Origin of the sequence: Streptomyces sp. NBC_00466, from assembly GCF_041433995.1 — a bacterium.
Taxonomy (GTDB): Bacteria; Actinomycetota; Actinomycetes; order Streptomycetales; family Streptomycetaceae; genus Streptomyces.
On the sequence record NZ_CP107896.1, the window covers coordinates 2,918,187 to 3,144,052 of the forward strand.

Below are 225,866 nucleotides of genomic sequence, written 5' to 3' on the forward strand. Positions count from 1 at the left end.
GGATCAGCTCCGTGACGGCGCCGTCCGCGAGCCTGGCCAGCAGTTCCCGGATCCGCAGATCGTCGGGGCCGACGCCCTCGATGGGGCTGATGGCGCCGCCGAGCACGTGGTAGCGGCCCCGGAACTCACGGGTCCGCTCGACTGCCACGACGTCCTTCGGCTCCTCGACGACACAGATGACCGTCTGATCGCGACGGGTGTCCCGGCAGATCCCGCAGAGCTCGGCCTGCGCGACATTGCCGCACACCGCACAGAACCGGACCTTGTCCTTCACTTCGAGCAGCGAGTGCGCGAGGCGGCGCACATCGGTGGGCTCGGCCTGGAGGATGTGGAAGGCGATCCGCTGCGCGCTCTTGGGACCGACGCCGGGCAGCCTGCCCAACTCGTCGATGAGGTCCTGGACCACGCCTTCGTACAACGGAGCGCCTCTTTCGTTCTGCTGTGGAACGTACGGTAGTTGGTGCGAGGTTCCCCTAGAACCTCGGGAGCGTGAAGACCTTCGGAAGCTCTGGTGTCACGCGCCCCGCCTACCTCAGATACCGAGACCCGGCATACCGCCGAGTCCCTGGGCGAGCGGGCCGAGCTTCTGCTGCTGGAGCGCCGAAGCGTTCTCGTTGGCGGCGTGCACCGCGGCGACGATCAAGTCCGCGAGGGTCTCCGTGTCCTCGGGATCGACGGCCTTGGGGTCGATCACCAGGCCGCGCAGCTCACCGGAGCCGGTGACGGTGGCCTTGACCAGGCCGCCGCCCGCCTGGCCGTCGACCTCGGTCCGTGCCAGTTCCTCCTGAGCCTGCGCGAGATCCTGCTGCATCTTCTGGGCCTGCTGAAGCAGCTGCTGCATATTGGGCTGGCCACCACCGGGAATCACGGGTCACTCCGAGGCTGTTCGACGACATTCCGACTGCGCCAGGACTGTGCTCCTGCCGCATTTCACTGCTTGCTTGCTGCGTATCCACTTGGTACGTACTGCGTTCCTGCTGCTTGCTTGCTGCGTTCTTCACTGCTTTCCGCCGCGTTGCCGCAACGTTCCGGCAGGGGGCTCCGGGCCTTTCCGAGGGTCCTCAGCCGGTAAAACGAGCCTACGTGCTCCCCGGGCGGCCCGCCCTCCACCGTGAGGACCAACTCTTTCGGGTGAGAGTACGACGGCTCCTATACCTGATCACAGCCCGCTTACAGTCGTAAACCCTGGCATAACGGCACCATCGCCCACCATTCGGCGGTATGAAGGGCACTCGCATCAGCAGCGTTCGCACGGTCGGTGTCCAGCTCGGCCGGTGTCCAGCACGGTCCGGCGCGCCCGGTAGGCACGCGCGCACCGTACGTGACGGAGGGGAGAAACCTGGTGGGCCAGCCGGAGATGCCGCAGCCCGAGGAGGACGCCGTACGACCCGGGGGCGGACCCGGCACGGGCCCCCGGGCGGATACGGGGCCGGAAACGGGGGCCTCCGCCCCGGGGACGGACCCCGGTACGAAACCCGGTCCCGCGGCCGGTCCGGCAACGGGTACGGACACAGCCACCTCTCCGGCCGCGGACACGGGCACCGGCGCGGGCGCCCTCGCCGATCCGGGTGCGGACCTCACCGGTGAACCGTTTCCTGCGGGTGACTGGGGCGACCCCGTCGAGCGCCTGGACGAGCTGTACCGGTGGGTGGAGTCGGCCGCTCTGCGGACCGCGGGCTGGTACCTGGCCGACCGGACCTGGAAGCGCCGGGGGGCGCGGGCCCTGCGGGCGGGGGCGGCCGGGGGTGCGGTCGTGGGGGCGTTACTGCCGCTGCTCGACCTGGCGGCCGGTCTGCACGGTGCGGCGGAGTGGGGCTATCCGGCGCTGCTGGCCGCGGTGGCGTGTGCGGCGGGCGACCGCTGGTTCGGGCTGACCGCCGGCTGGATGCGCGATGTGGCGACGGCGCAGGCGGTGCAGCGGCGGCTCCAGGTGCTCCAGTTCGACTGGGCCTCGGAGAGCGTCCGCGAGGTGCTCGGCCCGGCGGAGGGCACGTCGAGCGAGGCGACCGAACGCTGCCTGGGAATGCTGCGCAGGTTCTCGGACGACATGACCGACCTCGTACGGGGCGAGACGGCGGAGTGGATGATCGGGTTCCGTACGGGCGGCGCGGTGCCCGTATCCGTGCGGGGCCCCGGAGAAGCACGCGGCGGCGGCGAGCCGACGCCCGTGGGCCGCACGGTGCCGGCGATGGGCGTACGCCCGAACATGCCGCGCCAGCGCCCACCGGAGACGCCCTCGCGCTAGGCGGAGCCGCCCTCGCGCCAAGCGGAGCCGCACTCGCGCTGATCAGGCAGGGCACCGCTCAGTTCCCGTACGGGTCACGCGGAGCCGGCGGCTGTGGCGGCCCGCGCCGCGTCCAGCAGGGGCAGCACGCCCTGGTCGATGAGCAGGGCGGCCAGGGCGGCGCCGAGCTTCTCCGGTTCCTCGGGTGAGCCTGTGAGCCTCGCCGAGATCTGCTCGGTGCCGTCCAGTGACGTCACCTGGCCGGACAGTCCGAGACTGCCGTCGGGGAGGAGCTCCGCGTACGCGCCCACGGGGACGCTGCAGCCCCCGTGCAGCTCGGCCAGCAGGGAGCGCTCCGCCCGTACCGCCGCGTCCGTGGCGAGGTCGCCCGCGCCGGCGAGGATGTCGCGGAGAGCCGTGTTGTCCTCACGCACCTGGATCCCCAGCGCTCCCTGGCCGGGGCTCGGCGGAAACCGGTCGAGCGGCAGCAGTTCACCGATCGCGTCCCCGAGGCCGAGCCGGTGGATCCCCGCGGCGGCGAGGACGACAGCGTCCAGGCCCATCGTTTCGATCTTCTTCAGCCGGGGCGGGACGTTCCCCCGGATCGGCACCATTTCGAGGTCGGGCCGCACGGCGAGCAGCTGCGCGATACGGCGCGGCGCACCGGTCCCCACGCGGGCGCCCTTCCGGAGTCCCGCGACAGTGGAACCGCAGAGCGCGTCCCGCACGTCCTCGCGCGGCGGCGGGGGCAGCAGGACGAGCCCGGGCGGATTCGTCGTGGGAAGGTCCTTGAGCGAGTGGATGACGACGTCCACGTCACCCCGTACCAGGGCCGCTTCCTGCTCGGTACTGAAAGCAGAACCACCGCTGACGGCGCTCACACTGGGCATCGACGACTTGCGGTCCCTGTCGCCCCCTTCGAGGATCACCCGGTGGGTGAAAGTGACCTCGGGATACCGCTCCCGCAAGGGCTTCAGATATTCGCGGACCTGAGCTTTGGCAAGATTGCTCGCGCGCGAGCCGACGAGGTACTGCGCCACGGTGATCACTCTCCAGGCTGACGGGGTGTCGCCAGGCTAGGACGCGCAGAGAGGCGCTCATACAGACACGGGGTCGGCATGGGCGCGATCGCGACGCGCAGACGAAGAGCCCTCAGCAGGGTCCGCCGCCGTCGGCCACCCTCCTCACCGCCACCATGCCACTCATGCCTCATCGCCACCACGCCGCTCGCGGACCCGGCGGGAAGGTCGCGGCCACGGAGTTCCCTCAGACGGGAGTCGCCGCCGACGGCCGCATCGACGCGTGTGCGAACTCCGCCACCCCGGCGGCGAACGGCACCGAAGGCAGCCAGCCCAGTTCGGACCGGATCCGCGCGGAGGACGCGGTGATGTGGCGGACGTCCCCCAGCCGGTACTCCCCGGTGACCAGCGGGGCCGGACCCGGGTACGCCGTGGCGAGCTGCTGGGCCATGTCCAGGATGGTGTGCGGTTCCCCGCTGCCCACGTTGTACGCGCGCAGCTCCCCGTCCGCGCGGCCCGGGACGCCTTCCAGCGCCGCGGTGTTGGCGGACGCGATGTCCCGCACATGGACGAAGTCCCGCCGCTGCCCGCCGTCTTCGAACACGACCGGCGCCGTGCCGCGTGCCAGGGCCGAGCGGAAGAAGGACGCCACACCCGCGTACGGGGTGTCCCGGGGCATTCCGGGCCCGTACACGTTGTGGTAGCGCAGCGCGACCGCCCGGCCGCCGGTCGCCCGGGCCCATGCCGCGGCCAGGTGTTCCTGGGCGAGCTTCGTCGTCGCGTACACGTTCCTCGGGTCGACCGGCGCCTCCTCGGTGACCAGGCCCGGCGCCACGTCGTCGCCGCACTGCGGGCAGACGGGCTCGAACCGGCCCGCTTCGAGACCGGCGGGTGAGCGCGGGCCCGGGCGTACGACGCCGTGCCGGGCGCAGTCGTAACGGCCCTCCCCGTAGACCACCATGGACCCGGCCAGCACCAGGTCGCGCACGCCCGCGCCCTCCATGGCCGCGAGCAGTACGGCAGTGCCGAGGTCGTTGCAGCTCACGTAGTCCGGCGCGTCGGCGAAGTGCTTGCCGAGGCCGACCATCGCAGCCTGGTGGCAGACCGCGTCCACACCGCGCAGGGCCTTCTCCACCGCCGCCCTGTCCCGGACGTCGGCCTCGATCCACTCCGCGCCGGCGGGGGACGGCCGCTGGGCGTGCGCCGCGGCCAACAGGGCGTCGAACACGACCGGTTCGTGCCCCCGGGCGGTCAGGTCGGCGACGATGTGCGAGCCGATGAAACCCGCGCCTCCAGTGACAAGTACACGCATGCCCCGAAGCGTACGTCCGGCCGGGCTGAAGGCGGTGTCAGCCCGGCCGGTTGCAGGCGTCGGCGGTCCGTACGCCCCGCCGGCGGTGGCGATGGACTCAGCTGAAGACGATCATCGACCCCTGCGCGAGGCTGCGCGTGGCCGCCGCGTGCAGTCCCAGCCACACATGCCGTTCCCGGGCGAACGGGCTGTTGTCCAGCGGGACCGGACCTGCCGGTTCCTCCAGCGACGTCGGACGGGACGGGGCCTGCGGGGCCGCCGGAGGGTTCGCCGCGTCGATACCGATGGCCTCGGCCACCACCTCCAGCTCCCGGAGCAGGCCGTGGGCGGAGCCCAGCGGGCCGCCGCCTTCGAGGAGTTCGTCGTTGGACAGCGGTGCGCCGAAGTCGACCGGGACATAGGCTCCCGCGTGGTCGTAGTGCCACACCAGATGGGACTGCTGCGCCGTGGACTCGAACATCTCCAGGAGCTGTTCGTAGTCGCCGCCCAGGTGATCGACCGGGGCGACCTCCAGGCCGCAGATCTTCAGGAGGTACGCGCGCCGCAGGAAGTGCAGGGCGTCGTAGTCGAAACCGGCCACCGGGGCCACATCGCCGGAGAGGCCCGGCATATAGGCGTAGACGGGTACGGACGGCAGACCGGCTTCGCCGAGTGCCTTGTCGTAGACGGCTATCTCTTCCGCGAAGGGGTTGTCGGGGCTGTGGCACAGCACATCGACGAGGGGGACCAGCCACAGGTCACAGGCCAACGGGGCTCCTAGCGGGGTTCGGGGGTCACCCCCCGAGCGGGCTTGTCCGGCCAGCGTAATGCGCGGTTCACGCTGCGCGAAGACCCCCGGTCGTCCCGGTCCGTCCCGCTCGCTCCCGGCCCGCCGTCGCGCGGGGTCAGCCACCGCCCTTGCCCACCGGCCAGACCCACGCGCCGCCGATCCGCTGCCCCGGTCTGCCGAGCAGCTTCTCCACCGTGACGTACAGCGCCGCGTCGTTGTCCTCGGGCGGGATGACGACCACGCCGGCCTTCCAGTACGCCAGGTCGTAGCGCGCCTGCGCCTGCCAGTTGGGGCCGATCTCCGGGATCTTCGCGCCGTAGCGGACGTCCCGGAAGAGGTTCGACGTGTAGCGGGGCGGCGCTCCGTAGATGCCGGTGCGCTCCGCCCCGTACGGCCCGTTGAAGTAGCCGCCGGGCACCGGGAAGTGGACCCCGGTGGCCGACTGCCAGTGCAGGGCCTCCGCGCTGCCCGGGTCGGGCAGCGGCACCGGGACCACGGACTCGCCGGGGCCCACGTACTTCTTCCACATGCCGTCGGCGATGAACGCCGGGACGTCCGGGCGGCTCAGCACCGGCATCGAGGTGGGCATGATCGGGACCATCGCGGCCGCGACGGCCAGCCCCCCAAAGGCCCGGTACGCGCGGACGGGCGTGCGGATCAGCCGGTCGGCCGCCAGCGCGACCAGCACGCCGAGCGCGGGGGCGCAGATCATCGCGACCCGGCCCTCGATCACCGACTCGAAGAGCGGCTGGTGCGCCAGCAGCCGCCACGGGCCGGGGAATACCACGTCCGTGTACGGGATGCGGATCTTCTGGCCCAGGGAGAGGACCGCGGCGGCCACGGCGGTGAACGCCAGCGCCCTGACCAGCGTGTGCCGCCACAGCCGTACCGTGATCGCGAAGGCCAGCGCCACCAGCGGCCAGCCGTAGAAGGCGTTCTGCTCGGTCCGGTTGAGCGCCAGCTTGTCGGCCGTCGCGTCGCTGCCGAACAGCGCCCGTCCGGAGAACTCCAGGAGGGCGCGCGGGCTGTTGCCCGCGTTGTTCCCGTGCAGCACGCTGTGGTAGCTCTGCGCGCCGAAGAACTGCCAGCCCAGCGGGTAGGCGACCAGCGGCAGCGCGGTCAGCGCGGCGATCCCGAGCCCCTTGAGCAGCGGGCGCCAGGCCGCCCGTGCCACCTCTCTGCGCAGCAGCCCGTAGGCCAGGGCGAAGAGCAGCATGCCGAGGGCCGCCAGCAGGAACGGCTCCTCGCCGAGGAAGATCTGGTACGTCGCGAAGAGGCCGAGCAGCACCCCGTCCCGTACGACGTTCCCCCCCTCGCAGAGCCGCAGCGCCCGGTCGATGATGACCGGGATCATGAACAGCACCAGGAAGTTGGGGTGCGCGTTGCCGTGCGAGATCATCGGCGGCGCGAAGGCGGCGAGCGCGGCGCCGAGCGCGGCCGCCCACCGGTTGCGGACCAGCCGCCTGGCGATCAGCCAGTACCAGCCGGCGGCGGTCGCGGCGAGACCGCCGGTCAGCACCAGCGCCCAGGTCACGGTCGGCCCGAACGCCAGCGTCACCGGGGTGAGCGGGACGGAGAGTCCCAGCATGGGGGTGTTGCCCATGAGGTTCACGCCGGCCGGGAAGTTCTGCGCGGTGGTGAAGAGCGGGTTGTGCAGATGGGCGACGTTGTCCGCGGTGACCGCGAAGAACCACTCCCACTGGTTCTGGTCCTGGAGCGAGTCGCGGAGGTAGCCGTGGCCGAGGTCGGCCCAGAGGTTCTTGTAGAGCAGCACGGACGCCAGCAGGAAGAGACCGCAGACCGCCAGGTCGGTGCCGCGCACCGCGCGGGTCTTCAGCCGGATCAGCTCGGCGAGGACCCGCAGATAGTCGAGCGGCCCGACCTTGGAGCCCTCCTGGTGCGACCAGCGCACCGGGACCTCGGCGACCGCCCACCCCTGGCGCCGGAAGTACTGGAGGATCTCGACGTCGATGCCCCACCCGTCGAGCCGTGCGTCGGCGAACGCCTCGCGTGCCTTGTCTCCGTCCAGGAGCTTGAATCCGCACTGGGTGTCGCGGATGCCGGGGACGGCCACGGCCCGTATGAGCCGGTTACCCATCCGCCCCATCGCCTCGCGCAGCCGCCCCTGGTGCACCTCGACGCTGGAATCGGGGTGCGCCCGCGAGCCGACCGCTGCCTCGTACCCGGTCTCCAGCTCCTGGGTGAGCCGGTCCAACTCCTCGATGGGGGTGGCCAGATCGGCATCGGTGACCAGCACCCGTACGCCCTTCGACGCGGCCACACCGAGCCGCAGGGCGTGCCCCTTGCCGCGGTTGCCGGGGCTGCTGACCAGCCGGACCCGGGGGTCGGCTGCGGCGGCCTCGCGGGCGATGCGCGCGGTGCCGTCCGCCGAACCGTCGTCGACGACCACCAGCTCCCAGCTGTCGGGCCGCCCGTCCAGATACGTCCGGACGGCGTCCAGCGTGGGGCCGAGACGCCCCTCCTCGTTGTACGCGGGCACGACGACGGACAGCCCCACCGTCAGCTCCGCGGCCTGCGGCTCCACGACGCTCACCGGGCGTCCCCGTCGGACGGGCGGGCGGCCGGCCGCTGCCCGTCCGGTGGGGCGCCGCCGGGTGGCGGGGCCATGTCGGTGGCGCGCAGCCGCTCCGCCCAGCGGACGGCGTGCGCGTTGTACGCGTCGATCACCGCGTGCACCTGGTCGCCGTCGCCGCGCGTCACCGCGTCGGCCAGCTCCTCGTGCCCCTGCCACAGCCATTCGGTCAGTTCGGCGCGGCCGCGCAGGTACGGCACCGCGAACACCCAGCACTGCACGCGCAGCCGGTGCAGGAAGTCGGAGATGTAGCGGTTGCCGGTGAGCGCGCCGAGCTCACGCCAGAACCGCAGGTCGTAGCCGATGAGGATCTCCAGACTGCCGGTCCGCGCGGCCTGCCCGGCCTCCTCGGCCCGGCGGCGTACGGACAGCAGCGGCTCCCCCGCCACGCCCTGCAACGTGAGCCGCCGGAAGATCCCGTCGCCGATCAGCGACCGGGCCTCGACCATGGCGCAGTAGTCGTCGACGGAGAACTGGTGGACCCGGAACCCCTTGTGCTGGTCCGAGTCGAGCAGCCCCTGCGCGGACATCTCGACGAGCGCCTCACGGACCGGGGTCGCCGAGACCCCGTACCCCTCGGCGATCTGCTTGACGGTGAAGATCTCACCCGGCTGGAGACGGCCCGCAAGCACTTCGTCACGCAGCGCGTCGGCGATCTGCTGCCGCAGAGTACTGCGGGTCACCGCTCCGCTCGCGGGCATGGTCCTTTTTCCCCTCGTCCGACTCCGGGACACCCTACGGCCAGCGTCTTTCGATTGGATCAGACCGGATCGCCGAAAGGGAGCCGGTACCGCTCCGCGGAAGTCCCCGGAGGGGATGCGGTGGGGGCTGTAGAGGGAGGTGGGGGCTCGCAGGGGTATGCGGGGGCTTGTCCGTCAGCGGCGACTTCTCGCCGACAACCAGGCTTGATCTCGCCCATCGCGGGCACGGCGGGCCGGGCCCCTGGAGCCCGGTTCACCCGGCCACCACTCTTCTCTAACCCCTTAACTATCTCTATGCTCGGCGGCGTCCGCCTCCTCCCCAACGCCCGCCCAGGAGTCGCACCATGGCACCTGCTCAGCGCCGCCGAGACCGCTCCGACCCGTCCGGCCCGTCCGGCCCGTCCGACCCGTCCGATCCGTCCGACGAGGACCGGCTCCGCCAGGCAGAGGGGCCCCTCTCCCGGCGTCGGCTGCTCGGCGCCTCCGCTGCGGTTTTCGCCGCGGGCGGGACCGCCGCGACCACCCTCGGAGCGGCCCCGGCCCAAGCCGCAGAAGGGGCCCGGGCCGCAGAGGTGTCCCCGGCGCACGCGCGCCCCGCGCCGGTCTCTCCGGAGGGAACCGAACTGTTCCTGCTGGGCACCGCCGGCGGCCCACCGCCGGTCACCACCCGGGCCGGAACCGCCTCCGCGCTCTCCGTACGCGGAAAGGTCTACGTAGTCGACTGCGGGCGCTCCGCCGTCACCCAGTACGGCAGGACCGGGCTGAGGTTCCAGGACCTCACGTCGGTCTTCGTCACCCACCTGCACATCGACCACATAGCCGACTACGCCAACTTCATCCTGCTGGGCGCGCACGGTGTCAACGACGCGGGCGACGCCGTGCTGTCCCCGTTCGACGCGTACGGCCCCGGCCCGGCGGGCGCGCTGCCGGACGCCTACGGCGGTGGGCAGGCGGGGACCGTCGACCCGGCCGATCCGACGCCCGGCCTCCAGGCCCTGACGGAGAAGTCCCTCGAAGCGACCGCGTACAGCAGCAACATCTTCATGCGCGAGTCCGGCCGTCCCGACCCGCACACGCATGTCGACGTGCACGAGATCAAGCTGCCTCCGGGGGCGGGCGCAGACCCGCTCCGGAACACCGCGCCGGACATGGAGCCGTTCCTGGTCATGGATGACGGGACGGTTCGCGTCAGCGCGGTCCTGGTCCCGCACGGGCTGGTCTTCCCCTGCTTCGCGTACCGCTTCGACACCCCGGACGGCTCGGTGGTCTTCTCCGGAGACACCGCGCTGTCCGACAACATGGTGCGTCTGGCGCAGGGCGCCGACATCCTGGTGCACGAGGTGATCGACCTCGACTTCTACCGCAACAGCACCGGCTACAGCGAAGCCCTGCTGCACCACATGGCGGCGGCGCACACCGATGTCACCGAGGTCGGACCGCTGGCCCAACGCTGCGGAGTGCACACGCTGGCGCTCACCCACATCACTCCGGCCGACACCTTCCTGGTCCCCCACGGCTCCTGGCTGCGCCGGGCCCAACGGGGCTTCCACGGCCGGGTGTTGGTCGGCAGCGACCTCGACCGGATCCGGCTGAGCGGCTGAGCGGCTGAGCGGCTGAGCGGCTAGTCGAGGGTGGCGCCCGAGTGCGGCCGCAGCCCGCCCGGGATGTCCTGAACACCGCTCAGCCGGCCGGACAGCCAGCGGAAGACCTCGGGCACGAGGGGCTTCCACACCACGTTCAGATGGCCGCCGTAGGTCCGCTGCACCCACACCTTGGTGGGTTTCTTCGCGGCCTTGCGGAGGGCGAGCCCGTCCTCGTAGCCGTCGCCGTGCTGCCCGGTGAGGAAGAGCGAGGTGCGCGGCGGGTGCTTGGCGTGGGTGAGTATCCACAGCGGGTTGGTCCGGCGGCGCAGCACCGGGTCGCCCGCCGCGATCGAGGCGGACTCGGCGGCCGGGTCGTTGTAGCCGGAGAGCGCGACCCCGGCGCGGTAGCGGTCGGGATGCTCGATGGCGAGCTTGGCGGCGCAATGGGCACCCGCCGAGATCCCGGCGACGCCCCAGCCCCTGGCGCCGGTCTCGGCCCGGAAGTTGTCGCTGACCATCTTGCGTACGTCCACGCTGAGCCAGGTGTCGGCGTTGACGACGCCCGGCACATTGGCGCAGCCGGTGTCCTCCCCGGCCAGCAGCGAGGTGCGCGGCGCGACCAGGATGAACGGCTTGACCTCGCCCTTCGCCATCAGCGGCCGGAGCTGGCGGTTCACATCCAGATTGCTGAACCAGTCCTTGGCGGAGCCCGGGTAGCCGGGCAGTATCTCCACGACAGGGAAGTCCTTGGCCTTGAACGCGGGGTCGGAGTACTGCGGCGGCAGCCAGACGTACACCTCGCCCTCCGCCCCGGACACCCGGCCCGTCAGATGCGTGACTCGTACGCCCGCCCCCAGCTTGGAGCCGCTGACCGGCTTGAAGACCTGCTTGAGCTTCGGCTCCCCGGATATGTTCTGCCCGCCGGTCCCATCGACGCCGAGGTCGGGGGCGGCGACGACATGGCTGGTGGTGCCGAGCAGGTCACCCCAGGTGTCGTAGAGCCCGTTCGCGTTGTTGACGGCGACGAACACGACGACCACCGCCGCCGCCTGCGCGACGAGCACCATGCCGAACCGCACGGCCCCGCGCACCACGACGGGCCCCCCGACCCTGTGCCAGAGGAACAGCGGCACCAGAACGGCGAGTACGGCCGCCACGGCCGCGGTCACGAAGAAGGGCGTTCCGGTCAGGCTCATCACGGCAGACAAGAGCGACATGAGGGCGTCTCGGTTGCCAGGTTTGCCATGGTTTTACGCAGGTAAAGCGGGGGCGGCCGTCGGCCTGAAGGCCTCAGGGAGCGACCGGGAGCGAGCAACATGCCGATCGGGGCGCGGCGAAGTGGAAGGGCGAGCTGCGCTCGCCGGACCATTCGGCTGCCCGGTCGCACCCTACGGCCGGGTGTGCGGGCAGCCTCCGGGGCGAGCGTAGACGGCGATCAGGGCCGAGGTGATCTTCCGGCTGCCGCAGCTCACGAAGTACGTGCGGAGCGTGCGGCGCTTCACTGCCTCCCGGGAGTCGGCGTCCAGCGGCTGGCCCGGCAGATCGGAGACGACCACGATCCGCCTCGCGGCGAGGATCCGGTCGCGGATCCGGTCCGGCGGAAGCTCGGTGCCGGACAACGTGTGGGAGGCGCGTGGCGCGCGGCCGAGGGAGAGATCGGTCAGCCCGCGGAAATCCGCGGGCCGCCACAGCGTCCACACCCGGCGCCTCGCGGGGGTGAACAGCAGCCCGTCTCCGGCGTGCCCGGCTGCTTCGACCGCCGATGACACCGCCGTCACGTCGTTCTTCCGGCTCTGCGGGGTCCGCAGCTCCAGACCCACGGGGAGCAGCGCGACCAGAGCGGCCGCGACCGCCGCGAGCGCGACCGCCCGTGACCAACAGCGGTCCAGGACCGCACCGGTCAGCAGCGCGAGCCCGGCGGAGCAGAAGAGGACATAGCGGTCGACGTACAGCGGGTGGACGTACGACACCGTCAGCAGCAGCCAGCTGGGGACGAGCAGCAGCGGGAGCGCGAGTGCCCGTATGCCGGGGGCCGGCCGGAACCGGCGGCAGAGCAGCGCGGCAGCGGTCAGTGCCGCGTAACCGGCGAGCCTGCCGACACCGGGTCTGCTGATCCATTCGACCTGGGCGGACTGCGTGGTGGAGAACACGGCCAGCGGCGCGAGACCGGCCGCGACACCTCCGGCCGCCCAGGTGAACGCCCGCCGTGAAAGCGCGAATCCGGCCTGTCCGGCCGTCCGCGCGAACACGGTCACACCGTGTGCGGCCACCGCCAGCACCGCGAACTCATGCAGCAGACAGGCCGCCAGCATCACCGTGCCGTACGCGGTCCAGCGTTTCGCGAGCAGCAGCCATGTCGCCCAGACGACCAGGGCGCAGACCAGTGCGTACGAGCGGCCCTCCTGCGCGTACCGCTGCACGGCCGGGATCAGCGGCATGGCGAGCCCTGCGAACAGCCCCGCACGCGGCCCGGCGAGCCGGTGGCCGATGAGCCCGATGCCGGCGGCGGCAGCGGACGTGGCGAGCACGGACGGCAGCCGCAGCGTGATCAGTCCGCCGTCGTGGAGCGCGAACACGGCGTGCATCAGCAGGTAGTAGAGGCCATGGACGGCGTCCACGGTGGAGAGCGTCCGCCAGATCCCGCCGACGCTGCGGTGCGCCATCTCGTAGGTCACCGCCTCATCGCCCCAGAGCGTGCCGTCACGCCTGATCCCCCACAGCCCGACGGCGAGCGCCAGTACCGCGGGGACTCCGGCGGTGGTGCGGGGCGCCCACCGTGACGGACGGGACGGTGCTGGGGCCGGAATGGCAGGGGCAGGGGCCGGGCTGACGGCCCGCAGAGCGGTGGCGATGACGGGCTCCGTTGTTCGGGAGGGGTACGTAGTGCCAGCTCAACTCCCAGCAGTGTTGATGGGCAGCCCCCTCCCGCCACACCCATCAATTACCTTGGGCCCATGGGACGTCCGGAGAGGCCGCTTGACCCGGCGGCGGGCCCGGTGCAGCGCTTCGCCCACGAGTTGCGCAAGCTGCGGGGCGAGGCGGGCGGCCCCACCTACCGGACGATGGCCGCCCGCGGGCGGTACTCGGCTCCGACGCTCTCCGCCGCAGCGTCCGGCGAGAAGCTTCCGTCGCTGCCGGTGACGCTCGCCTACGTGGAGGCGTGCGGCGGCGACCCGGCGGACTGGGAACTACGGTGGCGGCAGGCGGCGGCAGCCGATGAGCCCGCACCGGCAGGTCCGGGCGGCCCGGATGACGGATCGCCGTATCCGGGGCTGGGACGTCTCGAACCGGGCGACCACTTCTTCGGCCGGACCGATCTCGTCGCCGACCTTGTGCAGTTGACCGGACAGCACCGTTTCGTGGCGGTCGTGGGCGCGTCGGGCAGCGGCAAGTCCTCACTGTTGCGGGCCGGTCTGATCCCGGCACTGCGCACGGCGGAGCACCCCCGGCCCGCGGCGATCCGCATTCTGACGCCGGGCGGACAGCCAGTCCTCACGCACGCCGCACGGATCCCACCGGGCGGCGAGCAGTACGGAGGCGCAGGCTCGGAAACGGATACGGGCGCGGACATGGACGCGGGCCCGGTCACGGGTGACACCGTGGTCGTGGTCGACCAGTTCGAGGAGCTCTTCACCCTCTGCCACGACCCGGCCGAACGCGCCGAGTTCATCGATCTGCTGCTGACCGGCGGGGCGCGCGTCGTCGTCGCCGTACGCGCGGACTTCTACGGCCGGTGCGCCGAACACCGCGCGCTGGCCGACGCCCTGCGGGACGCGACCCTTCTGGTCGGGCCGATGACCCGGGCGCAGCTGCGGGAGGCCGTCGTCGGCCCGGCGACGGCGGAGCGGCTGATTGTCGAGCGGTCGCTGACGGCACGCATCGTCGCCGATGTCACGGACGAGCCGGGCGGTCTGCCCCTGATGGCCCACGCCCTGCGGGAAGTGTGGCGCAGGCGGCGCGGCCGGACGCTGACGGTCGCGGCGTACGAGGCGGTCGGCGGGGTGCAGGGCGCGATAGCCCACACCGCCGAAGAGGTCTTCACGGAATTCACCGCCGACCGGGCCCGTACGGCACGCGCGCTGCTGCTGCGGCTGGTCGCTCCCGGCGACGGCACCCAGGACACCCGGCGCCCGGTCGCCCGCGCCGAACTGGGGGCCTCGAAGGAGACCGCCATCGTACTGGAACAGCTGCTGGCAGCACGCCTGTTGACAGCGGGAACCACGACCGTGGAACTGGCCCACGAGGCACTGATCAGTTCCTGGCCCCGGCTGCGCGGCTGGATCGAGGAGGATCGCGAACGCCTGCGGCTGCACCGTCGGCTGACGGATGCGGCTCGCACGTGGGAGGAGCTGGGGCGGGATCCGGGTGCGCTGTACCGGGGGGTGCGGCTGGCATCGGCACGAGAGGCGTTCGGGGCCGGACAGCACCTTGCCGTGCCGGTCACCGCCTCACTCACCGCATCTGATCTCACCACGTCCGAGCGGGACTTCCTCGCCGCGAGCCTCGACGCACACGACGTCTCCCTGCATACGGCGGCCCGCACCACCCGCAGACTGCGCGGCCTGACCGTCACGCTCGCTGTCCTGCTCGGTGTCGCGGTCGTGGCGGCTCTGACGGCCGGCCGGCAGAGCCGGATCGCCGCACAGCACGCGGACAGGTCCGAGGCGCGGCGGGTGGCGGCGGCCGTCTCCGCCCTGCGGGCGACCGACCCCCGCACAGCCATGCGGCTCAGCGTGGCGGCCTGGCGGATCGCCGATCTCCCGGAAACCCGCAGCGCACTGTACGGAGCTGCCGCACAGCGCGACCTGGACGTGTTCGACGGCCCTTCGACGGAGTTCGCGACGGACAGCAACGACACCTGGCGCCGGACGAGCGCCGACGGCCGCACACTGACAGTCGTCGGCCCGGCGCGCACCGACCGGTGGGACGTGACCACGCACCGGCGGTTGCCGCCGTACGCGGGACTCGGGCCGTACGCGAAACGGATCGCCGCGATCAGCCCGGACACCAGGGCCGCCGTGGTGCACGTCCCGGGCGGGCTGCGGGTGTGGGACCTGGCGGCGGGACGGCTGACCGGCCCAACCTTCGGAGGTACGCGGCAGGACGGCGGCGAAAGCTGGAACACGGCGAGCGGGCGGACATATGCCGTCAACGATCTGCGGCGCGACCTCCGGTTGTGGGACCTGCGCACCGGGCGCCTGCTGCTCAGCGTCCCGGAACCGCACGACGAGGTACGTACGGTCCGGATGAGCCCGGACGACCGGCTGATGGCGTACTGCGCGGGCGGGCCGCTCCAGGTCTGGGACGTCCGCCGGCACCGGAAGGTGCCGGTGCCGTGGGCCGCGCGCGATCTGTGCGACACCCAGGACTTCGTGTTCACACCGGACAGCAGGGCGCTGGCCTTCACGATGCACACAGGCACAGAGCAGGGAGCGCTCCGCACCTGGGACGTACGCTCCGGCCACGAACGCCCGCGCCTCTCCGTACCCGGCCTGTCCGAGGCGGAGTTCAGCCCGGACGGCGCGTACACGGCGACGCTCACCGGCGACGAGGTGCAGCTCTGGCGGCTCGCCACCCCGGCCGCACCGGTGCTGCGCGTGACAGCGACGGGCTCAGGACTGAACGGGATCACCCTGGACATGGCACACCGGGTCCTGCGGTACGAGGAGAGCGGCGCCGGTACCCATGCCCTGCACTCCGTCGCCCTGGACAGCGCGGTCGGCGTGCACCTGAGCACAGGACGGGCGCCGCTCCCACGCCCCGGCCGCGTGAAAGCGACCGGCCCGCAGGGGCAGACCCTCACCGACGACCGGGAGTTGACCGATCCACGTACGCGCCCCACAGACCGCACAGGCCAGCCGGACCGCACAAGCCCCACGGACCGCACGAGACGGATCATGCGCGGCGAGAGTGTGCTCGCCAGTGCGGCTTTCAGCCCGGACGGCCACTTTCTCGCCATGAGCGACATCAACGGGCGCGTGACGCTGTGGGACGGCTCGGGGGCCCGGCTGCTGGCTGTGCTCGACCCCGGTGTGCCGTCCAGTGGAGCGGTGCCCGGCTGGCATGTACCGGCCCTGGCCTTCTCGGCCGACGGCCGCTCGGTCGCCGTGGGCGACACGGACGGCGGCCTGCGGATGTGGGACACGGCGGAACCGTCCACCGAGGGCGCGACGCTGCCCCCCGGGGACGGCCCGGTGCTGGCGCTGGCCTTCACCCACGACGGGGCGGGACTCCGGGTGACGACCCCGTACACGGCACCGCACACGACAATCACCCAGGCACCGCACACCACTTCACTCGCCGCATCGCGCACCGTGGAGCTGCGGCCGGGGCGGGTCGCCGCCGAGGTGTGCGCGCGGGCGGGCGGCGGGCTGTCTCCCGCGCAGTGGCGGACCTACCTGCCGTCGGTGGCGTACCGGAAGACATGCAGAGGACGCTGAGGCGCCCAGTCATTCGCCGTGTCAGTTGTCCGGTCACCTGAACAGTCCCCCCACCACCCCGAAGTAGCCCGACGCCGGAGCGGGTGTCGGCCTGCAGCCCTCGCGGGGATGCGACGCCCACCCCCCGGAGAGAAAATAGGTGGGTCAGCCCTGTGGCAGCCGGCCGCTCCCGCGGCCGGGCGCCAGGGCACTGGCTAGCACCCGCACACCCGGTGCCCAGCAGGGGCAGGCCCGGACCGTCGCCGAAGCCGTTCCGGGCTCCGCGAGGAGTGCGAGCACCATGGACAACACCGTGCTGGAGGGGATGCGGGACGCACTGCGTGGCCCGGTCATCGCCCCACGGGACGACGAGTACGAGGAGTCCCGGAAGATATACAACGCAATGATCGACCGGCGTCCGGCCGCCTTCGTGCGATGTGCGGACGCCGGGGACGTCATGGACGCGGTGGACTTCGTCCGTACCCACGGCCTGGCCCCCGCGGTCCGCGGGGGCGGCCACAGCGGCGCCGGTCTGTGCCTGGTGGACAACGGCATCACCATCGATCTGTCACCGATACGCGGAGTACGGGTGGACCCGGCCGCCAGGACCGCCCAGGTCGGCGGCGGCAGCCTGCTCGGTGAACTCGACCATGCCGCCCACGCCTTCGGCCTCGGTACCCCTTCGGGCATCGTCTCGACGACCGGCGTCGGGGGCCTCACGCTCGGCGGCGGCCACGGCCATCTGACGCGCAAGTACGGTCTGAGCGTGGACAATCTGCTCTCCGCCGATGTCGTGCTGGCCGACGGCAGCTTCGTCACCGCGAACGAGCGCGATCACCCGGACCTGTTCTGGGCGCTGCGCGGCGGCGGCGGGAACTTCGGTATCGCCACCTCGTTCACGTTCCGGCTGCACCCGGTGGGCACCGTGACCCTGGCGGTCACCCTCTGGCCGCTGGAGCACATCCGCGAGGTGTTGCGGTGGTACCGCGGCTTCCTGCCGGAGGCTCCCGACGACCTGAACGGCTTCTTCGCGGAACTCACCGTTCCGCCGGCCCCGCCGTTCCCGGAGGAGATCCACGGGGAGCAGATGTGCGGTGTCGTCTGGTGCTGGACGGGGGACCAGGACCGCGCGGAGGAGATGTTCGCCCCCGTGAGCGAGCCGGCCGCTCCGGCCTTCCACTTCACCGCGCCGATGCCCTACCCCGCGGTGCAGTCGATGTTCGACGAACTCCTGCCCACCGGCCTGCAGTGGTACTGGCGCGGCGACTTCTTCGACCGCATCACCGACGAAGCCATCGACGTACACACGAAGTACGCCCAGGCGCTGCCCACCGGCCTGTCGACCATGCACATGTACCCCATCGACGGCGCTGCCGGCCGGGTGGGCCGGGACGACACCGCGTGGAGCTACCGGGATGCCCTCTGGTCGGGCATCATCGGCGGCATCGACCCCGACCCGGCCAACGCCGGGGCCATCAGGAAGTGGTGCGTCGACTACTGGGACGAGCTGCATCCGCAGTCGATGGGCGGCGGCTACGTGAACTTCATGGGCTCCGACGAGGGCCAGGACCGGGTCAGGGCCACCTACGGCGACCACTACGACCGGCTGGCCGACATCAAGAGGACGTACGACCCGCAGAACCTCTTCCGCGCCAACCAGAACATCGCCCCTGCGGTGCCGGTGTGACGGGCCGCGTCGCTCAAGGACTGCATGCGGGCTCGGACCGCGCACCGATGAGTTTCCCGCGCCGCGCCGGTCTGTACGCCTGAGAGCAACTCACGGAAGGCCGGCGCCATGCGGAAACTGATCTACGGCATGAACCTGACCCTGGACGGCTACATCGCCGCGCCCGGCGACGACATCGGCTGGAGCACGCCGAGCGACGAGCTGTTCCAGTTCTGGTCCGACCAGTTGCAGGCGACCGACCTGTCGCTGTACGGGGGCAGGCTGTGGCAGACGATGAGTTCCTACTGGCCGACCGGCGACCAGCAGCCCAACGCCACCCCGGCGGAGATCGAGTTCGCGCGCCGCTGGCGGGACATGTCGAAGGTGGTGTTCTCCTCGACGGTCGACGAGGCCGACTGGAACACCCGCCTGGTCACCGGCGACGCGGTCGCCGAGATCACCCGGCTCAGGGCCGGGGACGGCGGCCCGATGGACATCGGCGGCGCGACGCTCGCCGGGGCGGCCATGCGGGCCGGGCTGATTGACGAGTACATCCTGGCCACCGCGCCGGTCCTGGTGGGCGGCGGCACACCGTTCTTCACCGCGCTGGACAGCTGGGTGAACCTGAACCTGGTGGAGACGCGGACGCTTCCCTGCGGCGTGATCCTCACCAGGTACGAGACAAGGCGCTGAGCGCCGGGAACCTGGCGCCGGTCAGCCGCGTACGACCGACCGGCCCCTGACGTCTCCGTCTCCGTGCGTCAGTTCCAGTTGCACTTGGAGTTGGTGAGCGGGTCCATGGCCTTCACCCATGAAATGTCCGGCCGCCAGGACTCCAGGTCCCACGACGGGCCGCCGAGCCACTGGCCCGGCTTCTTGGGAAACGTGAAGACGGCATGGCAGGCGAACTGCTTGTACAGCGAGCTGCGCTCGGTGCCGGTCATCGCCCACGGCGTGGGCACCCGGCTCATCATCTGGTCCCAGCCCAGCTGGAAGTCCGCCTTGGAGGCGGCGCGCCCCTTCAGCGTGGGCCATGCGCGGATGACGAACCTGGTGTTCCAGGAGTCGAGCGGGATCTCGACGCGAGTTTCGTTGATCAGGTCTTTCGCCCGGTCACCCGCGGTGTCCCCCACCACCCCGTAGTAGCCGGCGCAGGCACTTTCGCATCCCTCGATGCCATTGCCCTTCGGGTTGGAGAAGATCGTCAGGTTCTTGTTCGCGAACCTCTGGTAGTTCTCCTGGTTGTCCTTGTCCCAGTACACGTCGGACGTCGGGTAGCCGAAGTCTCCGGACTCCCAGTTGTACGCCGACCACACTGAGCCGATATTGCCCGAGACCGCGTGGGCGCCATTGGACAAGGTGGGGTGCCAGTAGATGGTGCCGTGCTGGAACTGCTGGCGCTTGCCCGCCCCGTCGGGGTTGGTCAGCTCGTCCCCGGTGGGAAAGCCGAGCGAGCCGGCCTCCCAGCCCAGGGCCCCCACTTGTCGCCGATGGCCCCCCACACGGGGTGGGCGCCCGTGTCGGGGCTCCAGTAGATCGATCCGCCGACGAAGGTGTTGTAGCGGCCGACCCCGTTCGGGGTGGTCAACTCGTCGGTCTTCGGGCAGCCGAGAGGCGAATTCTCGCCTCCCATCTCCTGGTACTTCGCCAGGATCGCGCCCAGGACCTGGTGCCCGCAGATCACAGCGTCGTGGTCGTCGGCGGCTGCCCGCGGAACCTGGACGGCCAGGGCGAGAAGCATCGAAGTGAACACGGCACCTGCCGCACCTGCCGCCTTGCGCAGCGCACCGCTCCGGGGCGCGCGCTGCTGCGGTCCCTCTGACTGAGGACTTGTGTGTTGAGTCACAGCCGACACGCTAATGACGCCATCGCAACAGCAAAGAGTCGCGATCCAGCCACGCTGTGTGCAGGTTCTGCGTCCGATCGCCCGCACATGCACGGCGGAGGACACGGTTCCTCCCCCGACGCTCCAGACGCTCCCGACGCGGGAGCGGGGTGCCAGGGGAGGAACTGGATGTCGGGGGAGGAAGGGGGTGTTCGCGAGGAAGAGGAAGGGGACGCCGAGGCACTGAGCACCTCCGCGTCCCCCGCGTCCCCCGCCGCCTGTCCGTCCCGCTACGCGACCACGTGCTCGTCGGCCACCGAGAGCGCCGCGTCCAGGGCCGCCAGGCCCTCCTTCGCCTCCGCGTCGGTGATGTTGCACGGGGGCACCACGTGCGTGCGGTTCATGTTGATGAAGGGCCAGAGGCCGTGCTTCTTCGCCGCAGCGCCGAACGCCGCCATCGGGGCGTTGGCCTCGCCCGTCGCGTTGTACGGGACCAGGGGCTCGTGCGTCTCCCTGTTCCGTACGAGGTCCAGCGCCCAGAACGCGCCCACGCCGCGCACCTCGCCGACCGACGGGTGCCGTGCGGCCAGGTCCGCGAGGGCCGGGGCCAGGACGTCGGTGCCGAGGCGGGCGGCCTGGCCGACGATGTCCTCCTCCTCCATGGCCTTGATCGTCGCGACGGCCGCCGCACAGGCCAGCGGGTGACCCGAGTAGGTGAGCCCGCCCGGGTAGGGGCGCTTGGCGAACGTCTCGGCGATCTTGCCGGAGATCGCGACGCCGCCCAGCGGGACGTACCCCGAGTTGACGCCCTTCGCGAAGGTCAGCAGGTCGGGCGTGACGTCGAAGAGGTCGGCGGCGAACCAGGAGCCGGTCCGGCCGAAGCCCGCCATCACCTCGTCGAGGATGAAGACGATGCCGTACCGGTCGCAGATCTCCCGCACGCCCGCGAGGTAACCGGGCGGCGGGGTCATGATGCCCGCCGTGCCCGGAATCGTTTCGAGGATGATCGCGGCCACCGACTGCGGACCCTCGTACGCGATGGTGTCCTCAAGGTGCTGGAGGGCGCGGGCGCTCTCCTCGGCCTCGGTGGTCGCGTAGAACGGCGAGCGGTAGAGGAACGGCGCCCAGAAGTGCACCACACCCGCCGACGCCGTGTCCGACGCCCAGCGGCGCGGGTCGCCGGTGAGGTTGATCGCGGTGGCGGTGCCGCCGTGGTACGAGCGGTAGGCGCTCAGCACCTTCGCGCGGCCGGTGTGCAGCCGGGCCATGCGGGCGGCGTTCTCCACGGCCTCGGCGCCGCCATTGGTGAAGAAGATCTTGTCGAGGTCGCCGGGGGTGCGCTCGGCGATGAGGCGTGCGGCCTCGGAGCGCGACTCGACCGCGAAGGCGGGGGCGAACGTCGTCATCTTCGCCGCCTGCTCCTGGATCGCGGCGACGACCTTCGGGTGCTGGTAGCCGATGTTGGTGAAGACGAGGCCGCTGGTGAAGTCGAGGTACCGGTTGCCCTCGTAGTCCCAGAAGTACGAACCCTCGGCACCGGCGACGGCGAGCGGGTCGATCAGGTCCTGGGCGGACCAGGAGTGGAACACATGCGCACGGTCGGCGGCCTTGACGGCCGCACCTGCACGGGGATCGGGCTGCGGGATCTGAGGGGTCATGCATCCCAGCGTAGGGATCCGCAGGTCGGGAGGCACATGGCCATCTTGTATGGACTCGGCGGCATTCGTCGGCAGGATGTCGCCCCGCCGGACAACATGGCCGGACGGCGGGGCGGGCGGGCCACCGGCACGCACCAGCCGGTCGGCCCGGTTCTCCCAGTCATACCGGCACCTCGCACAGGCGCACTATCCTCGCCTCCAGCGCGCCCGCGCGGTGGCGCGGCCACGGGGGGAAGGCGGCACAGCCATGGAGGAACTCCAGCCGGGCGATCCACGTCATGAACCGCCGGACCGCAACAGTCGCTGGACGCTCGCCCTGATCATGGTGGCCCTGATAGTGGCGTTCGGCGCGGGCGGCGCGGTGTACGCGGTCATGAACTCGGACGGCGGCCCCACGACCCCGGCGCCCCACCCCACCACCCGTTCCAAGGAGCCGGCCGGGGACGGCGCATCGGCCGCACCGGACGCCTCCTTCGGTACCTGGAAGGGTTCGGCCCCGCGCGCCTAGCCATTCCGTGTGCCTGATCAGTCTCCGGGTAGCCGGTCCATGAAGAACGAGCCCGCGAAAGAAAGACGCAGAGAAGAGAGGCACGCATGTCGTCATCGCTGATCGAGACCGTGGACATCAACGCCCCGGTCGCCGTGAGCTGGGCTCTGTGGAGCGACGTCACCCGCTGGCCCGCCTTCCTGAGCCACGTACGCCTCGTCGAGCCGATGGACGAGAAGCGCTTCGCCTGGCAGCTGGAGCTGCCCGGCGCCGACAAGAACTTCGTCGCCGAACTCACCGAGGTCGTGCCGGAGGACCGGATCGCCTGGCGGACCATCGAAGGCGTCCACCATGCCGGCGTGGTCACCTTCCACCACCTCACCGACACGACGAGCCGGGTGGCGCTCCAGATCGAGTACGACCCCAAGGGCTTCGTCGAGCACCTGGGCGCGCTCACCAACCTCGATTCCGCCCTGGCAAATTACGACCTGGGCGAATTCCAGAAACTGGCCGAGAAGACGGCCGCCTCCTGAGGCCGCTAGCCTGGTCGGCAATGAACCATCTGCCGACGTCATCAGGCTCGCTCGCCCTCACCCGGTTCCCCGAGGACCCCCGCGACCAGCTGCGCGCCTGGGACGCCGCTGACGAATATCTCCTGCGCCACCTGGAGGAGAACGGGGCCCCCGCGGGCCCGGGGACCACCGTCGTGGCCGGTGACCGGTGGGGCGCGCTCACCACCGCGCTCGCAGGGGCGGTACAGGGCGCGGCCGGCGAGGTCGTCCAGATCACCGACTCCTTCCTCGGGCAGGAGGCGACCCGGGCCAATCTGGAGCGGAACTCGATCGGCGCCGGCTCCGTGCGGCTGCTCTCCACGCAGGACGCGCCGCCGGAACGCATCGATCTGCTGATCGTCCGGGTCCCGAAGAGCCTCGCGCTCCTTGAGGACCAGCTGCACCGGCTCGCGCCCGCCGTGCACGCCGGGACCGTCGTCGTCGGCACCGGCATGGTCAAGGAGATCCACACCTCGACCCTGAAGCTCTTCGAGCAGATCATCGGGGTCACGAAGACGTCCCTCGCGGCGAAGAAGGCCCGGCTGATCTTCTGCACCCCCGACCCGTCGCTCACCCCGGGCCCCAGCCCCTGGCCGCGGAGTTACGAGCTGCCCACCGGCGTCGGGGCCGCGTCGGGGCGGACCGTCGTCAACCACGCCGGGGTGTTCTGCGCCGAACGCCTCGACATCGGCACCCGTTTCTTCCTGCCGCACCTCCCGCAGTACGAGGGTCCGGAGCGGGTGGTCGACCTGGGCTGCGGCAACGGAGTCGTCGGCACAGCCGTCGCGCTGGCGAACCCGCGGGCCGAAGTGATCTTCACCGACGAGTCGTTCCAGGCGGTCGCATCGGCCGAGGCCACCTTCCGGAAGAACCTCGGCCCCGACGCCCCGGCCGAGTTCCGCATCGGCGACACCTTCGCGGGTGTCGAGGCGGGCTCGGTCGACCTCGTACTGAACAACCCGCCGTTCCACACCCACCAGGCGACCAGCGACCAGACATCCCGGCGGATGTTCCGCGGCGCGCGCGAGGCGCTGCGGACCGGGGGCGAGCTGTGGGTGGTCGGCAACCGGCACCTCAGCTACCACGTCATGCTCCAGCGCACGTTCGGCAACTGCCGGGTCGTGACGAGCGACCCGAAGTTCGTGATCCTGCGGGCCGTGAAGCGGTAATCCACTCCCCGGGCGTCACAACTCCGCTGTGGGGCCCGGGAATTGCGGGGTATCGCATCATCGCCCCCGACCGGTCGAGGGGCACATCAACAGAGCCTACGGCGTGACCGGGGACCACTCGCCGCACCACTGTTCGGCGCCCCACGCCTCGAACCGCTCCGCCTCGGTGAACCCCAGCTTCGCCGCGAGGCGCATCGAGCGGGTGTTGGCGGTCTGGGTGAAGAGCACCACCGGCTCGCCGGGAAGCGCGTCGGCGAACCAGCCGAGCGCCGCCGCGCACGCCTCGGCGGCGTACCCGCGCCCCCACGCCTCCGGCAGGAACAGGTAGCCGAGCGCGGCCGAATCCGGACGGACACGGCTCCGATGCTCCGGGCCGCGCCAGTTGAGCTCGATGGTGCCGATCATCTCGCCGTCGAGCTCGACCACGAAAAGGCCGGGGCGCCTCCCGGGTATCTCGGGCAACTCGCGCTCGCACTCATCACGCGGCCGAGGGCCGCCCAGGTAGGCGCTCACCTCCGGCGAGGCGAGCAGCTCGATGGTCGCCGCCCGGTCCCGGGCCTCGGACTCGCGGAGCACGAGCCGCTCGGTCTTGATCGGGGCGGGTGGCCAAGCGGCGGAACCTAGTTCAGACATGGCGGGCAACCTATCGCACGCCCGCAGTGTCCTGGACCGGCATCCGGACGACCGCGGTCCCGCTCTCCAGATCGATCATCGTCCGGTTCGGCGGCGCCCCGTCGTCCTCGTCGTCCCGCAGGACCAGCGACGACTGTCGCTCCTTCAGTTCGTTCTGCTTCCCCGCCGAAAGGGTCGCGTGCAGCTGCTCGAACCCGGTGGCCGATATCTGGCCCTGCCGTGCCCAGATCCGCCACGGCAGCACACCGGCCCGCCCGGCGCGCAACAGCAACTGGTCGACGAAGGCGACTCCGGTCAGCAGGATGACCAGTCCGGGCAAGGTCATGAAGACGACGAATCCCATACCGGCAGTATGCGGAACAACGGGCCGCTCGGTGGGCCCTCGGAGGATGCCGCGCACGGCCGGACGCGCGACGGCGGCCGACCCGTCACCAGAGCAACAGGTCGGCCGCCGCGCAGTGTGCTGCGGTGTCCCTCAGGGCCTCAAGGGCCTCAGGCCCCTCAGATGAACGAGTTGATCTCGATCGTCTCGGTCCGGCCCGGGCCCACACCGATCGCCGAGATCGGTGCGCCGGACATCTCCTCCAGCGCCTTCACATACGCCTGCGCGTTCTTCGGCAGGTCCGCGAAGGTCTTCGCCTTCGTGATGTCCTCGGTCCAGCCGGGCAGGTACTCGTAGACCGGCTTCGCGTGGTGGAAGTCCGTCTGGCTGAACGGCAGCTCCTCGACCCGCTTGCCGTCGATCTCGTACGCCACACACACCGGGATCTGCTCCCAGCCCGTGAGGATGTCGAGCTTGGTGAGGAAGAAGTCGGTCAGCCCGTTCACCCGCGTCGCATAGCGCGCGATGACCGCGTCGAACCAGCCGCAGCGGCGGTCGCGACCGGTCGTGACGCCGTACTCGTGGCCGACCGAGCGCAGCTTGTCGCCGTCCTCGTCGAAGAGTTCGGTCGGGAACGGTCCCGCGCCCACCCGTGTGGTGTACGCCTTGAGGATCCCGATGACCCGGGTGATCTTCGTCGGGCCGACGCCGGTGCCGGTGCAGGCGCCGCCCGCGGTCGGGTTGGACGACGTGACGAAGGGGTAAGTGCCGTGGTCGACGTCCAGGAGCGTGCCCTGTCCGCCCTCCATGAGGACGACCTTGTCCTCGTCCAGCGCCTTGTTCAGGACGAGCGCGGTGTCCGCGACGTACGGGCGGATCTGCTCGCCGTAGCCGAGCAGTTCCTCGACGATCTGGCCGGCCTCGATCGCGCGCCGGTTGTAGAGCTTGGCGAGGATCTGGTTCTTGCCGTCGAGCGCGGCCTCGACCTTCTGCTCCAGGATCGACTCGTCGTAGAGGTCCTGGACGCGGATACCGACGCGGTTGATCTTGTCGGCGTAGGCCGGGCCGATGCCCCGTCCTGTGGTGCCGATCTTCCGCTTGCCGAGGAACCGTTCCGTCACCTTGTCGACGGTGGTGTGATACGGCGTGATCAGATGCGCGTTACCGCTGACCAGCAGCTTGGACGTATCCACGCCGCGGTCGTTCAGCCCGCTCAGCTCGGAGAGCAGGACCGCTGGATCGACGACGACTCCGTTACCGATCACCGGAGTGCACTCCGGCGAGAGGATTCCGGAAGGGAGGAGGTGGAGCGCATACTTCTGGTCGCCTACGACGACCGTGTGGCCGGCATTGTTGCCGCCCTGGTAGCGCACCACGTAATCCACGGATCCACCGAGGAGGTCGGTGGCCTTTCCCTTGCCCTCGTCACCCCACTGAGCACCGAGCAGCACAAGTGCGGGCACAGGCGTACACCCCTTCCGGGCGGGGCATGTCCAAGGTCAGGGGGCGCACGTCTGGCGTACGCCGATACCTGAACCGTCGAACCGGCTGCCCCGGAATAGACGAAGCCCCTGGCGCAATAGCGCAAGGGGCTCTTGCACAAAGATGCTACCCGAGGAAGGACCGAGGTGTCGGCTCCAGATCCCCCAGCGAGCACCGAGCATCAGCTGCTGGTGGTCATCGACCCGGTCGCCCGCCGTGCGGACGGCGAATCCGTACGGATCGCGAAGGACGTGCTGTGCGCCGGCGCGCACGCCAAGATCTGCCTGCCCGAGGGGCCGGAGGAGTTCGCGCGGGCGCTCGCGAGACGCGGCCACCGGCGCCTCGTGGTGGTCGGTGACGACCGGGCGCTGCTCAGGGCGGTGACCCTGCTCCACCGTGAGCGCGACCGGGCACGCGGCGCCCTGTCCCTGGTGCCGGTCGGCCCGGCGCCCGCGCTGGAGCTGGCGCGGTCGCTGGGGGTCCCGGAGGGCGCGGTGGCCGCGGCGCGGTCGGTGCTCGACGGTGCGGTGCGCTGGCTGGACCTGCTGGTGGACGACAGCGACGCGGTGGTGCTGGGCGATCTGCGGATCCCGGTGCCGGGCCCGCGCTCCGGGACGCCGGGCGCGGACGGCGAAGGGGCGCACTCGGTGTGGGGCACCTGCCGTTCGCTCGTACGGACCCTCGTCGGCCCGGCGCCCGCGCCGGAGGCGCCCCGGGTGCAGCGGCTGCGGGTGGAGGCGGACGGCGTCCTGCTGGCCGATCTGGACCGGCCAGTGGCGGGGGTCCGGGTCTCGTCGCGGGGCGGCGCGGGGAAGGCGGAGGTGGCCATCGAGCTGCCGTCCGGCGACCGGCTGACGGCTGAGGCGCTGGCGGTGACGGTTTCCGGGGCTGACTTCCGGTACCGCAGGGACGGCCTGGTGGGCGGCCCGGTACGGACCCGGACGTGGATGGTGCGGGCGGGGGTGTGGGGGCTGACGCTGCCCGCGGTCGCGGTGTGAACCGCGGCCTGGAAGCACTGCCCGCGCCCCCAGGCCCCTGGGGGCGCTGCCCGCGGCGCCGCGGTGTGAACCGCCGGCGCGGGGCGGCGCGGGGCGACACGGGCGGCGCGGGGCGCACACCGTGGTTCGTCAGCCGAAACGCTTCTCGCGCTCCACGTTCCAGCGCTCCATCAGCGCCGCCAGCTCCCCGTGCAGGAACTCGAAGAAGGCCAGCGTCTCGCCCAGCCGCCGCCCCTGCGGGGAGTCGGGCCCCAGGTTCGCGACCCCTTCGCGCAGGGCGTCCTCCCAGCGCTTGATGACCATGTCGCGGCTGGTCAGCGCCTCGTACCACTGGTCGCTGTGCACCCGGAAGCGGTCCCGGCGCGAACCCGGTTCGCGTTCGCGGGTGACCATGTTGACCTGCGCGAGGTAGCGGACGGCGCCGGAGATCGCGGCAGGGCTGACCTTGAGCTGTGCGCCCAGTTCGGCCGAGGTCAGCGCGCCGGATTCGGAGGCGAGCAGCGCGGCGAAGATACGGGCCGGCATCCGCTGCATCCCGGCGTCGGCGAGCTGCGCGGCGAACCGTTCGACGAAGCGGGAGACCGCGCCGTCCGCAGCCTGTGCGCCGGCGCTGTCGCTGTTCACCGGGCCGGTGTCTTTCGTCGTCATCCTTGGATCTTCTCCCCAGCGTCCCCGGTCCCTGCCACCCGTCCGAGTTTATACGTTTCCTTAACTTCCTTAAGTTCACAACTTTGTGAAATCACTGTACTTTCAGAAACATGACCAAGGCACTCACAGCCGCCGGACTGCACAAGTCGTTCGGCCGGACATCCGCACTGGACGGCCTCGACCTCACCGTCGAGACCGGCGAGGTCCACGGCTTCCTCGGGCCCAACGGCTCCGGCAAGTCCACGACCATCCGGATCCTGCTCGGGCTGCTGCGCGCGGACTCGGGGGCCGCGCAGCTGCTGGGCCGCGACCCGTGGCGCGACGCGGTCGAGCTGCACCGGCGCATCGCCTATGTACCGGGCGACGTCACCCTCTGGCGGAACCTGAGCGGCGGCGAGGTCATCGATCTGTACGGGCGGCTGCGTGGCGGCGGCCTCGACGCTGCGCGCCGGGCGGAACTCCTCGACCGGTTCGAGCTGGACCCGACGAAGAAGGGCCGTACGTACTCCAAGGGCAACCGGCAGAAGGTGGCTCTGGTCGCCGCGTTCGCGTCCGACGTGGATCTGCTGATCCTCGACGAACCGACCTCCGGGCTCGACCCGCTGATGGAGGAGGTCTTCCAGCAGTGCGTACGGGAGGAACGCGACCGGGGGCGGACCGTCCTGCTCTCCAGCCACATCCTGAGCGAGGCCGAGTCGCTCTGCGACCGGGTGAGCATCATCCGCAAGGGGCGGACGGTGGAGACCGGTTCGCTCGACGAGCTGCGGCATCTGACCCGCACCAGCATCGTCGCCGAACTGGCCGGTGTGCCGGACGGGCTGGCGCAGCTGACCGGGGTGCACGACCTCGACGTACGGGGCACCCACGTCAGGCTCCAGGCCGAGACGGACCGGCTGGACGCGGTGCTCGGAGCGCTCATCACGGCGGGGGTGCGGTCGCTGACCAGCACACCGCCGACGCTGGAGGAACTGTTCCTGCGGCACTACGCGGCAGGGGCGGACGACTCGTCGCCGACCCGTCCGCACACCCACCCGCCCACTCACCCGCGTACTCCGGCCGAAGGGGCGATGTCGTGACGATCACCGTCGCCGCCCCGCCGCGAGCCGGCTCCACCGGCCGGGGCGCTCACCAATTCACCGGCACCGGTGCCCTGTTGAGGCTGGCCCTGCGCCGTGACCGGATCATGATGCCGGTATGGGTGCTGGCGCTCGGCGCCTCCTACTCGTCCGTCGCCTCCTCCACCTCGTCGCTGTACAGAACGGCCGCCGAACGCGCCGATCTGGCCAGGTCCATGAACGCCAACAGCTCGCTGCGAGCTCTCTACGGACCGGTATTCAACGACTCGCTCGGCGGGATCACCGCCTGGAAGATGGCCGCTTTCGGAGCCGCGCTCGCCGCCATACTGAGCCTGGTCGTCGTCGTACGCCACACCCGCGAGGAGGAGGAGAGCGGCCGTCAGGAACTGCTCTCATCGGCCGAGGTCGGACGGCGGGCGCCGCTCACCGCCGCGCTGCTGGCCGCCCTCACCGCCCAGACCGCGCTGGCCGTGGTGACCGTCGCCGCGCTGGTCGCGGCCGGGGCACCGGGCGGCGGTTCGGTGGCGCTGGCCCTCGCGGTGGCCGGTGTCGGGATGCTCTTCGCCTGTACGGCGGCCATCGCCGCGCAGTTCACCGAGAGCGCGCGGGCCGCCAAGGGGATCACCGCGGCGGTGATCGGTGCGGCGTACGTACTGAAGGCGGCGGGCGACGCCACATCCGACCACGGTTCTGCCGTGGCGACCCGGCTGTCGCCGATCGGCTGGGCCGAGAACGTACGGCCCTACGCGGCCGAACGCTGGTGGTTGCTGCTGGTCCTGGCGGCAGCCGTCGGTATCCAGGCGGTGCTCGCGTACGCCCTCGCGGGCCGCCGTGACATCGGCCTGAGCTTCCTGCCCGCCCGCCCGGGGCCCGCGCGGGGCGGACTCGGCACGGCGGGTGCGCTGGCCTGGCGGCTCCAACGGGGCAGCGTCCTCGGGTGGTCGGCCGGGTTCCTGCTCGCCGGAATGGTCTTCGGCGGGATGGCGGACGGCGCCGCGGACCTGGTCGGCGACAACAAGGGCACCCGGGAGATCTTCCAGCGGATGGGCGGCCACTCCGGCCTGACCGATGCGTTCCTCGCCGCGATCACCGGGATGCTGGGGATGGTCACGGCACTGTTCATCGTCGCCTCGGTGCTGCGGCTGCACGGCGAGGAGACCTCCCAGCGCGCCGAACCGCTGCTCGCGGGCGCGGTCGGCCGGCTCCGCTGGGCCGCGGGCCATCTGATCGTCGCCTTCGCCGGTTCGGCGGCCGTACTGCTCGCGGGCGGCACCGGTCTGGCCGTGGGGTACGGACACCGCCCCGGCCCGGTCATCGGCGCCGCCCTGGCCCAGCTCCCCGCGGTCTGGGCGCTCGGCGGCCTCACGGTCCTGCTGTACGGGGCCGTCCCGAAGGCCGCACCGGCCGCCTGGGCGGTGGCCGGCCTCGCGCTGGCCCTGGGGTGGATCGGCCCTGCGCTCGACCTCCCGCAGCCGGTCCTGGACCTGTCACCCTTCGGGCAGTTGCCGAAACTGCCGGGCGGGAGGATGGACTGGCCGCCGGTGCTGGTGCTGACGTCGATCGCGGCGGCGCTGGCCGCGGCGGGGCTGGCCGCGCTGCGCCGCCGCGACATGAGCGGTTGAGACCCCGCCCCCGGTCAACCTCGGGATGCCACCGCGTCATCCGGGGCCGGGGGCGCGGCCGACCGCAGCGGCACCTCCCGTACGTACCAGGCGACCGCGCACCCGACCGCGGCCAGCGCCGCGCACCCGGCCGCCACCCCGTGCAGCCCGCTCGCCACCGCCTCCCCGAAGCCCTCGGCGCCCGCCGTACGGCCGCCGAGGCGGGAGGTGAAGACCGCGCCGAACAGCGAGAGCCCGAGCGAACCGCCGATCGTCCGCAGCAGCATGACGGTGCCGCTGGCCGCCCCCATGTCGCGCGGGGCGGCGCTGTTCAACGTGATGACCATGGTGCTCTGCATCAGGAACCCGATGCCGGACCCCACCACGACGGTGAGCGCGGAGGCGACCACCGTCCGCGTATGCGCGCCGAGCAGCAGCAGAAGCACCGCGCCCAGCGTCAGGACGGCTCCACCCAGGACGGGGTAGACGCGGTAGCGGCCGGTGCGGCTGATCAGCCGGCCCACGGCCAGTTGCACGGCGAGCATGGCGAACATCAGCGGGAGCAGCAGCAGCCCTGTCTCGGTCGCCTTCGTGCCGCCGGCCAGTTGCAGGTACTGCGGCAGGTACGTCATGACGCCGAGCATGACCGCGCCGGAGAGGAAGCTCAGGATCTGGGCGAGGGTGAAGTTGCGGTTGTGGAAGAGGCTCGGCGGGATGACGGGTTCGGCCGCGGTGCGCTCCACCCGTACGAACCAGATCAGCGCGGCAGCCCCGACCGCACCCAGTCCCAGGACCTGCGGCGAGGACCAGGCGTACGTGGAGCCGCCCCAGGTCGCGAGCAGGGTGAGCGCCAGAATGCCGGTGGTCAGCAGCAGGATGCCCGCGACATCGATCCGCGCCCTGATCCGCTCGCTGCGCAGCGGGACGAACAGGCCGACGATCAGCAGGGCCGCCGCACCCGCGGGCACATTGACGTAGAACGTCCAGCGCCAGCTCAGCCGGTCGGTGAGGAACCCGCCGATCAGCGGGCCGCCGATGAACGCCACTGGCATGATCACGCCGATCATCGACTGGACGCGCCCGCTCTCGCGCGGCTCGATCAGCACGCCGATGACGGCCATCGCGCCGACCATCAGGCCGCCCGCGCCCAGCCCCTGGACCGCCCGGAAGACGATGAGCTGCGCCATCGACTGGGCCAGCCCGCAGAGCATCGAGCCGGCCAGGAAGAGGGCGACCGCGGCGAGGAAGGCCCCCTTGCGGCCGTACAGGTCACCGACCTTGCCCCAGACCGGGGTGGCGACAGCGGTGCTGAGCAGATACGCGGTCACCACCCAGGAGAGATGGTCGAGTCCGCCGAGATCGCGCACGATGGTGGGCAGCGTGGTGCCGACGACCAGCCCGTCGAGCATGGCCAGGAACATCCCGAGCAGCAGCCCGAAGACACCGAGTCTCAGCCGTCCGTCCACGGCGGTCAGCCCTGGTAGGGGCGGACGGCCTTGGCATCACGCAACGCGTGTGCCCACCAGGCGAGTTGGTCGAGCATCACGGTGGCCGCGGCATCGCTCGCCGGTTCCCGGACCCCGCCTTCCTCGTCGAAGCAGCCCCAGCCCCCGTGGAAACTCACGGTATTGCGCATGGTCACCGAATGGAGCTCGGCCAGTACGCCCCGCAGATGCTCCACCGCGCGGAGCCCGCCGGAGACCCCTCCGTACGAGACGAACGCGACGGGCTTGGCGTGCCACTCGGCGTTGTGCCAGTCGATGGCGGCCTTCAGCGGCGCGGGGTAGCTGTGGTTGTACTCGGGCGTGACGATCACGAACGCGTCGGCCGCCGCCAGCCTGGGCGAGATAGCGGCCAGCGCCTCGGCGGTGCCTTCGGGCGGGGGCCCGTCGAACGCCGGGAGGACGGTGGGCAGCGGGATCTCGGCCAGGTCGACGGTGTCGGCGGTCAGTTCGGCGTGCCGGTCGAGATGGCCGCGCGCCCAGGCGGCCACGACGGGGGCGAACCGGCCCTCGCGGGTACTGGCCACGATCATCGCGACCCTGAGACGGTCCTCGGCGGCCCGGTCTTCGCCATGGCTCTTCTCGGTCGGGCTGTTCTCACTCATGGGTCTCCCCCAAGGCTGGTTCGACCCGCATCGGCGTGTACGCCGTATCGGGATGTGTACAACGTACACATCGCAGTGTACGCCGTCCACTGCGGCTGATACGTTGTACACATGACGGCCGAAAAGCACACGCAGCCTCAGCGGCAGAAGTGCCTCTGGGAACGGATCGACGCTCCGGCCCCCACGCCCCGCGCCTCGCTCTCCTCCCGGCAGATCGCCGACGCCGCGGTACGGATCGCCGACGCCGAGGGGCTTGCCGCCGTCACGATGCGCCGGCTCGCCACGGAGCTGGGTGTGGCCCCCATGGCGGCGTACCGCTATGTCTCGGGCAAGGACGAACTGCTGGAGCTGATGATCGACCGGGTCTACGCGGAGGCGGACCTCTTCGGTGACGCCACCGGCTGGCGGGAGACCCTGCGCACCGTCGCACTCGGCACCCGGCTGCTGGTCCTGGCCCACGCCTGGCTGGGTCAGCTCTCCTCACCGCGGGCGGGGGTCGCGCTGACCCCCGCCCGGTTCGCCGTGATGGAACGGGCACTGGCCTCGCTCGACGGCCTCGGTCTCGACGCGGACACGATGCACGCGGCCTTCGTCACCGTCAGCTCCTTCACGCTCGGCCAGGCGTACGCGGAGGTCGCGATGCGACAGGCGATGACGGCCGAGGGCTGGTCCAGCGGCGACGACGTACGCGGCGCGCTGGCCCCGCAGATGACGTACCTGATGGGCACCGGGAAGTACCCGACCTACCACACGGTGCTCCGCACGAGCCGGCGCAAGGACGATCCGCTCTGGCAGTTCGAGACCGGCCTGGACTGTGTGCTGGACGGGATCGCGGCAAGGATGGGGATCTGAGCGACCGGTCCGTCCGGAGACCGGCAGGCCAATCCGGGCAGGCCCCATCCGCAGACCGGTCCGTACGGAGCTCGCCCGGTCGGCCGCGGGTGCTCGGCGCACGGAGTGACGATCACCCGTCCAGTGATCGCTACCCCGGCCTGACCAGCCCCGTCTCGTACGCGAAGACCGCCGCCTGGGTCCGGTCACGCAGGCCGAGTTTCACCAGAATCCGGCTCACATGCGTCTTGATGGTGGACTCGGCGACGATCAGCCGGGAGGCGATCTCCGCGTTCGACAGGCCCTGCGCGATCAGTACGAGCACCTCGCTCTCGCGCTCCGTGAGTTCCTCGACGCGGGCGAGCGAGGGCTGCCTCGGGGTGTCCGACAGCCGGGAGAACTCGACGATCAGCCGCTTGGTGATCGTGGGCGCGAGCAGCGCCTCACCGGCCGCCACCACCCGTACGCCGTCGGCCAGTTGGCGGGCCGACGCGTCCTTCAGCAGGAAGCCCGAAGCCCCCGCGCGCAGCGCCTGGTAGACGTACTCGTCCAGGTCGAAGGTGGTCAGGACCAGCACCTTCGCCGCCTCGTCCGCCGCGACGATCTCGCGGGTCGCCTCGATGCCGTTCAGCTCGGGCATCCGGATGTCCATCAGGACGACGTCCGGACGCAGGGCGGCCACCTGGGCCACCGCCTCGACACCGTTGACCGCCTCGCCGATCACCTCGATGTCCGGCATCGCGTTGAGCAGGACCGAGAACCCCTCGCGCACCATCATCTGGTCGTCGACGACCAGGACCCGGATGGTCGGTGCGTCCGTCATACGGACTCCTCGGCGGAACGCTGCACCGGGATGAACGCCGCTATCTCGTAGCCGCCGTCCTCCGTGCTCTCCGTGGTGATCTCACCGTTCAGCATCGTGACCCGCTCCCGCATCCCGGTGATGCCGTGCCCGGCTCCGGGGGAAGGCTTGACCAGGCCCTGCGGGGGGCCGTTGACCACGCGCAGACCGAGGCCGCCCAGGACGTAACTGATCTCCACCCGGGCCTGCGAGCCCGGCGCATGGCGCAAGGTGTTGCTCAGCGCCTCCTGGATGATGCGGTACGCCGACAGCTCGACGCCCTGCGGGAGTTCACGTACCGCGCCGGTCACCGTCTTCTCCACGGTGAGACCCGCCTCCCGGACGTTGGTGAGCAGCCCTTCGAGTTCGGCGAGGGTGGGCTGCGGGGCGTCCGGCGCCTCGTAGTCCTCGGCCCGTACGACACCGAGCACCCGGCGCAGCTCCGTCAGGGCCGCCACCGCGTTCTCCCTGATCACCTCGAACGACCTGGTCAGCTCGGGCGGCGGATCGGTCACCCGGTACGGGGCGGCCTCGGCCTGGATGGCGACCACCGACATGTGGTGGGCGACGACGTCGTGCAGCTCACGGGCGATGGTGGTGCGCTCCTCCAGGAGGGTGCGCCGGTCGCGTTCGATCGCGGTGACCGTCTGCTGGGCGGTGACCTCGCGATGCGCCTCGCGGCGTACCTGCACCGTCGTGGTGACGAGGAGGGCGACCGCGGAGAAGAACAGCATCAACGCCGTGTTGGAGCCGTTCATCTCGCCAGGGCCCGCCACCACCCCCGCGACGAACCCGTACAGCGCCGTACCCGCCCACATCCAGACGGCGGTCCGCGGCCTGGTCCTGGCCGCGACCACGGTCATCACCACGAGGTGCGCGAGGAAGACGCTGTCGGGCCAGGGCCAGGACCCCCAGCTGCTGCCGAACAGAGTGACGACGGGGGCGGACACCAGCGACACCCACCAGGCGCCGACCGGCCTGACCAGGGTCATCACGACCGCACCAGCCGAGATCAGACCGGTCACGAGAGACAGGGGGCTGTCGAATTCGGCGGTGCCGTGGGCGGCCAGCACCAGCGTGAGCAGCGCGAAGCCCAGCACCACCGCGTGCGGAAACCACCTCGCGCGGGCCCGTATCCGGCCGCGTGGCCGCCCGGTCGGCGCTCCGTCCGTCCACATCGGCTGGAGCGGGCGGTAGGCGAAGGCGTCGTGGAAGAGGTCCTGGCGCAGGCCCGCCAGGACCCCCTGGGCCATTTGTAGCTCTGGGGTCCGCGTCTCTGTATCGGTCACAGGCACCACGGTAGGCGGCGGCACTGTCCCGGTCGTCCGCACTGGTGCGGAACCTGCGGGGTCCCCCTCAGGTACTACCGGCGGAGTGGGGCCACCCTCAGCAGGCCAGTCGTGCTGGTGAGGTGACGGCGCAGAGACCCGCCCTCACCAGGCCAGTTGCTCGATCTCCGCGACGACCACCGCGCAGGCGTCGGCCGCCGGGTCGATCGGCGCGTAGTGCCCGACACCGTCGAGCAGTGTCACGCCGACCAGCTCGCCCTCCTTGGCCGCCGCGTCCGCGTACGCGTCGGCGAGCTGCGGCGGGACGGTGGTGTCGTCCCGGCCCTGGACGACCGTGGTCGCGATGCCGGTGGGGAGCAGCGCGGACGGGTCCGCCCACTGCGCACGGACCACGGCTGCGGTGTCCGCGCCCGCTGTGCCCGCCGCTGCCGTGTCGGCGGACGCCAGGAACTGTTCCACCGCTCCTTCGCACACTCCCAGCTCACGGGCGAGACCGAAGTGCGCGAGCGGTGCCAGCGCGACCACCCCCCGGAAGGGCGGCGTGGACCGGTGCCACGGCGCCTCGGGCGGCAGCACGTGCCGGGCGGCTGCCCACAGCGCGAGGTGCCCACCGGCCGAGTGCCCGGTGAGGACCGTCCGCCGCAGGTCGGCGCGCGGAAGGGCGGACGGTACGAGATCGGGCAGCGCGTCCAGGGCGGCGGCGACGTCGTCCAGGGTGTCGGGCCACCGGCCTGCGCTCCCCTCGTCGGCACCGCCCCGCCGGTACTCGACGCTGGCGACCGCGAAGCCCCGGCGGGCCAGGAAAGCCGCGAACGGAGAGATGTGCCCGCGGTCGTACCGCTGCCGCCAGGAGCCGCCGTGCAGCACGACGACGAGCGGGACCGGCCCCTCGCCGCCGTGCGGGGCGTAGAAGTCCACGGTCTGGTCGGGGTGTTCGCCGTATGCAGCGGTGGCATCGGGGGCGACGGCGGGATGCGCGAGGACCGAATCGGCCTCTACGTCGTCCGACATACGGCTCCAACCTCTCTCTGTGCGGGCCGGATTGCCCTGACCAGCGGGGACGCTATCAGGCCAGTACCTCCCCCAGAACGCGCGCGGCACGCAGCGCATCGCCGAAACCGACGTAGAGCGGGGTGAACCCGAAGCGCAGGATGTCCGGCGGCCTGAAGTCCCCGACGACACCGCGGGCGATCAGTTCCTTCATGACCGCTCCGGCGTTCTCGCACTTCAGCGACACCTGACTGCCCCGCTGTTCATGGACGGCCGGGGTCACCGATTCGAGGCTCACGCACTCCAGGAAGAAGTCCGTCAGGGCGAGCGACTTGGCCCGGACCGCCTCGACCGACACCCCGTCCCAGACGTCGAGCGCCGACTCCAGCGCGAGCATCGAGAGAATGTCGGGGGTGCCGACCCGGCCGCGCGGGGCGCCGTCGGCCGGGGCGTATCCGGGCTCCATGCCGAACGGGTCCACATGCGAGTTCCAGCCCGGCAGCGGTGAGTCGAAGGAAGCCTGGAGGTCCGGGCGCACATACAGGAAGGCGGGCGAACCCGGCCCGCCGTTCAGGTACTTGTACGTGCAGCCGACCGCGAAGTCGACCCCGTGGGCCGCCAGCCCGACCGGCAGCGCACCCGCGCTGTGGCAGAGGTCCCAGACGGCCGCCGCGCCCGCGGCGTGCACGGCGGCGGTCACGGCCGGCAGGTCGTGCAGCCGTCCCGTGCGGTAGTCGACATGGTTGACCAGGGCGGCTGCGGTGCGGGGACCGACCGGGTCGCCCGGTGCGTACGGGACGATCCGCCGGCCGGTCATCCGGGCCGCCGACTCGGCGATGTAGCCGTCCGTCGGGAAGGTCGCGGCGTCGACCAGGATCTCGTCGCGGTCGTCCCCGGCCAACCGGACGGCGGCCACAAGTGCCTTGAAGACGTTGACGCTTGTGGAGTCGCCGACGACCACCGTGCCGGGCGACGCACCGACGAGCGGCGCGATCCGGTCGCCGATGCGCTCCGGCGCGGTCCACCAGCCGGACTCCTCCCAGGAGCGGATGCCCATCGCACCCCACTCGTGGCTGATGACCTCCTGCATCCGCGCCGGAACGTGCCGGGGCAGGGCGCCGAGGGAGTTGCCGTCGAGGTAGACCGTGCCAGGGGCGACGGTGAACAGCTCCCGGAGCGGGGCCAGTTCGTCGGCGGCGTCCAGCTCGGCGGCCCGGCGGGCCAGGGCGGACAGGTCAGGCAGGACGGACGGGTCGGGCTCGGACTGCACCGGTGCGGGCTTCATCAGCTGGTCCTCGATCGTCGGGGCGTGGGAGGTGTCGGGGAATACGGCGTCGCCGGGGCTTCACCGCGGGCCGCCGGGGCCTTCCGGGTGGCCGGGGCCTTCCGGGTGGCCGGGTCAGACATGGCTGCGTGCCGTCCACAGCTCGGGGAACACGCTCTTCGCGGCGCGCTTCTCCAGCCAGGAGACCCCCGCCGAGCCTCCCGTGCCGGTCTTCGACCCCATCGCCCTGCGGGTCGCGACCAGATGGTCGTTGCGCCAGCGCCACACCAGTTCGCCGACATCGGTCAGCCCCTCGCCGAGCCGGACCAGCGGGGAGTCCTGCTCCCCCGTGTACACCGCGGTCCAGACCGCCTCGACCTCCGGCGACGGCTCGTACTTCGCCGAGAGATCGCGCTCAAGCACGGATGCGGGCACCGGCTGCCCGTGCCGGGCGAGGAACCGCAGCACCTCGTCGTACAGGCTCGGCTCCTGGAGCGCCTTCTCCAGCTCGGCGTGGACCCGCGGCGCTCCGCGGTGCGGGACCAGCATCGAAGCGGACTTCTCGCCCAGCAGGAACTCCAGCCTGCGGTACATCGCGGACTGGAAGCCCGACCCCTCGCCGAGCGCGCTGCGGTACGCGTTGAACTGCGCGGGGGTGAGCTGGGCCAGCGGCCGCCAGGAGTCGTTGAGCGACTGCAGTTCGTACGTCGAGCGCTTCAGGGCCGCGAGGGCGGCCGGCAGATCGTCACCGCGCAGGGCCGCCGCCGCGGTCTCCCACTCATGGACGATCACGGTGAACCACAGCTCCATGACCTGGGTGGTCACCAGGAAGACCATCTCGCCCGGATCGTCGGAACGCAGATGCTGGAGGTGGGTCAGGACATCCGCCTGGACGTAGTCCTCGTACGGGGTGGTCCCCGCGAAGTCCAGATTCGGGGCGGGGTCGCTCAGATCCGGGTGGTGGCTCGGAGCCGGGTGGTGATTCGGGGCAGGGTCGTGCGAAGGCGTAGACATCGCTGTCTCCTCGGTGGCGCTCCAGGTAGCGGTCCGCCCCTTCCGTCGACAGGTGGGCCCCGGTCCCCACCTTCATCATTGACGCGAAACCTGCTCCACGGCAAGACAAGCAAGGACCGGACACATACGTACGTGTCCGGTCCTTGCTCCGCGCGGCAGGTGCTCCGCGCGGCAGATCAGCCCAGCGTGTCCGCAGCGGCCGGCGAGGAGTCGCGCAGGAACTCCGTGCAGCGCTCGTACTCCTCGTCCTCACCGATCGACTGCGCGGCGCGGGCCAGGGCGTGCAGGGCCCGCAGGAAGCCGCGGTTCGGCTCGTGGTCCCACGGCACCGGGCCGTGGCCCTTCCAGCCGGCCCGGCGCAGCGAGTCGAGGCCGCGGTGGTAGCCGGTACGGGCGTAGGCGTACGACTCGACGACCCGCCCGTGCTCGAAGGCGTCGTCGGCCAGCTGCGCCCAGGCGAGCGAGGAGGTCGGGTACTTCGCCGCCACGTCGGCGGGGGCGGTGCCGCCCGCGAGGAGCTCGCGGGGTTCGGGGTCGTCGGGAAGACGGGTCTCGGGAGGGCCCCCGAGCAGATTCTCGTGAATGGACATGGAAGCCAGTCTGCCTGGCCCCGGCGAATACAGCTGCCACGGGCGGCAGGCCCGGGGCCGCACAAGCGCTCTCCAACCGCTCGGCCCGGGCCCCGCTCGGGCCGGGCCGTGCCCGCAACGTCGCATCGCCGCCCGCAAGCGCTCCGGCTACGGCCGCACGGCCCGGACCGCCCTCACGAGCGCGTCGACGCCCGCCTCCGCCTTGTTCCGCGGGCAGCCCACGTTGAGCCGGACGAATCCCTCCGCCCGGTAGACCGAGCCCGGCATGATCGCCACCTTCTCCACCTCGATCAGCTGCCGCTGGAGCGCCGCGCTGTCGACTCCGAGCGGGCGCAGATCGATCCAGGCGAGGTACCCGGCCTGCGGCGGCGCCCAGCCCAGCTCGGGGAAGGCCGTGTTCAGCCGCTCGGCGAGCATCGACAGATTCGCCGCGGTGTACGCGCGCGCCGCGTCCAGCCAGGCCGCCCCGTGCCGGTAGGCCGCGATGTGCGCCGTCATCGCGAGCACCGCGGGTGAGGCCAGCCCCTCGGCCGTCTCCATGCGGGTGAGGTACTCCGCGCGGTCGTCCGGGTCGCCGATCATGCCGTACGAACCGGTCAGCGCCGGGAAGTTGAATGCCTTGCTGCCGGAGGTGATGAGAGCCCAGCGGCCACGCCCGTACCGGGTCCACGGGAGATGCCGGTGCCCGTCGTGCACGAAGTCGGCGTGGATCTCGTCGCAGATGACCGCGGTGCCGTACCGCTCGGCGAGTGCGGCGAACCGGGTCAGCTCGTCGTGGGTCCACACCCGGCCGGTGGGGTTGTGCGGCGAGCAGAGCAGCAGGACCTTGCTGTCCGGCCGGGCGAGCAGACGCTCCAGCTCCGCGTCGTCGTCCACCGGGCAGCCGCGCAGCTCCCGGCGCAGGCCGGAGACCGCCTTGGTGAAGCCGTCGTAGGTGGGGGTGTGGACCACCACACCGTCGCCCTCGTCGGTCCACATCCGCAGCAGCTGCGAGAGCTGGTTGAGCACGGAGGGCCCGTACACGATCCGGCCGGTGTCGATCCGGGTGTCGAAGCGGGTCGCGTACCAGTCGCGTATCGCGTCCCGGAACTCCCCGAGCCGCCAGTCGGTGTAGCCGAACACCCCGTGGCCGATCCGCTCGTGGAGGGCCGCGAGGACCTCGGGCGGGCAGCGGAAGTCCATGTCGGAGATGGTGAAGGGCAGCAGCCCGTCCACGCCGAACCGGTCCGCGACGCCGTCCCACTGGACGCTCCACGAGCCGCGCCGGTCTACAGCGGTGTCGAAGTCGTACTCCGCGTCGTACCCCATGTGCGGCGCCCTCTCTCTGATCCGGCAGACACTCTCAGATCCTGCAGAACTCGCTGATGCGGCACACACTCCCAGATCCAACGGAACCCGCGGGAGGAACGGATGGAACGGATGGAGCCGATGGAGCCAATGGATACGCCACGGGCCCGGCACCCCTGGTCGGGATACCGGGCCCGGCGTGACGGACGTGCCTACTTGATGCGGGTGCCCGTGGAGCGCAGGTTCGCGCAGGCCTCGGTGACGCGCTTCGCCATGCCGGCCTCGGCGGCCTTGCCCCAGGTGCGCGGGTCGTAGGTCTTCTTGGAGCCGACCTCGCCGTCGACCTTCAGGACGCCGTCGTAGTTGCGGAAGATGTGGTCCACCACGGGACGCGTGAAGGCGTACTGGGTGTCGGTGTCGAGGTTCATCTTCACGACGCCGTTCTCCAGCGCGGTGGCGATCTCCTCCGCGGAGGACCCGGAGCCGCCGTGGAAGACGAAGTCGAACGGCTGGCTGCCGGCGGGCTTGCCGTACTTGTCGGAGACGCCCTCCTGGAGGTCCTTGAGGAGCTCGGGGCGGAGGACGACGTTGCCCGGCTTGTAGACGCCGTGCACGTTGCCGAAGGAGGCGGCCAGCAGGTAGCGGCCCTTCTCGCCCAGACCGAGCGCCTCGGCGGTACGCAGCGCGTCGTCGACGGTCGTGTACAGCGAGTCGTTGATCTCGTGGCTGACGCCGTCCTCCTCGCCGCCGGTCGGAGTGATCTCGACCTCAAGGATGATCTTCGCGGCGGCAGCCTGCGCCAGCAGCTCCTGGGCGATGGCCAGGTTGTCGGCGAGGGTCTCGGCGGAGCCGTCCCACATATGCGACTGGAAGAGCGGGTTGAGGCCGGCCTCGACGCGCTTGCGGGAGACCTCAAGCAGCGGACGGACATAGCCGTCGAGCTTGTCCTTGGGGCAGTGGTCGGTGTGCAGCGCGACCGTGACCGGGTACTTCTCGCCGACGATGTGCGCGAACTCAGCGAGCGCGACCGATCCGGAGACCATGTCCTTGGCGTACTGGCCGCCCAGGAACTCCGCACCGCCGGTGGAGATCTGGATGATGCCGTCGCTCTCGGCCTCCGCGAAGCCGCGCAGCGCCGCGTGCAAGGTCTGGGTCGAGGTCACGTTGATGGCCGGGTAGGCGAACTTGCCTGCCTTCGCCCGGTCGAGCATCTCGTTGTAGACCTCGGGGGTTGCGATGGGCATCTGTCCGCTCCTTGGGATGTGCGGTGTGCGTATGTGGTCCCTGACCTGGGGGCGACGTCATCGTCGCCCCCATCTTTCCAGACTCCTGGCGCGGGTCCACCGGGCGTGGTGCCTTGACCCGGACGACGGGCTGTGGTTTCACGTGAAACCACAGCCGGTAGTCAGAGCCTCACAGGTCGAGGTCGCTCTGGGAGTACGCGAAGACGTACGGCACCCCGGCTTCGGCGATGACCTCGGCGGCACCGGTGTCGCGGTCCACGATCGTGGCGACGGCGACGACCTCGCCACCGGCCTCGCGCACCGCCTCCACGGCGGTCATCGGGGAACCGCCCGTCGTGGTGGTGTCCTCGACAACCAGGACGCGGCGGCCCTTGATGTCCGGGCCCTCGATACGGCGCTGCATCCCGTGTGCCTTGGCGGCCTTGCGTACGACGAAGGCGTCCAGCGTCTTCCCGCGGGCGGCGGAGGCATGCAGCATGGCGTCGGCGATCGGGTCGGCACCGAGCGTCAGGCCGCCGACCGCGTCGAAGTCCAGCTCGTCGGTCAGATCCAGCATCACCTGGCCGACCAGAGGCGCGGCCACGCCGTCCAGGGTGATCCGGCGAAGATCGATGTACCAGTCGGCTTCGATTCCCGAGGAGAGCGTCACCTTGCCGTGCACCACGGCCTTGTTCTTGATGTGGTGGAGCAGATCAGCGCGTACGTCAGTCATGCCCCCGAGCTTAATTGCGATGGCGCCCGGACTTCCTCGCGGCGGCTCGGGGACGACCTCACGACGGCTCGGGGGCGGCTCCCACCGGCTCCCACACCCCCACACCCCCAGCTCCTCGATGGGGCATCGATGGCTCCTCGATGGTTCCTCGATGACTCAGAGGCGGCGCCAGCTCCAGGTCGTCGCGATCTCCAGCGGGTCGATGGGCGTCACCAGGCGGGGCAGCGTGTTCAGGCCGTTCGGCGGGCCGGACTGGGGCTCGACGCAGACCGCTTCCGCCTGCTCGTCGTAGATCACGACCCACTCGTCGCGGCTCCGCACCTTCAGTTCCAGCTGCTCGGGCCAGGTGAGGGTCACATCCACCCCGTCCGGCATCCCGAAGCAGTCGTCCCAGGGGCCGGGGAGGGGGTCGATCCGCTTGCCCGTGGGCAGGTGGTCGTCGCCGCGCTCCTCCTGCCAGGCGGGCTGGAAGTCGACCTGCGCGTCGCCACCGGCGCCCAGGTTCCGGTTGAACCAGGGGTGCCAGCCCGCCTGCGCCGGGAACGAGTCGCCGTAGGTCTCCACACCGAGGGTGAGGGTCAGGGCGGACTCGGTCAGCTCGAAGGACTGGGAGACCCGGCCGGTGTACGGCCAGGGGTCGGCCAGATCGTAGGTGAACACCGCCACACCGGAGCCGTCGTTGCTGCCGGCCCGGGAGCGCTGCCAGGCGGTGTTGCGGCCGGTGCCGTGGATGGCGTGCGGCGGGGAGTTCAACGGCAGCTGGTGCGGGATGCCGCCGCTGCTGAACCGGCCGTTCCCGGTGCGGCCGCACCAGGGCACCATCGGGAAGCAGCCGAACTTGGCTCCCTGGCACAGCAGTTCGGTACCGCCGATGCGGAGGCTGCTGATACGGCACCCGTTCTCGGGGCTCACGGTCAACTCGACGTCGCCGGCGACGAGCCGGACCTCTTCGCTACTCACGCCCCGACCCTAACGGGACGGGGACCGGTCGGCCGCCCGGTTCAGCGCCGGCGTCGCAGCGCCCGGCCCACCACGACTGCCGACGCCAGCACCAGTGCCGCCGCCGGGGCCGCCCAGCGCAGGGTCGCTCCCGCCGTGCTCGACGACGGGGCCGGTACCGGGGCGTAGCGTCCACGGGGCGGGGCGTGGTCGACCTCCTCCGCGCTGCGGCCGATCATCGTGCGGCGGGCGTGCGCGGCCTCCACGGGTGGGTCGCCCGCCGGGGTGAAGCCCGCGTCGGACACCGGGTCCAGCGACGGCGGCGGCACCTCCGTATCGAACACGGACGCCCCGGGCTTGTCCCCGGACTTGTCCCCGGCCTCGTCCTCGGGCTTGCCCCCGGGCTTGTCCCGGGCCTCGTCCTCGGGCTTGCCCCCGGACTCGCTGGGCCCGGACGGCCGCTCCGCAGGCGCCTGGTCCGCATCCGGTACCGGGCCGGCGCCCCCACCCGGGGTGCCGGTCTGGGCTTCGTTCTGGGGTGCGGCCTCTGCCTCGGCCCGCACGCGGTCCCCGAACCGGTCCAGCAGACGGCGTGCGGCCGTCAGCACCGCCTCGGAGGAAAGGTCCGCCAGACGGCCGTCGGTCGCCTGAACCGTTCCCGTACACCTCAGGGTCGTCCCCGTACGGCCGACCGCACCCGAATCAGCACCCGAATCAGCACCGGCACCCGCACCCCCGCCGACCAGGCTCAGCTTCAGCGAGAGTTTCACCGAGCCCGGTCCGCGCGCTTCCGTGCCCTCGCCGTCGACCTCGTAGCCGCCGTCCCGCTCCACGACGCGCACGCTGCCGCGGTACGTGATCGTGTGCCCGTCGATCCGGACCTTGAGCCGGCCCGCGAGCGCGCCCTCCCGGCTGTCCGTACTGTCCGCGTCCTGTTGGAGCCCCGGTACGCAACGGGCCACACGGGCGGGGTCCGCCAGGACCCGTCGGACGGACTCTGCCGGAACCGGAACGAACACCTCATGCTCCATGGAAGTCGAGCCTACTCAGCCACGGCCGACTCGTCTGCCTTTCGGTCCCCACCGGCACAGAGCGGCCCCGGCCGGTGCGCCCTCACCCGCCACCACCCTGTTCACCCCCCGTACCGCGGATGCACCAGCGTCGACGGCGGCACACCCGGCGGTCGGCCCGGTACCCGTGACCAGGTGCCCGCAGCTGCCGGTGCCAGCCGCGGATCCCGGCGGGCCGCCAGGACGAAGCCCCAGTCGCTGGGGGTCTTCCCCGTGCCCTTCGCCCGGTCGGGGCCCGCGGCGAAGCCCGCACCACGGCCCGACGCCCGGTACGGGACCGCCCGCAGACCGGCCGCCCGCACCGTCGCGTCGACCGTCCAGAAACTGCCGGGACGCGTGTCGACCGGGCCCGCGTGGACCGCCAGCCGGCCGCCCGGGGCCAGCACCCGCGACACCAGCCCGTAGAACTCCTCCGAGTAGAGCTTGGTGCTCGCGGTGATCCCGGGATCGGGCAGATCCGTGACGATCACGTCGTACGCCGGCCTCGATGAGCGCAGCCAGTTGAAGGCGTCGCCAGTGACCACCCGCAGCCGCGGGTCGCGGTACGCGTGCCCGTTGAGCGCGGAGAGCCCGGGATCGGTGCGGGCCAGCCGTTCGACCCCGGGGTCCGGTTCGACCAGCGTCACCGACGCCACTCCCCGGTGGCGCAGCACCTCACGGGCCGCGAGACCGTCGCCGCCGCCCAGGATCAGTACGTTCCGGTGCGGACCGTGCATCGCGGGGTCGACCAGCGCCCGGTGGTACTGCCGCTCGTCCGCGCCGTCGACCCGGAGCCTGCCGTCCAGGAAGAGGTTCAGGGTGCCGTGCGCGGACCGGGTCAGGACGATCTCCTGGACGCGGGTCTGCTCGGCGACCCGCACCTGCGCCCCGTACACCGCCCGCCGCGCCGCCAGTTCGAAGTCGCCTTCCAGCGCCGTCGCCGTGGCCAGCACGGCGAGCACCAGCACGTTCACCAGGATCAGCCACCACCAGGCGCGCGTCGTCAGGTCGCGCCGGAAGAGCCACAGCACCAGCGCCCCGCCGGCCACGGCGTTGACCGTGCCGGTGAGCAGCGCCCCGGTGAGCTGGCCGAGCAGGGGGAGGAGCAGGAACGGGAAGGCGAGACCGCCGACCAGCGCGCCCACGTAGTCCGCCGCGAACAGGTCGGCCACGGCGCCGCCCGCGTCCTGTCGCGACACCCGCTGGATCAGCGTCATCAGCAACGGGATCTCGGCGCCCATCAGCACACCGATCGCCAGCGAGAATCCGACCAGGGCATACCGCGAACCGCCGCCGCCCGCCCAGGCGAACGACGCGTACAGCACGAGCGCCGAGCCGCCGCCGGTCAGCGCGAGCGCCGCCTCGACCAGACCGAATCCCACGGCGGCGCGGACCCGCAGCCGTTTGGCGAGGAGCGAGCCGATCCCCATCGCGAAGACCATGACGGACAGCACGACGGACGCCTGGGTGACGGAGTCCCCGATCAAGTACGAGGCGAGCGCGACCAGTTCGAGCTCGTACACCAGTCCGCAGGCGGCGCAGACGAAGACCGTGGCGAGCACCAGCAGCCTGCCGGTCCTCGGGCGTACGGAGAGCCGCGCGTCCTGGGTTCCGGGGGGCGCGTACTGGTCGATCACGCGACGAACGCTACGTTACGGAGTGAACGCAACCTGTAACCCACGAGGCGCGAATCAGGCTTCGACGGGGATACGCACCCCAACGCGTGTGCGGGTCACCACGAGTTGCCCCTCCTGCGGGTACGCATGCCAGGTGCGCCAGTGCACCTGGCCCTCGTGCCGTTGCGCGAGCATCGCGGTGAAGGCGTGCGGCGAGCCGGGGAACGTACCGGCGATGCCGTTCGGGTGGTCGGCGACCAGCGCGAGCAACTCCTGCGCGCGCCCCGCGAACGAGCAGTCCGAGAGCGTCTCGACGCAGGCCGCGAACTCGTACCCCCAGTCGCCTACGCGCTCCGCGACGCCGAGCGGTAAAGGGGTGCTGCTTCCCGGAATGCAGGCGACGGTCTCGGAACATGCGCCGCCCTCCTCCTCCAGAAGCACCTGGTGGGAGGCGCCGAGGAGCCTCATCTGGAGCTTGGCGCCACCGAGTTCGAGATCGAGGACCGCGAGCGCGGGCAGCGGTTCGCGGCCCAGCGCCCAGGCCAGATCGGCGGCACGGGTGTCGGTGTAGGCAGTACTGAGGGTCGTGAGCATGGGTGGGCTCCGCAAACACACAATCGGCAGATGGATGGGGTTCTCCCCGGAGCAGGTGTCAGGGAAAGAGACGCCGGCATGGGCCACGGTCAGGTCTCAGGTCCGAGGGCTGCTTCTTCTCACATGGAGGGAATCACGAAGTACGCGACGCTCACAGCGTTTTTACCCAACATGAAGGGGTTTCCATCCCCCCGGGGGCTCCGCTGTTCATACGTTCAACGAACCGGCGGTGAGGGGGATACGGGGCGAGCCGCGAGGTGACCTGTGGGGCGGGCGGTACGGCCTCGGGCCGGGCTGCGAGCGGCTGAGCGACCGGGCTGCGTGACCAGCCGTCGAAATGGGTCACGGCATCGGGCGCGGGTGCGGTTGCCGGTGCGGGCGCGGGGCGCGGGGCGCGGGCGCGGTCAAACAGACGGCGCCCGCCGGGGATTGACCCGACGGGCACCTGGAAGGCCAGGACACAGGAACGGAGTTGAGGCCCGGGCCCGGCTAACAGGCAGGCCCCAGCACGGACCTGCGTCGGAGCGACCTGCGTCGGACCGGCCGGCGTCAGCTGGAGCCGCAGCCCCCGCCGCCACCGCCGCACGACGACCCCCCGCCGCATGACGAGTGGCCGCCACCGCCGCAGGAGTGGAGCCCACCGGAATGCCCGCCCGAGTGATGACCGCCCGAGTGGTGACCGGTCGATCCGATGTCCCCGGCCCACCAGCTGCCGCCCGCCGAACTGCCGGCGACGCCGCCCGCGGTGGACGAACGGCCCCGCCTGCCGCCACGCCCGCCGCCCCCACGGCGCTTCCGGTCTGCGGACAGCAGCGCGACCAGCACGATGACCACCACTGCCAGGATGAAAACGCCCACGACCCTCACCACTCCTCCGTCCGGCGGAACGGGGTCCCCCGTCGGTCCCCGCCCGGCTGCCGGGCTTCTCGTGTGACAGGCCCATCCCCGGTAGGCGCGGCCTCAAGCAGGAGTTGAGGAAGTCCAGAGGTTCGGCGCAGGATGGCCGCCATGACCACTACGCGAAGTTCTACGGGACACGTCGGCGGACGGCCGCTGCTCAACCGCCGGCTGGACGGACTCGGCACGACGATCTTCGCGGAGATGTCAGCGCTGGCCACGGCCACCGGCGCGATCAACCTGGGGCAGGGCTTCCCGGACACCGACGGCCCGGAGGAAGTCCGCGAGGCGGCCGTCCGGGCGCTGCGCGACGGCCGGGGCAATCAGTACCCGCCGGGCCCCGGCATCCCGGAACTCCGCTCGGCGATCGCCGACCACCAGCGCCGCTTCTACGGCATCGGCTTCGACCCCGACACGGAGGTACTGGTCACCGCGGGAGCCACGGAGGCCATCGCCGCCGCAATGCTCGCCCTGCTGGAGCCGGGCGACGAGGTCATCGCGTTCGAACCGTTCTACGACTCGTACGCCGCCTGCATCGCCATGGCGGGCGCCGTCCGCGTACCGCTGACCCTCCGCGCCCCGGACTTCCGCCCCGACCTCGACGCGCTGCGGGACGCCGTCACACCCCGCACCCGGCTGCTGCTGCTCAACTCGCCGCACAACCCCACCGGCATGGTCCTCACCGACGAGGAGCGGAGCGCCATCGCCGCACTCGCCATCGAACACGACCTGCTCGTGGTCACCGACGAGGTGTACGAACACCTGGTCTACGAAGGCACGCACCGCCCCATCGCGGCGCTGCCCGGTATGCGCGAGCGCACCGTCTCCATCTCGTCGGCGGGCAAGACGTACTCGTTCACGGGGTGGAAGGTCGGCTGGATCACCGGCTCCCCGGCCCTTGTCGCGGCGGTCCGTACGGCGAAGCAGTATCTGACCTATGTGAGCGCGGGGCCGTTCCAGTACGCCGTCGCCGAGGCACTGCGGCTCCCGGACAGCTACTTCACCACGCTGCGGACCGATCTGCTGCGCAAGCGCGACCTGCTCGACGCGGGCCTGCGCGCCGCCGGATTCACCGTGTACGAGCCGCAGGGCACGTACTTCATCACCACCGACATCGCCCCGTTCGGCGAGAAGGACGCGCTCGCCTTCTGCCGGGCGCTGCCGGAGCGCTGCGGGGTGGTGGCGGTGCCGAGTTCGGTGTTCTACGACGACCCGGAGCCGGGCCGCAGCCAGGTGCGCTTCACGTTCTGCAAGAAGGACGAGGTCCTCCGGGACGCGAGCGAACGGCTGCGTCGGCTGGCCGGCTGAACATCGCCGAATTCGCGGTCGCGGTCGCGGTGACGCATGCGAGCGAACATCGTGTTGTGCGTCAGCCCCGTCCCGGCTCCCGAGCCGGGAGCATGACAAGAGCGCGTACGATATGGCGCCGCTCAGGGCCACTCCGGTGCCGGCAGGACAAGGAACTTGAGGGACAGAACGTGCGGAGCGTCAACCCGGACGACCTGGAGCAGCTCGCCAAGCTTTTGAACGGGCGGGGAGGTGTCCAGGACAAGATCGATGAAGCCTTCACCAGAGCCTCCCGGCTGGGAGTCTCTGGCAAGCTGACGGCGCTGAAGCCCCTGCGGAGCTGGGTGACCGATACCGCGCCGGATCTTCGCAAACGTGCAGGGATCGCTCGGTTGGAAAGCGGCGATCCCGAGGCGGGCCTGCGTTGGGCCGGCTTCAGTGCCGCGGACATCCAGAAGTACAAGGGCCAGGGGATGTCGCCAGACCAGCTGCTGCTGGCCAATTCCGTGGCCGCAAGCGATAATCCCGCCGCCAAGTCGTTGCGGCGAGGTGACGACGAGTCGATCGACGCGTGGATCGAACGCCTTGAAGCGACCGCCCTCACGAAGATTCCCGGCCTCGAGCCGCACAAGGAGACCGTCGAGGCGTTCGTCGCGGCCGTCAGAGAGTACAAGGGGTTTACCGAAACAGCCGCTCAGACAACCCTCATCGCGACGACGCTGACGAAGGTTCTGGTAGGCAATCGCATCCGCACAGCGTGGCGTGCGGGCGGCTGGTCTCAACCCGTCCAGGACAGCGTGTACAACCTGGTACGGAGGAGCGGCCACAGGGGCCTGGTGCGTTGGGGCAGGAACGTAAGGGCCTGGTATCCGGAGCTCAGGTCACTGAACGCCCCAGGCTCGTGGCTTCCCACAAGAATTGCCAATGTCCTCTACCGCAGCCGGGGTTTCCAGCAGTTGGGGAGTCTCCCGGGCATGTCCGCGGTGCAGAACTGGGCCAGCAGCAGAGGGTGGAACAGGGCGGCTAATTCCAGGTTCATGGACATGGGACCGAACTCGATCGTTCGATTCATCGGCGGAAACAACGAACTGGCAAGGGAGTTCGGAGGAAGCACGCACGCGGGCGTCGCCGCCAAAGCCGCCAGCGCCAACCTCTTCAAGGTCGCCGGCAACGTTTACACCGAGGGGCGCGCCCTCCAGGGACTCGGCCGGGGCGCATCGGTACTCAAGGGCCTCGCCACCACCGGCAAGGTGGCGGGCGCCTTCCGTGGTGCCGGTGTGGTGGGCGGTGTCGTCTCGACCGCTGTCAGCGCCAACACGGTCTATCACGATGGATTGCCGTGGGATAACGGGAACTTCTCCACCCGGGAGAAGGGCGCTTCCTATGTCGCAGATATCGCTGAAACCGGATTCAACGCCTCGCTGACCGCGGCCACCGTCGCGCCCAACCCCTTCACTATAGGCGCCACCGTCGTGTGCGGTGCCGTCTACCTGGGCGCCAAGGTCGTCCAGCACTGGGACGGCATCAAGAAGGGTGCGGGTAAGGCGGTGGACGCGGTCGGCGACGCAGCCGAGGAAGCCGTAACAAACCCCATCGGCACGGCCAAAAAGGTCGGCCATGCACTCAACCCAGGGAACTGGTTTTGACCCTGCGGCAGATGCACGGAACAGGGCGCCGGGGCCCCGCCCACCCGCGGTACCCCTCCTCCCGTCAGCGCTTCACGCGTCGACCGGGGCCTCCCCTTCACCGATCAGGTCCTCCTTGTCCGGGAGAAGGTCCGTGATCCTCTCCCAGATCTTGCCGTTCCGCGTGCGTACCAAGCACAGTTCGCTCTTGGGCCCAACTTGCCCTTCCAGAATGGGCTCTTCGGGCTTTTCTCTGACCCAGTAGCCGCGCGGACCGCAGTCCCACACCGCCAGAGCCCGGACCATCGCGGCCCGCTCACCGTCGTGCTTGCCATCCCAGGCAGTGGTGATACGCCACATCGCGTTCAGATCCATGACGAGCTCGGTGAACTCGCTCAGCTCCGGTTCCTTGGGCGTGCCGGCCTCAGTCAGTGCGGTGCGGATGAGGTCCCTGGTCGCGGCCTCGTCGCCCTCTCCCTGCTCCAGAACCGACAGTGCCGCGTCAAGAGCACCCATCGTCGTCTCGATGCGGAAGACCTCGGATTCCGCATCGTCGTCGGCCTGTAGGTTGACCGTGCGCGCCAACTGCCAGACCAGACCGTGTGGGGCGATGGGCGTGTACTCGGACTCCTCATCGCCGGGCCAGCCCTCATGAGCGATCACGGCATCCTGGCCGACGATGACCCCGTGGTTGACCGTCCCGTGCTCGCCCATGACTTCCACGGTTACCAGGACCAGCGGAGCAGCCAGGGCGCCGAGCAGATCTCTGAGGATCGGCGCTAGCTCGCCCTCTTCACCGACCAGGCCGATCTGCATGAGTTCGCACAGTGAAGACATGAGTTCGTCGGGCGGATTTTCGCCGTTCGAGAGACGGGCGAGTACCGCTATGTGGCGGTCCGCCAGCCGGAATCGCGCCCGGGAGCTGTCGTAGGAAGGCATGGAAGGTATTACCCCGGTCTCTCGTGGCGAAGCCGCCAGAACTCCCCCGACGGCGTGTGCTGTCTCTTCAGGACGCCGCATTTCACGGTCCCACGGCCACCGTATGGCACTTCGTTGTAGCGCTCGCGAAGCGCTTTCAGGCAATGGCGTGATGAACAAGGCACTCGTCGAGATGCGACAACAGTTGCTCACGATCGCCAAGGCTCGCCGTGCCGCCATCGCGGAGGTCGGACAGGGCAGTTGAGCGAGATCAGGCGCTCCGGCCTCGGACGGTCGCCCGGTGACACTCTCACCACGCCCCAGATAGGCTCACGTTCGTTGCATTGCGGAAGTGGTGGAGGGAGTCGTCGGTGGCGTTCGGGAAGCGTAAGGCGCAGGAGCAGGGGCCCCCTGTGCCCGCCGTCGACTGGACGGACGTGCGCCGCTTCACCATCGGAAGGACCGAGCGATCGGTCGCCCATGGAAAGAAGTCTCAGCTCGGGAGGCTCGCGGTTCGGGTTCCCCGACAGGCGAAGGATCTTCGAACCTATGCGCCCTGCGCCTATTTCCGGACCGACTCGCCCGGGAATCCTGTGGCTGAGCCGACGCTCTACGAGGACGAAGCGGCCCAACGGATTCTCTGTGCCGTGGACGATCCCGTGGACGTCGGCAAGGAGGTGCACCGTAGCGTTCGGGACGGTGAAGGGCGGGTGATCGGTACGATCCTTCGCATTCCCTCTTCGAATAGGGTGGTTCACCACACATGGCGCATTGCCCAGGCGGGCCATCCCGAGATCGCGGGCCGCAGCCAGTGGTCCCTCGCGAACAACAGCCCGAAGGGCTTGGCACTGCGCGGACTTGAGTCGACCCTCAATGTGGTTCTGGAGCTGGCCGCGGACGGCGATAACCGAACCACAGAGGGGCGCACGCTGGAATGGAGAACCGAGGACGAGTTGGTGATGGTGTCCAAAGGAATTCCACAGTTCGACAGCAGCATTGATATGTCGATCAAGGTGGGGTGGCTGGATCGGCGGCTGGCTTTTGCCGTCGCCATGGTCCCGGATTTCCCTAAGCTATAGCCCAGTCCGGGCGAAGAGGAACCGCAGCACCGCATTGCGCCGCGCGTCCGTCATGCTCACGCCGTCCCAGGCCGCCCGTGCGTCCGCACCCTGAGCCGTCGAGGAGCACCATCGGCCGGACGACGGCCGCGGCCGCAGCTCCGCCCACACGCCGGCGTCGGTGATCGCGAGCCAGGTGCCGGGCCGACTTCCCCGGCAACGTGTCGTGAGCGAGCAGGACGAGGTCCTCCGGGACGCGAGCGAACGGCTGCGTCGGCTGGCCGGATGACCCGGTCGGCCGACCCCGGTCGCGCGGGCGCCGGACGGCGCGGAGAGTCGGAAGGACCGACCGACTCAGCGCGCACCCCGGAGGCGCCCCCTGTTCGCCGACGCGGAAGGGTCCGGCACGGAAGCCACCGACGCCGGGCCCACCGAAAAAGCCAGCCCCGCAACTCCCGCCCCATCCCTCTCTCCATCCCTCTCCGCAGCTCCCTCCCCACCCCTCTCCCCACCCCTCTCCCCAGCTCGCGCCGCCCCGGATGCGGCGCCCCTCCCCGGGGGCGCCGCTCTGCTGCGCCGGGCCGCCCCGGCCGTCGCGCTCTTCCTCGCCGTACGGCTGGCCGGGCTCGCGGTGCTGGCCCTCTGGACCTCGTACGAGGGGCGGGACCCGGTGGCGCTGCTCGGGTACTCCTGGGACTCCCGCTGGTACAGCTCGATCGCCGCGCACGGCTACGGCCACACGGTTCTCGGGCCCAACGGGCGGGTCTTCAGCGACCTGGCCTTCTTTCCGCTCTACCCGGGCCTCGTGGCGGCTGCCTCCACCGTGCTGGGGATCACCGGAGGCGGCGCCGGGCTGCTGGTCTCCTGGGCCTCGGCCGCGCTGGCCGCCTGTGGGATCCACGCGGTGGGCGAGCGTCTGTACGGGCGCCGCGTGGCGGCTCTGCTGGTGCTGCTGTGGGCGCTGCTGCCGCACTCCGTCGTGCTGTCGATGGCGTACACCGAGCCGCTGCTCACGGCGTTCGCCGCCTGGTCGCTCTACGCGTTGCTGACCGGGCGGTGGCTGTGGGCCGCGGCGCTGGCCGTCGGCGCGGGGCTCACCCGGCCCAACGGGTACGCGGTGGCGGCGGCGGTGTGCGTCGCCGCGCTGTACGAGATGGTCCGGGGCCGCGCACACCGGAGGGTCCGCGCCGCGGCGGTGATCGCACCGCTCGGCTGGGCCGGGTACGTCCTGTGGGCCGGGGCGCGCACCGGCGATCTGCTCGGCGGGTACTTCACCGTGCAGGACGGCTGGGGGTCCCGGTTCGACTTCGGCGCGGGATGGCCGCCGCTCCTGGAGCAGATCGCGCTGGGTGAGCGGCCCCCGGCGGTGCTGGTCAGCGTGGCGCTCGTGGGGATCGCCGCGGTGCTCTTCGTGCGGCTTCTGCGGGACCGCGGCCGGCCGCCCCTGCCGGTGCTCGTGTACACGGGCGCGCTGCTGCTGGTGGTCGCGGGCGACAGCGGGTTCTTCGAGTGCAGACCGCGCTTCCTGCTGCCCGCCTTCCCGCTGCTGCTCCCGGTGGCGTGGGCCATGGCGAAAGCCCGGCCCAGGACGGTGATCGTGGTGATCACCGTCCTGGCCGGGCTGTCGCTCGGCTACGGCGCCTATCTCCTGACGGACGCGGACGTGCCGCTGTGAGGGCCGTTCGAGGCGACTCCGCTCAAGACACGGACTCCGCCAGAGCACAGGCTCCGCTCAGGCGTCGTCGCCCGGCTCGTCGTCGCCCTTGCCGGACTCCAGGTCCTGCTCAAGACCGAGCTGGTCGACGAGCCACTTGTCGAACTCGATCGAGGCGCGGACCCAGCTGACCGTGGACGACACGAAGTGCTCCAGGGCCACGCCGGTGCCGATGAGCATCTGCGCCTCACCGATGAGCCGGACGCTGCCGTCGTCGTGGGTGTGCGTGTAGACCTTGGGCCACAGCGTGCGGCGGTTCCAGTCGTCGATCAGCTCCAGGAGCTGGATCTTCTCCTCGATGCCGTGCGGGCGGTCGTAGAACGTCCGCACCGAGAAGACCTGCTGGTCGTCCTCACCGCGGAACATGAAGTACGTGCGGAATTCCTCCCACGGCGCGGCGAGGTCGCCCTCGTCGTCCAGGACGTACTTCAGCTCCATCTGCTCAAGGAGCTGCTTGACCAGATCCTGGTCGGGAACGACGGGGCCCGCCGGTCCTGAATCCTGCGGATCGGGCTGGCCCCCGAAGTTCGGAATGGAGGACGGGTCGATGGTCATCTTTGAATTGCCCTTCGTACGAGTTCCGCCATCCTCTCCCATGGCGGGCGGGGCGTGGCAACCCCCGCCCCGCACTATCGGCCAGTATCCGCTCCCGGCTTAGCCCGACCACCCCCCGATGGGCCGACCGGTGTCAGCCCACCCGCTCGGCCGCGGACTCCGCGCGCCCCACGATCAGCCCGTCGCCGACCCGGTCGACCCGGACCGTATCGCCGTCGGTGACCTCGCCCGCGAGGATCTCCTTCGCGAGCCGGTCGCCGATCGCCGTCTGGATCAGCCTGCGCAGCGGCCGGGCGCCGTACGCCGGGTCGTTGCCCTCCTCAGCCAGCCAGGCCAGTGCCTCGGGGGTGACGTCCAGGGTCAGCCGCCGGTCGGCGAGGCGCGCGGCCAGGCGGTCGATCTGGAGACCCGCGATGTGCGCCAGCTCGTCGCCCGACAGCGCGGAGAAGACCACCAGGTCGTCGAGGCGGTTGAGGAACTCGGGCTTGAAGGAGGCCCGTACGACGGCGATGACCTGCTTCTTCTTCTCCTCGGGCTTGCTCAGCGGATCGACCAGGTACTGGCTGCCCAGGTTCGAGGTCAGGATCAGGATGGTGTTGCGGAAGTCCACCGTGCGGCCCTGGCCGTCGGTGAGGCGTCCGTCGTCCAGGACCTGGAGCAGTACGTCGAAGACCTCGGGGTGGGCCTTCTCCACCTCGTCGAGCAGCACCACGCTGTACGGGCGCCTGCGCACCGCCTCGGTGAGCTGGCCGCCCTCCTCGTACCCCACGTAGCCGGGAGGCGCGCCGACCAGCCGGGCCACCGAGTGCTTCTCGCCGTACTCGCTCATGTCGATGCGGACCATGGCCCGCTCGTCGTCGAAGAGGAAGTCGGCGAGCGCCTTGGCCAGCTCGGTCTTGCCCACGCCGGTCGGCCCCAGGAAGAGGAACGAGCCGGTGGGCCGGTCGGGGTCGGCGATGCCGGCGCGGGTGCGGCGTACGGCGTCGGAGACGGCGCGGACCGCTTCGGTCTGGCCGATCAGGCGCCGGCCCAGCTCGTCCTCCATGCGCAGCAACTTCTGCGTCTCGCCCTCCAGGAGACGGCCGGCCGGGATGCCGGTCCAGGAGCCGACCACATCGGCGATGTCGTCGGAGCCGACCTCCTCCTTGACCATGGTGCTCTTCGTGTCGGCGGTCTTGGCCGCCTCCTCCTCGGCCTCGGTGGCCGCCTCCAGCTCCTGCTCCAGGCCGGGGATCTCTCCGTACAGCAGCTTGGAAGCGGTGTCGAAGTCGCCGTCGCGCTGGGCGCGCTCGGCCTGGCCGCGGAGTTCATCGATGCGCTCCTTCAGCTCACCGACACGGTTGAGGCCCTCCTTCTCCTTCTCCCAGCGTGCGGTGAGTCCGCGCAGCTCCTCCTCGCGGTCGGCGAGGTCGCGGCGCAGCTTCTCCAGGCGCTGCTTGGACGCGGCGTCCGACTCGTTCTTGAGGGCCAGCTCCTCCATCCGCAGCCGGTCGACGGAGCGCTGGAGCTCGTCGATCTCGACGGGGGACGAGTCGATCTCCATCCGCAGCCGGGACGCGGCCTCGTCCACCAGGTCGATGGCCTTGTCGGGCAGGAAGCGGGACGTGATGTAGCGGTCGGAGAGAGTCGCGGCGGCGACCAGGGCCGCATCCGCGATCTGGACCTTGTGGTGGGCCTCGTACCGGCCCTTGAGCCCGCGCAGGATCGCGATGGTGTCCTCGACCGAGGGCTCGGCGACCAGCACCTGCTGGAAGCGCCGCTCCAGGGCGGCGTCCTTCTCGATGCGCTCCCGGTACTCGTCCAGGGTCGTCGCGCCGACCATGCGCAGCTCACCGCGGGCCAGCATCGGCTTGAGCATGTTGCCCGCGTCCATCGCGGAGTCGCCGCCCGCGCCCGCGCCGACGACGGTGTGCAGCTCGTCGATGAAGGTGATGACCTGGCCGTCGCTCTCCTTGATCTCGGCCAGGACGGACTTCAGCCGCTCCTCGAACTCGCCGCGGTACTTGGCACCGGCGACCATGGCCCCCAGGTCCAGGGAGATCAGCCGCTTGTTCCGGAGGCTCTCCGGTACGTCGCCCTTGATGATCCGCTGGGCGAGGCCCTCCACGACGGCCGTCTTGCCGACGCCGGGCTCGCCGATGAGCACCGGGTTGTTCTTGGTGCGCCGGGACAGCACCTGCACCACCCGGCGGATCTCGTGGTCCCGCCCGATGACCGGGTCGAGCTTGCCGTCTCGTGCCGCGGCCGTGAAGTCCGTACCGAACTTCTCCAGCGCCTTGTACTGACCCTCGGGGTCGGGTGTGGTCACCCGGCGCCCTCCCCTGCTCGTCTCGAACGCTTCCAGCAATTTCTTGGCGTCGGCGCCCTGCTGCGTCAGCAGTTCGCCGGCGTGGCCGCCCTTGGCGGCGATCCCGATGAGCAGATGCTCGGTCGAGATGTACTCGTCCCCCAGTTCCTTGGCCCGCTTCGACGCGTCCGCGATGACGGCGAGCACCTCACGGTCGGGCTGCGGGGGCGCGACCGTCGAACCGGTCACGCTGGGCAGCCCGCCGAGCAGCCGCTCGGCCCCGGACCTGATGACCGCCTGGTCCGCATCGACGGCGGCCAGCAGGTCGACGACGTTCTCGTTGTCCTGCCCCTCCAGCAGGGCGAGCAGCAGATGTACGGGGGTCAGGTCCGGGTTGCCGTCGGACACGGCGCGGCTGTTCGCCGCGGTGATCGCGTCCCGGCTCTTGTTGGTCAGCTCGGCGTCCACGTGTGCGCTCTCCTCCTCGCGGGGCGGGTCCGTCCCTGCAGTGACTCGGTGCGATGGCTGTGTGCCATGCCCAGTGCGTAAGGCTCAGTGCGTAAGGCTCGGTGCGGTAAAGCTCAGTCTGCCTGGTGATGACTCAGTGATGACTTAGCGATGACTCAGGCAACGTGCATAAAGTTGAGTCTATGCCACTCAACATCTATTGCACAGGGCCGACGCCCCCTGGCCGACAGGATCTCTGCCACACCCCGGACGGCGGGACAGCGGGGGCCGGGTAGGTTCGCGCCCATGGCCATTGACCCACGGAACCCCGATCCGCCCTACCTCAGCTTCTGGCGCGAATTCCATCGCTGCACGTTGACGACCCCGCGCCCGGACGGTTCACCGCATCTGGTGCCGGTCGGCGTGACGTGGGAACCGGAGGCCGGGATCGCCAGGGTCATCGCCAACAAGAAGTCGCGGAAGGTCGCCAACATCCTGGCCGCGGGGCCCGAGGGCGCACGGGTCGCGGTCTGCCAGGTGGCACCGGGCCGCTGGGCGACGCTGGAGGGGCGCGCGCGGATCCGTACGGAGCCGGACGCCATCGCCGACGCGGTGCGCCGTTACGCGGAGCGCTACGGGCGCACACCGACCGAGAACCCGGACCGGATCCTGATCGAGATCACCGTCGAACGGGCGATGGGCCGCGCCTGACCGGCGGCGGGGGCCATGTACGCAGCACAGCGGCGCCACCGTGTTCAGGTCACGGTGGCGCCGCTGTGTGGGGGAAGCACCTGAGCGATCTTTTACGACGGGGGAATCGCGTCAGGCACTGCGGGGGATAGCTGTGGTCGGCTCGGCGTCGAACAACTGGTGGTCACGCCGGTCGAGGTTCACGAACACCATGCCGTAGCGAACGGCACAGCGAACAGGCTGTGGGGCGCCCCGGGGTTTGCGCAGACACCGGTAGGCGCGGACGTCACCATCATCACCGTCGTCCTCGCGTACGACGACCACCGGCTCACCGAACAGGGTGACCATCAACGAGTCACCACGGTGCGGGATCGCCGTGACGAGGTCGATGAAATGCCACCCGGAGCGGTAGGCGACAGCCATCTCGCGCTGGAAGACTCTGTCGTCCGGTGGGACGGTCATGCGCTTGCCGAATCGGTGGTCGCGCCCCAGCCGAGGTCGAGCGGGGTCGCCGCATGCACGCTTCCCCAGCCAAGATCGGAAGGAACGGCAGTAGCCTGCGCGCTGCCCCACCCAAGATCTGCAGCACTTACTGCACCAAAAAGCACAGTTGCGGAGAAGACTGCCGCAAGCACCGAGCGAAGCATCTTTTTCTTCATAGTGGGCTTCGTCCTCACTTGATGTGTTCCTCTCCCCCGCGTTCCTAGACGATTGCCCATCCAGGCACGTCAACGCCACAGGGACGATGCATCATGTTCCTGCACATTCATGTTCCTGGGGGGTGGAGAATTGACCACAAGCTACGCAAACATGACACATCCTCACGCCATTACGGAACTTTGCGACGAGGGCGCACGGCTTTACGCCAGCGCGCTGAGCCTCGGCAAGATCCCGCGCAGCGAGGTGGGCCCCGCCCCGTGCCTGCTGGAGTTCGCGCTGCTCCACCCCGACCCCGACGACGCGGGCTGGCTCCGCCCCGTACCGCCGTCGGCCGCGCTCACTCAGCGCCTCCACCCGATCGAGCGGGAGATCCAGGACCGTAGACGACGGTCTGTGGAACTGACCGACACTTTCGAGCCGTTCATGACCATCAGCGCGCAGAATCCGCCGCCCACTCACGCCATCACCGTGCTGGAGGGGTTCGGAAGGATCAACGCGGCGCTCGATCTCGCCACCGCGGCGTGCCAGACAGAAGTGCTGACGATCCAGCCGGGGGGCGCCCGCAGCGAGCACGAACTCACTCAGGCCCTGGAGCGAGGCAGGCCCCTGCTCGACCGCGGCATCAGCATGCGCACGCTGTACCAGCACACGGTCAGGCACAGCCGCGGCACGCTGGCGTACGTGGACCTCGTCGCCGACGGCAAGGTGGAGATCCGCACGCTCGAAGAGCTCATAGAGCGCTTGATGATCTTCGACCACACCGTGGCGTTCATTCCGGCCACCGATGACCGCCAGATCGCGCTGGAGCTGCGCCATCCGGGCATGGTCGAGTACCTCGTCAAGGTCTTCGAGCAGTTCTGGAGACGTGGCGTGCCACTCCAGGATCAGAGCCCGTACGACCCCGGCCCCGAAGGGGTATCCGGCGTACGCCTGTCCATAGCCCAGTTGCTCGTCGAGGGGCACGTCGACGAGGCCATCGCCCGCCGGCTCGGGATGAACGTCCGCACCTGCCGTGCGCACATAGCGAAACTCAGCTCGGCACTCGGCAGCAGCAGCCGCGCCCAACTCGGCTACCTGATCGCGCAGTCCGGCATCCTCGAACCGTGATCCGGGCCCGAAACCGACCCCGGACCCGGACCCGGAAACACGCAAGGCGGCCCACCAGCAGTGCCGGTGGGCCGCCTCCGCGTTCGTGATCGTGCTTGTTACGCCCGCTACTCCGGTTACTCCGGCGACCGCTTCGGCCGGGGCCGCCAGACCACCAGTGCGCTGGTCTGCTGGACGTCCTGGTACGGGACCAGGTCGCGCCGGTACGAGGCGTGGACCTGTGCCTCGCGCTGCTGCATGGCCACCGCCGCGCCGTCCACCGTCGCCGAGAGCTCGGCGACCCTGGCCTGGAGCGCGGCGACCTGATGCTCCAGCTCGATGATGCGTTTGATGCCCGCGAGGTTGATGCCCTCGTCCTGGGACAGCTGCTGCACCGTACGGAGCAGTTCGATGTCCTGGGCCGAGTACCGCCTGCCCCGGCCGGCCGTCCGGCCCGGTGAGACCAGGCCGAGACGGTCGTACTGGCGCAGGGTCTGCGGATGCAGGCCGGAGAGCTGAGCGGCGACCGAGATGACGTACACGGGGGTCTCGTCGGTCAGTTCGTAACCCATGGCAGGGTCACGGCGTCCTCGGCGGCCATTCATCTCAAGCTCCCTTCACGGCCTGGAAGAGCTCCGCGCGCGGGTCCTGCCCCGCGGTCGCGTCGCGGTACGTCTCCAGCGACTCACGTGCCTTGTCGCTGAGATCCGCCGGTACGGCGACCTCGACGGTGACCAGCAGGTCCCCCCGGGTGCCGTCCTTGCGTACGGCGCCCTTGCCCCGGGCCCGCATCGTACGGCCGTTGGGCGTACCCGCGGGCAGTTTCAGCGTGACCGGGGGCCCGCCGAGCGTCGGTACCTTGACCTCGCCGCCGAGTGCCGCCTCCGTGAAGGCGACGGGCACGGTGATGGTGAGGTTGTCGCCCCTGCGGCCGAAGACCGGGTGGGCGTCGACATGGACGATCACATAGAGGTCACCGGCCGGGCCGCCCTGCTCGCCCGGGGTGCCCTTGCCGCGCAGCCTGATCCGCTGGCCGTCGGAGACCCCGGCCGGGATCCGGACCTGCATGGTCCGGGAGGACTTGGCCCGCCCGGAGCCCTTGCAGACGTCGCAGGGGTCCTGGGCGATGAGCCCGCGGCCCTTGCAGTCCACACACGGATCGGTCAGTGAGAAACCGCCGCCGCTGCCGCGCGAGACCTGACCGGTGCCGACACAGGTCGGGCAGACCCGGGGGGTGCCGTTCTTGTCGCCGGTTCCCGAACAGGCCTTGCACGGCGCCTGGCTGGACATCCGCAGCGGGACCGTGGCCCCGTCGACCGCCTCGGTGAAGCTGAGCGTCACCTCGGACTCGATGTCCTGGCCGCGGCGCGGCTGGGTGCGGGTGGTACCGGGACCGCCGCCCCGGTTGAACAGCCCGCCGAACACGTCCCCGAGTCCGCCGCCGAAACCGCCCGCGCCGCCGCCCGGCTGCCCCGTTCCCCCGCCCGGGGTGCCTCCGAAGAGGTCCCCCAGGTCGAAGTTGAAGGAGCCGCCGCCGGCGCCGGGCCCTGGCCGGTAGCCGCCGTTGCCGAAGAGAGCACGCGCTTCGTCGTACTCCTTGCGCTTCTTGGGGTCGCCGAGGACGTCGTTCGCCTCGGAGACCGCCTTGAACCGCTCTTCGGCCTTGGCGTCACTCTTGTTGGCGTCCGGGTGCAGCTCGCGGGCGAGCTTCCGGTACGCCTTCTTGATCTCGGCCTCGGTGGCGTCCTTCGGGACGCCGAGAACCTTGTAGTAGTCCTTCTCGACGAAGTCCTTGGTGCTCATCCCCGACGTCCCTCCTTCCGGTCGCTACTGATACTGATGCCAGCCCTTACTGATGTCAGTCCTCGTCACTGATGTCAGCCCTCGTCCGGGCCACCGCTCTCCTCGTCCTGCGCGTCGTCCTTGGCCTGCGCGCCCGGCTGGGGCTCGGCCACCGCTACCCGCGCGGGACGGATGGTGCGCTCGCCGAACCGGTACCCCGGCTGCAGGATCGCCACGCACGTGTCCTCGGTGATGTCGGGCGCGTACGAGTGCATCAGGGCCTCGTGGATCGTCGGGTCGAAGGGCTCGCCCTCCTTGCCGAACTGCTGGAGGCCCATCTTCGCCGCTACCGTCTCCAGCGACTCGGCCACCGACTTGAAGCCGCCGACCAGCTCGCCGTGCTCCCGGGCGCGGCCGATGTCGTCGAGGGTCGGGAGGAGTTCGGACAGGAGGGCCGCGATGGCGACCTCCTTGACCTGGACCCGGTCCCGCTCCACCCGGCGGCGGTAGTTCTGGTACTCCGCCTGGAGCCGCTGGAGGTCCCCGGTGCGCTCGCTGAGCGCGGTGCGGACCTGGTCCAGCTGGGCGGTGAGGGCGATGTCCTGACCGTCCTGACCGTTCTGGCCGTTCTGTGCGTCCCCTGCCGGGGCCGCCGGCTCCGACTCCTTCCCGGAGTCGGGCCCGGCGGCCTTCGACGCGGCGTCTTCGGAGGTCGCGCCGGAGGGGACGTCGGGCTCCTCCTCGAAGCCCGGAGTCTCCTCCGTCATGCGGCGCCTCCCTGACGGCCGTCCTTCTCGTCGTCCACGATCTCGGCGTCGACCACGTCGTCAGGAGCCTCGGTGGCCTGCTCGGTGCCCTCGGCACCCGGCGCACCGCCGGCGGCAGCGGCGCCATCGGCGTTCGCGTACATCGCCTGGCCGAGCTTCTGCGAAACCGCGGCGACCTTCTCGGTGGCCGTACGGATCTCGGCGGTGTCCTCACCCTTGAGCTTCTCCTTCAGCTCGGTGAGGGCCTCCTCGACCTCGGTCTTGACGTCGCCCGGGACCTTGTCCTCGTTGTCCTTGAGGAACTTCTCGGTCTGGTAGACGAGCTGCTCGCCCTGGTTGCGCGACTCGGCGGCCTCGCGGCGCTTGTGGTCCTCGTCCGCGTACTGCTCGGCCTCTTCGCGCATCCGGTTGACCTCGTCCTTCGGCAGCGAGGAGCCACCGGTGACGGTCATCTTCTGCTCCTTGCCGGTGCCGAGGTCCTTGGCAGCGACGTGCATGATGCCGTTGGCGTCGATGTCGAAGGCGACCTCGATCTGCGGCACACCGCGCGGGGCCGGCGGCAGACCGGTCAGCTCGAACATCCCGAGCTTCTTGTTGTACGCCGCGATCTCGCGCTCGCCCTGGTAGACCTGGATCTGCACGGACGGCTGGTTGTCCTCGGCCGTCGTGAAGATCTCGGAACGCTTGGTCGGGATCGTGGTGTTGCGCTCGATGAGCTTCGTCATGATCCCTCCCTTGGTCTCGATACCGAGGGACAGCGGCGTCACGTCGAGGAGCAGGACGTCCTTGACCTCGCCCTTGAGGACACCGGCCTGGAGCGAGGCGCCGATCGCGACGACCTCGTCCGGGTTCACACCCTTGTTGGCGTCCTGGCCACCGGTGAGCTCCTTGACGAGCTCCGCGACGGCCGGCATACGGGTCGAGCCACCGACGAGAACGACGTGGTCGATCTCGGAGAGCTGGATGCCCGCGTCCTTGATGACGTTGTGGAAGGGGCTCTTGCAGCGGTCCAGCAGATCGGCGGTGAGCTGCTGGAACTGCGAGCGCGTGAGCTTCTCGTCCAGGTGCAGCGGGCCCTCGGCCGACGCCGTGATGTACGGCAGGTTGATCGTGGTCTCCGTCGAGGACGACAGCTCGATCTTCGCCTTCTCCGCGGCCTCGCGGAGACGCTGGAGAGCCATCTTGTCCTTGGCCAGGTCCACGCCGTGACCGTTGGCGAACTGCTTCACCAGGTAGTCGACGACGCGCTGGTCCCAGTCGTCACCACCGAGGTGGTTGTCACCGTTGGTGGCCTTGACCTCGACCACGCCGTCACCGATCTCCAGGAGCGACACGTCGAAGGTGCCGCCGCCGAGGTCGAAGACGAGGATGGTCTGGTCGTCCTTGTCGAGCCCGTACGCCAGAGCGGCGGCCGTCGGCTCGTTGACGATGCGCAGGACGTTCAGACCCGCGATCTCGCCGGCCTCCTTCGTCGCCTGGCGCTCGGAGTCGTTGAAGTACGCCGGGACAGTGATCACCGCGTCGGTGACCTTCTCCCCCAGGTACGACTCGGCGTCACGCTTCAGCTTCTGCAGGATGAAGGCGCTCATCTGCTGCGGGTTGAAGCTCTTGCCGTCCAGGTCGATCTTCCAGTCGGTGCCCATGTGGCGCTTGACCGACCGGATGGTCCTGTCGACGTTCGTGACTGCCTGGCGCTTGGCGACCTCGCCGACGAGCACCTCGCCGTTCTTGGCGAAGGCGACGACGGACGGCGTGGTCCTGGCGCCTTCGGCGTTGGTGATGACGGTGGGCTCGCCGCCTTCGAGAACGCTGACGACGGAGTTAGTCGTGCCCAGGTCGATGCCGACCGCACGTGCCATGGTGAATCCTCCAGCTGACTTGAGTGGAACTGGCTCAAGAGTGCACGACAGATCCTGTGGAGTCAACCGACCTGAGTCGAGGCCACTCAACTTTTATCCCGGCCTTATGCGCAATGCAGGAGAAGCCCTGGTGGGAGGGGGTGCGGCCGGGTTCGGCCGGGGTTCGCGGAGGCCCGGCGCCGGCCAGTACGGAGAAGTACGGCGCCGCGGACGGCACGGCAGATGCCACGAATGAGCCTATCGCCCCGAATAGGTCATCGCCCGGCCCGATCCCTCTTCCGCGGCGACCGCCGGGCCTGCCTCCGAACCCCGGCGACTTTGATCGTCATCCGTTACCGCCGGTGCGCTGCGGCGTTGAACGACACGTCAGACCGTGAATCACTGCGGCTGACCCTGAATGTTCCTGTTCCAATGTTCCAAGGAGAACGCAATGTCGCGTATCGCGAAGGCCGCTGCCGTACTCGCGGGCACCGGCGCCGTCCTGGCCGGCTCCGCCGGTCTGGCCGCCGCCGACGCCGGAGCCCACGGTGCCGCTGTCGGCTCCCCGGGTGTCGTCTCCGGCAACGAAATCCAGGTCCCGGTGCACGTCCCGGTGAACCTCTGCGGCAACACCGTCAACGTCGTCGGTCTGCTGAACCCGGCGTTCGGCAACACCTGCGTCAACGCCGACCAGGACCACCACGACCACGGCCACGACGGCTACGGCAACTGAGAGACCGGCCCGCCGGTCCGACCCAGCTGAAACGGCGGGAGGCAGCGCCTCCCGCGACCTGCGGCCACCCCCTCGGAGGGGGTGGCCGCAGGTGTGTCCGGTACGTACCGAAGTCTCAGGCGTACCGGCAGTCTCAGACGTCCGGCAGATCTCAGGCGTACCGATAGATCGACGCGTGGCTCAGCAGCGACGACGGTCTGACGCCCCACGGCTCCATCGGCTCGTCCAGGCTGAAGATCCGGCCGCTCTGCGGATCGCCCGGAGCGAGCTTCCTGGCGGGGACGAACCCGGCGTGCGGATGCGCCTTCTGCCAGCGGTCCCACACCAGGTCGCAGAAGGAGTGGTGCAGCCAGAAGACCGGGTCGTTGGGCGAGGTCGATGTGTTCATCGCGCCGCCCACCCAGCGGTGCACCAGGTTGTGGTTGCGCCAGGGCGGGCCGTCGCCGACCGACCAGCCCTCGAAGGTGTTGCGGAACCCGTTCGGCACGGTGGAGTCCCACGGGGCCGCGTCGTACAGCGGCTCCCTCATCGCGCGGGCCAGATCGGCCCGGCTCGGCAGCGACACGGGGCGGGCGGGGCGGCCGAAGTTGCGGGTCAGGAACCGGTTCTCGGTCACACCGACACTGATCTCCCAGTTCCCCTCGCGGTGTGCGAAGGGCCCGGTCATCACCTGCTGGTCGGAGCTCCGGCCGTCGCCGCCGAGGAAATCGTGGCCCCAGAGCCCGGCGGCCGGGGTGTTGTCGACCGTCCAGTCCCAGTAGGGCACGGTGACACTGGGGTCGACCGCCTGGAGAGCGCGCTCGAATTCCAGCACGAAGCGCCGGTGCCAGGGGAAGAAGGTGGGCGCCATATGGGCGACCCGCTTCCCCCGCGAGCCGTCCGGCACGTAGTACTCGCCGTGCGTCCTGACGAAGTCGTCGTACTGGCCGGAGCGCTTGACCGCCAGGACGGCCGAGACGAACCGCCTCTTCTCGGAGGCCGTGAGGTTCTTCTGGTTCTTGCGGGTGTACACGGATCAGAACCTCCCCGGTCAGAGTTGCGGAATGGATCTCAACGACAGCTGTGCCATGCCCAGTTCGTCGACCGCGGCGCGCGCCGCCTCAAGGGGCGTCGGGTACGACTCGTAGTGGTCGACCATGCTGAGATAGCTGCCGTCGGCCCGCCGCATGAGGTGCAGCGGCCTGCCGTCCACGGTCACCTCGGTTTCGTGGCCCACCGTGCCGCCCCGGATGCGCCGGCCCCGGTACACCTCGTCGAACACGTCCCGCGGCTCCTGCGGCGGCCTCGACGGGTTGCCCTTCCCGTCGTCACTCTCGCGGTCCGTGGCGGCGGACCGCACGATCGGGGCCAGCGCCACCGCCGTACCGCCGACCGCACCCGCCACGAACAGGGCGCGCAGCGCACCGCGGCGGGACAGCAGCTCCGGCCCCGGCCGGTTCAGGGGCCCCGGCCGCTCCGTCGGGTCGGCCGGTCCTGCCTGTCCGGGCTGTCCTCGCCATCCCCGCCGCTCCCTCCCCGCCGTGCCGCGCGTGGACGTTCTCATGCTGGCTCCTCCGATTCACCCCGCTGGTCAGGGCGGTCCGCCGCGCCTGATGCGCGTCGGGCCGCGCCTCGGTGACAACGACGGCACGAGGAAACAGTTCTTCAGACAAGTGACCGCACCGGCGCGCCGACCAGCCGTTCCGGCTCACTCCGCTGCTCCCGGACCGGCGGCCGTTCGGCCGTACGGGGGGAATGTCCCGCGCCGGGGCGGGAACTTGCCCGCCCCGGCCCGGCAAGGGGCAGTCCGCACCGCGGTGGATGCGCCACGATGACCGCCGGACCAGGGCCGTTCGGCCCGGGGGAAGGACATCGACGGATGAGCGTCCCGGCACAGTCGGCCACGCGGCACACGCTTCACCCGGCGGAGGCGGATCTCGCGGACCCGTCGTTCTGGCAACTGCCCCGCGCCGCACGGCTGGACGCGTTCGCCGCGCTCCGCAAGCTGGACCGGCCGGCGTACTTCGTCGAGCGTCCCGCCACCTGGCACCGGCCCGAGCAGGGGTTCTACGCGCTGGTCAGCCACGCCGACGTGGTGCGGGCCAGCCGGCTGCCCGAGGTGTTCGCCAGCGCCCCCGGCGTCACCACTCCGGAGCCCGCCCGCTGGGTCAGGTTCCTGTTCGGCGAGTCCATGGTCAACCTGGACGCCCCGCACCACACCCAGCTCCGCCGGGTGGTCTCCCGGGCCTTCACGCCGCGGCTGCTCGCCGCCGCCGAAGAGGACATCCGCCGGGTCGCCGGGCGCGTCGTGGACGACATGATCGCGCAGCGGCCCGGTGAGTTCGTGGCGTCGGTCGCGTCGCGGATGCCGTTCGAGGTCATCTGCAACCTCATGGGCATCCCGGAGCGCTACCGCGCCGACATCGCGGGCCGGGTCGACCACGCGTCGGAGAACGCGGGCGTGAAGCGCGGCATCGGCGCCCGGCTGCGCGACCCCGGGCGCGGGCTGCGGGCGCTGGCCCGGATGCATCTGATGATGGCGGCGCTCGGCCGCGAGCGGCGGCGCCGGCCCACCGGTGACCTGATCTCCGCGCTGGTGCGCGCCGATGTCGACGGGCAGGGCCTCGGCGCCCGCAGCCTGGGCTCGTTCTTCTCGCTGCTGATGGTGGCCGGGGTGGAGACCACCCGGAACGCGATCACCCACGCGCTGGCGCTGCTGACCGAGAACCCGGAGCAGCGGGCCCTGCTCACATCGGACTTCGAGCGGTACGCCGACGGGGCGGTCGACGAGGTCGTACGGCACTCGACGCCGATCATCCAGTTCCGCAGGACGGTACGGACCGAGTACGAGCTGGGCGGGCACCTCTTCCGGCCGGGCGACAAGGTGGTCCTCTACTACGCGTCGGCCAACCGCGACGAGGCGGTCTTCACCGACCCGGACGCCTTCGACATCACCCGCAGCCCCAACCCGCATCTGGGGTACGGCGGCGGCGGTCCGCACTTCTGCCTGGGCTCGCACCTGGCGCGGCAGGAGATCAAGGCGCTCTTCCGGGAGCTGCTGAGCCGTCCGGTGGCGCTCCGCGCGGTGGGCCTGCCGGAGCTGGCCGGCTCGAACTTCGACAACAGGGTGCGGGCGCTGCGGTTCGCCTTCGACCCGCCCGCGCAGTGAGACCGGTCTTCACGGTCTGGCCCATGTGGACAGCCGGCGGGTCGCGGAGCGCCATGTGACAGCGGGGCGGGGCCGGGGACACGTACGTCCCCGGCCCCGCCCCGCACTGCCGGTCCCCGGGCGGCCGCGGGCTACTTCCGCAGCTGGGTGACCGGCAGCATGCAGTGTGCGGCGGTGGAGAGCATGGCCTCGTCGCCGACGAAGGCGCTGAGGACCTCCTCGGACACGGGCCTGCCCGGCACGGCATCCGGCCACGGCTTGGTCGCGAACATGAAGTGCACCTCGCCGCGTTCGGCCACCGCCCGGAGCCACTCCGCCGGGACCGGGCACTGGGCGCTCAGATACGGCATGTTGACGGCGGCCTGGCCGCCCTCGACGAGCAGCCTGACCGGGAAGCCGGGCCGGGATCCGTCGGCCAGCGAGCTGCCCAGCGGGATGCCGAGCTCGCCGAAGAGCGTGCGTACGGCGGCCTCGCCCGCCTCGGCACCGTCCTTGCCGTCACCGAGTGAATAGGCCAGCAGATAGGGCGTGTTGTTCGTTTCGGGGTCGCCGGACCAGGCGAGCACGGACAGGGTGCCCAAATGGTCGCGCTGGACACTGCTTGTGGCGGTGTGGGATGCGGTCATGGCTCGGCACCCTAGTGGCGGGCCGGGACGCCCACGGTGGCCGTTCACCCGGACGGCTGAACCGGGCGCCGCAAACCATCAGTCAGGGCGTACGGCCGCGGAAGCCGGACTGCCCGGGCCCTGGCGGGACGTCGCGTTGTTCACCTGGATGGAGCTGACTGGGGGTCACGGACCGCCCCGATGGCCCAGCGCAGCGCGCCCGTGCGGCCCGTCGGGTGGACGGTTTGACCAATCGCTCATGAGTCCGCGGGGTCCGTCACCTTCACGAGTTTCCCGAGTCCGCCAGGACACGAGTTCACCAGGAGAGGCCAATGCCGCATCCACGCCGTCGGTTGAGGGGCGCTTGCATCGCGGGCGTGGCCACCGGTCTTCTCCTGACCGGTGCGGGCGGCGCGTACGGAGCGCTCAGTCCCGCTCCCGCCCCGTCCCCCACCGGGCCCGCTTCCGCGGCGCCGGAGGACTCCGTACCGGCGGTGCCGGAGGACCCGGCTTCCGCGGAGCCGAAGAGCCCCCTGCCCGCATCGGCGGAGGACTCCGTACCCGCGGTGGGCGCGTACCTGGACTACGGGCCGAAGGGCGTCGCACGGATGGCGGACCTCTCGCGCTGGCTGGGCGGTGCGGAACTGCGGGTGGGGCACACCTACCTGCCGGGTGATGTCTGGTCGAACATCGAGGGGCAGCCCGACTTCCTCCGCACCTGGGCGAAGTGGCGGCGCGCCCGGCCCGACCGGATGTTCGTGCTCAACGTACCCATGCAGGAGCACAACGAGGACCGCGTGTCGGACGACGAGGTCCGGGACCTCATCGGCCAGGGCGCCCGGGGCGACTTCGACGACCACTACCGCAAGCTGGCCACCCGGCTGGTGAACCTGGGGGTGCCCGACACGGTGATCGTGCTGGGCTGGGAGATGAACGGCACGACCTACACCCAGCGCTGCGGCCCCGACCCGCAGGGCTGGAAGACGTACTGGAGGCGGATCGTCACCGCGATGCGCTCCGTCCCCGGCCAGAAGTTCAAGTTCGACTTCACGCCCAACCGCGGCCCGGACGACATCCCCTGGACGCGGTGCTACCCGGGCGACCGCACGGTGGACATCGTGGGGATGGACTCGTACGACCAGCCGCCCGGCGACACCTTCGAGGACCAGGTGAAGGGTCCGTACGGGCTCCAGGCGCAGGTCGACTTCGCCGCCGCGCACAAGAAGCAGATCTCCTACCCCGAGTGGGGGCTCTACCGGAACGGCGACAACGCGGACTACATGCGCGGGATGCTGGCCTGGTTCGACGCGCACAGACCGCTGTACCAGACCATCACGGACTACTGCCCGCACGGTGTGTGGCAGTGCGACGAGAACCCCGACGCGTCGAAGATCTTCCGGACCAAGGTGTCCCAGGAGGCCGAGGAGCCGGACCGGCCGAGCACCGAGCCGAGTTCCGAGCCGAGCACCGAGCCGAGTACGCAGCCCGGCAGGGAGCCGAAGCCGACCGAGCCGAGTACCGAGCCGGGTGTGGAACCGCCCGCGCGGCCGGAGCCGGCGGGTGGGAACCGGTGGTGCGTCCGGGTCGACCTGGGCAAATGGGCCAGCACCTGGTTCAAGCCCCGGAAGATCTGCTGGTCCCAGCCGGAGGACTGACGGGACGGCCGGACCGGCGGTCGGCAAGCGGCGAGTGCGGGCGGCGGGCGGTCACCGGCCGCTGTCGCCCGCCGGCCGTCCGCCGATCCGGATGCGCCACTCGCGCGCCACCGGCCCGAGGGAGCGCACCACGTCGGCGGCGCGGTCGCGGCCCGCCAGCTGGGCCGCGTACAGGTTCAGCGCCGGGGCGAGCGCGGCCGGTGCGAGCAGCAGCCGCTGGTTGGTCACCACGGCGGGGCGCCAGTGGCTCTTGTACGGTTCGGTGCCGCGCAGCAGGCTGATGACGGTCCGGCCGCTCTCCGCGGCGTGCCGGGCGTCGCGGCGCAGCAGCATCGTCGCCACGTCGACCTTCTTCGTGCGGAGCTCGGGGTCGGCGCCGTACAGATAGCCGCCGCTGAGCTGTGCGGACTGGAGCGTGACATTGGCGGCGACCACCGCGCCGTCCAGCCGGTACTCGGTGAGCACCGCGTCACCGTCCCTGACCATGCGCTGGGTGGCGCGCGTCAGATGTTCGGCGAACCGGGGCCTGAGGTGCTCGGGTGTGACCCCGCGCCCGCGCCACTGGAGCTCGTGCAGCCGCAGCAACTCCTTGACCGCGCAAGGCACTTCGTGCTCCGGGACGGCGCGCTCCTCGATCCGCAGCGCGTCGAGCTTGCGCAGCTTGGCCCGGACCCGCTGGGCCCGCGCGGAGGCCAGCCGCTTCACCAGCTGGTCGATGGGTTCGGCGGGCAGTTCGAGACAGACCGAGTCGCTGAGCCTGCGCCGCGCCCCCGGCCAGCGGGCGTAGAGCTGTTCGGCCGCCGCTCCCGGCCGTACCTCGCGCAGGTCGATCACCGCGTGCCGGGCGGCCCGGCGCAGCCCCTCGGCGAGCGCGGCGAGCGTACCGGGCGGCTGTGCGCCGTCGACGAGGACGTCCGAGAAGTCGGAGATGCCGCCGCCCAGCGGGACCAGCAGCGGCAGCGGCCGGTGGACGAGCATCAGCGGGGCGGCTGCCACCAGCCGCCCGCCGCGCCGTACGAGCACCACCCGCAGCCGCCCCGGTGTGCCGTACGAGAGCCACCAGGAGTGCAGCCAGGAGTGGCTCTGGAACGGGGTGGCGGTGGCGCAGCCGCGGTGCAGCGCCGTCCACTGGGTCTCCAGCGCGGCGAACTGCCCTTCGTCGCGGCACAGCGTCGCGGACAGGCCGGTCCCGGTCCGAGTTCCGGTCCCGGTCCCAGTTCCAGCCCCGGCCCCGGCCCCGGTGGCCACCGCCATCAGACATGTTCCTTCGGCTGGGCGGACTGGGTGGACTGCGCAGGCTGGGCGGGCTCGGTGAGCGCGTCGGACCCGGTGGCCTGGGCGGGCGCCGGGACCGCGGTGCCGGTGTTCCACTGCTTGCGGCGCGGGCGGACCAGCAGCGCGAGGGCGCCGACGAGGCCGCCGGCGCAGCCGCCGACGGCGATGCTGACCGGCACCGACGGCGAGACGGCGGCCGACGGCGCGACGGCCTTCGAGAACAGGACGAGGCGGACGCCGGTGCTCTCCGCTGCGCCGTTGGCGCCGGTGGTGAGCGCTCCGGCCACCGCGTTGGCGATGTCGGCGGCCGTGCCGGGGCGCGTCGCGGTGCCGGTGATGCCGATCATCGGGGACTCGGGGGAGGTCTCCGTCCGGACGTGCCGCCCCAGCGTCCGCGCCGGGACGCCCGCCGCCGCGTGTGCCGCGGCGAGGGTCGACGTACTGGTGGAGATACGTCCGTACGCCTGGGTGAAGCCGAGGGCGGTGGCGGGGTCGGAGCCCTTGGCGGGCGACGCGACGACATAGCTGGTGGCGTCGTATTCGGGCGCCGCGAGCGCTCCGTACGACGCACCGCCGACCACACCGACGAGGGCGCACAGCGGCAGCGGCCACCAGGCCGGCAGCGCGGCCACGCGGCGGCGGACGGCCCGTCCGACGGGCCCTCCAGCGGTCCGTCCTGTGGCCCCCCCTGTGGTCCGGGGGGCGGCGCGGTTCTCTTCGCGGGGCGAATCAGGCATGGGGCTCACTTCTTCGTCAGGGTCTGCGTCGGGTGGCTTCACGGGAAGGGGCGTACGGAACGGGGCTCACGGAACGGGCGTCACGAACGGAGGGCGTACGCGCGGGATCACCGGGGCGGCCTCGACGACGCGGGCGTACACCCCGAGCAGGCGGTCGGCGCTGCGCGCGATGTCGTAGTGGCCGACCACCGAAGGCGGCGCCAACCGCCGTACACCCAGGTCCAGTTGGTGGCTCAGCGCCGCCACGATCTCCTGGGCGCCGCCCGGCACCCGTACCGCGGCGGGCACCGCGTCCGCCGGCCGGTCGTCGAGTGCGGGGCAGGCGGCGTACAGGACGGGAAGACCGGCGGCCAGCGCCTCGACGACGGCGAGCCCGAAGGACTCCTCGTCGGACGGGGAGACGAAGACGTCCACCGCGTCCAGGACAGCGGGGACGGTCGGCCCGGTGTGCCGCCCGTCGGGCAGCGCGTCGCACTCGCCGAGGAAGTGGACGCGGTCACCGGCCCCGAGCCGCCCGGCGAGCGCCCGCAGCGCCTCCCGCTCGGGCCCGTCCCCGGCCAGCAGCAGCCGCACCCCGGGCAGCGCGGCCACCGCCCGTACCAGCAGGTCGAACCGCTTGCCCGGCACCAGCCTGCCGACGCCGCCCACCACGAACGCGCCGGACGGGACGCCCAGCAGAGCCCGGGTGGCGGCCCTGGCCTGCGGATCGTGCCGGAACCGCGCCCCGTCGATGCCGTTCGGTACGACATGGATGCGCCGCGCCGGTACGCCCCAGCCGCGCAGCCGGTCGGCGACGGTCGCCGACACCGCGACCGTCGCGGAGCCGAGCCGCTCGGTGCGCAGATACAGCTCGCGGGCGGACCGGGTGAGCGGGCGGCCCTCGATGTACCGCTCGCCCAGCGAGTGTTCGGTGGCGACCGTGGCGCGGACCCCAGCCAGCCGGGCGGCGATCCTGCCGTACACACAGGCGCGGTACAGATGGGTGTGGACCAGGTCGTAACGGCCGCGCCGGATCAGCCGGGCCAGCCGGGGGAGCGCGGCGAGGTCGCGGTTGCCACCCATCCCCAGGTGCGTGACGGAGACCCCGTCGGCGCGCAGCCCGTCGGCGACCGGCCCGGGGTTGGTGAGGGTGACCACGTCGCAGTCGACGGGCAACCGGCGCAGCAGCAGCCGCAGTTGCTGCTCGGCACCGCCCACTCCGAGCCCGGTGATGATGTGCAGGACCCTCACCGGCTGCCTCCCGGCGTCGGCTGCCCCGGCCGCCGCAGTCGGTGCAGCTCGTGCAGCTGGTGCAGCGCCCGTTTGGTGCCCAGGCGCAGGCCCCGGTCGGCGTGGCTGATGTGCGTGCGGGCCAGCGCGTGGTCGCCGGCCAACGGCCCGGGGGCGATGGCGCACCCGTAGCCGTACCCGGCGTCGCGCACGGCGTCGACGGTCCGCGGGTCGAGGGTGCCGTACGGGTAGCAGAAGCCCTCCGGGGCGACCCCGGTGATCCGGCGGAGCAGCTCGCGGCTCCCCCGGGTCTCCTGGCGCAGTTCGTCGTCGGACGCCTCGGTGAGGTCCTGGTGGTACAGGCCGTGCGAGCCGATCTCCATGCCGGCCGCCGCGGCGGCCCGGATACCGTCCTCGGTGAGGAGCGGCTTGCGCGGGCCGAGCGCGTCCCAGGCGTTCTCGCCGCCGGGCCTGCCGGGCAGTACGAACAGGGTGGCCGTGCACCCGTGACGCTTCAGCAGCGGCAGCGCGTGGTCGGCGAAGTCGCGGTAGCCGTCGTCGAAGGTCAGCCCGACCAGACCGCGTCCGCGCCCCTCGGCGCGGGCCCGCAGCAGGGCCCCGACCCCGACGCCGGTCAGCCCGCGCCGCTCCAGCCAGCGCAGCTGGTGACCGAGGCGATCCGGCGAGACGGTGATGCCGTACGGGTCGTCGGCCGGGTCGGCCACCGAGTGGTACATCAGGATCCACGGCTGGATGCGGGACCGGGGCGCGGACGGAGCGGCGTCACATGACGCCGTGTCAACTGACATGGCGGAACCTTCGCTTGGTGAGATCGAACAGGCCGACGACTTCGGGGGCGCGCAGCGCCAGTGCCGCCGCCGCGAACACACAGGGCACCAGCAGGCAGCCGGCGGCCAGGCTCGCCGGTGCCCAGCGGATCAGCGGTGCCGCGAACAGGCCCGCCGCGCAGGCGACGACGGCTGCGGCGGCCAGCCTGGCGAGCGTCAGCGCGACGCCGCGTACGCGGATGGAGACGACCCGCGAACCGAGCCCGCGGAGGAGCAGCACGGCGGTGACGGTGATCCCCAGGGCGTTGGACGCGGTGATGCCGTACACCCCCCACGGGCCGACGGCGAGCGCACCGGCGACCCCGTTGACGAGGAGTCCCGCGGCCATCGCGGCGGCCGGGAACCAGGTCGGGCGCACCGTCGAGAAGAACGGTCTGCCCAGCGCGCCCACCAGGCACTGCCCGAGCAGCCCGAGGGCGTAGACCCGCATGATGGAGGCGGTGGTCGCGGTGTCGGCGGCGCTGAACGCACCGCGCTGGAAGAGGACTTCGATGATCTGCGGCGCGTAGCCGACGACGACCGCCGTGCCGGCCAGCACCACGACTCCGGCCAGCGCCAGATCGCGTTCGACCCGGCGCCGCGCCTGGTCGCCCTCGCCGTCGGCGACGGCCTTGGCGACCACCGGGAAGGTGACCGTACAGATCATCAGCGACAGCATCATCGGCACCTGGGCGACCTTCTGCGCGTAGTTCAGGTGCGAGATCGCCCCGGCGGGCAGCGAGGCGGCCAGGAACCGCTCGACGAGCACCTGGGACTGGCGGCAGATGGTGAAGATGAGGACGGGCGCCAGCACGCCGATGCCGAGCAGAGCGGGCCGTGCGGCGGGGGCCGCGCCGGTGAGCAGGGCCTTGCCGGTGCGCCGGGACTTGCTGCCGGTGAGCCGGGACTGTGCGGCGGGCGTGGGCCGTACGGCCAGGTGCCGTACGAAGGCGGGCAGTTGGGCCAGCACCATCAGGACGCTGCCCACGGCCACCCCGGCCGCTGCGGCGCGCACCCCCCACAGGGAGTGCAGCACCAGCATGGTGACGATGATGCCGACGTTGTACGCGGCATAGATCGTGGCGGGCGGCAGATAGCTGCGGTGCGCGCGCAGCGCCGCGCTGAGATAGCCGGTGATCCCGAACGAGACCACGGTGAGAGCGGTCAACCGCGTGCATGCGACGGCCACTTGCGGCTCGGCGATGCCGGGTGCCAGCAGCTCCACGATCACCGGGGCACCCAGCACGAGGAGCCCGGTGGTGCAGCCGAGCAGAACGAGCAGGCGCGGCAGGGTGGCCGAGACCAGACTCCGTACGGGGTCCGGGAACTCCCCCGCGGCGCGCCGGACCAGCGCGTGGCTGAAGGCCGGTACGAGCACCAGCGCCATCGCGTCCTCGATGAGCAGCGTGGACGCCATCTCCGGCACGGTCCAGGAGATCAGGAACGCGTCGCTGTCGCTGCCCGCGCCGAAGAGATGCGCGATGCTCTGGTCCCGGACCAGGCCGAGCACCGACCCCGCGACGGTCAGCGCCGCGGTGATCGCGGCGGCCCTGGCCAGTACCCTCCCGAGCCGTGGCGGTCCCTGCTGCGGCGCGGGCGGCACGGGCGGCGCGGGCGGCGCGGGCGGCGCGGGCGGCGCGTGGACCGCGACGGGCGGGGCCGGGGCGGCGGTACGGGCCGCGGCGCGCGGGCCGGTACCGGTGGCCGTCTCGTTCATACGGTTCATACGGCGCCCGGCCGTACGGAGTCGGGCGTACGGACGGCGCCCGGAACCAGTGCGCCCGGAACCAAGGTGCCGGGAACCACGGCGCCCGGCATCCGCGCGGCACCTGGGAGCACGGCGCCCGGGACCACACCGCCCCGCGGTTCCGGCCCCGCCAGTGCCCACCAGGCGATGAGGCCGAAGACGATGCCGGTGAGTGCGGTGGAGGGGCCGCCGATGTCCGCGTACAGGAAGTCGACCGCCTGCCAGAGCATCAGCCCCACCGCCACGAGCCCGCAGTCGGCCGCCGCTCCGCGCCGTCTCCGCGCGGCGTACAGACGGCGCGCCCCGCCGGCCAGGAGAGCGGCCCAGCTCCCCGCCAGCGCGGTGATCCCGACGAGGCCCTGTTCGCTGAGGACCAGCAGATACATGTTGTGCGGCGAGAGCAGCGGCTCACGCTGGAAGGCGTGGCCCGCGCCCGCCGTGTCGGAACCCGACGAGAGCCCCAGCGAGGCGTGTCCGTCCCGGTAGGCGGGGAATCCCTTGAGGCCGACGCCCGTCGCGGGATCGTCGCGCCACATGCTCACCGCCGCCGCCCACATCGTGTACCGGTCGGTGACCGACTGGTCGGGGGCGGCGGTGACCTGGGTGATCGAGCCGAGCCGCTCGGTGATGAGCTGCGAGCCGACCCCGAATCCGCCGACGAGCACCACGGCGGCGGCGGCCACGGCGGCCAGTACGCGCACCGCCGTACGCAACCCGGCGAGCAGCACGACGGCGAGCACCGCGACCACCGTGGCGATCCACGAGCCGCGGCTGAAGGAGAACGCGAGGGGCAGCACCAGCGCCGCCGCGGCGGCGAGCACGGCCGGGCGCACCCAGCGGGGCGCGCCGGGCGGCGGGCGCAGCGCGAGCCCGGTGGCGACGACCATCCCGAACGCCACGATGGTGGCCATGCCCATGACGTCGGTGGGGCCGAAGGTGCCGACGGCCCGGATGTCGGAGCCCATGTAGGAGGCGCCGGTGCGGGTCGCGTACTGCCAGACGCCGAACCCGCCCTGGACCAGGGCGAGTACGACGAAGGACCCGGCCACGAACCGGAAGTCGCGGGCGTCCCTGAGCAGCAGTACGACGGCCGCCGGCACCAGCACGAACACCTGGAGGTAGCGCACGAAGCCGGGCAGCGCGGCCACCGGGTCGGCGGCGGTCATGGTGGCCACGGCAATCCCCGCCACCGGTACGCCGAGGACGGCGGCGGCGGCCGGGCTCAGCGGACGCGCCCTTCCGCGCAGCAGCCGTACCGCGCAGAACAGCACCAGGAACGCCGAAGCCACGTCGGACACCGAGATGTTGGTGGAGGTGCTGGACCCGTTCCCGTACTCGAAGGGGACGACCAGCAGCACGACGGGCGCGGCCACCGGCAGCACCGGCCGCCAGCGGGCGAGCCGCCCGGCGAGCGGTGGGGCGGGCGGCCCGGTGCGCGGCCGGGGCAGCGCGGGGGCCGGGGTGAGGACCGTCACGGTCAGCTGCCCCCCAGCCGGAACAGCGACCCCGCGGTCCTGACCAGGATGCAGATGTCCTGCCAGAGCGACCAGCTGTCGATGTAGTGGTTGTCGAAGCGGGCCCGGTCCTCGATGGAGGTGTCCCCGCGCAATCCGCTGACCTGGGCGAGCCCGGTGATCCCGGCGGGCATCCGGTGTCTGGAGCGGTAGCCGGGGTGGCTGCCGGAGAACTTCGCGACGAAGTAGGGGCGTTCGGGCCGCGGCCCGACCAGGCTCATGTCCCCGCGCAGTACGTTCCACAGCTGCGGCAGCTCATCGAGCGAGGTCCGGCGCAGCAGAGTGCCGACACCGCTCATCCGGTGGTCCGTGGCGACGCTCCACCGGGTCGCCGACTCGTGGTCGTCGGCCGGGCGCAGCGTACGGAACTTGAGCAGCGTGAAGGCGCGCCCGTCCATGCCGATCCGTTCCTGCCGGAAGACGACACCCGGCCCGTCGGAGATCCGTACGGCCAGCGCGCACAGCCCCATCACGGGCGCGGCGGCGAGCAGCGCGAGGCAGGCGAGGGAAGCGTCGACGGCGCGCTTGCCCCAGTGGCCCGCCCGGTGTCCGGGCACCGCCAGCGGCCGGACGGCGAACCCCCACAGATGGTCGGCCGAGACCCTCCGGTACCCGGGCCCCGACGTGTCGACGAGCCAGAGGCGCACGCCGTATCCGCCGAGCAGCCGGACCAGCGCGTGGTCGTCGTCGGCGGTCCTGCCGGGCCCGACGAACAGCGCGTGGCGGACCGCGGTCTGGATGACGGCCCGGCCGACGTCCTCGTGGGTCGTCAGCACCGGCAGTACGGAACTCCCGTCCCCGGGAACGGCCCCGGCCTCGGCATCGGCGGCGGTATCGGCTCCGGTCTCCACGAGGCCCACCGGACTCATGCCGTACGCCGGGTGCGCGTACAGCGCGGCGCCGATCTGCTGGGCGGTGGCGCCGCTGCCGACGATCAGCGCCGAGTGGCTGCGCCGGGCGGCGGCGATGCGCACCAGCTGGTGGGCCGCGCCGCGGGCCGTGCAGCCGGTGAGGGTCTGCGTGGTGACCGCGGTGGCCAGCACCGTCCAGTCGAGGACGTGCCAGGGCCCGACGGCCGCGAGGCACGCGGCCGCCGTGCACCACAGGACCAGCGCGTGGCCGAGCAGCGTGGGCAGTTCGAGCAGCGCGGACGGGGAGAGGCGCCGCCGGTAGAGGCCGCCGCGGAGGTGCAGGGCCAGATGCAGCGCGAGCAGCGGTACGAGGACCAGCGGCGCCAGCCGCAGACCCGGCACCAGCGCGCCGGTGGCGACCAGGGCGAGGGTGTCAGCGGCGGCCAGCGGAGCCGCGGTGCGGCCCCGCCGCAGCCCGGCCGGCCGTACCGGCTCCGGCTGCGGCCCGTCCGCGCTGCGCGGCGGGTGGATCGCGGGCGCGGGCCGCTGCACGGCCGTGGCGGGGCCACTGCCCCCGCCCGCGTGGGGAGCGCGTGCGCTGTCCATCGTCATCGGCTGATGCGCTCCCTCGTCGTGGTGCGGGGCAGGCCGAGGAGCCCGCGGTACAGCTCCGATACCGCGGTGGCCGTGTGCCGCACATCGAAGTTCGCCCGCGCGTGGGCTCCGGCCTCGCGGCCGAGCGTGTCCCGCAGCGGGGCGTCGGCCAGCAGCTTGCCGACCGCGCGGGCCAGCGCCTGCGGGTCGTCCGGCGGTACGAGCCCGTGCCGGTCGTGGCCCGGGGGCAGGCTCTCCCGGGCGCCGTGCACATCGGTGAGGACGACGGGCCGCCCGCAGGCCATCGCTTCGAGCGGGGCCAGCGCCATGCCCTCCCAGCGGGACGGCAGGACGACGAGGTCGGCGGCCCGCAGCCAGTCGCGCGGCCCGTCGACCGCTCCGGCGAACAGCACACCGGGCGGCGCGGTCCTGGCCAGGGCCTCCCGGTCGGGGCCGTCCCCGACCAGCACCAGCCGGGCCGCGGGCACCGCGCGGAGGATCTCGGGCCAGGCCCGCAGGAGTACGTCCTGCCCCTTCTGGCGGCAGAGCCGGCCGACACAGACGACAACCGGGCCGGGACCCAACGACCGTGCTCCGGCACCGGGTTCGGGTCCTGAGCCGCCGTCGGCGCTGAACTCGCCGAGGTCGACGCCGTTACGGATCACGGCCCACCGGGCGGCGATCCCGGCCGCCTCACCCGCCCGCCGTTCGGCCTCGCTGACGCACAGGACGCGATCGGCCCACCGGGCCGCGTACCGCTCCCAGGCCAGCGCGAGCCGTGCGGTGCCGCCGCCGACCGCGTCGAAGGACCAGGCGTGCGGCTGGAAGACCGTCGGCACGCGCCCGCGCAGGGCGAGCCGTGCGGCCAGACCGGCCTTGGAGCTGTGGGCGTGCACCACGTCGGGCCGGCCGGCCCGGATCAGCCGGGCGGCAGCGGCGGTCTCGGCGGCCAGCCCGGGCCCCGGCGCCCGGCCGGCCGGCCAGGGACGGACATGGGCGCCGGACCCCGCGAGCGCCGACGCCAGACCGGCGCCCGGAGGACAGGCCACAACTGCTCTGATTCCTTCGGCGACTTGCGCCCGCACCAGGTCGGTGACCACGCGGGCGACTCCGCCTTCCACCGGCTGAACGAGGTGAAATACCGTCAGCCGGCGTCCGGGAGAAATGTTTTCTGGCAGCACGTGTGCAGCTCTCTTCGTACCTGACCCGGAGATGGTTTCCCCGGGATGCGCGGAGCGGAAGGCTCAGCGACGCGAATCCGTCTGCACGAGGAGCACGCCGGGAAAGGACCCGCGGCTTTCGGCGGAGAAATGGAAGTCCGGACGGCCGGCGCCGCAGGGAAGAACAGGCTTCGGACCGAATGCGCCGGAGCCGTGGCCCGCCGGGAGAGAAAGGGCGGAACGCGCCACATCCGGCGGTGCGCCCAAGCCGTACGGCACAGCGAGACCCGTCGTCTTTGGCATGACCGCTCTCCCGTCTCGATACGACAATTGCAACCAAGCAGCCCGACCGGCCCAAGCAGCCCAAGCCGGAGTGCACTTTGTCAGAAAACAGCGTGGAAAATCATGCTGTTCATGCGCATTCGACCGTACGGCGGATCGGCCGAATGCAGTGAATTCCCTTGTGGCAGTGGCTGATAGACCCGGGATGAACCCGCGAAGCTCCCCAATGGGTGACGGCGCGTACCCCGCGGCAGAGGCATTCGTTGAACGCGTGCGGGAAACGACGGGAAATACGGGACCACACGAATACAGAAGATGAACCGCCCGAAGAGCGGCCCGCTCCCCCTCAGCCGCAGTCGCAGTCGCAACCGCAGTCGCAGAACCAGCACAGCACGGCGCACCCCGCGTGCAGGGGGCTCACTCCGACGGGCCACCGCACTCGTGCGCTACGGCAATCGAGTGAACGGGCGGAACCAAACTCGGCCCCTGGAGTTGATCAGGGTGCTCCACTTCCGGGCAAAAATGCAGAAAAGGGACCACAGTGATCAAGAAGATTCTGGCCACCGCCGCCGTCACCGCCTCGATCGTCGGCGCCGGCGCGACCCTGGCCCCGCAGGCCCTGGCCGTCGGTAACGACAACGGCACCACCTCCGCCAGCGGCAACGGCGCCGAGCAGGCCTTCGGCAACTCGGCCACCAAGGGCAACCAGAGCCCGCAGCTCAGCCTGGTCCAGGGCTCGCTGAACAAGCCGTGTGTCGGTCTGCCGGTCAAGGCCAACGTGGGCTCCCTCATCGGCTTCATCCCGATCGCCGTTCAGGACATCCCGGTCCTGTCCTCGCCGCAGAACCAGCAGTGCACCGAGAACTCCACCCAGGCGAAGGGCGACGAGGCCCTGTCGCACATCCTGGACAACATCCCGGTCCTCTCGGGCAACGGTGCGGCGAACCGCGGCTGATCACCTCGCTGCTCCACGTGGCCGCCGCAGACAGGACGTTGCGGCGGCCACGCGTGTGTCCGCACACCGACGGGACCGGTTCGCGTTCCGGTTCCGGTTCCGGTTCCGGTTCCCTGAAAGCATTCGGGTTGAGTTGGCACCGGGCAGCCCGCACGGAGTTTCTCCAGGGCGCACCGGTCGTTAGCAGTCCTGCAGTGGTGTTCATGAAAAGGCAACTGGACACGCGTCGCGATGGTCGTGGATGCGGGAGACACCGCTGCGGGAAGGATCGACATGAAGTTCAAGAAGGCTGCTGTTCTCGCCGCCGGCGTCATGATGGCCCTGGGCGCCGCTGCGCCCGCCATGGCCGACGCGGGGGCGGAGGGTGCGGCCGTCGGCTCGCCCGGCGTCCTCTCCGGCAACGTCATCCAGGTTCCGGTGCACATTCCGGTGAACCTGTGCGGCAACACCGTCAACGTCATCGCGCTGCTGAACCCGGCGTTCGGCAACACCTGCGTCAACAAGTGACGTACGCCTCTCCCACAAGGGCGAGTCGCTGAAGTGGCCCCGCCGGGTCTCGCACGAACCGGCGGGGCCACTTCGCTGTCCGCCCTGTGCGGCCCCGTACGCCCAGCACGCCGGAGAAGCCTGCCGAACAGGCGCAGAAACGTTCACCGTCCCGGGGTTTCCCCCACGGGGAACGATCGTTAGCCACGGTGCAGGCGGCGCACCGGCACCCCTCTTCGACGGTGCCGTGGCGCGAGAGTCGCAGCTGTGAACAGCGCCGCCGGAGAAGGGTATCGACATGAAGTACGCAAAGGCCGCCGCAGTCGTCGCCGGTTCCATGATGGCGATCGGCGCGGGCGCGGCCGCGGCCTCCCCCGCGTTCGCCGCCGAGCCGCCCGCCATGCCCCCCATGAGCCTCAACGGCGGACTCGACCAGGCCACGCAGTCACTTCAGCAGGGGGCGGCGGTCCCGGTGGCCGCGCTCGCCGACACCGCGACCAGCGTGGTTTCGGGCAAGGCCGACGCCCCGGAGAGGGTCATGGGCCTCGCCCGCCAGGCCACCCCGATGCTGGGCGGCGTGCAGCTGGGCCAGTAGCAGCGCCTGTCCCGGCATCCTGCCGCGACGCGAAAGTGGCGGTACCCGCATCGTTCGCGGATACCGCCACTTCTGCTGTCCGGTCCGGGGACCGGGCCTCACCGGTCGAGCCGGATCAGGGTGTCAGCGGTTGACGCAGGTGTTGCCGAACGCCGGGTTCAGCAGACCGATGATGTTCACGGTGTTGCCGCAGACGTTGACCGGAACGTGGACCGGGACCTGGACCAGGTTGCCCGAGAGGACACCCGGCGAGCCCACGGCCGCACCCTCGGCACCGGCGTCGGCGAACGCGGAGCCGGCGGCGCCGCCGGCGGCGAGGCCCGCAGTGGCAAGGACGAGAGCTGCCTTCTTGGCAGTGTTCATGGGAGTTGCACCTTCTCTTCGATGTTGTGCCCTGAATCAGGACTCACTCGATTCGCAACGAACAGTTGGCGGCAGCGACACGGCCGGGCGCGCCACGGAACCTGTTCGGCCCAATGGAGAAGGACCCCGGCCGCCGGGTGCGTCAACCCGCTCGCAGCGCGCCTGCGACAACGAAGCCATATGAGTGAAGCGCCGGAACCAATCGCCGGTCCGGCAGTTGATCAGAGCGCTCCGGAAGCGGGCACTCGTGCGACAACAGAAGGACGCGAAATGATCAAGAAGGCTGTGGCCACTGCGGCGGCCACCCTCACGATGGCAGGCGCGGGCGCGATGATGGCGTCTCCGGCCATGGCAGTCGGCAACGACGGCGGCACCACGTCGCTGAGTGGCAACGGAGCCCAGCAGGCGTTCGGCAACTCCGCCACGTACGGCAACATGAGCCCGCAGATCGGCCTCATCCAGGGCTCGCTGAACAAGCCCTGCATCGCCCTGCCGGCCAAGGCCAATGTCGGTTCCCTCATCGGCGTGGTCCCGATCTCCGTCCAGGACATCCCGATCCTTTCCTCGCCGCAGACCCAGCAGTGCACCGAGAACTCCACCCAGGCCAAGGGTGACGAGGCGCTGTCGCACCTCCTGGACAACATCCCGGTCCTCTCGGGCAACGGCGCCGGGAACCGCTGACCAGCGCCGCTTCTCCGACCTCCGGACACTGACGTCCTGGTGGAGCACTGAAGTGGCCCCGGTGGCAGCGCGAGCTGCCACCGGGGCTTCTTCATGTCCGCTCCGCACGGCCGTGCCCGGGGGCCCGGTGCCTCACCAGCGCCGGAACAGCACCACGTCGCCGCGCACCGTCGGCGGCGCCGCCGTGTACCCGGGCGGCGGGCCGCCCCGCTCCCCCCGCGTCTGCAGGCCGACGCACTCCGCCGCGTACGGCCCCGCGCCGTCGAGCAGCCGTTCCTCGTGGCCGGGTGCCCGCAGCCGTACGAACAGCCGCTCGCCCGGCGCGGTCACCGCGTCCCACAGCGCGTCGAGCCGGTGGCCCCCGTCGGGTCCGTTCCCGTCGCCCAGGGCGTACGGCAGGACGGACCACCCGGGGTCGCCCGCCGCGCACCGCAGCAGATGTGCGCGCGGCCCGGGCCGCACCTCGAACGAGACCACCCGCCCCCGGTACCCGGCCCGGCGCAGGCCCGCCACGTACCCGCCGGCGTCCGCCCCCGCGTCCAGGACGAGGTCGACCTCGGCGTCGGCCAGCAGCTGGACGAGTTCGCGGTACGGTCCGCGGCCCCGGTACCGCTCCCGCGCCGCGGCCCGCAGGAAGCGCGCGTAGCCCCGCACCCCCGCCGGCCACCGCTGCCACCGCGTGCGCAACGGCCCGCGGCGGGCGCCGCCGCGGATGAGGGCGAAGGCCGGGCCTGCCGCGACGTACACCGCGGGGTGCGCGGCGGCGAGACGGGCGGCCGCGCTGTGCTGCCGGGCGGCGCCCGGCCCGCCGATCCAGACCAGCCGGGCGCCGCTCTCCCGGATGCGGGCCGCCAGCGCCGCCCACGCTTCGGCGGTGGCCGTCCGGCCGGGCAGCGGCTCGGCGCCCGCGACCCGCGCTTCGGGGTAGCGCACCAGCAGCTCGGCGGTCAGCTGTCCAGCGGTCAGCTCTTCGCCGGCCGGCCGTCCGGTGCCCGCGGCCGATCCGTCCGCCCCGTCGCTCCCCACTCCGAGCAGATAGTGGCCGATCCCCTCGCGCTGTGCGGACCGGACGGTGTCGAGCAGCAGGTCGGGTCCGTACACCTGCGCCACCGGCCGTCCGCCGGACCGCGCCGCCCAGGCCGGGCCGCGTCCGGCAGGGAGGTTGAGCGTCGCGGAGCGCAGCAGCCGCTGGAGTCCGGGGGCTCGGTCGGCGGCCGCGAGGGTGTCCGCGCCGCAGAGGTGGATGTCCGCTGCCGCACCCCGCAGAGCGAGGCGTACGAGCGCTTGCGCGGCCTGCGCGGGGGCGAGCGGGGTGAGCGGGACACCGGCGCAGCGGACCGTGCGGGGCAGGCCGTCGGCGGGCGGGTCCGGATGGCCGTCGGTACGGGGGATCGCCTGGTTCATGCGCCGCCCATCGGTTGCGGTATCGGGGTGATGCCACCGGGGCATCCAGCTCGAACGATCCACAAGCTAGTTCGTTATGCACCACTATGCGGCGAGTAACACGATTGGACGGAAGACATCCGATGAGGAGACCCTGAGCGACGCAGATCACCACTTGATCTGGTACATCGCAGTGGGATAAGTGGGTACTCTCAGCACGGACTGCATTAAGTTACTGCTTAGTAATCACTTGAGAATCACTGTCACCACTGGATCCCCACCTCGCAGGCCCGAGGAGCCCCCATGCAACTCGCCGCGATCATTGTGTCGCTGGTACTCACCGTGGTCGGTGTCGCACTGTTCGCCCGAGCCATCGGCCAGATCTACCGCTATGTGCGGCTCGGTCAGAACGTGCCCGCGGGCACCCGCACCGACGAACCCGCCAAGCGGACGATCACGGTGGTCAAGGAGTTCCTCGGCCACACCCGGATGAACCAATGGGGCATCGTCGGGTTCGCGCACTGGTTCGTCGCGGTCGGCTTCTTCTCGCTGATCCTGACCCTGATCAACGCCCTCGGCCAGCTCTTCAAGGCCGACTGGGTGCTGCCGGTCATCGGCCACTGGCTGCCGTACGAGATGTTCGTCGAGTTCATCGGTGTGATGACGACGCTCGGCATCCTCGTCCTGATCGTGATCCGCCAGTTCTCGAAGCCGGACCGGCCGGGCCGCAAGTCCCGCTTCGCGGGCTCCAACTTCGGCCAGGCGTACTTCGTCGAGGCCGTCATCCTCATCATCGGCCTGGCGATCTACTCGCTGCGCGGACTTGAGGGCGCGCTGGCCGGCGTGCACGGCTACGACGCCGCGTACTTCCTCTCGTACCCGCTGGTCGCGGCCTTCCGCGGCACCAGCGTCAGCACGCTGCAGAACATGATCTACCTGACCGCGATGGTCAAGATCGGTACGTCCTTCATCTGGATGATCGTGGTCGGGCTCAAGACGGACATGGGCGTCGCCTGGCACCGCTTCCTCGCGTTCCCGAACATCTGGTTCAAGCGCGACGCGCAGGGCGGTGTCGCCCTCGGTGCGCTGCTGCCGATGACATCGGCCGGCAAGGAGATCGACTTCGAGGACCCGGGCGAGGACGACGTGTTCGGCGTCTCGCAGGTCGAGCACTTCTCGTGGAAGGGCCTGCTGGACTTCTCCACCTGCACGGAGTGCGGCCGCTGCCAGTCGCAGTGCCCGGCCTGGAACACCGGCAAGCCCCTCTCGCCGAAGCTCCTGATCATGTCGCTGCGCGACCACGCGCACGCCAAGGCGCCGTATCTGCTCGCCGGCGGCGGCAAGAACATGGAGGGCGAGGAGCAGGCCACGGCCGAGCAGCTCAAGGACGTTCCGCAGTCCGCGCTGGACGAGGCCGAGCGCCCGCTGATCGGGACGCTCGAAGAGAACGGCGTGATCGACCCGGACGTCCTGTGGTCCTGCACCACCTGCGGTGCGTGCGTGGAGCAGTGCCCGGTCGACATCGAGCACATCGACCACATCGTCGACATGCGCCGCTACCAGGTGATGATCGAGTCCGCGTTCCCGTCCGAGGCGGGCACGATGCTCAAGAACCTGGAGAAGAAGGGCAACCCCTGGGGGCTCGCCAAGAAGCAGCGCGTCGAGTGGACCAAGGAGGTCGACTTCGAGGTCCCGATCGTCGGCAAGGACGTCGAGGACCTCACCGAGGTCGACTACCTGTACTGGGTCGGCTGCGCGGGCGCCCTGGAGGACCGGGCGAAGAAGACCACCAAGGCCTTCGCCGAGCTGCTCCACATCGCGGGCGTCAAGTTCGCGATCATGGGCGGCGACGAGAAGTGCACCGGTGACTCCGCCCGCCGCCTGGGCAACGAGCCGCTGTTCCAGCAGCTCGGCCAGGAGAACGTCGCGATGCTGAACATGGCGTACGGCGAGGATGACGAAGACCCGGAGACGAAGAAGCCCAAGGCGACCAAGAAGATCGTCGCCACCTGCCCGCACTGCTTCAACACCATCGCGAACGAGTACCCGCAGCTCGGCGGCGAGTACGAGGTCATCCACCACACCCAGCTGCTCCAGCACCTCATCGACGAGGGCAAGCTCATCCCCGTCACCCCGGTCGAGGGTCTGATCACCTATCACGACCCCTGCTACCTGGGCCGCCACAACAAGGTCTACACACCGCCCCGCGAGATCATCGCGAAGGTGCCGGGCCTGCGGAGCGAGGAAATGCACCGGCACAAGGAGCGCGGCTTCTGCTGCGGAGCCGGCGGCGCGCGGATGTGGATGGAGGAGCGCATCGGCAAGCGCATCAACAACGAGCGCGTCGACGAGGCACTCTCGCTCAACCCGGACATCGTCTCGACCGCCTGCCCGTTCTGCCTCGTCATGCTGACCGACTCGGTCAACGGCAAGAAGAACGACGGCAAGGCCAAGGAGTCGCTCCAGGTGGTCGACGTGGCGCAGCTGCTGCTCGACTCGGTGAAGCTCCCCGCCGACCCGGCGGACGACCCGGCCGCCGAGGACGCACCGGAGCCCGAGCCGGTGAAGTAGCGCGGTACGCAGTACACGGTACGAAGTACACAGAAGGGGCCGGGACCGCCGTCGGGCGGTCCCGGCCCCTTCTGCCATGCCCACTGCCCGGCATTCACCCTTAGGTCACTCCGGCATCACATTTCCCCCGCACCCCGTACAACCATGCGATCCCACCGGCGGTCTTCCCTCTGCCGAACGTCCGTACCCGCAGCGGCTATTGCCGCATTTCCGGCACGGGGGTCCGCGCCCTTCCGACTCGGTGCACCGCGCACCCCGTATGGCGCAGGAGAAGAAGATCCGTATGCACAGACAGCTCCGTACCGCCCTTGCCACCGCCGCGGCCGCCGCCCTCACCGGCGGGCTGCTCGTGGTCACCGCGAGCACCGCCACCGCGGTCACGCCCTCGGGCACCCGGGGCGACTTCAACGGCGACGGTTACCGGGACATCGCCGTGACCGCCCCGCTCGCCACCGTCAACGGCAAGTCGGGCGCGGGCTCCGTCTCCATCCTGTACGGCTCGAAGTCCGGCGCCGGCGCTGCCAAGATCCAGACGGTCAGCCAGGACAGCGCCGGTGTCCCCGGCACGGCCGAGAAGAACGACATGTTCGGCGGGACGGTCTCCGCCGGTGACTTCAACGGCGACGGGTACGCGGACCTCGCGGTCGGCGCGAACGGCGAGGACGTGGGCTCGGACGTCAACGGCGGTTCCGTCACCATCCTCTGGGGCGCGAGCGGCGGCCTCTCCGGCGGCACCAACGTCAAGGACCCGTCGGCCGGCAGCCACGACCTCTTCGGGCTGCTCGTGGCGGCGGGCGACTACAACGGCGACGGCACGGCCGACCTCGCCATCGGATCCGACCAGAACACCGTCGACATCTACCGCGGCGGCTTCACCAAGACGGGCGGCACCGGCGGCCACTACGCCGTCACCGCGCCGGTCCAGAAGGTCCCGGGCCCGGACTTTTACAACCTCACCCCCGGCGACGTCAACCACGACGGCCGCACGGACCTCGTCGTCGACGGGTACGAGACCGACAGCCAGGAGGGGTGGAACGCCAACTTCTACCTTCCCGGCAGCGCGTCCGGGCTGACGAGCACCGGCGCCCAGAAGCTTCCGGCGGGCATCATCTCGGACATCGGTGATGTCAACGGCGACGGCTACGGCGACATCGTGATCGGCGCCCACTGGGACAAGGACGTCCCCGGTTCGCACAAGGGCGGCGTCGTCAAGGTCGTCTACGGCACGCAGGCCGGCCCCGACGGCGGCCAGGACTCGGTCAACCAGGACTCCCCGGGCGTTCCCGGCACGGGTGAGACCGCCGACGACTTCGGCTACGAGCTCTCGCTCGGCGACGTCAACGGCGACGGCAAGGACGACCTCGTGGTGGGCGCCCCCGGCGAGGACCTGAACGGCATCGCCGACGCCGGCATGGTGACCGTCCTCTACGGCTCCACGGGCGGCTTCGCCTCCACCGGCGCCCAGTCCTTCGCCCAGGACAGCCCCGGCGTCCCCGGTGACAACGAGAAGGGCGACGGCTTCGGCGAGGAGGTCTACCTCGCCGACACCAACAACGACGGCAAGGCGGACCTGACGGTCGGCATCCCGCACGAGAACAACGGGGACGGCTACCTCGTCACGTTCAACTCGGACGGCACGAAGCTGGCCGCCACCGGCAAGGGCTACGGCCTGACCGCGACCAAGGTGTCGGCGGCGGGCACCCCGCTGCTGGGCTTCGGCATGGCGGGCTGACCCGGCCCGCCCCCTCCCGCCCCCGGGGTTCCCCCTTAGGGGATGTCACAGCTCGGCCGCAAAGCCCGGCCTGTTCTCCCAGGTCCGGCACCCGGCCCACGTGGAGCAGGTACGTTCGAAAGCGTGGCTGGATTCAGGATCGGACGCGGCCGGGACAACCGCACGTCGCAACAGAACCCGCAGCGGCAGCAGCAGCGGGGACCGCAGCAGCAGCCGTACGGCAGGCAGGCACCGCCTCCGCCGTACGGCGGCCCAGCGGCTCCCCAGCCGTCGCCTCAGCGTGCGCAGCAGCACCAGTGGCCCCCGCAGGCCCAGCAGCCTTACGGCGAGCCGGAGTACTTCGGAGAGCCGTACCAGGGGCAGGGGCCGGGTGACCCGTACCAGGGCCGGCAGGCCGGGTACGGCGGGCCGCCCGCTGATCCGTACGCGAACAGCGCGGACAACCCCGGTCATACGCAGGCCTTCAGCATCGGCGAGGACCCGTACGGCGACGGCAACACCTACCGGGCCGGGCAGACCGCGGCCCCGCCCGCGGGACCGCGCCTGCACTGGAAGGAACTGCTGCGGGGCATCGTGATGCGCCCGGGGCCGACCTTCTGGCAGATGCGCGACCACAAGATGTGGGGCCCCGCGCTCACCGTCACGTTCATCTACGGGATGCTCGCGCTCTTCGGGTTCGACCAGGCACGTGAGGACGCCGTCCACGCGACGCTGGCCAACGCCGTCCCGTACGTCCTGACGACCGGTGTCGCCTTCGTCATCGGCGGTCTGCTCCTGGGTGCGGTGACCCATACGCTGGCCCGTCAGCTCGGTGGCGACGGCGCGTGGCAGCCGACCGTGGGCCTCTCCATGCTGATCATGTCGATCACGGACGCGCCGCGGCTGCTCTTCGCGCTCTTCCTGGGCGGCGAGAACGGCTTCGTCCAGGTGCTCGGCTGGGCGACCTGGATCGCGGCGGGCGCCCTGTTCACGTCCATGGTGAGCAAGTCGCACGACCTGCCCTGGCCGAAGGCGCTGGCCGCCTCGTCGATCCAGCTGATCGCGCTGCTGGCGCTGCTGAAGCTCGGCACGCTCTGAGGGCTCTCGCCGTGCCCGCTCAGCACTGAGGCCACCCGGAGTGACTCCGGGTGGCCTCAGTGCTGTTACGGCTGTTGGTGCAGTTGGTGCAGTTGCGGGACGCCTCAGGAAGAGGAGCCGGAACCGGAGCCGGAGCGTCCGAAGAACTCGACCTCGGCGATCGCGACCTGCTTCTTGGACGAGATCCCGTAGCCGGTACGCAGGACGAAACGGACCGATGAGACCGTCCCGACGCGGAACTCGATGTGCTGCGGGCCGCTGCCCTGGTCGAGGTTGATGTGCCGCTCGACGATCTTGCCGTTCCCCTGCGTGACGTACGCGTCGAGACGGTGCGGCTGCGCGGAGTGCGCGAGGTCGGCGGCCTGGATGGAGATGCCGGGCGTGATGATGATGTCGAGCAGCCGGACCGGGTTCTGGAAGCCGGCCTGGAGCCACTCCCCCCTGCCGTCCTGCGAGACGCCGGGCTCCCAGTAGGTGTTGTTGAGCTCGTCGAAGGCCTTCGACGCACTGTGGCCGGTGAAGGACTTGGACGCGCTGTAGGAGTCGGGGGTGATGGGGGCCCGCTTGGCGAAGTGGTCGCCGATCGCCTGGATCGCCGTACCGGTGTTGAGCGCGCCCCAGATGATGAGTCCGAGGGCGGCGGCGCCCGCCAGCCAGCGCAGGATCCAGCCGAACCCGCTGCGCAGCCGGGGCCGGTCACCGGCCCACGGCACCTCGCGGTTCCCGCGGAACAGCCTGCGCCACCACGGAAGCCTGGCCGGGCCCTCGGGACGCTCCGCCATGCTCATCCCGCAGCGGCGGCAGAAGTGCCGGTCGGGCCGGTTGCCGGTGCCGCACCAGGGGCAGCCGTAGCCGCCGTCGCCGTCGGGCGCGGCGGCCGGTCCCTGCACGAGCGGGCGCGCGGCCTCCGGGCGGCCCGGCAGCACGGGCGAGACCGAGGGTGCCCCCGGCGTACGCAGTTCCGGGTCGGCGACCGGGATCAGCAGGGCGCGGGCGCGCTCGTTCGCGGCCGCCTCCGCGGCGGCCCGGGCCGCCTCGTCCTGCGCGGCGTGCGGGTCCCAGCGGGGGGCCTGCGCGTCAGGGCCGGGCGCCGGGGGGGCCTGGCCTGCGCCGGCCGGGGCCGCGTAGTCCGGGGTTCCCTGGGACGGGGCTCCCTGGCCCGGGGCTCCCTGGGACGGGATCCCGCCGGCCGGGGACGCGTAGTCCGGTGCCGGCCGGCCCTGGGCGCCGCGGTCGTCCGAAGCCGCACGGTCGCCCGCGCCCGGCGTGCCCGGTGCGTTCTGCCGCCCGCTGCCGCCATCCCGTACGGCCGGGGTCGGCAGGGTGCTCGGCTCATCGTCGTCGTCGGCCGCAGCGGCCGGGGGCGGGTCCGCGGCGGCTGCCGCCCGCTCGCCCGGTGACCAGCTGAGGACAGCGCCGCATCCCTCGCAGAAGGAGTGACCGGGCGTCGAAGGCGTACCGCACTCGGCGCACGTGCGGGTCCGCTCCCGCATTTGTCCCGGGTCGGCGCCTGGGGGCTGAGTGGTCATTTGCCGGGGGTCCTTTCGGCCGCGGTCACCTGGACCGTGAAGGGCATATGGGCAGGGCGTGCGGCTTCTACGAGGCTCTCCAGCCGGTGCTGGTCGCCGGGGGCCGGATCGGGCAGGACCAACGACACGCGCAGGCTCGGACGCCGTCCGCCGGGGACGGGCCCGAGCGGGCGGGCGTCCCAGTCGGCCGCGCCGCTCTCGGTGATCACCGGCTCGACACCGAACGTCAGCCGGACCGCCTCGGCGAGACCACGCCGGGTGCCGCGGATCCGGTGCAGATGCGCGGCGGCGGCCACGGCTGCCCGGAGTACGGCTTCGCCCTCCGGTCCGCCGGCGCGTTCGGCACCTTCCGTCTCGGCGCCGACCCAGTCCCCGAGCCAGCGGGCGAAGTCGACGGGCGCCAGCGACGGGGTGAAGTAGGAGTCGAGGCAGTCGAGCACGTTGTGGATCGGGGCGAGCACCTCGTCGAGACCGGCGACGAAGCGCTGCGCGAGCTCGTCGTCGGCGAACACCGCGGGGAGCATCAGCCCCAGCGGCGCCGACGAGTCCAGGCCGTCGATGGAGCCCCTCATGATCCGTCCCCGATGACCCGGACCCGGTGGTCGAACGAGAAGACCAGCGCGGGTGCTTCGAGGTCGATCCGCTCGGTCGCGTCGCCGCGCTTGCCGGTCAGCGGGTCGGCCGGGTGCAGCAGCACCTGGTCCACCAGCTCCACGCCCGGCACCCGCTGGAGGACCGCGAAGATCTCGCCGGACTGCACCGGGCGCCCGAACGGCCACCCGGTGCCGTGGGCGCCGCCGGTCAGCGGGTCGAGGTGCCGGTAGAGGGCCTCGTGCGCCTGCCGCCTGACCTTGTCGGTGTCGGCGCCGCGGAACGCGTGCACGGTCGCGACGACGGTGATGCCCTGGTAGTAGGGCGGGCCCACGGCCAGCCGGGTGCCCAGCAGCCGCCGCTCGTCCAGATAGCGGGTGATCCGCTCCAGCAGCGCGTCACCCGGCACCAGCTGCTCGAAGCGCAGCCAGCCGCCCGGGTCCGGCACCGCCTGCGGAACGACCAGGACGCGTACGGCGTGGGCGCCGTGCTCGTCGGAGTCACCTTCGAGGCAGGTGATGCGGGCGGTCTCCGGGGCCGCGCGCCGGGCCAGCTCCTCGTAGTCCCGCAGGGTCACCGCGCGGTCCTGGGCGCGCAGCGTGATCGGGGCGCGGGCCTTGGCCTCGTCGACGGTCTCCCCGTCGACGCCGCCCCTGGCGGCCTCGCGGTTGACGACCTCGGAGACGTACGGGACCGAGTTGCGCAGCACCTGCACGGCGCCGCGTGCGACGTTGCCGGCCCGTCCGCCGCCGGTCCGGTAGGCGCGGGCGCGGATCACGGCACCCTTCGGGGGCACCGCACCGTACTGGCGCAGGGTGCCGTCGGCCTCGCGCACGGAGGGGCCGAAAGCGATCTCGCCGGTGGCCGCGTCGAGGGTCAGGTGCCGGTCGTCGGGGCCGGACGCGGCGAAGTGCGGGACGACGTCCCAGTCGGTCCAGCCGTCGCGCTCGGCGATCTGGAGGTTCAGCGGCGGTACGTCACCGACGACCGGGGCCGCGGCGAGCCGCAGCCGCTGGCCGGGCAGCCCGGTGGACTCACCCAGCGCCTCGTCGTTCACGCTCTCCGCGTGCACGGCGCCGGTGGTGCCGCCCATCGTGAACGCCTCGGCCGACCGCACGGTGGGCGACGTCGTGTAGAAGGGCTGCCCGGTGACGGGCTCGGTGACCCGGCAGCGCAGCCAGCCCGCCTCGCGGCGCCCACTGCGGGACCTGGTGTGGCCGCCGGGGATGTGCAGGACGACCTCGCCGGGGCGGTTGAGACCGCCGGTGCCGTCCCGGTCCACCTCGCAGGCGGTCCAGCCGTCCTCGGTCCACGCCTCCCAGACCAGCGGGGGCTGCCGGGGGTCGACACCGACACCGTCGACGCGACTGTCGAGGGTCAGCGCCACGGCGCAGTGCGGCACGGCCGCGGTGAGCCCGAACATCAGGCAGTCGCCGGGCTGCGGCGACTCGGAGAAGCAGAGCAGGTCCTTGCCCTCGGCCAGCTCGGACGTACGGTCGGCGGCGGCCTCACCGCTGCGCTGGACCACCAGATACGCCAACTCGCACGAGAATATGGTGAGTTCGCGCTCGGTGGCGAAGACGACCGCCTCCTCGCTCTCCGTACGGGCAGTGGCGACCTCGGTGCCCACGGGCAGCCGGACCGCCTCCTCCAGCGGCGCCGACAGCCAGAAGGTGACGTCGGTGCGCGCCGCCGACGGCGGGAAGAGGGTGATCCCGATCAGGTCCAGAAAGGCGAGGTGGTTCTTCTCGGGGACGCGGTTGAGCCGGTAGACGATCTGGTCGGCCATGTGGGCGACCGTCTCGACGAGCGTGACCCCGGGGTCGGACACGTTGTGGTCCGTCCACTCCGGGGCGCGCTGCTGGATGTAGCGCTTGGCGTCGTCGACGAACTGCTGGAAGCGGCGGTCGTCGAGGTGGGGAGAGGGAAGTGCCATCAGCGTTCGCTTTCGGTGGCCGGACCCGCATCCGAGGACGGCTCGTCGTGGGAGGGAATGACGTAGAACGGGAAGACCAGGCTGCGCGGGTTGTTGGTGCCGCGGATCGAGTACCGGACGTCGATGAAGAGCACGCCCTGCTGGTCCCCGGCGCTGACTTCCACATCCTCCACCTCGATGCGCGGCTCCCAGCGGTCGAGGCTCACATACACCTCGTGCTGGATACGGCCGGCCGTCGCCTCGTTGACGGGGGCGAAGACCATGTCGTGGATGGCGCAGCCGAAGTCGGGGCGCATCGGCCGTTCGCCCGGGGCGGTGGCGAGGACGAGCCGGATGGCCTCCTCGACCTCGCGCTCCCCGCTGACCATGGCGATGCCACCGGTGGGGCCGATACGGAGGGGGAACGCCCAGCCGGTGCCGACGAATTGCTCTGCCATGTCAGACCACCGGAATGTCGTTGGCAAAGACGAGGCCCAGCAGGTCCACCCTGACGGCCTTGATGCCGAGCTCCGCGATCGCGTTGATCTGGACGCTTCCCTCACCGGAGATGGTGGTCAGACCGAAGGCGTTCAGGCCCAGCTCGCCACCGGCTTCGACGTTGTACGCGCCGATGGCCTTGGTGTTGATGATCGACCCCTGAATGTCGAGGATTCCGCCGCTCCTGATCGACATCTTGCCACCCGCCTTCAGCGACAGGTCCTTCCCCGCCTCGATGGAGACCGACCTGGTGCCCTTGATGGTGACAGAGCCCTTGCTGTCGACGGTGATCTCGGTCTTGGTGCGGTCCAGGTTGATGGTCAGCCGGTCGTCGCCGCTGCTGATGCGGACGCCGCGTTTGCCGCCCACCCGTTCGTCGAGCAGGTCGACCCGGTTGCGGTTGCGGTCGGCGAGCGTGTGACGGGTGGCCCGGCCGCTGGTGCGGTCGTACGGCTGGACGTCGTTGCTGCCCGGCTTGTCCTTGCCGTTGTAGAGGCCGCCGATCACGAACGGGTGGTCCAGGGCGCCGCGGTCGAAGCCCACCAGCACCTCGTCCCCGGCGTCGGGCGCGATGATGCCGCCGCCCTTGAACCCGCCGAACTGCACGGTACGGGTCCAGTCGCTGGTGTACATGTCGTCGAGCCACGGGAAGCGCAGCTTGACGCGGCCCTGCTTCAGCGGGTCCTTGATGTCGGTGACCAGCGCGTTGGCGACGCTGGGCATCCGGGCCGACGGGCTCTGCCCACCCGATGTGAGCCCGAACAGCGAACGCCACTGGCGGCCGCTGACCGTCAGGAACGTCTCGTAGTGCCGGCCGTCGCCGAACGAGTGGCGGGCGGCGGTCACCGTGTACTTGCCCTCGAACGGGTCGCCCACATCGGCGAGCGCGACCGGGACTCCGGGCCGCAGCTTGGGGTTGCCGCGGACCGTCACCTCCAACTCGGCGAAGGCCGCGGTGACATCGTCGGCGAGGGCCGAAGCGGCGTTCTTCACCTCGCTCTGCTTGTCGTACGGGGTGTCCGTCTCGACGATCGTCGCGGGCCCGAACTTGCTGCTGGCCTTCGCGGGCGTGGTCCCGATGGATATCCCCGGGTTGGAGGTGGCGGGCGACTTGCCGACGATGTCGCGCTTGGCCGTGACGTCCCAGCCGCGTGCCTCGGCGGTCGCCACCTGGTCGGCGGAGGTGACCGCGGCGCGGCAGCGCAGGATGTCGACCCCGGACTCCAGGACGTACGGGCTCTTCTCGCTCGGCGTGCTGACCGGCGGGGCGCCGGACGCCTTGTCGGGCTTGGCGAACTGGAACTCGCCCTCGGAGTCGACGGACATCACCCGCTCGTTCTCGTCGGCCAGCCGGCACAGGAAGTCCCAGTCGGTGATGTTGGCCTGGGTGATGTACTCGTAGACGCTCTTGGTGGCGTCGATCTTGCCGATCTTCAGCTTGTCCTGCCCCGCGAGCTTGCGGGCGATGTCGGACGCGGTCATGTTCCGGTACCCGACCACCCGCCGCTGCCGCAGCATCCGGTGACCGCCGTCGTAGCCGCGGATGACCGTCATGGTGCCGGTGCCGTCGTAGTCGACCTCCAGGCCGGTGATCTCAGCGGTGATCAGCGGGGACTGGGCCCCCTGGCCGTCGGCGACCGGCGCGATGACGACCTTCTTGCCGATGTCGGCGCCGGAGTCGGAGAGCACCTTCTTCTTGGGGTCGCGGAAGGTGAGCTGGAAGGAGCCGGGCACACCCGCGCCGAAGTCGACCCACCCGCCGACGAGGAGCGACGCGAGCTCCTTCGTCAACGGCGCCCCGCCGATGGTGACATGGAGGACATTGGAGTAGCCGATCTTGGTCATCAGTGGCCGACCTCTTCGGCGGCAGGGAGCATGAGTTCGGTGCCCGGGCTCAACTGCCCCGGATTGTCGATGCCGTTGGCCTCGGCGATGGTCCGCCAGACGGTGGCATCACCGTACTCGCGCCAGGCGAGGAACTGGAGCGAGTCGCCCGCGACGACCCGGTGCACCCGGCGTGCGGTGAGCGCGCCCGACGTGGGGTTCTGCCCGGCGGTCTTGCTCGGGATCTCGTGCAGATGCACCTGGCAGGTGGCGCGGATCGGGACGCCCGTGGTGCTGAAGAGGCTGTACGAGGCGTCGACCGAGCTGACGTACGCGGTGAAGCGCGCGGTGGAGAACGCGCCCCACTGGAAGACCACCCACGGTGTCGACGGCTGCTTCGCCGCGATGCTGGCCGAGGTCACCTCGCAGCAGGAGAAGAGCGCTTCGACGTTCTTGCGGACGTCGTTGCTGTCCGGCTCGTCGGAGGTGTCCAGGAACACCTCGACGGTCATCTCACGGGGTTCGGGCCCCATGAACTCCGGCACAGCGCCGTCGCGCACCGCCGCCGTGGGGGTCGTCTTCCACTGGGCGCGGCGGCTCAGCGCCAGCTGCGACGGGTTGAAGTCGAAGTTGAACGTGCGGATCAGCCCGCCGGGCGTGGTGCTGTAGCCGACGGGCGGCTGGTGGATCGCGAGCGTCGCACGCACCAGGCTCTTGCCCGCGCCGCCCTTACCGCCCTTGCCTCCGGTGCTCGCCATCTGCGCTGCCCCCTAGTCCGTGAATCCGTGGTGGGTGATCTCCAGCGTCTCGACGGCCACCGAAGGGTTCGACGGGTTCAGCGAAGGACCCCGCCAGCTCACCGGCAGCACATCGATCAGCCCCCAGCGGGCCACCAGCGAACCGTCGGCGCGCAGCGCGGAGATCTGCGCCGTGGGCCGGGTGACCCCGGTGGTGATGGAGGAGATCCAGGCCGCGACCTTGGATGTGTCCGGGGTGAGGGGGCGCGTCAGGGTGATGTTGGAGAACGTGACCCGGGACGGCAGCTGCCAGACGAAGCCGTTGTTGCCGCCCTCCTGCCGCTGCTCGATCTCCACCTGGGAGGAGAGCCCTTCGCAGCCGTTGAACGTACCCAGGCTCTCTCCGTCGATGGACAGGCTGAAGAAGATGGTGGAGCCGGGATCCTGGTCCTGGGGCATCGGGTGCGGCTTTCCTTCCTGCGGGTCGGTGCGGGTGGTGCGGTGCTGCTGTGGTGCTGGGTGGTGCGGTGCTGCTGTCCTCGGTGCTGCTGTGCTGCGGTACTGCTGGTGGTGCGGTTGCTGTCGCCGTCAGCGCCGGGGGTCCCGGAGTCTGCCGATCCGTTCACGGTCCATGCGCAGCTCCGTCCTCAGCAGCCGGGTGAGCGGGCCCATCAGCCGGTGGGTGAGCTCGTCCACCTGGCCGTCGGACAGCTCCCGAGCGTCGAACCTGTTCCCGGTCTCCTCGGTGGAACCGTCGCAGCGGGGACCATTGTTGAGGTTCGGCGGAACCGCACTGTACGGCGGGGGGTTGTCGGGCCGCTCGGTGTACGGGGGCGGAGGCGCGCCTCCACCGCCGTTGCCGCTGCCACTACCGCCCTTGCCACTGCCGCTCGGTGTGCTGTGGGACGTGACATTGACGGTCGAGAGCTGCGGGGGCGCGGCCACGGCCGGCTTGACCAGCGCAGGAGGCTTCGACCCCTGGCCGCCGGGTGCCCGCTGCACCGGCAGCGCGGCGGACATGGGCCCGGCTGCCGCACCGCCGAGGCCGACGACGGGCGTGGCCTGGCGCCCCGCGGCGTCCGGTACGGATCCGGCCCCCGGCGTGGGCAGCGTGGTCCGGGCTGTGAGCGGTGCGGGCACGGCCAGTGCCGTGGGTGCGGACGGTGTGCTCTGTGTACTCGGTGTGCCCTGCGGAGCAGCCGAGCGCTGCACGGGCAGGGACGTGAGGGCCTGGGCGGTGAGGGCCTGGGCGGCGCCCCCGGCCCGGAGGCCCTCGACGCCGTGCCGCGCCGGAGCACCTTCCTGGCGGACGGAGTCCGGGGTACCGCTGACGGCCGCCGGGCCCAGCGGTACGGGAGTCACCGGGCCGCCCGGCACCGACGCACGCTGGAGGGGCGCAGGCACCGGCAGCCCGGCGGGCTGCTGGGCGGGCGGACCGCCGGGAAGAGCCACCGAAGGCACCGGTCCCGACGGGCCGGCCGAGCGCTGAACGGGGCGCACCACAGGGGTCGTAGCGCCCGTAGCGGGCACGTCGGCCGATCCGCCCACCGCCGCCCCGCTCCCCAGCGGCGCGGGCCCACCGGATCCCGGCAGGGACAAGCCGCGGCGCTGAATCACCGGCTCGCCCGAGGGGGTGGGCCGGCCCACGGGACGCGGCGCCGCGGAACTCCCGGGCGCCGGAGCGCGGTTCGCCTCCGGCATCACGGCGCGGTTCGGCGCCGGCATGGCGTGCGGTACGGGCATTCCGGGCGCGGCGGAACGCTGGACGGCCGGCGCGCTGCCGGGCACCGAGCGGCCTTCCGGCACCGGGAGAGCCGGAACAGGCAGAGCCGGGACAGAGCGGTCCGGGGCTGCGAAGTCCCGGGCTGCGAAGTCCGGGGTTCCGGGATCCGGGGTCGCGAGATCCGGGACAGGGAGGTCCGGGACAGGGAGGTCCGGGACTCGCCTTTCCGTCGCGACGGAGCGGAGCGGGGCTGCGGCGCCCGGAGCACTCTGCCGCTGCACGGCACGGGACTGCTCCACCGGCGGCTGAACGGCGCGTGCCGGCGCCAGGGGGCGCACGGCGGGACCTGGCGCACTGGGGGCCCGTCGCTCCGGCGGCGCGGTGGCGGCGGGGGCCGTCCCACCGGACGCGCGCTGTACGACTGGCGCGCCCCCTACCGGGCCGACACCGCTGCTGGGAAGGGAAGTTGACGTAGCGCCATCGGCACCCCGGCCGGCCGGTGCGGCTGCGGACGGGGGCGTGGAAGCGGGCGTCGGTGCAGACGCGGGTGGAGCGGTGAGGTCCGAGCTCCCCACACCGCTCCCGGCGGATCCGGCATCCTGACGGCCCGGAGCCGGGGCAGCGGAGGACGTGGCCGACCGCTGCACGGGCGCCGGAGCAGCCTTGCCGCCCGGAGCGCCTCCCTGCTTGCGCTGCAACGGAGTTGGCCCCTTCACCTCTCCCCCGACCGGCCGTGCCCCTTCCGGCGGCCCGGCCATCGGCGCGCCGAGCAGCGGCCTGCGACGGGGAGCGGAGGACGGCGGGGCGGTGGCCCCACCGCCGGTCCCGGTCCCGCTTCCGGTCGCACGCTTCTGTACGGGGACGGACGGGGACGAGGACGGGGACGACTGGTTCGGCGTCGCGGACGGGGCCTGGGCCTGCGACTGCGACTGCGACTGGAACTGGGACTGCGAAGCCTCGCCGGACGGGCCGGACGGCACCGCCGAGCCCGACTTCGTACCACGTGACGGAGAAGTGCCGTTCCCCGCAGCCCGGTTGGTCCGGTCTCCGGACGGCGTCGGACGCTGCGGCTCCGGGGCCGACGTGGGCGGCCCGAGCCTGCTGGAGCGGACCGGCTGCGGCGTCTCGGGCGCTCCGGGGCCTGTCCCGGAACCGCTCCGTACCGGCGCGCCGAGCCCGGAGGCCGGGCGGGGCCCCTGCGCCGCCGCGCGCTGAACGGAGGCGGGGCCGGTCTGCGCCCGTACCGCACGCTCAGGAGCCATGGACCGCTGAACGTCAGGTTCCGGCACGGCGCTTCCCGCTGCGGGGTTTCCGGCCGACTCCGTACCACTGCCCCCGGCCTCGCCGGGCGTGGACGTACTCCTCTGCACCGCACCCCCGGCAACAGGCCCGACAGGACCAGCGGGCGGAGCGGACTGAGCGGACGACGACGCGGGACCCACCGGACTCGACGGACCCGACGGTGCCGCAGCGGCAGACGGCCCAGCCGAACCGGCCGAACCGGCAGGCCGGGACGGCGACTTCGACGGCGCCTTCGACTTAGCCAGCTGTACGGCAGGCCGCGCAGACGCGGACGACGCAGACATGGACGACGCAGACGTGGACGGCTGCGGCGTGGACGGCGCGGGCGCCGATCGTCGTACCGGTGCTCCCGGCGTTGCTGCCGCGCTTCCCGTCACGCTCCCGGACTGCCCGGAAGCGGCGGGGCCGGCGGCCCCCCGCGCGGGGGGCCGGGCCGCAGTGCTCGCGCGCTGCACGGGGCGCGCACCAGGATCCACGCCCCGCGCCGGCCCCGGAGCCTGGACCGCCGAAGGCCCAGAGGACCCAGGAGCCCCAGGAGCCCCAACAGCCCTGGGAGGCACAGCAGACGAGGGCTCGGACACGGCCGGAGCTGGAGATACGGCCGGAGCCGGAGATTCCGCCTCCCTGGCGGGAGGCTCACCCGCCTGTGCCGGACGGGCTGCCGAAGCGGGCAGCACCCGCCGCTGCACCGCGGGCGGAGCCGCCTTGGTCAGCGGAGCCCGGCGGTTCGCCGCCTGCTGTACGGGTGCGACGCGGGGACCGGCCGGGCGCGCGGCGGCGACCGCCCGCTGGACCGGCGAGCCCGGCAGCAGGCCGGAGCCTTCGTACGGGCTGGGGCCCGCATCCGCGAGGTCGGCGCCGTCGTCGGCTGCCGCGACCGGCAGCGACAGCGCGGGCAGCCCGAAGCCGGCCCCGGAAGGAGCGGCTGCGGGCGTCAGGGCGTCACGGAGCAGCCCGCCGGGAGCGCCGTCGAGCACCGCGTGCGAGAGCGACCCCGAGAAGGACGGGTTCTGCCAAGTGGCGAGCCGGGAAGCGAAGTCGGCGGTCGCCACGGCGTGCCCCGCCGAGCGGTTGGTCGCCCGCTGGATCTCGGGCAGGTTGTTCCAGTCACGCCCGGAAGCCCCCACCGCGGCCGGCGCGGCCGGCGTCGGGGCAGCAGTAGCCGGGCCGGAAGAAGCCGGGGCGGCAGGTGTCGGGCCGGAGGGCGCCTGAGCGTTGCGCCCAGACGTGCCCGAGCTCGTGTCCGTACGGCCCCGAAGCCGGTCGAGGAATCCCATGACGGTGCTCCCGCCCCCTTACCGCTCCGCCGACGCGCGGGTCACGAGCGTGGCGATCTGCTCTGCATACTGGCGCCGGTCGCGGTGTTCGAGGTCCAGGATGTCCTCCAGGCTCCAGTGGAAGTGGTAGGCGATGTACGCGATCTCCTCGTGGACACGTTCGGTCGCGTACGTCACGATTCCCCCAGGCGGCTCCCGCCGAGTTCGACCTCGAACGGCTGCTCGCAGTGCGGACAGGTCACGCCGGCCCTGGTGTGGCCCTCGGCGTTGACCTGACGGTAGAAGTCCTGCAGGAAGGCGAGGTCGGAGGCGAACATGTTCTCCACCACGCCGTCGTGCATGTGCGTCACACTGCCCAGCCGGGTGATGACCCGGCCGAGCAGGACGACGGACAGATACGCGGGGTTCTCCTGCACCCGCATGTCCCGCAGCGGGATCAGCTCGTCCCGTGCGGTGGCCAGGCGCATGACACCTTCGCGGTGCACGTTTCCCGCTTCGTCCACGTAGCCGCGCGGCAGCTCGAAGGCGAACTCGGTGCGCAACTCCCGTCGTGCGGGAGGTGGTTCGGCCGTGACCGCAACCGGGGACGCCGCCTCGGAGGTGACCGGGGCGGCGGCCGGTGCAGGCTGGGCAGCTGCTCCCCTGCGCATTACTCCATGATCATTTCTTCGTAGGTGATGGTGACGGTCTCGGTGAGGGCCGAGGCTTCGCCCGCCTTCACCGTGCTGGCCGCGACCTTGCTGCACCAGGCGTTACGGAGGTGGTAACGCTTCACGGGGCTGTTCTGGTAGTCCATCACGATGATGGAGGCGTTCTTACGGGCCGAACCCATGTCGCCGCGCACGGAGGCGTTGATCCAGTCGTTGAAGGACTTGGACTGGGTCATACCGCGTACGACCGTGGCTTCCCCGGCCTTCTTCACGCCGGGCAGCTTCTTGGTGATGGGCTGGCCGTTCGAAGAGACCTGCTGGAACTCGATGACGTCCTGCGTCATGTCCAGGCCGTTGACCTCCTGGAGGTACTCGACCATGACGCCGTCGATCTGGAGACCGAAATTATGTGAAGTGAGCGAATCGCCGGGCATGAGGCTCATGGACGCTGTTCCTTCTGTTCGCGCTGTCCGAGGTGTCGATAGTGCCGGTGGTGCCGGTTACCGGGGCCGCCCGCACGGACCCTGCTGGCCGTGGCGGGCGGACGCCCGGTGGGGCGCGGGCCGGACCCGGCGGCCAGGTCCTGGCCGCCGGGTCCGGGCGCTGCTACTCCTCCAGCTCTCCGCCACCGCTGGAGAACTGGGCCAGCCTGAAGATCACGAACTCGGCCGGCTTGACCGGTGAGACACCGATCTCGCAGATGACACGGCCGAGGTCCACCGACTCCGGCGGGTTGGTCTCGGCGTCGCACTTCACGTAGTAGGCGTCCTCCGGCGTGGCGCCGAAGAGTGCGCCGTTGCGCCACTCGGTCACCATGAACGCGGAGATGTTACGCCGGATCCTGGCCCAGAGAGCCTGGTCGTTCGGCTCGAAGACGACCCACTGGGTACCTGTGAGGATCGACTCCTCCAGGTAGTTGAAGTACCGGCGCACGTTCAGGTAGCGCCAGGCCGGGTCGGAGGAGAGGGTGCGCGCACCCCAGATCCGGATACCGCGGCCGGGGAAGGCCCGGATGCAGTTGATGCCGAGCGGGTTGAGCAGGTCCTGCTCACCGCGGGTGATCTGCATCTCCAGGTCCACGGCGCCACGTACGACCTCGTTGGCCGGCGCCTTGTGCACACCGCGCTCGAAGTCGTTGCGGGCCCAGATGCCGGAGACGTGACCGCTCGGCGGGATCAGCCGGGTCTGGCCGCCCGCCGGGTCGAAGACCTTGATCCACGGGTAGTACAGGGCTGCGTACTTGGAGTCGTAACCCGCGGTCTCCTGGCGCCAGACACGGATCTGGCGGGCGTTGAGACCGGGCGGCGGGTCGATGACGGCCAGCCGGTCGCCCATCAGCTCGCAGTGCGCGATCAGACCGAGCTGGACGGCCTTGACGGACTCCAGGTCGATGGCACCGCGCTGGTAGGCGGCCATCAGGTCGGGGACCGCGACCATCGAGATCTCGTCGACCGCTTCGAGACCGCCGAAGCCGGTCCGGTCGGCGGAGTCGCCGAGGTAGTCGCCGATCCGCACCTGCTCGGGCTGCTGCTGCTCCACGGGGGCCGGGGTGGCCGGGGCGGCGGGCGGCGCGGCGAGCGCGACCGTCTGGTTCTCCGGCCTGGCGACCTGCGCGGCAGCGGCGTCCTCCTGGAGGAGGATCAGCTTCGAGCGCTCCTTGACCTGCGTGACAACGTAGTTGCGGTTGCCCTTCTTGGCCGACACGTCGAAGGTCTCCGCGACCTTGTCGCCGTCCTTGACAACCAGCTTGAAGCGGTCGGCGGGCCCCTCGGAGTCCGCAACCTCGACGCTGATGGAACCGCTCTCGCCGGGCGCGATGGCCGACACCGCGAAGGTGCCGAGCTGCTTCGGCTCGCCGGGCGGCAGTGCTGCCGGCGCGCGACGGCCTGTGACGGCGGCGGGGCTCTGCTCCTCCTCGCCGGGAATCCCACCGGGGGTTCCACCGACGCGGACCACATAGGCGGCCGAGCCGCCGTTGTTGAAGAAACCGTAGACCGAGTGCGCCAGGTAATAGCCGTCGGTGAACTCACCGAACGACGCGACGTACTGCGTCCAGTTGGTCACCAGCGTCGGCTCGTTCAGCGGCCCAACGGGCGCGAGACCGACAAAGGCGGCGACCGAGGTGCCCACCCCCTCGATCGGACGGGAGCCGCTGGCCACCTCCTCCACGTACACACCTGGTGACAGGTAAGACGGCATTCTCAGCTCTCCTCGGGGTACGAGACACGACCTGCTCTCCAGCCTGCGGGACCGGAAGCGGCGGCGAAACGTCCGCCGGTACCTATCCGAGGGCATGACGAATGCCCCGATGGGCAGCCGGGCGCTCGCGGGGCCGTCGCCGATCCGTGGCACGGTCCCGCACGGTGACGGTGCGGCAACGGGTGAACGGCCAGATGATTACAGGCAGATGCCGTCTTGTCACCCGTTGCTGTCCCCCTCGTCACCCGGTGCCGCCTCCCCGACCCCCGGCCCGGCCGTCCGGACCGAGGGTGTCCGCCCGGACACGGGCCGCTGCCCGGAGCGGCTGCCCCCGGGAGCCACAACCGGTGCCCGTGGAGCCGCGACCGCTGCCCGTGACGGCCATGAAGGGCAGCCGGAAATGCCGTCCGGGGCAATGGCCCTGCCCCGCAGCCTGGTGACACGGCATCATGGCGCTGACTAGTGTCCGGCGCGTGAGCATCTGGACTTCTCTGGAGCCTGCTTCCACCACGGTGGACCCGGGCAGTACGGCCACCGTGCGGCTACGGCTGCGCAACACGGGCGACGTCGTCGACGAGTACCGGTGCGTACCCGTCGGTGACTTGGCCCCGTACGTGACCGTCGAACCACCGACCATCCGACTCTTCCCCGGCACCACCGGCACCGTGGACCTCACGTTCGCCCCGCCGCGCACCCCCGACGCCATCGCCGGACCCAACCCGTACGGCGTCCAGGTCATCCCCACCGAACACCCCGAGGCGACCACCGTCCCCGAGGGCAACGTCACCATCACCCCGTTCACCGAAGTCCGCGCCGAACTCGTACCCCACACCGTCAAGGGCCGGTTCCGCGGACGCCCCAAGCTCGCGATCGACAACCTCGGCAACACGAAGCTCACCGCGTCGATCAACGGCAGCGAGAACGGCGACCAGCTCTCGTACGAGATCCTCCCGGCCAACGTCCAGATCGAACCCGGCCGCGCCGCCTTCGTACGCGCCACCCTCCGCCCCCGCCAGATCATCTGGTTCGGCCGCAAGCAGGACCGCCCGTACAAACTCGGCATCCAGCGCTCCGGCACCAAACCGCTCGACGTCGACGGCACCTACGTCCAGCGCGGCGTACTGCCCCGCTGGCTCGCCACCTTCTTCGCGATCCTCATGGCCATCGCCATCGTCTTCGTCATGTACTGGTTCACCCACAAGCCCACCGTCGCCACCCGCGCCACCGCCAAGGTCGAGCAGGCAGGTGCCATCCCCGCGCCGACGCCCACGCAGAGCCTGCCGCCACCCGCGAGCGACCCGCCGCCCCCGCCGACCCCGTCCGCTCCGAACCCGAACGCCGGCGACAGCGGCGGTGGCAGCGGAGGCGGTGGAGGCGGCGGAGGCGCGCCCAAGAAGAAGCCCGATCCGGCGAACGCCAAGCATGTGCTGATCAAGAACGACGGGACCAAGCTCTGCGCCGAACTCCCCGGCAGGGACAAGGGCCAGATCAACGGCTGGGTCATCGAGAACGACTGCAACCCCACGGACGCGGACAACCAGATCTGGGACCTGGAAGTGCGCTACCCGCACGGCGGCCCGAACAACAACAGCCTCTTCCAGATGCGCAACATCAAGGACCGCCTCTGCATGGACCTGGGCGAGATGGGTCCCAGGCCGACCGGAACCGGGCTCGCCGAGTTCACCTGCGACGGCACCAAGGCCGACAACCAGCTGTGGTGGCTGGACAAGCAGCGCGACGACCACTACCTGATCCGCAACTACGCGAGCAACGACCTCTGCCTGAAGACGACTCAGAACGGCCCGGACAACCAGCAGGGCACCAACGACGACAACGAGCTCATGATCGGGCAGTGCGACCTCCCGGACGCCCATGAGTGGTCCTTCATCCAGATCCCCAAGGACTCGTGATCCCGTCCGGTCCTGTCCGGAGCAGGACGGGACCGTGAGCGGCGGGTGATGAAGGAGCGGGCGGCGGGTGAGAACCCGCCGCCCGCCACCGTTCACCGTCCTGGCGTCACCAGCCGCCACCGTTCACCGTCCGGGGCGTCACCAGCCGCCATCGCCGCCGCTCACCAGCCGCCCTCGTCCAGGACCAGCCGCCCGGCCTTGCGGTACTCGCGCTGCGCGCCCGCCAGCAGGTCAGCCGATGTGACCGGCGAGTTCCGGCCCGCAGCCGCGTACGCGGCGGTGACCACGGCGCTGCGGATCGAACCGCCCGCCAGCTCGAACTCCTTGGCGCACCGGCCCGGATCGATGCCGTCCACGCACGGCACATGCGTCAGGCTGTGCTGCCACAGCGCCAGCCGCTGGGCGGCGTCCGGGAACGGGAAGTCGACGATCAGGTCCAGGCGCCGGGTGAACGCCTCGTCGATGTTGCCCCGCAGGTTGGTGGTGAGCAGCACGATGCCGTCGAAGGACTCCAGGCGCTGGAGCAGATAGGCGCTCTCCAGGTTCGCGTAGCGGTCGTTCGAACTGGTCACCTGCGAGCGCTTGCCGAAGACGGCGTCGGCCTCGTCGAAGAGCAGCACGGCGTCCGTACGGTCGGCCTCGGCGAAGATCCGTTCCAGGTTCTTCTCGGTCTCGCCGATGTACTTGTCGACCACGGACGAGAGCTGAACGACATAGAGATCCAGGCCGAGTTCGGCGGCGACGACCTCGGCGGACAGCGTCTTCCCGGTGCCCGACTCACCCGCGAACAGCGCCAGCGCTCCCCGCCCGCGCCCACCGCCGGCACTCAGCCGCCAGTCGCCGAGCACCCGGTCGCGGTAGCGAGCCCGCAGGGCCAGTTCATGCAGCTGCGCCAACGGCTTTTCGGGCAGCACCAGATCGTCCCAGCCCACGTCGGGCCTGATCCGGCGGGCGTGCTGCTCGAGCCCCGACGCGGACTGCTGCCGGGCGGCGAGCCGCAGATGCGCGGCGGTCAACTCCGTACCGTCGAAAGCGGCGAGGTCCAGCGCGGCGCGTGCGGTCCGGCGGATGCGGTCGCCGCCCAGCCGGTACGGGGCGACGACGGGCGCCAGATCGAAGCCGAGGGAGCCCGGCCCGCCCGCCGGCCCGAGCGCTGCCGACCAGGCATCGAGATCGCCGGAGCGCTGCCGGGGGGCGTCGAGGACCAGCGGGTCCCGGCCGCACCAGTCAGGATCGTACGGACGCCCGCCGGCCAGCAGTACGGAGACGCCGTGCGGGGTGCTGCCCTGTGCCGTGGCCGACGCCGCGCCCTGTGCCATCAGCGCCCGGAGCAGCGGGCCCGGACTCGCCGGTACCGGGGCCACCACGATGGGGCAGTCGCGGAGCCGGGCCTCGCGCAGCAGATCGGCGAGGAGCCCCGGCACGCCCTGCTCGCCCGGGGCCGGATACGGGGCAGCCGGATCCGTCGCGGCGGTGTCGCCGGAGGGGCCCTGGCCGGGGGTGAAGTGCAGGGCCTCCAGACCGGCGGCGGCCAGTGCGGCGGTGGCGCAGGAGAGGCCGTCGCCGTCCCGCTCCTCGCGGAGGTACACCGTCAGCCGGCCGGTGGTCAGCCGCCCGGCCAGCTGCTCGACGAGCGAGCCGTCCGGCGGCACGGACTCCACGGGGCTGGGCCGCAGCAGCGTGACCTGTCCGGCGAGCGCGGCGTCCGGGGTGTCGTCACCGAGCAGATGGGCGATGACCCGGTCGGGTACCCGCAACGACCGGCTGAGGAAAGGGCGTTCGGTCTCCTCGACCTGGACGAGCCCCAGGGCGAGCAGCGGCGCGGAGGGGTGGAAGCGGGCACGGGCACCGGCGTCGTGCACGGGCAGGCCGCACAGCTCGATGGCCGGCCCGACGGTCGCACGGCGGCGGCTGACGTCGTCGTTGAGGTAGCCGTACAACGACTCGAAGCTGCGGTCGAGGTCGGGGGCGAGGGCCAGCAGCAGGATCGCCTCGTCCAGCGGTCCGAGCCCGAGCCGGCCGGTGAGACGGCGCAGCCGGTCGGCGCCACCGGACGCGAGGGGGCCCTGGCCGGTGCGCGCGTCAGCACTCTCATCGGTGCCGATGCGGGCATCCACAGGGGGAACGTCCCCGTGGTCCCGGTGAGCGGCCCCGGCCCTGTCACGGGACCCGAGGAGATGCTGGACGGCCTCGTCGGAGAGATACAGCCCGCGCAGCGGATCGGCGGCGGTGGGGTCGGTGGCGCTGCGCGACTCCACCAGCTCAGCGACCCGCTCACGCAGCAGCCCCAGCCGGGCGATCAGCGCGGCGACGGCCCCGTCGGCGCCGGGACCGGTGCCATGCCGAAGCCCGGCTTCCGGCCCGGCTCCGGATCGGGCTCCGGCTTCGGATTCGGCTTCACGGCCGAGGTCGGTGTCCGTCGTCACTCGGGCTGCGCTCCCGTGCTCGTACCCGTACTCGTGCCCGTGCTCGCGGCCGGGCTCGCGTCCGTGGCTGTGCCCATGACGCCCGGACGGCGGCGCGCGCTGGTCCGGGCGAAGTGGCGCGGCTGATGATCCCGTTGCTGCGAGTCGTCGAGGGTGCCGTCCGTGCCGCGTACCCGCACCCCGGCGCCCTCGGTGACCGGCGGCCCGACCTCGTACTCGGGGAACGCCGGGAAGGGCGCGGTCACGACCAGGTCCAGCGACGGCTTGAGCTCGCCGCCCAGCGCGGACCAGATCTCTGCGAACGACCGTGCGTCGGTCTGCAGCCCGGCGATCGTCATGGGCACGGTGAGCCCGAGCTCGGCCAGCGCCCCGGTCAGCTCCTCCGGCGGCAGCACCTCGCGGGGCAGCAGGGTGGCCAGTACGGCGGAGAGCATCCGGTGCTCGTCCTGGGGCTGCTTGGTCCAGGCCGTGACGAGATACGAGAGCCGGAACCAACGCGGCGGCTGGCGCCGCTTCAGCACCACACCGCGCTCGTCCTTGACCGCGATGGCGCCGCGTTCACGCCGCTTGACGTCCTCGCGGATGTCGTACAGATAGGCGTCGATCGTCGGTGAGTTGCGCCGGGCCGCCCAGTCGCGGGTCGGGGCCTCGAAGGCGATGTCCACTCCGGTCCCCGCCAGGGCGCCGCCGGACAGCAGCCCCTTCAGGACCTCGTCCACCTCGTGGATCACTGTCGCGCCCTTCGCTGGTGCCGGTGTCACAGGCGTCACCCGCTCCGGGTCGCGGGTCCGCACCGCCATCCTGCACCGGGGGCGCACCGGCACCCCAGGTGTGGGAGGGACGGTACGGGGACAACGCCCTCGGTCCTCAAGGGCAGTACAGCTTGCCCTTGAGGACCGAGGGGAACGACCAGCAGGGCACCGGCCGGTTGATCGCCACAAGCCGGGACCCGTCCTGCAATGGTCAGATATAGCCCTCCCTGAAGGCATAAGCAACGGCATGGGCCCGATTGCGCAGGTGCAGCCGGGTCGTGAGGCCGTGCATCACGTTCTTGACGGTGCGTTCCGAGTACGAGAGCTTGCGCGCGACCTCAGCCGTGTCCATGCCTTCGGCCACCAGCTGCAGCACCTCCAGCTCACGCGTGGAGAGCCCCGAAGCGGGGGCCCCCGGTGAGCTGGTGGCTTTGCGCTGGAGAGCACCTACCTGGGATATCAGCCGCCCGAGCAGATCGGACGGGAGGTCTCCCTCGCCCCTTGAGGCAGCGATGACCGCCTGCAGGAGCCGGTGCCCGGTGGCCTCGTGCCGCCAGACAATGGCCGCGACGCCGCTCTCGATGACCTGAAGCAGTTCCGCCTCGCGGATCAGGCCCGCCACGAGGACGGCCCGGGTGCCATCGATCCGTACCAGCCGCCGCAACTGCGACAGGGTGGGCTCGTCCAGCGCATCCGCCAGCAGGACCGCCACCGTTCCCGGCCGTCCGCTCGCCTCGTCGACCAGCTCAATGGCCGGCTGCTGGCGCAGCTGAGTGGTAGCTCCTGCCAGCGAGAGCGGGTCGGACGCGTGGATGGCGACCGGGATCCTGGCTTCAGGTCCCGTCGAATCTAATGACGTCCGCATGGCCAACCCCTCACGTTCTCGCAGAACACCATGATGCGTTACACCGTGATCCGGCGGAATCAACGGAGTCCGCACTCCTGTGGCTGATGGCGCGTCCGCATTCGTGGGTCTACACGAGATCGGCACGAGACGGACAGCCCGGCATTAAGGCGACCACCGACCGGAAAGCCTCTCACACGCCCCTAACGGACCCGTTACATACCCCGGGCGATCGGAGACGGCACACCTGCGAACTCTCGGACCGATGGGGCGTATTGCCGCCACGAACCGCGCAACATCCCGGCCGCAACAAGCCAGAAAGCCGGACAAACCTCGCGGAACTCAGAGCCCCGAGCAGCCCGTCAGCGGAATAACAAGTCCACTGCGCCACAAACAACAGGTACAGAACGGAGACATATCAGAGACGGAGAGGCCCGGAGAGGGCCCCGGCGAGAGGATTCGAGTGCCGGTCAGCACCCGAATCCTTCACCATTCCCCCGCATTCAGGATTCCGCTCAGGCGTCCCGCACCTGGCCCTCGCGCCGCACGACCGGCGGCTCGACGCTCCACGGGAAGTTGATCCACTCGTCGGTGCGCTTCCATACGTACTCGCATTTCACCAGCGACTGCGACTTCTCGTAGATCACGGCACTGCGCACCTCGGCGACGGCGCCAACACAGAAGTCGTGGACCAGTTTGAGGGTCTTCCCGGTGTCGGCGACATCATCGGTGATGAGTACCTTTTTGGCCGAGAAGTCGATTGTGTTGGGGACGGGCGCCAGCATGACCGGCATCTCCAACGTGGTCCCTACACCGGTGTAGAACTCCACGTTCACCAGATGAATGTTCTTGCAGTCCAGGGCATAGGCGAGCGCACCGGCCACGAATACGCCGCCGCGCGCGATGCTGAGCACGATGTCCGGCTCATAGCCGTCGTCGGCGATGGTCTGCGCGAGCTCGCGCACCGCATGCCCGAAACCGTCGTATGTCAGGTTCTCGCGTACGTCACTCATGGCTGGATATCACACCTGGGTCCGATGGAAATTGAGGAAGGACCGCGAGGCGGTCGGCCCGCGCTGGCCCTGGTAGCGCGACCCGTACCGCTCACTGCCGTACGGGTGCTCGGCCGGCGAGGTGAGCCGGAACATGCAGAGCTGCCCGATCTTCATCCCGGGCCAGAGCTTCATGGGGAGCGTCGCGACGTTCGACAGTTCGAGCGTGACGTGTCCCGAGAAACCCGGGTCGATGAACCCGGCGGTCGAATGCGTCACGAGCCCGAGCCGCCCGAGGCTGGACTTGCCTTCGAGACGGGATGCGAGATCGTCGGGCAGCGTGACGACCTCGTAGGTGGAGGCGAGCACGAACTCACCGGGGTGCAGGATGAACGCCTCGTCCCCGTCCGGCTCGACCTTGCGCGTCAGATCCGCCTGCTCGACCGCGGGGTCGATGTGCGGATACCGGTGGTTCTCGAACACCCGGAAGTAGCGGTCGAGCCGCACGTCGATGCTGGAGGGCTGCACCATGTATTCGTCGTACGGATCGATGCGCACGCGCCCGGCGTCGATCTCGGCCCGGATGTCCTTGTCTGAGAGAAGCACGCCCCGAGGATACGGGGACCGCGCGGCCCCGCCCCAATCGGCCGACCCGCACACCCCGCACCACGGACGACGCACCCGCCCGGAGCCACTCCTCCGACTCCAGTTGATCTTGCCACTACCTGTGTTTCGGCCGGCCTGCCACGGCTACCGCCGCCGACCTGCCACAGCTACCGCCGCCGACCTGCCACGATCCCGCCGCCGGCCTGCCGCCCACCGCCGCCGACCCGTCACGGCCACCGGCCGCTACGACTACTGGCCGCTACGGCTACTGGCCCGCTACGGCTACTGCTGCTCCAGCCCGACCGGCACGGCGTGCCGCAACCGGGCACAGCGCGGACACCGGATGAGCCGCCCGGGCCCGATCCGTTCGGTCCCGAGCTGCTGCAACGGGAACGAGCCCGTACTGAACACGTGCCCTTCGGCACAGCGGACGACAGTGCGTTCCATCGGATCCATCAAGTCCCTTCCCCATGAAGCGCGGACGAGAGAAAACACCACATTAGGGGATGTACAGGACACCACTCCAACCGGCACTCCGATCGGCCACGGTACGCCCCAACTTCCGCACCCGGCAGCGGGATCCCCACCCGAAAACGAGACCGACACCCCTCGAACCGGACGGCTGTACGGACAGTCCCCCACCGACCGACACGGCGTAACCGGGGACGGGGCGGGGCGAGGGGGACGACACCAGGAGCGGGCCGGAAACACCCTGGACCGGACAAACGGCCAACGCCCCCGACACCCGCCCGGGGCCCGCACCGCCGGGACACGGACACCGGGTGCGGCTGGGCATGAGGTAGAGTGGCGGCGATGCGATTCCCTCCGGGAAGATCGCTGCGCGAGTGTAGTTTAATGGTAGAACATGAGCTTCCCAAGCTCAGAGCGCGGGTTCGATTCCCGTCACTCGCTCCATGACGAAGGCCCTGGTCGGAGACCAGGGCCTTGTTTGTTGTCCAGACCTCTTGCGGGTAGTCGTGCCCTCCGCGTGCCCTAACTACGCGAAATTCACCGGCCGATGGGCATTTACCGGGCGACGCCGAGGGCTTGACGGCATGTAATCTCAAATCCTGAGACGCATTTCGTGTGACCTGCGCTACTGGAGCGTGCAGTGGGTCGTGATCATTGAGTGGTTCGCATGAGGTGCTTGATCCAGATCATGGAGGCCCGCAGGGGAGTCCGGCCTGGTAGCCCTCGGGGGGTCTTGTCGTAGCGAATGGCGATCCCGCGCCACACCTTGAGCTGGTTGATCAGACGCTCGACGGTGTTGCGCTCCTTGTGCAGGTCGGTGTCGTGGGTGAGGGGCCGGCCGCCCCGACGGCCCTTCATCTTCTGGTTGGTGCTCTGGTCCTTCTTCTCCGGGGGACGGCCTTGATGTTTCATCTCCTCCGAGGTGGACCCCTGGGGCGGCTCGTGTGACTGACCAGGTCAGGCGTGTCCGCGGACCAGGGGCAGGAATACTTGGTCCACGATCTCGATCACGGTGCTGTCGGGAACCCTGGTGACTCCGTTGATCGCGTACTCGTTGCGGAGCAGATCGACCGCGACGGTGGCCACGCGCGGCGTGAGCGCACCGGAGCCGGCCTCGCCGCGCGCGACGGCGCGGGCCAGAACGGTCAAAAGGCCCCCTCGTGCCCCGCACGAACTTCCTCGTCTTCACCCCCGACCAGATGCGCGCCGACGCGATCGGAGCATCCGGCAACCCGATCGCCCATACCCCGCATATGGACGCCCTCGCGGCGCGTGGCAGCCACTTCCCCCAAGCGTACGTACAGCACCCGGCCTGTCCCCCAGCAAGCCGTCGTTCCTGTCCGGCTGATACCCGCACACCGCGCGACGCCGCACGCTGACCTACCGGCTCAAGCCGCACGAGCCGAACCTGCTGAGGATCCTCAAGGACTCGGGCTACCACCTCAGCTGGGTGGGCGCCCGGGGAGACACCTTCGCGCCCGGGGCTAAGACCGTGTCCTATGTGGTGAGTCGAGCGAGTCGTTTGTAGCAGCAGAGGGTGGCTGCGAGGCCGAGGAAGGCCAGGTAGTTGCGGGGTTGTCGTTCGTAGCGGTGGTTGAGTCTGCGGTATCCGGTGAGCCAGGACATGGTGCGTTCGATGACCCATCTGTGGCGGCCTAACCGTTCACTGGACTCGACTCCCTTGCGGGCGATATGCACCCCGATGTGCCTGCCCCATAGCCATTTGCGCAGGTGAGGGATGTCGTATGCCTTGTCCGCGTGGAGGCGCTGGGGCTTGAAGTAGCGGCCGCGGTGGGGGTCGTGTCTCGTTTGGTGCCCGGTGATCATGGGCTTCAGCGCGAGGCTGTCGTGGGTGTTCGCCGCGGAAAGACCGACGAGGAGGGGCAGTCCGTTCGCGTCCGACAGGACGTGCATCTTGGAACCCGGCTTACCTCGGTCCACGGGGCTCGGACCTGTGAGTTCGCCCCCTTTTTAGCCCTCGCGTGGGCGGAGTCGAGCACGGCACGGGACAGGTCGAGGAGGCCGGCGTCGTCCAGGCGGTGCATGATCTCCTCATGGAGCCGGCCCCACACACCGGCTCTTGACCAGATCAGGAACCTGCGGTGGGCCGTCGACTTCGATATCCCGAAGCACGGCGGCAACGCCCGCCAGGCGCATCCGCTGACCAGCACATAGATGATCGCGGCGAACAGCGTCTCATCAGGCGTGTCCTGCGTCCCGCCGCCCTGCGGCCGTACCTTCGACGGCGGGATCAGCGGCTCCGCGATCTCCCATAGCCCGTCCGGAACAATCCAACTCCACGTACCCCGCCCCATGACGTGCCCAACGAGCCACCCCACATAGGACACGGTCTAAGGGCTCCGACGAGGTAGCCAGAGCCGGGCCGTCGTCGGTCGTTCTCGCATTTCAGAGACCGTGTGCGCGTCAAAGTGCTGGGCGATTCCCAAGCTCAGAGCGCGGGTTCGATTCCCGTCACTCGCCCCACCAGTCAAGGCCCAGGTCAGGGACACGATCCCCAACCCGGGCCTTTGTGTTGTCCGGACCGATCTCAGACTCTTGTGCCCGTTGCGTGCCCGTTGGATGATCCTCGGCACCGGTGGTGCCCTTCTGCCGTTCCCGATTGACCATCGAGTCCAGCCCCGAGGCCACCTCTTTCTGCCGCTCCTGGTCCGAGTGCCGATAGATCAGCGCGGCCCGCTCCGAGGACTGACCGGCACGCGACTTGGTGTTCTTGAACTCGCGGCGTCGGTCGTTCTACTCACGGAACGCCCTCGGCGGGGTTCAGCGGCACAGGGCGGTGTCCACGGCGCGTTCGAGATTCCTCCGGCCCGCCTCGTCGGTGAGCTGCATGGTGACCGCGACGTTGGTGGCACGGCCGTCGTCGGTGGCGCCGCCCCGGGTCTCGTACCCCGGGAAGCTGCCGCCGTGGCCCCAGGAGAGGCCGCCGCACGGCAGCGGCCTGCTGACGAGTCCAAGTCCGTAGCGGGCACCGGGGCCGAAGGTCGCTTCGGCGGGGACGGTGGAGCGCATCTGGGCGAGCTGGGACGAGGGCAGGAGGCGACCGGCCAGCAGTGCGCTGAAGAAGCGGTTGAGGTCGGAGCCGGTGGAGACCAGCTGGCCTGCCGCCCAGCCCCAGGAGGGGTCGATCTCCGTGATGTCGCGCAGCGGCGCGTCCGCGGATTCCCGGTAGTAGCCGTGGGGGTGGGGCTCCCGGATGCTCGCGTCACCGGGGGCGGGGAAGTAGGTGTGGCGTAGCCCGATGCGCTGGACGACGCGCCGGTCGATCTCCTTGGCAAGTGGGTGGCCGGTGACCTTCTGGACGATCAGGCCGGCCACGATGTAGTTCGTGTTGCTGTATGCCCATCTCTTCCCGGGGGCGAAGTCGGCCGGATGCCGGAGGGCGGTGGCGAGCAGTTCGCGGGGGGTGTAGTAACGGACGTCGTCCCCGAGGTAGTTGGTGTAGTTGGGGAGTCCGCTGGTCTGCTGGAGGAGCTGGCGGACGGTGATGCGGCGCCCGTCGATCCCGTTCCCGCGGACGAGGCCGGGCAGGTAGGTGTCGACGGAGGCGTCCAGGTCCACCCTCCGCTCCGCGACGAGCTGGAGGACGACGACCGCGACGAAGGTCTTGGTGTTGCTGCCGATCCGCACCTGCCCGTCGACGGGTACCGGTGCGCCGGTGGCCAGGTCGCCGACTCCTGCGGTGTAGGTCCGGGTGCGGCCGTTCCGGTCCTGGACGCTCGCCAGCGCGGCGGGCATCCCGTCGTCGCGCACCAGCGCGTTCAGGCTCCGCTGGACGGAATCCTGCCTGGCGGCGGAGGCCTGAGGCGCCGCCAGGACGCCCGGCGTCATAACGCCGATGGTCAGCGCGGCTGCGGCTGACAGAGCCCGTCGCCGCCGAAGTCCTTGCCGTGTCTGTCCACACATGCGCATGAGTCAACTCCTCGGGAATTGCTGGATCTTCGTTCGGGTCGCCCGGACCCGGCGAGCCGGACCCGGGCCGGGTGGCGTGCCTCAGCCGCACAGGGCCCTGTCCACGGCGTCCTTCACGTGTTGCGCGGCCGCCTCGTCCGTCGGGATGCTGGTGACCGCGACGTTGACGGCGCGGCCGTCGTCGGTGACGCCGCCCCGGGTCTCGTAGCCCGGGATGTCGCCGCCGTGGCCCCAGTAGACGCCGCCGCAGGACAGCGGCCTGCTCGTGAGCCCCAGCCCGTAGCGGAGGCCGGAGGTTCCGGCGGGGACGGTCGTGCGCATCTCGGCGAGCTGGGCCGCCGGGAGGAGGCGGCCGGCGAGGAGCGCGGTGAAGAAGCGGTTGAGGTCGGAGTTGGTGGAGATCAGCTGGCCTGCGGCCCAGCCTGCGGAGGGATCTATCTCCGTGAAGTCGCGCAGCGGTCCGTCCGCCGGGTTGCGGTGGTAGCCCTGGGGGTGCGGCTCTCGGATGGTCTTGTCGCCGGGGGTGGGGAAGTAGGTGTGGCGCAGCCCGATGCGCTTGATGATGCGCCGGTCGATCTCCTCGGCGAGGGGGCGGCCGGTGACCTTCTGGACGATCAGGCCGGCCAGGAGGTAGTTGGTGTTGCTGTACCCCCACGTCTCGCCCGGAGCCGCATCGGCCTTGTACCGGAGGGCGATGTCGAGCAGCTCGCGGGGCTCGAAGTACCGGTTCCTGATCTCGTCGTCGCCGATGTGCATGCCGTAATCGGGGAGTCCGCTGGTGTGCTGGAGGAGCTGGCGGACGGTGATGCGGCGCCCGTCAATCCCCTTCCCGCGGACGAGACCGGGCAGGTAGGTGTCGACGTCGGCGCCGAGGGCGATCTTCCCTTCGCCGACCAGTTGCAGAACCACGACCGCCGTGAACGCCTTGGTGTTGCTGCCGATCCGCACCTGGCCGTCCCTGGGCACCTTCGAGTTGGTGGTCAGGTCGCCGACTCCTGCGGTGTAGGTGCGGGTGCGGCCGTCACGGTCCTTGACGCTCGCCAGCGCTGCGGGCATCCCGTCGTCGCGCACCAGCGTGTTCAGGGCCTGCTGGACGGCGTCCGGCGTGGCGGCGGCAGCAGCGGGGGTGGCGGAATCGGCGGCGGACGCGACGGGCGGGGCAAGGGCGCCCAGCGTCATGACGCCGATGGCCACCGCGGTCGCGGCCGACATGGCTCGTCGCCGCCTGCCGCCCTGCTGCCGGGTCGAGGAACGAAGGCCCTGCCGGGTCTGAGCATGCATCAGTCAACTCCTGGGGAATCGTTTGGCCGGGGCACGATCCTGGTTCCCAGGGCCCTCTGACCGCATCGCGGGAAGGCGGGAGAAATCGCTCCCCCGATCGGGGGAGGCTGCTGGTGGGCTGCCCGGCAATACTGGCGACCATGATCAGGGGAATTCGGCCGCTGCTGCGCGGCTCCACGTATTCGGGTGTGCTGTTCGCCTATTGCGGCGCGCTGGCGAGCCTTCCGCTGCTGCCCTTCGCCCTGTTGCCGGCGCTGTCGTGGCGATCCGCTCCCGAGAGCGTGCAGTTGGTCCTGGTCCTGCTGGTCTGGGCGGTACTGGTCGGCGTGGTCGGACTGGCGCGTCCCGTACGGCGGGCGCTGGTCGTGTCCGCCCGCCGGCTGCTGCGGGTGCCGCTGCCGGATCCGGTGGCCGGTCGCCGGACCTCCGGTTCGCTCGGCCTCGACCGCTGGCGGACCCCGCTCTGGCTGGTGCTGCACGTGGCCGTCGGGTGGACGGGGGCGCTGGCGAGCGGGGTGCTGTTCATCATGGGCCTCTCCCTGCCGGGGAACTGGCTCGGCGGCGAGGCGCGGGCGAGTCTGTTCGGCACGTCGGTCCGGGTGTCGGGCGGGTGGAGCTGGGTGGTGGCGGCCGTGTGCATTCTGCTGGCGGTGGCCGTCTGCGTACTGGTGACGAAGGCCCTGCGGTGGTCGGCGCCACGGCTGCTGGGGCCCTCGGCGGCCGAACGGCTCGCGCTGGCTGCCGAGCGGGAACTGCTGCTGGCCGAACGCAACCGGATTGCCCACGAGTTGCACGACTCGATCGGGCACACGCTGACGGCGGCCACCATCCAGGCGGCGGTGGCGGGCGAGGTGCTCTCCGCCGACCCGGCGGCGGCGCGGGCAGCCATGCGCAGCATCGAGGAGTCGACGCGGGCCGCGCTGGAGGACCTGGACTACGTACTCGGAGTGCTGCGCGAGGAACAGTCAGGAACAGCGCCGACCCGGACCCTGGCCGACCTCCCCGGGCTGCTGGAGCGACTGCGGCACGCGGGGGCGGTGGTGGAACCGGAGCTGTCGGGCGAGCTGGCGCAGGTGCAGGGGACGCTCTCCCGGGCGGCGTACCGGATTCTCCAGGAGGGGCTGACGAACGCGCTGCGCCACGGGGCGGGCGGCCCGATCGAGGTCCGAGTGGCGGCCGGGCCGCACGAACTGGATCTCACGGTGGTCAACCGGACCGGGGCACGGACGGGCCCGGGCCCGGGGGCCTTCCCGACCTCCGGTCACGGTCTGCCCGGACTGGCCGAGCGCGTCCGGCTGCTGCACGGTGAGTTCCAGGCCGGCCCGGACGGGACGCAGCACTGGCGGCTGGCCGTCCGGCTGCCGGTACGGGTCTCGGCGTGAGTGGATCCGACGCGGCCGAAGGCACGGCCCTCCCCGCCGTCACCAGCCCCGCCGTCACCAGCCCCGCCGTCACCCTACTGATCGCGGACGACGACGAGGTGACCCGCAGCGGCCTGCGCATACTGCTCGCCGCACAGCCGGGGATCACGGTGGTCGGCGAGGCCACCGACGGCGTCGAGGCGGTCGAACGGGCGCGGAGCCTGCGGCCGGACGTGGTCCTGATGGACGTCCGGATGCCGCGTCGCAACGGGATCGAGGCCACCCGCCAACTGCTGGCCGAAGCGGCCGACCCGCCGAAGGTCGTGGTGATCACCACCTTCGAGAACGACGGCTACGTCACCGCCGCCCTCAGCGCGGGCGCCAGCGGCTTCGTCCTCAAGCGCCTCCCGGTCCGCCGGATCGCCGAGGCGGTACAGGTGGTGGCGGCGGGCGAAGCGGTCCTCTTCCCGGCCGCACTGGGCCGCATGGTTGCCGCCCGCCCGCTGGGATCCGACGAAGCCCTGCCGCAGGCCGGGCTGACCGGCCGGGAGGAGGAGGTGCTGCGCCTGATGGCCACCGGGCTCTCCAATCCGGAGATCGCGGAGTCCCTCACGGTGAGTCTGGAGACGGTCAAGACCCACGTCGGAAACGTGCTGACCAAGCTCGGCGCGCAGAACCGGACCCATGCGGTGGTGATCGCGTACGAGTCCGGCCTGATGGTCCCGGGCATCGCCGGCTGACCGGCTTCCGCTCCTCTTCGCGGTCGCCCGCAGGCTCAGTACCGGCCGCGACGTAGCTCCGCCTCGAAGACGAGCCATCCGGCCGCGCCACCGTTCGCGGCACGCGCTGATAAGTCTGGTCTCATTCACCCGCGTTCAGCGCCGTCCAGCACCCACCGACGACTCGCGAGACCCCAGGTCAGGACAGACCCGGCCCTCCCCGGGCCCCCGGACGAACATGTGGAAAGCGTGTTGGACTCTCGTGCCCCGAATCGAGGATTGCGCCGACGTGGCCGGCTTCGCGTAGTCAGCACCGCCGCCCCGTCATGCTGCGACAGAGCCGGGCCGGCCGGAGGGCCCTTCGCGTGAGCTCGGCCAGAGCTGCCGTGGTGTTCGGAGTGGCGCGGGTGGTGTGCCAGGTGATCACGTGGTCGGGACGGACCAGCATCGCACCGTGGTCGCCGATGCCGCAGGCGTCGGCCGGCCGTGCTGTCGCGGAACCGGCCTGCCGGGGCAGGAGGGCCACGCCGAGGAAGGCGCCTCGTGGGTCCAGCTCGCGCCCAGCCCTTGCCCAACGGTGCCCTTCGGGCCCGGCGAGCAGCAGGTAACGGCCGTCGCGGACGAGGTCGTGCGTCGAGAGGCCGTCGTACCTGCCAGTGAGAAACGCGTGTGGCAGCCGGGTGCCGGGCTCGCCTCGCCAACGGCCCGGCTCGTCCGCCTCCGGAAGGCCGTGCCCCTGGTCGTCGCCGGGCAGGCGGTAGCGGTAGCCGATCGCCACCGCGGCCTCGCTGAGCAGCCGACGACTGCCGGCCGGCGCTTCGGCGCGGCCTCCGAGGCGCAGCAGCGCCTGTTCGACCGTGAGTCCGGCCACCGCCCGGCGCTCGGGCTCATAGTCGTCCAGCAGTTCCGGATCGGCATCGCCACGCAGTACGGATACCAGCTTGGCGGTGAGGTTCCAGGCGTCCTGAATACCGGTGTTGGCGCCGAAGCCACCGGTTGGCGGGGTGACATGGGCGGCGTCTCCGAGGAGGAACACCCGGCCGGCGCGGTAGGAATCGGCCACCCAGCCGCCCATCTGCCACGACCGGGTGCCGGTAACCGTGAAACGCGACGCGGGTAGCCCGAGCGCGCGTGACACGGTGTCGTGGCACCGCGCCGTGTCGAACGCAGCCGTCGGGTCGGCAGCATCCGGGTCGTACGTCACCGACACCGTCCCGCGGTCCTGTGCGGTGTTCCAGGAAAGGAAGGCGCGCTCGGGCAGGCCGGTCCAGGCCAGGGCGAGGCGGCGGCCGTCCAGGACCTGGCGGAGGTCGGCCGTGAAGCCGATCTCCATGACGTGTGCGACCGCCTTGCTGCCGCTGCGGCCGATACCGAGTCCCTCCCGGATGGCACTGCTGTTGCCGTCCGCGGCCAGCAGGTAGTCGGCCTCCACGGTGTACGGCTCGCCGGCAGGGTCGAGCACGTGGGCGACGACGTGGTCGTCGTGCCGGCTCAGGCGCAGAAAGCGATGGCCGAAACGCAGGTCGGCGCCGGCCGTACGGGCATGCGCGCGGGCCACTTCCTCCAGGTCGGCCTGCTTGACGAACGCGCTGGGACTCGGCGAGACGTCACTGAAATCATGCGCGGCCGGCAGACGCCAGCGCCGCACTTCCGCCCCGGCAAGGGAGGAGACCACCGCGGCGTGATCGGCCGGCGGGAGACGGTGCTGGACGGCGTACACGTCCTGGTCCGCCCCAACGCTGCGGTACGCCTCCATGGTGCGCGGATAGAACAGCTTGGCACGCAACCGCGTCGACACCGCCGGATGCTTCTCGACAAGGACGGGGGTGACGCCCCGGGCAGCGAGGAAGAGCGCGGCCGAGACCCCCACGATGCTGCCGCCCACGATCAGCACGGCGGGCTTCTCTGTTGGTATCCGGGAATCCGAGTTCATGGCCCCATCGTGTTCGCCGGCCGGTCTCAGGCCCGTCCACCGGACTTAAAATCGCCGGATCCGACATGATCCGAGGTGTCTCGATGAAATCCGGCGGCTATGACGAGATCGACCTTCAGATCCTCCATGCCCTGCACCTGGACGCCCGGGCGCCCTTCTCCCGGATCGCCTCCGTCATCGGCGTGTCCGACCAGACCGTCGCGCGGCGCTATGCCCGGCTGCGTGCGACTGGCTCCCTGCGCATCTGGGGACTGGTCGATCCCTCCCGGTTGGGTCACCTCGAGTGGCTGGTGCGGATCCGCTGTACCCCGGACTCAGCAGGCGACATCGCATCCGCCCTCGCCCGGCGGACCGACACCTCCTGGATCGGCCGCACTTCCGGCGGCACCGAGCTGGTCTGCCGGACCTCCGCCCCCACCCCTGCCGACGAACTGCTGCTGAAGACGCTGCCCCGCAGCGCGCGGGTCCTCGACCTGAACGCCCACTGCCTGCTGCACATCTTCTTCGGCCGCACCGACAGTGTGATCACCAAGCGGGGCGCCCTCTCCCGCGAACAGGCCGCGCAGCTGACCCCGCAGACCGCCCCGACGGATCACTCGGCCGAACCCGTCCACCTGGACGACGTCGACCACCGGATCCTCTCCTTGTTGCGGGGCGATGGCCGCGTACCGCTCAACCAGCTCGCCACCGAAACAGGGGTGGCGCACTCCACTGTGCAACGCCGGATCGCCGAACTGCGCGACAGCGGTGTGCTGTACTTCGACATCGACACCGACCGTGCAGGGCTCGGGCTGCCGATCCGCACCCAGCTGTGGCTGACGGTGCCACCCGCTGAACTCGCCGCCACCGGCCGGGCGCTGGCAGTCCATGCCGAGGTGGCCTTTGCCGCCGCTATCACCGGCACCAGCAATCTGTACGCAGCTGTATCCACCCCCGACGTCCCGGGGTTCTACGAGTATCTGACCAACACCGTGTCCCGGCTTCCCGCCGTCCAGAGCGTCGAAAGCTCCCTCGTCCTGCATACGGTCAAAGGTCCCGCAGGCATGGACAGCCCAGGAACCGACCGTCGTACTCGCGCTAGCTGATACCAGCGAGGGGCCGAGGATCCCGAGCGGTTCGCATCACTTCGCGCGGATCATTGCGCTACGAAACGTCAGTCGGCGCAGAACCGCACGCACAGGAAGCCGCCGTCCGTCCGTACCCATTCGCAGCACCACCACTCGATGCTCCCCGCGGAGTAGTCCCGATCACGGAACTCGGTGACGATTCGCCCGCCGTCGATCCGGGACACCCCGACCTGTTTCGCGAAATCAACCTTCAGCACGTGGCTTGTCTGTCGCGTGCACTGGACGGAGTACCTGCCCGCGGCCTCCGGGTGTCTGGCGAACACGGCTTCCAGTTCTTCGAAGAACTCGGGGTCGCGCTCCGGGCCACACGCATTTCGCTGGTTCATCGCAGATCCTCACCTGGTCGCGTGGGAGTATTCGGGGAAATCAGTGTTCCTCGGGGAACGGCTCACAGCTCTGCGGACAGAAGAACGGATTGCAGAAGTCCGGAGCGCACATGGGATGGTCCGGGGTACAGCTCTGCGGGCAGGGCACGTCCGGCGTGCAGTTCTGCGGGCAGGTCTTCGCGGGAGAGCACCTGTCCTCGGCGTTCGCATGGGCCTGGAGGCGGGGAATCCACACCTCCTCACGGATCGTGCGGCGTGTCCGGTCCAGGAGGCCGTCGCGGAGGATCTGCGAAAGGTCCTGCTCCAGAATATTGCCGACGGGCCAGTCCCTCGCCATGACGCAGGGGTAGACCATTCCGTCAGGGCTCACGCAGAGCTGGCCGCGCCAGCAGTTCCCGCACAGGCCGGACAGCTGCGAACTCTGCGACATCACCTCCTGGGCGCGTCCGAACTCCCGCATCTCCCCCAACCTGACGGTGTCGACCCCCAGGCCCTTCAAGAAGTCCTTCGTACGGTCGGCCTCCACCTCGCCCTGGTCGATGGTGATCACCGCGGCGCGGAGGGGGATGTCGCGCTCGACCAGCCGGCTGATGTTCCGAACGGTTCGTCGGTGGCTCGACCTGACCTTGGTGATCCTGTCGTGCACCTCGGGGTCGTCCGAGTAGACCGAGGTCGCGAAGCGGATGCCGTTCTCGGCCGCGTAGCCGATGGTCTCGTCGGTCAGGTGGGTGAGGTTGGAGAACACCTCGACGAACTCGTACCCGGTGTCCTTTGCCATTCGGAGGAGATGGCCGAAGTGCGGACTCATCTGCGGCTCGCCCCCGATGAGCTGCACCTTGCGGCAGCCGAGCTCGAAGGCGTCCGTAAGAACCTTCTCGTAGTGCTCCCTGGTCAGGAGGTCGCGATAACCGCTTTCGGGATGGGAATCCGAATAGCAGTGCACACACTGCAGGTTGCACCGGTTGGTCACTTCGAGCCAGAGAAAGTCGAGCCACATCGGCTTGTCAGCGGCCTCGTCGCCCATCGCGGTCCTCGCCTCCTGCGGCCCTGAAGCCCGTCCCGGCGCCCCACGGCGGACACCACGGCGCTGCCCGGCGGCCGGCTGCCGTGATCAGCATTCTCACCTTCGCATTCGCACAGTCGAAGTCCGCGGGCGTCCGCATGCGTCAAGCGGGTGATTCGCGGGCCACGGCCGCGCAGGTGGCCCACCGCACGGTGATCCGCGCGCCGGATACCAGACGCATGGTCCGGGTCAGGTGGGTTTGGCCGAGGTCGGCGGCGAGGACGCTGAGGCTGTTCTCGCCGGCCTCCTGAACTTGCTGACCGACGACGTGGACTGGGCGACGGAGGTTGCGTCCACGGCGACGCCGGTGATGGTGCCGGCTCCGGGGTAGGTACGGGTGGAGACGGTGCCGGCCCATTCGCGAGCCCGGAAGGCCCACTCAGGCACCCGCGCGATTCGGGCGATCAGCGTGGTGTTGAGTCGGGGTTGGTGGCTGCTGATGCGTCGGGGTGGACGGTGAAGACGCGGTCCAGGCCGACGATGCGCAAAATCCGGGTGACGTTGGCGGGGACTGCGGCCAGGGCTATGCCGGCACTCTGTCCTGTGGTCAGGTTGCGTGCCGCCAACAGAGCAGAAATGCCGCTGGAGTCACAGAATTCCAGACCGGCCAGATCAAGGACCAGTAGTTGCCCGGCAACCAGGGCGAGGCGGTCCACAGCCGGGCGGAGTTCGGGGGCCGTCCTGTGGTCGAGGCCACCGGTGATCTCCAGTACGGGACCGGTGGCGGCGTCTCGGGCAGTGATGGTCAGCGGGCTCATGTCAGTTCGGCACTCGCGGGGGTGGGAGAGGGGAGCGCATACCGAGGGCGAGGAGCGCGGTGTCGTCGTCGAGTCCATCGCCGAAGCTGGTGAGCAGTCCGGTCAGCGCGGCGATCAGGGCCTGTGGCCCCGCCGGCGGCTGAGCGCCGGTGAAGGTGCGCAGGGCGCCGTCCCCGTAGAGCTCGCGTGTGGGTCCGGTGCGGGCCTCGGTCAGACCGTCGGTGTAGAGCAGCAGGGTGTCCCCGGAGAACAACTGGGTACTGGCGGGTGTGAACTGCGCCTCGGGCAGGGCCCCGATGAGCATGCCCCCGGGGGTGGGCAGGTAGTGCGCGCTGCCGTCGGCGCGCTGGATCAGCGCTGGGGGGTGGCCGCCGGAAGCCAGGTGCACGCCGACGTGGTCGCTGCCAGGTCGGAGGACACCGAATACGGCGGTGCAGTAGCGAGCCTCGCCGCTGGCGTATCGCTCGTGAAGCACGGTGTTCAGAGTTGTCAGCACGCCGACGGGGTCCGGGTCGTGCAGAGCGGCTGTCCGCAGCGCGTAGCGGGTCAGGGAGGTGACCGCGGCGGCCTGGGGGCCTTTGCCGCACACGTCGCCGAGGAAGAACGCCCACCGGTCCGCACCGAGGGGGAACAGGTCGTAGAAGTCTCCGCCGAGAAGATCCGGAGAGGCTATGTGGTAGTAGGAGGCGGCTTCCAGGCCCGGAACCGTGGGCAACTCGGCGGGCAGCAGACTCTGTTGGAGGACGGCAAGAGCTTCCTGGAGCCGTTCGCGGTCGGCCTCGGCCTGTCGGCGCGCCTCTTCAGCCGCCTGACGTCCGCGCAGCAGCTCGGTCTCGTACGCGCGGCGATCGCGGGCGTCGAAGATCGTGGTGCGGACGAGCAGCGGCTCGCCGTCGTCGCTGGTCTTCACCTTCGAGGTGACAAGCACCGGTATCCGCCGCCCGTCGGCGGTCTTGATGTCCAGGGCGATGCCACTGGCCTCGCCGTTCATCTGCAACAACGGGGCGAAGTGCGTCTCGTGGTAGAGCTTGCCCCCCACAGTGAGCAGGTCGGGAAACCGTAGTCGACCCACCACCTCCCGGCGGGAGAGGCCCAGCCATTCCAGCAGGGTTGTGTTGATCTTCGCGATGGTTCCGTCCATCAGCGTGGACAGGTAGCCGCACGGAGCCTGCTCGTACAGCTCCTCCGCGCTGTCCTCCAGCAGTGCGGAGAAGGCCACATCGGTGGTGTCCGCCTCTTGCTCCCCACCCGGATCCCGGTCAGTGGTTCCCATCATCGGGCCTCACCGATGAAGTCGATGACCGCCTCAGCGGTGGCTTGCGGAGCGCTCAACTGCGGGCAGTGCCCCGTCGCGTCCAGCGTGATCAGCCGGCTGCCGGGGATCGCGTCATGGACGTACGCACCGACCTCCCGGGGGGCGATCGCGTCCTGCCTGCATTCCAGCACCAGCGTCGGCACAGCCACCGACTTGAGCTCTTCGCGGCTGTCGGACAAGAAGGTCGTGCGGGCGAAGACCCGAGCCATGTCCGGATCGGTCGCGCAGAACGAGGCAGTCAGCTCCTGGCCGAGTTCGGGCCGGTCCGCGTTTCCCATGATCATCGGGGCCATCGCAGCTGACCAGCCCAGGTAGTTCGACTCCAGCGACTCCAACAGCTCATCGATATCGTCCGCGCCGAACCCGCCCCGATACCCTCCCTCGTCGATGTAGCAGGGTGAGGGAGCCACCATGACCAGGCGGGAGAACCGCTGTGGTGCCTCGGACGCTGCGAGCACCCCGATCATGGCACTGACCGAGTGGCCCACGAAGATCACATCCCGCAGGTCCAGCTCCTCGCAGACGTCCAGCACATCGCGGGCGTAGCCCTCCAACGAGCTGTAGCGCTGCTCACTCCAGGCCGAAGGGTCCGAGCGGCCGGAGCCCACGTAGTCGAAGAGCACCACTTGGAAGTCCTTGACCAGCATGGGGACCACCAGACGCCACATGTTCTGGTCGCAGCCGAATCCGTGAGCCAGCATGAGCACCGGCCCGTCCGCACGGCCGGTGACGGTGACGTTGTTCCTGCGACGGACAGCCGCGCCCGGCAGTTCCCCATCTCGGGACGACGCGCTGAAGCGGCTGCTCGCATCCGAATCTGCGCCGGAGCCAGAAGCGTGACCGCCGGGGTGGCTGAGGCTATCGCTGCGCGTATGTGAAGCGCGGTCGCCGGCAGGTGTGGGATTCATTAAGGACCTTCCTCGACACGGCGCGTATCGAGGAATTCCCACAGCGGATGAGAAGTGCGGGAATCGCGAGAACGAGCCGAACGGAACACGAAAGAAAATCTGGCTGCGGTAAATACGGTTCGGATACATCCGATGAAATGGGTACCGCCAAGCGGGCCGAAAAGTCCAGATTTCTACGGGTGCATCTCCGGAGAATCGCTGGAGAAAGGACCGGGGACAGCGGCAGTCCCCCGGGTGAGGCCATGTGGAAATTCCTGTGGCTGAGGACCGTTCCCCAGGGAGTGCCGGGCCCCAGCCGTGAAGCGCGTATACGTCAGACGGGAATGATGTTCTCGGCCGTCAGGCCCTTCTGGCCCGGCACGATGTCGAAGGTGACCTGCTGGCCTTCGAGCAGTTCGCGGAAGCCCTGGGCGGCGATGTTCGAGAAGTGGGCGAACACGTCATCGCCGCCACCATCCTGCTCGATGAAACCGAAACCCTTGGCTGCGTTGAACCACTTCACGGTGCCAGATGCCATGCCGTATCTCCTCAGGGGCAGTACGCCGGGCCCGCAAGGTGCGAATCCCGGGTCGCCGCGATGATGCCCCGACCGGCAAATTACCCGGAAAAATAAAAACGCTCCCAACGGATTAATTCACCGTCGGAGGCGCTTGACTTTTGGGAACCATAACTGCAACTACGATCGACAGTAGCACGCCACAGGGCTCCCATGTCGTAAAGTATTTTCCTTCCGTCCATTGCGATAACTAAACGCCCGGCACGACGCCTTCAACCCTCACGTCGCGGTATTAGCTATTGATCCGCCAGGAGCGCAACATTCCGGTGCCGACGCCGACTCCCCACGTCCGCTCGCCCCTGTCACCTGCGGAAACGACTCGGGCGCCGCGCCTTCGGCAGGGGTGTCGGCAGGGGTACACGGGGCCTGCCGATACCGGTTGGCGTGCCACTTCAGTCAGTGGGCGTTGGGCTCACCGATTCAGCGGCCCGGCGGTACTCGGCGTTGATGCGCTGGGCCTCTTCGAGCTGGTCTTCGAGGATGACGATGCGGCAGGCGGCCTCGATGGGGGTGCCCTGGTCGACCAGTTCCCGCGCGCGGGCAGCGATCTTCAACTGGTAGCGGGAGTAACGGCGGTGCCCGCCCTCGGAGCGGAGCGGGGTGATGAGACGGGCTTCGCCGATGGCGCGCAGGAAGCCCTGGGTGGTACCGAGAACCTCGGCGGCCCGGCCCATGGTGTAAGCGGGGTAGTCGTCGTCATCAAGACGGCCGAACGAGTCATCTGCTGTCATTGCACCTCTCTCATGGAACGCGTGGAGGGGCCTTGGTGCCGTACGGCACCAAGGCCCCGAAGGAACTGCTACACCATCTGCCGGCCCTGATCCTGCGCCGGCCCTCTGTTTCCGCACGACGCCCACCCGGGAGAGGGCGGGAGGTGCGGGGATCGCGGTTGCTTGACCGGAGACCACCTCACTGTCGATGTCCTGCGGTACCCGGGCCCACAACTTCCGCCCGGGCGATCCTGATGGCGCTTCACTCCTCCGTTCTTCCCTCTGATCTTGCTGGTGATTCTCTCCGGCGGCCTGCGACAGCGCCACCCTTCGACAGCCAGCCCCGTCGCCCGTCCTGCTTCTGCTCTGGCTTGGAACCCCACTGCCGAACTTCCCGGTGCGCGCGCCCGCAGCCGACGCCTTCACCAAGGTACTGCTCACTGACTTCGCTGCTGGTACTGCGAACCGCACTTACGGCACTGCCACCGCGGTACTGCTCACGGCAGCCCCTGATCACTGCGGGCCGCCCGGTCCGGTCGCCAGTCCCGTCGCCATCCTGCAACAACCCCGGCTTCGGAACTCCACCACCGCACCGTCCTGCACATGCAACTGCGTGTACTGCTGCCCGGCAGTCCGTGTCTGCCAGGCCCTGCGTCTCTCTGGGCTACGAGAGAAACCATAACCGGCCCACCACCCAATGTCTACTGTCGCCGAAGTAGATTTTCGCGTGCCCCATGGAGAGATAGTCCATCTCGGCCGACTCGGCGCAGTCGGGCCGGAAGGGCTCTGCTGTTTCAGTGGCGGTCGCCGCCGGCTTGGCGAAGGTGGTCCGTGCTGTGACTGATGGTGTCGACGCGGGCCGCGAGATCGGGGTGGCCGGCCCTGAGATGGGCCCGGGTGTCGGCGAGCGGGCCGATGAGGCTGGTGGCGTCGTTGTCGGCGAGGGCTTCGGCGAGGCGGAGAAGGGGGGCGTGGGCCGGCGCGGGGAGGTCGGTGAGGGAGGTGATCTGGCCCGCGAGTTGCCGCAGGCCGACGGCGTTGGCCTGGGCCCAAGCGGTGACGGTGCGGTCGGCGGCGCGGCGGTTTCGGGTCGCTTGTACGCGTTGTTCGCCGGTGGCGCCGGGAGCTCCGGGGCGCACACGCAGATAGCGCCGCTCTGCGGCTTGTCGGCTGGCGACGCCCAGGGGGCGGGCGAGGTCGGCCCAGCTGGTGCCCGCGTCGCGGGCTGCCTCGATCAGCCCGGGCTCCCACTCGGCGAGCTGTTCGCGCAGTTCGCGCAGCATGAGCAGGGCTGCCAGGGCCTCCTCGGAACTGGCCTGCCCGCCCTCGCCGCGCGCCGGGGTCCTGGTGTTCTGTGCGGCGCGTACGGCTTCGTCGATCGTGCTCAACGCGGCTGCTGCGGCGGCGAAGGAGGAAGGGGGGTCACTGGAGGACTGGGATGTGTTCACGGGGACCTCTCCTGCGTGTCGTCATTCGGATGACACTCGACTTGTCGTCGCTTGGATGACATGTTACAACGGTGACAGACGAAGCGCATTGGCAGTTTCTGCCAGACCTGTGGAGGTGTATTCGCGATGTTGATGCGCACCGACCCGTTCCGTGAAATCGACCGGCTCGCCCAGCAGTTGACGGGCGTGACGGGCACCTGGTCCAGGCCGTCGGCGATGCCGATGGACGCCTACAGGGAGGGCGAGGAGTACGTGATCGCCCTCGACCTGCCCGGTGTCGCGCAGGACGCGATCGATATCGATGTCGAGCGGAACATGCTCACCGTCAAGGCCGAGCGGCGCCCGGCGGCGAAGGCAGAGGACGTGCACATGGAGCTCTCCGAGCGACCCCTGGGCGTCTTCTCCCGCCAGCTGATGCTGGCCGACACCCTGGACTCCGAGCGCATCACGGCCGACTACGACGCGGGCGTGCTGACCCTGCGCATTCCGATCGCCGAGCGGGCCAAGCGCCGCAAGATCGCGATCGGCGGCCAGCCCGAACACAGGGAAATCAGAGGCTGAGGACCGGTTTCCCGACCGCTCCCCCGGCCGCTTTCCCGACCGCGGCATCGTCGGAGGACGGGCAGACAGGCAGACGGGCACCAATCCCCACGGATCCCGTCCTCCGCTGATCCCGTCCTCCGTATTCCGCTCTGCGCACCCCTGCCGAAGGACCGCCAGAACCCGCGCGGAGGGCAGCGGCCTGCCACCAGATCAGGGAAACGCACCCGCCTCTCCGGCATCAGCCGGGGCGGCCGACGCCCGTACCGTCAGTCCTTCCTGCAAACATGAACGCCCTTGACCGAGAAAGGCAATCACTCCGCGATGATTCCGCTGCGTGAACCGGCCGCCACCCGATCCGGCATGACGTTTCACCAGATGCTGGAAAGAATCCGCTACGAAGGCGCATACCCCACCCGGGAGCGCGCCGAGGACGTCACGCACGCCGTGCTGGCAGCCCTGGGCCGTCAGCTCACCGGCGACGAACGAGTCGACCTCGCCGCCCGCCTGCCCATCGAGGCCGCCCTCGTCTTCACCAGCCAGATCCCCGACAGCCAACAGCTCACCGGCTGGGGATTCGTCAAGGAACTGGCCGGCCGCACGGGCGGTACGCCGGCGACCGCCCGCTGGGACACCGGAGCCGTCCTCGCCGCCGTCGGTCACCTGGCCGGCCCCGCCCTCCTGAACCGCATCCTCGCCCAGCTCCCCTCCGGATACGCGCTGCTCTTCGGCCGCGCCGAACTCATCCAGGCGGCATGACCGCTTCCGCACCCGAGCGGGCAGGGACAGCCGCCGCGAGTGCGAGGTTTGAACGGTTTGAAAGATTTGAAAGGTAAGGGGCTCGGGCTACGACATCGTCGTAGCCCGGTCGTTACCGGGGGACTACGGCGTGGATGGTCTTGCCGGAGCCGGGCCCTGGGGTGATGGTCAGCTCGCTGGTGAGGCGGCGGACCATAGGCCAGCCGAAGCCGCCGGTGCCACCGTTGAGGTCGGGTGTCCGTTCGCGTGGCGGTGCCGGGCTGGGATCGCTGACTGCGGCGGCTACCGCGTCCCGGTCGGCGCTGAGTTCGAGGGTGTAGCGACCGCCACACTTGCGCGGTGCGCTCCGGTGCAGCTTTCAGATAGCGGGGGCAGCCGGTCGGGCGGCGGGGTGGCCGTCGGGCGGTCGGGCAGCCACGGCCGACGAGGCCGAAGCAGCCCGCGTGGCCGGGCGCGCCCGCGCGGTACGGCGCAGCCCGCGCGGCCGGTGTCAGGTCCGGAACGCCGCGGTGTCAGATCCGCCGGAGCATCGCCCGCGCGGTTTCCGCGCGGAGCTGCCCGGTCTGCGCCTGAATCAGGTGGAACTGAGCCTCGCGCGCCAGCCGGCCCGCCGTGTTGCCGTACTGCACGGCACGGCCACCGGTCGCCGCCACACATGCGGTCGCGGCGCGCACGCCCAGGTCCAGCACCGCCCACCGGATCGCGATCCGTTCCTCGACCCCTTCTTCCGGGGGCAGTTCGACCCGCAGCGCATACGCTTCGGTGCGGAGCCGGGCTGCTTCTTCGGCCAGGCGGTGGCCGAGTGCCTCGTACTCGGCGCCCGCCCGGGGCGCGGAACGGATCAGGTAGTCCGCCGCGGCGCGGAGATGGCCGAAGACCGCGGGGTGGGAGTTCGCGTTCTCCAGGTCGTAGGCGAGGGACCAGGCCTTCCGGGGCTCCAGCGAAATCACATCGTCCGCGGGTACGACGACGTCGCGCAGTTCCACCGCCGCCGTGTGTGTCGCGTTCATCGCCCAGAGCGGGGGCGAGCCCACCGCAGCCAGCCTGCTGCCCTGTGCGGAACAGTCGATCAGCACGAACAATGCTTGGTCGTCAGGGGTGACGGCGCCGATGAAGGCCAGGTCGGCGAGGCCCCAGCCGGTCATCCACGGCACGCGTCCCCGCAGGCGCCAGCCGTCGCCGAGCGGTTCGGCGGTGACGGGTGGCCTCGGGTGGTTCAGAAAGGCGAATCCCGCGGTGGCGAGCCGTTCGCCCTTGCGGAGCGAGGGGAGCCTGCGCTCCCTCAACTCGGCGTTACCGCTCTTGAGCAGCCCTTTGACGAGGGCGAAGTGCTGGGTGAAGACGAACCACGTCGAGGGGTCGACCGCCGACAGGATCTCGTGGGCCTCCCAGACCACGCTGCGCGCGGACACGCCGCTGCCCGACCCCGGTTCGTAGCCGACGAGCCCGAAGGCACCGCTCCGGGCCAGCTCGTCGATATGCGAGCGGGGAACGCCCTCCTGCGCGGTCTCTTCCACGACCGGCAGGAGAACGTTGGCCGCGACCTCCGCCACTGCCGAGACCATCGGGTCTTCCGCAAGCTCAGCTCTGGTGGCCAAGGCTGTTGTCGCGCCAGGAATCCGCGGCATTGCCGCACCACCCTCTCTTCTCGGTCCGCCGGTCCATCGGTCCGTCGGTCCGTCGGCCGTCGGTCTGTCTGTCGTTCGGAAGCGCTCTTACTCTCCCCCGGACCGGCCGGACGCAAGCCCCGCTCCGCGGCGACCGGCGAAGCGCCTGGCCTGCGCGGCAGGCTGTGTGGCGGCAGGCTTCAGGAGGGGTTGCCCATGCCCGTGAACAGGGCGTCCAGGACACGGTCGACGTACTCGTGGGTCAGGGGTTCCTGGGTGATCAGGAACTGGAAGTAGAGCGGGCCGGAGAGGATCGCCATGGCCAGGCCCAGGTCGAAGGCGGGTGACAACTGGCCCTGGTCCCGGGCCTTTTCCAGCCGGGCTACGGTCATCTCGGCCTGCGGGGCGATGAAGCGCTCGTTGAGCGCGGCGGCGACCTGGGGGTTGTACTGAGCCTCGCCGACCAGGGCCTGGTACAGCGGGCCGAAGGGCGGATTGGCCAGCAGGTCGACGGCCGCGTGGATCTGCGTACGCAGGTCGGCGACGATGTCGCCGGTGTCGGGGTAGTCCAGGCTGGACTCGTGCATCGAGAGCAGTGAGTCGAGGAGCAGGGCGCCCTTGGACGGCCATCTGCGGTAGATGGTGTGCTTGCCCGAGCCGGCGCGGGCCGCGACCCCTTCGATGCTGAGCTTGGCGTAGCCGATCTCCTGGCCCAGTTCCAGCGTGGCCCGCATGATGGCCTTGGTCCGGTCGGCGCCGCGACGGGAATCGGTCATGTCACCACCCTAACGGCACGGCACGTGCCGTACTTGACGAACCCCGTTCGGTGCACTTTCCTTTCCGGCGCGACACGTGCCGTTCCGAGGGGGAGAGCGTATGGATGCCGACGTGATCATCGTGGGCGCCGGTCCGACCGGCTTGATGCTGGCGTGTGAGCTGCGTCTGGCCGGGGTGCGGCCGCTGTTGCTGGAGCGGCAACCGCAGCGACGGGACACCCCGAAGGCCGGTGGCCTCGGCGGACAGATCCTGGAACTGCTCTGCTACCGGGGCCTGTTGGAACGGTGCGAGGCCGCCTGCACCGGCCCCGCCCCGGCCCCCCGGTTCCCGTTCGGCGGCGTCCACCTCGACCTGACCCGGCTCGTCGACCCCCCGCTGCACGCCCTGCCGCTCCCACAGCAGAAGCTCGAAGAGCTGCTCGACGAGCGCGCCGGTGAGCTCGGGGTCGACATCCGCCGCGGGCACCAGGTGAGCGTGGTCGGCCAGGACGGGGCAGCGGTGACCGCGGAGGTGCTCGGCCCGGACGGACCGTACCGGGTGACCGCCCGCTACCTGGTGGGCTGTGACGGCGCTCGCAGCCGGGTCCGCGAGGGGGCGGGCATCGCGTTCCCGGGCACCGCCTATCCGGAGGTCAACCGGCTGGCCCAGGTCACCCTTCCCGACACGGTAACCGTGCTCGGCAACGGCGACCTCGGCGTACCCGGCTTCGGCACGGTCCGCGGGGGCTTCACCCGTACGGACCGCGGTCTTCTGGGCGTCGGCGCATCGCCCGATTCCCCCGTGGTCTCCCTCTACACCACCGAGGACGAGACCACCGAGTACGACGACGACACTCCGATGTCCCTGACCGAGTTCCAGGACAGCCTCCGTCGCGTCCTCGGCGTGGACCTGCCGATGGGCGAAGCGGTCCGGCTGTCGCGGTTCACCTTCAAGGCCCGGCAGGCCGAGCACTACCGGAAAGGGCGGATCCTGCTGGCCGGTGACGCGGCGCATCTGTTCCCCGCGACCGGTGTGGCGATCAACGCCGGCATGCTCGACGCGGTCAACCTGGCCTGGAAACTGGCCGCCGACGTCCACGGCCGGGCGCCCGGCGGCCTGTTGGACACGTACCACGGCGAACGGCACCTCGCCGGCGCGCGCACCATGCTGCACACCCGGGCACAGGTGGCGCTGCGGCGCGGAACCGATCCGGCCGCCGAAGCGCTCCGCGAGGTCTTCCAGGAGCTGCTCGCCGACGAGCAGCCGCTGCGCCGCATGGGGGCGCTCGTCGCCGGCTCCGACATCCGCTACCCGATGCCCGGATCATCCGGCGACCACCCGCTGGCCGGAACGTTCGTCCCCGATCTCACCCTGCATACCGACCGGGGCGTGACCGGCGTCGGCGAGCTCCTGCACACCGCACGGCCCGTCCTCCTGGACCTCGCCGGCCGCGAGGATCTCCGCAGGGCGGCCGGAGCCTGGCGGTCCCGCGTCGACGTCCACACCGCCAAGACCGACGACCGCCCGGCCGACGCCATCCTGATCCGCCCGGACGCACACATCGCCTGGGCCGCGGGCGTCGACGAGTCCGCCGACAACGCCGCGCCGGCGCTGCGCGAAGCGCTCACCCACTGGTTCGGCGCCCCCGACAACGACGCCTGACGGCCACGCCCTCCGGAGAGGAACCGACCACCGATGCCACCCGTTCCCGCCGACCCGGCCCTGCTGCATCCGATGCCCGGCCAGCCGCGGGTCGTACTGCTCAAGCCGCTCGTGACCTCACCGCTGATCGAGGTCGGGGAGTTCACGTACTACGACGATCCGGAGGACCCGACCGCCTTCGAGACACGCAACGTCCTGTACCACTACGGGCCCGAGAAGCTCGTCATCGGGAAGTTCTGCGCGCTGGGCGAGGGTGTGCGGTTCATCATGAACGGCGCCAACCACCGGATGGACGGCCCCTCGACGTTCCCCTTCCCGATCATGGGTGGTTCCTGGGCCGACCACTTCGACCTCATCACCGGTCTGCCAGGACGCGGCGACACCACGGTCGGGAACGACGTCTGGTTCGGGTACCGGGCCATGGTGATGCCCGGCGTCCGCATCGGTCACGGAGCAGTCATCGCCTCCGGCTCCGTCGTCGTCGACGACGTCCCCGACTACGGCATCGTCGGCGGCAACCCCGCCCGGCTGCTGCGCCGCCGCTACAGCGACGCCGACATCGACCGCCTCCTCGCCCTGGCCTGGTGGGACTGGCCCCTGCCGCACCTCACCGAGCACCTCCGTACGGTCATGTCGGGCACCGTCGACGACCTGGAGGCCGCGGCACCCGGCCCCTCCCCGCACTGAGAATCGAGCCGTCAGCATGTCCCGTTCATCCCTCGGCGCCCCGTTCACCGACTGGCTCCGTGAACGCGCCGTCCCGCTCGCCCACGTCGACCCCGAGGCACCGCTCGACGACCTGGAGCCGCTGCGCGGCATCATCGGTGACGCCCGCGTCGTCGCGATCGGCGAACACTCCCACTTCATCGAGGAGTTCTCACTCCTGCGCCGCCGCGTCCTGCGGTTCCTCGCCGAGCGCTGCGGCTTCACCGTCCTGGCCTTCGAGTACGGCTTCAGCGAAGGCTTCCCCCTGGATGCCTGGGCCGGGGGAGAGGGTGCGGAGGAGGACCTGGCGGTCCACCTCGCCACGGCGGTTCCGGTGGGGCTCACCGAGCCCCTGCAATGGGTCCGCCGGCACAACCGCACGGCCTCACCGCCGGTGCGCTTCGCCGGGATCGACATCCCGGCGGCGGGCGGTTCCCTGCTTCCCGCCCTGACCCCGGTCGTCGACTACCTGCGCCGCGTCGACCCCGAGACCGTGCCGGCGGCCGAGACGGCGATACGGATCGCCGCGACGTTCGCCGGCGGCTCCGCAGCCGTGGCCGCGCCCGCCTGGGCGCGCCTGCCCGCCGCCGAACAGGACGCCCTCACCGCGATCCTCGCGCGCCTGCTCGTACGGTTCCGTTCCCTCGAACCGCTGTACGCCGACCGCGGCGGCCGACACGACTACGACGTCGCCCTGCACCGCCTCGAAGGCGCCTGCCACGGCGACCACACCTTCCGCGCCATGGCCGGCCTGTTCGCGGGGGACGGCCTCACCGCCGACACCTCGGCCCGGGACGCCTACATGGCCAGGTCGGTCCGCTGGCACCTGGAACGCTCCGGACCCGGCACCCGCATCGTCCTGGCAGCCCACAACGCCCACATCCAGACGGCGCCCATCTCCTTCGACGGCCGCCTCACGGGGCTGCCCATGGGACAGCAGCTGCACCGGGCGCTCGGCGACGACTACTTCGCCCTCGGCCTGACCAGCATCGCCGGGCACACCGCGGAAATGCACCGCGACGAGAAGGCACCCTTCGGCTTCACTCTCGGCGACACGCCGCTGGAGCAGCCCGAACCCGGCAGCGTCGAGGCCGCCTTCGCCGACGCCGGACTCGGACTCGGCATCGCCGACCTCCGCCGGGCACGCACGGAGGCCTCCGGCCACCCCGACCGCATCCGGTTGCAGAGCACCTATGTGCACACCCCGGTACTCGACGCATTCGACGGCGTCCTCACCACCCCGGCTTCCACGGTCACCGCGGACCTCCGCATCTGACGACCGGACGGGTGGGCAGCCTCCTCGCCCGTACGTCAGGCCGATGTCCGGCGACCGGGCCTCCCGCAGTGGCGGGGGTGGCGGTTGAGGTGGATGTCGTCGGCGGCCAGGCAGGCGAACTGGCCGGCGAGATAGGTGGCACGGGCGTTGGTGATCACAGTGGCGTGGCGGCCCGTGTGGCGGGCGAGTTCGAGAACGTCGGACCAGTGGCTGTAGCGCACCACGACCGCGAGCGGGCCCGGCGGTACGGCGGCAGGCAGTCCGGGGTCGAGGGCGGCGGTGGCGACGACCGCTTCGTGCAGGTAGGGGTGGATGTCCGGGCGGGGGGTGCCGGTGAGCACCGGGCGGAACGGTCCGTCGGCGCCGTCGGCGGAGACGCGTCGCACGAAGTGAGTGAAGTCATCGACGCAGTGGCTTCCCGGAAGGGAGGACATCGCGCCCGCCGGCAGTTGAGCGGCTGTCGCGGTGAGCCGGCGCAGGAGTGCGTCGTGATGCTTGTCGTGGGCGACGACGAGCGGGGCGGCCGTGCAGCCACGCCCGGCCCGGTCGAAGCAGGCGCGGCGAGCTTGCGCGACGGCCGTGGGCAGGTCGGCGTCGTGACGGACGATGAACATGCCGGGACGGTACGTCCCCGCGGTGGCCGGCGGGCAGCACCGTGGGACAACGGTGTCCGCATGCTCGTCGAGCACAGCGGCGGTGATGGATCCGGTGGGGGCGACGACCAGCTGCCAGGTTCCCGGGGTCAGGCCGGAGGCCGTTGCCGCTGCGCACAGTCGGGCGGCGAGCACCGCGGTGCGCGGGGAGACGTGGCTGATGACGGCGCTGCCGGTCAGGAGGGCGGGCAGCGCGGCTTCGAGCAGCGATACGAGGGGCTTGCAGTCCTCGGCGTGTGTGGCGACGGTTTCGGGCGGCTGCGGAGGCTGTCGGCGGATGGAGGCGAGGGAAGGGAGGCGCGTGCGGTGGTGTCGCACGGTGCGCCGGGCGTCGCGCAACTCGGCCGCCGCGTCGGCGCCGCTCAAGCCCGAGCCATGGGCCAGGAGTGCACAGAGGTACGTACGGTGCTGGCTGATCCACGTGTGGAGGCCGGCCAGGGCGCTCCTGCGGCAGCCGGCCGAGGACTGCGACCAGGTCTGCCGGGCGGCCGCGGCCGTGGTGACCGCCGCAAAGACGTCCGCGGGCGTGGAGTGGGGGATGGCGGCGGCCCGCTGATCGGTCAGCAGACTGCGTACGTCGCTGACGGGTCCGGTGCCGCTGACGGCCATGGCCTGCTGGGCGGCGGCCGGCAGCGGACCGCCGAGGAGCGCGGTGGCAGTGGCGGTGAGGAAGGGCGGGGTCCGCCGGTTCATCGCTGTCCTTCTCCCTGTCGGCCGGCCGGCCCTCCTTCTCTACTGATGGCCCCCTGTTGATCGCCCGCACCTCGTTGACCGCCCGCGAGGGGTTCGGAAGGTGCGGGTGTGGGAGGTCCGGCGGGTCGCGGCACTGGGGCGGCGGCGGCCGGTGTGGTGGGGCGCCGGGGCCGGAAGCCGCTCGGTACCCACCAGTTGACGTTTCCGGCCAGTGCCATGACCGCGGGGACCAGCAGGGGCCGGATGAGCAAGGTGTCGATGAGCAGTGAGAGTGCGACGGTGACACCGATGAGCTTGATCACGGTGATGTCGGCGGAGGCGAGCGCGAGCAGTACGGCGATGACGACGGCGGCGGAGGCCGTGAACAGCGGTGCGGCGGCCTGTAGTCCGGCCGCTGTCGCGCGGACCGTGTCGCGGGTGTGGGCATGGGCCTCTCCGATACGGGAGAGCAGGAGCACCTCGTAGTCCATGGAGAGCCCGAACGCCAGGCAGATCGCCACCATCGGGGTCAGCAGATCGGTGGTGCCGGTGACGGTGAACTCCCCCACCCATGACCGCAGATGGCCCTCCTGGAAGACCCAGACCATGCCACCCGCCGTCGCCGTGAGGCTGAACAGGTTCATCAGCAGCGCCTTGACGGGCAGGAAGAGGCTGCGGGTGAACACCCCGAGGAGGGCCAGGGTGCAGAGGATGACCAGCGCGGCGGCGTAGGGGAGCTGTCGGGCGACGGCTGCTTCGATGTCGGACAGCTCGGCCGCCGGCCCGGCGAGCCGTACGGCAACCGGGGAGCCGGTGACGCGTACGGAGCGCGCCAGCTGTGTTCCGGCCGGGCCGTAGGCCGCCGGTGGGCCGCTCACGGCGACCCATGTCCCGGCTGCCGCGCGGTGGCGGTCGGCGAGGTCGGCGCACGTGACCCTTCGTACGACCGAATCCGTGAGGGCCGCGGGGCAGCTCATGACAGAGCGCCCGGAAACGTAGATGCCGGTGACGGTACGCACGCCCGCGGCTCCCGGCAGGGCGGACAAGTGGCGTGCGTAGGCGTCCAGTTCGGACCGGCGCTGCGGCCGGTCGGCCTGCCAGTGCGGCAGTACCACGTCGATGGGGGAACCCGCGGCCGCGGGAAGGTCGGCGCGCAGGGCACGTGCCGTGCTTGCCACGGGCGCGGTCCTGGGGAGGACGCGCTCGTCACTGAGACCGAAAACGGCGCTGCGGAACGGCAGTGCGAGCGCGGTCAGCACCAGCAGACCGCCGACGCCCACCACCACGGGGCGCCGCATGACCGAAGTGGCCAGCCGGTACCACCGCCCGCGCTCCACGGGCCCCCGCAGGCGCCGGCGCGCGAACCAGTCCGCGCCGGCCCGTCTTTCGCCCAGGCAGGACAGGGCAGCCGGGACCACCAGGAGCGCGACGGCGGCAGCCAGCGCCACGACCGCCAGCCCCGCCCAGGCGAGGGAGCGCAGGAAGTACAGCGGAAAGAGCAGCAGCCCGGTCAGTGCGGACCCGATGACCGCCGCGGACACCACGACGATACGGCCGCCCGTGGTCATCATCCGCTGGATCGCGGCGTCATGAGGTACGCCGGCAGCGCGCTCCTCCCGGTAGCGGGCGACCAGGAACAGGCTGTAGTCGACGGCCATGGCCAGGCCCACCGCGGTAGTGAGGTTCAGCGCGAATACCGACACCTCCGTCAACGTGGTCAGCGCGCGCAGCACTGCCATGGCCCCTGCGACAGCCACCGCGCCGACGGCCAGCGGCAGCAACGCGGCCCACAGACTCCCGAAAGCCCACAGCAGGAGGATCAACACCGCGGGGGCGGCGATGAGTTCGGCGGTCCGCAGGTCTCGTTCACTCTGGTCTTCGAGATCTCTGAGTGCTGCGGCCTGCCCCGTCGCTCCGACTCTCAGTGGCCCCTGGCGTCCGGTGACTTCGGGGAGCAGCCGGTCCACCGCTCCACGCACTTCGCCGGGGCTGCCGTGCAGGCGCACCAGGGCCGCGGCAGTGTGCCCGTCCCGGGTACGGAGGTGCTGCGTCAGCGCGTTCGCCGCGACTGCCGCTGCGGGTGTTGCCGGTGTTGCCGGTGTGCCGCGACGAACGGCGCCGGTCCAGTAGGAGTCCACATCGGTGACGTGGTGGTCGGCGAGCAGGCGGGAAACCAGCCGCAGGCCGGTGCGCCGGGCGTCCGGCGCGTCGACCGTGCCCCGGGTGTGAATCAGCAGAACGAAGTCGGGCGCACCGCCGCCGAAGCCTTCCATGGTCTTGTGGGTCACGGCGGAGGGAGCGGAATCGGGGACGAAGCCGCCGTTGACCAACCGCCCGCTGACGTCGTATCCGGCCAGGGCGAAGAGCAGGGTCAGTGCCGTGGCCAGCAGCAGTACGGCGCGCCGCCATCGCACGGCGACGCGCCCTGTCGCGGCGAGCAGGCGGCCGGGGCCGCGGGGCGCTGTCCCACGTGGGTGCGGTGTCCCCTTGTCCCGAGCGCAGTCCCGCGGGCAGTCCCGCCCTGTGTCCCGCCCTGTGTCCCGTGCGGTGTCCCGCCCGGTGTCCCGTGGGCCCATGCATCTCTCATTCAGTTCGAGCGGCCCCGGCTTCATCGTTCGCGCCGGTGGTGACCGCCTGGCCGCTTGACCGCTTCGCCGGTTGGCCCCTTCGGGCAGGTAATTCCACGGAGGAAACGACGCACAGCCGGTCCAGGGCACGGTTGGCTTCTGCCTGCCGCTCAGCCGTGAATGGGGCGCTGGCGCCGCTGACTTGACGTTTGACTTGAATTTTGACTTGGAGGATGACTTGAAGAACGTCCGCAGTAATCCGGCGTGAAGAAAATATTCGAAGCAGCGGAATATATCCCTCGATGGAGTGGAACTGAGCCCGGATGCACCCCTCCGGCCATATCGGGTACTGCGGTGTCTTCCGGCCGGTATAGGTTCGGGCACCTCGTGAGACAGAAGACAGAATTCCGCGTACGCAAGCCACTCCACCACTCCACAGAGAATGCGAAGACGGGCCATGCCGGACACGGTGCACTCGACCGAACAGGCCGCCGGACTCCCGTACGAGAGGCCCACCGGCTCCACGATCGCCATGAGCGGCGCCACCGGATTTCTCGCATCGCACCTGCTGCTGCGCCTGCTGCCGCATGACACCGGGGTGGTGGCCCTGGTGCGGAAGCCCCCGCACCGGGCTCTGGCCTCCCTGGCCTGCGCCCTGCGCTCGGCGGGAGCACCGGCCGGGACCGTGGAACGGATCCCCCGCCAGGTACGTGCGGTCCAGGTACGTCTCGACCGCCCGCAACTAGGGCTTACCGACAGGGAATTCCGCACCATCGCCGACAGTGTCGACGCCGTATGGCACTGTGCCGCGCTCACCAAACTCCATGGCGCCGCCGAGGAACTGCACCGCACCAACGTGGAAGGGACCCGGCAGATTCTCGCCCTGGCGACAGCGGGCAGCCGCAGACCGCCGCTGTTTCACATCAGTACGGCATTCGTGGCCGGGGCACAGTTGGAAGGCGTCGTCCCGGAACGGCAGTTGGAATCCACCCGAGGATTCCTCACTCCCTACGAGGAGTCCAAATACCGCGCCGAGAAACTGGTCCACCACTGGGCACGTGACAACAGCCGGAGTGCCACGGTCTTTCGGCCCAGTGTGCTGCTGAGCGACCGTCGCGCCCTGCCCCGGGCCCCGCAGCACACCTACGCCGTCCTGGCCGCCAAGCTCGCCCTGTTCCTGCGGCATTCGCTCAACGGTGCGCCGGACCCGGCGCCTTCCCCGGCATCCGGCCGTACGGGGCAGCTGGTGGTCCGTCTGCTCGGCGCACCCGACGCCGGTATCAACCTACTGCAGGTCGAGGACGCCGCACTGGCCATGCTGCGGCTGGCAGGGCGCACGCCCAGCGGGCCCGGGGCACGCGTCCACCACATCGTGCACCCCGCCGAGACGCCCGTGGAACGGGTCAATGACGCACTGCAGCGGTCCGTTCCCCGGCTCCGTCTGGAGCTGGTCGCCGACCGCCCGGACCCCACGAGTCTGGAGCGCGCCGTCGACCAGTACGGGGCCGAGGCCACCGCCTACCTCGGGCTGCGCCGTCACTACGAACGCAGCAGCCTGGCGGACCTGGAGCGCCATGGACTGATCAGCCCTCCTGCACCCATCGACAGTTCCTATCTCGACGCCGTCCTCAGCCCGCCGACGCCGACCCGCTGACTCAGCCCGCCGCCCCCCATCCCGCCGCCCCGTCTGCCACCACAGGAGTAAACATGAGCGTTCCGATGCAGGAGCCGATGCAGGACCAGATCGCCGGCATCATCTGCGAACACTTCGGTATCGACCTGGCCGAGATCACGCCATCCACCACGTTCGACGACCTGGACATGGACTCGCTTGCTCTGGCGGAGACCGTCGTCGTACTCGAAGACCGGTACGGCCTCCAATTCCCCGACATCGAGGGCTCGTTCAGCCCTGGAGTGACCCTGGCGCAGGCGGCCGAAGCCCTCTCGCGGCTGCTGGCGGCCACTCCCGCCGCGTCATGACCGCCCGCTCCGTATCCGTCACCGGCCTCGGTATGACCACCCCCGCCGGTGTGGGGGCCGCAGCGACCTGGGCCCGCTTGTGCGAAGGCACCTCCACTGCCACACCGGATCCGCGACTGGACGGCATGCCGGTCGCCTTCTCGTGCCAGATCCCCGAGTTCGACGCGGTCAGAGCCATCGGCCGCCGCATCGTCTGGCGTACCGACCGGTTCGTGCACCTCGCACTCCTCACCGCACGGGAAGCCCTCGCGGACGCCGGTCTCGACCCCGCCACCTGGGACGGCAACCGGGTCGGTGTCGTGATCGGCGTCGGCGGAAGCAGCCAGGACACCGCCTCGCGCGAGTACGAGCAGCTGGCCCGTGGCGCCTACCGGGCGCTGTCGCCGACCGACGTGCCCCGCTCCATGCCCAACATGGCTCCCGCCGAGATCGCCATCGACTGCCAGGCCACCGGGCCCAACTTCGCCGTCAGCACCGCCTGCGCGTCGGGGGCCACTGCCATCGGCCTCGCCCGCGACCTGATCGTCTCCGGAACGTGCGACATCGTCATCGCCGGAGGCAGCGAATCCGCGGGATCCTCACGCCTGGCCGCCGGAGCGTTCTGGCGGATGGGTGCCCTCTCCACCCGTTGTCACGACCCCGCCGGAGCCTCCCGCCCCTTCGACGCCGACCGTGACGGCTTCGTCCTCGGCGAAGGCGCCGGCATCCTGATCCTGGAGGAAACCCGCCACGCCAGAGCGCGGCGTGCCCCCGTCCGCGCCCACCTGGCTGGTTACGGCACCACCTGCGACGCCCATCACTGGACCACCCCGCACCCAGGGGGGCGCGGCACCGTACAGGCCCTGCGCACCGCTCTCGGGGACGCCGCTCTCACGCCCGCCGACATCGGCCACGTCAACGCCCACGCCACCTCCACCCCCGCCAACGACATCAGCGAAGCCGAGGCCCTGCGCACCGTCTTCCCCACACCCCCGCCCGTCACCGCCACCAAGAGCGTCATCGGCCACGCCATCGCGGGCGCCGGTGCGATCGAGGCGGCGGTCAGCGTCCTGAGCCTCACCAGCCAGACCATTCATCCCACCGCCAACCTCGACCGGCCCGACCCCGCCATCGACCTCGACATCGTCACCAAACAGCCCCGGCGCCAACGGATGACCGCTGTGGCCAGTACCTCCATCGGCTTCGGCGGCCAGAACACCGCCCTGATCTTCACCACCGCATGACCCGCTCCGCGCCCCCCGCAGGACCGTCGGCGCACTCGGCCTGCCCCCTCGTCGCGGCCTGCCCACCCCACGTGATCCGCCCGCCCCTCCTGGCGTGCCCAACCCTCAACGAAGGGGGGTCCGGTACGGCGTTGGGCCGGCTCACCGGGCCGGCCGGCCCCGCCCTGCGCCCCGTCACTCTCGCGGGCGGTCTGCGCGCCTGGGCCGCGACGGACGCTGCCGTGTCCCGCGCCGTACTCACCGATCCGCGTCTGACCAATGACGTCAGCGAGGTGGGCCGGCCCGTGCAGGGCTTCCCCGTCCGCCGCTATCCGGAGGATTTCTTCGCCCACGCACCGCAGCTGCTCTCCGCCTCCGGAGACCGTCACCGCAGGATGCGCCGGATCGTGGCTCCCTTCTTCACCGCCGCCGCAGCAGCGGGGACGGCCGCCAGGCTGCGGTGCGAGGCCGCACAGATCATCCGGTGCCTGGCCGGCCGCGACCGCGTCGACATCGTCGCCGATCTCGCCCTGCCGCTGGCAGCTGCCACAGTCGGGGAGGTCCTCGGCATTCCGCCCGAGCGACGCCGGACAGCGGTGACGGCCGCTCTTGCCGCCAGCGCGTCAGCTCCGGGGACGGAGGCGGCCCGGTCGGCGCACCGCGCCTTCTCCCGAACCGTCCTGCAGGTCATCAGCGGCGCCCGCCGCTCCCCCACCCCCACTGCGGCTACCGCCGTGCTGCACGCCAACCGAGCGGGAGAACTCACCAGCGCCGAAATGGCCGGAATGCTCGGGATGCTGCTCATCGGCACCGTCGACTCGCTCGCCACCGTCATCCCGGCCGGCACGCTCCTGGCCATGCGGCGCCCCGACGTCGGACGCGGTCTCAGCCAGGGGCCCGGTAACGGGTCCAGCTGCAGCGCCGCACACACGAGGGCGCTGACCGAGGAGATCCTGCGGCTGAACCCGCCCTTCCAGCACACCGGTTGGCGCTTCACCCGGGAGCCCTGCCGTATCGCGGGCATCTCCTTGCCCCAGGGCACCGTGGTGGTCGCCTCCCTGCTCTCCGCCAACCTCGACCCCGCGGTCTGGCCCGACCCGCTGCGGGCCGATCCACACCGTCGGGCGCCCAGCGGCCATCTGTCCTTCGGACACGGACCGCACTACTGCCTCGGCGCGGCGCTCGGACGCCAACTCGTCCACGACGCCCTCGTCGGCCTCTTCAGCCGACTCCCCCGCCTGAGCCTCGCCGCCCCCGCGGACGAACTCACTTGGCACGGCGCCTGCTTGCGCAGGATGGACCGGCTTCCCGTGGACACTCACGCCTCAGCCCCCACTGGCTGATGGTGATGCTGCGGTCGTTCGACTGCCGGCCGGGGTAGCCGGGCAGCACCGCCCTGGCCCCGGCCGGAAAGCCCCGGGCCATTGGCCCGGGGCTTTCCGATCGGCTTCCAGTCAGATTCCGTCGGCTTCCAGTCGGCTTCCGGCCGGCTCTCCCGGGCCTACCGAGGATGCGCCCTGGCGTGGTCCGTCAGGAGGGACCAGATCACGAAGACGCCGATCGCGATGGCGACGAACGCCCAGACCGGCTGGTACGGCAGCCACATGAAGTTCGCGACAACGCTGATCGAGGCCATGAAGACCCCGATCCAGCGGGCCCAGGGGGCGCCCCTGAAGATGCCGAGAGCGGTGAGGACGAGGAGCACACCGATGACCAGGTGGATCCAGCCCCAGCTGGTCAGACTGAACTGGTACGCGTAGTGGCCGACGTGCGTGTAGACGTTGTCCTTCGCGATGCCGACGATGCCGTTGAGCACAGCCAGCACGCCGTCCACGAACAGCAGCACACCGGCGAACAGGGTTCCACCGCTTGCCCACGCGCTGCCGCTGTCCCTGTTGGGCTGCGTGTGGTGAGGTGTAGGCCCCCCGGAGGGGGCTGCGGACTGAGCCATGAGAGCCTCCTTCGCCGGGTCATTCGGACTGGACCACGGCGTGGTCTCCGACGCTCCGCTTCCACGGCTTCCACCACCACCCGAGCAGGGCCATTCGGGTGAATTTGTTCGAGCGCCTGCGCGATCAGGTCCGCCCGGTCACACCCCCACCGGCCCCCGGTCCACCGGTGCGCCCGCCCACGGCCCCCCGGCCGCCGAGCCGAGGTTGTCGAGGCACACGTCCACCAGGTGCAGCAGGCTGTCGAGGTCCCGGCTGCCGCTCGCCTGCCAGGTGCGGACGGCGACCGTCATGGCGCAGGCGTGCATCGACACCAGGAGCTGGGGCCGCGGGTCGGCCGGGTCCGCGAGGTGCTCCCGCGCGGCGAGGATCCCGGCGAGTGCGTCCTGCTCGCTCAGCAGGACGCTGTGCAGGGAGACGAGCAGGCCCGGTGTGACCGCCACGAGGTGCAGTACGGCGAGGCAGGCCGGCGTGGAGCGGTACTCGGGAAAGGCCCGCGCCACCTCGGTCAGGGCACGGCGGGTGGCTTCGCGCAGCGCGGTCAGCGGTGGCTCGTCCGGGGGCCTGCGGTCCAGTTCGCTCAGGGTGAGTACGGCCATCTCGCGGAACACCGCGAGCAGCACGTCCTCCTTGCCCGTGAAGTACCGCAGCAGCGTGCGTTTGGACACATCGGCCGCGGCCGCGATGTCGTCCAGCGTGGTGCCGTCGAAGCCGCGGGAGCCGAACAGGTCGAGGGCCGCGTGGCAGAGCGCGTCGCGGGTCCGGAGTTTCTTGCGGGCGCGCAGGCCGGCGGACGCGGTGCGTGCGGCCGGGCTGGGTTGCATACGGGGTTCCTCCTGGCGAAACGGCGTACCGGCGGCCCGGTCCGTACCGTGGGCAGCCAGGGGATTCTGTCACCTGGTGCCATATGCTTTCGGGTGACACGCCTGTCCGGTTCCCGGCGGCAGGGGTGGCGCCGATCCCGTCAGAGGATCCCCAGGTGGACCGGACGTGGGGGTCATGGCTCTGGGGATCACGGCCGTGGGGAGCACGACCGTGAGGATCAGGGCCGTGGGGGCCGCAGGCCCTTCGACCGCCGCCGCCCGTTGACCGCCGCCGTCCGGCGGGCCTGTCGAACCGTCTGTCCGCGTTGCCTGGAGGAACGTCCCGTATGTCTCGTCCCATCCGTGTCGCGATCGTCGGTGCCGGTCCGGCCGGCATCTACGCCGCCGACGCCCTGCTGAAGTCCGACGCCGCCCAGGCCCCGGGTGTCTCCATCGACCTGTTCGAGCGGATGCCCGCACCGTTCGGGCTGATCCGCTACGGGGTCGCCCCGGACCACCCGCGGATCAAGGGCATCATCACCGCTCTGCACAAGGTGCTGGACAAGCCGCAGATACGGCTCTTCGGCAATGTGGACTACCCCAACGACCTCACGCTGGACGACCTGCACCGCTTCTACGACGCCGTCGTCTTCTCCACCGGCGCGATGGCGGACCGTGCCCTGGACATTCCCGGGATAGCCCTGGACGGCTCGTTCGGCGCCGCGGACTTCGTGTCCTGGTACGACGGCCACCCGGACGTCCCGCGGACCTGGCCGCTGGAGGCCGAGAAGGTCGCCGTTCTCGGGGTGGGCAATGTCGCCCTGGACGTCGCACGGATCCTGGCCAAGACCGCCGATGAGCTGCTGCCCACCGAGATCCCGCCGAACGTCCACAGCGGGCTGCAGCAGAACAAGGCCGTCGAGGTCCACGTCTTCGGACGCCGCGGACCCGCGCAGGCCAAGTTCAGCCCGATGGAGCTGCGCGAGCTCGACCACTCGCCCAACATCGAGGTCGTCGTCAACCCCGAGGACATCGACTACGACGAGGGCTCGATCGCCACCCGCCGTGGTGACAAGCAGGCCAACATGGTGGCCTCCACCCTGGAGAACTGGGCCATTCGCGACGCCGGCGACCGGCCGCACAAGCTCTTCCTGCACTTCTTCGAGTCCCCGGAGGAGATCATCGGCGAGGACGGGCGCGTGGTCGGGCTGCGTACGGAGCGCACCGAGCTCGACGGCACCGGCAACGTCCGTGGCACCGGCCGCTTCACCGACTGGGACGTCCAGGCCGTCTACCGTGCGGTCGGCTACCGCTCGGACGAGCTGCCCAAGCTGCCCTTCGACGTGGCCTCCGGCACCGTCCCCCACGAGGCCGGGCGCGTACTGGCAGCCGACAGCAGCCACCAGACCGCCGTCTATGTCACCGGCTGGATCAAGCGCGGCCCGATCGGGCTCATCGGCCACACCAAGGGCGATGCCAACGAGACCGTCGCCTGCCTCCTCGACGACCACGCCGCGGGCCGCCTCCCCGGTGCCGACCTGCCGGACCCGGATGCCGTCACCGGTTTCCTGGCCGAGCGCGGCGTGCGGTACACCACGTGGGACGGCTGGCACCAGCTCGACAGCCACGAGCGGAGCCTGGGCGACGCGGAGGGCCGCGAGCGCGTGAAGGTCGTCGAGCGCGAGGACATGCTCCGCCACAGCGGCGCCTGACGAGCGCCTGGCAGACAGCACCCGCGGGCGGCCGGGTGCCACGCGTCGTGAAGGAAGACCGACGCGGTGGCACCCGGCCGCCCGCTGCCGTACGGTCCGCCGAGCCCGCTGCCGTACGGTCCGCCGAACCGGCCGGCCCAGAGGTCTCCGAAGGCTCCAAGAAGCCCGGCGCACACCGCACTTGCTTCAAGTGCACCGGGCTGGCCGGTCTTCAGCCGGGACGTAGAGCGCAGCGCGGTGGGCCGGGAGCCGTAGGCCCTGGCGCGAGCGCTGCGGCGTGGCGTCCGCTGACACAGGGTGTGCGGTCTTGACATGGTGCGTACGGAGAGACACACGTGCCGTACGCCTCGGGAGAGGCGCCCCGGGCAGAGGAGCGTTGCGCATGAGCCTTCGACTGAAGGGCATCACCCGCGAAGAACACCTGGCCTTCATCAGGGCCCGGCCTTCGGCGAGCCATATGCAGGTGCCGTCATGGGGGGACGTGAAGCCGGACTGGCGGGCGGAGAGCCTGGGCTGGTTCGACACGGACGACCGGCTCCTGGGAGTGGGGCTGGTCCTGTTCAGACCGCTGCCCAAGCTCCGGCGCTACCTCGCCTATCTGCCCGAGGGCCCCGTCATCGACTGGCACGCGGCCGATCTGGAGCGGTGGCTGAAGCCGATGCTGGCCCATCTGAAGAGGCAGGGGGCGTTCTCGGTGAAGATGGGGCCGCCCGTGGTCGCCCGGATCTGGGACACCGATGCGGTCAAGGCCGCGATCGCCGATCCGTCGGCCGGGCGGCTGCGGGACGCCGCCCCGACCTGGCACGATCCCCGGGCGGTCGACGTCGCCGACCGGCTGCGCCGGATGGGGTGGCAGCAGACCGAGCCGGGCGGCGAGGACGGCTTCGCGGCGGGCCAGCCGCGCTACGTGTTCCAGGTGCCGTTCGCGGGGCGCTCGCTGGACGAGGTGCACAAGGGCCTCAACCAGCAGTGGCGGCGCAACATCAAGAAGGCCGAGAAGGCCGGCGTCACGGTCGTACGGGGTGAGTACGGGGACCTGTCCGCCTTCTACGACCTCTACGCCGAGACGGCCGAGCGGGACCGGTTCATCCCCCGCCCGCTCGCCTACTTCCAGCGGATGTGGACCGTACTGACGGCCGAGGACCCCGACCGGATGCGGCTCTACCTGGCCCACCACGAGGGTGAGGTCCTCGCGGCGGCCACGATGCTGACGGTCGGCGAGCACGTCTGGTACTCCTACGGCGCGTCCACCGGCAGAAAGCGCGAAGTCCAGCCGAACAACGCCATCCAGTGGCGCATGATGTCCGACGCGCACGCGCTCGGTGCCGGCGTCTACGACCTGCGGGGCATCACCGACACCCTGGAGGAGAGCAACCACCTGCTCGGCCTGCTCCGCTTCAAGGTCGGCACCGGCGGCCACGCCGCCGAGTACCTGGGCGAGTGGGACTTCCCCCTCAACCGCTTCCTGCACAAGGCCCTCGACCTGTACATGTCGCGGCGCTGAGGCCGGGTGCCGGGGGCATCCGTACGGCGGGCGGCCCTCAGGGCCTGTCGAGCAGTTCGAGGGCCTCGGCCCAGCGGAAGCCGGAGGTGGCTTTCGTGGCCCCGGGCGGGCCGGGGTCGTACGCGCTGAAGCGGACGCCCATGTCGCGCAGTGCGCCGACGCTCCGGCGGTACGCGGGGTGGGCGGCCTGGGCCGCGTTCAGGCAGGGCAGTACGGCGGTGGGGATGCCCGCGCCGTACGCCTCGCAGAGGATGCCGAGCGCCAGGGTGTCCGAGATGCCGGCCGCCCATTTGTTGATCGTGTTGAACGTGGCGGGCGCCACCGCGATGGCGTCCGCCGGCGGCAGCGGGCGCGGGTCGCCGGGAGCGCGCCAGGCGGACCTGATCGGGTAGCCGGTCTGTGCCACCACCGCCGCCGTGTCGATGAAGCCGAGCCCCTGCGGGGTGGCGACGACGCCGACGTCCCACCGCTGCTCCTGCGCGGCCGTGATCAGTTGGCCCACGCCGCCCGCGATGCCGGACGCGCAGACCACCACGTACAGGAAGGGCCTCTTCGGCCTGTCCAACTGGTGTGTCCCTGCGGGCTGTTCCGTCCCGTCGGACGGTTCGGGCTGTTCTCTCACGTGGTCCCCCTCGTCAATACGCTGCGGGACCAGTCTGCGTGACTCCGGCGGTGTCGGGCCGGGTGGGCAGGACCACCCGGAACGTCGTGTCACCGGGGCTGCTGCTGACGTCGACCGTGCCGCCGTGTGCGGTGACCACCGCGTGGACGATGGCCAGGCCGAGGCCGGTGCTGCCCGTCGTGCTGCCCGTCGTGCGGGAGCGGCTGTGGTCGGCGCGGACGAAGCGGCCGAACACCTCGGACCTGAGCTCTTCGGGGATGCCGGGTCCGGTGTCGTGCACGGTCAGCTCGATGCCCGCCGCCACGGTGCTCAGCCGTACGGTCACCTCGGTGCCCGGCGGTGTGTGCGTGCGCGCGTTGGCCAGGAGGTTGCCGAGCGCCTGCTGGAGCCGGTGGGTGTCGCCGGTGAGCGTGACGGGCTCCTCCGGCAGGTCGAGCAGCCAGCGGTGGCCGGGGCCAGCGGCCCGGGCGTCGTCCGTCGCGTCCAGGACCAGCCGGGTGAGGTCGACCTGTTCGCGCTCCAGCGGGCGGCCCGCGTCCAGCCGGGCGAGCAGCAGCAGGTCGTCGACGAGGCGGGTCATCCGGTGGGACTCGGAGTGGATGCGCTCCAGCGCGTGCCGCACCTCGGGGGGTACGGGGCCCCGGTTCCGGAGGGCGAGTTCGGAGTGGCCGCGGACGTTGGCGACCGGGGTGCGCAGTTCGTGGCTCGCGTCCGCCGCGAAGTGCCGCAGCCGTTCCTCGCCCGCCTGGCGCTGGGCGAGCGCGTTCCCGATATGCCCGAGCATCTGGTTGAGCGCCGTCTTGACCTGGCCCACCTCGGTACGCGGGTCGGTGACGGCCAGCGGCTCGGGCATGGCCACCTCGCCGCTGGCGAGCGGCAGCCGGGCGACCCCGGCGGCGCGGGCGGTCACCCGTCGCAGGGGGCGCAGCGAGACCCGCACCCACAGGGCGCCCGCCACGCCCGTCGCCAGCAGGGCGGCCGCGAAGACGGCGGCCTCCACCGCTTCGAGCCGGTGGACCGTCTCCTCGACGGGGTGCAGCGGCAGCCCGGTGACCAGGACGTCCCCGTCGTCGCCCCGGGTGGCGGCGGCCCGGTAGCGGTGCAGGGTGTGCAGACGGATGCTGTGGCCGGTGCCGTCGGGCGGCAGGGCCGCGAGCGTACGGCGGTCGGCGGGGGTGAGCGGGACCGGGCGGTCGGCCTCGTCGTCGACCACGGCCGCGCTGGTGACCGTCCCCTTCAGCAGCCGTGCGCCGAACGTGCCCTCGGCCTGGCCCCGGGTGTCGGGGCGGTTGTCCGCGTCGGGGTGCTTCTCGTGTTCGAGGCTGGCCGCGAACCGGCCGGCGGATGCCGTGAGCTGCTGGTCGAGCCGGCCCACCAGGAAGCCCTGCAGTGCGAGTGCGGTGGTGACGCCGACGGCGGCGCAGGCCACCGCGAGCAGGACGACGAGCCCGGCGGTGAGCTGGCCGCGCAGGGTGCGCGGGAACAGCCGCCGCACCATCGGCCGCACCGGTCGGCGGAACAGCCGCCTCACGGCCGGGCCCCCCGGACGTGCGGGGGCAGCCGCCTCACGACTGGTCCGGTTTGAGTACGTAGCCGACGCCCCGCACCGTGTGGATCATCGGGGTCCGGCCCGCGTCGATCTTCTTGCGCAGATAGCTGATGTACAGCTCGACGATGTGTGCCCGGCCGCCGAAGTCGTACGCCCAGACACGGTCGAGGATCTGCTCCTTGGACAGCACCCGGCGCGGGTTGCGCAGCAGGAACCGCAGCAGCTCGAACTCGGTGCGTGAGAGGTCGATGCTGTCGTGGCCGCGCCTGACCTCCCTGGCGTCCTCGTCCATCCTGAGGTCGCCGACCGTCAGCCAGTTCCCCTCGGGCTCCGCGGCCATTCCCGCGCGGCGCAGCAGCCCGCGCAGCCTGGCCAGCACCTCTTCCAGGCTGAACGGTTTCGTCACGTAGTCGTCGCCGCCCGCTGTGAGGCCCGCGATCCGGTCCTCGACCGCGTCGCGCGCGGTCAGGAAGAGCACGCAGACACCGGTGAGACGGGTGCGCAGCTCACGCAGGACGTGCAGTCCGTCCATGTCGGGGAGCATCCAGTCGAGGACCACCGCGTCGGGGCGGAAGTCGTCGGCCGCGGCGAGCGCGGACGCGCCGTCGGCGGCGCTGCGTACGTCCCACCCCTCGGAGCGCAGGGCCCCGGCCAGCACGTCGGTCAGGTCGGGCTCGTCGTCCACGACCAGGACGCGGACCGCTGCTCCGTCCGGGCGCAGCAGCACCGGCTGGTCGCGGCTGTGCGGTACGGGTCCGGCGGGGGTACCCGAGCCGGTCTGCGGGACATCGTCGCTGTTCATGGTCCTCCCAGGATGCCCCGCTGCCGGACGGTGCGCGGGGGCGGGTTCCCTCTGCGTTCCCTATGAATCCGGCTCCGTCGCCCCCTTGAATCCAGCTCCCGTACCGCTTCGGGGCCCACTTCAGAAGGTACGCAGAGAATCCACTGCCAGTCTGGCCCATCCGACGAGTCCGACGCATCCGACGAGTCGGGCGAACCCGATGAACCAGATGAACCAGACGACCGGAGCGAACCGACCGAGGAGGGGCATGGCCGCCATCTTCACCACATCCGAAACCGGCACCGGCACCGACGGCGGGCGCCGTGGCCTGCGCCACCGGCGTGCACGGCGCAGTGTCGTCCCCTTCCTCGCGCCCCTGCTGATCTGGGCCGGAGCCGCCGGGGTGCTCGTCATGTGGTGGAGCGACACGAACGCCGTCGTCGGGCTGTCGGGGTGGCTGACGAACGCGGGCCGGATCACCGGCCTGCTCGCCGGGTACGCCCTGGCCGTCCTGCTGGCCCTGATGGCCCGGATACCCGCCCTCGACCGCAGCATCGGCACGGACAGACTGGCCCGCTGGCACGCCACGGGCGGCCGGTTCACGGTGTCGCTCGCGCTCACCCACACCCTGATGATCATCTGGGGTTACTCGCTGGCCTCGCACACGGACGTCGTGAGCCAGACGTCCACCCTGGTCCTGCACTACCCGGATCTCCTCAAGGGCACCGCCGGATTCCTGCTCTTCGTGGTGACCGGCATCATCTCCGCCCGCGCCGCACGGCGCAGGATGAGCTACGAGACCTGGCACTACCTCCACTTCGCCACCTATCTGGCCGTCTTCCTCACCTTCTTCCACCAGCTCTCCAACGGCGCCGACTTCGTCGGCAACCGCCCGGCACAGATCGGCTGGTACACCCTGTACCTCGGGGTCGCCGCGCTGCTCGTCTGGTTCCGGTTCGCCGTGCCCGTACGCCGTGGGCTCCGCCACCGGCTGCGCGTCACCGCCGTGCGGCCCGAGACGCCGGGCGTCGTCTCCGTCTACCTCACCGGTGCCCGGCTGGACGAACTCGACGCTCAGCCCGGCCAGTTCCTCCGCTGGCGCTTCCTCACGCGGGGCCTGTGGTGGACGGCGAGCCCGTACTCCCTCTCCGCACCCGCCCACCCCGGCTCGCTGCGCATCACCGTGAAGGCCGCGGGCGGACACAGCGCCGCCCTCGCCCGGCTGGCGCCCGGCACCCGGGTCTGGGCCGAGGGCCCGTACGGCGCGTTCACCGCGGACCGGCGCACCAGCGCCAAGGTGCTGCTCCTGGGAGCGGGCGTGGGCATCACCCCGCTGCGGACCCTGTTCGAGACGCTGCCGGGCCGGGTGACCCTCGTCTACCTCGCCCGGCGGGCCGAGGATCTGGCCCTGCGTTCCGAGCTCGACGCGATCGCCGCACGCCGGCACGCCGTCGTCCACTACGCCGTCGACGAGCCCGCCCACCTCTCCGTACCGCTCACCGCGGAGGCACTGGCCGAGCTGGTCCCCGGCCTGGCCGAGCACGACGTGTATCTGTGCGGGCCGCCCGGAATGACGGAGACCGCGATCGGGGCGCTGCGGGAAGCAGGGGTCCCGGGGCGCCGTATCCACCACGAATCGTTCGCCTTCTGAGGCGCTCGGGATCCATGAGGAGAATCGCCATGCGGAGGAGAACCGCCATACGCCGCACCGTCCTGGTCAGCGCCGGGTCCTGCGCCCTGGTCGTCGCGCTGCTGTCGCTCAAGCCGCACCAGTCGCCCGCCCTGGCGGGCGTCGCACCGCGCACCCCCACGAGCACGGCCCCGTCGGCCAGTTCACCGGATACGGCAGGCAAGGCCGGCGGGACGGGCACGACGGGCACGACCGGCGGGACGGGCACTGGAGGCAAGACAAGCAAGGCAGGCAAGACCGGCAAGGCAAGCAAAGCCGGTACGTACACCGGCGACCCGGTCGGCACGCAGTACGGCACCGTCCAGGTAGCCGCCACCCTCACCGGGGGCCGGCTGACGGGCGTACGGGTTCTCCAGGCGCCCGACCAGAACGGCAGGGACCAGCAGATCGCCTCGTACGCCCTGCCCCGCCTCACCCAGGAGGCCGTGGGCGCCAACAGCGCGCACATCGACGCCGTATCGGGGGCCAGCTACACCAGCCAGGGCTATATGCAGTCCCTGCAGAGCGCGCTGGACAAGTCCGGTGCCTGACCGCCCGGCCCTCCCACCTCCGCTACCCCTCGGTCCCCGTGCGCCCCACATAGACCGTGTTGGTCGACGTTCCTCCCTGGAGGGGGTTGTCGAAGGTGACCACATGCGCCTCCGTGTGCGGGAAGACCTCCGCGAGTACGGCGCCGAACTCCGCGTCCGGCGGGTCGTTCGACCACAGGGCGAAGGCCCCGCCGGGGTGCAGCAGGCCGGCGAGGGCGCGCAGTCCGGCCGGGCCGTAGAGCGCCGCGTGGCTGGGGTGCAGGACATGGCGCGGTGAGTGGTCGACGTCCAGCAGGATGGCGTGGAAGCGGCGGCCCGGTTCCCCGGGGTCCAGGCCGTCCGGGCCGGCGGCGAGAGCGAAGAAGTCGCCCCTGACCAGCCGGCAGCGGTCGTCCGACGCCAGCCCGGCGCCCAGCGGGACCAGACCGCGCCGGTGCCAGTCGATGACCTCGCCCAGGGCGTCGACCACCATCAGCGAGGCCACCCGGGGGTCGTCCAGCGCGGCCCGCGCCGTGTACCCGAGGCCGAGACCGCCGACGGCGACATCCAGCGGGATGTCCGGCAGCTCCGCCAGGCCGAGCCGGGTGAGCTCGGTCTCACCCAGGGTGAAGAGGCTGGACATCAGGAACTCGTCCCCGAGCTTCACCTCGTACACGTCGTCGCCCGACGCCGGGTCCCGCCTGCGCCGCAGACTGATGTCGCCCATGGGCGTGGGCTGCCAGTCGATCTCCTGGAAACGTGCACTCATCCGCTGTCCCTGTCCCGTGTCCGTGGCCCTTCTCGGCGCCCCTGGAGGGTCCCACAACGGGCGCCCCCGGCCGTCCCGCGCCGGACGCCGGTCCCGGCAGGGTGGCGCCTTGCCGCACACTGGTGGTTCGGACGGACGAGGGACTGGTGGCGAGGGTGCAGACGTACGGGACTTCCGCGGGCAATGGGGACTCCCCCGGCGGAGCCGGTGTGAGCGGGGTGGCGGGCGAGGCCGCCAGGCGGCGGACCTTCGCGGTCATCAGCCACCCCGACGCGGGCAAGTCGACGATCACCGAGGCCCTGGCCCTGCACGCGCACGCCATCACCGAGGCGGGCGCCGTGCACGGGAAGTCGGGGCGGCGCGCGGTCGCGTCCGACTGGATGGAGATGGAGAAGGCGCGCGGTATCTCCGTGACGTCGGCGGTGCTCCAGTTCGACCACCGCGGCCATGTGCTCAACCTCCTCGACACCCCCGGTCACGCGGACTTCTCCGAGGACACCTACCGGGTGCTGGCCGCCGTCGACTGCGCGGTGATGCTCATCGACGCGGCCAAGGGGCTGGAAGAGCAGACCCGCAAGCTCTTCGACGTCTGCCGGCACCGCCGTATCCCGGTGATCACCTTCGTCAACAAGTGGGACCGGCCGGGCCGGGAGGCCCTGGAACTGCTGGACGAGATCGAGCGCGAGCTGCGCGTCCGGCCCACCCCGGTGACCTGGCCGGTCGGTGAGGCCGGTGAGATGCGCGGTCTGATCGACGCGCGCTCCCCCGAGCAGATGCTGCGCTACACCCGCGCGCCCGGCGGCGCCCACGAGGCCGAGGAGGAGCTCATCACGGCCGAGCAGGCGGCTGCCGAGGAGGGCGACCGCTGGGAGCAGGCCACCGAGGAGCTCCAGCTGCTGCAGGCCGAGGGCGCCGAGTTCGACGCGGAGTCGTTCCTGGGCGCCACGTCGACGCCGGTCTTCTTCGGTGCGGCGGTCTCCAACATCGGCGTACGGCTGCTCCTCGACGCGATCGTCGATCTCGCCCCCGCACCGCACGCCCGCGAGATGGAGGGCGGCGCCGCCCGCCCGGTCGACGCGCCCTTCTCCGGGCTCGTCTTCAAGGTGCAGGCGAACATGGACCCCTCGCACCGGGACCGCATCGCGTTCCTGCGGGTGTGTTCGGGGGTCTTCGAGCGGGGCGCGACGGTCACCCGGGCCACGACCGGGAAGCCGTTCGCGACCAAGTACGCGCACAGCATCTTCGGCCAGGACCGCTCCATGGTCGACATCGCCTACCCCGGCGACGTCGTCGGCCTGGGCAACGCGGCTGCGCTCCGGGTGGGCGACACCCTGTACGACGGGCCGCCCGCCATGTTCCCGCCGATGCCGACCTTCGCGCCGGAGCACTTCGCCGCCGTACGCCCGGTCGACATCAGCCGCTCCAAGCAGTTCCGGCGCGGGATCGCCCAGCTCGACGAGGAGGGCGTGGTGCAGGTGCTCGTATCGGAACGGCGCGGCGACCAGTCGCCGGTGCTCGCGGCGGTGGGGCCCATGCAGTTCGACGTGGTGACGCACCGGATGGCGGGCGAGTTCTCCTCGCCGGTCCGGCTGGATTTCCTGCCGTACCACCTGGCCAGGTCCACGGACGTGGCCGGCGGCGAGGCGCTGAACAGCGCACGGCTGGTCCAGGGCGAGGCGCTGACCCGGGTCCGCGACAAGGAGGTCCTGGCGCTCTTCCCTGACAAGTGGCAGGCCAACTCCTTCCAGCGGGCGTTCCCGGACGCCCGCCTCGACCACCTGCTGGCCGCGCACGACTGACGTACACGGCCGGGCGGGCGGCAGAGCCGGGCGGCCGGAGTGGTCATCGGCCCGCGCACTCCGTGTCGGACTCCGGCCGCTGTCCCGTGGTGAGGAACCGCGTCACGGTGCGGTCCCCGCAGGCGTTCCCGGTACCCAGATAGGAGCCGTGCCCGCCGCTGTCGACCGTCACCAGACGGGCGCGGGCGCCGAACGCGGCGCGCATCCTCAGGGCGCCCGAGTACGGGGTGTCGGGGTCCCGGCGGTTCTGGATCAGCAGGATGTCCGACGGGCCCCGGTCGGTGATCCGGGCGGGCGGCTCGGCCGGTGCGTCCTTCCAGAAGGTGCAGGGCGTGATGTTCACCGGCATCCCCGCCGTGAGGGGGTACGTGGCGCGGCCGGCCGCCACCGCGGGCCCGTACGAGGAGACCGGGTCGGGCCAGCGCACGTCGTTGCAGATCACCCCGATCGCCACCGCCGCGTCCTCGTCGGGCATGGCCTGCGAGAGATCGGGCGTCAGGACGGGCGTCGCGGCCGGGTCCTGTGCGGCCTTGATCAGCTGAGCCAGCTGCGGAAACGCGTCGTCGCTCTCGAGCGCGTTCTGCAGCGCCTGCCGCAGCAGGGTGCCGGTGAGCGGGACGCCCGGGGTGGTTGTCTCCTTCGGCTCCCGGTCCAGCTTCGCGGCCAGCGCGAGGAACAACGGCCTCACCTCGTCGGCCTTCCGGGCCAGCCACAGCCCGTCGTCCGCCCTGGCGGGATCGGCGGCCCAGGCCGCGAAGTCCGGCATCCGGTCCTCCACGCCGACGGCCATGTTCGCCAGCCAGCCGCGGGCGACGCGCGACGGGTCGGGGTCGTCGTTGCTGTCCAGGACCCAGCGGTCGGTGTGCTGCGGGTACTTCTGCGCGTACTCGGCGCCCACGTACGTCCCGTACGACTCGCCCCACGCCGACAGTTTCTCCTCGCCCAGCGCCTGCCGGAAGCGGTCGATGTCACGCACCTCGTTGGCCGTGGTGAGGCTGCGCAGGACCGGGCCGCCGTTGCGGGCGCACGCATCGGCGGTCCGCCGGGCTCTCGCGATGTTCCCGTCGATCCCGCCGTCCGCCGCGGGCCAGGACCGGAGCGTCACCAGATGCCGGTCGGCCGCGTCGAGCCCGCAGCTCGCCCGCGTACTGCCGCCCACCCCGCGCGGATCGAGGCTGACGAGGTCGTACGCACCGCCCAACTGCCCGCGCAGCGCGGTCCCTTTGTCCGTCAGCCGCTGCACCCCGGACCCGCCGGGCCCACCGGGGATCACGATGAGCGCCCCGCGCCGCGCCGTCGGCTTGTCACTGCGCAGCCGGGACACCGCGAGGGTGAGCTGCGGCCCGTCCGGACGGCTGTAGTCGAGCGGTACGGGCAGCTCGGCGCACTCCTGGCCTGCGGGTCCACCGGGCTGGGCGCAGGCCCGCCAGGTGAGCGCGGGGACCGGAGCGGACGAGGCGGTGCGCGCCGTCCCGGCCTGTGCGGCGGGTACGGCGGTGACGGCGAGAGCGGTGGCGACCGCTGTCGCGGAGAGCGTACGGAAGAGGCCTTGATGGGCGTAACTGGTCATGGGACAAGGGTTGTTGAAGTGATCCACCGTGCCCATACGACAGGCATGACACCGCAGGTGGGGGTAACCCCCGTACCGTACCGGCGCGTTGGCGGACCGGCAGGCCGGCGGGCCCGGATGTGCTCAGCGCGGCGCCGGAGCCCCGAAGCACTCCTCGGCCCGGCTCAGCACCAGGTCGATGAAGTCGCTGACGACCGGGGTGGGGTTGCGGGCCGTCACCCGGGTCAGGCCGACCGTGCGGGAGGCCCCCGGGTCGTCGAGCGGCAGGTCCACGAGGCCGGAGACCCGGACCGGTGACGGCGGCAGCACCGCGACCCCGAGGCCAGCGGCCACGAAGCCGCGGATGGTGGCGATCTCGGCGCCCTCGAACGCGACGCGCGGCGGGAAACCGGCGGCGGCACAGAGGCTGTTGACCAGGCGGCGCAGGCCGTAACCGGAGGCGGCCATCACGAAGTCCTCCTGCTCCGCGTCCGCCAGCCGGACCCGGCCCCGCCCGGCCAGCCGGTGACCGGCCGGGACGACGAGACTGAGCGGCTCGGCGGCGACGGGCAGGGTGGTGACGCCCGGTTCGTCGGGCAGCGGCGAGGTCAGACAGAGATCGACCTCGCCCGCACGCAGCCGGTCGAGAAGACCCTGCGCGTTGTCCTGGACCAGCTGGAAGCGGACCTGCGGGTGCCGGTCCCGGAACCAGCTGACAAGCAGCGGCACCGGCGCCGAGCCGAGCGCGGGCAGGAAGCCCAGGGCGACGGTGCCCGGCATGTCGGTGGCAAGACGCAGCTCCTCGCAGCCCGTCGCGATCTCCTCCAGGCCCCGCTGCACCCGGGCCAGGAAGGCGCGGCCCTGCCGGGTCAGCCGCAGCCCCCGACCCTCGCGGTCGAAGAGCGGGGTGCCGACGGCCGCCTCCAGCCGGGCGACGCTGCGGCTGACCGTCGACTGGGGGGTGCCCAGCTCGCTCGCGGCGGCGGAGAGATGCTCAAGGCCGGCCACCGTCACGAACCGTACGAGGTCGGGGCACATCCCCAGCAGCGGAGCCGGCAGACGCTGCACCGCGGCGTGTTCCATGCGATCGATGCGGTCCGTAGGCGTCATGCGTTCCATATACGGAACATATATCGGGCATCCATGCATTGGACGCATCAACGGCGCCCGGCCTACCGTCGTCCGGTGACTGACCCGCACATATCGCCTGCCGCGCACACGCGGGGGACACCCGGTTTCCGCCGGGCCACCGGAGCGCTCTTCGCCGCCGGGATGACCACGTTCATGACGCTGTACTGCGTCCAGGCCCTGCTGCCCGCCCTGTCCTCCCACTTCAGCCTGTCCCCCGCGGCCTCGTCGCTGACCATCTCGGTCTCCACCGCGGCCATGGCCATCGCCGTGGTCCCGCTGACCGCCCTCTCCGACGCGTGGAGCAGGACCGGGATGATGAGCCTGGCGCTGGGCGCGGCCGCGCTGCTCGGCATCGCGGCGGCCTTCGCGCCCAACTACCCGGTGCTGCTGGTCTTCCGGGTGCTCCAGGGCCTCGCGCTCGCCGGACTCCAGGCGACGGCGATGTCGTACCTGGCCGAGGAGGTGCACCGCGAGTCGCTCGGCCAGGCCATGGGGCTCTATGTGGCGGGCAACGGCATCGGCGGCATGGCGGGCCGGCTCGTCGCGGACGGGGTACTGGATCTGACGGGCAGCTGGCGCTGGGCGATCGGCGCGGTCGGCGCGGTGGCCGCGGTCTCCGCCGTGGTCTTCCATCTGACGGTGCCCGCGTCCGTACGCTTCGTCCGCCGGGAGGCCAGGCCGCGCGCGCTCGCGTCCGCGATCGGCCGGGCACTGCCGGACAGCGCCCTGCTGAGGCTGTATCTGATCGGCTTCGTGGCGATGGCCGCGTTCGTCACCGTCTACAACTACCTGGGATTCCGGCTGATCGACGCGCCGTTCAACCTGTCCCAGACGACGGCGGGGCTGCTCTTCATCGCGTACACCGCGGGCTCGTTCTCGTCGGCCGCCGCGGGCCGGCTGGTCGACCGGTACGGCCGGCCGCGCGTGCTGCTGCCCGCGCTGCTGGTCACGCTCGCGGGGCTCGCGCTGATGCTCGTCCCGCAGCTCGGCGCGGTCATCCCGGGGCTGGTGATCTTCACCGTGGGCTTCTTCGCGGCCCACGCGGTGGCCAGCGGCTGGGTCGGCGGGCGGTCCACCCTGCTGGGGGTGCAGGGCGCGGCGGTCTATCTGTTCTTCTACTACATCGGCAGCGCGGTCGGTGGTTCCGTGGGCGGTATCGCGTACTCCGCGGGGGCGTGGAACGGACTCACCCTCTACTGCGGCTGCCTGGTCGCGGTGGCGCTGCTCAGCGCGGTGACGCTGCGCCGGGTACGGACAGCGGCCCGGCCCGGCCCGGACCGCCCGTCCGCGCAGTCCCCGCTGCCCGCCGCGGAACCGGCGGCCGAGCCGTCCGCTGTCACTCGACCCGGCGACGGCTCCGGCGGCGCTCGGTGAACCGGCGGCGGTAGGAGCCGGTGAGCAGCAGCAGGGTGGTCGCGACGATGGTCACGGCCTGCGCGATCACCACGAGCTTCTTGTCCCAGAACCAGATCGGCTCGTACATGTTCGGCACCGGGCCGAGCGTGCCGACGTTGATGTACCGGTAGACGAGCAGCAGCGCCAGACCGCCCGCCGCGACCAGCCAGGCGAACGCGTCGGACACGGCGCGGCGCCAGACCAGCACGAGCAGGGCCGCGAGCCCGGCCACCCCGGCCTCGATCCGGAACAGCGTGCCCTGGCTGATGCTCGCCGAGATGAGGTCGTAGCGGTCGGAGAGGTTCGCGTGCACATAGGCGTCGACGGCCAGCCCGGCGGCGGCCAGCAGACAGAGCAGCGCCCGCAAGGGGCGGCGGGCCGGACTGCCGGTGTCGCCCGGCGGCGTGGCGAGTGAGGGATCGGACGGCATGGGGGTCCCTTCCCGGCCCGGGGTCCCTTCCCGGCCCGGGGTCCCTTCCCGGCACGGTGGAGCGGGCGCGTGGTCGCGAGCGGGTGTGTGGTTACGTACGTGTCGTGCGGCGTACAGCGGGGCGGGCGCCGGTCACGGGTCAGCTGACCGTGAGCGAGCCCTTCATGTACTGGTGGATGGTGCAGAAGTAGGGGTACTTGCCCTTGGCGGACGGCGCCTTGAAGGTGACCGTCTTCCCCGCGGCGATGTCACCCGTGTCGAACGCCTTCTTGCCGGTGGCCGTCAGGGTGTGGAGCGTCGAGTCCTTGTTCGTCACCGTGATCGTCGTACCCGGGGCGACGGTCAGGTCCGCGGGTGTGAACGCGAAGCTCTGGATCGTGATCTGGTTGCCCTTGCCGCTCGCCGCGGCCGTCGGAGTGGTCGACGTCGAGGAGGACTTCGATCCGCTGTCCGAGCAGCCGGTGACAGCGGTCAGCATGCAGAGCGCGGCTGCGGCGACCGCCACACGCGGCCTGCGGGTACGAGTGAGCATCGTGTCTCCGGTGGTCTTCGGGGCGGCAGACCCGGCCCCGGCCAGGCGCGTGGGGGAGGTACGCACCTGGCCGGGGAGCCGGAAGGGGACGGGCGGGCGGGTCCGGGGAGGGGGACGGACGGAGTCAGACAGTCAGCAGGCTGGGACTGGCCGCCTTCTTCGTACCGATGAAGGCGTCCGGGACCGGGTACTGGCCCAGCACGTAGTGCAGGATCGCGGCATGCATGGCCTCGACCGGAGCGATGGTCGCCGCCGTGTTGACCCCGCCCAGGCTTTTGACGTTGTACGTCGCGAACACATAGGTCTCGGTGGCCTGATCCTCCAACTGGAGCGCCAGTTTGGCCACCCCTGTGACGTCCTTGACCTGACCGAGCGCCTTGGTGACGGCGGCCTGGTCGGAGAGCGGCACATCGGTGATCTTGGGCTTGCCCGCGCTGGTGAGCACGCCGTTCCACGCGTCGGCGTGGTCCTTGTGCTGCGCCATCGCGGTCTGGATGAACGTCGCGATGGCCGGCGGCACCTTGCCGAGCTTTCCCGCGTTGGCCGCCTTGAGAGCCGCCTGGTAGGCAGCGACGGCCTGGTTCTCCAGGGCCACCGACAGGGCGACGGCCTTCAGGTCGCCGGTGTACGTGGAGGACCCGCCCGACGCGGACGCCGAAGCACTGGCCGACGAGGATGCCGAGGCGCCCGCCGACGGGGAGCCGGACACGCTCCCGCCGGTCGGCGTGGTGGACGACTTCCCGCCGCACGCGGCGAGCGCCAGCATGGCCGCCGAGGCACCGGCGCCGGCCAGGAAGCGGCGGCGCGCCAGACGCGAACCCTCTTCGTGGGCGGGCTCGGAACCGCAGGCCCCCAGGTCCTTGAGCTCCGTCGACAGGTCACGGGCGGACGCGGCCATGACGGGAAGTGCAGCCCGGTGGGCCTCGTCCATCTCGCTCGTCAGACGGGACAGCTCGCCCTCGCTGATCGGCAGCTCCCAGCTGCCCCTGCTGCTGCTCATTTCACGGCCCCTTCACTGACCGGAGAAGCCATCTTGGTGGGGTAGAAGGCGTCCGGGAATCCGACGCTGCCGATGGCTGCGGGGAGCTTCGCGACGTCCGTGGGGATGGCGATGAGGTTCGTCTTCCCGTCGGCCAGCAGGGCCTGCACGGCCAGCAGCGTGGCGCGGTGCTGGGCCTCCACCGGCGCGACCGAGGCGAAGAGCTGACGCAGGCTCGTGTCGTGGACCTGCCCAATGTTCTTGGTGTACGTCTGCGCCGCGACGTCCTCCAGCGAGATGGCCAGCTTCACCACGTCCGCCGACGTCTTGAGTGTCGGCAGCGTCTTCTTGACCACCGCCGCGTACTTCGGGTCCGTGCCCGTCTGCTCCTTGCCGCCCGCCTTCTGGGCGGCGGCGTTGAACGCCTGGGCGTGTGCGGTGTGCTGCTGCGCCGTCTTCGTGATGAAGGCCAGCACGGTCTTGTTGCCGGTCTTGATGAACGGCAGCCCGGCCGCGGTGTGATAGACGCTCACCGCCAGGTTCTCCAGCGAGGCGGCCGTCTGGAGTGCCATGACGTCGGTGCTCGACGCCGCCGCCGCGCGTCCGGCGCCCAGCAGGGTCGCCACGCCCGCGGCCCCCAGCAGAGTGCCCCGGCGCTGCCACCAGCGGCGGCTTGAGGATTCGGCCGTTTCGGCGAAATCCGCCAGCGCGGAGTTCGTCATCCGGAGCGCGTCGCTGTTCAAATCCTGCGACTGCTCGGTCAGCTCCTTCAGCAACCCGGTGTCGATGTGATCGGTACCCATCGCGTCCCATCTCCTCCCCCGCGCCGGACAGCACGGGTGTCTCCCCGAGCCTTGGGCAAGGGATGTGCGCAGGACCCGATTGCTGAGACCGAATGCCGCAACGCATACCCGAACGGAGGACGAACCTGTTGCCTGAGGCGTGCATTTCGTTCCGGGCGAGAACCAGGCGGGAACCGGGCGAGAACCGATCGGGGACCGGGGAGGGAGCGCCCCTTTTGGTAAATACACATACTTGAACGGCCGTCCGTACCGGTCCGACGAACGAACCCAACCGAGGAGCATCCGTGTCCGTGCAGCCCCCCGAGAAGCCCGCCGAAGCCGTCGCCCGGCTGCGTGCCACCTTCCGTACCGGCCGGACCAAGACCCTGTCCTGGCGCACCGAACAGCTGCACGGCCTGCGGGCGATGCTGACCGGGCACCGCCAGGAACTGGCCACCGCGCTCCACGCCGACCTGGGCAAGAGCCAGCGCGAGGCGTTCCGTACGGAGATCGACTTCACCGTGCGCGAGATCGACCACACCCTGGAGCGGCTTGAGGGCTGGCTGCGGCCCGAGCCCGTCGACGTACCGGAGCACCTCGGTACGGCGAGTGCCTGGACCGTGCTGGATCCGCTGGGCGTCGTCCTGGTGATCGCCCCGTGGAACTACCCGCTTCAGCTGCTCCTCGCCCCGGTCGCCGGGGCGCTCGCCGCGGGCAACTGTGTCGTCGCCAAGCCCAGCGAAGTGGCCCCCGCCACCTCGCGGGCCGTCGCCGAACTGCTGCCGCGCTACCTCGACCGTGACGCGGTGACCGTGGTCGAGGGCGCCGTACCGGAGACCACCGCCCTGCTCGCCGAGCACTTCGACCACATCTTCTACACCGGCAACGGCGCCGTGGGCCGCATCGTGATGCGGGCCGCCGCCGAGCATCTGACGCCCGTCTCCCTCGAACTGGGCGGCAAGTCACCGGCGTTCGTCGACCGGGGCACGGACCTCACGGCGGTGGCCACCCGGCTCGCGTCGACCAAGTTCCTCAACGCGGGCCAGACCTGCGTCGCCCCGGACTACGTCCTCACCGACCCCGCGACCGCCCGGGAGCTGGAGACCGCGCTGACCTCGGCCGTACGGGAGCTGTTCGGCGCCGACCCGGCCACCTCCGACGACTACGGCCGGATCATCAACGAGCGCCACTTCGACCGGCTGACCGGCCTGCTCGGCTCGGGCAGGCTCGTGGTCGGCGGCGACAGCGACCGCGCGGAGCGCTACCTCGCGCCCACCGTGCTCGCCGAAGTGGCGCCCGGTTCACCGGTCATGGGCGAGGAGATCTTCGGCCCGATCCTGCCCATCGTGGAGGTCGAGGGGCTCGACGAGGCCATCGAGTTCATCAACGACCGGGACAAGCCACTGGCGCTGTACGCGTTCACGGACTCGGTGCTGACCCGCGACCGGCTCACCACCGAGACCTCGTCGGGCGGCCTCGGCTTCGGCCTGCCGGTGGCCCATCTCACCGTGCCCGAGCTGCCGTTCGGCGGGGTGGGCGAGAGCGGGATGGGCCGCTATCACGGCCGGTACTCGCTGGAGACGTTCAGCCACCGCAAGGCGGTCCTGGACAAGCCGCTCGGCTGAGGCGGGGGCCGCAGTCCGAATCCGGCCGGGGAAACTTCGCGTTCCCCGGAACCCAATTCGCCTCACGATGTGAACTGTGGCCGGTCGGACCGACGGTCACCGAGCTCAGGCAGCCATCCCTCTGAAAACTCCACAAGTGGTCAGCCGGAGAGCTTTTCACTTCAGGACCCAAAGCGTTTTGAGGGCAATTCCTCGTGCACCTCTATAAACGCCTGGCATTGTCGGCGAGTTGGAGTGCCCGCCTGTTGGGGCGCAGGCGGGCACCAACTGCGGCAAACAGCCAGGGGCAAGGTGTCAGCCGAAGAGGAGAGTCGGTTCGACGAGGATGTCCCTGCCCCGCTCGCTCTTGTAGATCAGATCGATGCTGCCGAAGCGGGCCTCGGTGTAGTCGAGTCCGAGCGAGGCCACCGCCTTGCGTACGGCCTCTTCGGAGCTGCTCTCGATCTCCAGGAAGGTGGGCAGGTCCGGCCAGGTGTCGAAGTCGTAGGCGACGCCGCCGAGGTGCCACTCCTCGCGGTAATTCTGCTGGTACCGCACCTGGCGCAGGCCAACGGCCGCGAGAAGTTCCGCGGTCCGTTCCAGGTCACTCACCTCGATCTCGATCTCGGTGGTGCCATTGATGTGGGAGGCGTCGGTGACCTGCTTGAGCGTGAGGGTGGCCTTGCCGCCCTCGTCCCGAAGGCGCAGCCACTGCTCGCCCTGGACGGCGTCGTTCTCGAAGATCAGGCGGGTGAACAGGGTCTTGCCGAAGGCCAGCTCGGCCCCGGCCGCTCGCAGTTGGTCGCGTACGGCGTCCACGTCGATGTTCAGGAACTTGGCTTCGTATTCGTGCTGGGCCACAGCATCCTCGCTCTCGTTGGTTCCGCTTCTACGCGGTCAGGTCGTGCAGGTCCTGCTCGCGCATCTTCCTGATCTCGGCGCACGTGTCGCTGCCGACGAACTCTTCCACGGGCAGACACAGGTCCATGCGCTGAATACACACGCCGACGTGGAAGGTTCCTTCCGGGTCGCGGTAGAGCCGCACCCCGTAGTAACCCTCGTGGCAGTCAACGCTGTTGTTGAATCTGCATCCGGCACACGTGTCGGGCAGTCGCAGGGAACGGATGTGCTTCACCATGAGCTGCCGGCCTGACGGAAGCTGATAGGTGATGCGGAAACCTGACGTACCTGCGATCAGCCGGATCTCCTGCGGGACGGCACCGAGCTCGGCCAGGAGGAGATCGACGGCGTCGAGAGACGCATCGCCGTCAGCCAGCGATGTCAGTACCCGCACGGATAATCTCGGCGAGTACTTCTCCAACAGCCGGTGGATCCGCTGTACGTGGGTGTGATCGGGGATGACGATGTTCGCCCGCACTCCGATGCCGAGCGATAGGGCGAGGCGGATCGAGTCCTCCAGCGCTTCGATCTTGCGCGTTGCCAGCGGCCGGACCCTGAACCGTGTGCTCTGAACCTGCGAGAGCTCGTCGGGGGTGGTGCCGAAGATCGAGAAGTTGACGTGCGCGAGTCCGGCGTCCGCGCAACCGGGCAAGGACCTCACACCGTTCTCGCCGTTCGAGGTGACACTGACCGAGTAGCCGACCTGTCGTGCGAGGGCGACGATCTGCGGCAGCTTGGGATGCAGGGTCGGCTCCCCACCGGTGAGGTGGATCTCGTCGCAGTGCAGTGCGTCGCCGAGTTGGGTGAGGGCGCCGCGGAACGCCTCGTCCGGGATGACCGGGGCACTGGTGAAGCGGGCGCCGTTGGTGGCGACGTAAAGGGAGGTCCGGCCGGATGGGCCGGTGGAGGTGAAACGTTCGGGCCGGCGCGGATGGTTGTCGGCGCTGACCGGTGTGCCCTCGTTGTGGCAGAACGTGCACGTCATGCCACAGGCATCGATGACTTTGACGCGCAGTGTCCGGTCCATCGACACATGGATCGGGACATCTTCGCTGACGTTCCGTAAAGCACGGTGCTGGAACATGTGGCGTTGCTCCTTCGGCATGGCACGCCGGCAGCTTGGAGGGAGAGAGCCGGCTGAGGCGTGCCTGGCAAATTTGTTTGCTGTGCTGACCGGGTCAGGAGCTGACGGGCAGGTCAGGGGCGGATGCGGCTGCGCTGCCTGCCTGCATCGGCGCTGGGCTGTGCTGGGTGAGGTAGGCAAGCCCGCCAACGGCGAGGAGCGAACCGAGGCCCCATATGAGGCCAAGAACCATGCCGAGAAGGTCAGGGCCCGGAGGCTGGGCCACGGCCAACACGCCGAAGCGCTGCCGTGCGGGGCCCGAGTGCAGGAGAGCGGTCATGTCGTCTCCGTAACTGGCCTTCGGAGAGGAGCTGTCACGCTTTCGACTGCCGCGTGCAGAACCTGGGCGTCCGTCAGCATCGGAGCGGTCCCGGGAGAGACCCGCCAGTGGAGCCCGGGCCCGCGCACGCGATGCAGTGGAGGGACGACAAGGTGCTGGTTCAGGCCGAGCGGCCGCGTGTCGGGCACGTTCCAGACGGCCGCAGTGCCCGTCCGTACGAACCAGTAGAAGGCCGGTTCACGCGGATCTTCGATCACGGCACCGCTACGAGGTCCGAGAGCGATCAGCACACGTACCCCGACGCCTCTTGGTACGCGTACGGCGTCCCAACGGAATCCGGCGCCCTGGATCTCGCAGCTAGCTACCGTGCGCATCGTGGGTGGTTCCGGGATCTCTTGTGACACAAAGGGACAACTCCTCACCGAACACCGAGGCTTGAATGTGTGGAGCCGTCATCTTCGCGAGACGGGACGTCCCCTTCGAGGACTTCAAAGGGTCACCCGGAGGACTTCAAGAGGGCTTTCCTTCACCTGGTTGATGAGTACGTGCCGCGATGGGGACATAGCGTGGGAGCCTCAGGTGAGGTTTCGGACCACGGAGGAGTTCATGTCCCGTCCCATAGGCAACACCCGCCTCAAAGCCGCCCGGGTGACGGCCGGCTACAACTCGCAGCAGGCCCTCGCGGACGCCATCACAAAGGCCGCACCGCAGCTCGGCATCCGAGGACTGGCCGTCGGTGTCCGCCAGATCCGGAGGTGGGAATCCACCAATCCACCGTGGCCCCAGCCGGACATCCGTCGTGTGCTCACCCATCTGCTGGGCCAGGACGCCGAGGACCTCGGCTTCACGGCTCCCTGGGGCTCAGGGCAACATCCGGACGGTCAGCACCGCCCGGCCTCGGCGGCCCGTTCCATGCCCGGCACGCGCCTGGCCACGGTGCCCACCCAATCCGTCGCGGTTACACAGCCGACGAGCGTTGGAGCCAACTACGAAGCGGTGACCCGCTCCCATCGGCACCTCTACTGGTCCGTCGCACCAGCCACACTGCACCCTGCGATTCTGGAGCACGCGCGGCTGGGCTGCGCGCTTCTGCCCGAGACGGTCGAACCCGCCCGGCACCGACTCGCAGCCGCACTCGCCGAGTCCTACCTGCTGGCAGGCCGCATCGAATTCTTCGACTTCCGCCAACCCGACCAGGCCGGCGACACCCTGCTGCGCGCCCTTCAAGCCGCCGGCGAGGCCGACGATCCGCTCCTGGGATCGGCGATCCTCGCGCACACAGCCTTCATCCCGGGCTGGGCAGGTGAACGCGAAGCGGCAGTGGAGCGAATGGTCGCGGCCCGCACCTACGCCCGCCGCGGACCCGCATCCGCAGAGTTCCACGCCTGGCTGGACGCCGTCGAAGCCGAGTGCGAGACCCGCTGCGGAAACACCCGTACCGCCCTGCACCTCATCGGCCACGCCGAAGACATCCTCACCGCCGGCACCGAGCACACCACACCCGTCTGGATGGACTGGTTCAGCCCCGTCCGCCTGGCAGCCTTCAAGGGCAACACCCAACTCAAAGCAGGCCACCTCCCTCAAGCTCGCGAAACCCTTCAGCAGGTGCTCGAAGACCTGCCGCCCGAGTCGGCAAAGCAACGCACTGTCGTTTTGGGAGACTTGGCCGCGGTGGCAGCCGCCGACAGCGATCCGCAAGAGGCATGTCACTACGCCGGCCAAGCCCTCGATCAGCTCGCCCTCACCTGGTACGCCACAGGCATGGACCGCGTACGCGAAGTGCGTCGCACGCTCGCTCCGTGGCAGAACGAGCAGTGCGTGCGGGACTTCGACGACCGGCTCTACGACTGGGGAACGACGGTCAGCGCCCTCCAGCGTTGAACCCGGCGATCCTCTCCGGCAGCTCCGCCAGCGAGTCGATCCGCATCGTGGTGATCGCGTCGGCCTCCGGATCGCCCTGCTGGATGGTGCCCCAGGGGCCCCGCCGGATCAGCGCGGTCAGCAGCCCCGCCTGCACGGCCGGGCGGATGTCGTTGTCGAGCCGGTCGCCGACGTACAGAATCTCGCCCGGCTCGGCAGGCGTCGCCTCGATGACGTGCTCGAAGAACTTCACGTCCGGCTTGGACGCACCCCAGTCGTCGCTGGTGGCGATGAGATCGGACGGCAGATCCAACCCACGCAACAGGCCGCCGGCCCGCACGGTCTGATTGCCCGCGATGCCGACCCACAGACCAGCCCCGCGCAGCCCAGCCAGGGTCGGCCGCACGTCCGGATAGAGGTCGTCCTCGCCGAACCACTCCGGCTTACCGGCCTCGGCACGCCTGTCCCGCTCCTCGGCCAGGTCGAACCCCGGCCGGAACTCCTGGAACGTCTCGCGGTAGTCCCGCCCCTGCGCGATGACCGCCCCGAACATGGCCGCGAACGTATGCCGGGGCACCCCCAGCCAGTCCGCCCAGGTTCCGTACTCGCGGGTCTCGTCCACAAGGCACTCACCGACATCGAACACCACAGCGCGAATCATGCTCGGCAGGGTAATGCGCCCCGCAACGCCGTGCACGGATGGGTTACGGCCCTCCGCCGGACCCGTACCGCCCGCCCCGGCCCCTGCTCAGTCGGCAAGGCTCCGGTCGGCGAGGAACCTCAGGTACTCCTCCCGGTTCAGTGGATTGCCGTCGGTGCGCGGACGGGTCGGCGCCGGGCCGCGCACCGGGCGGTCCTCCCCCGGACGGGACCACACCGTGCCCTCCCCGCGGGTCAGCCCCGGCAGTGCCTTCTGGAACTTCTGCACCCGCCTGACCGGCAGCTCCGCCGTGACCAGCCAGGACGAGCCGGCCGTGGTGGAGCCGGTGATCTCGGCCCCGAGCGGCACGAGGCAGCCGACGACCGTGTGGAGCGCGTCCTCCGGAATCTCCGCCTCCAGCGTCTGGCACGGCTCGAAGACCCGGCTGCCCGCACGTCGCAGCGCGCGCATCAGGACCAGCGGCGTGAGCTGCCGGAAGTCCGCGGCGACGGTGAGCGGCGACATGTAGCCGGTCCGGGTGAGCGTGACCGTGCAGTCGGTCACCTCCCAGCCGTACAGGCCCTGTTGTAGGGTCCGCAGCACGGACTCCTCGATGGCGCGGTGGAAGGCGCGGGGCAGCGCGCCCCACTCGGTCTCACGCGCGAAGGTGACGCCGGCGCCGCACGGGGCGGATTCGACGCGCAGGCCCACCGTCGCCAGGAAGTCGTTGTCGCCGTGCCGGTCGATCTCGGTGAGCGCCTCCCCCCGGCCGGCCGGCCGCTCGAAGTACACCGGGCGGACCGGCTCGAACACCACCTCCAGGCCGAAGTCCCGCTCCAGCCGCGCCGTGAGCACCTCCTGCTGCACGGCCCCGTAGAGCAGTACGGAGGTCGCGCCGCCGCCCGCCGCCCGGGTGCGGATCAGCGGGTCCTCGTCCGCGAGCGCCAACAGGGCCGCGTGCAGCCGCGCCTGCTGCCCGGGACCACACGCCCGTACGACCGTCTCCAGGCTCGGCGGCGAGAAGTGGAACTGCTCCGGCCGGTCGTCGGGCGCGCCCAGCCGGTCCCCGACCCGGATACCCGGCAGACCGCGCACCCGGCCGATACTGCCCGCCGTCAGCCGCCGGCCGGGCTTCTGGCCCGCGGCGCCGTGCGCACCACGGGTGTCCGGGGCGCCGGGGACGGACACGACGTCGAGGCCGGTGATCCGGCCGCTGAACTCGGTCTGTTTCCCGCCGGGTTCACGCTGCCAGTAGGTGACACGCTGCCGTTCGCGTACCTCTCCCGAGAACAGCCTGAGGTACGCGACCTTCTCACCGGCGCCCGTGCGCTCGACGGCGAACACCGTGCCACACGGGCCGGTTCCGGCCGCCGGGGCTGCCGCGGCGGGCTCGGCGGCTGTCCGGGGCGGGCGCAGCAGTGCGGCGATGCCGTCCGTGAGGGCGGCGATGCCCTCGCCGGTCAGGGCCGAGCCGAAGAAGACCGGGTGCAGCAGCCCGGCCCCGCACTGCCGGGTGAGCAGGGCGTGCACGTCGTCGGCCGGCGGCAGCTCGCCCGCCACGAGCCGGGCCAGCAGGGCGTCGTCGTGTTCGGCGAGCGCCTCGGCGGCCGTCATACGGAACTCCGGCTGCTGCAGGGACCGTACGGCCGTCCGGGCGGCTGCCGTTCCCGCGTCCCGCACCGCACTCATGGCGAGGATGTCCGGGGTGAGCCTGGCGCGGATGTCGGCCAGCAGGCTGTCGGAGCGCGCGCCCGCGCGGTCGATCTTGTTGACGAAGAGCAGCGTCGGCAGCCGCAGCCGGCGCAGCGACCTCAGCAGGACACGGGTCTGCGCCTGTACGCCTTCGACGGCGGACAGCACGAGAACCGCGCCGTCGAGCACGGACAGCGCCCGCTCCACCTCGGCGATGAAGTCGGGGTGGCCCGGGGTGTCCACCAGGTTGATCTGCAGGCCCCCGGCGCCGCTGACGGCGAAGGGCGCCACCGCCGAACGGATCGTGATGCCACGCTCGCGCTCGATCTCGCCGGTGTCCGTCTGCGTACTGCCGGCGTCGACGCTGCCGAGTTCGGAGATGGCACCGTTGTCGAGCAGCAGCCGTTCGGTGAGGCTGGTCTTACCGGCGTCGATGTGGGCGAGCACGCCCAGGTTCAGGGTGGTTCCGGGATTCAGGATGGTGTCGGGCACAGAGGTCCTCAGGGGGGATGGAAGAGAGAGACGGCCTGATGACTCCGTGGAACTGCCGCATCGTCTTCCTCTTCCGCTGATTTCTCTGAACCCTCTGGGCCTGCTGGGCCCGCTGGGCCTGCTGGGCCTGCTGGGCCCGCTGGGCCTGCTGGGCCCGCTGGACCGAGCCTCGCGAGGGTACCGGCGCGTGCCCCGGCCGGGCGACAGGTTTTCCGCGCCGCCGGGACCGTTGCGCGCACGCCCCGTACCGTGGCCGGATGGCCGAGTCGGAGTCACGGGCGTCAGAGCCGCAGCCGAGCGCCGACGACCGGCGTTTCCCCGCGAGCCGGGCGCCCGGCTGCGCCACACTCGGCGCGCTGGACGCCCAGGTGGTCGACTGCCGCGCCTGCCCCCGGCTGGTGGCCTGGCGGGAGCAGGTGGCCGTGGAGAAGCGGGCCGCGTACCGGGACCAGGAGTACTGGGGGCGGCCCGTCCCCGGCTTCGGGCCCGCCGACGCCGCGCTGGCCGTGGTGGGGCTGGCACCCGCGGCGCACGGCGGGAACCGGACCGGGCGGATGTTCACCGGCGACCCGGCCGGCGACTTCCTGGTCGCGGGGCTGCACGCCGTCGGCCTGGCCTCGCAGCCGACCGCCACCGCCGCCGACGACGGGCTCACCCTGCGCGGAGTACGGATGGCCGCCCCGGTGCACTGCGCGCCGCCGCAGAACAAGCCCACCACCGAGGAGCGCGACACCTGCCGGCCCTGGCTGGCGGCGGAGCTGGCGCTGCTGAGTCCCGGGCTGCGCGCGGTGGTGGTGCTCGGCGGCTTCGGCTGGCAGGCCCTGCTGCCCGTACTCGCCGACGCGGGCTGGCGGCTGCCCCGGCCGCGGCCGGTGTTCGGCCACGGCGCGCAGGTGGTGCTCGCCGGTACGGACGGCCGCGACGAGCTGCGGCTCTTCGGCTGCTACCACCCGAGCCGGCGCAATGTGAACACCGGGCTGCTGACGCGGCCGATGCTGGAGGCGGTGTTCCGCGAGGCAGCCGCCGCTGCGGGGCTGTAGCGGTACCGCTCTCAGTTGCGGTTCAGCTGCGGGGTTGTAGCAGTGCCGGCCTCAGCCGCAGGGCTGGAGCAGTACCGGCCCCAGCCGCCGGGCTCTGGGCCGTACCGGCCTCAGCTGCGCGGACCGGCGGTGGCACACTGGCCCGCGGTCCGCCGAAGGAGCAGCCCCATGCCGATGTTCCGCACCCTGCGCCGTGCCGTACGGCGCCCGCTCCACCCCGCAGTCGATCTCAGCCACCCCGTCCGCTCCCCGCTCGGCAGCGCGGTCGTGAACTGCGTGGTCTACCGCGACGGTGTCCGGCAGCCGGGCGACTGCCCGGCGGACGAGGCGCTGCGCCGGGTCAGAGCGGAGGGCAGCGGCTTCGTCTGGATCGGGCTGCACGAGGCGCAGCAGAGCGAACTCGTCGCGCTCGGGGAACTGTTCGGGCTGCACCGGCTGGCCGTCGATGACGCACTGCGCGCCCATCCGCGCCCCAAGATCGACACCTACGGTGACACACTCTTCGCCGTACTCAAGACCGTCGGCTACGTCGAGCACCAGGAGCTGACCGCCACCAGCGAGATCGTCGACACCGGAGAGCTGGTCGTCTTCACGGGCGCCGACTTCGTCCTCACCGTCAGGCGCGGCCGGCACGGCTCGCTCGGCCCGCTCCGCGAGGCCCTGGAGGCAGACCCCGGCCAGCTCGCCAAGGGCCCGGCCGCCGTGCTGCACGCCATCGCCGATCACGTCGTCGAGCAGTACGCCTGTGTCGCCGACGCCGTGCAGGACGACATCGACGCCGTCGAGTCCTTGGTCTTCTCGCAGCAGGCCGCGAGCGGTGACTCCGGGCGGATCTATGTGCTCAAGCGGGAGCTGATGGAGTTCAGGCGGGCGGTGGTCCCGCTCTGCCGCCAGCTGGAGAAGCTGCTCGCCCGGCAGCCGCTGCCGCTGATGACCCAGGACATCAGGACGTACTTCCGCGACGTGGCGGGGCGGCTCACCCGGATCACCGAGCAGACCACGGCGTACGACGCACTGCTCGACTCCATACTCCAGGCACATCTGGCGCAGGTGGGCATCGAACAGAACGAGGACATGCGGAAGATCACCGCGTGGGCGTCCATAGTCGCCGTACCGACCATGGTGTGCGGGGTGTACGGCATGAACTTCGACCACATGCCGGAGAAGCACTGGGAGTACGGCTACCCGCTGGCCATGGCCGTGATCGTGGCCGCCTGCCTGGTCATGTACCGGGGATTCCGCCGCAACGGCTGGCTGTAGCGGCTCCTGCTCCCGCCCGTTCGCCTGCTCGTTCTCCTCCTGCTCCCGCTCCTGCTGTCGCCCCCGCCGCCTACCCCGCGCTGCCCGCGTGCACGATGGCGCGGCTCCATGCCTCGTACGTGTGCTGCGGGTGCGGCGGCTCCGGCAGTTCCAGGGGGTCGTGCTGCTCACGCGGCCGCACATCGCCGAAGCGGGTCCAGCCCCACCCCTGCATCGCTCCCCTGGCCGGTTCGTTCGAAGGCTCCACCAGGGCCGCGACCAGTGCGGCCCGCGAACGCACCAGCAGCTGGTCGACGAGGCGGGTGGCGATCCGCTGCCGCCGGAAGGGCGGTTGCACCATCAGCTCGGCCAGGACGAACACCTGCCCTGACGCGGTCAGTTCCTCGATGTCCTCCGGGAGCCTGCCGCGGAAGCCCTGCCAGAGGCCGCCGTCCCGCTCCAGGACGTACCCGTAGGCGCATCCGGCCAGCGACGGGCCGTCGGCGACCATCATGTCGAAGCCGGGGCGCTGCATGTCCTCGGCGAAGCGCTCCAGGAACTGCTGGCGGTCGTGGAACTCCTCCCCACGCGGCCCCCGGTATGCCTCGACATAGGTGTCCGCGACGGCCTCCCGCTGCGATTCGGCCTGCCATCTGGTCAGGCGGCGCATGAAGACCTCAGCCATGTGTTCCTCCCGTTTTCCGGCCATCGTCTCAGCGCTCGGCGACCAAGGAAACGGCTAGTGCAAGATCCGGCCTGATCCAGACGGGAGGCTCCGGGCCTGGTGGCGCGGGGCGGTCCGGGTGCGCGGCGGAAATGGCCGAATGGCGCTGTCCGGAGTGCGGGCTCCCGGCCGGTGGCTTCCCCTGGAGACGTGACGGACGACGGCGTGGGCGGACTCGGCGGACTACGGTCCGGGCCCGCCGTACCGGAGGGGCGCCCGCCGGGCCGCCGAATGCGGTCGTTCTTCGCCGTCCTGCTGATCGTGGTCGCGGGGATCCTCACCCCGGTCTCCGCCGTCGCCGTCTGGACGCGCGACGTGGTGGGCGACACCGACCGCTATGTCGCGCTGATGCGGCCGCTGGCCGCCAACCCGGCCGTGCGGTCCGCCGTGACCGGCCAGGCGACGGAGGCCGTCGTGAAGTACGTCAATGTCGACGCGCTGCTCAAGTCCGTCGGGCCCGCGGAACGCGCCGAGATCGAGCTCGCCATCGGCGCGCTCGGCAAGCCGATCTCCTCGGGGCTCAAGGAGCTCGTGCACAGCGCGGTCGCGGGGTTCGTCGACAGCGGCACGTTCACGGACGTCTGGGTCCAGCTCAACAGGACCGCGCACACCGCCGCCGAGAAGGCCCTGACCAGCGACCGGGGCGGCGCGGTCACGATCGATCTGGCGCCCGTCACGGACGCCGCGAAGAAACGGCTCGTGGACAGCGGGCTGACCATCGCGTCGAAGATCCCCCCGGTGCACGCCCGGTACACGCTGCTGGACTCCCAGGCCGTGGGCCGGGCGCGCACCGCCTTCCGGCTGCTGCGGATCGGCGGGCTCTGGCTGCCGGTGGTGACCGTGCTGCTCGCGGCGGGCGGCGTACTCCTGGCGGTCCGCAGACGGCGCGCCCTGGTCACCGCGGGCCTGGCGGTAGCGGCAGGTGCGCTGCTGCTCGGCCTGGCGATCGCCGCCTTCCGCAGCCTGTACCTGGACCGGCTGCCGCCCGGCATCCCGGAGCCCGCTGCGGCTGCCGTCATCGACGCGCTGACGGCCTTCCTGTGGACGGCGGTCCGCATGATCGCCGTGGTCGGCGCCGTGCTGGCGCTCGCCGCCTGGCTGGGCGGCTCCGGCCGGATCGCCGTGCGGATCCGGACGGTGTGGCGGCGCACCGTCGGCGCCGTACGCAACGCCATGGGCCTGCGCACCGGGCGCGCGGGCCTCTGGGTGCTGCGCGCCAGGGCCTGGCTGAACGGGACGGTGGTGGCCGTCGCGCTCGCCGTCTACCTGGTCTGGGACCGGCCCACCGCGGGCGTCGTGGTGGGGATCGCCCTGTCCGCGCTCGTCGCGCTGGCGCTGGTGGAGCTGGCCGCGGACGACGGGACCCCGCAGACGTACAAACCTGACTGAACCGGCTCAGTCCTCGTGCGTGTAGAAGAGATAGAAGGTCGTGACCACGGCGCCGATGCCGAACCCCGCGCCGATGAACGACGACGACAGCACGCTCGACCCGGTCATCGAGTACAGGAACCCCATCGCGCCGCCGATGAGCACGCCGTACCCGGCCGCCCTCAGCTCGCGGGGCAGCGCGTGCTGGATGCGGCCGAAACCGAAGGCCAGCACGGCGAGCACCAGGCCCGAGACGATGCTGAGCACGATCTTGGCGGTGGTGAAGGGGTGGCCGGGCGACGTGGAGCTGAGGATGAACGCCGTGTACAGGGCGTAGACGATGCCGAGGACGACGGGCACCGCCACGGCCGCCATCGGCAGGTGCCCGTGTGCCGCCGGGCGTCGCCGGTGGGACGGCCGGTGTCCGCGGAGTGTCGTGGGTGTGGCCATGGCAGATTCCTTCCGCTCGCCTCCCACCAGCGCACACCCGCGGCCGCGTCCCGGCAACTCGTACGGCGTAACAGGGCCGCGCAACGGGACGGCGCACCGGCCTGTCTCGCGCCCCGCGTGCACCCGCGCAGAACTCACAGCCGTACGCGGCGGGAGAAAACCGCACGCCAGGCCGTAGTTTGTTGGCATGGGTGACACGGTCGGCAGCAGCGCAGACGCACAGAGGAAGCAGCCGCTGATCTCGCCGCCGGAGTGGCTGATCCGGGGGCTGCGCCCGCAGCCGGCGCCGATCCCCTGGGCCGCCGTGGTCCGCGCGAGCATCGCGCTGGCCGCGCCGCTGGCCGTCGGCCTCGCCGTCGGACAGCCCGGGTACGGGGCGCTGGTCGCCATGGGCGCGCTCTCGGGCGTCATCGGCGACACCGCCGACGCGTACCGGATGCGGATCCTCAACATCGCCGTGCCGCAGTGCTTCGGCGCGGTCGGCGTCATGCTCGGCACCCTCGTGTACGGCGACGGCTGGATCGCGGTGGCCGTCCTCACCCTGGTCGCGCTGGTCTCCGGGATGATCTCCACGATCGGCGCGGTGGCGTCCGTTTCCGGGCTGCTCCTCCTGCTCAACTCCGTGGTCGGCGCGGGCCTCCCGCTGCCGGGGCCCTGGTGGAAGGCCCCGCTGCTGCTCTCGCTCGGCGGGCTCTTCGTGCTGGTGCTCGCACTGCTCGGCTGGCCGCTGCGGGCGCGGACCCCGGAACGGACCGCGGTCGCCGCGACCTACCGCTCGGTCGCCGAGCTGCTCGCGGCCGCGGGCACGACCGCGTACGACGTCAGACGCCAGGCCGTGACCGCCTCGCTCAACGCCTCGTACGACCTGATCCTCGCCCGGCGCGCCCACTACCACGGACGCAGCAGGTCGATGGTGCGGCTGCTCGCCCAGCTCAATGTGCTCGTCCCGCTGATCGAGGCAGCCGCGGCTGCCCATCTGCACGGCCGTGCCTCGCGCCGCCCGGAAATCGCCGCGGCGGTCCGGGACTTGGCCGATGTGGTCGCCACGGGCCGGTCGGGTGCGGTGCCCGACCTCGCACTCCCCGGACCCGAGGGACCCGCCGACCGCGCCATGAACGCGGCGCTGCGGCACGCGGCCGCCGTCGTCAGCAACGCGGATTCCGACCATCCGGACCAGTACGGCGCGGACGACCGGCTCGGCCGCCCCGCCGCACTCGGTGTCCGGGCCCGCCGGGCCGCCGTCACCGTCCTGCTCTCGCCCACCTCCTGGCGCTACGGCCTGCGGCTCGCGCTCTGCATCGGCCTCGCGCAGGTGCTGGTGTCGGTGGTGAGCGTCCCCCGCTCGTACTGGGTCGCGCTCACCGTCACCTTCGTACTCAAGCCGGACTTCGGCTCGGTCTTCTCCCGCGCGGTCCTGCGCGCGCTCGGCACCGCGGTGGGGGTGCTCACCGCCGCGCTGGTCCTCGGGGTCGTACCGCGCGGCTGGTGGGACGTACCGGTGATGGTGGTGCTCGCGGCGCTGATCCCGGCGGTCTCCGCGAACGGGTACGCCTTCCAGACCGCGGCCATCACCCCGGTGATCCTGCTGATCTCCGACCAGATCAACCATCTGGGGTTCCATCTGGTGCTGCCCCGGCTGCTCGACAGCCTGATCGGCTGCGGGATCACCCTGGTCGCGGGCTATCTGCTCTGGCCGGAGAGCTGGCACACCCGGATCGGCGACCGGCTGGCCGTCGCGGTCGAGGAGAGCGCGCGCTACGTCGAGTGCGCTTTCGGCGGCGGGAGCGGAAGCGGACCGGTGCCGGCAGCCGACGGTACGGGTGCGCAGGGCTCACCGGCCGCGCCGGGCGACCACGGTGACCGGGCGCGGCTGCGGAGGCGGATCTACCGCGATCTGTCGGTCGTCCGGACGGAGTTCCAGCGGGCCCTGACCGAACCGCCGCCGACCGGGAAGCGGGCCGCCGCCTGGTGGCCGCTGGTCGTCGCGGCGGAACGGATCGTGGACGCGACGACAGCCGCGCGGGTACGCGTCGACCACGGCGCCCGGCCGCCCGCGCCGGAGGAAGTCGGCGAGGTGACGAAGCAGTTGCGGGAGCTGGCGCAGGGGCTGCGGTCCAGCGCGACCCTGGTGGAGGTACCGACCCGGATCGAGGGTGACGACGAGGGTGTCCTCGCCCCGCTGCGCCAGGAAGTCGTCGCGGCGCGGGAGATCGCGTCACCGCAGCGCTGAACCGTGAACGGGGCGGACACGCACATCGCTTCAGGGGCCGGGCCACGCCCGGACACGGCGGAGCCGGGCCGGGCGTGGCCCGGCCCGGCTTGATCCACCCCGGCAAGGTCACCCGCACCCGGCATCGTCAAGGACGCCGGGTGCGGGGGTGGGGGGCCGACGCCGGGGAGGTGGCGTCAGGGCCTAGGTGTCAGATCCTTGTTCCTGTCAGGACCTGCGCGACACGTTCGCCTTGGCCAGGGCCTTGGCGAAACCGTTCGCCCACAGGGAGTCGACCTGGGCGCGCTCCTGCGCGTCCGGCTGCCGGTTGGTGCAGGACGGGCCGGGGCCGCCGCCCGACATCAGCTCGCTGCACGGGCCGCTGTAGTCGTCGGGAAGGCCGAGCACATGGCCGGTCTCATGGGCGGTGACGCGGATCGAGTCGTACTCCTGGGTCTGCGCGTGGTCCAGGAAGATGTAGCCGCTGCCGTGTCCGTCCGTCGAGGCGTACGAACCCTGCGGGTCGTCGCCCTCACGGTAGGAGAAGTCGGCGCCGGACGATCCCGCCTGGAGCTGGACGTTGGTCTCCGCTGCGTTCCATATCTGGGCGCTGGCCGCTATCTGGCTCTGGTAACTGGGCGCGGCCGACGCGTCGTAGGTGATGGTGACGGACTTCAGCCCGGGGTGGGCCGCCTGCTTCTTCGCGACCGACTTCATGACGGCGTCGAAGAAGGCCTTGTTGCCCGCCTCCTGCTTCGCACTCGCGTAGTGCTGGGCACTCTGCGCGGTGTGCAGGACCGGGGCCACCGTGGTGGGCGAGGCCGCCTGGACGGGGGCCGCTGTGCCGAGGGCGGCTGCGATGCCGAGGCCGAGGATCGCGGACAACGCGGTATTACGGTGCTTCATGTGGGGGCTCCTACTCGTCCGGTGTGGGGGTGAACGGGTGGTACCGGAGAGTGTGCTGCGCGGGCGCCCCGCCGGGATGATGGCAACTGGCGATAACTTGGGCCTATCGGTGGGGATTTGATGGTCTGGTGCGGCCCCGGGCGCACCCCTACTCTCGGGTTTCATGGACCTTGAAGTGCGGCATCTCCGCGCACTGTGCGCCATAGCGGACACCGGCAGCCTCCACCGGGCGGCCCGTGAGCTGGGCATGAGTCAGCCCTCGCTCACCACACAGCTCCGCCGGATCGAGAACTCACTGGGCGGGCAGCTCTTCTCCCGTACACGCACGGGCTGTCGGCCCACCCCGCTGGGGCGCACCGTGCTCAGCCGGGCCAGGCCGCTGATCGACGAGATGCGCTCGCTGGTCACCGAGGCGAAGGCCGCCGCCGCGCGCGCGGCCGGGCCCCGGCTGCGGATCGGCGCGACGGCGAGCCGCGCCATCCCCGGCTGGCTGCGCCGGCTGCGCGCCCGGCTGCCGGACACCGAGACGTCGCTCCACATGGACGTGTCGGCCAACGCGCTGCTGCGCCTGGTGGCCTCGGGCCAGCTGGACGTGGCGTTCGTGCACGAGGTCGAGGGGTGCCCGCTGCGCGTACCGGACGGCCTGGAGATCCGGGTCCTGGTCGAGCGCGAACCGCAGTCCGTGACGCTGGCGGTCGACCATCCGGCGGCCGCCGACCCGGTGGTGAAACTGGCCGATCTGGCGACGGACCAGTGGATGGTCGACCCGACCGTGGACGGCGAATGGGACGGGATGCGCCGGATGCTGCGCGCGGCGGGTCTCAATCCCCGGGTGCTGCACGGTGATTACCTCACGGCGTTCGCCCTGGTCGCGTCCGGTGAGGTGGTCACGGTCTGCCAGCCGACCACCAGACCCAGACCCGACCTGGTGATAAGACCGCTGCACGGGGACCCCCTCGGCGTACGGCTGCTGCTCGCGGCACGGCCCGGGACGGACGGGGCGGAGCTGGACGTGGTGTACGAGGAGCTGGCGGCGGCGTACGGGGAGTTGCTCTGATTCAGGCCAGTCACTGAGGGTGAAGTCGTGTTCCCCGTGGAGCCACCGGGGAGTCCGGGTGGCGTCGGCCCGGCACACCTGTCGTACCTTCCGCGTACCATCCGCTGCCATGGGCTCCGAACTGGTCGTGGATCTGCGCACGCTGCCGCTCGCCTCACTCGACGACTTCTGGGACGCGGTGTCCGGGCCGTGCGGGCTGCCCGACTGGTTCGGCCGCAACTTGGACGCCTGGTGGGACGTGGTGGAGACCCGGGGCGTCTCGGAAACGGTGGACGCGCACGGTCTGCTCGTCGTACGGGCCCGGGCTGCCGGGCTGTTCGCTCCGGGACAGCCGGACGGCGCACGGCTGTCGGCACTGTTCGCCGACACGACCCGCGCACGGCTCGACCTGGAGCCCGGCACGGCGGCGTGAGTCCTACCCTCTCCTGAGACGGGCCCTTCGGAGCCGGTCGGTCCAAGATCGCCGAAGGCGGTCGTTAACCTTACGTGTCCGCCCTGGCCAGGGATCGACTCCCGTCGGCGCGGACTTGTCTCGTACTCGACTCATTGCGAATCATTGCGAAAGGTCTCGCCCATGGGCATTCGGAGCTTGCTGCGCAAGGTGTTTGGACGCGACCGCGTGGAGTCCGGTGAGCCGTCGGCGGCCACTACCGTTCCGGCACAGGCCGAGCGTACGACGACGCCCGGGAAGGCGACGGACACCGGGACGGCGGCAACGACTTCTGCGGAGTCCTCGCCGGAGAAGGTGACATCGTCGGACACGGCAACGGCACCGGAGAAGGCATCGTCGGAACGGCTGTCATCGGAACGGGTGGCGGCCGAGGGCGCGTCGTCGGAGAAGCCCCGCACGGTGTCGCTGCCCGCCCAGGCCGACAAGGCGTCGACCGCCGTCCCCGCCGCCGAGAAGCCGGCGCCGAAGCCGGTCCGCAGGTCCGGCGGGATCGCGTCCGACCTGGTGGCGGAGGCCTTCGACAACCCGAAGCGGAGGCCGGCGGAGCCGACTGTCCCGGCCCAGGGGAAGGCATCGGACGAGGCCGCGCCGGAACGGAAGGCGGAGCCGGACCCGAAGCCGGAGCGGGAGCAGGACCCGAAGCCGGAGTCGGAGTCGAAGTCGGAGACGAAGACTGAGCAGGAGCCCGCTCCCGCCGCCGAGGCCGCACCGGTCGCCGTTGAGGCGGAGGCCGTTGAGGCGGAGGCTGTTGAGGCGGAGGCTGTTGAAGCGGCACCGGTTGAGGTACCGGCGGTTGAGGCCGAGCCCGTCGCGGCGGAGCCGGAGGCCGCTGCCGTAACGGAGCCGGTTGCCGTCGAGGCGGAGGCCGTCGAGGCGGAGGCCGTTGAGCCGGAGAAGGCTGAGGCGGCTGGGACCGAAGCAGCTGAGACTGCGGCGAAGGCCGAGCCCGAGCCGGCCGTGACGGAACCCGCGACCGACGAGGCCGAGCCGGTCACCGCCGACGCGACGCCCGAGCCCGCCGTCACCGAGCCCGTCCAGGCCGAGGCGGAAGCGGAAGCAACCGCGGAGGCAGACACAGAGACAGCCGCCAAGACAGAGGAAGAGGCAGCGGCAGCGGCAGCAGCAGCGACCGCGACCGAAGCAGACTCCCAGGCGGCAGAGACAGCGGAGGCGGCCGAACCCGTATCCCCGGCGGCGACCGGCACCACCGCCCCCGCCCCCGCCGACCTCACGACTCGCGCGCCGCAGCTCGCCAGCGCCTACCAGGCCGCCGGCGCCGAGATCGACAAGGCCGGGCTGAGCGGTGCCAAGGCCGCCGTCTATCTGGTGCTCGACCGGTCGGGTTCCATGCGGCCGTACTACAAGGACGGCAGCGCGCAGGCCCTCGGCGAGCAGACCCTCGCCCTCGCCGCGCACCTCGACGAGCAGGCCACCGTCCGTGTCGTCTTCTTCTCGACGGACATCGACGGCACCGGAGAGCTCACGCTCGACGCGTACGAAGGCCGCGTCGACGAGCTGCACGCCGGGCTGGGACGGCTGGGCCGCACCAGCTACCACCGGGCCGTCGAGGAGGTCGCGGATCTGCACAGCAAGTCCGCCGACCCCACCGCCCCGGCCCTGGTGATCTTCCAGACGGACGGTGCCCCGGACGCCAAGGTCGTGGCCAAGCAGGCCATCGCCGAGGTGGCGGACAAGCCGCTGTTCTGGCAGTTCGTGGCCTTCGGCGACCACGAGTCGAAGGCGTTCGACTTCCTGCGGAAGCTGGATGTCCCGCACGCCGCGTTCTTCCACGCGGGTCCGACCCCGCGCGAGCTGGCCGACTCCGAGGTGTACGAGCAGCTGCTCGCCGCCTTCCCTGCCTGGCTGGCGGCGCGCAAGGGCTGATGCCGGACAGCACCGGCCGGCCGACCGGGCCCCCGTCCACCTGGACGGGGGCCCGGCGCATATCCGGTCGGAGGCTCGCCGTGAGGAAGTTAGGATTTCGACCATGGCGGCCACTGGATCCGAGAAGCAGGGGACGAACGCGTACTACGTATCGACCCCCATTTACTACGTCAACGACGCTCCTCACCTGGGCCACGCCTACACGACCGTTGCAGGGGACGTGCTCACGCGCTGGCACCGTCAGCGCGGCGAGAAGGTGTGGTACCTCACCGGCACGGACGAGCACGGTCAGAAGATCATGCGCACGGCCGAGGCGAACAACGTCACACCGCAGGAGTGGTGCGACAAGCTCGTCGAAGAGTCCTGGAAGCCCCTCTGGGAGCATCTGAACATCGCGAACGACGACTTCATCCGGACGACGGAGAAGCGGCACACGGACCGTGTGCAGGAGTTCGTGCAGGACCTGTTCGACAAGGACGAGATCTACAAGGGCGGGTACGAAGGCCCGTACTGCGTGGGCTGCGAGGAGTACAAGCTCCCCGGCGACCTGATCGAGGGCGAGCCCGACTTCCCCGGTCAGAAGCTGTGCCCGATTCACAAGAAGCCGGTGGAGATCCTCAAGGAGGAGAACTACTTCTTCAAGCTGAGCGAGTACGGCCCGAAGCTGCTGGAGTTCTACGAGGCCAACCCGGGCTTCATCCAGCCCGAGTCGGCGCGCAACGAGGTCGTGAACTTCGTACGGCAGGGGCTTCAGGACCTGTCCATCTCGCGCTCGACCTTCGACTGGGGCGTCCCGGTGCCGTGGGACGAGAAGCACGTCATCTACGTCTGGGTGGACGCGCTCCTCAACTACGCCACGGCCGTCGGCTACGGCGCGAACCAGCAGAAGTTCGACGAGACGTTCCCGGCCGACGTGCACCTGGTCGGCAAGGACATCCTGCGCTTCCACGCGGTGATCTGGCCCGCGATGCTGATGGCCCAGGGTCTGCCGGTGCCCGGCAGGGTCGCGGCGAACGGCTGGCTGATGGTCGGCGGCGAGAAGATGTCGAAGTCGAACCTGACCGGCATCAAGCCGCAGGACCTGACCTCGCACTTCGGCGTGGACGCCTACCGCTGGTACTTCCTGCGGGCCATCGCCTTCGGCAGCGACGGATCGTTCTCCTGGGAGGACTTCTCCGCCCGCTACACCTCCGAGCTGGCGAACGACTACGGCAACCTCGCCTCGCGGGTGGCCGCCATGGTCGGCAAGTACTACGGCGGAACCCTGCCGGCCGCTGAGGCCCCGGGCGCTGCCGAGCAGGCCGTTCAGGAGGGTCTGGCCAAGGCGGTCACCGAGTCCGACCGGATGATCGGCGAGGAGCTGGACTTCCAGGGCGGCATCCTCGCGGTCTTCGACTTCGTGAAGCAGGTCAACGGCTACATCACTGAGCAGGAGCCGTGGAAGGTCGCCAAGGACGAGTCGCCGGAGGGCCGGGCCCGCCTCGCGACCATCCTCTACACGGCGGCCGAGTCGCTGCGCGGTGTCGCTGTCCTGCTGAACGCGGTGATGCCGGAGACCTCGCAGAGCCTGTGGGACTCGCTGGGCGCCGAGGCGGGCCTCGGCGCGCTGGCGGACCAGAAGCTCCAGGAGTCGGGCGTCTGGGGGCAGCTCCCGGCCGGCGCGACGGTGACGAAGGGCGCGGTGCTGTTCCCGCGCCTGGAGGAGAAGCCCGCGTAGCCTACGCACAACGGCTGCATGCCGAACAGGAAGGCCCGGAACCGACCACGGTTCCGGGCCTTTCTGTTTCCTGCTTCCGGCTGACGGCTGACGGCTGACGGCTGACGGCTGACGGTCGCCTGTTCCGGCCGGCGTCAGCGCACCCAGCCCATGAGCGGCGCGGTGTCCAGCTCGATCCCGACCGGGCCGGGCAGCTCGACGGTCTTCCCGAACGGAACCGTGACCACCTGCTCGTACCGCACGCCGTCCGGCTGCGAGTGGACCTTGACCTCGCCCGCGTCACGGTCGATCAGCAGATAGACCGGGATCCCGGTCTCGGCGTAGGCACGCGGCTTCTCCACCCGGTCCCGGCGGTCGGTGTCGGCGTCGTTCGAAGTGACCTCGACCACCATCAGCACACCGTCGGCACTGGCCCACTCACCCTGGCCGACGAACGTGCCGCTGGGAGCCAGGGCCCCATCAGGACGGGCGTTGCCCCTGCGGTAGCTCTCGATCCGGAGGCCCTGCTCCGGGTAGAGCCACAGCCTCGGGTCGGCCTGCATACACAGGCGTGTCAGCCATTCGATGATCCGCCCGTGGTCCCCGTCCGGCACAGCCTTGACCCCCAACTTCCCGTTCACGAACTCCAGACGCACCGCTTCGTCGGTTCGTATGGCGTGCCGGGCCAGCTCCTCGAAGACTTCCTGGGTCAGGACTGTGCACCGCTCTTCCACGACGCTCACCACGGTCTCCTCAGGGGTAGGTGACACTGTCCAGACTACGGGGCACCGCACCACCCGGGCGCGGCTTCACTCCCCCAGCATTGATGCGTCCCCCATGACCACCACCGGCTTCTTCGCCGGGTCCAGCCAGCGCAGCAGTTCCTTCATCCGGTCCTCCGGCAGGGAGACGCAGCCGTGTGTGGGGCCGCCGTGGTCGACGTGGAACCAGACGCCGCCGCCCCGGTACGCGCCCATCGGGCGGGTCCAGTCGAGCGGGGTGGTGCCCGGCTTGTGGTTGTAGTTGATCGCCACCACGTAGTCGAAGGCGCCCGCCAGGGACTCCCCGTCGAAGCCGGTGCCCGGGGCGACGAAGGAGGACCCGTGGTCGTACGGCAGGCGGGTGCCGGGGTCCGCCTTGCGGCCGCCCGCGTCGGTCAGGCCGTAGACCCCGGCGGGTGAGTGGAGATCGCCCTGGTAGTGCTTCTCGGTCCAGCCGTGCAGGGCGTTGTGCGCGGGCCACGGGTCGGAGACCGGCTCCCAGCCCTTGACCGGGTCGCGGACGTAGAGGAGGACGGTGGAGCGGCTGGAGTCCGGTGCGTCGCCGGTGACGACGACGGCCTGCCGGGCGGACGCCGGGATCTCGGCCAGGTTCTTGGGACCGAGCGCGGGGATCTCCTTGACCTGCTGAAGCTCCGCGGCCCGGCGGAGCTGCGGGCCGGCCGCGGGTGTCGCGGCCGCTGCGGGCGGCCCGCCGTGACCGCTGTTGTCCTCGACCGCCCGGGCCGGGGTTGTCGTGTGTCCCGGGAACCCCGAACACCCGGAGAGCATCAACCCACCGGTGACCAGGGCGGTCGCGATGAGCGCACCTCTGGGAAGTCGGCGAAGAGACATGTACGAGCCTTTCGTTTTCACGTCGGATCACGTCGGATCACGTCGGGTGCACGCCGTTAACGACTGGTGTGTGCCGTAGGCGTCGTTTCATTTCGGGGAACCCTGCGAGGTTCCCCCCGAGGCCCGCCTCTTTATGGAAGTTGGTGTGACGCTCGATGATTGTTTCGACGTCGTTGTCGCGAATGACGCCCCGTCCAGGTCCTGCTGTACGACCGGGGCAAGCCGTGCACGTCGCCGCGCACACACAGACTTGCCGGAATCAGACTGCCCCCGCCCTTGGCCTTGATCCTGACCGGCACGCCGATCAGTCCGTCGTACTGGTCCGTCGTACTGGTCCGTCCCGCGCAGCTCACGGCACGAATCCCCGAGCCGCGGGCAGGGGCACGAAGCTGACGGCACAGAACAGCCCCCGGTCGGCCGACCGGGGGCTGTTGCGCTGTTTCACGTGAAACCGGCAGGCGCTACTTCTCCTGCTTGTCCTGCTTCTCCTGCTTGTCCTTCACCGGAGCCGCAGGCTTGCGCAGCTGGATGTTCAGCTCGCGCAGCCGGGTCTCGTCGAGCACCGTGGGGGCGCCCATCATCAGGTCCTGCGCGTTGCCGTTGAGCGGGAACGCGATCGTCTCGCGGATGTTCGGCTCGTCGGCCAGCAGCATCACGATGCGGTCCACACCCGGGGCGATGCCGCCGTGCGGCGGGGCGCCGAGGCGGAAGGCGCGGAGCATTCCGGCGAACTCGTGCTCCACGGTCTCCCGGTCGTAGCCGGCGATCTCGAACGCCTTGAGCATCAGCTCGGGCTCGTGGTTGCGGATGGCGCCCGAGGAGAGCTCGATGCCGTTGCAGACGATGTCGTACTGGTACGCCAGGATGGCGAGCGGGTCCTTCTCCTCCAGGTCGGCATAGCCGCCCTGGGGCATCGAGAAGGGGTTGTGCGAGAAGTCGATCTTGCCGGTCTCCTCGTCCCTCTCGTACATCGGGAAGTCGACGATCCAGCAGAACCGGAACACGTCCTCCTCGAAGTGGCCGGCGCGCTTGGCCGCCTCGACGCGGACCCCGGACATGATCTTGGAGACCTCGTCGAACTCGCCCGCGCCGAAGAAGACCGCGTGGCCGGGCTTGAGCTCCAGACGCTCGGTGAGCGCCGTGATGTCGGACTCGGAGAGGAACTTGGCGATCGGTCCGGCGAGCGTGCCGTCGTCACCGACGCGCACCCAGGCCAGGCCCTTGGCGCCCTGCTCGACGGCGTACGCACCGAGGCCGTCGAAGAACTTGCGGGACTGGCCCGCCGTGTCCGGGACGGGCAGCGCGCGGACGTGCTTGCCCGAGAACGCCTTGAAGCCGGAGTCGGCGAAGACGTCCGAGACGTCGACCAGTTCGAGCCGGGCACGCAGGTCGGGCTTGTCGTTGCCGTACTTCACCATCGACTCGCGGAACGGGATCCGCGGGAACGGGGAGGTGACGTGGCGTCCGTTGCCGAACTCCTCGAAGAGTTCGGTCATCAGCTTCTCGATCGGGCCGAAGACGTCCTCCTGCTCGACGAAACTCATCTCGACGTCGAGCTGGTAGAACTCGCCCGGCGAGCGGTCCGCGCGGGCGTCCTCGTCGCGGAAGCAGGGCGCGATCTGGAAGTAGCGGTCGAAGCCCGAGATCATCAGCAGCTGCTTGAACTGCTGCGGGGCCTGCGGGAGCGCGTAGAACTTGCCCGGGTTGAGACGGGACGGCACCACGAAGTCACGGGCGCCCTCGGGGGAGGTCGCGGTGAGGATCGGGGTCGCCATCTCGTTGAAGCCGAGCGCGACCATCTTCGAGCGGATCGAGGCGATCACCGAGGAGCGCAGCATGATGTTGCGGTGCATGCGCTCGCGGCGCAGGTCGAGGAAGCGGTACTCCAGACGCCGCTCCTCGTTGACGCCGTCCTCGGCGTTGATGGTGAAGGGGAGCGGGGCGGCGGCGCCGAGCACCTCGACCGCGCCGACCTCGATCTCGACCTCGCCGGTCGGCAGTTCCGCGTTGACGTTCTCGGAGCCGCGTGCGGAGACCTTGCCGTCGATACGGACGACCGTCTCCTTGGTGACCTTGGAGAGCGCCTCGTTGGCGGGGGTGCCGGGGCGGGCGACGAGCTGCGTGATGCCGTAGTGGTCGCGCAGATCGATGAAGAGGATGCCGCCCAGGTCTCGGCGATTGTGCAGCCAGCCGCTCAGCCGGACGTCGGAGCCGACGTCAGAGGCGCGCAGTTCGCCGCACGTGTGGGACCTGTACCGATGCATCGTTCATCCAGTTCTTCGCGAGACAGGCGGGAAGGGTGTACTTCGCACCAGGGTACCGCCGGGCACACCGTGCCTTTACGCCTTTATCGGCCCGGCCCCGCGGCCCGGGAACGGCCGCATGGACGCACCCTGTGTGGCGGCTGCCGGTCGCACCTTCTTAAAGTGGGTCAATGCGCACCGAGGACGTCCTGGCCGCCATCGCGACCGGCCTGTGGCGATGGGACAACACCGCCGGGATCGTCACGCTCGACGCGGAAGCCGCCCGGCTCCTCGGTCTGCCCGCCGAACCGACCAGCCTCTCCGAGGCCGCCGCCCGCTCCCGGTTCCACCCCGTCGACTGGAACGAGATCAACGGGACCGTGAATCTCGCGGTCGCCGAGGACACCCTCGCCGAGGCCCGGCTGCGCATCGTGGACGAGTCGGGCCGGGTCCTGCGTACCGTGCGCAGCCGCTCCAAACCGCTGATCAGCGCGCACAGCTTCGTCCTGGTCGGCACGCTCCAGGAGGTCGCGGAGCCGCAGCCGGGCGACGCGGTCCACACTCCGATCACCGGTGACTGGCGCCGCTCCCGCGAGGCGTTCCTGCTGGACGCGGGGCGCGCGCTCGCCGAGGCCAGGTCCACCGAGGAGGTGCTGCGGGTCGCCGCCTCGCTCTCCATGCCGGGGTTCGAGCCGGACGGCCTGGCGGTCTTCGGGATCACCGGCGACTGGCTGACGGTCATCGGGCACCACGGTCACAACCCCGCCGAGAACGGCCTGATGGCCGAATTCCCGATGAGTACGGAAGAGCAGTATCCCGCCGCCGAGGTCGCCAGGACCGGGCGGGCCATCTATCTGCCGACACCCGCCATGTACGAGGAGCGCTACCCCCGGTACTGGCCCGCTGTGGCGCCCCTCAAGCGGCAGTCCTGGGCTTTCGTCCCGCTGGTCGACTCGGGGGTGACGATCGGTGCCTGGATGGCGGCCTTCGCCTACCCGGTCAGCTTCTCGCCCGACGAACGCTCGGTGCTGACGACGGTCGCCCGGATGCTGGCCCAGGCCCTCGCCCGCGCGGGGATCGCCGACAACGAGCGTGAGCTGTCGCTCGGGCTCCAGCGCTCGATGCTGCCGATGCTGGGCCCCCGCGTCCCGGGGATGACGGTCGCCGCGCGCTATGTACCGACCGGGGGCGGGCTCCAGGTCGGTGGCGACTGGTACGACGTGATCCCGCTGCCGGGGAGCACCGCACAGGAGGACGGCAAGGGCGGCGGCCGGGTGGCGCTGGTGATCGGTGACGTACAGGGGCATGACGTACGGGCCGCCGGGATGATGGGCCAGCTGCGGATCGCCCTGCGCGCGTATGCGGCCGAGGGCCATCCGCCCGATGCGGTGCTCTCCCGGGCCTCGCGCTTCCTGTACGGCCTCACGGACACCTACGACCAGAACAACGACTCCGACGAACCGCCCACTCCGCGCTTCGCGACCTGTCTGTACATCGAGGTCGACCCGGCCACCGGCACGCTCGACGTGGCCCGCGCGGGCCACCCCGACCCGACGGTGCGCACGACCGACGGCACGGTGCTGATGCGGCCGGCTGAGGGCGGACTGCCGCTGGGTATCCATCCGGACACCGACTACCCGACGACCCGGCTGGTGCTCCAGCCCGGCGAGACGCTGATGATGTGCACGGACGGGCTCATAGAGACCGGCGGCCACGATCTCGACACGGGCTGGGAGCGGATCCGCGCAACGCTGGAACAGCACACCGGGGACAATCTGGAGATCCTCGCCGACGCACTGGTGCAGGCCGCGCACGGTCCGCCGGAGCACCATCACACCGGACCGTTCTCCGACCGCCGCGAGGACGACATCGCCGTACTGCTGATGTCCCGCGCGGGGGAGCCCGTACGGGCGGGCATCACCCGGCACATCTCCCTGGCGATCGCGCAGGCCCAGCCGGAGCGCGTCTCGGCGGCCCGCAGGCAGCTGCGGGAGCTGCTGCACGACTGGGCGGACAGCGAACAGGTCGACTCGGCCGCGCTGATGGTCTCGGAGATGGCGACGAACGTCCTCATCCACACGGACGGCGACGCGACGCTGACCGCGGACATCACCGGTGAGTCCGGCAGCCGGCGGCTGCGGGTCGAGGTCTCCGACGACAGCGACGAACTGCCGCACAAGCGGCGCCCCGGCGAGATGGCCTCGTCCGGGCGCGGGCTGCTGCTGATGGAGATGCTCGCGGACATGTGGGGGGTGGATCCGCGCGGCTCCGGCAAGTCGATCTGGTTCGAACTCTACGAGTCACGCGGCGAATCGAAGGACGGATCCGCCGGGGCCACCGGGGCCGACGGGGCCGGCGGGCCGGGCGGGCCGGGCGACGACACCGAGGGGCTCTCATCCGACCTGCTGTCCGACTTCCTGGCCGAGCTCGCACCGGACGAGCCGCTGGGGAGGGACGAGCCGCTGGGGACGGACGGCCCGCAGGGTGACGGTTCGCCGGTAAAGGGTTCGCCGAGTAACGGTTCGCCGGGAGACAGCCCGCCGGGATCGGAATCCGGGCCGGCTCACGCGTCCCGGCCCGCGTCCGGTGCCGAGTCGGGTGCCGGTCCTGGGCCGGCTCCCGGATCCGGGGCGGGCTCCGGCGGGTAACGCTTCCGCAGTTCGCCGATCACCCCGAAGGCGGCAGCCGCCACCGGTACGGCGAGCAGCATCCCCAGGAGCCCCGCGATGCTCGCACCGGCCGTCAGCGAGATCATGACCATCGCCGGGTGCATCTGGACCGTACGGCTCTGGATCACCGGCTGGAGCACATGCCCCTCCAGCACCTGGACCAGCAGGACCACGCCCAGTGCCCAGAGAGCGATCGCGATTCCCCGGTCGGCGAGGGCCACCAGCACGGCGACCGCGCCGGAGATGAACGCGCCGAGGTACGGGATGTAGGCCCCGACGAACACCAGCGCGCCGAGCCCGACCGCACCCGGCACCCTCAGGATCAGCAGCCCGACCGTGATGCAGACGGCGTCGATGAACGCGATCAGTGTGGTGCCGCGCATGAACCCTTCGACGGCCTCGAAGGCCCGGCGGGCCATGGCCTCGATGGTGGCTCCATGGCTCGGTGCGACGGCGTACGCCAGCCCGCGGGCGTGGTCCGAGTCGCGGAGGAAGAAGAAGGTGAGCAGCAGCGCCAGCACGCTGGTCGCGATGAGCGTGCCGATCAGGCTCAGTCCGTTGAGCAGCCCGCCGGCGGCGTTCGCGCCGAACTTGCCGAGCAGATTCTTGGCGTTGTCGGCGATGTTGGTGATGCCGTCGCCGGTGGCCACCCCGAAGTGGTCGGCGATCCACTTCCCGGCGTCCTTCAGCGATGCCAGGATCTGGTTGCCGGTGTCGATGAGCGCGGTGACGACGATGTACGCGGCCCCGCCGACGACGGCGACGAGCACGGCGCAGGTGAGCCCGGCCGCGAGTGACCTGTTCAGCCGCATCCGGACCAGCCGCCGGTGGACGGGGCCGAGGAGCGCCGTACCGAGCAGGGCGAGCATCACCGGGGTGACGGCGGTCTTGAGCGTGACACAGAGCCAGACCCCGACCGCGGCCACGCCCGTGACGAGCAGCGCGACGACACACCAGGCAGCCAGCCGGCGGGCGTGGTCGGGGAGCAGCGGCTTCTGGGTATGCACGCCCCCAGCCGATCACGCGGGCCCGGCGACGGCTCGTTCGCCGCGGCCGGGCGGGTGGCGGGGGGGGGGGCCGGGGCGGCCGGGGAAAGCTCCCCCGGCCACGACCCGGGCCTGTTGCTACATCCCGTGCACCGCCGGGACCGTTCCCAGCCGGCCGCGCTGGAAGTCCTCGAACGCCTGCTTCAGTTCGGCCTCGCTGTTCATGACGAACGGCCCGTAGTGCGCCATCGGCTCCCGTATCGGGCGCCCGCCCAGCAGGACGACCTCCAGGTCCGGGCTCTTCGCTTCCTGGGTCTCGTCCGCGCGGACGGTCAGCGAGGAGCCGGCGCCGAAGACCGCGGTCTGGCCGGTGTGGGCCGGGCGGCGGTCCGTACCGACGGAGCCGCGCCCGGCCAGCACGTATGCCAGGCCGTTGAAGTCCTCGCGCCACGGCAGCGTGACCTCGGCGCCCGGCCGTACCGTCGCGTGGATCATCGTGATCGGGGTGTGGGTGATGCCGGGGCCGTCGTGGCCATCCAGCTCGCCCGCGATGACCCGCAGCAGCGCACCACCGTCGGGCGATGTGAGCAGCTGGACCTGGCCGCCGCCGATGTCCTGGTAGCGCGGGGCCATCATCTTGTCGCTCGCCGGCAGGTTCACCCAGAGCTGGAGCCCGTGGAAGAGCCCGCCGCTCACGACCAGCGACTCCGGCGGCGCCTCGATGTGCAGCAGGCCGGAGCCCGCCGTCATCCACTGGGTGTCACCGTCGTTGATGGTGCCGCCGCCGCCGTTGGAGTCCTGGTGGACGAAGGTGCCGTCGATCAGGTACGTGACGGTCTCGAAGCCGCGGTGCGGGTGCCAGGGCGTGCCCTTGGGCTCTCCAGGTGCGTACTCCACCTCACCCATCTGGTCCATCATGATGAACGGGTCGAGGTACTGGTAGTTGATCCCGGCGAACGCGCGGCGCACCGGGAACCCCTCGCCCTCGAAGCCCCCCGGCGCGGTGGACACCGCGAGCACGGGACGCGGTACTGCGCCCTCCGGCGCGTGGACGCGCGGCAGGGTCAGCGGATTCTCGACGGTCACGGCAGGCATGGCGGCCCTCCTGGCAGGATGCTCGGCATTCAAAGTAGTTGAATGGTGAACATCTAGCAAGGCGCGCGCATTCCCGGAGCGGGCCGGACCCGCGGTTCAAGCCAGAGATTGGCCGGATCAGTCCATGCCGGATCAGTTACGTCTACGTACGACGAGTACGGCGAGCGCGGCGAGCCCTCAGCCGTACATCCGCCGCATCGCGAAGTCGACCATCTGCTCCACGGCCTTCGCGTCGAAGACCATCCGGTGCTCGCCCTCCATGTCGAGGACGAAGCCGTACCCGGTAGGCAGCAGGTCGATCACCTCGGCGCCGGTGATCACGAAGTACTTGGACTCCTTGCCGGCGTACCTGCGGAGCTCCTTCAGCGAGGTGAACATGGGGATCACCGGCTGCTGGGTGTTGTGCAGGGCGAGGAACCCGGGGTTGTCGCCGCGCGGGCAGTAGACCTTCGACGTGGCGAAGATCTGCTGGAAGTCCTCGGCGGCCATCGAACCGGTGGTGAAGGCCCGCACGCCGTCGGCGAGCGAGGGCGGCGACGGCTCGGGGTACAGCGGCTGGTCACCGTAGCCGGGCTGCGGCGCGGCGTACTGCTGCTGGGCGCCCTGGTTCGGGTTCGAGTCGTAGCCGTACATGCGCGCAAGAGTACTGAGTAAAGGGGTCCCACCGCAGGGGCGGTCTCGTCACACTTGCCCGATAGGGGTTGCATCTTATTACTGACGGGTAGCATCATCGGAGCTACTTGCTGGTATTCGATACAGGTACGCGTGGCAGGCACGCGTTACGAGAGGGCTGTCGCCATGGGGCACTACAAGTCGAATCTCCGCGACATCGAGTTCAACCTCTTCGAGGTCCTCGGCCGCGACAAGCAGTACGGCGCCGGGCCGTTCGCAGAGATGGACGTCGACACCGCGAAGAGCATCCTCGACGAGGTGGCCAGGCTCGCGGAGAACGAGCTCGCCGAGTCCTATGCCGACGCCGACCGCAACCCGCCGGTCTTCGACCCGGAGACCAACACGGCACCCGTGCCTGACACCTTCAAGAAGTCCTACCAGGCCTTCATGGAGTCCGAGTACTGGCGTCTCGGCCTGCCCGAGGAGATCGGCGGCACCACCGCGCCGCGCTCCCTGATCTGGGCGTACGCGGAGCTGCTGCTCGGCGCGAACCCGGCGATCTGGATGTACTCCTCCGGTCCGGCCTTCGCCGGGATCCTCTACGAGGAGGGCACCGAGGAGCAGAAGAAGATCGCGGAGATCGCGGTCGAGAAGCAGTGGGGCTCCACGATGGTCCTCACCGAGCCGGACGCCGGCTCGGACGTCGGCGCCGGCCGGACGAAGGCCGTGCAGCAGGACGACGGCTCCTGGCACATCGAGGGCGTGAAGCGCTTCATCACCTCGGGCGAGCACGACATGTCGGACAACATCATCCACTACGTGCTGGCGCGCCCCGAGGGCGCGGGCCCCGGCACCAAGGGCCTCTCGCTCTTCATGGTGCCGAAGTTCGAGTTCGACTGGACCACCGGCGAACTGGGCGAGCGCAACGGCGTGTACGCGACGAACGTCGAGCACAAGATGGGCCTCAAGGCGTCCAACACCTGCGAGATGACGTTCGGCGACCGCCACCCGGCCAAGGGCTGGCTGATCGGTGACAAGCACGAGGGCATCCGCCAGATGTTCCGCATCATCGAGTTCGCCCGGATGATGGTCGGCACCAAGGCCATCGCGACGCTCTCGACCGGCTACCTGAACGCCCTGGAGTACGCCAAGGAGCGTGTGCAGGGCCCCGACCTCGCGCAGTTCATGGACAAGTCCGCGCCGAAGGTCACCATCACGCACCACCCCGACGTGCGCCGCTCGCTGATGACTCAGAAGGCGTACGCCGAGGGCATGCGCACCCTGGTCCTCTACACGGCGTCCGTCCAGGACGCGATCCAGGAGAAGGAGGCCGCGGGCGAGGACGCCAAGGCGCTGCACGGCCTCAACGACCTGCTGCTGCCGATCGTGAAGGGGTACGGCTCGGAGAAGTCGTACGAGCAGCTGGCCCAGTCGCTCCAGACCTTCGGCGGCTCCGGCTACCTCCAGGAGTACCCGGTCGAGCAGTACATCCGGGACGCCAAGATCGACACCCTCTACGAGGGCACGACGGCGATCCAGGGCCAGGACTTCTTCTTCCGGAAGATCGTCCGCGACCAGGGCGCCGCGCTGAACACCCTGTCCGAGGAGATCAAGAAGTTCCTCGCGGCCGGCAACGGCGGCGAGGAGCTGGCCGGCGCCCGTGACCAGCTGGCCAAGGCGGCGGTGGACCTGGAGGCGATCGTCGGCGCGATGATCACCGACCTCACCTCGACCGGCGAGGACGTCAAGAACATCTACAAGGTGGGGCTCAACACCACCCGCCTGCTGCTGGCTTCGGGCGATGTCGTCGTGGCGTACCTGCTGCTCAAGGGTGCGGCGGTGGCCGCAGAGAAGCTGCCGACCGCCTCCGCGAAGGATGTCGCGTTCTACCGGGGCAAGATCGCGGCCGCGAAGTTCTTCGCCGCCAACGTCCTGCCCGGCGTGAGCGCGGAGCGCGCCCTCGCCGAGACCGTCGACACCTCGCTGATGGAGCTGGACGAGGCTGCGTTCTAAGCAGCCCTGAGCAGCCCTAAGCGCTTCTGGGCAGTTCAAGCGGCGGCGTGGTCCCGGTCTCCGGGGTCACGCCGCCGCTGTGTGTTCTCGCGGGTGCCCTTTCCGGGCGCGGGGGCCTGCGGGAGCGGGCAGTTGCGGCGATCAGCACGTGCTGCAGGATCTCGCCCAGCAGCACGGGCTCCCTGGTGTCGGCACCGTATTCGACCATGCGCCGATAGTGGCATCCACCACTGACAACGACCGGAATCCGTCCCACATGTCCCATGCGCCCACCGGCCCCGCGGCCCCGTTCCGTTCCGGCGGGCGGGGGCCGCCGGAACGGTCGTTATGGTGGCTGCCATGAGCTCATCCGTCCGCTTCGACCGCGGCCACACCGACGACCTGATGTCCTTCCTCACGGCCAGCCCGTCGCCCTACCACGCCGTGGCGAACGCCGCCGGGCGGCTGGAGAAGGCGGGCTTCAGGCAGGTGTCGGAGACCGACGCCTGGGACGCGTCCGCGGGCGGCAAATACGTACTGCGGGGCGGCGCCATGATCGCCTGGTACGTGCCGGAGAACGCGTCGGCGCACACCCCGTTCCGGATCGTCGGCGCCCACACCGACTCCCCCAACCTGCGCGTGAAGCCCCTCCCCGACACCGGCAGCGACGGCTGGCGCCAGGTAGCCGTGGAGATCTACGGCGGCACCCTGCTCAACACCTGGCTCGACCGGGACCTCGGCCTCGCCGGACGGCTCACCCTGCGCGACGGCAGCCACCGGCTGGTCGACGTGGACCGGGCGCTGCTGCGCGTACCGCAGCTCGCCATCCACCTGGACCGCTCGGTCCACACCGACGGACTCAAGCTCGACAAGCAGCGCCACATGCAGCCGGTCTGGGGCCTCGGGGAGGTCCGCGAGGGCGACCTGATGCGATTCGTCGCCGATGAGGCCGGGGTCGCGGCCGACGACGTGACCGGCTGGGACCTCATGGTGAGCCCCGTCGAGGCACCCTCCTACCTGGGCCGCGACCGGGAACTCGTCGCGGGCCCCCGGATGGACAACCTGCTCTCCGTACACGCCGCCACCGCCGCGCTGGCCGCCGCAGCCGGTTCCGGCGACTCCCTGACGCACATCCCGGTGATGGCCGCCTTCGACCACGAGGAGAACGGCTCCCAGTCCGACACCGGCGCCGACGGGCCGCTGCTCGGCAACGTCCTGGAGCGCTCCGTCATGGCACGCGGCGGTACGTACGAGGACCGGGCCCGCGCGTTCGCCGGGTCGGTCTGCCTCTCGTCCGACACCGGTCACGCCGTACACCCCAACTACAGCGAGCGCCACGACCCGACGCACCACCCGCGCGCCAACGGCGGACCGATCCTCAAGGTCAACGTCAACATGCGGTACGCGACGGACGGCAGCGGCCGGGCGGTGTTCGCCGCCGCGTGCGAGAAGGCAGGGGTGCCGATGCAGCACTTCGTGTCGAACAACTCCATGCCGTGCGGCACGACCATCGGCCCGATCACCGCGGCCCGGCACGGCATCAGCACCGTGGACATCGGCGTCGCGATCCTCTCCATGCACAGCGCGCGCGAGCTGTGCGGAGCCGACGACCCGTACCTGCTCGCCAACTCCCTGACCGCGTTCCTGGAGGGCTGACCCCCGCGGCCCTCACTCACCCCTCTCCCACCCGCTGAACTCCATTGCCCCGATGCCGCGTTGATTGGCCGTACAGGTCCCGGGTACGCGCCCTGTACGGACCAACAGCCACAACGACTTCGGAGGCGAACACCATGGGCCTTGGCGGCTGCATCATCCTTCTCGTCGTGGGGGGCATCCTCACCTTCGCAACCGACTGGCACATGAACGGCGTCAACCTGGACCTGGTCGGCATCATCATGATGCTCGTCGGCATCATCGGCATCGCCGTCTACACCAGCGTCCTGCGCCGTCGCCGCCCGACGATGCCGACCTCGACCACCGTCGTCGAGGACGACCACCACCACCTGGGCTGACGACCGGCCCACCCTGATCCTCGCCGTCCCGGGGAGAGACACCGGACAGCGAGGATCAGGGTGGGCACACCGTGGAGTTCCGGCGGCGCGGAGCGGTCACCCCTCGGTTTCCGTCCGGTCAGCCGTCCATCCCCGCCAGCACCAGCGGCAGCCGGACCGTCCCCTCGTCCGTCACACGGACGGGGACGCCCCAGTCCTGCTGGTGCACATGGCAGGCGGGATACTCGTTGGCAGGGTCGTCGTCGCAGGAGGCGGCCATCGCCGACACATGGAGCACGCCCTCGCTGACCGCGGGGTTCAGCGCCACGTCCCGGAAGAGGTCCGTACCGGCCCCGTCCCCGTCGAGCAGCAGCTCGGGCGGGGTCGCGGAGACCAGCAGCCGGGTGGACGGGCCGTACCGCAGGTCCAGCTTCTGCCCGGCGGGCGCCTGGAAGATCACGTCCACCCGGAGCGTGCCCGGCGCGACATCGGTGGCGGCCCGCTGCGTGCGGTGGGCGACGCTCTCCACCCGTACCGCCTCGTCCGGCAGCCGCAGCCGGGTCAGCCGGTGCCGCGCGGACTCCACCACCACGATGTCGTCCCCGGCGAGCACCGCGTCGCTCGGCTCCCGCAAGTCCGTTGCCAGCGTGGTCACTTCACCCGTCGCGGGGTCGTAGCGGCGCAGCGCGTGGTTGTACGTGTCGGACACCGCGACCGAACCGTCGGGCAGCGCCGTCACGCCCAACGGGTGCTGGAGCAGGGCCTGTCCGGCGTCGCCGTCCCGGTGGCCGAAGTCGAAGAGGCCGGTGCCGACGGCGGTGTGCACCACCGCGTCCCCGGTGGCGTCCCGCTCGATCCAGCGCAGCGCGGACGTCTCGGAGTCGGCGATCCACAGCCGGGCCCCTGCGGCCGAGAGACCGGACGGCTGCGCGAACCACGCGTCGGCGGCCGGCCCGTCGACCAGCCCCTCGTTGGTGGTCCCGGCCGCCACCTCGACGGTGCCGCTCTCCGGGTCGTACGTCCACAGCTGGTGGACACCCGCCATGGCGATCCACAGCCGCCCGCCGAACCAGGCAAGGTCCCAGGGCGAGGAGAGCGCCACACCGAGAGCGGGCCCACTGGTCGGCGACCCCTGCCACCACTGCTTCCCGGTCCCCGCGACAAGCTCGATCTCGCCGCTCTCCGGGTCGTACGTGCGGATGGCGTGGTGGACGGTGTCGGCGACCGCGACCTTCCCGCCGGGCAGCAGCGCGAGCCCCTGCGGCTCGTTGAACACGCCGTCGCCGCCGATCCGCCGTACGACGGTCTCACCGTCCGGCTCCAGCTCGACCAGCTGGTGGCGGGTGGTGTCCGACACGAGCAGGTTGCCGCTCGGCAGCGCGATCACCTTGCCCGGGAACCTCAGATCGGTGGCGACCGGCTCGGGCGCGACATACGGACCGTCGCCGCGCCGCAGCGTGCCCTTGGCCGCGTGCTCGGCCTCCAGCTCGCCGACCAGCGCCTCGATGGCGTGCGCATGCCCCTCACCGGCGTGCTGGGCGACGATGTACCCCTCGGGGTCGATCACCACGAGCGTCGGCCAGGCCCGGACGGCGTACTGCTTCCAGGTGGCCAGCTCGGGATCGTCAAGAACGGGGTGGTGCACGCCGTACCGCTCGACAGCGTCGACCACGGCCTGGTGCTCGGCCTCGTGCACGAACTTCGGGGAGTGCACCCCGATGATCACGACGGTGTCACTGTGCCGCTGCTCCAGCTCGCGCAGCTCGTCGAGGACGTGCAGGCAGTTGATGCAGCAGAAGGTCCAGAAATCAACAACAACGCACTTACCTCGCAGGTCGGCGAGGGTCAGCTCTTTGCCTCCGCTGTTCAGCCAGCCCCCCTTGCCGATCAGCTCGGGGGCGCGGACACGGGCACGGCGGGGCGCAGGGGTAGGCGCCGGGGCGGCATCGTTCATCCTTCAAGCTTGCCATCCTGGTAATGAACGTCGGATCACACGCGTACGGCACAGCTCCAGGGGCGGGGATGGCTACTGACGGGCACGGAACGGATACAGGGGGGCTTCGGGAACTCGATGACGGGTCTCATGGGCCGGGATGTCCATCGTTCTCGCCCCTGACGAGGTGATTCGTCCAGGTCAGCGCGGAATGCCCACCCAAAAACAAATCCGCACCCAGCGCACGCCTTTCGAGCTGGGGCCGGGGTTGCAGCTCAGGGGCGCGGACGCGGGCACGCCTAGTCATGCCTTCAAGAGTGCCACTGGCGCAGCGCTCTTCATGACACACGCCCTGTCTGCCCCGTCACCCGGCGCGGGTCACGCGGACCTTGCCCGGTGAAGACCCGGGCGTATACCCGTCAGGTATACGCGTGGACCCGTTGAGCTGGAACTCGCCCCTGCTGAGGATGGCTCTGGTTAAGCCGCTGGGTGCCTCTTTCGAATTCCGAACCGTGCATTCCATCGGCCCGGAGATATCCATCACCGCTTTCTTCTGTACGTGCGGTGGCTGCACTGTCCTGGGCGTTCCGGCAGAGCCCGGATCCCGAGCACGTACTGTGCGGGCACCGGGAGTTGCTGGCGGCCATCCGCTGCGGCGACGAGGAATCCGCGGCCCGCGCCGCACACCTCGACAATGAACACAACCGGGCCATAGCCCTCGAACGACTGCAGACCGAGCCCTCGTCGCCGTGGGACGACGCCGTCTGACGCGAAGCCCGTGAGCGGGGGCGAGAGGAAGACTGGCAGCCCCGGGAAGGCCCGGCACTCACCATCCAGCCCGTCTAATAGAAGTTTTGCTAGAGTGAGGCATGTGAGCGAACCGAGCAGGAGCGAACCGGCCTACCCCCCGGGCGAGGGGCCGACCACGTCCGTCTCCGTCTCTGTCCATGAGGGCACCATCTCGGCCGTCCGCGCCCGCGTCGGCAAGCGCGGGGTCTCCCCCTATATCGAGGCCGCCATACAGCGCCAGATCGAACGGGACAGCCTCGCTGAACTGATCGCGGCGAACGAGGAGCTCCACGGCGCGCTGACGCCGGAGGAGATCGAGGCCGCCGAGCGGGAGATGTTCGGCTCCGCGCAACCGGGCACCGAGCACGCCGCGTGAGCGGTACCTGGGTGCTGGACAGTCAGGCCCTGTCGCTCTACCTCCGTGCCGACCGCACCATGACGGCCAGGCTGGCCGCGGCCCTGCGCCACGACGTCCGGGTGGTGACCAGCGCGGTCACTCTGGTCGAGGCCGACCCGCAGGGGGCGCACCGGGCCCGCATGGACTGGGCGCTGCCCCGGCTGACGGTGGAGCCGGTGACCAAGGAGACAGCCGCGCGAGCCGTCGCACTCCTCCGGGAGACAGGAAACAGCGGCGGCCACAAGTACGCCCTGGACGCCATCGTCGCCGCCACCGCGCGGGCCGCGTCCGGACCCGTCACCGTCCTGACGTCCGACGTGGACGACCTGGTGCCGCTGTGCGGCAAGGGCGTCACGGTGCTCAAAGCCTGACATTCTCCCGGGAGTTCGCCCTACGAGGTCGCCCGGCCCCGATCCGGTGCCCCGTCCGGCGGTAACGTCATCCGCATGAAATTCCTGGTGCGTGACCGTATTTTCGACATCGGCGACGACTACTGGATCGAGAACGAGAACGGCCACAAGGTCTATCTCGTCGACGGCAAGGTGATGCGCATCCGCGACACCCTTGAGCTCAAGGACCTCGACGGGCAGGTGCTGATCACGCTCAAGGAGAAGCTGATCGCCATCAGCGACACGATGACCCTGAAGCGGGACGGCGAGGAGCTGGCCACCGTCAGGAAGAAGAAGCTCACCCTGATGCACGACCACTACCGGGTGAAGCTGGTCGACGGCACCGAGCTGGAGGTCAGCGGGAACATCCTGGACCGTGAGTTCGCGGTCGAGTACGAGAACGAGCTGCTGGCCGACATCTCGAAGAAGTGGTTCAGCGTGCGGGACGCGTACGCCGTGAACGTGGTCCGTGAGGACTCCGACCCGGCGCTGATGATCGCCATCGCGGTCTCCGTGATCCACATGCACGAGAAGGAACACGAGAAGGAGCACGCGGACTAGAAGGAGCACGCGGGGCAGAGGGAGCACGCGGGCAGGGGCAGGGGCACGGCCGGGCGGTCAACGATCTCGGCCTGCCGGGCGCCGTTGTGGTCAGGCCGACTCGCGGGGTACCAGGCGGTGGGCCAGGACGATCTCCCTGGCCGTTCCCGGTCCGTCCCCGTCGAGCCGGTCGACCAGCAGCTGCGCGGCCGAACGGCCGATCTCCCGGGCCGGGTTGAGGACCGTGGTGAGCGCGGGCGAGACCAGGGAGGCCGCCTCGATGTCGTCGTAGCCGGTGATCGCCACGTCCTGCGGCACCCGCAGCCCGGCCGCCCGCGCCGTGTCCAGCGCGCCGATGGCGATCAGGTCGTTGGCGCACACCACGGCGTCCGGCCGCTCCGCCGCGCTCAGTACGGTGGTGGCCCCGGCCCGCCCGCCCTCGCGGGTGAAGCCGGTCCAGACGACCAGCTCGGCGGGGACCGGCAGCCCGGCCGCCTCCAGGGCCTTGCGGTAGCCCGCGAAGCGTTCCTCCCCCGGCTCCACCCCCGGCGCGCCGCCGATGAAGGCGATACGCCGGTAGCCACGGCCCACCAGATGGCTGACCAGGTCGTACATCCCCTCGGCCTCGGCGGCCCTGACCACATCGCCGAGCGCCGGCTCCAGCCGTCCGCCGAGCCGTACCAGCTTCGATCCCGAGGCCACGATCCGGTCCAGATCGCGCCGGGTGGCGCCGTACCGGCCGACCACGATGCCGTCGATACGGCGCGCGACCAGCTGCCGGATCACCGCCGGCAGGTGCGGGCCGCCCATCGGGGCCTCGCAGACCACCGTCAGATACTCGTGGGTCAGCGCGATCTCCTGCATGCCCGCGGCGATCGAGGTGTTGAACGGGTTGGTGATGTCCGGGACCACCAGGCCCAGGGTGCGGGTGCGCTGGGTGCGCAGCCCGCGCGCCGAGGGATCGGCCTGGTAGCCGAGCCGCTGGATGACGTCCTCGACGCGGGCGCGTGTGGTGGCCGAGACCGGGCGGCGGCCGCTCAGCACATGGGAGACCGTGGTGACGCTGACGCCCGCTGCGGACGCCACATCCACGATCTTGACCCGGCTCCCGCCCTGCACCATCGGCCTCCCGTTGTCGTCCAGGGATCTTGTCCCGGTGTTCGACGTCACTCTACCCATCGTGCAAAACGTTTTGTAGTGTGCTCGCTATCGCGCTGACATGCCGCACACGGGCCGAGCCCGGGCTGCCCGGAACAGCTGCGCAAGCAGTAGTGCCCGGCGGCTGCCGTGCAAAACGATTTGGAGAACCGATGTCCCTCGCAGGCCGGAGAGCTGTGCCAGGCCGGAGAGCCGTACCGGGCCGGAGAGCCGTATGACGCGCTCGCCCAGCCGCAGGACCGTACTCGGCGCCGCACTCGGCGTGGCCTCCGCCGCGGCCCTGGCCGGCTGCTCGGGCGGTCGCCCGGCGGACGGCAGAACGGCGGTACGGTTCCTCGGCCCGGAGACCCCCGAGACCTTCCGGGCGGTCATCCGGGGCTTCGAGCGCGCCAACCCCGACCTGCGGATCGACTACACGCCGGTGCCTCCCGACCAGCTCAACGATGTCCTCCAGCTGCGGCTCTCCGCGAAGGACAGCGCGATCGACGTGTACACCGTCGACCAGCCCCGGGTACCCGCGCTCACCGCCCGGGGCTTCCTCACCGCCCTCGGCCCGGTCGCGGACCGCACCAGGGCCGCCGTCACCCCCGAGCAGTACGGCGTCAGTTCCTGGGAGGGCAGGCTCCGCTCCCTGCCGGTCTGGACCTCCACCCAGTACCTCTTCTACAACGCGGACCTGCTCACCAAGGCCGGCGCGCCGCTCCCGGGAGGGGCCCCCGCGGACCGCTGGAGCTGGGAGCAGACCAAGAGCGTCGGCCGCCGGACGATGGACAGGGCGGGCGCCGACCACGCCCTGCTGCTGGAACAGACCGACCTCTACTACGGACTCCAGCCGCTCATCGAGTCCCTGCACGGCGGCTCCGGCATCACCGGCAAGGACATGCTCGCTCCCGCCGTCACCACACAGGGCTGGATCGACGCACTCGGCTGGTACCGCACGCTCTTCGCCGACGGCTCGTCGCCGCGCGGCGTCCCCTCGTACCAGCTCGCCTCGCTCTTCACCTCGGGCCGGGTGCCGTTCTTCGTCGGCGGCCCGTGGAACCTCGGTGCCTTCGCCGGGCTCAAGGACTTCGCCTGGGGCACGGCGCCGCAGCCGAAGTTCGCCCACGGCCGCGCCGTCACCCCCACCGACTCCTGGTCCTGGGGCGTGAACCCGTACGCCGAACACCCCGAAGCGGCACTGCGGTTCATGGAGTACGCCGCCCTGACCACCGGCGGCAGCCTCGCGACTGTCGAGGCGTCACCGCTCATCCCGTCGAACCGCGCCGCCTTCGAACGCTATGCGGCGGACCTGGAGCACAAGGCCACGAAGAGCACCGCGGACGTGGCCACGATCATGCGGTACGAACTCGCGCACACCGCCGTCAGCCGGCCGCGCAGCATCGGCTACACCCAGTTCGAGACCGTCATGGGCTCCGCCTTCTCCGACATCCGCAACGGCCTCGCAGTGGAACCCCGGCTGGCGAAAGCCTCCGGGGAACTGGTGCGCACCTGGGAGCGACTGCGATGACCACCCCGACCACCCGCTCCCCGGACCGCGCGCCCCGCCGCCGCTCCACCTCGCAGGGCAGGGCCGCCCTGTACTTCCTGGCGCCCGCGCTGATCGCCCTCGTGGTCCTCCGGCTGCTGCCCGCCGCGATGGCACTCGTCAGCAGCCTGCGCCACCACAGCCTGGTCGACGGCGCCACCACCTTCGTCTGCCTCGACAACTACGCGGACCTCGTCGGCGACAGCCAGTTCTGGCAGAGCGTCCGCGTGACCCTGCTGTTCAGCCTGGTCATCAACCCGCTCCAGGTACTGATCGCCCTCGCCCTCGCCGTTCTGCTGAACCGCCGTTTCGCGGGTGTCCGTTTCTGGCGGTCGCTGGTCTTCGCGCCCATCGCCGTACCGCCGGCCGTCTCCGCGGTCATCTGGGGCATCCTCTACCGCCCCGAGGGACCGCTCAACGCGATCCTCGGCACGATGGGCATTCCGCCGCAGCCCTTCCTCACCAGCTCGCAGCAGGCGCTCTTCGCGATCATCGTGCTGACGTCATGGGTCGGCGTCGGCTACTGGATGATGTTCCTCATCGCCGGGCTGCAGGACGTCCCGCAGGAGTGCTACGACGCGGCCGCCGTCGACGGCGCTTCCGCCTGGCAGCGGTTCGTCCATGTCACGCTGCCGCTGCTGCGCCGCCCGCTCGCCTTCGTACTGGTCGCCGACACCGTCTCCAACTTCCTGGTGTTCGCCCCCGTACAACTGCTGACCCGCGGCGGCCCCGACGGCTCGACCAATCTCATGATGTACGACGTGTTCCGCCGCGCATACAGCGTCGGCGACATCAACTTCGCCCAGGCCGAGGTGGTGGTGCTCGTCGCGATCACCCTCGCGGTCGTCGTCGTCCAGTTCCGGATGATGCAGGGCAAGGGCGAGGAGTGAATCGATGAGGACAACGACCGCCCGCCGGCAGCCGACGGGGCGCCGCCCCTCCGCGCTGCGGCACGCGCCGCTCGCCACCGCCGTCGTCATCGGCCTGCTCTTCGCCCTCCCGCTCCTGTGGGTGCTCACCGGGTCGCTCCGCCCCGGCGACAAGGTCCTGGCCGGGCTCGACCGGCTCTCCTGGCGCAGCCTGATCCCGACCGACGCCACGGTGCACAACTATGTGACGCTCTTCCAGGGCGACTTCGGCCGCGCCGTGCTCAACTCCATCGGCGTGGCGGCCGTCACCGTCCTGCTGGGGCTGCTGCTCTCCGCGATGGCCGCGTTCGCGCTCTCGGTGTTCCGGTTCCGCGGCCGGGGCCTCGTCTTCGCCGTGATCCTGCTCAGCTTCATGATCCCGTTCGACGCCATAGCGATCCCGCTCTCGGACGTCTTCCGCGACTGGGGCCTGCAGAACACCTACACCGGACTGGTCCTGCCCGGCATCGGCAACGGTCTGGCGATCTTCCTGCTGCGCCAGTTCTTCCTGGCCGTCCCGCGCGAACTCGTCGAGGCCGCCCGGATGGACGGGCTCGGCTGGTGGGGCATCTTCGTGAAGATCTACGTACCCCTGTCGCGGCCCGCCCTGATCGGCGCGGGACTCACCCTGTTCACCTTCCAGTGGCAGTCCTACATGTGGCCGCTGCTCGTCGGCACCGAACCGGCCAAGCAGCTCGGCCCGATCGCCCTCGGCACCCTGCAGGGCCAGATGGTCGTCGACTACGGCCAGGTGTTCGCAGCGGCCGTCGTCCTGACCGTGATCCCGCTCGTCGTCCTGCTGCGTCTGCAGCGGTACTTCACCCAGTCGATCGCGGGCAGCGGTCTCAAGTGACGGCCGCCGGGCCGACCGCCGGAACAGCGAAACCCATCCCCACCGACCCCAGGCCCGAGACCCGAGACCCAGACCCGAGACCCGAGGTACACCGTGAACCACTCCCCCGCCGACTCCCCGGCCGGCTCCCCCGCCGACATCCTCCTCGACACCGATATCGGCAGCGATGTCGACGACGCGCTCGCCCTCGGTGTGCTGCTCGGCTCACCCGGGGCCCGGATCACCGGCATCACCACCGTCTACGGCGACACTCTGCTCCGGGCCCGCCTCGCGCACCGGCTCGGCGCCCTCGCAGGGCACGACCTCACCGTCGTCCCCGGAGCCACCGAGACCCTCTCGGGCAAGGAGGTCTGGTGGGCCGGGCACGAGGGCAGGGCCTTCACCGACCTGGAGACCGAGCCGGTACACGACACCGTCGCCGCCGACCGCTTCCTCGTCGACTCCGTCCTCGCCCGGCCCGGCACGACCGATGTCATCGCCATCGCCCCGCTGACCAACATCGCCCGCGCGATCGGGCTCGACGACCGCTTCGCCGCGGGCGTACGCACCCTGTACATGATGGGCGGCAGCTTCGGGCCCGGCGCCAAGGCCGAGCACAACATCGTCAGCGACATCACGGCCGCCCGTGCCGTCTTCGGCTCCGGCGTCCGTACCGTCGTGACCGGCCTGGACATCACCACACGGCTGCGCATCGAACAGCCCGGCATCGAAGCGATCCGCGAAGCCGGCCCGTACGGTGCCGCGCTCGCCCGCGAGATCGACGCCTGGACCGGCTTCACCGGCGAATCGTGGAGCGTCCCGCACGACCCGATCACCGCGCTCTCCCTGCTGCGCCCGGACCTCTACACCACCGAACGCGGCACGGTCGAGGTCACCGACGACGGGCTGACCGTCTTCACGGCCGATCCGGACGGCAGCGTGGACCTGGTGGTGGACGCCGATGTCGCGGCCATCGCGGAAGAGATCGTCGCCCGGATCGTCCGGGCCTCGAAGCACGGCTGACGCGAAGCACGGCTGAGGAGCCGTCGTCGTGCGCTCCCGGCGGTCAGGCCGTACGCCGCTTCAGTGCCCAGAAGGCGACACCGACAGCCAGGGCGGTCAGGGCGAGGAGGACGCCGCACTCCGCCAGCTGGCGCGGCCAGAAGTCGGAGGACGGGAGATAGGTGCGGGTGAAACCGGTCACGTGGTGCCGGGCGAGGCAGCGCACGTTGTCGTAGCACTCGGGATCGGTGATCCGGGCGCCGCTGGATGTGATCGCCCGGCTGTGTACGGAGAGTTCGGGCACCTGGAACGCGCGCTGGAACGGCCACAGGCCGTTACGGACCGCCGTGACCGCGTACTGGATGACAGCGGCGACCGCCATGGCGGGCAGGGTACGGCGCAGCAGCAGACCGCAGAGCGCGCCGAGGGCGAGCGCGAGGAGCGGGGCGACGACGGCGGCGGGACCGATCGAGAAGTACAGCTGGCGGGGCTGGTAGCCGGCGACCAGCAGATTGCTGTGGGCGGACCACAGCAGCCGGTAGAGCAGGACCAGCAGCCCGGTGCCCACGGTCAGGACGACGGCCGGTACGGCGAGTTTGGCGGCGAACCAGCGGGCCGGGGAGACCGACTGGGACCAGGCGAGCCTGGTGGTGCCGCTCTCCAGCTCGCGAGCGGTCAGCGGTCCGGCCGCGAAGAGGGCCACGCAGAAGGTCGCGATGCTGATCAGGGTGGCCGGGTCGTAGAAGAAGCTGTTGTAGCCGGAGAAGTAGGTCCTGGCCGCCATGTCCTTCCAGGCGGCCTGCTGCACTCCGGCGTAGCCGAACTTGTCGAACAGCTTCTGGGTGGCGTCAGCGCCGGGACCGTACAGCCAGAGCAGCAGCCCTGCGGTGACGGCCACAAAAGCGGCCCAGAACCACAGCGCCGTGCGGTGCAGGCGCAGTTCGGCCCGGAACAGGTCGAGCCCCGAGGGGCGGAGGGAGGGCGTGGGGGCGTCCTTGTCCAAGGATGCGGTGGTCATGAGGAGTCCCTAAGAATGTGAGGCGGTCCGGGAGGACCGGGTGTGGCTGATGAGGGTCTGTCGTTGATGACTTGGAAGGAATGGCCGCCCGGTCCTCCGGGACGCTCCGACCACTGATTGAGAACTGCGGTTATCGCTGGTTAGGGACCTGTCGGCGGGGTGTTCTTCGGACCGTGAAGTGCTGGTCACGAGGGACATGGAGCGACGGCTTTGAGCACGTCTGGCAGGCGGATATGGGTCGGCATCGACGCCGGCAAGGGACACCACTGGGCCGTGGCCCTCGACGCGGACGGCGAGACGCTGTTCTCCACAAAGGTCATCAACGACGAGACGCAGATCCTCACCCTGATCGAGACCGCCCGCGAGAAGGCGGACGAGGTGCGGTGGGCGGTGGACATCTCCGGCCGGGCTTCCACCCTGCTCGTGGCCCTGCTGGTCGCGCACGGCCAGCAGGTTGTCTACGTGCCCGGGCGGACCGTCAACCGCATGACCGGCGCCTACAAGGGCGAGGGGAAGACCGATGCCAAGGACGCCCGGGTCATCGCCGACCAGGCCCGCATGCGGCGGGACTTCGCTCCCCTCGACACACCCCCCGAGCTGGTCTCGGATCTGAGGGTGCTGACGAACTACCGGGCCGATCTGATCGCCGACCGGGTCAGGATCATCAACCGGCTCCGCGACCTGCTGGTCGGCATCTGCCCCGCACTGGAACGTGCCTTCGACTACTCCTCGGCCAAGGGCCCGGTCGTCATGCTGACCGAGTACCAGACCCCGGCCGCCCTGCGCCGGATTGGCGTCAAGCGGCTGACCACCTGGCTGGAACGACGCAAGGTCCGCGGCGCCGACACCGTAGCGGCCAGGGCATTCGAGGCCGCCCGGTCCCAGCAGATCACGCTGCCCGGCGAGAAGCGGGCTGCGAAACTGGTCTGCGATCTCGCTCACCAGCTCCTGGCCCTGGACGAGCGGATCAAGGACAACGACCGGGAGATCCGCGAGACCTTCCGATCCGACGACCGTGCGGAGATCATCGAGTCCATGCCCGGCATGGGCCCGATCCTCGGTGCCGAGTTCGTCGCCATCGTCGGTGACCTGTCCGGCTACCGCGATGCGGGCCGCCTGGCCTCGCACGCCGGCCTGGCACCGGTGCCCCGGGACTCCGGCCGCCGCACCGGAAACCACCACCGGCCCAAGCGCTACAACCGTCGCCTGCGACACGTCTTCTACATGGCCGCACAGACCGCGATGATGCGACCCGGTCCCTCCCGGGACTACTACCTCAAGAAGCGGGGCGAAGGACTGCTGCACACCCAGGCCCTGCTCGCGCTCGCCCGACGCCGGATCGACGTGCTCTGGGCGATGCTGCGTGACGGAAGGCTCTTCACCTCCGCCCCACCGGTCACGCAGGCGGCTTGACACGATCATTGAGATTCCTTGTGAGCCGGTGGGGCGTGGGGGAACGGCGGTGGGGGGAACGGCAATCGGGAAACGGGAACCGGGAGACGGGAATCGGGAGAGGGGCGAGGTGCGGGCGGGGCGGGCGGCCCCGGCCTCCGGCGGGGCGGTCAGGCCGCCGCAGTGGTGTCCCCGCCCATGTCCGTGGGGCGCATGTCCGTCGGGCGCATGTCCGGGGTGAGGAAGGCCGGGGCCGACGGCGTACGGAGGTGGGCCAGCACCAGCTCTTCCAGGGTGGGTTCCTGTGTCTGCCAGGTGTCGGCGAGTGCGCCCCGGGGGCGGATCAGGGCGGTGAGGCCGCGGCCGTTGGGGTGGGACTCGATGACCGTGTGCGGGGCCAGGTCGGTGCCACGGCCGGTGACCACGGTATGCGCGGCGAGCAGCTCTTCGACGGAGCCGCCCAGCCGGATGCGGCCGTCGTCGAGGAGCAGCAAGTGGTCGCAGGAGTAGGTGAGTTCGGAGACGATGTGCGAGGAGAGCAGGATGCTGGTGCCGTTCTCGGCGGCGTCGGCCAGCAGCAGGCCCATCAGCTGCCGGCGGGCCAGCGGGTCGAGGTCCGCCATCGGCTCGTCGAGCAGCAGCAGCTCGGGCCGCTTGCCCAGCGTGAGGGCGAGTGCCACCCGGGTGCGCTGGCCGCCGGAGAGCCCGCGGATCCTGCGCTGGGGGTCGAGGCCGCCCTGTTCCACGATCCCGGCGGCGTAAGCGGCGTCCCAGCGGCCCGCGTTGAGACGGGCGCCGATGGCGAGGGTGTCGGCGATGGAGAGGTGTCCGTAGAGCGGCTGGTCCTGGTCCAGGTAGCCGACCCGGTCCCGGTGGGTGCCGGGCGCGGCGCCCAGTACCCGCACGGTGCCGGCGGCCGGCCGGATCAGTCCGGCGGTGATCCGCAGGAGCGTGGACTTGCCCGCACCGTTGGGTCCGGCCAGCGCGCAGACGCTGCCCGCCGGGATACGGAAGGAGCAGTCCTCCAGAGCGAGGGCCGCGCGGCGGCCGCGCCCGTACCGCTGAGTGAGCCCGGTCGCCTCTGTCGCAGCCGGGCCGCTGCTGGTGGTGCTCACTGGTCCCCCTTCGGGAAGTGCTCGTCCTTCGGGAAGTGCTCGTCCAGTACGGAGGTCAGCAGCACGGCGGCGCTCTCCCGGCCGATACCGGCGGCGCGCGCCCGCAGGGCCCAGCCGTCCAGCTCCGCCCGCAGCGGGGAGTCGGCGCCGGTGCCGTCGAGCGTCCTGAGGACGAACGTGCCCACGCCCCGCCGCGCCTCGACCAGGCCCGAGCGTTCCAGCTCGCGGTAGGCCTTGAGCACGGTGTTGGGGTTGATGGCCGTGGCCTCGACGACCTCTCGTGCCGTGGGGAGCTTGTCCCCCGGTTCGAGAAGGCCCATCCGCAGCGCCTGCTGGGTCTGCTGAACGATCTGGAGGTAGGTGGGGATGCCGCTGTGCCGGTCGATGCGGTACTCGACATGGTGATCAGCCACCGGCGCATCCTCCCTCTTTCACTAATTGACTAGTGAAACTTTGCACGGCGTCGCGGGACACGTCAAGTCCATGACGGCCCCGCAGCCTCGCAGCCCAGGGCCCCGAGCCCTGGGACCCGAGACCCCGGGGCCCTGAGACCCGCGGCCCCGCTCAGCGCCCTCTGGTCGCCTGGAGGTACGCCTGCGGTGACTTCTCCTGCGGGTCCGGCTCGCGCAGCAGCTGGGCCCGTACGTCGAACCCGGCGTCGGCCAGCCACCCCGCGACCCGGTGCGGCGGCAGCCAGTGGACGTCGAGCGAGAGGTCGTGGCCGTAGGCATGGTCGAGGTGGCGGAGTTCGTCACCGGCCTTGAAAGCGAGCAGCAGCCGGCCGCCCGGCGCGAGCACCCGGTGGAACCCCGCGAACACCGACGGCAGCAGCTCCGGGGGCAGATGGATGATCGAGTACCAGGCGACCAGGCCACCGAGCGAGCCGTCCGCCAGGTCGAGTGCGGTCATCGACCCCACGTCGAACCGCAGGCCCGGATACGTCCGGCGGGCCACATCGACCATCCCCTGCGAGAGATCGACGCCGAACGCCTCCACCCCCAGCGTGTCCAGATGGGCCGTCACCCGGCCGGGACCGCAGCCGATGTCGGCCACCGGGCCGCCGCCGTCCATGCGCACCTGGTCGGCGAAGGCGGCGAGCATCGCCCGGTCGTAGGGGCTGACCGCGAGGTGACCCCGGACGAGTTCCTCGTAGGCGACCGCGACGGTGTCGTAGGACGCACGGATGGTACTCAGGCAGCTGGGTTCGGTCATGGCAGTACTCCGTACGTCGTGGCCGGTGGCCCGTGTCGGGGGCAGGACTGTCAGCGCGGCGGGGCCAGTCCCAGCCGCCGGTCCTTCAGGGCGGGGAACTGCTCGCGGGTCCTGGCGACGAGCTCCGGGTCGAGTTCCACCGTCAGGACCTCCTCGTCCGGGCCCGCCTCGGCGAGCACCTCGCCCCAGGGGTCGACCACGATGCTGTGGCCCGCCTGCTCCACGCCCGCGTGCGTACCGGCGGATCCGCAGGCCAGGACGTACGCCTGGTTCTCCACCGCGCGCGCCTGCGCCAGCAGCGTCCAGTGCGAGCGGCGGCGCTCCGGCCAGCCCGCGGGGACGACCAGGAGACGGGCACCCGCGTCGGTCAGGCCGCGGAACAGCTCGGGGAAACGGAGGTCGTAACAGGTGGCCAGGCCGAGCGTGGTCTCCGGCAGGTCCACCGTGACCAGTTCGTCGCCCGCTCCCATCAGGACCGCCTCGCCCTTGTCGAAGCCGAAGCGGTGGATCTTCCGGTAGGCGGCGGCCCGTTCGCCCTCGGGCGTGAAGACCAGGGAGGTGTTGTAGAGGGCGCCTTCGGGGTCCCGCTCCACGATCGAGCCGGCGTGCAGCCAGACCCCGGCGTCGCGGGCCGCCTTCGCCATCGCGTCGTGCGTGGGTCCTTCCAGCGGTTCGGCCTCGGCCGCGAAGGACTGGTACGCGAAGGCCCCCACGGGCCAGAGTTCGGGCAGGACGACGAGGTCCGCACCGGACTGTTCACGTACGAGATCCGCCACGCGCAAACGGCGTGAAACGGGCGATTCCGCAGGATTCACTGCGATCTGGAGGAGAGAGGCGCGCACAGTACCACCGTCCTGGCATTCGGGCCGTCAACGCGGGCCTACGATCGTCACACGAAAGCACTGCCGGGGTGCCACTGGGCAGCGTACTGTGCCTTCCGGGGGGATGCCCCCAGACCCCCAGCAGCGCCTCGAACACCAGCAGGTCTACGCCCGCCGTACCGCAGAACACCGCTCCGAGGGGTCCCGTGACAGTCCATCCAAGCCTTCAGACCTACGCCGACGCCTGGACCCACTCAGCAGAAGCCATATCCGAGCTGGTCAAGCCGCTCGTCGAGGGCGAGTGGAACCGCGGGACGCCCTGCCCCAACTGGTCGGTGCGCGACATCATCTCCCACATCATCGGCATGGAGAACGAACAGCTCGGGGACCCCCGGCCGATCCACACGCTGCCGCGCGACCTCTTCCATGTGAAGACGGACCACCAGCGGTACATGGAGATGCAGGTCGACGTCCGGCGCCACCACACCTCGCCGGAGATGACCGCGGACCTGGAGTACACGATCATCCGGCGCTCACGGCAGCTGCGGAACGAGACCCGGCAGCCGGACCACATGGTCCGCGCGCCGCTCAGCGCGGAGCAGACGCTGGAACTGGCGCTGCGGATGCGCGCGTTCGACGTCTGGGTGCATGAGCAGGATCTGCGCACCACACTGGGCAAGCCGGGCAATCTGGACTCGCAGGGTGCCTATGTGGCCCGCGACGTCCTGGTGGAGGCGCTGCCGAAGGTCGTCGCCAAGGACGCGGGCGCGCCGCCGAACAGCGCGGTCGTCTTCGACATCACCGGCGCCGTCGAGTTCATGCGGACGGTACGGGTGGACGCGGAGGGCCGGGGCCGGGTCGACGGCACGCCCTCGCTGGGGCCCGCCGTGACGATCGCGATGGACTGGGAGACGTACTTCCGGCTGGCCTGCGGACGGGTGCGGCTCGCGTCGGTCTCGGACCAGATCAAGGCCGAGGGCGACCAGGAACTGGCCGCGGCCATCCTCCAGTCGTTCGCCGTGACGCCGTGACCCGTCACGCCATGACCCGTCACACGCCATGACCCGTGAAGCCATGCCCCGTCATGCCATGACCCCGTAGAGGCTTACGGAGTCACGGACTTACGGAGCCACAGGCCCCGACGGCGTCACGGGCGCACGCCGTAACAGGCGCCCGTAACAGCCTCAAGCCGGGACGTGTACGGCCTCCACCCGGCTGGTCACCAGCCGCTCGCTCTCGCGGCGCGCGCTGCGCCGGCGCAGCCGGAGGATCTGGGTGACGCCCAGCGCCTCCAGGACGAACACGGAGCAGAAAGCGATCCGGTAGTTGTCGTCCGTCGCGTCCAGCAGGACTCCGACCGCGAGCAGCGTCGTCATCGACGCGACGAACCCGCCCATGTTGACGATGCCGGACGCGGTGCCCTGGCGCTCCGGAGGGTTGGCGGGGCGCGCGAAGTCGAAGCCGATCATCGAGGCGGGTCCGCAGGCGCCGAGCACCGTGCACAGCGTCAGCAGCAGCCACATCGGCGCGTGGTCGCCCGGGTAGGCGAGGGTGCTCGCCCAGAGCAGTGCGGTCGCACCCACCGTGGACAGCGCGATGGGGGCGCGGGCGCCCTGGTGCCGGGCGATGATCTGCCCGTAGACCAGGCCGACGACCATGTTCGAGAGCACGATCAGGGTGAGCAGTTCACCAGCGGTGGCGCGGGACAGGCCCTGCGCCTCGACGAGGAACGGCATCCCCCACAGCAGCAGGAAGAACATCGCGGGGAACTGCGTGGTGAAGTGCACCCACATCCCGAGCCGGGTGCCGGGCTCGCGCCACGCGGCGGCGATCTGCCGGCGCACGGACGCGGCCCCCGGGTGCGGGGCGGGCGGCGGTTCGAACCCCTCGGGGTGGTCCTTCAGGAAGACCAGCATCACGACCAGCACCAGCACCCCGGCGAGCGAGCTGCCCGCGAAGGTGGCGGTCCAGCCGAGGCCGTGCAGCGTACGGGAGATGACAATGGTCGAGACGAGGTTGCCGGCCATCCCGACCAGACCCGCGAGCTGCGCGATCATCGGCCCGCGCCGGGCGGGGAACCAGCGGGTGCCGAGCCGCAGCACGCTGATGAAGGTCATGGCGTCACCGCAGCCGAGCAGCGCGCGGGAGGCGAGGGCCGTGCCGTACGTGGGGGAGAACGCGAAGCCGAGCTGCCCCAGCGTGAACAGCACCACGCCGAGGGTCAGCACCTTCTTGGTGCCGAGCCGGTCCACGAGCAGGCCGACGGGTATCTGCATCCCGGCGTAGACGAGCAGCTGGAGTATGGAGAAGGTGGAGAGCGCGGAGGCGTCGATGTGGAAGCGGTCGGCGGCGTCCAGACCGGCCACGCCCAGGCTGGTACGGAAGACGATCGCCACGAAGTAGACGGCGACGCCGATCGACCACACGGTGACAGCGCGCCTGCCTCCCGGCGGATCGGCGGGGAGCGCGACGCTGCTCATCGGACCTCCCCCCGGGCCAGGTCACGGACCCGGCTGACGTGCCGGCGGACGACCGCGACGGCGCCGTCGGTGTTCCCGTCGCGCAGCGCTTCCAGGATCTCGCCGTGCTCGGCGAGGGTGGTGGCGGTGCGGTCGGGGTGCGCCTGGAGCACGGCGACCCCCATCCGCAGCTGCCGGTCGCGCAGCTGGTCGTAGAGGCGGGAGAGGATCTCGTTCCCGGCGCTGCGGACGATCTCCGCGTGGAAGCAGCGGTCGCTGACGGCGGCTCCGGCCAGATCACCGGCCGCCACCTGGGCGGTCTGCTCGGCCAGCAGCTCGGTCAGCCGCTCGATGAGCTGGGGAGCGGCGGGCACGGCCTTGCGCGCGGCGAACTCCTCGACCAGCAGCCGGGTCTCCACCACGTCGTGGATCTCCTGCGCGGAGACGGCGAGGACCAGGGCGCCCTTCTTCGGGTACAGCTTGATGAGCCCCTCGACCTCCAGCTTGAGCAGCGCCTCCCGCACGGGCGTCCGGGAGACCCCCACGGCATCGGCGAGCTCGCCCTCGGTGAGGAGCGTCCCGCCCTCGTAGCGACGGTCGAGTACGGCCTGCTTGACGTGCGCGTAGACGCGGTCGGCGGCGGGGGGCTGTTTCAGCGGGGCGACTGGCATGAGCACAGCATAGATACAACAGGGATACGTTGGGGAGAGCGTCCGCATGGCGGGATGCGGATGCGTGGCAGGCGGGTGACGGGCGGGGCGACGGATGGGGCGGCGGATGGGGGACGGGTGAGAGGCGGATGGGCGACAGGCGGGCCGGCAGGTGGCGGGCGGCATTCAGCCGGGGGCCGGCTCCCGGAATCCCTTTCGACGGCTGCCGCACGGGCAGGTCGGATCACCTGGTATCTTGTTATGCATGGAACGCGGTAAAGCAAGTCGCCAGACCCCGGGGAAGGTCGAGAGCCAGCTCCGTAAAGGGGTTCTGGAGTACTGCGTTCTCGCGCTGATGCGTGACGGGCCCAAGTACGGAGTCGAACTGCTCAGCGCGTTGCAGGACACCACGGCCCTGACGACCAGTCAGGGCACCGTCTATCCGCTGCTGTCACGGCTGCGGCGGGACGAACTCGTGGACACCGCCTGGCAGGAGTCAGCCTCCGGCCCCCCACGGCGGTACTACTCGCTGACCGAGGCCGGACACGCCGCGCTCGAAGAGTTCGCCGGCATCTGGCCCGAATTCCGCGACGCCGTCGACCACCTTCTCCAGCCCCACACCCCCCACCAGCCAGACCCGGGAAAGGCACACCCATGAAGACCGACGACACCCTGGTCAAGGACTACTTCGCCGCAGTCGAGCGAGAGACCTCGACCTTGCCGCCGGCCGCCCGCCAGGAGCTCATAGCCGATCTGAACGAGCACATCCAGGTCGCGCTCGCCGAACGCCCCGGCAGCACCCGCGAAATCCTGAACGAGATCGGCGACCCCCGCACGATCGCCGCCACCGCCCTGCAGGAACTGGGCATGGGCTCCGACTCGAAGGCCCAGAAGCCCGGCCGCCGCCGGTCCCCCGCCTGGCTGCCGGTCGTGCTCCTGATCGTCGCCAACGTGCTGCCCTACGCCGGAGGCTTCAGCTTCCTGGCCATCATCGCCCTCGCCGCCGAGATCGCCGCCGTCGTCATGGTCATCCGCTCCAGCCACTGGACGTCGACCCAGAAGCGCAACGGCCTCATCATGACCCCGATCATCCCGGTCGTCGCCCACCTCGTCTGGTACGCCGCCTTCGTCGTCCCCGACGGCAAGATCGCCGGATTCGACATCATCCGCTGGACCCTCGTCGCCCTGCTCTTCGTCCTCACCCTCATCGGCGCCAACTACCTCTGGCGCAACAAGCGCTCCTGAAAAGCAAGGCCGCGAATCACGCAGGCGAATCACTCAGCTGAACCACACAGGCGGATCAGACAGGCGCTGTCACTGTGCGGCGCCGCACAACAGCCAGCGCCGGACGGGGACTTGCAGCAGGACGCGTCCCCCGTCCGGACGGTCGGGAACCGTGACGTCCCAGGCGTACTTCGCCGTGAACGCGGCCGTCACCTCCTCGGGGAACCCGTCATGGTGGAGCTGGACCTCTCCCTCCGCGACGACGGGGACCCGGCCGTCCTCCAGCGCCAGGGACACCCGCGGGTTCTCCCGGAGAACGCGCACCTTGACCGACCCGCTGTCCACGCCGATCCACCAGTCGCCCCGGAGAAAGACGAACCACACGGGCGTCACATGGGGCGACCCGTCGGGACGGACACCGCACAGCCAGACGTTGCGTTCGGTGGCCAGCCGGTCCAGGACAGCGGGGTCGGTCGGACGCTCGACAGTATGCATCCGGCCATCCCAGCCCACGCGGCCACCGCCCCGCTTCGGTCCACAGCCCCGGACGCCCCGGACTTTCGGCGTACGCCCGGTCATGTCACACGCGCACGTCACACGGTCATGTCACATCGCGCCGCCCTCCTCCGTCGTATCCGTGTAGGTATCGAAAACGACAGAGGAGTCCCTCATGAGTGGCCGCATCAACATGTTCGAGAACCCGGTCGCGGGCAAGGTCTGGAAGCACATCATCGCGGCGAACAAGGCGATCGTCGACTCGTCGCTGCTGCCTGTCGCGACGCAGGAGCTGGTGAAGATCCGCGCGAGTCAGATCAACGGGTGCGGCGGCTGCCTCGACATGCACACCAAGGACGCCGCCGCGGCCGGTGAGACCTCGGTGCGCCTCAACCTGGTCGCCGCCTGGCGGGAGGCCACGGTCTTCACCGAGGCCGAACGCGCGGCGCTGGAGCTGACGGAGCAGGGCACCCGCCTCGCCGACGCGGGCGGCGGCGTCACGGACGAAGCCTGGGCGAACGCAGCCAAGCACTACGACGAGGACCAGCTCGCCGCCCTGGTGTCCCAGATCGCCGTCATCAACGCCTTCAACCGCGGCAACGTCATGATCCAGACACCCGCGGGCAGCTACCAGCCCGGCATGTTCGGCTGAGCTGAGGCGGAGCCCTTGCCGGCCGGGCCCTGGAGGTGCACACCTCCAACCCGGCCGGCTCCCTCCGCCCCCAGCACACCTCAGCGAGACCGCGCCACGAGCTCGTGTGCAGCCATGCAGTGGTCCACGTGTGCAGCCATGAGGTGGTCCAGCGGTGCAGTGGTCCAGCGGTGCCGAGAGTTGCGGTTCAGTCCCCTCGCCCTTCCGGGGAACGGCCGCCGAAGACCTCCGCCACAGGCTTCCTCGGGTCGTACGGAGCCCAGCCCGGGGTCCCCGTGCGGGCGAACGCGACCCACGCGCCGTGTATCCGCGCCGCGAGTCCCGCCGGGGCGGGGTCGGGGCCGAGCAGGCCGGTGTCCCCGTGCAGCCAGGGTGAGTCGGCCGTGTCGAACACGAAGGGCAGTTCGACGGTGTGGGCAGCGCCGAGCCGTCCGCCCAGAGCCGTCGAGCGGTACCCGAACGAGTAGAGGTGCGTGCGGCCGCCCGAGATCCGCGCGTGGGCCTGCGCCATGCGCGTCGTACCGGCCGTGAAGAGGGCCTGCCCGAGCACCGCGGAGCGCAGCTCGCCCGGTGTCGCGCCCGGCCGTTCCCCGCGGTGCGCGGCGAGGGCTGATTCCGGGTCTGCGTGGACCCGGGCAGCGACGGTGAGCAGGTCGGCTTCCGTGGTGGACTCCAAGGCGCCCTGCGGTACGAGGTAGAGGTGCCCCTCCTCGGTGTTGGTGCCGATGAGCAGGTCGACGTCGGCGGCCGGGCCGTCGGCGAGAGCACCGGCGGGCTGGACCGGAAGGACCAGGCTGAACGGGCTGAGCCCGGCCAGCGGGTCCTGGGCGGTGCTGGTGCACAGGTCGAGGCCGGCCAGTGCGGGCAGGACCGCCAGGAACTGTTCGTCCGGGATCAGCGAGAACGCCTCGGCGGTCGGTTCGACGCCCAGCGCGGCGGCCGCCGCCGCGGTGACCCGTTGTGCCTGCTCCGGGGTGAACGCGCCGGAGCCGCTGCCGCTTTGGATGATCGCTCGGCGGAACAGCCCGTTGGCCTCCGGTGTCGCGAGCAGCGCGCCGGTGAGCGTGGCGCCCGCGGACTGGCCGAAGACCGTGACGTTGCCGGGGTCGCCGCCGAATACCGCGACGGTGTCCTGTACCCAGCTGAGGGCGGCGAGCACGTCGAGCAGTCCACGGTTGGCCGGAGCACCCGCCAGATCGAGGAACCCGGGGATACCGAGGCGGTAGTTCACCGTCACGAGAACGACGTCGTCGCGGGCGAACGCGCTGCCGTCGTAGAGCGCCGCCCGGCTCGATCCGGTGATGAACCCGCCGCCGTGCACGAAGACCATGACGGGGCGGCTGCCGTTATCGGCGGCAGGTGTGTGGACGTCGACGGTCAGGTAGTCGTCGCCGGGCACCCAGCCCGGACCGAAGTACGGGGACATGTCGAGCCGGCCGAAGTCGCGGGCCGGCTGCGGAGCCGTGGGCCCGGGCTGTGTGCCGTCGCGGACACCGGACCAGCCCGGGTGCGGTGCGGGTGGCGCGAAACGGCCGGCGCCGGTCGGTGCCGCCGCGTAGGGGACGGCGCGGTAGCGCTCGCCGGATCCGTCACGGATGCCGCGCACGGCGCCCGCGGGGGTTTCGACCACCGGATCTGCCAGTACGGGACCTGTCTGTCGGGGCACGGGAGATTCTTCCTGTCTGGAAATGTGCGGAAGGGACTTGAGGACGTCAGGAGAGGCGGGAGAAGGCCGCCCACTCCTTGATCGCGAACGTCGACCCACTGCGAGCGACCTCCGCGGCGCCGTGGCCGCCGAAGTGCGCCGGGAAGACGAGCGCGTTGTCCTCGGCGGCGCGGCCCAGCAGCTTGTGCCGGGTGGCGCGGGATTCCGCCGGGTCCTCGCAGAAGCAGGAGTTGGTCCCGGGCTCGGCGATCTGCAGCGCGGTGTGCACCAGGTCCCCGACGAACAACGCCCGGTCGCCGCCGGATTCCAGCGTGAGCACGGACGAGCCGGGGGTGTGCCCGGGAGCGAGGTCGAGACGCAGGTTCTTGTCGATCCGGTACGTCTCCTCCCACAGGTGAGTGAGTCCCGCCTGGTGGACCGGCGTGACGCTGTCCTCGAAGACGTTCTGGTTCCCGCGGCCCAGTACGGACTTGTTGTCGTTGGCCGGGTCCCAGAAGTCGAAGTCCCGCCGGTTCATCAGGTACGTGGCGTTGGGGAAGGTCGGCACCCAATCGCGGCCGTCGAGGCGGGTGTTCCAGCCGACGTGGTCGATGTGCAGATGGGTGTTGACCACGATGTCGACGTCCTCGGGCCGCACCCCGACGGCAGCGAGCCGGTCGAGGTAGTCGGTGTCCAGGCGGCTCCACACCGGTGCGTAGGGCCGGTCCTTGTGGTTGCCCACGCCGGTGTCGATGAGGATGGTGCGTCCCTCGCTGCGCAGCAGCCAGGACTGGATCGCCGACTGGCACTCGTCCGTCTCCGGGTTCCAGAAGTCGGGCGCCAGCCATTCGCGGTGCTTGTCCCACGTGCTGTGCTCGCTGTCCGGGAAGAACTGGCCCGGGGTCATCCCGACCGGGCCGTAGAACTCTTTGATGCGGGTGACGGTGACGTCACCGAGGATGAGCTGTTCCGCGTTCTGATCCATCTGTCCGCCTCAGGTCCGGGGTACGTGGCCGAATGAGACCGATCCTGGGCACGCGGACGGGTACGCACCACTCCCCGCTTGTCCTACCCCTCGCAGGGTGTGGCTGGGGCCGGTCGCGCACCGAATACTGGGGGGATGACCGGACCCGGCCCACTCGGCACCTTCCTCCAAGCCCGACGCGCGCGGCTGCGACCCGCGGACGTCGGCCTGCGCGACCTCGGGCCCCGCAGACGGGTCGCCGGGCTCCGGCGCGAGGAACTGGCCCAGCTGGCGGGCGTCAGCGTCTCGTACTACGCACGGCTGGAGCAGGGCCTGTCCCGTGGGGCTTCGGCCGAGGTGCTCGACGCGATCGGCCGCGCGCTCCTGCTCGACGGCCATGAGCGCGAACACCTCGACCGGCTCGCCGACGCCGCCCGCCACGCGCCCCGGCCGCGCCGCCCGCGGCCCGAGAAACTCACCGGTGAAACACGCGACCTGCTACGAGCCGTGGACGGCGTCCCGGCGATCGTGCTCGGCCGCCGTACGGACGTACTGGCCTGGAACGCCCTCGGGCACGCCCTGCTGGCCGGTCATCTGGACCCACTCGGCCCGGACGACCCGGTGCGACGCCCGAACATGACCCGGATCCTGTTCCTGGATCCGCACTGCCGGGAGCTGTACGCGAACTGGACGCTCAAAGCCCGCGCGGTGGTCGGCAACCTGCGCATCGCCGTCGGTAAGCACCCGGACGACCCGCTGCTCGCTGCGCTGATCGGCGAACTGACCATGAAGAGCCCGGAGTTCGTCGCCCTGTGGGCAGACCACCGCGTGGTCCCGTGCGACGCCGCCTCCTACGAGCTGCACCACCCCGTCGTCGGCACGGTGACGGTGACACAGCAGACACTGTCCATCGCCCGCTCACCGGGCCAGGCGCTCATCGTGTGCACCACCCCCGCCGGTTCCTCTTCCGAGGAAGCCCTCGCGCTCCTCCGGCAGGCGAGCGCCGGCCGGACACCGCACACGGCCGGCGACGGCGTTCCCGAGGAGCCGGCCCGACAGGTCTGAGGCGGTTCCAGCCGCCGGCCGCCGGTCGCCGCCGGCCTCTACGCGCCGGGCTCTACGCGCCGACCTCTACACGGCGGGCTCCACCTCGGCTACGACGATGTAGAACGTCACCGCCGCGAGGAAGGGACCACCGGCAAGGTGGTCGAGCCAGCTGCGCGCCTCGTCCTCGGTGAGATACCCGGCGGCGACGGCGCGCCGCGTCGTGCGCTCCAGTCCGAGGATCCGGTCGGCCGCCCGGACCTCCCTGAACACCGGGGTCACCGGGATGACCGCGGGCACCGCGAATCCGGCCGCCGCCGCCAACCGCGGTAGCTGCAAACCGATACGAGCGTTCCGGATGACCTTTTCGGTCACGTACTGGGTGTAGGCGCGCGACAGACCGCTGTCCGGATGGTCGACGGCCAGGGTGCCCCAGTCGGGCTCGCCCATGACGAGCCGCCCGCCGGGCCGCAGTACCCGGCGGATCTCGCGGAGCGCCGCACCGGGATCGGCGACGTGCTGCAGCACCCGGTCGGTACGGGCACGGTCCGCGGCGCGGTCCGGCAGCGGCAGGTCATGAACGTCACCGAGCCGAACGGTGACCGTGTTCGCCCCGGCGGTGCGCTCCTCGGCGGCCTCGACCGCGGCCCGGTCGTGGTCGACACCGATCACCGTGCCGGTACCGGTGACCGCCTCGGCGAGTGCCCCGAGATCGGCGCCCGGGCCACAGCCGAGGTCCAACACCGCCTGCCCCGGCCGGACATCGAGCTCTTCGAGCATCCGCCCCTTGTACGCACGGCCGAGATCGGTCGCGGCCAGCCGGTCGAGGTAGACGAGCGAGTCGGGGGTGCCGGTCTCGAACACTGATGAGGTCATGCGCGCCAGTCAATCAACCGACTCGTGGGTAGGAGCAGGTCGGTTCACCTGGTACCTTGTTATGCATGGAACGCGGCAAGGCAAGACAGCGAACCTCGGAGAAGGTGGAGAGCCAGCTCCGTAAAGGGGTTCTGGAGTACTGCGTTCTCGCGCTGATGCGTGACGGGCCCAAGTACGGAGTCGAGCTGCTGTGCAAGTTGCAGGACACCAAGGCTCTGACCACCAGTCAGGGCACCGTCTACTCGCTGCTGTCACGGCTGCGGCGGGACGAACTCGTGGACACCGCCTGGCAGGAGTCAGCCTCCGGCCCCCCACGGCGGTACTACTCGCTGACCGAGGCCGGACACGCCGCGCTCGAAGAGTTCGCCGGCATCTGGCCCGAATTCCGCGACGCCGTCGACCACCTTCTCCAGCCCCACACCCCCCACCAGCCAGACCCGGGAAAGGCACACCCATGAAGACCGACGACACCCTGGTCAAGGACTACTTCGCCGCAGTCGAGCGAGAGACCTCGACCTTGCCGCCGGCCGCCCGCCAGGAGCTCATAGCCGATCTGAACGAGCACATC

At 70.8% G+C, this 225,866-nt stretch carries 207 protein-coding genes, 1 tRNA gene and 1 pseudogene (2 of these 209 cut by a window edge); 81 read left to right on the plus strand and 128 right to left on the minus strand.

Annotated elements, in window-relative coordinates; all coding sequences use genetic code 11:
* Both recR and OG210_RS12835 read right to left on the minus strand, forming a co-directional pair.
* Positions 1-418, minus strand: the 5' portion of a protein-coding gene (gene recR / locus OG210_RS12830; protein WP_327296233.1) for a recombination mediator RecR. It extends 182 nt beyond the left edge of the window; the window shows 418 of its 600 coding nt (coding positions 1-418); its start codon is at positions 416-418; the stop codon falls past the left edge of the window.
* A 114-nt stretch (positions 419-532) separates the two neighbouring features.
* Complete coding sequence (locus OG210_RS12835; protein WP_164262774.1) at positions 533-868, minus strand: YbaB/EbfC family nucleoid-associated protein; 336 nt, start codon at positions 866-868, stop codon at positions 533-535.
* A gap of 474 nt (positions 869-1,342) precedes the next feature.
* Here OG210_RS12835 and OG210_RS12840 point away from each other — a divergent pair, with 474 nt between their 5' ends.
* Positions 1,343-2,245 (plus strand): SLATT domain-containing protein, encoded by a 903-nt coding sequence (locus tag OG210_RS12840; RefSeq protein WP_328329454.1) that lies wholly within the window; start codon positions 1,343-1,345, stop codon positions 2,243-2,245.
* Between the two features lie 74 nt (positions 2,246-2,319).
* On the opposite strand, the gene hemC is transcribed toward OG210_RS12840, so the two are convergent.
* From hemC to OG210_RS12865, 5 genes are all read right to left on the minus strand, one after another.
* Positions 2,320-3,264 (minus strand): hydroxymethylbilane synthase, encoded by a 945-nt coding sequence (gene hemC / locus OG210_RS12845; RefSeq protein WP_328329453.1) that lies wholly within the window; start codon positions 3,262-3,264, stop codon positions 2,320-2,322.
* A gap of 226 nt (positions 3,265-3,490) precedes the next feature.
* The gene (locus OG210_RS12850) at positions 3,491-4,555 is read right to left on the minus strand and encodes an NAD-dependent epimerase/dehydratase family protein (protein ID WP_328329452.1); all 1,065 of its coding nucleotides are present in this window, start codon (positions 4,553-4,555) and stop codon (positions 3,491-3,493) included.
* 97 nt (positions 4,556-4,652) lie between these two features.
* On the minus strand, positions 4,653-5,303 hold the full coding sequence (locus tag OG210_RS12855) for a hypothetical protein (protein WP_328329451.1): 651 nt from the start codon (positions 5,301-5,303) through the stop codon (positions 4,653-4,655).
* Between the two features lie 136 nt (positions 5,304-5,439).
* The gene (locus OG210_RS12860) at positions 5,440-7,878 is read right to left on the minus strand and encodes a dolichyl-phosphate beta-glucosyltransferase (protein ID WP_328329449.1); all 2,439 of its coding nucleotides are present in this window, start codon (positions 7,876-7,878) and stop codon (positions 5,440-5,442) included.
* Positions 7,875-8,618 carry a GntR family transcriptional regulator gene (locus OG210_RS12865; RefSeq protein WP_328329447.1) on the minus strand — a complete coding sequence of 248 codons (744 nt, stop codon included), beginning with the start codon at positions 8,616-8,618 and terminating at the stop codon, positions 7,875-7,877. Before OG210_RS12865 ends, OG210_RS12860 begins: the two co-directional genes overlap by 4 nt.
* A gap of 344 nt (positions 8,619-8,962) precedes the next feature.
* On the opposite strand from OG210_RS12865, the gene OG210_RS12870 reads away from it, so the two are divergent.
* Entirely contained in the window at positions 8,963-10,219 is a 1,257-nt protein-coding gene (locus OG210_RS12870; RefSeq protein ID WP_371536450.1) for an MBL fold metallo-hydrolase, read from the plus strand.
* A gap of 20 nt (positions 10,220-10,239) precedes the next feature.
* Here the strand turns inward: OG210_RS12870 and OG210_RS12875 are convergent, their stop codons facing one another.
* Both OG210_RS12875 and OG210_RS12880 read right to left on the minus strand, forming a co-directional pair.
* Positions 10,240-11,397: an alpha/beta hydrolase-fold protein gene (locus OG210_RS12875; protein WP_328329443.1), complete on the minus strand. Its 1,158-nt coding sequence runs from the start codon at positions 11,395-11,397 to the stop codon at positions 10,240-10,242.
* A 192-nt stretch (positions 11,398-11,589) separates the two neighbouring features.
* Positions 11,590-12,876: a hypothetical protein gene (locus OG210_RS12880; protein WP_328329441.1), complete on the minus strand. Its 1,287-nt coding sequence runs from the start codon at positions 12,874-12,876 to the stop codon at positions 11,590-11,592.
* A gap of 279 nt (positions 12,877-13,155) precedes the next feature.
* Between OG210_RS12880 and OG210_RS12885 the strand changes: the two genes are divergently transcribed.
* The 3 genes from OG210_RS12885 to OG210_RS12895 all read left to right on the plus strand — a co-directional run bounded on the left by OG210_RS12885 (position 13,156) and on the right by OG210_RS12895 (position 18,979).
* Complete coding sequence (locus tag OG210_RS12885) at positions 13,156-16,641, plus strand: hypothetical protein (protein ID WP_328329439.1); 3,486 nt, start codon at positions 13,156-13,158, stop codon at positions 16,639-16,641.
* Between the two features lie 280 nt (positions 16,642-16,921).
* Positions 16,922-18,307 (plus strand): FAD-binding oxidoreductase, encoded by a 1,386-nt coding sequence (locus OG210_RS12890; protein WP_328329437.1) that lies wholly within the window; start codon positions 16,922-16,924, stop codon positions 18,305-18,307.
* A 108-nt stretch (positions 18,308-18,415) separates the two neighbouring features.
* Positions 18,416-18,979, plus strand: a complete 564-nt coding sequence (locus OG210_RS12895) for a dihydrofolate reductase family protein (protein ID WP_371536455.1) — start codon at positions 18,416-18,418, stop codon at positions 18,977-18,979.
* A 68-nt stretch (positions 18,980-19,047) separates the two neighbouring features.
* On the opposite strand, the gene OG210_RS12900 is transcribed toward OG210_RS12895, so the two are convergent.
* From OG210_RS12900 to OG210_RS12910, 3 genes are all read right to left on the minus strand, one after another.
* Complete coding sequence (locus OG210_RS12900; protein WP_371536458.1) at positions 19,048-19,767, minus strand: DUF2599 domain-containing protein; 720 nt, start codon at positions 19,765-19,767, stop codon at positions 19,048-19,050.
* Entirely contained in the window at positions 19,710-20,039 is a 330-nt protein-coding gene (locus tag OG210_RS12905; protein WP_371536461.1) for an LGFP repeat-containing protein, read from the minus strand. Before OG210_RS12905 ends, OG210_RS12900 begins: the two co-directional genes overlap by 58 nt.
* 362 nt (positions 20,040-20,401) lie before the next feature.
* Positions 20,402-21,769 carry an aspartate aminotransferase family protein gene (locus OG210_RS12910; protein WP_328329431.1) on the minus strand — a complete coding sequence of 456 codons (1,368 nt, stop codon included), beginning with the start codon at positions 21,767-21,769 and terminating at the stop codon, positions 20,402-20,404.
* 247 nt (positions 21,770-22,016) lie between these two features.
* Here OG210_RS12910 and OG210_RS12915 point away from each other — a divergent pair, with 247 nt between their 5' ends.
* The 3 genes from OG210_RS12915 to OG210_RS12925 all read left to right on the plus strand — a co-directional run bounded on the left by OG210_RS12915 (position 22,017) and on the right by OG210_RS12925 (position 23,976).
* On the plus strand, positions 22,017-22,277 hold the full coding sequence (locus OG210_RS12915) for a hypothetical protein (RefSeq protein WP_328329429.1): 261 nt from the start codon (positions 22,017-22,019) through the stop codon (positions 22,275-22,277).
* Positions 22,278-22,363: 86 nt separating this feature from the next.
* Positions 22,364-22,789, plus strand: coding sequence for an SRPBCC family protein (locus OG210_RS12920; RefSeq protein ID WP_328329427.1), 426 nt, complete (start codon positions 22,364-22,366; stop codon positions 22,787-22,789).
* Between the two features lie 20 nt (positions 22,790-22,809).
* Positions 22,810-23,976, plus strand: coding sequence for a methyltransferase (locus OG210_RS12925; protein ID WP_371536465.1), 1,167 nt, complete (start codon positions 22,810-22,812; stop codon positions 23,974-23,976).
* A gap of 96 nt (positions 23,977-24,072) precedes the next feature.
* On the opposite strand, the gene OG210_RS12930 is transcribed toward OG210_RS12925, so the two are convergent.
* From OG210_RS12930 to OG210_RS12940, 3 genes are all read right to left on the minus strand, one after another.
* Entirely contained in the window at positions 24,073-24,609 is a 537-nt protein-coding gene (locus OG210_RS12930; protein ID WP_328329423.1) for a GNAT family N-acetyltransferase, read from the minus strand.
* Between the two features lie 10 nt (positions 24,610-24,619).
* Complete coding sequence (locus OG210_RS12935) at positions 24,620-24,952, minus strand: DUF6191 domain-containing protein (protein WP_328329421.1); 333 nt, start codon at positions 24,950-24,952, stop codon at positions 24,620-24,622.
* 158 nt (positions 24,953-25,110) lie between these two features.
* Positions 25,111-26,394, minus strand: a complete 1,284-nt coding sequence (locus OG210_RS12940) for an adenylosuccinate synthase (protein WP_328329419.1) — start codon at positions 26,392-26,394, stop codon at positions 25,111-25,113.
* Between the two features lie 165 nt (positions 26,395-26,559).
* Between OG210_RS12940 and OG210_RS12945 the strand changes: the two genes are divergently transcribed.
* Positions 26,560-27,411: a diacylglycerol kinase gene (locus OG210_RS12945; protein WP_371536469.1), complete on the plus strand. Its 852-nt coding sequence runs from the start codon at positions 26,560-26,562 to the stop codon at positions 27,409-27,411.
* Positions 27,412-27,540: 129 nt separating this feature from the next.
* Here OG210_RS12945 and OG210_RS12950 read toward each other — a convergent pair whose 3' ends face one another.
* Complete coding sequence (locus tag OG210_RS12950; RefSeq protein ID WP_371536472.1) at positions 27,541-28,059, minus strand: GbsR/MarR family transcriptional regulator; 519 nt, start codon at positions 28,057-28,059, stop codon at positions 27,541-27,543.
* Positions 28,060-28,169: 110 nt separating this feature from the next.
* Between OG210_RS12950 and OG210_RS12955 the strand changes: the two genes are divergently transcribed.
* Together OG210_RS12955 and OG210_RS12960 are read left to right on the plus strand one after the other, a co-directional pair.
* The gene (locus OG210_RS12955; protein ID WP_328329413.1) at positions 28,170-29,135 is read left to right on the plus strand and encodes an ABC transporter ATP-binding protein; all 966 of its coding nucleotides are present in this window, start codon (positions 28,170-28,172) and stop codon (positions 29,133-29,135) included.
* A gap of 2 nt (positions 29,136-29,137) precedes the next feature.
* Positions 29,138-30,757 carry an ABC transporter permease gene (locus tag OG210_RS12960; protein ID WP_371540271.1) on the plus strand — a complete coding sequence of 540 codons (1,620 nt, stop codon included), beginning with the start codon at positions 29,138-29,140 and terminating at the stop codon, positions 30,755-30,757.
* A 14-nt stretch (positions 30,758-30,771) separates the two neighbouring features.
* Here the strand turns inward: OG210_RS12960 and OG210_RS12965 are convergent, their stop codons facing one another.
* On the minus strand, positions 30,772-32,202 hold the full coding sequence (locus OG210_RS12965) for an MDR family MFS transporter (protein ID WP_328329411.1): 1,431 nt from the start codon (positions 32,200-32,202) through the stop codon (positions 30,772-30,774).
* A 5-nt stretch (positions 32,203-32,207) separates the two neighbouring features.
* On the minus strand, positions 32,208-32,843 hold the full coding sequence (locus tag OG210_RS12970) for an NAD(P)H-dependent oxidoreductase (protein ID WP_328329409.1): 636 nt from the start codon (positions 32,841-32,843) through the stop codon (positions 32,208-32,210).
* A 111-nt stretch (positions 32,844-32,954) separates the two neighbouring features.
* Between OG210_RS12970 and OG210_RS12975 the strand changes: the two genes are divergently transcribed.
* A complete protein-coding gene (locus OG210_RS12975; RefSeq protein ID WP_328329407.1) occupies positions 32,955-33,695 on the plus strand; it encodes a TetR/AcrR family transcriptional regulator in 741 nt (246 codons plus the stop codon).
* A gap of 130 nt (positions 33,696-33,825) precedes the next feature.
* Here the strand turns inward: OG210_RS12975 and OG210_RS12980 are convergent, their stop codons facing one another.
* From OG210_RS12980 to OG210_RS13045, 14 genes are all read right to left on the minus strand, one after another.
* A complete protein-coding gene (locus OG210_RS12980; RefSeq protein ID WP_328329405.1) occupies positions 33,826-34,497 on the minus strand; it encodes a response regulator transcription factor in 672 nt (223 codons plus the stop codon).
* Positions 34,494-35,804 (minus strand): sensor histidine kinase, encoded by a 1,311-nt coding sequence (locus tag OG210_RS12985; RefSeq protein WP_371536476.1) that lies wholly within the window; start codon positions 35,802-35,804, stop codon positions 34,494-34,496. Before OG210_RS12985 ends, OG210_RS12980 begins: the two co-directional genes overlap by 4 nt.
* Before the next feature lie 144 nt (positions 35,805-35,948).
* The gene (locus tag OG210_RS12990) at positions 35,949-36,815 is read right to left on the minus strand and encodes an alpha/beta hydrolase (protein WP_328329402.1); all 867 of its coding nucleotides are present in this window, start codon (positions 36,813-36,815) and stop codon (positions 35,949-35,951) included.
* A 55-nt stretch (positions 36,816-36,870) separates the two neighbouring features.
* On the minus strand, positions 36,871-38,028 hold the full coding sequence (locus tag OG210_RS12995) for an aminotransferase class V-fold PLP-dependent enzyme (RefSeq protein ID WP_328335542.1): 1,158 nt from the start codon (positions 38,026-38,028) through the stop codon (positions 36,871-36,873).
* A 165-nt stretch (positions 38,029-38,193) separates the two neighbouring features.
* Complete coding sequence (locus OG210_RS13000; RefSeq protein ID WP_371536479.1) at positions 38,194-39,072, minus strand: tryptophan 2,3-dioxygenase family protein; 879 nt, start codon at positions 39,070-39,072, stop codon at positions 38,194-38,196.
* 176 nt (positions 39,073-39,248) lie between these two features.
* Complete coding sequence (locus tag OG210_RS13005; protein WP_328329401.1) at positions 39,249-39,662, minus strand: DUF3151 domain-containing protein; 414 nt, start codon at positions 39,660-39,662, stop codon at positions 39,249-39,251.
* Between the two features lie 147 nt (positions 39,663-39,809).
* Positions 39,810-40,970, minus strand: a complete 1,161-nt coding sequence (locus OG210_RS13010; protein ID WP_328329400.1) for an aminotransferase class I/II-fold pyridoxal phosphate-dependent enzyme — start codon at positions 40,968-40,970, stop codon at positions 39,810-39,812.
* Between the two features lie 191 nt (positions 40,971-41,161).
* The gene (gene fbaA / locus OG210_RS13015) at positions 41,162-42,193 is read right to left on the minus strand and encodes a class II fructose-bisphosphate aldolase (protein ID WP_328329399.1); all 1,032 of its coding nucleotides are present in this window, start codon (positions 42,191-42,193) and stop codon (positions 41,162-41,164) included.
* A gap of 169 nt (positions 42,194-42,362) precedes the next feature.
* Positions 42,363-42,905, minus strand: a complete 543-nt coding sequence (gene pyrE / locus OG210_RS13020; RefSeq protein ID WP_328329398.1) for an orotate phosphoribosyltransferase — start codon at positions 42,903-42,905, stop codon at positions 42,363-42,365.
* Positions 42,906-43,061: 156 nt separating this feature from the next.
* Positions 43,062-43,865: an aldose 1-epimerase gene (locus tag OG210_RS13025; protein ID WP_371536484.1), complete on the minus strand. Its 804-nt coding sequence runs from the start codon at positions 43,863-43,865 to the stop codon at positions 43,062-43,064.
* A gap of 41 nt (positions 43,866-43,906) precedes the next feature.
* The gene (locus OG210_RS13030) at positions 43,907-44,875 is read right to left on the minus strand and encodes a carbon monoxide dehydrogenase (protein WP_371536487.1); all 969 of its coding nucleotides are present in this window, start codon (positions 44,873-44,875) and stop codon (positions 43,907-43,909) included.
* Between the two features lie 101 nt (positions 44,876-44,976).
* Positions 44,977-46,530: a polyamine aminopropyltransferase gene (locus OG210_RS13035; RefSeq protein ID WP_371536490.1), complete on the minus strand. Its 1,554-nt coding sequence runs from the start codon at positions 46,528-46,530 to the stop codon at positions 44,977-44,979.
* Between the two features lie 54 nt (positions 46,531-46,584).
* Complete coding sequence (locus tag OG210_RS13040; protein WP_328329394.1) at positions 46,585-47,103, minus strand: DUF2617 family protein; 519 nt, start codon at positions 47,101-47,103, stop codon at positions 46,585-46,587.
* 549 nt (positions 47,104-47,652) lie between these two features.
* Entirely contained in the window at positions 47,653-47,961 is a 309-nt protein-coding gene (locus OG210_RS13045; protein WP_371536493.1) for a hypothetical protein, read from the minus strand.
* 141 nt (positions 47,962-48,102) lie between these two features.
* Between OG210_RS13045 and OG210_RS13050 the strand changes: the two genes are divergently transcribed.
* Both OG210_RS13050 and OG210_RS13055 read left to right on the plus strand, forming a co-directional pair.
* The gene (locus tag OG210_RS13050) at positions 48,103-49,308 is read left to right on the plus strand and encodes a pyridoxal phosphate-dependent aminotransferase (RefSeq protein ID WP_371536496.1); all 1,206 of its coding nucleotides are present in this window, start codon (positions 48,103-48,105) and stop codon (positions 49,306-49,308) included.
* Positions 49,309-49,478: 170 nt separating this feature from the next.
* On the plus strand, positions 49,479-50,933 hold the full coding sequence (locus OG210_RS13055; protein WP_371536500.1) for a PE-PGRS family protein: 1,455 nt from the start codon (positions 49,479-49,481) through the stop codon (positions 50,931-50,933).
* Positions 50,934-51,005: 72 nt separating this feature from the next.
* Here the strand turns inward: OG210_RS13055 and OG210_RS13060 are convergent, their stop codons facing one another.
* Positions 51,006-51,728, minus strand: coding sequence for a hypothetical protein (locus OG210_RS13060; RefSeq protein ID WP_371536502.1), 723 nt, complete (start codon positions 51,726-51,728; stop codon positions 51,006-51,008).
* Positions 51,729-52,201: 473 nt separating this feature from the next.
* Between OG210_RS13060 and OG210_RS13065 the strand changes: the two genes are divergently transcribed.
* Positions 52,202-52,909 (plus strand): hypothetical protein, encoded by a 708-nt coding sequence (locus OG210_RS13065; RefSeq protein ID WP_371536505.1) that lies wholly within the window; start codon positions 52,202-52,204, stop codon positions 52,907-52,909.
* Positions 52,910-53,519: 610 nt separating this feature from the next.
* The gene (locus OG210_RS13070; protein ID WP_328329390.1) at positions 53,520-54,563 is read left to right on the plus strand and encodes a hypothetical protein; all 1,044 of its coding nucleotides are present in this window, start codon (positions 53,520-53,522) and stop codon (positions 54,561-54,563) included.
* A gap of 57 nt (positions 54,564-54,620) precedes the next feature.
* On the opposite strand, the gene OG210_RS13075 is transcribed toward OG210_RS13070, so the two are convergent.
* Positions 54,621-55,157 carry a YbjN domain-containing protein gene (locus OG210_RS13075; RefSeq protein WP_328329389.1) on the minus strand — a complete coding sequence of 179 codons (537 nt, stop codon included), beginning with the start codon at positions 55,155-55,157 and terminating at the stop codon, positions 54,621-54,623.
* Positions 55,158-55,290: 133 nt separating this feature from the next.
* Positions 55,291-57,912, minus strand: a complete 2,622-nt coding sequence (clpB, locus tag OG210_RS13080; protein ID WP_371536509.1) for an ATP-dependent chaperone ClpB — start codon at positions 57,910-57,912, stop codon at positions 55,291-55,293.
* Positions 57,913-58,197: 285 nt separating this feature from the next.
* Between clpB and OG210_RS13085 the strand changes: the two genes are divergently transcribed.
* The gene (locus tag OG210_RS13085) at positions 58,198-58,602 is read left to right on the plus strand and encodes a TIGR03618 family F420-dependent PPOX class oxidoreductase (protein ID WP_328329385.1); all 405 of its coding nucleotides are present in this window, start codon (positions 58,198-58,200) and stop codon (positions 58,600-58,602) included.
* 111 nt (positions 58,603-58,713) lie between these two features.
* On the opposite strand, the gene OG210_RS13090 is transcribed toward OG210_RS13085, so the two are convergent.
* The gene (locus OG210_RS13090; protein ID WP_328329383.1) at positions 58,714-59,043 is read right to left on the minus strand and encodes a (2Fe-2S)-binding protein; all 330 of its coding nucleotides are present in this window, start codon (positions 59,041-59,043) and stop codon (positions 58,714-58,716) included.
* Positions 59,040-59,240 (minus strand): hypothetical protein, encoded by a 201-nt coding sequence (locus tag OG210_RS13095; RefSeq protein WP_328329381.1) that lies wholly within the window; start codon positions 59,238-59,240, stop codon positions 59,040-59,042. The genes OG210_RS13090 and OG210_RS13095 overlap by 4 nt, the downstream gene beginning before the upstream one ends.
* 151 nt (positions 59,241-59,391) lie before the next feature.
* Here OG210_RS13095 and OG210_RS13100 point away from each other — a divergent pair, with 151 nt between their 5' ends.
* Positions 59,392-60,348: a helix-turn-helix transcriptional regulator gene (locus tag OG210_RS13100; RefSeq protein ID WP_371536513.1), complete on the plus strand. Its 957-nt coding sequence runs from the start codon at positions 59,392-59,394 to the stop codon at positions 60,346-60,348.
* A gap of 116 nt (positions 60,349-60,464) precedes the next feature.
* Here the strand turns inward: OG210_RS13100 and OG210_RS13105 are convergent, their stop codons facing one another.
* The 4 genes from OG210_RS13105 to dnaK form a co-directional block, all read right to left on the minus strand.
* Positions 60,465-60,932: a heat shock protein transcriptional repressor HspR gene (locus tag OG210_RS13105; RefSeq protein WP_328329377.1), complete on the minus strand. Its 468-nt coding sequence runs from the start codon at positions 60,930-60,932 to the stop codon at positions 60,465-60,467.
* A gap of 1 nt (position 60,933) precedes the next feature.
* Entirely contained in the window at positions 60,934-62,130 is a 1,197-nt protein-coding gene (gene dnaJ / locus OG210_RS13110; RefSeq protein ID WP_328329375.1) for a molecular chaperone DnaJ, read from the minus strand.
* Between the two features lie 74 nt (positions 62,131-62,204).
* Positions 62,205-62,876: a nucleotide exchange factor GrpE gene (grpE, locus tag OG210_RS13115; protein ID WP_328329373.1), complete on the minus strand. Its 672-nt coding sequence runs from the start codon at positions 62,874-62,876 to the stop codon at positions 62,205-62,207.
* On the minus strand, positions 62,873-64,735 hold the full coding sequence (dnaK, locus tag OG210_RS13120) for a molecular chaperone DnaK (RefSeq protein ID WP_328318717.1): 1,863 nt from the start codon (positions 64,733-64,735) through the stop codon (positions 62,873-62,875). Before dnaK ends, grpE begins: the two co-directional genes overlap by 4 nt.
* A gap of 430 nt (positions 64,736-65,165) precedes the next feature.
* Here dnaK and OG210_RS13125 point away from each other — a divergent pair, with 430 nt between their 5' ends.
* The gene (locus tag OG210_RS13125; protein WP_328329371.1) at positions 65,166-65,447 is read left to right on the plus strand and encodes a chaplin; all 282 of its coding nucleotides are present in this window, start codon (positions 65,166-65,168) and stop codon (positions 65,445-65,447) included.
* A gap of 151 nt (positions 65,448-65,598) precedes the next feature.
* Here the strand turns inward: OG210_RS13125 and OG210_RS13130 are convergent, their stop codons facing one another.
* The gene (locus tag OG210_RS13130) at positions 65,599-66,459 is read right to left on the minus strand and encodes a tyrosinase family protein (RefSeq protein ID WP_328329369.1); all 861 of its coding nucleotides are present in this window, start codon (positions 66,457-66,459) and stop codon (positions 65,599-65,601) included.
* Positions 66,460-66,477: 18 nt separating this feature from the next.
* Entirely contained in the window at positions 66,478-66,990 is a 513-nt protein-coding gene (locus OG210_RS13135) for a tyrosinase cofactor (protein WP_328329368.1), read from the minus strand.
* 315 nt (positions 66,991-67,305) lie between these two features.
* On the opposite strand from OG210_RS13135, the gene OG210_RS13140 reads away from it, so the two are divergent.
* A complete protein-coding gene (locus tag OG210_RS13140) occupies positions 67,306-68,595 on the plus strand; it encodes a cytochrome P450 (RefSeq protein WP_328329367.1) in 1,290 nt (429 codons plus the stop codon).
* Between the two features lie 131 nt (positions 68,596-68,726).
* Here OG210_RS13140 and OG210_RS13145 read toward each other — a convergent pair whose 3' ends face one another.
* Entirely contained in the window at positions 68,727-69,221 is a 495-nt protein-coding gene (locus OG210_RS13145; RefSeq protein WP_328329365.1) for a DUF5949 family protein, read from the minus strand.
* A 311-nt stretch (positions 69,222-69,532) separates the two neighbouring features.
* Here OG210_RS13145 and OG210_RS13150 point away from each other — a divergent pair, with 311 nt between their 5' ends.
* Positions 69,533-70,855, plus strand: coding sequence for a glycosyl hydrolase (locus OG210_RS13150; protein ID WP_371536522.1), 1,323 nt, complete (start codon positions 69,533-69,535; stop codon positions 70,853-70,855).
* A 51-nt stretch (positions 70,856-70,906) separates the two neighbouring features.
* On the opposite strand, the gene OG210_RS13155 is transcribed toward OG210_RS13150, so the two are convergent.
* The 8 genes from OG210_RS13155 to OG210_RS13190 all read right to left on the minus strand — a co-directional run bounded on the left by OG210_RS13155 (position 70,907) and on the right by OG210_RS13190 (position 80,730).
* The gene (locus OG210_RS13155) at positions 70,907-72,109 is read right to left on the minus strand and encodes a GNAT family N-acetyltransferase (protein WP_371536524.1); all 1,203 of its coding nucleotides are present in this window, start codon (positions 72,107-72,109) and stop codon (positions 70,907-70,909) included.
* Positions 72,109-72,867 (minus strand): lipopolysaccharide biosynthesis protein, encoded by a 759-nt coding sequence (locus OG210_RS13160; protein ID WP_371536527.1) that lies wholly within the window; start codon positions 72,865-72,867, stop codon positions 72,109-72,111. The genes OG210_RS13155 and OG210_RS13160 overlap by 1 nt, the downstream gene beginning before the upstream one ends.
* Before the next feature lie 66 nt (positions 72,868-72,933).
* Positions 72,934-74,097 (minus strand): glycosyltransferase, encoded by a 1,164-nt coding sequence (locus OG210_RS13165; protein WP_371536531.1) that lies wholly within the window; start codon positions 74,095-74,097, stop codon positions 72,934-72,936.
* The gene (locus OG210_RS13170; RefSeq protein ID WP_371536534.1) at positions 74,094-74,885 is read right to left on the minus strand and encodes a polysaccharide deacetylase family protein; all 792 of its coding nucleotides are present in this window, start codon (positions 74,883-74,885) and stop codon (positions 74,094-74,096) included. Before OG210_RS13170 ends, OG210_RS13165 begins: the two co-directional genes overlap by 4 nt.
* Complete coding sequence (locus OG210_RS13175) at positions 74,875-76,620, minus strand: lipid II flippase MurJ (protein ID WP_371536537.1); 1,746 nt, start codon at positions 76,618-76,620, stop codon at positions 74,875-74,877. The genes OG210_RS13170 and OG210_RS13175 overlap by 11 nt, the downstream gene beginning before the upstream one ends.
* 5 nt (positions 76,621-76,625) lie before the next feature.
* Positions 76,626-78,131, minus strand: coding sequence for an O-antigen ligase family protein (locus tag OG210_RS13180; protein ID WP_371540274.1), 1,506 nt, complete (start codon positions 78,129-78,131; stop codon positions 76,626-76,628).
* Positions 78,128-79,627 carry a sugar transferase gene (locus OG210_RS13185; protein ID WP_328329355.1) on the minus strand — a complete coding sequence of 500 codons (1,500 nt, stop codon included), beginning with the start codon at positions 79,625-79,627 and terminating at the stop codon, positions 78,128-78,130. Before OG210_RS13185 ends, OG210_RS13180 begins: the two co-directional genes overlap by 4 nt.
* A complete protein-coding gene (locus OG210_RS13190) occupies positions 79,624-80,730 on the minus strand; it encodes a glycosyltransferase family 4 protein (protein WP_371536541.1) in 1,107 nt (368 codons plus the stop codon). Before OG210_RS13190 ends, OG210_RS13185 begins: the two co-directional genes overlap by 4 nt.
* Before the next feature lie 862 nt (positions 80,731-81,592).
* Here OG210_RS13190 and OG210_RS13195 point away from each other — a divergent pair.
* The 3 genes from OG210_RS13195 (at position 81,593) to OG210_RS13205 (ending at position 83,087) form a co-directional block, all read left to right on the plus strand.
* Positions 81,593-82,006 (plus strand): rodlin, encoded by a 414-nt coding sequence (locus OG210_RS13195; protein ID WP_328329353.1) that lies wholly within the window; start codon positions 81,593-81,595, stop codon positions 82,004-82,006.
* 273 nt (positions 82,007-82,279) lie between these two features.
* On the plus strand, positions 82,280-82,513 hold the full coding sequence (locus OG210_RS13200) for a chaplin (protein WP_371536545.1): 234 nt from the start codon (positions 82,280-82,282) through the stop codon (positions 82,511-82,513).
* 277 nt (positions 82,514-82,790) lie between these two features.
* On the plus strand, positions 82,791-83,087 hold the full coding sequence (locus tag OG210_RS13205) for a hypothetical protein (protein WP_328329351.1): 297 nt from the start codon (positions 82,791-82,793) through the stop codon (positions 83,085-83,087).
* Between the two features lie 123 nt (positions 83,088-83,210).
* Here OG210_RS13205 and OG210_RS13210 read toward each other — a convergent pair whose 3' ends face one another.
* Complete coding sequence (locus OG210_RS13210) at positions 83,211-83,450, minus strand: chaplin (protein ID WP_328329349.1); 240 nt, start codon at positions 83,448-83,450, stop codon at positions 83,211-83,213.
* A gap of 270 nt (positions 83,451-83,720) precedes the next feature.
* Here OG210_RS13210 and OG210_RS13215 point away from each other — a divergent pair, with 270 nt between their 5' ends.
* A complete protein-coding gene (locus OG210_RS13215; RefSeq protein ID WP_328329347.1) occupies positions 83,721-84,131 on the plus strand; it encodes a rodlin in 411 nt (136 codons plus the stop codon).
* A gap of 132 nt (positions 84,132-84,263) precedes the next feature.
* Here the strand turns inward: OG210_RS13215 and OG210_RS13220 are convergent, their stop codons facing one another.
* Positions 84,264-85,535, minus strand: coding sequence for a WecB/TagA/CpsF family glycosyltransferase (locus tag OG210_RS13220; RefSeq protein WP_328329345.1), 1,272 nt, complete (start codon positions 85,533-85,535; stop codon positions 84,264-84,266).
* A gap of 282 nt (positions 85,536-85,817) precedes the next feature.
* Between OG210_RS13220 and OG210_RS13225 the strand changes: the two genes are divergently transcribed.
* The 3 genes from OG210_RS13225 (at position 85,818) to OG210_RS13235 (ending at position 90,894) form a co-directional block, all read left to right on the plus strand.
* On the plus strand, positions 85,818-88,085 hold the full coding sequence (locus tag OG210_RS13225; protein WP_371536550.1) for a heterodisulfide reductase-related iron-sulfur binding cluster: 2,268 nt from the start codon (positions 85,818-85,820) through the stop codon (positions 88,083-88,085).
* 283 nt (positions 88,086-88,368) lie between these two features.
* The gene (locus tag OG210_RS13230) at positions 88,369-89,817 is read left to right on the plus strand and encodes an FG-GAP-like repeat-containing protein (RefSeq protein ID WP_371536553.1); all 1,449 of its coding nucleotides are present in this window, start codon (positions 88,369-88,371) and stop codon (positions 89,815-89,817) included.
* A gap of 123 nt (positions 89,818-89,940) precedes the next feature.
* Entirely contained in the window at positions 89,941-90,894 is a 954-nt protein-coding gene (locus tag OG210_RS13235) for a YIP1 family protein (protein ID WP_371536556.1), read from the plus strand.
* A 104-nt stretch (positions 90,895-90,998) separates the two neighbouring features.
* Here OG210_RS13235 and OG210_RS13240 read toward each other — a convergent pair whose 3' ends face one another.
* The 8 genes from OG210_RS13240 to OG210_RS13275 form a co-directional block, all read right to left on the minus strand.
* Positions 90,999-92,423, minus strand: a complete 1,425-nt coding sequence (locus tag OG210_RS13240) for a zinc ribbon domain-containing protein (RefSeq protein WP_371536559.1) — start codon at positions 92,421-92,423, stop codon at positions 90,999-91,001.
* On the minus strand, positions 92,420-92,995 hold the full coding sequence (locus OG210_RS13245) for a phage tail protein (protein WP_328329335.1): 576 nt from the start codon (positions 92,993-92,995) through the stop codon (positions 92,420-92,422). The genes OG210_RS13240 and OG210_RS13245 overlap by 4 nt, the downstream gene beginning before the upstream one ends.
* A complete protein-coding gene (locus OG210_RS13250) occupies positions 92,992-94,950 on the minus strand; it encodes a putative baseplate assembly protein (protein ID WP_328329333.1) in 1,959 nt (652 codons plus the stop codon). Before OG210_RS13250 ends, OG210_RS13245 begins: the two co-directional genes overlap by 4 nt.
* Entirely contained in the window at positions 94,950-95,387 is a 438-nt protein-coding gene (locus OG210_RS13255) for a GPW/gp25 family protein (RefSeq protein ID WP_327296305.1), read from the minus strand. The genes OG210_RS13250 and OG210_RS13255 overlap by 1 nt, the downstream gene beginning before the upstream one ends.
* Before the next feature lies 1 nt (position 95,388).
* A complete protein-coding gene (locus OG210_RS13260) occupies positions 95,389-97,272 on the minus strand; it encodes a VgrG-related protein (RefSeq protein WP_328329331.1) in 1,884 nt (627 codons plus the stop codon).
* Positions 97,272-98,009, minus strand: coding sequence for a LysM peptidoglycan-binding domain-containing protein (locus OG210_RS13265; RefSeq protein ID WP_328329329.1), 738 nt, complete (start codon positions 98,007-98,009; stop codon positions 97,272-97,274). Before OG210_RS13265 ends, OG210_RS13260 begins: the two co-directional genes overlap by 1 nt.
* A 12-nt stretch (positions 98,010-98,021) precedes the next feature.
* Positions 98,022-98,447 (minus strand): phage tail protein, encoded by a 426-nt coding sequence (locus OG210_RS13270; RefSeq protein ID WP_266855031.1) that lies wholly within the window; start codon positions 98,445-98,447, stop codon positions 98,022-98,024.
* A 129-nt stretch (positions 98,448-98,576) separates the two neighbouring features.
* The gene (locus OG210_RS13275; RefSeq protein WP_328329327.1) at positions 98,577-99,440 is read right to left on the minus strand and encodes a hypothetical protein; all 864 of its coding nucleotides are present in this window, start codon (positions 99,438-99,440) and stop codon (positions 98,577-98,579) included.
* Positions 99,441-100,518: 1,078 nt separating this feature from the next.
* On the opposite strand from OG210_RS13275, the gene OG210_RS13280 reads away from it, so the two are divergent.
* Positions 100,519-100,926 carry a hypothetical protein gene (locus OG210_RS13280; protein ID WP_371536564.1) on the plus strand — a complete coding sequence of 136 codons (408 nt, stop codon included), beginning with the start codon at positions 100,519-100,521 and terminating at the stop codon, positions 100,924-100,926.
* Positions 100,927-101,718: 792 nt separating this feature from the next.
* Positions 101,719-102,225 (plus strand): hypothetical protein, encoded by a 507-nt coding sequence (locus OG210_RS13285; RefSeq protein ID WP_371536567.1) that lies wholly within the window; start codon positions 101,719-101,721, stop codon positions 102,223-102,225.
* Positions 102,226-102,308: 83 nt separating this feature from the next.
* On the opposite strand, the gene OG210_RS13290 is transcribed toward OG210_RS13285, so the two are convergent.
* The 4 genes from OG210_RS13290 to OG210_RS13305 all read right to left on the minus strand — a co-directional run bounded on the left by OG210_RS13290 (position 102,309) and on the right by OG210_RS13305 (position 105,139).
* On the minus strand, positions 102,309-102,467 hold the full coding sequence (locus OG210_RS13290; protein ID WP_327296309.1) for a DUF6760 family protein: 159 nt from the start codon (positions 102,465-102,467) through the stop codon (positions 102,309-102,311).
* Entirely contained in the window at positions 102,464-102,940 is a 477-nt protein-coding gene (locus tag OG210_RS13295) for a hypothetical protein (protein ID WP_328329321.1), read from the minus strand. Before OG210_RS13295 ends, OG210_RS13290 begins: the two co-directional genes overlap by 4 nt.
* The gene (locus tag OG210_RS13300) at positions 102,940-103,383 is read right to left on the minus strand and encodes a phage tail protein (protein WP_266855035.1); all 444 of its coding nucleotides are present in this window, start codon (positions 103,381-103,383) and stop codon (positions 102,940-102,942) included. The genes OG210_RS13295 and OG210_RS13300 overlap by 1 nt, the downstream gene beginning before the upstream one ends.
* Positions 103,384-103,546: 163 nt before the next feature.
* Positions 103,547-105,139, minus strand: coding sequence for a phage tail sheath family protein (locus OG210_RS13305; protein WP_328329318.1), 1,593 nt, complete (start codon positions 105,137-105,139; stop codon positions 103,547-103,549).
* A 473-nt stretch (positions 105,140-105,612) separates the two neighbouring features.
* Between OG210_RS13305 and OG210_RS13310 the strand changes: the two genes are divergently transcribed.
* Positions 105,613-107,049, plus strand: a complete 1,437-nt coding sequence (locus OG210_RS13310; RefSeq protein ID WP_371536571.1) for an RICIN domain-containing protein — start codon at positions 105,613-105,615, stop codon at positions 107,047-107,049.
* Between the two features lie 161 nt (positions 107,050-107,210).
* Here the strand turns inward: OG210_RS13310 and OG210_RS13315 are convergent, their stop codons facing one another.
* The 5 genes from OG210_RS13315 to dcd form a co-directional block, all read right to left on the minus strand.
* A complete protein-coding gene (locus OG210_RS13315; protein ID WP_371536574.1) occupies positions 107,211-109,475 on the minus strand; it encodes an ATP-binding protein in 2,265 nt (754 codons plus the stop codon).
* Positions 109,472-110,206, minus strand: coding sequence for a DUF4255 domain-containing protein (locus tag OG210_RS13320; protein ID WP_371540276.1), 735 nt, complete (start codon positions 110,204-110,206; stop codon positions 109,472-109,474). Before OG210_RS13320 ends, OG210_RS13315 begins: the two co-directional genes overlap by 4 nt.
* A gap of 232 nt (positions 110,207-110,438) precedes the next feature.
* The gene (locus OG210_RS13325) at positions 110,439-111,092 is read right to left on the minus strand and encodes a response regulator transcription factor (RefSeq protein WP_328329314.1); all 654 of its coding nucleotides are present in this window, start codon (positions 111,090-111,092) and stop codon (positions 110,439-110,441) included.
* A 494-nt stretch (positions 111,093-111,586) separates the two neighbouring features.
* A complete protein-coding gene (locus OG210_RS13330) occupies positions 111,587-112,084 on the minus strand; it encodes a phosphoribosyltransferase (RefSeq protein ID WP_371536578.1) in 498 nt (165 codons plus the stop codon).
* A gap of 9 nt (positions 112,085-112,093) precedes the next feature.
* Entirely contained in the window at positions 112,094-112,669 is a 576-nt protein-coding gene (gene dcd / locus OG210_RS13335) for a dCTP deaminase (protein WP_164262529.1), read from the minus strand.
* Between the two features lie 841 nt (positions 112,670-113,510).
* Here dcd and OG210_RS13340 point away from each other — a divergent pair.
* Positions 113,511-113,584: transfer RNA gene (locus OG210_RS13340), tRNA-Gly, on the plus strand.
* Positions 113,585-113,791: 207 nt separating this feature from the next.
* Here OG210_RS13340 and OG210_RS13345 read toward each other — a convergent pair.
* Both OG210_RS13345 and OG210_RS13350 read right to left on the minus strand, forming a co-directional pair.
* Positions 113,792-114,031, minus strand: a pseudogene (locus OG210_RS13345) (IS5/IS1182 family transposase); the annotation flags it as partial.
* 66 nt (positions 114,032-114,097) lie between these two features.
* Positions 114,098-114,289 (minus strand): hypothetical protein, encoded by a 192-nt coding sequence (locus OG210_RS13350; RefSeq protein ID WP_371536581.1) that lies wholly within the window; start codon positions 114,287-114,289, stop codon positions 114,098-114,100.
* 11 nt (positions 114,290-114,300) lie between these two features.
* Here OG210_RS13350 and OG210_RS13355 point away from each other — a divergent pair, with 11 nt between their 5' ends.
* On the plus strand, positions 114,301-114,519 hold the full coding sequence (locus OG210_RS13355) for a sulfatase-like hydrolase/transferase (protein WP_371536584.1): 219 nt from the start codon (positions 114,301-114,303) through the stop codon (positions 114,517-114,519).
* A 118-nt stretch (positions 114,520-114,637) separates the two neighbouring features.
* Here the strand turns inward: OG210_RS13355 and OG210_RS13360 are convergent.
* From OG210_RS13360 to OG210_RS13370, 3 genes are all read right to left on the minus strand, one after another.
* A protein-coding gene (locus OG210_RS13360) for an IS5 family transposase (RefSeq protein ID WP_371540277.1) occupies positions 114,638-115,455 on the minus strand; the annotation gives its coding sequence in 2 pieces (ribosomal slippage) (positions 114,638-115,113 and positions 115,113-115,455; 819 coding nt in all).
* A 466-nt stretch (positions 115,456-115,921) separates the two neighbouring features.
* Positions 115,922-117,064, minus strand: a complete 1,143-nt coding sequence (locus OG210_RS13365) for a serine hydrolase domain-containing protein (protein WP_371536587.1) — start codon at positions 117,062-117,064, stop codon at positions 115,922-115,924.
* A gap of 87 nt (positions 117,065-117,151) precedes the next feature.
* Positions 117,152-118,351 carry a serine hydrolase domain-containing protein gene (locus OG210_RS13370; protein WP_328329307.1) on the minus strand — a complete coding sequence of 400 codons (1,200 nt, stop codon included), beginning with the start codon at positions 118,349-118,351 and terminating at the stop codon, positions 117,152-117,154.
* A gap of 140 nt (positions 118,352-118,491) precedes the next feature.
* Between OG210_RS13370 and OG210_RS13375 the strand changes: the two genes are divergently transcribed.
* On the plus strand, positions 118,492-119,733 hold the full coding sequence (locus OG210_RS13375) for a sensor histidine kinase (RefSeq protein WP_371536591.1): 1,242 nt from the start codon (positions 118,492-118,494) through the stop codon (positions 119,731-119,733).
* A complete protein-coding gene (locus tag OG210_RS13380; protein ID WP_371536594.1) occupies positions 119,730-120,452 on the plus strand; it encodes a response regulator in 723 nt (240 codons plus the stop codon). The genes OG210_RS13375 and OG210_RS13380 overlap by 4 nt, the downstream gene beginning before the upstream one ends.
* 286 nt (positions 120,453-120,738) lie before the next feature.
* Here the strand turns inward: OG210_RS13380 and OG210_RS13385 are convergent, their stop codons facing one another.
* Positions 120,739-122,364: an FAD-dependent monooxygenase gene (locus tag OG210_RS13385; RefSeq protein WP_328329301.1), complete on the minus strand. Its 1,626-nt coding sequence runs from the start codon at positions 122,362-122,364 to the stop codon at positions 120,739-120,741.
* 65 nt (positions 122,365-122,429) lie between these two features.
* On the opposite strand from OG210_RS13385, the gene OG210_RS13390 reads away from it, so the two are divergent.
* On the plus strand, positions 122,430-123,449 hold the full coding sequence (locus OG210_RS13390) for an Lrp/AsnC family transcriptional regulator (RefSeq protein WP_371536596.1): 1,020 nt from the start codon (positions 122,430-122,432) through the stop codon (positions 123,447-123,449).
* Positions 123,450-123,517: 68 nt separating this feature from the next.
* On the opposite strand, the gene OG210_RS13395 is transcribed toward OG210_RS13390, so the two are convergent.
* The 8 genes from OG210_RS13395 to OG210_RS13430 all read right to left on the minus strand — a co-directional run bounded on the left by OG210_RS13395 (position 123,518) and on the right by OG210_RS13430 (position 130,575).
* The gene (locus OG210_RS13395; RefSeq protein WP_328329296.1) at positions 123,518-123,817 is read right to left on the minus strand and encodes a hypothetical protein; all 300 of its coding nucleotides are present in this window, start codon (positions 123,815-123,817) and stop codon (positions 123,518-123,520) included.
* A 40-nt stretch (positions 123,818-123,857) separates the two neighbouring features.
* Positions 123,858-124,841, minus strand: a complete 984-nt coding sequence (locus OG210_RS13400) for a radical SAM protein (RefSeq protein ID WP_328329294.1) — start codon at positions 124,839-124,841, stop codon at positions 123,858-123,860.
* 443 nt (positions 124,842-125,284) lie between these two features.
* Positions 125,285-125,638 (minus strand): STAS domain-containing protein, encoded by a 354-nt coding sequence (locus tag OG210_RS13405; protein WP_371536599.1) that lies wholly within the window; start codon positions 125,636-125,638, stop codon positions 125,285-125,287.
* Position 125,639: 1 nt separating this feature from the next.
* Positions 125,640-126,914 (minus strand): SpoIIE family protein phosphatase, encoded by a 1,275-nt coding sequence (locus OG210_RS13410; protein ID WP_328329290.1) that lies wholly within the window; start codon positions 126,912-126,914, stop codon positions 125,640-125,642.
* Positions 126,911-127,654 (minus strand): alpha/beta hydrolase, encoded by a 744-nt coding sequence (locus tag OG210_RS13415; protein ID WP_328329288.1) that lies wholly within the window; start codon positions 127,652-127,654, stop codon positions 126,911-126,913. The genes OG210_RS13410 and OG210_RS13415 overlap by 4 nt, the downstream gene beginning before the upstream one ends.
* Positions 127,655-128,174: 520 nt before the next feature.
* A complete protein-coding gene (locus tag OG210_RS13420; protein WP_328329286.1) occupies positions 128,175-128,378 on the minus strand; it encodes a cold-shock protein in 204 nt (67 codons plus the stop codon).
* Between the two features lie 431 nt (positions 128,379-128,809).
* The gene (locus tag OG210_RS13425) at positions 128,810-129,148 is read right to left on the minus strand and encodes a MerR family transcriptional regulator (protein WP_328329284.1); all 339 of its coding nucleotides are present in this window, start codon (positions 129,146-129,148) and stop codon (positions 128,810-128,812) included.
* 773 nt (positions 129,149-129,921) lie between these two features.
* Positions 129,922-130,575 (minus strand): type III effector protein, encoded by a 654-nt coding sequence (locus OG210_RS13430; RefSeq protein WP_328329282.1) that lies wholly within the window; start codon positions 130,573-130,575, stop codon positions 129,922-129,924.
* A 126-nt stretch (positions 130,576-130,701) separates the two neighbouring features.
* Here OG210_RS13430 and OG210_RS13435 point away from each other — a divergent pair, with 126 nt between their 5' ends.
* Together OG210_RS13435 and OG210_RS13440 are read left to right on the plus strand one after the other, a co-directional pair.
* Positions 130,702-131,136, plus strand: coding sequence for an Hsp20/alpha crystallin family protein (locus OG210_RS13435; RefSeq protein WP_328329280.1), 435 nt, complete (start codon positions 130,702-130,704; stop codon positions 131,134-131,136).
* Between the two features lie 342 nt (positions 131,137-131,478).
* Positions 131,479-131,874, plus strand: a complete 396-nt coding sequence (locus tag OG210_RS13440; RefSeq protein ID WP_328329278.1) for a DUF2267 domain-containing protein — start codon at positions 131,479-131,481, stop codon at positions 131,872-131,874.
* A 512-nt stretch (positions 131,875-132,386) separates the two neighbouring features.
* Here the strand turns inward: OG210_RS13440 and OG210_RS13445 are convergent.
* Together OG210_RS13445 and OG210_RS13450 are read right to left on the minus strand one after the other, a co-directional pair.
* Entirely contained in the window at positions 132,387-133,439 is a 1,053-nt protein-coding gene (locus OG210_RS13445; protein WP_328329276.1) for an acyl-CoA dehydrogenase family protein, read from the minus strand.
* 242 nt (positions 133,440-133,681) lie between these two features.
* Complete coding sequence (locus tag OG210_RS13450) at positions 133,682-134,257, minus strand: TetR/AcrR family transcriptional regulator (RefSeq protein WP_328329274.1); 576 nt, start codon at positions 134,255-134,257, stop codon at positions 133,682-133,684.
* A 100-nt stretch (positions 134,258-134,357) separates the two neighbouring features.
* Between OG210_RS13450 and OG210_RS13455 the strand changes: the two genes are divergently transcribed.
* The 3 genes from OG210_RS13455 to OG210_RS13465 are packed head-to-tail and all read left to right on the plus strand — an operon-like array spanning position 134,358 to position 137,880.
* Positions 134,358-135,899, plus strand: a complete 1,542-nt coding sequence (locus OG210_RS13455; RefSeq protein ID WP_328329272.1) for an FAD-dependent monooxygenase — start codon at positions 134,358-134,360, stop codon at positions 135,897-135,899.
* A gap of 33 nt (positions 135,900-135,932) precedes the next feature.
* On the plus strand, positions 135,933-136,586 hold the full coding sequence (locus OG210_RS13460; RefSeq protein ID WP_328329270.1) for a CatB-related O-acetyltransferase: 654 nt from the start codon (positions 135,933-135,935) through the stop codon (positions 136,584-136,586).
* A 16-nt stretch (positions 136,587-136,602) separates the two neighbouring features.
* Positions 136,603-137,880: an erythromycin esterase family protein gene (locus tag OG210_RS13465; protein ID WP_371536605.1), complete on the plus strand. Its 1,278-nt coding sequence runs from the start codon at positions 136,603-136,605 to the stop codon at positions 137,878-137,880.
* Between the two features lie 35 nt (positions 137,881-137,915).
* Here OG210_RS13465 and OG210_RS13470 read toward each other — a convergent pair whose 3' ends face one another.
* Together OG210_RS13470 and OG210_RS13475 are read right to left on the minus strand one after the other, a co-directional pair.
* The gene (locus tag OG210_RS13470) at positions 137,916-139,226 is read right to left on the minus strand and encodes an aldehyde dehydrogenase family protein (protein WP_371536607.1); all 1,311 of its coding nucleotides are present in this window, start codon (positions 139,224-139,226) and stop codon (positions 137,916-137,918) included.
* Positions 139,223-141,619, minus strand: a complete 2,397-nt coding sequence (locus OG210_RS13475) for an MMPL family transporter (RefSeq protein ID WP_371536610.1) — start codon at positions 141,617-141,619, stop codon at positions 139,223-139,225. Before OG210_RS13475 ends, OG210_RS13470 begins: the two co-directional genes overlap by 4 nt.
* 610 nt (positions 141,620-142,229) lie before the next feature.
* Between OG210_RS13475 and OG210_RS13480 the strand changes: the two genes are divergently transcribed.
* The 4 genes from OG210_RS13480 to OG210_RS13495 all read left to right on the plus strand — a co-directional run bounded on the left by OG210_RS13480 (position 142,230) and on the right by OG210_RS13495 (position 146,297).
* Entirely contained in the window at positions 142,230-143,426 is a 1,197-nt protein-coding gene (locus tag OG210_RS13480) for an SDR family oxidoreductase (RefSeq protein WP_371536612.1), read from the plus strand.
* Positions 143,427-143,479: 53 nt separating this feature from the next.
* A complete protein-coding gene (locus tag OG210_RS13485; protein WP_328329260.1) occupies positions 143,480-143,752 on the plus strand; it encodes an acyl carrier protein in 273 nt (90 codons plus the stop codon).
* The gene (locus OG210_RS13490) at positions 143,749-144,975 is read left to right on the plus strand and encodes a beta-ketoacyl-[acyl-carrier-protein] synthase family protein (RefSeq protein ID WP_328329258.1); all 1,227 of its coding nucleotides are present in this window, start codon (positions 143,749-143,751) and stop codon (positions 144,973-144,975) included. The genes OG210_RS13485 and OG210_RS13490 overlap by 4 nt, the downstream gene beginning before the upstream one ends.
* A gap of 131 nt (positions 144,976-145,106) precedes the next feature.
* A complete protein-coding gene (locus OG210_RS13495; protein ID WP_328329256.1) occupies positions 145,107-146,297 on the plus strand; it encodes a cytochrome P450 in 1,191 nt (396 codons plus the stop codon).
* A gap of 158 nt (positions 146,298-146,455) precedes the next feature.
* Here the strand turns inward: OG210_RS13495 and OG210_RS13500 are convergent, their stop codons facing one another.
* Complete coding sequence (locus tag OG210_RS13500; protein WP_328329254.1) at positions 146,456-146,905, minus strand: hypothetical protein; 450 nt, start codon at positions 146,903-146,905, stop codon at positions 146,456-146,458.
* Positions 146,906-147,043: 138 nt separating this feature from the next.
* Complete coding sequence (locus tag OG210_RS13505) at positions 147,044-147,727, minus strand: TetR family transcriptional regulator (protein ID WP_328329252.1); 684 nt, start codon at positions 147,725-147,727, stop codon at positions 147,044-147,046.
* A 326-nt stretch (positions 147,728-148,053) separates the two neighbouring features.
* On the opposite strand from OG210_RS13505, the gene OG210_RS13510 reads away from it, so the two are divergent.
* A complete protein-coding gene (locus OG210_RS13510) occupies positions 148,054-149,418 on the plus strand; it encodes an FAD-dependent oxidoreductase (RefSeq protein ID WP_328329250.1) in 1,365 nt (454 codons plus the stop codon).
* Positions 149,419-149,800: 382 nt separating this feature from the next.
* Positions 149,801-150,922 carry a peptidoglycan bridge formation glycyltransferase FemA/FemB family protein gene (locus tag OG210_RS13515; RefSeq protein WP_328329248.1) on the plus strand — a complete coding sequence of 374 codons (1,122 nt, stop codon included), beginning with the start codon at positions 149,801-149,803 and terminating at the stop codon, positions 150,920-150,922.
* Between the two features lie 37 nt (positions 150,923-150,959).
* On the opposite strand, the gene OG210_RS13520 is transcribed toward OG210_RS13515, so the two are convergent.
* From OG210_RS13520 to OG210_RS13530, 3 genes are all read right to left on the minus strand, one after another.
* Positions 150,960-151,487, minus strand: a complete 528-nt coding sequence (locus OG210_RS13520) for a flavoprotein (RefSeq protein ID WP_371540278.1) — start codon at positions 151,485-151,487, stop codon at positions 150,960-150,962.
* Between the two features lie 70 nt (positions 151,488-151,557).
* A complete protein-coding gene (locus OG210_RS13525; RefSeq protein WP_328335533.1) occupies positions 151,558-153,039 on the minus strand; it encodes a HAMP domain-containing sensor histidine kinase in 1,482 nt (493 codons plus the stop codon).
* A 70-nt stretch (positions 153,040-153,109) separates the two neighbouring features.
* A complete protein-coding gene (locus tag OG210_RS13530) occupies positions 153,110-153,895 on the minus strand; it encodes a response regulator transcription factor (protein WP_328329246.1) in 786 nt (261 codons plus the stop codon).
* Positions 153,896-154,142: 247 nt separating this feature from the next.
* Here OG210_RS13530 and OG210_RS13535 point away from each other — a divergent pair, with 247 nt between their 5' ends.
* Entirely contained in the window at positions 154,143-155,525 is a 1,383-nt protein-coding gene (locus OG210_RS13535) for a ferredoxin reductase family protein (RefSeq protein ID WP_328329244.1), read from the plus strand.
* Positions 155,526-155,554: 29 nt separating this feature from the next.
* Entirely contained in the window at positions 155,555-156,094 is a 540-nt protein-coding gene (locus OG210_RS13540) for an FMN-binding protein (RefSeq protein ID WP_328329242.1), read from the plus strand.
* A gap of 22 nt (positions 156,095-156,116) precedes the next feature.
* Here OG210_RS13540 and OG210_RS13545 read toward each other — a convergent pair whose 3' ends face one another.
* Positions 156,117-156,842: a spermidine synthase gene (locus OG210_RS13545; protein WP_371536620.1), complete on the minus strand. Its 726-nt coding sequence runs from the start codon at positions 156,840-156,842 to the stop codon at positions 156,117-156,119.
* Positions 156,843-156,988: 146 nt separating this feature from the next.
* Between OG210_RS13545 and OG210_RS13550 the strand changes: the two genes are divergently transcribed.
* Positions 156,989-158,641, plus strand: a complete 1,653-nt coding sequence (locus OG210_RS13550; protein WP_371536623.1) for a peptide chain release factor 3 — start codon at positions 156,989-156,991, stop codon at positions 158,639-158,641.
* Positions 158,642-158,684: 43 nt separating this feature from the next.
* On the opposite strand, the gene OG210_RS13555 is transcribed toward OG210_RS13550, so the two are convergent.
* Complete coding sequence (locus tag OG210_RS13555) at positions 158,685-160,211, minus strand: alpha/beta hydrolase (RefSeq protein ID WP_371536626.1); 1,527 nt, start codon at positions 160,209-160,211, stop codon at positions 158,685-158,687.
* 123 nt (positions 160,212-160,334) lie between these two features.
* Positions 160,335-161,300 (minus strand): LysR family transcriptional regulator, encoded by a 966-nt coding sequence (locus OG210_RS13560; protein WP_371536629.1) that lies wholly within the window; start codon positions 161,298-161,300, stop codon positions 160,335-160,337.
* Positions 161,301-161,375: 75 nt separating this feature from the next.
* On the opposite strand from OG210_RS13560, the gene OG210_RS13565 reads away from it, so the two are divergent.
* Positions 161,376-162,695: an MFS transporter gene (locus OG210_RS13565; protein ID WP_328329232.1), complete on the plus strand. Its 1,320-nt coding sequence runs from the start codon at positions 161,376-161,378 to the stop codon at positions 162,693-162,695.
* Here the strand turns inward: OG210_RS13565 and OG210_RS13570 are convergent.
* The 4 genes from OG210_RS13570 to OG210_RS13585 all read right to left on the minus strand — a co-directional run bounded on the left by OG210_RS13570 (position 162,658) and on the right by OG210_RS13585 (position 165,460).
* Positions 162,658-163,146, minus strand: coding sequence for a hypothetical protein (locus OG210_RS13570; protein WP_328329230.1), 489 nt, complete (start codon positions 163,144-163,146; stop codon positions 162,658-162,660). The two genes, OG210_RS13565 and OG210_RS13570, sit on opposite strands and share 38 nt — an antisense overlap.
* 139 nt (positions 163,147-163,285) lie before the next feature.
* Positions 163,286-163,678 carry a cupredoxin domain-containing protein gene (locus OG210_RS13575; RefSeq protein ID WP_328329228.1) on the minus strand — a complete coding sequence of 131 codons (393 nt, stop codon included), beginning with the start codon at positions 163,676-163,678 and terminating at the stop codon, positions 163,286-163,288.
* Between the two features lie 124 nt (positions 163,679-163,802).
* Positions 163,803-164,678: a ferritin-like domain-containing protein gene (locus tag OG210_RS13580; protein ID WP_328329226.1), complete on the minus strand. Its 876-nt coding sequence runs from the start codon at positions 164,676-164,678 to the stop codon at positions 163,803-163,805.
* Positions 164,675-165,460, minus strand: coding sequence for a ferritin-like domain-containing protein (locus OG210_RS13585; RefSeq protein WP_328329224.1), 786 nt, complete (start codon positions 165,458-165,460; stop codon positions 164,675-164,677). The genes OG210_RS13580 and OG210_RS13585 overlap by 4 nt, the downstream gene beginning before the upstream one ends.
* A gap of 284 nt (positions 165,461-165,744) precedes the next feature.
* On the opposite strand from OG210_RS13585, the gene OG210_RS13590 reads away from it, so the two are divergent.
* The gene (locus OG210_RS13590; protein ID WP_328329222.1) at positions 165,745-167,064 is read left to right on the plus strand and encodes an aldehyde dehydrogenase family protein; all 1,320 of its coding nucleotides are present in this window, start codon (positions 165,745-165,747) and stop codon (positions 167,062-167,064) included.
* A gap of 294 nt (positions 167,065-167,358) precedes the next feature.
* Here the strand turns inward: OG210_RS13590 and OG210_RS13595 are convergent, their stop codons facing one another.
* The 3 genes from OG210_RS13595 to OG210_RS13605 all read right to left on the minus strand — a co-directional run bounded on the left by OG210_RS13595 (position 167,359) and on the right by OG210_RS13605 (position 169,346).
* Positions 167,359-167,904 carry a class IV adenylate cyclase gene (locus OG210_RS13595; RefSeq protein ID WP_371536634.1) on the minus strand — a complete coding sequence of 182 codons (546 nt, stop codon included), beginning with the start codon at positions 167,902-167,904 and terminating at the stop codon, positions 167,359-167,361.
* A 28-nt stretch (positions 167,905-167,932) separates the two neighbouring features.
* Positions 167,933-169,027 carry a radical SAM protein gene (locus OG210_RS13600; RefSeq protein ID WP_371536637.1) on the minus strand — a complete coding sequence of 365 codons (1,095 nt, stop codon included), beginning with the start codon at positions 169,025-169,027 and terminating at the stop codon, positions 167,933-167,935.
* 94 nt (positions 169,028-169,121) lie between these two features.
* On the minus strand, positions 169,122-169,346 hold the full coding sequence (locus OG210_RS13605; protein WP_328329216.1) for a hypothetical protein: 225 nt from the start codon (positions 169,344-169,346) through the stop codon (positions 169,122-169,124).
* Positions 169,347-169,952: 606 nt separating this feature from the next.
* Between OG210_RS13605 and OG210_RS13610 the strand changes: the two genes are divergently transcribed.
* Positions 169,953-171,227: a transcriptional regulator gene (locus OG210_RS13610; RefSeq protein ID WP_328329214.1), complete on the plus strand. Its 1,275-nt coding sequence runs from the start codon at positions 169,953-169,955 to the stop codon at positions 171,225-171,227.
* Here the strand turns inward: OG210_RS13610 and OG210_RS13615 are convergent.
* Both OG210_RS13615 and OG210_RS13620 read right to left on the minus strand, forming a co-directional pair.
* Complete coding sequence (locus OG210_RS13615; protein ID WP_328329212.1) at positions 171,208-171,867, minus strand: HAD family hydrolase; 660 nt, start codon at positions 171,865-171,867, stop codon at positions 171,208-171,210. The two genes, OG210_RS13610 and OG210_RS13615, sit on opposite strands and share 20 nt — an antisense overlap.
* Before the next feature lie 87 nt (positions 171,868-171,954).
* Positions 171,955-174,030 carry a GTP-binding protein gene (locus OG210_RS13620; protein WP_371536641.1) on the minus strand — a complete coding sequence of 692 codons (2,076 nt, stop codon included), beginning with the start codon at positions 174,028-174,030 and terminating at the stop codon, positions 171,955-171,957.
* Positions 174,031-174,287: 257 nt separating this feature from the next.
* Here OG210_RS13620 and OG210_RS13625 point away from each other — a divergent pair, with 257 nt between their 5' ends.
* Both OG210_RS13625 and OG210_RS13630 read left to right on the plus strand, forming a co-directional pair.
* Positions 174,288-175,070, plus strand: coding sequence for a uracil-DNA glycosylase (locus OG210_RS13625; RefSeq protein ID WP_328329208.1), 783 nt, complete (start codon positions 174,288-174,290; stop codon positions 175,068-175,070).
* A gap of 168 nt (positions 175,071-175,238) precedes the next feature.
* The gene (locus OG210_RS13630; RefSeq protein ID WP_328329206.1) at positions 175,239-176,330 is read left to right on the plus strand and encodes a magnesium and cobalt transport protein CorA; all 1,092 of its coding nucleotides are present in this window, start codon (positions 175,239-175,241) and stop codon (positions 176,328-176,330) included.
* A gap of 70 nt (positions 176,331-176,400) precedes the next feature.
* On the opposite strand, the gene OG210_RS13635 is transcribed toward OG210_RS13630, so the two are convergent.
* Positions 176,401-176,994, minus strand: coding sequence for a GNAT family N-acetyltransferase (locus OG210_RS13635; RefSeq protein WP_328329204.1), 594 nt, complete (start codon positions 176,992-176,994; stop codon positions 176,401-176,403).
* A gap of 189 nt (positions 176,995-177,183) precedes the next feature.
* Here OG210_RS13635 and OG210_RS13640 point away from each other — a divergent pair, with 189 nt between their 5' ends.
* Positions 177,184-178,422 (plus strand): hypothetical protein, encoded by a 1,239-nt coding sequence (locus tag OG210_RS13640; RefSeq protein ID WP_371536646.1) that lies wholly within the window; start codon positions 177,184-177,186, stop codon positions 178,420-178,422.
* 6 nt (positions 178,423-178,428) lie between these two features.
* Here the strand turns inward: OG210_RS13640 and OG210_RS13645 are convergent, their stop codons facing one another.
* Positions 178,429-178,851: a hypothetical protein gene (locus tag OG210_RS13645; protein ID WP_328329200.1), complete on the minus strand. Its 423-nt coding sequence runs from the start codon at positions 178,849-178,851 to the stop codon at positions 178,429-178,431.
* Positions 178,852-179,038: 187 nt separating this feature from the next.
* On the opposite strand from OG210_RS13645, the gene OG210_RS13650 reads away from it, so the two are divergent.
* A complete protein-coding gene (locus OG210_RS13650) occupies positions 179,039-181,081 on the plus strand; it encodes an FUSC family protein (RefSeq protein ID WP_371536650.1) in 2,043 nt (680 codons plus the stop codon).
* A gap of 207 nt (positions 181,082-181,288) precedes the next feature.
* Here the strand turns inward: OG210_RS13650 and snpA are convergent, their stop codons facing one another.
* Positions 181,289-181,966, minus strand: a complete 678-nt coding sequence (gene snpA, locus OG210_RS13655) for a snapalysin (protein WP_371536653.1) — start codon at positions 181,964-181,966, stop codon at positions 181,289-181,291.
* Between the two features lie 163 nt (positions 181,967-182,129).
* Here snpA and OG210_RS13660 point away from each other — a divergent pair, with 163 nt between their 5' ends.
* The 4 genes from OG210_RS13660 to metG all read left to right on the plus strand — a co-directional run bounded on the left by OG210_RS13660 (position 182,130) and on the right by metG (position 187,075).
* Positions 182,130-183,023 (plus strand): LysR family transcriptional regulator, encoded by an 894-nt coding sequence (locus tag OG210_RS13660; protein ID WP_328329193.1) that lies wholly within the window; start codon positions 182,130-182,132, stop codon positions 183,021-183,023.
* Positions 183,024-183,132: 109 nt separating this feature from the next.
* Positions 183,133-183,435 (plus strand): barstar family protein, encoded by a 303-nt coding sequence (locus OG210_RS13665; RefSeq protein ID WP_328329191.1) that lies wholly within the window; start codon positions 183,133-183,135, stop codon positions 183,433-183,435.
* Positions 183,436-183,597: 162 nt separating this feature from the next.
* Positions 183,598-185,358: a VWA domain-containing protein gene (locus OG210_RS13670; RefSeq protein ID WP_371536658.1), complete on the plus strand. Its 1,761-nt coding sequence runs from the start codon at positions 183,598-183,600 to the stop codon at positions 185,356-185,358.
* Positions 185,359-185,461: 103 nt separating this feature from the next.
* Positions 185,462-187,075, plus strand: coding sequence for a methionine--tRNA ligase (gene metG / locus OG210_RS13675; RefSeq protein ID WP_328329187.1), 1,614 nt, complete (start codon positions 185,462-185,464; stop codon positions 187,073-187,075).
* A gap of 134 nt (positions 187,076-187,209) precedes the next feature.
* On the opposite strand, the gene OG210_RS13680 is transcribed toward metG, so the two are convergent.
* From OG210_RS13680 to aspS, 3 genes are all read right to left on the minus strand, one after another.
* Positions 187,210-187,797, minus strand: a complete 588-nt coding sequence (locus OG210_RS13680) for a Uma2 family endonuclease (RefSeq protein WP_328329185.1) — start codon at positions 187,795-187,797, stop codon at positions 187,210-187,212.
* 66 nt (positions 187,798-187,863) lie between these two features.
* The gene (locus OG210_RS13685) at positions 187,864-188,667 is read right to left on the minus strand and encodes a L,D-transpeptidase family protein (protein WP_328329183.1); all 804 of its coding nucleotides are present in this window, start codon (positions 188,665-188,667) and stop codon (positions 187,864-187,866) included.
* A 461-nt stretch (positions 188,668-189,128) separates the two neighbouring features.
* Positions 189,129-190,931, minus strand: a complete 1,803-nt coding sequence (gene aspS, locus OG210_RS13690) for an aspartate--tRNA ligase (protein WP_328329181.1) — start codon at positions 190,929-190,931, stop codon at positions 189,129-189,131.
* Between the two features lie 170 nt (positions 190,932-191,101).
* On the opposite strand from aspS, the gene OG210_RS13695 reads away from it, so the two are divergent.
* Entirely contained in the window at positions 191,102-193,558 is a 2,457-nt protein-coding gene (locus OG210_RS13695; RefSeq protein WP_328329179.1) for a SpoIIE family protein phosphatase, read from the plus strand.
* On the opposite strand, the gene OG210_RS13700 is transcribed toward OG210_RS13695, so the two are convergent.
* The 3 genes from OG210_RS13700 to OG210_RS13710 form a co-directional block, all read right to left on the minus strand.
* Complete coding sequence (locus OG210_RS13700) at positions 193,474-194,586, minus strand: AI-2E family transporter (RefSeq protein WP_328329177.1); 1,113 nt, start codon at positions 194,584-194,586, stop codon at positions 193,474-193,476. The two genes, OG210_RS13695 and OG210_RS13700, sit on opposite strands and share 85 nt — an antisense overlap.
* A 117-nt stretch (positions 194,587-194,703) precedes the next feature.
* Complete coding sequence (locus OG210_RS13705) at positions 194,704-195,660, minus strand: pirin family protein (protein WP_328329175.1); 957 nt, start codon at positions 195,658-195,660, stop codon at positions 194,704-194,706.
* A 177-nt stretch (positions 195,661-195,837) separates the two neighbouring features.
* A complete protein-coding gene (locus tag OG210_RS13710) occupies positions 195,838-196,293 on the minus strand; it encodes an SseB family protein (RefSeq protein WP_164264700.1) in 456 nt (151 codons plus the stop codon).
* A 165-nt stretch (positions 196,294-196,458) separates the two neighbouring features.
* Between OG210_RS13710 and OG210_RS13715 the strand changes: the two genes are divergently transcribed.
* The 3 genes from OG210_RS13715 (at position 196,459) to OG210_RS13725 (ending at position 200,276) form a co-directional block, all read left to right on the plus strand.
* Positions 196,459-198,285 carry an acyl-CoA dehydrogenase gene (locus OG210_RS13715; RefSeq protein ID WP_328335531.1) on the plus strand — a complete coding sequence of 609 codons (1,827 nt, stop codon included), beginning with the start codon at positions 196,459-196,461 and terminating at the stop codon, positions 198,283-198,285.
* A gap of 339 nt (positions 198,286-198,624) precedes the next feature.
* The gene (locus tag OG210_RS13720) at positions 198,625-199,920 is read left to right on the plus strand and encodes a M18 family aminopeptidase (protein ID WP_328329168.1); all 1,296 of its coding nucleotides are present in this window, start codon (positions 198,625-198,627) and stop codon (positions 199,918-199,920) included.
* A 134-nt stretch (positions 199,921-200,054) separates the two neighbouring features.
* Positions 200,055-200,276, plus strand: coding sequence for a DUF6458 family protein (locus OG210_RS13725; RefSeq protein ID WP_327296378.1), 222 nt, complete (start codon positions 200,055-200,057; stop codon positions 200,274-200,276).
* A gap of 118 nt (positions 200,277-200,394) precedes the next feature.
* On the opposite strand, the gene OG210_RS13730 is transcribed toward OG210_RS13725, so the two are convergent.
* On the minus strand, positions 200,395-202,209 hold the full coding sequence (locus tag OG210_RS13730) for an NHL domain-containing thioredoxin family protein (protein ID WP_371536666.1): 1,815 nt from the start codon (positions 202,207-202,209) through the stop codon (positions 200,395-200,397).
* Positions 202,210-202,752: 543 nt separating this feature from the next.
* On the opposite strand from OG210_RS13730, the gene OG210_RS13735 reads away from it, so the two are divergent.
* The 4 genes from OG210_RS13735 to OG210_RS13750 all read left to right on the plus strand — a co-directional run bounded on the left by OG210_RS13735 (position 202,753) and on the right by OG210_RS13750 (position 204,324).
* On the plus strand, positions 202,753-202,956 hold the full coding sequence (locus OG210_RS13735; protein WP_371536670.1) for a hypothetical protein: 204 nt from the start codon (positions 202,753-202,755) through the stop codon (positions 202,954-202,956).
* A 103-nt stretch (positions 202,957-203,059) separates the two neighbouring features.
* Positions 203,060-203,353 carry a hypothetical protein gene (locus OG210_RS13740; protein WP_328329163.1) on the plus strand — a complete coding sequence of 98 codons (294 nt, stop codon included), beginning with the start codon at positions 203,060-203,062 and terminating at the stop codon, positions 203,351-203,353.
* Positions 203,350-203,745, plus strand: a complete 396-nt coding sequence (locus tag OG210_RS13745) for a PIN domain-containing protein (RefSeq protein ID WP_328329161.1) — start codon at positions 203,350-203,352, stop codon at positions 203,743-203,745. Before OG210_RS13740 ends, OG210_RS13745 begins: the two co-directional genes overlap by 4 nt.
* A gap of 75 nt (positions 203,746-203,820) precedes the next feature.
* Entirely contained in the window at positions 203,821-204,324 is a 504-nt protein-coding gene (locus tag OG210_RS13750) for an LURP-one-related family protein (protein WP_328329159.1), read from the plus strand.
* A 90-nt stretch (positions 204,325-204,414) separates the two neighbouring features.
* Here the strand turns inward: OG210_RS13750 and OG210_RS13755 are convergent, their stop codons facing one another.
* Entirely contained in the window at positions 204,415-205,473 is a 1,059-nt protein-coding gene (locus tag OG210_RS13755) for a LacI family DNA-binding transcriptional regulator (protein WP_371536676.1), read from the minus strand.
* A gap of 202 nt (positions 205,474-205,675) precedes the next feature.
* Here OG210_RS13755 and OG210_RS13760 point away from each other — a divergent pair, with 202 nt between their 5' ends.
* From OG210_RS13760 to OG210_RS13775, 4 genes are all read left to right on the plus strand, one after another.
* Entirely contained in the window at positions 205,676-206,971 is a 1,296-nt protein-coding gene (locus tag OG210_RS13760) for an extracellular solute-binding protein (RefSeq protein WP_328329155.1), read from the plus strand.
* Complete coding sequence (locus tag OG210_RS13765) at positions 206,968-207,879, plus strand: carbohydrate ABC transporter permease (RefSeq protein WP_371536680.1); 912 nt, start codon at positions 206,968-206,970, stop codon at positions 207,877-207,879. The genes OG210_RS13760 and OG210_RS13765 overlap by 4 nt, the downstream gene beginning before the upstream one ends.
* Positions 207,880-207,883: 4 nt before the next feature.
* Positions 207,884-208,750: a carbohydrate ABC transporter permease gene (locus OG210_RS13770; RefSeq protein WP_371536683.1), complete on the plus strand. Its 867-nt coding sequence runs from the start codon at positions 207,884-207,886 to the stop codon at positions 208,748-208,750.
* Between the two features lie 93 nt (positions 208,751-208,843).
* On the plus strand, positions 208,844-209,752 hold the full coding sequence (locus OG210_RS13775) for a nucleoside hydrolase (RefSeq protein WP_328329149.1): 909 nt from the start codon (positions 208,844-208,846) through the stop codon (positions 209,750-209,752).
* A gap of 43 nt (positions 209,753-209,795) precedes the next feature.
* On the opposite strand, the gene OG210_RS13780 is transcribed toward OG210_RS13775, so the two are convergent.
* Positions 209,796-210,749 (minus strand): ABC transporter permease subunit, encoded by a 954-nt coding sequence (locus OG210_RS13780; RefSeq protein WP_328329147.1) that lies wholly within the window; start codon positions 210,747-210,749, stop codon positions 209,796-209,798.
* Positions 210,750-210,959: 210 nt separating this feature from the next.
* Between OG210_RS13780 and OG210_RS13785 the strand changes: the two genes are divergently transcribed.
* Complete coding sequence (locus tag OG210_RS13785) at positions 210,960-212,162, plus strand: IS110 family transposase (protein WP_328323284.1); 1,203 nt, start codon at positions 210,960-210,962, stop codon at positions 212,160-212,162.
* Between the two features lie 149 nt (positions 212,163-212,311).
* Here OG210_RS13785 and OG210_RS13790 read toward each other — a convergent pair whose 3' ends face one another.
* The 4 genes from OG210_RS13790 to OG210_RS13805 all read right to left on the minus strand — a co-directional run bounded on the left by OG210_RS13790 (position 212,312) and on the right by OG210_RS13805 (position 215,310).
* Positions 212,312-213,256: an ABC transporter ATP-binding protein gene (locus OG210_RS13790; RefSeq protein WP_371536687.1), complete on the minus strand. Its 945-nt coding sequence runs from the start codon at positions 213,254-213,256 to the stop codon at positions 212,312-212,314.
* Positions 213,253-213,669: a GntR family transcriptional regulator gene (locus tag OG210_RS13795; protein ID WP_328329143.1), complete on the minus strand. Its 417-nt coding sequence runs from the start codon at positions 213,667-213,669 to the stop codon at positions 213,253-213,255. Before OG210_RS13795 ends, OG210_RS13790 begins: the two co-directional genes overlap by 4 nt.
* 151 nt (positions 213,670-213,820) lie before the next feature.
* Positions 213,821-214,468 (minus strand): class I SAM-dependent methyltransferase, encoded by a 648-nt coding sequence (locus OG210_RS13800; protein WP_328329141.1) that lies wholly within the window; start codon positions 214,466-214,468, stop codon positions 213,821-213,823.
* A gap of 50 nt (positions 214,469-214,518) precedes the next feature.
* Complete coding sequence (locus OG210_RS13805) at positions 214,519-215,310, minus strand: carbon-nitrogen family hydrolase (RefSeq protein ID WP_328329139.1); 792 nt, start codon at positions 215,308-215,310, stop codon at positions 214,519-214,521.
* A 185-nt stretch (positions 215,311-215,495) separates the two neighbouring features.
* Here OG210_RS13805 and OG210_RS13810 point away from each other — a divergent pair, with 185 nt between their 5' ends.
* Complete coding sequence (locus OG210_RS13810) at positions 215,496-216,320, plus strand: maleylpyruvate isomerase family mycothiol-dependent enzyme (protein WP_328329137.1); 825 nt, start codon at positions 215,496-215,498, stop codon at positions 216,318-216,320.
* Positions 216,321-216,473: 153 nt separating this feature from the next.
* Here OG210_RS13810 and OG210_RS13815 read toward each other — a convergent pair whose 3' ends face one another.
* Complete coding sequence (locus OG210_RS13815) at positions 216,474-217,769, minus strand: MFS transporter (protein ID WP_328329135.1); 1,296 nt, start codon at positions 217,767-217,769, stop codon at positions 216,474-216,476.
* On the minus strand, positions 217,766-218,419 hold the full coding sequence (locus OG210_RS13820; RefSeq protein WP_328329133.1) for a GntR family transcriptional regulator: 654 nt from the start codon (positions 218,417-218,419) through the stop codon (positions 217,766-217,768). Before OG210_RS13820 ends, OG210_RS13815 begins: the two co-directional genes overlap by 4 nt.
* Positions 218,420-218,663: 244 nt before the next feature.
* On the opposite strand from OG210_RS13820, the gene OG210_RS13825 reads away from it, so the two are divergent.
* Both OG210_RS13825 and OG210_RS13830 read left to right on the plus strand, forming a co-directional pair.
* A complete protein-coding gene (locus tag OG210_RS13825; RefSeq protein ID WP_328329131.1) occupies positions 218,664-219,056 on the plus strand; it encodes a PadR family transcriptional regulator in 393 nt (130 codons plus the stop codon).
* Complete coding sequence (locus OG210_RS13830; RefSeq protein WP_371536692.1) at positions 219,053-219,643, plus strand: hypothetical protein; 591 nt, start codon at positions 219,053-219,055, stop codon at positions 219,641-219,643. Before OG210_RS13825 ends, OG210_RS13830 begins: the two co-directional genes overlap by 4 nt.
* Positions 219,644-219,712: 69 nt before the next feature.
* Here the strand turns inward: OG210_RS13830 and OG210_RS13835 are convergent, their stop codons facing one another.
* A complete protein-coding gene (locus OG210_RS13835) occupies positions 219,713-220,117 on the minus strand; it encodes a pyridoxamine 5'-phosphate oxidase family protein (RefSeq protein ID WP_371536695.1) in 405 nt (134 codons plus the stop codon).
* 175 nt (positions 220,118-220,292) lie between these two features.
* Between OG210_RS13835 and OG210_RS13840 the strand changes: the two genes are divergently transcribed.
* Positions 220,293-220,769, plus strand: a complete 477-nt coding sequence (locus OG210_RS13840; protein ID WP_328329127.1) for a carboxymuconolactone decarboxylase family protein — start codon at positions 220,293-220,295, stop codon at positions 220,767-220,769.
* A 187-nt stretch (positions 220,770-220,956) separates the two neighbouring features.
* Here OG210_RS13840 and OG210_RS13845 read toward each other — a convergent pair whose 3' ends face one another.
* Positions 220,957-222,435 carry a carboxylesterase/lipase family protein gene (locus tag OG210_RS13845; protein WP_371536698.1) on the minus strand — a complete coding sequence of 493 codons (1,479 nt, stop codon included), beginning with the start codon at positions 222,433-222,435 and terminating at the stop codon, positions 220,957-220,959.
* Between the two features lie 46 nt (positions 222,436-222,481).
* Positions 222,482-223,399 (minus strand): MBL fold metallo-hydrolase, encoded by a 918-nt coding sequence (locus OG210_RS13850; protein WP_328329123.1) that lies wholly within the window; start codon positions 223,397-223,399, stop codon positions 222,482-222,484.
* Between the two features lie 135 nt (positions 223,400-223,534).
* Between OG210_RS13850 and OG210_RS13855 the strand changes: the two genes are divergently transcribed.
* Positions 223,535-224,443 (plus strand): helix-turn-helix domain-containing protein, encoded by a 909-nt coding sequence (locus OG210_RS13855; RefSeq protein WP_371536701.1) that lies wholly within the window; start codon positions 223,535-223,537, stop codon positions 224,441-224,443.
* 66 nt (positions 224,444-224,509) lie between these two features.
* Here OG210_RS13855 and OG210_RS13860 read toward each other — a convergent pair whose 3' ends face one another.
* Complete coding sequence (locus OG210_RS13860; protein WP_371536704.1) at positions 224,510-225,298, minus strand: methyltransferase domain-containing protein; 789 nt, start codon at positions 225,296-225,298, stop codon at positions 224,510-224,512.
* 65 nt (positions 225,299-225,363) lie between these two features.
* On the opposite strand from OG210_RS13860, the gene OG210_RS13865 reads away from it, so the two are divergent.
* Together OG210_RS13865 and OG210_RS13870 are read left to right on the plus strand one after the other, a co-directional pair.
* Entirely contained in the window at positions 225,364-225,756 is a 393-nt protein-coding gene (locus OG210_RS13865) for a PadR family transcriptional regulator (protein WP_371536707.1), read from the plus strand.
* On the plus strand, positions 225,753-225,866 hold the 5' portion of the coding sequence (locus OG210_RS13870) for a hypothetical protein (RefSeq protein WP_328329115.1). Its footprint extends 477 nt past the window's final position; 114 of the gene's 591 nt are visible here — the first part of the coding sequence; its start codon is at positions 225,753-225,755; its stop codon lies off the right edge, out of view. Before OG210_RS13865 ends, OG210_RS13870 begins: the two co-directional genes overlap by 4 nt.

What these genes read in the sequence shown, in the direction of transcription:
- OG210_RS13385 (WP_328329301.1), bottom strand. Translation starts at nt 122,364, where the DNA reads ATGAACTCGGATTCCCGGATACCAACAGAGAAGCCCGCCGTGCTGATC.
- OG210_RS13075 (WP_328329389.1), bottom strand. Translation starts at nt 55,157, where the DNA reads ATGACCATCGACCCGTCCTCCATTCCGAACTTCGGGGGCCAGCCCGAT.
- OG210_RS13445 (WP_328329276.1), bottom strand. Translation starts at nt 133,439, where the DNA reads ATGGTCTCGGCAGTGGCGGAGGTCGCGGCCAACGTTCTCCTGCCGGTC.
- OG210_RS13860 (WP_371536704.1), bottom strand. Translation starts at nt 225,298, where the DNA reads ATGACCTCATCAGTGTTCGAGACCGGCACCCCCGACTCGCTCGTCTAC.
- OG210_RS13155 (WP_371536524.1), bottom strand. Translation starts at nt 72,109, where the DNA reads ATGGCGGTGGCCACCGGGGCCGGGGCCGGGGCTGGAACTGGGACCGGG.
- OG210_RS13440 (WP_328329278.1), top strand. Translation starts at nt 131,479, where the DNA reads ATGACGTTTCACCAGATGCTGGAAAGAATCCGCTACGAAGGCGCATAC.
- OG210_RS13635 (WP_328329204.1), bottom strand. Translation starts at nt 176,994, where the DNA reads ATGGCTGAGGTCTTCATGCGCCGCCTGACCAGATGGCAGGCCGAATCG.
- OG210_RS13585 (WP_328329224.1), bottom strand. Translation starts at nt 165,460, where the DNA reads ATGGGTACCGATCACATCGACACCGGGTTGCTGAAGGAGCTGACCGAG.
- OG210_RS13060 (WP_371536502.1), bottom strand. Translation starts at nt 51,728, where the DNA reads ATGCAGATCGGCCTGGTCGGTGAAGAGGGCGAGCTAGCGCCGATCCTC.
- OG210_RS13410 (WP_328329290.1), bottom strand. Translation starts at nt 126,914, where the DNA reads ATGATGGGAACCACTGACCGGGATCCGGGTGGGGAGCAAGAGGCGGAC.
- OG210_RS13450 (WP_328329274.1), bottom strand. Translation starts at nt 134,257, where the DNA reads ATGACCGATTCCCGTCGCGGCGCCGACCGGACCAAGGCCATCATGCGG.
- fbaA (WP_328329399.1), bottom strand. Translation starts at nt 42,193, where the DNA reads ATGCCCATCGCAACCCCCGAGGTCTACAACGAGATGCTCGACCGGGCG.
- OG210_RS13825 (WP_328329131.1), top strand. Translation starts at nt 218,664, where the DNA reads ATGGAACGCGGTAAAGCAAGTCGCCAGACCCCGGGGAAGGTCGAGAGC.
- OG210_RS12870 (WP_371536450.1), top strand. Translation starts at nt 8,963, where the DNA reads ATGGCACCTGCTCAGCGCCGCCGAGACCGCTCCGACCCGTCCGGCCCG.
- OG210_RS13215 (WP_328329347.1), top strand. Translation starts at nt 83,721, where the DNA reads ATGATCAAGAAGGCTGTGGCCACTGCGGCGGCCACCCTCACGATGGCA.
- OG210_RS13095 (WP_328329381.1), bottom strand. Translation starts at nt 59,240, where the DNA reads ATGAAGAAAAAGATGCTTCGCTCGGTGCTTGCGGCAGTCTTCTCCGCA.
- OG210_RS13150 (WP_371536522.1), top strand. Translation starts at nt 69,533, where the DNA reads ATGCCGCATCCACGCCGTCGGTTGAGGGGCGCTTGCATCGCGGGCGTG.
- OG210_RS12975 (WP_328329407.1), top strand. Translation starts at nt 32,955, where the DNA reads ATGACGGCCGAAAAGCACACGCAGCCTCAGCGGCAGAAGTGCCTCTGG.
- OG210_RS13545 (WP_371536620.1), bottom strand. Translation starts at nt 156,842, where the DNA reads ATGAGTGCACGTTTCCAGGAGATCGACTGGCAGCCCACGCCCATGGGC.
- OG210_RS13760 (WP_328329155.1), top strand. Translation starts at nt 205,676, where the DNA reads ATGACGCGCTCGCCCAGCCGCAGGACCGTACTCGGCGCCGCACTCGGC.
- OG210_RS12990 (WP_328329402.1), bottom strand. Translation starts at nt 36,815, where the DNA reads ATGTCGGACGACGTAGAGGCCGATTCGGTCCTCGCGCATCCCGCCGTC.
- OG210_RS12925 (WP_371536465.1), top strand. Translation starts at nt 22,810, where the DNA reads ATGAACCATCTGCCGACGTCATCAGGCTCGCTCGCCCTCACCCGGTTC.
- OG210_RS13220 (WP_328329345.1), bottom strand. Translation starts at nt 85,535, where the DNA reads ATGAACCAGGCGATCCCCCGTACCGACGGCCATCCGGACCCGCCCGCC.
- aspS (WP_328329181.1), bottom strand. Translation starts at nt 190,931, where the DNA reads ATGCATCGGTACAGGTCCCACACGTGCGGCGAACTGCGCGCCTCTGAC.
- OG210_RS12980 (WP_328329405.1), bottom strand. Translation starts at nt 34,497, where the DNA reads ATGACGGACGCACCGACCATCCGGGTCCTGGTCGTCGACGACCAGATG.
- OG210_RS13470 (WP_371536607.1), bottom strand. Translation starts at nt 139,226, where the DNA reads ATGAACCGGCGGACCCCGCCCTTCCTCACCGCCACTGCCACCGCGCTC.
- OG210_RS12910 (WP_328329431.1), bottom strand. Translation starts at nt 21,769, where the DNA reads ATGACCCCTCAGATCCCGCAGCCCGATCCCCGTGCAGGTGCGGCCGTC.
- OG210_RS13695 (WP_328329179.1), top strand. Translation starts at nt 191,102, where the DNA reads ATGCGCACCGAGGACGTCCTGGCCGCCATCGCGACCGGCCTGTGGCGA.
- OG210_RS13265 (WP_328329329.1), bottom strand. Translation starts at nt 98,009, where the DNA reads ATGGCGAGCACCGGAGGCAAGGGCGGTAAGGGCGGCGCGGGCAAGAGC.
- OG210_RS13850 (WP_328329123.1), bottom strand. Translation starts at nt 223,399, where the DNA reads ATGGATCAGAACGCGGAACAGCTCATCCTCGGTGACGTCACCGTCACC.
- OG210_RS13605 (WP_328329216.1), bottom strand. Translation starts at nt 169,346, where the DNA reads ATGACCGCTCTCCTGCACTCGGGCCCCGCACGGCAGCGCTTCGGCGTG.
- OG210_RS13435 (WP_328329280.1), top strand. Translation starts at nt 130,702, where the DNA reads ATGTTGATGCGCACCGACCCGTTCCGTGAAATCGACCGGCTCGCCCAG.
- OG210_RS12850 (WP_328329452.1), bottom strand. Translation starts at nt 4,555, where the DNA reads ATGCGTGTACTTGTCACTGGAGGCGCGGGTTTCATCGGCTCGCACATC.
- pyrE (WP_328329398.1), bottom strand. Translation starts at nt 42,905, where the DNA reads ATGACTGACGTACGCGCTGATCTGCTCCACCACATCAAGAACAAGGCC.
- OG210_RS13750 (WP_328329159.1), top strand. Translation starts at nt 203,821, where the DNA reads ATGAAATTCCTGGTGCGTGACCGTATTTTCGACATCGGCGACGACTAC.
- OG210_RS13010 (WP_328329400.1), bottom strand. Translation starts at nt 40,970, where the DNA reads ATGGGGTACGACGCGGAGTACGACTTCGACACCGCTGTAGACCGGCGC.
- OG210_RS13485 (WP_328329260.1), top strand. Translation starts at nt 143,480, where the DNA reads ATGAGCGTTCCGATGCAGGAGCCGATGCAGGACCAGATCGCCGGCATC.
- OG210_RS13650 (WP_371536650.1), top strand. Translation starts at nt 179,039, where the DNA reads ATGGGTGACACGGTCGGCAGCAGCGCAGACGCACAGAGGAAGCAGCCG.
- OG210_RS13490 (WP_328329258.1), top strand. Translation starts at nt 143,749, where the DNA reads ATGACCGCCCGCTCCGTATCCGTCACCGGCCTCGGTATGACCACCCCC.
- OG210_RS13085 (WP_328329385.1), top strand. Translation starts at nt 58,198, where the DNA reads ATGGCCATTGACCCACGGAACCCCGATCCGCCCTACCTCAGCTTCTGG.
- OG210_RS13670 (WP_371536658.1), top strand. Translation starts at nt 183,598, where the DNA reads ATGGGCATTCGGAGCTTGCTGCGCAAGGTGTTTGGACGCGACCGCGTG.
- OG210_RS13135 (WP_328329368.1), bottom strand. Translation starts at nt 66,990, where the DNA reads ATGAGAACGTCCACGCGCGGCACGGCGGGGAGGGAGCGGCGGGGATGG.
- OG210_RS13855 (WP_371536701.1), top strand. Translation starts at nt 223,535, where the DNA reads ATGACCGGACCCGGCCCACTCGGCACCTTCCTCCAAGCCCGACGCGCG.
- OG210_RS13770 (WP_371536683.1), top strand. Translation starts at nt 207,884, where the DNA reads ATGAGGACAACGACCGCCCGCCGGCAGCCGACGGGGCGCCGCCCCTCC.
- OG210_RS13305 (WP_328329318.1), bottom strand. Translation starts at nt 105,139, where the DNA reads ATGCCGTCTTACCTGTCACCAGGTGTGTACGTGGAGGAGGTGGCCAGC.
- OG210_RS13375 (WP_371536591.1), top strand. Translation starts at nt 118,492, where the DNA reads ATGATCAGGGGAATTCGGCCGCTGCTGCGCGGCTCCACGTATTCGGGT.
- OG210_RS13480 (WP_371536612.1), top strand. Translation starts at nt 142,230, where the DNA reads ATGCCGGACACGGTGCACTCGACCGAACAGGCCGCCGGACTCCCGTAC.
- OG210_RS13255 (WP_327296305.1), bottom strand. Translation starts at nt 95,387, where the DNA reads ATGGCAGAGCAATTCGTCGGCACCGGCTGGGCGTTCCCCCTCCGTATC.
- OG210_RS13840 (WP_328329127.1), top strand. Translation starts at nt 220,293, where the DNA reads ATGAGTGGCCGCATCAACATGTTCGAGAACCCGGTCGCGGGCAAGGTC.
- OG210_RS13530 (WP_328329246.1), bottom strand. Translation starts at nt 153,895, where the DNA reads ATGAACAGCGACGATGTCCCGCAGACCGGCTCGGGTACCCCCGCCGGA.
- OG210_RS13505 (WP_328329252.1), bottom strand. Translation starts at nt 147,727, where the DNA reads ATGCAACCCAGCCCGGCCGCACGCACCGCGTCCGCCGGCCTGCGCGCC.
- OG210_RS13175 (WP_371536537.1), bottom strand. Translation starts at nt 76,620, where the DNA reads ATGAACGAGACGGCCACCGGTACCGGCCCGCGCGCCGCGGCCCGTACC.
- OG210_RS12885 (WP_328329439.1), top strand. Translation starts at nt 13,156, where the DNA reads ATGGGACGTCCGGAGAGGCCGCTTGACCCGGCGGCGGGCCCGGTGCAG.
- OG210_RS13005 (WP_328329401.1), bottom strand. Translation starts at nt 39,662, where the DNA reads ATGTCCATTCACGAGAATCTGCTCGGGGGCCCTCCCGAGACCCGTCTT.
- OG210_RS13835 (WP_371536695.1), bottom strand. Translation starts at nt 220,117, where the DNA reads ATGCATACTGTCGAGCGTCCGACCGACCCCGCTGTCCTGGACCGGCTG.
- OG210_RS12865 (WP_328329447.1), bottom strand. Translation starts at nt 8,618, where the DNA reads ATGCCCGCGAGCGGAGCGGTGACCCGCAGTACTCTGCGGCAGCAGATC.
- OG210_RS13170 (WP_371536534.1), bottom strand. Translation starts at nt 74,885, where the DNA reads ATGTCAGTTGACACGGCGTCATGTGACGCCGCTCCGTCCGCGCCCCGG.
- OG210_RS12920 (WP_328329427.1), top strand. Translation starts at nt 22,364, where the DNA reads ATGTCGTCATCGCTGATCGAGACCGTGGACATCAACGCCCCGGTCGCC.
- OG210_RS13390 (WP_371536596.1), top strand. Translation starts at nt 122,430, where the DNA reads ATGATCCGAGGTGTCTCGATGAAATCCGGCGGCTATGACGAGATCGAC.
- OG210_RS13300 (WP_266855035.1), bottom strand. Translation starts at nt 103,383, where the DNA reads ATGAGCCTCATGCCCGGCGATTCGCTCACTTCACATAATTTCGGTCTC.
- OG210_RS13140 (WP_328329367.1), top strand. Translation starts at nt 67,306, where the DNA reads ATGAGCGTCCCGGCACAGTCGGCCACGCGGCACACGCTTCACCCGGCG.
- OG210_RS13815 (WP_328329135.1), bottom strand. Translation starts at nt 217,769, where the DNA reads ATGAGCAGCGTCGCGCTCCCCGCCGATCCGCCGGGAGGCAGGCGCGCT.
- OG210_RS13630 (WP_328329206.1), top strand. Translation starts at nt 175,239, where the DNA reads ATGCCGATGTTCCGCACCCTGCGCCGTGCCGTACGGCGCCCGCTCCAC.
- OG210_RS13260 (WP_328329331.1), bottom strand. Translation starts at nt 97,272, where the DNA reads ATGACCAAGATCGGCTACTCCAATGTCCTCCATGTCACCATCGGCGGG.
- OG210_RS13205 (WP_328329351.1), top strand. Translation starts at nt 82,791, where the DNA reads ATGAAGTACGCAAAGGCCGCCGCAGTCGTCGCCGGTTCCATGATGGCG.
- OG210_RS13685 (WP_328329183.1), bottom strand. Translation starts at nt 188,667, where the DNA reads ATGTCTCTTCGCCGACTTCCCAGAGGTGCGCTCATCGCGACCGCCCTG.
- snpA (WP_371536653.1), bottom strand. Translation starts at nt 181,966, where the DNA reads ATGAAGCACCGTAATACCGCGTTGTCCGCGATCCTCGGCCTCGGCATC.
- OG210_RS13710 (WP_164264700.1), bottom strand. Translation starts at nt 196,293, where the DNA reads ATGTACGGCTACGACTCGAACCCGAACCAGGGCGCCCAGCAGCAGTAC.
- OG210_RS13325 (WP_328329314.1), bottom strand. Translation starts at nt 111,092, where the DNA reads ATGCGGACGTCATTAGATTCGACGGGACCTGAAGCCAGGATCCCGGTC.
- OG210_RS13575 (WP_328329228.1), bottom strand. Translation starts at nt 163,678, where the DNA reads ATGCTCACTCGTACCCGCAGGCCGCGTGTGGCGGTCGCCGCAGCCGCG.
- OG210_RS13455 (WP_328329272.1), top strand. Translation starts at nt 134,358, where the DNA reads ATGGATGCCGACGTGATCATCGTGGGCGCCGGTCCGACCGGCTTGATG.
- OG210_RS13500 (WP_328329254.1), bottom strand. Translation starts at nt 146,905, where the DNA reads ATGGCTCAGTCCGCAGCCCCCTCCGGGGGGCCTACACCTCACCACACG.
- OG210_RS13765 (WP_371536680.1), top strand. Translation starts at nt 206,968, where the DNA reads ATGACCACCCCGACCACCCGCTCCCCGGACCGCGCGCCCCGCCGCCGC.
- OG210_RS13100 (WP_371536513.1), top strand. Translation starts at nt 59,392, where the DNA reads ATGACACATCCTCACGCCATTACGGAACTTTGCGACGAGGGCGCACGG.
- OG210_RS13420 (WP_328329286.1), bottom strand. Translation starts at nt 128,378, where the DNA reads ATGGCATCTGGCACCGTGAAGTGGTTCAACGCAGCCAAGGGTTTCGGT.
- OG210_RS13160 (WP_371536527.1), bottom strand. Translation starts at nt 72,867, where the DNA reads ATGCCTGATTCGCCCCGCGAAGAGAACCGCGCCGCCCCCCGGACCACA.
- OG210_RS13105 (WP_328329377.1), bottom strand. Translation starts at nt 60,932, where the DNA reads ATGAATGGCCGCCGAGGACGCCGTGACCCTGCCATGGGTTACGAACTG.
- OG210_RS12890 (WP_328329437.1), top strand. Translation starts at nt 16,922, where the DNA reads ATGGACAACACCGTGCTGGAGGGGATGCGGGACGCACTGCGTGGCCCG.
- OG210_RS13625 (WP_328329208.1), top strand. Translation starts at nt 174,288, where the DNA reads ATGGCCGAGTCGGAGTCACGGGCGTCAGAGCCGCAGCCGAGCGCCGAC.
- OG210_RS13425 (WP_328329284.1), bottom strand. Translation starts at nt 129,148, where the DNA reads ATGACAGCAGATGACTCGTTCGGCCGTCTTGATGACGACGACTACCCC.
- dnaK (WP_328318717.1), bottom strand. Translation starts at nt 64,735, where the DNA reads ATGGCACGTGCGGTCGGCATCGACCTGGGCACGACTAACTCCGTCGTC.
- OG210_RS12955 (WP_328329413.1), top strand. Translation starts at nt 28,170, where the DNA reads ATGACCAAGGCACTCACAGCCGCCGGACTGCACAAGTCGTTCGGCCGG.
- OG210_RS13030 (WP_371536487.1), bottom strand. Translation starts at nt 44,875, where the DNA reads ATGGAGCATGAGGTGTTCGTTCCGGTTCCGGCAGAGTCCGTCCGACGG.
- OG210_RS13415 (WP_328329288.1), bottom strand. Translation starts at nt 127,654, where the DNA reads ATGCTGGCTCACGGATTCGGCTGCGACCAGAACATGTGGCGTCTGGTG.
- OG210_RS13570 (WP_328329230.1), bottom strand. Translation starts at nt 163,146, where the DNA reads ATGCCGTCCGATCCCTCACTCGCCACGCCGCCGGGCGACACCGGCAGT.
- OG210_RS13230 (WP_371536553.1), top strand. Translation starts at nt 88,369, where the DNA reads ATGCACAGACAGCTCCGTACCGCCCTTGCCACCGCCGCGGCCGCCGCC.
- OG210_RS13600 (WP_371536637.1), bottom strand. Translation starts at nt 169,027, where the DNA reads ATGTTCCAGCACCGTGCTTTACGGAACGTCAGCGAAGATGTCCCGATC.
- OG210_RS13270 (WP_266855031.1), bottom strand. Translation starts at nt 98,447, where the DNA reads ATGCCCCAGGACCAGGATCCCGGCTCCACCATCTTCTTCAGCCTGTCC.
- OG210_RS13460 (WP_328329270.1), top strand. Translation starts at nt 135,933, where the DNA reads ATGCCACCCGTTCCCGCCGACCCGGCCCTGCTGCATCCGATGCCCGGC.
- OG210_RS13780 (WP_328329147.1), bottom strand. Translation starts at nt 210,749, where the DNA reads ATGACCACCGCATCCTTGGACAAGGACGCCCCCACGCCCTCCCTCCGC.
- OG210_RS13865 (WP_371536707.1), top strand. Translation starts at nt 225,364, where the DNA reads ATGGAACGCGGCAAGGCAAGACAGCGAACCTCGGAGAAGGTGGAGAGC.
- OG210_RS13800 (WP_328329141.1), bottom strand. Translation starts at nt 214,468, where the DNA reads ATGACCGAACCCAGCTGCCTGAGTACCATCCGTGCGTCCTACGACACC.
- OG210_RS13090 (WP_328329383.1), bottom strand. Translation starts at nt 59,043, where the DNA reads ATGACCGTCCCACCGGACGACAGAGTCTTCCAGCGCGAGATGGCTGTC.
- OG210_RS13540 (WP_328329242.1), top strand. Translation starts at nt 155,555, where the DNA reads ATGCGGAGGAGAACCGCCATACGCCGCACCGTCCTGGTCAGCGCCGGG.
- OG210_RS13185 (WP_328329355.1), bottom strand. Translation starts at nt 79,627, where the DNA reads ATGACGATGGACAGCGCACGCGCTCCCCACGCGGGCGGGGGCAGTGGC.
- OG210_RS13370 (WP_328329307.1), bottom strand. Translation starts at nt 118,351, where the DNA reads ATGCATGCTCAGACCCGGCAGGGCCTTCGTTCCTCGACCCGGCAGCAG.
- OG210_RS13040 (WP_328329394.1), bottom strand. Translation starts at nt 47,103, where the DNA reads ATGCTCACGACCCTCAGTACTGCCTACACCGACACCCGTGCCGCCGAT.
- OG210_RS13395 (WP_328329296.1), bottom strand. Translation starts at nt 123,817, where the DNA reads ATGAACCAGCGAAATGCGTGTGGCCCGGAGCGCGACCCCGAGTTCTTC.
- OG210_RS13210 (WP_328329349.1), bottom strand. Translation starts at nt 83,450, where the DNA reads ATGAACACTGCCAAGAAGGCAGCTCTCGTCCTTGCCACTGCGGGCCTC.
- OG210_RS12895 (WP_371536455.1), top strand. Translation starts at nt 18,416, where the DNA reads ATGCGGAAACTGATCTACGGCATGAACCTGACCCTGGACGGCTACATC.
- OG210_RS13555 (WP_371536626.1), bottom strand. Translation starts at nt 160,211, where the DNA reads ATGACCAGTTACGCCCATCAAGGCCTCTTCCGTACGCTCTCCGCGACA.
- OG210_RS13365 (WP_371536587.1), bottom strand. Translation starts at nt 117,064, where the DNA reads ATGTGTGGACAGACACGGCAAGGACTTCGGCGGCGACGGGCTCTGTCA.
- OG210_RS13725 (WP_327296378.1), top strand. Translation starts at nt 200,055, where the DNA reads ATGGGCCTTGGCGGCTGCATCATCCTTCTCGTCGTGGGGGGCATCCTC.
- OG210_RS13580 (WP_328329226.1), bottom strand. Translation starts at nt 164,678, where the DNA reads ATGAGCAGCAGCAGGGGCAGCTGGGAGCTGCCGATCAGCGAGGGCGAG.
- OG210_RS13405 (WP_371536599.1), bottom strand. Translation starts at nt 125,638, where the DNA reads ATGAGCCCGCTGACCATCACTGCCCGAGACGCCGCCACCGGTCCCGTA.
- OG210_RS13050 (WP_371536496.1), top strand. Translation starts at nt 48,103, where the DNA reads ATGGCCGCCATGACCACTACGCGAAGTTCTACGGGACACGTCGGCGGA.
- OG210_RS13705 (WP_328329175.1), bottom strand. Translation starts at nt 195,660, where the DNA reads ATGCCTGCCGTGACCGTCGAGAATCCGCTGACCCTGCCGCGCGTCCAC.
- OG210_RS12875 (WP_328329443.1), bottom strand. Translation starts at nt 11,397, where the DNA reads ATGAGCCTGACCGGAACGCCCTTCTTCGTGACCGCGGCCGTGGCGGCC.
- OG210_RS13225 (WP_371536550.1), top strand. Translation starts at nt 85,818, where the DNA reads ATGCAACTCGCCGCGATCATTGTGTCGCTGGTACTCACCGTGGTCGGT.
- grpE (WP_328329373.1), bottom strand. Translation starts at nt 62,876, where the DNA reads ATGACGGAGGAGACTCCGGGCTTCGAGGAGGAGCCCGACGTCCCCTCC.
- OG210_RS12950 (WP_371536472.1), bottom strand. Translation starts at nt 28,059, where the DNA reads ATGACGACGAAAGACACCGGCCCGGTGAACAGCGACAGCGCCGGCGCA.
- dnaJ (WP_328329375.1), bottom strand. Translation starts at nt 62,130, where the DNA reads ATGAGCACCAAGGACTTCGTCGAGAAGGACTACTACAAGGTTCTCGGC.
- OG210_RS13295 (WP_328329321.1), bottom strand. Translation starts at nt 102,940, where the DNA reads ATGCGCAGGGGAGCAGCTGCCCAGCCTGCACCGGCCGCCGCCCCGGTC.
- OG210_RS13515 (WP_328329248.1), top strand. Translation starts at nt 149,801, where the DNA reads ATGAGCCTTCGACTGAAGGGCATCACCCGCGAAGAACACCTGGCCTTC.
- OG210_RS13820 (WP_328329133.1), bottom strand. Translation starts at nt 218,419, where the DNA reads ATGCCAGTCGCCCCGCTGAAACAGCCCCCCGCCGCCGACCGCGTCTAC.
- OG210_RS13145 (WP_328329365.1), bottom strand. Translation starts at nt 69,221, where the DNA reads ATGACCGCATCCCACACCGCCACAAGCAGTGTCCAGCGCGACCATTTG.
- OG210_RS13240 (WP_371536559.1), bottom strand. Translation starts at nt 92,423, where the DNA reads ATGACCACTCAGCCCCCAGGCGCCGACCCGGGACAAATGCGGGAGCGG.
- OG210_RS12970 (WP_328329409.1), bottom strand. Translation starts at nt 32,843, where the DNA reads ATGAGTGAGAACAGCCCGACCGAGAAGAGCCATGGCGAAGACCGGGCC.
- OG210_RS12935 (WP_328329421.1), bottom strand. Translation starts at nt 24,952, where the DNA reads ATGGGATTCGTCGTCTTCATGACCTTGCCCGGACTGGTCATCCTGCTG.
- OG210_RS13730 (WP_371536666.1), bottom strand. Translation starts at nt 202,209, where the DNA reads ATGAACGATGCCGCCCCGGCGCCTACCCCTGCGCCCCGCCGTGCCCGT.
- OG210_RS12915 (WP_328329429.1), top strand. Translation starts at nt 22,017, where the DNA reads ATGGAGGAACTCCAGCCGGGCGATCCACGTCATGAACCGCCGGACCGC.
- OG210_RS13245 (WP_328329335.1), bottom strand. Translation starts at nt 92,995, where the DNA reads ATGAGGGGCTCCATCGACGGCCTGGACTCGTCGGCGCCGCTGGGGCTG.
- OG210_RS13560 (WP_371536629.1), bottom strand. Translation starts at nt 161,300, where the DNA reads ATGACGCCTACGGACCGCATCGATCGCATGGAACACGCCGCGGTGCAG.
- OG210_RS13000 (WP_371536479.1), bottom strand. Translation starts at nt 39,072, where the DNA reads ATGTCTACGCCTTCGCACGACCCTGCCCCGAATCACCACCCGGCTCCG.
- OG210_RS13665 (WP_328329191.1), top strand. Translation starts at nt 183,133, where the DNA reads ATGGGCTCCGAACTGGTCGTGGATCTGCGCACGCTGCCGCTCGCCTCA.
- OG210_RS13125 (WP_328329371.1), top strand. Translation starts at nt 65,166, where the DNA reads ATGTCGCGTATCGCGAAGGCCGCTGCCGTACTCGCGGGCACCGGCGCC.
- OG210_RS13645 (WP_328329200.1), bottom strand. Translation starts at nt 178,851, where the DNA reads ATGGCCACACCCACGACACTCCGCGGACACCGGCCGTCCCACCGGCGA.
- OG210_RS13615 (WP_328329212.1), bottom strand. Translation starts at nt 171,867, where the DNA reads ATGATTCGCGCTGTGGTGTTCGATGTCGGTGAGTGCCTTGTGGACGAG.
- OG210_RS13330 (WP_371536578.1), bottom strand. Translation starts at nt 112,084, where the DNA reads ATGAGTGACGTACGCGAGAACCTGACATACGACGGTTTCGGGCATGCG.
- OG210_RS13660 (WP_328329193.1), top strand. Translation starts at nt 182,130, where the DNA reads ATGGACCTTGAAGTGCGGCATCTCCGCGCACTGTGCGCCATAGCGGAC.
- OG210_RS13200 (WP_371536545.1), top strand. Translation starts at nt 82,280, where the DNA reads ATGAAGTTCAAGAAGGCTGCTGTTCTCGCCGCCGGCGTCATGATGGCC.
- OG210_RS13400 (WP_328329294.1), bottom strand. Translation starts at nt 124,841, where the DNA reads ATGGGCGACGAGGCCGCTGACAAGCCGATGTGGCTCGACTTTCTCTGG.
- OG210_RS12930 (WP_328329423.1), bottom strand. Translation starts at nt 24,609, where the DNA reads ATGTCTGAACTAGGTTCCGCCGCTTGGCCACCCGCCCCGATCAAGACC.
- OG210_RS13720 (WP_328329168.1), top strand. Translation starts at nt 198,625, where the DNA reads ATGAGCTCATCCGTCCGCTTCGACCGCGGCCACACCGACGACCTGATG.
- OG210_RS13250 (WP_328329333.1), bottom strand. Translation starts at nt 94,950, where the DNA reads ATGGCACTTCCCTCTCCCCACCTCGACGACCGCCGCTTCCAGCAGTTC.
- metG (WP_328329187.1), top strand. Translation starts at nt 185,462, where the DNA reads ATGGCGGCCACTGGATCCGAGAAGCAGGGGACGAACGCGTACTACGTA.
- OG210_RS13465 (WP_371536605.1), top strand. Translation starts at nt 136,603, where the DNA reads ATGTCCCGTTCATCCCTCGGCGCCCCGTTCACCGACTGGCTCCGTGAA.
- OG210_RS13610 (WP_328329214.1), top strand. Translation starts at nt 169,953, where the DNA reads ATGTCCCGTCCCATAGGCAACACCCGCCTCAAAGCCGCCCGGGTGACG.
- OG210_RS13830 (WP_371536692.1), top strand. Translation starts at nt 219,053, where the DNA reads ATGAAGACCGACGACACCCTGGTCAAGGACTACTTCGCCGCAGTCGAG.
- OG210_RS13715 (WP_328335531.1), top strand. Translation starts at nt 196,459, where the DNA reads ATGGGGCACTACAAGTCGAATCTCCGCGACATCGAGTTCAACCTCTTC.
- OG210_RS13510 (WP_328329250.1), top strand. Translation starts at nt 148,054, where the DNA reads ATGTCTCGTCCCATCCGTGTCGCGATCGTCGGTGCCGGTCCGGCCGGC.
- OG210_RS13535 (WP_328329244.1), top strand. Translation starts at nt 154,143, where the DNA reads ATGGCCGCCATCTTCACCACATCCGAAACCGGCACCGGCACCGACGGC.